The sequence below is a fragment of the Citrobacter rodentium NBRC 105723 = DSM 16636 genome, from assembly GCF_021278985.1.
GTDB lineage: Bacteria > Pseudomonadota > Gammaproteobacteria > Enterobacterales > Enterobacteriaceae > Citrobacter_A > Citrobacter_A rodentium.
The window spans coordinates 804,648-1,030,730 of the sequence record NZ_CP082833.1 but is presented as its reverse complement, the minus strand read 5'-3'; the positions used below and the strand labels follow the sequence as shown (position 1 = coordinate 1,030,730).

Annotated in this window: 230 protein-coding genes, 3 tRNA genes, 4 rRNA genes and 1 pseudogene (2 of these 238 running past the window's edge); 141 read left to right on the top strand and 97 right to left on the bottom strand. The window is 55.7% G+C overall.

The window, feature by feature from the left end:
* The 6 genes from nikE to K7R23_RS04880 form a co-directional block, all read right to left on the bottom strand.
* Positions 1–107: the 5' portion of a nickel import ATP-binding protein NikE gene (gene nikE, locus K7R23_RS04905; protein ID WP_012908250.1), read on the bottom strand. Its footprint begins 694 nt before the window's first position; 107 of the gene's 801 nt are visible here — the first part of the coding sequence; the start codon lies at positions 105–107; its stop codon lies beyond the left edge, outside the window.
* Complete coding sequence (gene nikD, locus K7R23_RS04900; RefSeq protein ID WP_012908251.1) at positions 104–868, bottom strand: nickel import ATP-binding protein NikD; 765 nt, start codon at positions 866–868, stop codon at positions 104–106. The genes nikE and nikD overlap by 4 nt, the downstream gene beginning before the upstream one ends.
* Positions 868–1,701 carry a nickel ABC transporter permease subunit NikC gene (gene nikC, locus K7R23_RS04895; protein ID WP_012908252.1) on the bottom strand — a complete coding sequence of 278 codons (834 nt, stop codon included), beginning with the start codon at positions 1,699–1,701 and terminating at the stop codon, positions 868–870. Before nikC ends, nikD begins: the two co-directional genes overlap by 1 nt.
* Entirely contained in the window at positions 1,698–2,642 is a 945-nt protein-coding gene (gene nikB / locus K7R23_RS04890) for a nickel ABC transporter permease subunit NikB (RefSeq protein WP_012908253.1), read from the bottom strand. The genes nikC and nikB overlap by 4 nt, the downstream gene beginning before the upstream one ends.
* Positions 2,642–4,216: a nickel ABC transporter substrate-binding protein gene (gene nikA, locus K7R23_RS04885; protein ID WP_024133027.1), complete on the bottom strand. Its 1,575-nt coding sequence runs from the start codon at positions 4,214–4,216 to the stop codon at positions 2,642–2,644. The genes nikB and nikA overlap by 1 nt, the downstream gene beginning before the upstream one ends.
* A gap of 127 nt (positions 4,217–4,343) precedes the next feature.
* Positions 4,344–5,204, bottom strand: coding sequence for a LysR family transcriptional regulator (locus K7R23_RS04880; RefSeq protein ID WP_012908255.1), 861 nt, complete (start codon positions 5,202–5,204; stop codon positions 4,344–4,346).
* 99 nt (positions 5,205–5,303) lie between these two features.
* Between K7R23_RS04880 and K7R23_RS04875 the strand changes: the two genes are divergently transcribed.
* The gene (locus K7R23_RS04875; protein ID WP_012908256.1) at positions 5,304–5,810 is read left to right on the top strand and encodes a phenolic acid decarboxylase; all 507 of its coding nucleotides are present in this window, start codon (positions 5,304–5,306) and stop codon (positions 5,808–5,810) included.
* On the opposite strand, the gene acpT is transcribed toward K7R23_RS04875, so the two are convergent.
* The 20 genes from acpT to K7R23_RS04775 all read right to left on the bottom strand — a co-directional run bounded on the left by acpT (position 5,807) and on the right by K7R23_RS04775 (position 22,922).
* Positions 5,807–6,391, bottom strand: coding sequence for a 4'-phosphopantetheinyl transferase AcpT (gene acpT / locus K7R23_RS04870; RefSeq protein WP_012908257.1), 585 nt, complete (start codon positions 6,389–6,391; stop codon positions 5,807–5,809). The two genes, K7R23_RS04875 and acpT, sit on opposite strands and share 4 nt — an antisense overlap.
* A gap of 1 nt (position 6,392) precedes the next feature.
* A complete protein-coding gene (locus tag K7R23_RS04865) occupies positions 6,393–7,622 on the bottom strand; it encodes a beta-ketoacyl-ACP synthase (RefSeq protein ID WP_012908258.1) in 1,230 nt (409 codons plus the stop codon).
* Positions 7,619–8,350, bottom strand: coding sequence for a 3-ketoacyl-ACP reductase FabG2 (locus K7R23_RS04860; protein ID WP_012908259.1), 732 nt, complete (start codon positions 8,348–8,350; stop codon positions 7,619–7,621). The genes K7R23_RS04865 and K7R23_RS04860 overlap by 4 nt, the downstream gene beginning before the upstream one ends.
* Positions 8,347–8,823 (bottom strand): hotdog family protein, encoded by a 477-nt coding sequence (locus tag K7R23_RS04855; protein WP_012908260.1) that lies wholly within the window; start codon positions 8,821–8,823, stop codon positions 8,347–8,349. The genes K7R23_RS04860 and K7R23_RS04855 overlap by 4 nt, the downstream gene beginning before the upstream one ends.
* The gene (locus K7R23_RS04850; RefSeq protein ID WP_012908261.1) at positions 8,820–9,989 is read right to left on the bottom strand and encodes a beta-ketoacyl-[acyl-carrier-protein] synthase family protein; all 1,170 of its coding nucleotides are present in this window, start codon (positions 9,987–9,989) and stop codon (positions 8,820–8,822) included. Before K7R23_RS04850 ends, K7R23_RS04855 begins: the two co-directional genes overlap by 4 nt.
* Position 9,990: 1 nt before the next feature.
* Positions 9,991–10,611 (bottom strand): DUF3261 domain-containing protein, encoded by a 621-nt coding sequence (locus tag K7R23_RS04845; protein ID WP_012908262.1) that lies wholly within the window; start codon positions 10,609–10,611, stop codon positions 9,991–9,993.
* Positions 10,611–12,929 carry an MMPL family transporter gene (locus tag K7R23_RS04840; protein WP_024133030.1) on the bottom strand — a complete coding sequence of 773 codons (2,319 nt, stop codon included), beginning with the start codon at positions 12,927–12,929 and terminating at the stop codon, positions 10,611–10,613. Before K7R23_RS04840 ends, K7R23_RS04845 begins: the two co-directional genes overlap by 1 nt.
* Complete coding sequence (locus K7R23_RS04835; RefSeq protein WP_012908264.1) at positions 12,898–13,503, bottom strand: LolA family protein; 606 nt, start codon at positions 13,501–13,503, stop codon at positions 12,898–12,900. The genes K7R23_RS04840 and K7R23_RS04835 overlap by 32 nt, the downstream gene beginning before the upstream one ends.
* Positions 13,500–13,922, bottom strand: a complete 423-nt coding sequence (locus tag K7R23_RS04830; RefSeq protein ID WP_012908265.1) for an acyl-CoA thioesterase — start codon at positions 13,920–13,922, stop codon at positions 13,500–13,502. Before K7R23_RS04830 ends, K7R23_RS04835 begins: the two co-directional genes overlap by 4 nt.
* 3 nt (positions 13,923–13,925) lie before the next feature.
* Complete coding sequence (locus K7R23_RS04825) at positions 13,926–15,617, bottom strand: glycosyltransferase family 2 protein (protein ID WP_012908266.1); 1,692 nt, start codon at positions 15,615–15,617, stop codon at positions 13,926–13,928.
* Positions 15,608–15,961, bottom strand: coding sequence for an ApeI family dehydratase (locus tag K7R23_RS04820; protein ID WP_012908267.1), 354 nt, complete (start codon positions 15,959–15,961; stop codon positions 15,608–15,610). The genes K7R23_RS04825 and K7R23_RS04820 overlap by 10 nt, the downstream gene beginning before the upstream one ends.
* Positions 15,948–17,309 carry an AMP-binding protein gene (locus tag K7R23_RS04815; RefSeq protein ID WP_012908268.1) on the bottom strand — a complete coding sequence of 454 codons (1,362 nt, stop codon included), beginning with the start codon at positions 17,307–17,309 and terminating at the stop codon, positions 15,948–15,950. The genes K7R23_RS04820 and K7R23_RS04815 overlap by 14 nt, the downstream gene beginning before the upstream one ends.
* On the bottom strand, positions 17,306–17,887 hold the full coding sequence (locus K7R23_RS04810) for a COG4648 family protein (RefSeq protein WP_012908269.1): 582 nt from the start codon (positions 17,885–17,887) through the stop codon (positions 17,306–17,308). Before K7R23_RS04810 ends, K7R23_RS04815 begins: the two co-directional genes overlap by 4 nt.
* A 5-nt stretch (positions 17,888–17,892) precedes the next feature.
* Positions 17,893–18,144 carry an acyl carrier protein gene (locus tag K7R23_RS04805; RefSeq protein ID WP_012908270.1) on the bottom strand — a complete coding sequence of 84 codons (252 nt, stop codon included), beginning with the start codon at positions 18,142–18,144 and terminating at the stop codon, positions 17,893–17,895.
* Positions 18,145–18,155: 11 nt separating this feature from the next.
* Positions 18,156–18,413: a phosphopantetheine-binding protein gene (locus K7R23_RS04800; protein ID WP_012908271.1), complete on the bottom strand. Its 258-nt coding sequence runs from the start codon at positions 18,411–18,413 to the stop codon at positions 18,156–18,158.
* A complete protein-coding gene (locus K7R23_RS04795) occupies positions 18,388–19,209 on the bottom strand; it encodes a lysophospholipid acyltransferase family protein (RefSeq protein ID WP_012908272.1) in 822 nt (273 codons plus the stop codon). Before K7R23_RS04795 ends, K7R23_RS04800 begins: the two co-directional genes overlap by 26 nt.
* Positions 19,206–19,928: a beta-ketoacyl synthase chain length factor gene (locus K7R23_RS04790; protein WP_012908273.1), complete on the bottom strand. Its 723-nt coding sequence runs from the start codon at positions 19,926–19,928 to the stop codon at positions 19,206–19,208. The genes K7R23_RS04795 and K7R23_RS04790 overlap by 4 nt, the downstream gene beginning before the upstream one ends.
* A gap of 54 nt (positions 19,929–19,982) precedes the next feature.
* Positions 19,983–21,044 (bottom strand): methyltransferase, encoded by a 1,062-nt coding sequence (locus K7R23_RS04785; protein ID WP_012908274.1) that lies wholly within the window; start codon positions 21,042–21,044, stop codon positions 19,983–19,985.
* A 77-nt stretch (positions 21,045–21,121) separates the two neighbouring features.
* Entirely contained in the window at positions 21,122–21,499 is a 378-nt protein-coding gene (locus K7R23_RS04780) for a hypothetical protein (RefSeq protein ID WP_148222148.1), read from the bottom strand.
* 373 nt (positions 21,500–21,872) lie between these two features.
* A complete protein-coding gene (locus tag K7R23_RS04775; protein ID WP_012908276.1) occupies positions 21,873–22,922 on the bottom strand; it encodes an AI-2E family transporter in 1,050 nt (349 codons plus the stop codon).
* A gap of 133 nt (positions 22,923–23,055) precedes the next feature.
* Here K7R23_RS04775 and K7R23_RS04770 point away from each other — a divergent pair, with 133 nt between their 5' ends.
* The gene (locus K7R23_RS04770) at positions 23,056–24,288 is read left to right on the top strand and encodes an MFS transporter (protein WP_012908277.1); all 1,233 of its coding nucleotides are present in this window, start codon (positions 23,056–23,058) and stop codon (positions 24,286–24,288) included.
* Here the strand turns inward: K7R23_RS04770 and K7R23_RS04765 are convergent.
* Both K7R23_RS04765 and K7R23_RS04760 read right to left on the bottom strand, forming a co-directional pair.
* Positions 24,278–24,835 (bottom strand): DcrB family lipoprotein, encoded by a 558-nt coding sequence (locus K7R23_RS04765; protein ID WP_012908278.1) that lies wholly within the window; start codon positions 24,833–24,835, stop codon positions 24,278–24,280. The two genes, K7R23_RS04770 and K7R23_RS04765, sit on opposite strands and share 11 nt — an antisense overlap.
* A 72-nt stretch (positions 24,836–24,907) precedes the next feature.
* Positions 24,908–25,573: a 7-cyano-7-deazaguanine/7-aminomethyl-7-deazaguanine transporter gene (locus K7R23_RS04760; RefSeq protein WP_012908279.1), complete on the bottom strand. Its 666-nt coding sequence runs from the start codon at positions 25,571–25,573 to the stop codon at positions 24,908–24,910.
* Between the two features lie 258 nt (positions 25,574–25,831).
* On the opposite strand from K7R23_RS04760, the gene tusA reads away from it, so the two are divergent.
* The 6 genes from tusA to K7R23_RS04730 all read left to right on the top strand — a co-directional run bounded on the left by tusA (position 25,832) and on the right by K7R23_RS04730 (position 30,884).
* A complete protein-coding gene (gene tusA, locus K7R23_RS04755; protein WP_024133032.1) occupies positions 25,832–26,074 on the top strand; it encodes a sulfurtransferase TusA in 243 nt (80 codons plus the stop codon).
* Between the two features lie 433 nt (positions 26,075–26,507).
* Entirely contained in the window at positions 26,508–27,656 is a 1,149-nt protein-coding gene (gene tssD / locus K7R23_RS04750; RefSeq protein WP_012908281.1) for a type VI secretion system tube protein TssD, read from the top strand.
* Positions 27,640–27,891 (top strand): helix-turn-helix domain-containing protein, encoded by a 252-nt coding sequence (locus K7R23_RS04745; protein ID WP_024133033.1) that lies wholly within the window; start codon positions 27,640–27,642, stop codon positions 27,889–27,891. Before tssD (K7R23_RS04750) ends, K7R23_RS04745 begins: the two co-directional genes overlap by 17 nt.
* Before the next feature lie 191 nt (positions 27,892–28,082).
* The gene (locus K7R23_RS04740) at positions 28,083–29,054 is read left to right on the top strand and encodes a TRAP transporter substrate-binding protein (RefSeq protein ID WP_012908282.1); all 972 of its coding nucleotides are present in this window, start codon (positions 28,083–28,085) and stop codon (positions 29,052–29,054) included.
* Positions 29,055–29,077: 23 nt separating this feature from the next.
* Positions 29,078–29,587, top strand: a complete 510-nt coding sequence (locus tag K7R23_RS04735; protein WP_012908283.1) for a TRAP transporter small permease — start codon at positions 29,078–29,080, stop codon at positions 29,585–29,587.
* Positions 29,588–29,597: 10 nt separating this feature from the next.
* Positions 29,598–30,884, top strand: a complete 1,287-nt coding sequence (locus tag K7R23_RS04730; protein WP_012908284.1) for a TRAP transporter large permease — start codon at positions 29,598–29,600, stop codon at positions 30,882–30,884.
* 189 nt (positions 30,885–31,073) lie between these two features.
* Here K7R23_RS04730 and zntA read toward each other — a convergent pair whose 3' ends face one another.
* Positions 31,074–33,272 (bottom strand): Zn(II)/Cd(II)/Pb(II) translocating P-type ATPase ZntA, encoded by a 2,199-nt coding sequence (gene zntA / locus K7R23_RS04725; protein WP_012908285.1) that lies wholly within the window; start codon positions 33,270–33,272, stop codon positions 31,074–31,076.
* A gap of 76 nt (positions 33,273–33,348) precedes the next feature.
* Complete coding sequence (locus K7R23_RS04720) at positions 33,349–33,975, bottom strand: lysoplasmalogenase (RefSeq protein WP_012908286.1); 627 nt, start codon at positions 33,973–33,975, stop codon at positions 33,349–33,351.
* A 141-nt stretch (positions 33,976–34,116) separates the two neighbouring features.
* Between K7R23_RS04720 and K7R23_RS04715 the strand changes: the two genes are divergently transcribed.
* Entirely contained in the window at positions 34,117–34,479 is a 363-nt protein-coding gene (locus tag K7R23_RS04715; RefSeq protein ID WP_012908287.1) for a DUF2500 domain-containing protein, read from the top strand.
* 21 nt (positions 34,480–34,500) lie between these two features.
* On the opposite strand, the gene K7R23_RS04710 is transcribed toward K7R23_RS04715, so the two are convergent.
* Both K7R23_RS04710 and rsmD read right to left on the bottom strand, forming a co-directional pair.
* Complete coding sequence (locus K7R23_RS04710; RefSeq protein ID WP_024133034.1) at positions 34,501–34,770, bottom strand: DUF1145 family protein; 270 nt, start codon at positions 34,768–34,770, stop codon at positions 34,501–34,503.
* 10 nt (positions 34,771–34,780) lie between these two features.
* A complete protein-coding gene (rsmD, locus tag K7R23_RS04705; protein ID WP_012908289.1) occupies positions 34,781–35,356 on the bottom strand; it encodes a 16S rRNA (guanine(966)-N(2))-methyltransferase in 576 nt (191 codons plus the stop codon).
* Between the two features lie 124 nt (positions 35,357–35,480).
* On the opposite strand from rsmD, the gene ftsY reads away from it, so the two are divergent.
* The 4 genes from ftsY to rpoH all read left to right on the top strand — a co-directional run bounded on the left by ftsY (position 35,481) and on the right by rpoH (position 39,798).
* Positions 35,481–36,965, top strand: a complete 1,485-nt coding sequence (gene ftsY / locus K7R23_RS04700; protein WP_012908290.1) for a signal recognition particle-docking protein FtsY — start codon at positions 35,481–35,483, stop codon at positions 36,963–36,965.
* Between the two features lie 2 nt (positions 36,966–36,967).
* Positions 36,968–37,636, top strand: a complete 669-nt coding sequence (gene ftsE / locus K7R23_RS04695; RefSeq protein WP_012908291.1) for a cell division ATP-binding protein FtsE — start codon at positions 36,968–36,970, stop codon at positions 37,634–37,636.
* Complete coding sequence (ftsX, locus tag K7R23_RS04690) at positions 37,629–38,687, top strand: permease-like cell division protein FtsX (RefSeq protein WP_012908292.1); 1,059 nt, start codon at positions 37,629–37,631, stop codon at positions 38,685–38,687. The genes ftsE and ftsX overlap by 8 nt, the downstream gene beginning before the upstream one ends.
* A 256-nt stretch (positions 38,688–38,943) precedes the next feature.
* Positions 38,944–39,798, top strand: a complete 855-nt coding sequence (gene rpoH / locus K7R23_RS04685; RefSeq protein ID WP_012908293.1) for an RNA polymerase sigma factor RpoH — start codon at positions 38,944–38,946, stop codon at positions 39,796–39,798.
* Positions 39,799–39,904: 106 nt separating this feature from the next.
* Here rpoH and pdxR read toward each other — a convergent pair whose 3' ends face one another.
* On the bottom strand, positions 39,905–41,398 hold the full coding sequence (pdxR, locus tag K7R23_RS04680) for a MocR-like pyridoxine biosynthesis transcription factor PdxR (protein WP_012908294.1): 1,494 nt from the start codon (positions 41,396–41,398) through the stop codon (positions 39,905–39,907).
* A gap of 118 nt (positions 41,399–41,516) precedes the next feature.
* Between pdxR and K7R23_RS04675 the strand changes: the two genes are divergently transcribed.
* The 3 genes from K7R23_RS04675 to livJ all read left to right on the top strand — a co-directional run bounded on the left by K7R23_RS04675 (position 41,517) and on the right by livJ (position 45,481).
* Positions 41,517–42,782: a 4-aminobutyrate--2-oxoglutarate transaminase gene (locus K7R23_RS04675; protein WP_012908295.1), complete on the top strand. Its 1,266-nt coding sequence runs from the start codon at positions 41,517–41,519 to the stop codon at positions 42,780–42,782.
* Between the two features lie 140 nt (positions 42,783–42,922).
* Positions 42,923–44,125 (top strand): aromatic amino acid transport family protein, encoded by a 1,203-nt coding sequence (locus K7R23_RS04670; protein ID WP_012908296.1) that lies wholly within the window; start codon positions 42,923–42,925, stop codon positions 44,123–44,125.
* Positions 44,126–44,377: 252 nt separating this feature from the next.
* Complete coding sequence (livJ, locus tag K7R23_RS04665) at positions 44,378–45,481, top strand: branched chain amino acid ABC transporter substrate-binding protein LivJ (protein ID WP_012908297.1); 1,104 nt, start codon at positions 44,378–44,380, stop codon at positions 45,479–45,481.
* Between the two features lie 90 nt (positions 45,482–45,571).
* Here the strand turns inward: livJ and panM are convergent, their stop codons facing one another.
* A complete protein-coding gene (panM, locus tag K7R23_RS04660) occupies positions 45,572–45,955 on the bottom strand; it encodes an aspartate 1-decarboxylase autocleavage activator PanM (RefSeq protein ID WP_012908298.1) in 384 nt (127 codons plus the stop codon).
* 425 nt (positions 45,956–46,380) lie between these two features.
* Between panM and livK the strand changes: the two genes are divergently transcribed.
* From livK to ugpQ, 12 genes are all read left to right on the top strand, one after another.
* Positions 46,381–47,490, top strand: a complete 1,110-nt coding sequence (livK, locus tag K7R23_RS04655; protein WP_012908300.1) for a high-affinity branched-chain amino acid ABC transporter substrate-binding protein LivK — start codon at positions 46,381–46,383, stop codon at positions 47,488–47,490.
* A 61-nt stretch (positions 47,491–47,551) separates the two neighbouring features.
* The gene (gene livH / locus K7R23_RS04650) at positions 47,552–48,478 is read left to right on the top strand and encodes a high-affinity branched-chain amino acid ABC transporter permease LivH (RefSeq protein WP_012908301.1); all 927 of its coding nucleotides are present in this window, start codon (positions 47,552–47,554) and stop codon (positions 48,476–48,478) included.
* Positions 48,475–49,752: a branched chain amino acid ABC transporter permease LivM gene (gene livM / locus K7R23_RS04645; RefSeq protein WP_012908302.1), complete on the top strand. Its 1,278-nt coding sequence runs from the start codon at positions 48,475–48,477 to the stop codon at positions 49,750–49,752. Before livH ends, livM begins: the two co-directional genes overlap by 4 nt.
* Positions 49,749–50,516, top strand: coding sequence for a high-affinity branched-chain amino acid ABC transporter ATP-binding protein LivG (gene livG, locus K7R23_RS04640; protein WP_012908303.1), 768 nt, complete (start codon positions 49,749–49,751; stop codon positions 50,514–50,516). Before livM ends, livG begins: the two co-directional genes overlap by 4 nt.
* 1 nt (position 50,517) lies before the next feature.
* Complete coding sequence (gene livF / locus K7R23_RS04635) at positions 50,518–51,231, top strand: high-affinity branched-chain amino acid ABC transporter ATP-binding protein LivF (protein ID WP_012908304.1); 714 nt, start codon at positions 50,518–50,520, stop codon at positions 51,229–51,231.
* Between the two features lie 140 nt (positions 51,232–51,371).
* Positions 51,372–51,593, top strand: coding sequence for a type II toxin-antitoxin system Phd/YefM family antitoxin (locus K7R23_RS04630; protein WP_012908305.1), 222 nt, complete (start codon positions 51,372–51,374; stop codon positions 51,591–51,593).
* A complete protein-coding gene (locus K7R23_RS04625) occupies positions 51,590–51,958 on the top strand; it encodes a type II toxin-antitoxin system death-on-curing family toxin (RefSeq protein ID WP_012908306.1) in 369 nt (122 codons plus the stop codon). Before K7R23_RS04630 ends, K7R23_RS04625 begins: the two co-directional genes overlap by 4 nt.
* 238 nt (positions 51,959–52,196) lie before the next feature.
* Positions 52,197–53,513, top strand: a complete 1,317-nt coding sequence (gene ugpB, locus K7R23_RS04620; protein ID WP_012908307.1) for a sn-glycerol-3-phosphate ABC transporter substrate-binding protein UgpB — start codon at positions 52,197–52,199, stop codon at positions 53,511–53,513.
* 100 nt (positions 53,514–53,613) lie between these two features.
* Positions 53,614–54,501 (top strand): sn-glycerol-3-phosphate ABC transporter permease UgpA, encoded by an 888-nt coding sequence (gene ugpA / locus K7R23_RS04615; RefSeq protein ID WP_012908308.1) that lies wholly within the window; start codon positions 53,614–53,616, stop codon positions 54,499–54,501.
* Positions 54,498–55,343 carry a sn-glycerol-3-phosphate ABC transporter permease UgpE gene (ugpE, locus tag K7R23_RS04610; RefSeq protein WP_012908309.1) on the top strand — a complete coding sequence of 282 codons (846 nt, stop codon included), beginning with the start codon at positions 54,498–54,500 and terminating at the stop codon, positions 55,341–55,343. The genes ugpA and ugpE overlap by 4 nt, the downstream gene beginning before the upstream one ends.
* Before the next feature lies 1 nt (position 55,344).
* The gene (locus K7R23_RS04605; protein ID WP_012908310.1) at positions 55,345–56,415 is read left to right on the top strand and encodes a sn-glycerol-3-phosphate import ATP-binding protein UgpC; all 1,071 of its coding nucleotides are present in this window, start codon (positions 55,345–55,347) and stop codon (positions 56,413–56,415) included.
* Complete coding sequence (gene ugpQ, locus K7R23_RS04600; RefSeq protein ID WP_012908311.1) at positions 56,412–57,158, top strand: glycerophosphodiester phosphodiesterase; 747 nt, start codon at positions 56,412–56,414, stop codon at positions 57,156–57,158. The genes K7R23_RS04605 and ugpQ overlap by 4 nt, the downstream gene beginning before the upstream one ends.
* On the opposite strand, the gene K7R23_RS04595 is transcribed toward ugpQ, so the two are convergent.
* Complete coding sequence (locus K7R23_RS04595) at positions 57,142–57,516, bottom strand: DUF2756 family protein (RefSeq protein WP_024133037.1); 375 nt, start codon at positions 57,514–57,516, stop codon at positions 57,142–57,144. The genes ugpQ and K7R23_RS04595 overlap by 17 nt on opposite strands.
* 122 nt (positions 57,517–57,638) lie before the next feature.
* On the opposite strand from K7R23_RS04595, the gene ggt reads away from it, so the two are divergent.
* A complete protein-coding gene (ggt, locus tag K7R23_RS04590; protein WP_012908313.1) occupies positions 57,639–59,384 on the top strand; it encodes a gamma-glutamyltransferase in 1,746 nt (581 codons plus the stop codon).
* A gap of 99 nt (positions 59,385–59,483) precedes the next feature.
* On the opposite strand, the gene K7R23_RS04585 is transcribed toward ggt, so the two are convergent.
* The 3 genes from K7R23_RS04585 to yhhY all read right to left on the bottom strand — a co-directional run bounded on the left by K7R23_RS04585 (position 59,484) and on the right by yhhY (position 61,746).
* Entirely contained in the window at positions 59,484–59,789 is a 306-nt protein-coding gene (locus K7R23_RS04585) for a hypothetical protein (RefSeq protein WP_012908314.1), read from the bottom strand.
* 1 nt (position 59,790) lies between these two features.
* Positions 59,791–60,999, bottom strand: a complete 1,209-nt coding sequence (tssD, locus tag K7R23_RS04580) for a type VI secretion system tube protein TssD (protein ID WP_012908315.1) — start codon at positions 60,997–60,999, stop codon at positions 59,791–59,793.
* Between the two features lie 258 nt (positions 61,000–61,257).
* Positions 61,258–61,746, bottom strand: coding sequence for an N-acetyltransferase (yhhY, locus tag K7R23_RS04575; RefSeq protein ID WP_012908316.1), 489 nt, complete (start codon positions 61,744–61,746; stop codon positions 61,258–61,260).
* A 471-nt stretch (positions 61,747–62,217) separates the two neighbouring features.
* Here yhhY and K7R23_RS04570 point away from each other — a divergent pair, with 471 nt between their 5' ends.
* The 5 genes from K7R23_RS04570 to gntU all read left to right on the top strand — a co-directional run bounded on the left by K7R23_RS04570 (position 62,218) and on the right by gntU (position 67,173).
* Positions 62,218–63,255 carry an oxidoreductase gene (locus K7R23_RS04570; RefSeq protein WP_012908317.1) on the top strand — a complete coding sequence of 346 codons (1,038 nt, stop codon included), beginning with the start codon at positions 62,218–62,220 and terminating at the stop codon, positions 63,253–63,255.
* A gap of 123 nt (positions 63,256–63,378) precedes the next feature.
* Positions 63,379–64,074: a pirin family protein gene (locus tag K7R23_RS04565; protein ID WP_012908318.1), complete on the top strand. Its 696-nt coding sequence runs from the start codon at positions 63,379–63,381 to the stop codon at positions 64,072–64,074.
* Positions 64,075–64,166: 92 nt separating this feature from the next.
* Positions 64,167–65,162 carry a gluconate operon transcriptional repressor GntR gene (gene gntR / locus K7R23_RS04560; RefSeq protein ID WP_012908319.1) on the top strand — a complete coding sequence of 332 codons (996 nt, stop codon included), beginning with the start codon at positions 64,167–64,169 and terminating at the stop codon, positions 65,160–65,162.
* A 139-nt stretch (positions 65,163–65,301) separates the two neighbouring features.
* Positions 65,302–65,829, top strand: coding sequence for a gluconokinase (gene gntK / locus K7R23_RS04555; protein WP_012908320.1), 528 nt, complete (start codon positions 65,302–65,304; stop codon positions 65,827–65,829).
* A 3-nt stretch (positions 65,830–65,832) separates the two neighbouring features.
* The gene (gene gntU / locus K7R23_RS04550) at positions 65,833–67,173 is read left to right on the top strand and encodes a gluconate transporter (RefSeq protein ID WP_024133039.1); all 1,341 of its coding nucleotides are present in this window, start codon (positions 65,833–65,835) and stop codon (positions 67,171–67,173) included.
* A 258-nt stretch (positions 67,174–67,431) separates the two neighbouring features.
* On the opposite strand, the gene yhgN is transcribed toward gntU, so the two are convergent.
* Entirely contained in the window at positions 67,432–68,025 is a 594-nt protein-coding gene (gene yhgN, locus K7R23_RS04545; RefSeq protein ID WP_012908322.1) for an NAAT family transporter YhgN, read from the bottom strand.
* A 191-nt stretch (positions 68,026–68,216) separates the two neighbouring features.
* Here yhgN and asd point away from each other — a divergent pair, with 191 nt between their 5' ends.
* The 6 genes from asd to glgP all read left to right on the top strand — a co-directional run bounded on the left by asd (position 68,217) and on the right by glgP (position 79,054).
* Positions 68,217–69,320 (top strand): aspartate-semialdehyde dehydrogenase, encoded by a 1,104-nt coding sequence (gene asd / locus K7R23_RS04540; protein ID WP_012908323.1) that lies wholly within the window; start codon positions 68,217–68,219, stop codon positions 69,318–69,320.
* Positions 69,321–69,684: 364 nt separating this feature from the next.
* Positions 69,685–71,871, top strand: coding sequence for a 1,4-alpha-glucan branching enzyme (gene glgB / locus K7R23_RS04535; protein WP_012908324.1), 2,187 nt, complete (start codon positions 69,685–69,687; stop codon positions 71,869–71,871).
* Complete coding sequence (glgX, locus tag K7R23_RS04530) at positions 71,868–73,844, top strand: glycogen debranching protein GlgX (protein WP_012908325.1); 1,977 nt, start codon at positions 71,868–71,870, stop codon at positions 73,842–73,844. Before glgB ends, glgX begins: the two co-directional genes overlap by 4 nt.
* Positions 73,845–73,858: 14 nt before the next feature.
* A complete protein-coding gene (gene glgC, locus K7R23_RS04525) occupies positions 73,859–75,154 on the top strand; it encodes a glucose-1-phosphate adenylyltransferase (RefSeq protein WP_012908326.1) in 1,296 nt (431 codons plus the stop codon).
* Positions 75,154–76,587 (top strand): glycogen synthase GlgA, encoded by a 1,434-nt coding sequence (gene glgA, locus K7R23_RS04520; protein ID WP_012908327.1) that lies wholly within the window; start codon positions 75,154–75,156, stop codon positions 76,585–76,587. The genes glgC and glgA overlap by 1 nt, the downstream gene beginning before the upstream one ends.
* A 19-nt stretch (positions 76,588–76,606) precedes the next feature.
* A complete protein-coding gene (gene glgP, locus K7R23_RS04515) occupies positions 76,607–79,054 on the top strand; it encodes a glycogen phosphorylase (protein ID WP_012908328.1) in 2,448 nt (815 codons plus the stop codon).
* A 103-nt stretch (positions 79,055–79,157) separates the two neighbouring features.
* On the opposite strand, the gene glpD is transcribed toward glgP, so the two are convergent.
* Positions 79,158–80,666 (bottom strand): glycerol-3-phosphate dehydrogenase, encoded by a 1,509-nt coding sequence (gene glpD / locus K7R23_RS04510; RefSeq protein WP_012908329.1) that lies wholly within the window; start codon positions 80,664–80,666, stop codon positions 79,158–79,160.
* A gap of 197 nt (positions 80,667–80,863) precedes the next feature.
* On the opposite strand from glpD, the gene glpE reads away from it, so the two are divergent.
* From glpE to K7R23_RS04495, 3 genes are all read left to right on the top strand, one after another.
* Positions 80,864–81,190: a thiosulfate sulfurtransferase GlpE gene (glpE, locus tag K7R23_RS04505; protein WP_012908330.1), complete on the top strand. Its 327-nt coding sequence runs from the start codon at positions 80,864–80,866 to the stop codon at positions 81,188–81,190.
* A gap of 75 nt (positions 81,191–81,265) precedes the next feature.
* A complete protein-coding gene (gene glpG / locus K7R23_RS04500) occupies positions 81,266–82,096 on the top strand; it encodes a rhomboid family intramembrane serine protease GlpG (RefSeq protein WP_012908331.1) in 831 nt (276 codons plus the stop codon).
* Positions 82,097–82,195: 99 nt separating this feature from the next.
* Positions 82,196–82,954, top strand: a complete 759-nt coding sequence (locus tag K7R23_RS04495) for a DeoR/GlpR family transcriptional regulator (protein WP_012908332.1) — start codon at positions 82,196–82,198, stop codon at positions 82,952–82,954.
* A gap of 43 nt (positions 82,955–82,997) precedes the next feature.
* On the opposite strand, the gene malT is transcribed toward K7R23_RS04495, so the two are convergent.
* From malT to K7R23_RS04475, 4 genes are all read right to left on the bottom strand, one after another.
* Positions 82,998–85,703: an HTH-type transcriptional regulator MalT gene (gene malT / locus K7R23_RS04490; protein WP_043013299.1), complete on the bottom strand. Its 2,706-nt coding sequence runs from the start codon at positions 85,701–85,703 to the stop codon at positions 82,998–83,000.
* 375 nt (positions 85,704–86,078) lie between these two features.
* On the bottom strand, positions 86,079–86,507 hold the full coding sequence (locus K7R23_RS04485) for a DUF1240 domain-containing protein (RefSeq protein ID WP_012908334.1): 429 nt from the start codon (positions 86,505–86,507) through the stop codon (positions 86,079–86,081).
* Positions 86,508–86,516: 9 nt separating this feature from the next.
* Positions 86,517–87,383 carry a hypothetical protein gene (locus K7R23_RS04480; RefSeq protein WP_012908335.1) on the bottom strand — a complete coding sequence of 289 codons (867 nt, stop codon included), beginning with the start codon at positions 87,381–87,383 and terminating at the stop codon, positions 86,517–86,519.
* Between the two features lie 28 nt (positions 87,384–87,411).
* Positions 87,412–87,891, bottom strand: coding sequence for an Hcp family type VI secretion system effector (locus K7R23_RS04475; RefSeq protein ID WP_012908336.1), 480 nt, complete (start codon positions 87,889–87,891; stop codon positions 87,412–87,414).
* Positions 87,892–88,275: 384 nt separating this feature from the next.
* On the opposite strand from K7R23_RS04475, the gene malP reads away from it, so the two are divergent.
* Both malP and malQ read left to right on the top strand, forming a co-directional pair.
* Positions 88,276–90,669, top strand: coding sequence for a maltodextrin phosphorylase (gene malP, locus K7R23_RS04470; protein WP_012908337.1), 2,394 nt, complete (start codon positions 88,276–88,278; stop codon positions 90,667–90,669).
* 9 nt (positions 90,670–90,678) lie between these two features.
* Positions 90,679–92,766, top strand: a complete 2,088-nt coding sequence (malQ, locus tag K7R23_RS04465) for a 4-alpha-glucanotransferase (protein WP_012908338.1) — start codon at positions 90,679–90,681, stop codon at positions 92,764–92,766.
* 125 nt (positions 92,767–92,891) lie between these two features.
* Here malQ and gntT read toward each other — a convergent pair whose 3' ends face one another.
* From gntT to gntX, 3 genes are all read right to left on the bottom strand, one after another.
* A complete protein-coding gene (gntT, locus tag K7R23_RS04460) occupies positions 92,892–94,208 on the bottom strand; it encodes a gluconate transporter (RefSeq protein WP_024133040.1) in 1,317 nt (438 codons plus the stop codon).
* A gap of 388 nt (positions 94,209–94,596) precedes the next feature.
* Positions 94,597–95,172, bottom strand: coding sequence for a Fe-S biogenesis protein NfuA (nfuA, locus tag K7R23_RS04455; RefSeq protein WP_012908340.1), 576 nt, complete (start codon positions 95,170–95,172; stop codon positions 94,597–94,599).
* 58 nt (positions 95,173–95,230) lie between these two features.
* Positions 95,231–95,914, bottom strand: coding sequence for a DNA utilization protein GntX (gene gntX / locus K7R23_RS04450; RefSeq protein ID WP_012908341.1), 684 nt, complete (start codon positions 95,912–95,914; stop codon positions 95,231–95,233).
* Between the two features lie 37 nt (positions 95,915–95,951).
* On the opposite strand from gntX, the gene bioH reads away from it, so the two are divergent.
* A complete protein-coding gene (bioH, locus tag K7R23_RS04445) occupies positions 95,952–96,722 on the top strand; it encodes a pimeloyl-ACP methyl ester esterase BioH (protein ID WP_012908342.1) in 771 nt (256 codons plus the stop codon).
* A gap of 41 nt (positions 96,723–96,763) precedes the next feature.
* On the opposite strand, the gene K7R23_RS04440 is transcribed toward bioH, so the two are convergent.
* From K7R23_RS04440 to greB, 6 genes are all read right to left on the bottom strand, one after another.
* On the bottom strand, positions 96,764–97,705 hold the full coding sequence (locus K7R23_RS04440) for an Rpn family recombination-promoting nuclease/putative transposase (protein WP_012908343.1): 942 nt from the start codon (positions 97,703–97,705) through the stop codon (positions 96,764–96,766).
* A 190-nt stretch (positions 97,706–97,895) separates the two neighbouring features.
* Positions 97,896–98,132 (bottom strand): [Fe-S]-dependent transcriptional repressor FeoC, encoded by a 237-nt coding sequence (feoC, locus tag K7R23_RS04435; RefSeq protein WP_012908344.1) that lies wholly within the window; start codon positions 98,130–98,132, stop codon positions 97,896–97,898.
* A 9-nt stretch (positions 98,133–98,141) separates the two neighbouring features.
* Entirely contained in the window at positions 98,142–100,469 is a 2,328-nt protein-coding gene (gene feoB, locus K7R23_RS04430; RefSeq protein ID WP_012908345.1) for a Fe(2+) transporter permease subunit FeoB, read from the bottom strand.
* Between the two features lie 18 nt (positions 100,470–100,487).
* A complete protein-coding gene (gene feoA, locus K7R23_RS04425) occupies positions 100,488–100,715 on the bottom strand; it encodes a ferrous iron transporter A (RefSeq protein WP_012908346.1) in 228 nt (75 codons plus the stop codon).
* Positions 100,716–101,090: 375 nt separating this feature from the next.
* The gene (locus tag K7R23_RS04420) at positions 101,091–103,409 is read right to left on the bottom strand and encodes a Tex family protein (protein ID WP_012908348.1); all 2,319 of its coding nucleotides are present in this window, start codon (positions 103,407–103,409) and stop codon (positions 101,091–101,093) included.
* An 86-nt stretch (positions 103,410–103,495) separates the two neighbouring features.
* Positions 103,496–103,969: a transcription elongation factor GreB gene (gene greB, locus K7R23_RS04415; protein WP_012908349.1), complete on the bottom strand. Its 474-nt coding sequence runs from the start codon at positions 103,967–103,969 to the stop codon at positions 103,496–103,498.
* A gap of 226 nt (positions 103,970–104,195) precedes the next feature.
* On the opposite strand from greB, the gene ompR reads away from it, so the two are divergent.
* Together ompR and envZ are read left to right on the top strand one after the other, a co-directional pair.
* The gene (gene ompR, locus K7R23_RS04410; RefSeq protein ID WP_001157751.1) at positions 104,196–104,915 is read left to right on the top strand and encodes an osmolarity response regulator transcription factor OmpR; all 720 of its coding nucleotides are present in this window, start codon (positions 104,196–104,198) and stop codon (positions 104,913–104,915) included.
* The gene (gene envZ, locus K7R23_RS04405) at positions 104,912–106,264 is read left to right on the top strand and encodes a two-component system sensor histidine kinase EnvZ (protein WP_012908350.1); all 1,353 of its coding nucleotides are present in this window, start codon (positions 104,912–104,914) and stop codon (positions 106,262–106,264) included. The genes ompR and envZ overlap by 4 nt, the downstream gene beginning before the upstream one ends.
* A gap of 125 nt (positions 106,265–106,389) precedes the next feature.
* Here the strand turns inward: envZ and pckA are convergent.
* From pckA to igaA, 5 genes and pseudogenes are all read right to left on the bottom strand, one after another.
* Positions 106,390–108,009 (bottom strand): annotated as a pseudogene (gene pckA / locus K7R23_RS04400) (phosphoenolpyruvate carboxykinase (ATP)).
* A gap of 375 nt (positions 108,010–108,384) precedes the next feature.
* A complete protein-coding gene (gene hslO / locus K7R23_RS04395; protein WP_012908352.1) occupies positions 108,385–109,263 on the bottom strand; it encodes an Hsp33 family molecular chaperone HslO in 879 nt (292 codons plus the stop codon).
* Positions 109,264–109,287: 24 nt separating this feature from the next.
* A complete protein-coding gene (gene hslR / locus K7R23_RS04390; protein WP_012908353.1) occupies positions 109,288–109,689 on the bottom strand; it encodes a ribosome-associated heat shock protein Hsp15 in 402 nt (133 codons plus the stop codon).
* A gap of 10 nt (positions 109,690–109,699) precedes the next feature.
* Complete coding sequence (gene yrfG, locus K7R23_RS04385) at positions 109,700–110,368, bottom strand: GMP/IMP nucleotidase (protein ID WP_012908354.1); 669 nt, start codon at positions 110,366–110,368, stop codon at positions 109,700–109,702.
* A gap of 65 nt (positions 110,369–110,433) precedes the next feature.
* Positions 110,434–112,566: an intracellular growth attenuator protein IgaA gene (gene igaA, locus K7R23_RS04380; protein WP_012908355.1), complete on the bottom strand. Its 2,133-nt coding sequence runs from the start codon at positions 112,564–112,566 to the stop codon at positions 110,434–110,436.
* Between the two features lie 323 nt (positions 112,567–112,889).
* On the opposite strand from igaA, the gene nudE reads away from it, so the two are divergent.
* Positions 112,890–113,450 carry an ADP compounds hydrolase NudE gene (nudE, locus tag K7R23_RS04375; protein WP_012908356.1) on the top strand — a complete coding sequence of 187 codons (561 nt, stop codon included), beginning with the start codon at positions 112,890–112,892 and terminating at the stop codon, positions 113,448–113,450.
* A 279-nt stretch (positions 113,451–113,729) separates the two neighbouring features.
* On the opposite strand, the gene mrcA is transcribed toward nudE, so the two are convergent.
* A complete protein-coding gene (mrcA, locus tag K7R23_RS04370) occupies positions 113,730–116,282 on the bottom strand; it encodes a peptidoglycan glycosyltransferase/peptidoglycan DD-transpeptidase MrcA (protein WP_024133042.1) in 2,553 nt (850 codons plus the stop codon).
* 120 nt (positions 116,283–116,402) lie between these two features.
* Between mrcA and K7R23_RS04365 the strand changes: the two genes are divergently transcribed.
* The 12 genes from K7R23_RS04365 (at position 116,403) to trpS (ending at position 126,465) form a co-directional block, all read left to right on the top strand.
* Entirely contained in the window at positions 116,403–117,182 is a 780-nt protein-coding gene (locus K7R23_RS04365; protein ID WP_012908358.1) for a hypothetical protein, read from the top strand.
* Positions 117,182–117,718 (top strand): PilN domain-containing protein, encoded by a 537-nt coding sequence (locus K7R23_RS04360; RefSeq protein ID WP_012908359.1) that lies wholly within the window; start codon positions 117,182–117,184, stop codon positions 117,716–117,718. The genes K7R23_RS04365 and K7R23_RS04360 overlap by 1 nt, the downstream gene beginning before the upstream one ends.
* Positions 117,702–118,157, top strand: coding sequence for a HofO family protein (locus K7R23_RS04355; protein ID WP_012908360.1), 456 nt, complete (start codon positions 117,702–117,704; stop codon positions 118,155–118,157). The genes K7R23_RS04360 and K7R23_RS04355 overlap by 17 nt, the downstream gene beginning before the upstream one ends.
* On the top strand, positions 118,150–118,554 hold the full coding sequence (locus K7R23_RS04350; RefSeq protein ID WP_012908361.1) for a HofP DNA utilization family protein: 405 nt from the start codon (positions 118,150–118,152) through the stop codon (positions 118,552–118,554). The genes K7R23_RS04355 and K7R23_RS04350 overlap by 8 nt, the downstream gene beginning before the upstream one ends.
* A complete protein-coding gene (gene hofQ, locus K7R23_RS04345; RefSeq protein ID WP_012908362.1) occupies positions 118,466–119,704 on the top strand; it encodes a DNA uptake porin HofQ in 1,239 nt (412 codons plus the stop codon). Before K7R23_RS04350 ends, hofQ begins: the two co-directional genes overlap by 89 nt.
* A gap of 307 nt (positions 119,705–120,011) precedes the next feature.
* Positions 120,012–120,533: a shikimate kinase AroK gene (gene aroK / locus K7R23_RS04340; protein WP_012135498.1), complete on the top strand. Its 522-nt coding sequence runs from the start codon at positions 120,012–120,014 to the stop codon at positions 120,531–120,533.
* Between the two features lie 48 nt (positions 120,534–120,581).
* A complete protein-coding gene (gene aroB / locus K7R23_RS04335) occupies positions 120,582–121,670 on the top strand; it encodes a 3-dehydroquinate synthase (RefSeq protein WP_012908363.1) in 1,089 nt (362 codons plus the stop codon).
* 97 nt (positions 121,671–121,767) lie between these two features.
* Entirely contained in the window at positions 121,768–123,054 is a 1,287-nt protein-coding gene (gene damX, locus K7R23_RS04330; protein ID WP_012908364.1) for a cell division protein DamX, read from the top strand.
* Positions 123,055–123,185: 131 nt separating this feature from the next.
* The gene (gene dam / locus K7R23_RS04325) at positions 123,186–124,022 is read left to right on the top strand and encodes an adenine-specific DNA-methyltransferase (RefSeq protein WP_012908365.1); all 837 of its coding nucleotides are present in this window, start codon (positions 123,186–123,188) and stop codon (positions 124,020–124,022) included.
* A 17-nt stretch (positions 124,023–124,039) separates the two neighbouring features.
* Entirely contained in the window at positions 124,040–124,717 is a 678-nt protein-coding gene (gene rpe / locus K7R23_RS04320; RefSeq protein WP_012908366.1) for a ribulose-phosphate 3-epimerase, read from the top strand.
* On the top strand, positions 124,710–125,468 hold the full coding sequence (gene gph, locus K7R23_RS04315; protein WP_012908367.1) for a phosphoglycolate phosphatase: 759 nt from the start codon (positions 124,710–124,712) through the stop codon (positions 125,466–125,468). The genes rpe and gph overlap by 8 nt, the downstream gene beginning before the upstream one ends.
* Positions 125,461–126,465, top strand: a complete 1,005-nt coding sequence (gene trpS, locus K7R23_RS04310; RefSeq protein WP_012908368.1) for a tryptophan--tRNA ligase — start codon at positions 125,461–125,463, stop codon at positions 126,463–126,465. Before gph ends, trpS begins: the two co-directional genes overlap by 8 nt.
* 64 nt (positions 126,466–126,529) lie before the next feature.
* Here the strand turns inward: trpS and K7R23_RS04305 are convergent, their stop codons facing one another.
* The 6 genes from K7R23_RS04305 to tsgA all read right to left on the bottom strand — a co-directional run bounded on the left by K7R23_RS04305 (position 126,530) and on the right by tsgA (position 133,663).
* Positions 126,530–126,697 (bottom strand): YhfL family protein, encoded by a 168-nt coding sequence (locus K7R23_RS04305; protein WP_012908369.1) that lies wholly within the window; start codon positions 126,695–126,697, stop codon positions 126,530–126,532.
* A gap of 256 nt (positions 126,698–126,953) precedes the next feature.
* The gene (gene cysG, locus K7R23_RS04300; protein ID WP_012908370.1) at positions 126,954–128,327 is read right to left on the bottom strand and encodes a siroheme synthase CysG; all 1,374 of its coding nucleotides are present in this window, start codon (positions 128,325–128,327) and stop codon (positions 126,954–126,956) included.
* 11 nt (positions 128,328–128,338) lie between these two features.
* Complete coding sequence (gene nirC, locus K7R23_RS04295) at positions 128,339–129,148, bottom strand: nitrite transporter NirC (RefSeq protein ID WP_012908371.1); 810 nt, start codon at positions 129,146–129,148, stop codon at positions 128,339–128,341.
* A gap of 162 nt (positions 129,149–129,310) precedes the next feature.
* Positions 129,311–129,637 carry a nitrite reductase small subunit NirD gene (gene nirD / locus K7R23_RS04290; RefSeq protein WP_012908372.1) on the bottom strand — a complete coding sequence of 109 codons (327 nt, stop codon included), beginning with the start codon at positions 129,635–129,637 and terminating at the stop codon, positions 129,311–129,313.
* A complete protein-coding gene (gene nirB / locus K7R23_RS04285) occupies positions 129,634–132,177 on the bottom strand; it encodes an NADPH-nitrite reductase large subunit (protein ID WP_012908373.1) in 2,544 nt (847 codons plus the stop codon). Before nirB ends, nirD begins: the two co-directional genes overlap by 4 nt.
* A 304-nt stretch (positions 132,178–132,481) precedes the next feature.
* Positions 132,482–133,663 carry an MFS transporter TsgA gene (gene tsgA, locus K7R23_RS04280; protein ID WP_012908374.1) on the bottom strand — a complete coding sequence of 394 codons (1,182 nt, stop codon included), beginning with the start codon at positions 133,661–133,663 and terminating at the stop codon, positions 132,482–132,484.
* 291 nt (positions 133,664–133,954) lie between these two features.
* Between tsgA and ppiA the strand changes: the two genes are divergently transcribed.
* From ppiA to argD, 5 genes are all read left to right on the top strand, one after another.
* Positions 133,955–134,527: a peptidylprolyl isomerase A gene (gene ppiA, locus K7R23_RS04275; RefSeq protein WP_012908375.1), complete on the top strand. Its 573-nt coding sequence runs from the start codon at positions 133,955–133,957 to the stop codon at positions 134,525–134,527.
* Positions 134,528–134,634: 107 nt separating this feature from the next.
* Complete coding sequence (locus K7R23_RS04270) at positions 134,635–134,802, top strand: YhfG family protein (RefSeq protein WP_012908376.1); 168 nt, start codon at positions 134,635–134,637, stop codon at positions 134,800–134,802.
* The gene (locus tag K7R23_RS04265) at positions 134,792–135,394 is read left to right on the top strand and encodes a putative adenosine monophosphate-protein transferase Fic (protein ID WP_012908377.1); all 603 of its coding nucleotides are present in this window, start codon (positions 134,792–134,794) and stop codon (positions 135,392–135,394) included. The genes K7R23_RS04270 and K7R23_RS04265 overlap by 11 nt, the downstream gene beginning before the upstream one ends.
* Positions 135,395–135,425: 31 nt before the next feature.
* The gene (pabA, locus tag K7R23_RS04260) at positions 135,426–135,989 is read left to right on the top strand and encodes an aminodeoxychorismate synthase component 2 (protein WP_012908378.1); all 564 of its coding nucleotides are present in this window, start codon (positions 135,426–135,428) and stop codon (positions 135,987–135,989) included.
* 85 nt (positions 135,990–136,074) lie between these two features.
* A complete protein-coding gene (argD, locus tag K7R23_RS04255) occupies positions 136,075–137,295 on the top strand; it encodes a bifunctional acetylornithine/succinyldiaminopimelate transaminase (RefSeq protein ID WP_012908379.1) in 1,221 nt (406 codons plus the stop codon).
* Positions 137,296–137,564: 269 nt separating this feature from the next.
* Here argD and K7R23_RS04250 read toward each other — a convergent pair whose 3' ends face one another.
* Complete coding sequence (locus tag K7R23_RS04250) at positions 137,565–139,652, bottom strand: YccS/YhfK family putative transporter (protein WP_012908380.1); 2,088 nt, start codon at positions 139,650–139,652, stop codon at positions 137,565–137,567.
* A 52-nt stretch (positions 139,653–139,704) separates the two neighbouring features.
* Positions 139,705–140,337 (bottom strand): cAMP-activated global transcriptional regulator CRP, encoded by a 633-nt coding sequence (gene crp, locus K7R23_RS04245; RefSeq protein WP_000242758.1) that lies wholly within the window; start codon positions 140,335–140,337, stop codon positions 139,705–139,707.
* A 301-nt stretch (positions 140,338–140,638) separates the two neighbouring features.
* Here crp and K7R23_RS04240 point away from each other — a divergent pair, with 301 nt between their 5' ends.
* Positions 140,639–141,043, top strand: coding sequence for an OsmC family protein (locus tag K7R23_RS04240; protein WP_024133043.1), 405 nt, complete (start codon positions 140,639–140,641; stop codon positions 141,041–141,043).
* A gap of 130 nt (positions 141,044–141,173) precedes the next feature.
* Here the strand turns inward: K7R23_RS04240 and K7R23_RS04235 are convergent, their stop codons facing one another.
* From K7R23_RS04235 to K7R23_RS04225, 3 genes are read right to left on the bottom strand one after another with little or no spacing between them, the layout of a single operon-like run.
* Complete coding sequence (locus tag K7R23_RS04235; protein WP_012908382.1) at positions 141,174–142,043, bottom strand: phosphoribulokinase; 870 nt, start codon at positions 142,041–142,043, stop codon at positions 141,174–141,176.
* 54 nt (positions 142,044–142,097) lie between these two features.
* Positions 142,098–142,316, bottom strand: a complete 219-nt coding sequence (locus K7R23_RS04230; RefSeq protein ID WP_012908383.1) for a YheU family protein — start codon at positions 142,314–142,316, stop codon at positions 142,098–142,100.
* Positions 142,317–142,318: 2 nt separating this feature from the next.
* Positions 142,319–143,335 carry a hydrolase gene (locus K7R23_RS04225; RefSeq protein ID WP_012908384.1) on the bottom strand — a complete coding sequence of 339 codons (1,017 nt, stop codon included), beginning with the start codon at positions 143,333–143,335 and terminating at the stop codon, positions 142,319–142,321.
* 250 nt (positions 143,336–143,585) lie between these two features.
* On the opposite strand from K7R23_RS04225, the gene mdcA reads away from it, so the two are divergent.
* From mdcA to mdcH, 8 genes are all read left to right on the top strand, one after another.
* Positions 143,586–145,241 (top strand): malonate decarboxylase subunit alpha, encoded by a 1,656-nt coding sequence (gene mdcA / locus K7R23_RS04220; RefSeq protein WP_012908385.1) that lies wholly within the window; start codon positions 143,586–143,588, stop codon positions 145,239–145,241.
* A complete protein-coding gene (locus tag K7R23_RS04215; RefSeq protein WP_012908386.1) occupies positions 145,241–146,086 on the top strand; it encodes a triphosphoribosyl-dephospho-CoA synthase in 846 nt (281 codons plus the stop codon). Before mdcA ends, K7R23_RS04215 begins: the two co-directional genes overlap by 1 nt.
* A 21-nt stretch (positions 146,087–146,107) precedes the next feature.
* Positions 146,108–146,407 carry a malonate decarboxylase acyl carrier protein gene (mdcC, locus tag K7R23_RS04210; RefSeq protein ID WP_012908387.1) on the top strand — a complete coding sequence of 100 codons (300 nt, stop codon included), beginning with the start codon at positions 146,108–146,110 and terminating at the stop codon, positions 146,405–146,407.
* Entirely contained in the window at positions 146,400–147,233 is an 834-nt protein-coding gene (locus K7R23_RS04205; RefSeq protein ID WP_012908388.1) for a biotin-independent malonate decarboxylase subunit beta, read from the top strand. Before mdcC ends, K7R23_RS04205 begins: the two co-directional genes overlap by 8 nt.
* Positions 147,233–148,033 (top strand): biotin-independent malonate decarboxylase subunit gamma, encoded by an 801-nt coding sequence (mdcE, locus tag K7R23_RS04200; RefSeq protein ID WP_012908389.1) that lies wholly within the window; start codon positions 147,233–147,235, stop codon positions 148,031–148,033. The genes K7R23_RS04205 and mdcE overlap by 1 nt, the downstream gene beginning before the upstream one ends.
* A 124-nt stretch (positions 148,034–148,157) precedes the next feature.
* Positions 148,158–149,117 carry an AEC family transporter gene (locus K7R23_RS04195; protein WP_012908390.1) on the top strand — a complete coding sequence of 320 codons (960 nt, stop codon included), beginning with the start codon at positions 148,158–148,160 and terminating at the stop codon, positions 149,115–149,117.
* A gap of 3 nt (positions 149,118–149,120) precedes the next feature.
* Positions 149,121–149,738: a malonate decarboxylase holo-ACP synthase gene (locus tag K7R23_RS04190; RefSeq protein WP_012908391.1), complete on the top strand. Its 618-nt coding sequence runs from the start codon at positions 149,121–149,123 to the stop codon at positions 149,736–149,738.
* Entirely contained in the window at positions 149,739–150,635 is an 897-nt protein-coding gene (mdcH, locus tag K7R23_RS04185; RefSeq protein WP_012908392.1) for a malonate decarboxylase subunit epsilon, read from the top strand. It abuts the gene before it with no gap.
* 98 nt (positions 150,636–150,733) lie between these two features.
* Here the strand turns inward: mdcH and K7R23_RS04180 are convergent, their stop codons facing one another.
* Positions 150,734–151,666, bottom strand: coding sequence for a LysR family transcriptional regulator (locus tag K7R23_RS04180; protein WP_012908393.1), 933 nt, complete (start codon positions 151,664–151,666; stop codon positions 150,734–150,736).
* Positions 151,667–151,681: 15 nt separating this feature from the next.
* A complete protein-coding gene (locus K7R23_RS04175; RefSeq protein ID WP_012908394.1) occupies positions 151,682–153,583 on the bottom strand; it encodes an ABC transporter ATP-binding protein in 1,902 nt (633 codons plus the stop codon).
* Positions 153,584–153,720: 137 nt separating this feature from the next.
* On the opposite strand from K7R23_RS04175, the gene kefG reads away from it, so the two are divergent.
* The 4 genes from kefG to slyD all read left to right on the top strand — a co-directional run bounded on the left by kefG (position 153,721) and on the right by slyD (position 156,984).
* Complete coding sequence (gene kefG / locus K7R23_RS04170) at positions 153,721–154,272, top strand: glutathione-regulated potassium-efflux system ancillary protein KefG (RefSeq protein WP_024133044.1); 552 nt, start codon at positions 153,721–153,723, stop codon at positions 154,270–154,272.
* Positions 154,272–156,077, top strand: a complete 1,806-nt coding sequence (gene kefB, locus K7R23_RS04165) for a glutathione-regulated potassium-efflux system protein KefB (RefSeq protein WP_012908396.1) — start codon at positions 154,272–154,274, stop codon at positions 156,075–156,077. Before kefG ends, kefB begins: the two co-directional genes overlap by 1 nt.
* Before the next feature lie 9 nt (positions 156,078–156,086).
* Positions 156,087–156,287, top strand: coding sequence for a YheV family putative zinc ribbon protein (locus K7R23_RS04160; protein WP_012908397.1), 201 nt, complete (start codon positions 156,087–156,089; stop codon positions 156,285–156,287).
* Positions 156,288–156,381: 94 nt separating this feature from the next.
* Positions 156,382–156,984, top strand: a complete 603-nt coding sequence (gene slyD, locus K7R23_RS04155; RefSeq protein ID WP_012908398.1) for a peptidylprolyl isomerase — start codon at positions 156,382–156,384, stop codon at positions 156,982–156,984.
* A gap of 182 nt (positions 156,985–157,166) precedes the next feature.
* On the opposite strand, the gene K7R23_RS04150 is transcribed toward slyD, so the two are convergent.
* On the bottom strand, positions 157,167–157,385 hold the full coding sequence (locus tag K7R23_RS04150; protein ID WP_024133045.1) for a protein SlyX: 219 nt from the start codon (positions 157,383–157,385) through the stop codon (positions 157,167–157,169).
* Positions 157,386–157,607: 222 nt separating this feature from the next.
* Here K7R23_RS04150 and fkpA point away from each other — a divergent pair, with 222 nt between their 5' ends.
* The 15 genes from fkpA to bfr all read left to right on the top strand — a co-directional run bounded on the left by fkpA (position 157,608) and on the right by bfr (position 176,073).
* The gene (fkpA, locus tag K7R23_RS04145; protein ID WP_012908400.1) at positions 157,608–158,432 is read left to right on the top strand and encodes an FKBP-type peptidyl-prolyl cis-trans isomerase; all 825 of its coding nucleotides are present in this window, start codon (positions 157,608–157,610) and stop codon (positions 158,430–158,432) included.
* A 166-nt stretch (positions 158,433–158,598) separates the two neighbouring features.
* Complete coding sequence (locus K7R23_RS04140) at positions 158,599–159,321, top strand: helix-turn-helix transcriptional regulator (RefSeq protein WP_003023643.1); 723 nt, start codon at positions 158,599–158,601, stop codon at positions 159,319–159,321.
* Positions 159,321–159,707, top strand: coding sequence for a sulfurtransferase complex subunit TusD (gene tusD, locus K7R23_RS04135; protein WP_012908401.1), 387 nt, complete (start codon positions 159,321–159,323; stop codon positions 159,705–159,707). The genes K7R23_RS04140 and tusD overlap by 1 nt, the downstream gene beginning before the upstream one ends.
* The gene (gene tusC, locus K7R23_RS04130; RefSeq protein WP_012908402.1) at positions 159,707–160,066 is read left to right on the top strand and encodes a sulfurtransferase complex subunit TusC; all 360 of its coding nucleotides are present in this window, start codon (positions 159,707–159,709) and stop codon (positions 160,064–160,066) included. The genes tusD and tusC overlap by 1 nt, the downstream gene beginning before the upstream one ends.
* A gap of 7 nt (positions 160,067–160,073) precedes the next feature.
* Positions 160,074–160,361, top strand: a complete 288-nt coding sequence (gene tusB, locus K7R23_RS04125; RefSeq protein ID WP_012908403.1) for a sulfurtransferase complex subunit TusB — start codon at positions 160,074–160,076, stop codon at positions 160,359–160,361.
* 125 nt (positions 160,362–160,486) lie between these two features.
* Positions 160,487–160,861 carry a 30S ribosomal protein S12 gene (gene rpsL, locus K7R23_RS04120; RefSeq protein ID WP_000246815.1) on the top strand — a complete coding sequence of 125 codons (375 nt, stop codon included), beginning with the start codon at positions 160,487–160,489 and terminating at the stop codon, positions 160,859–160,861.
* 96 nt (positions 160,862–160,957) lie between these two features.
* Positions 160,958–161,428 (top strand): 30S ribosomal protein S7, encoded by a 471-nt coding sequence (gene rpsG, locus K7R23_RS04115; RefSeq protein ID WP_002920113.1) that lies wholly within the window; start codon positions 160,958–160,960, stop codon positions 161,426–161,428.
* 96 nt (positions 161,429–161,524) lie between these two features.
* The gene (gene fusA, locus K7R23_RS04110) at positions 161,525–163,639 is read left to right on the top strand and encodes an elongation factor G (protein WP_012908404.1); all 2,115 of its coding nucleotides are present in this window, start codon (positions 161,525–161,527) and stop codon (positions 163,637–163,639) included.
* 70 nt (positions 163,640–163,709) lie between these two features.
* A complete protein-coding gene (tuf, locus tag K7R23_RS04105; protein ID WP_012907761.1) occupies positions 163,710–164,894 on the top strand; it encodes an elongation factor Tu in 1,185 nt (394 codons plus the stop codon).
* A 260-nt stretch (positions 164,895–165,154) separates the two neighbouring features.
* Positions 165,155–167,578 (top strand): carbohydrate-binding protein, encoded by a 2,424-nt coding sequence (locus K7R23_RS04100; protein ID WP_012908405.1) that lies wholly within the window; start codon positions 165,155–165,157, stop codon positions 167,576–167,578.
* A 397-nt stretch (positions 167,579–167,975) separates the two neighbouring features.
* Positions 167,976–170,201, top strand: coding sequence for a glycoside hydrolase family 18 protein (locus K7R23_RS04095; RefSeq protein ID WP_012908406.1), 2,226 nt, complete (start codon positions 167,976–167,978; stop codon positions 170,199–170,201).
* Between the two features lie 395 nt (positions 170,202–170,596).
* Positions 170,597–172,483, top strand: a complete 1,887-nt coding sequence (locus K7R23_RS04090) for a glycosyl hydrolase family 18 protein (RefSeq protein ID WP_012908407.1) — start codon at positions 170,597–170,599, stop codon at positions 172,481–172,483.
* A 503-nt stretch (positions 172,484–172,986) separates the two neighbouring features.
* Positions 172,987–175,191 (top strand): glycoside hydrolase family 18 protein, encoded by a 2,205-nt coding sequence (locus K7R23_RS04085; RefSeq protein ID WP_012908408.1) that lies wholly within the window; start codon positions 172,987–172,989, stop codon positions 175,189–175,191.
* 139 nt (positions 175,192–175,330) lie between these two features.
* Positions 175,331–175,525 (top strand): bacterioferritin-associated ferredoxin, encoded by a 195-nt coding sequence (gene bfd, locus K7R23_RS04080; RefSeq protein WP_012908409.1) that lies wholly within the window; start codon positions 175,331–175,333, stop codon positions 175,523–175,525.
* 71 nt (positions 175,526–175,596) lie between these two features.
* Positions 175,597–176,073, top strand: a complete 477-nt coding sequence (gene bfr, locus K7R23_RS04075) for a bacterioferritin (protein ID WP_012908410.1) — start codon at positions 175,597–175,599, stop codon at positions 176,071–176,073.
* 33 nt (positions 176,074–176,106) lie between these two features.
* Here the strand turns inward: bfr and K7R23_RS04070 are convergent, their stop codons facing one another.
* From K7R23_RS04070 to gspC, 12 genes are read right to left on the bottom strand one after another with little or no spacing between them, the layout of a single operon-like run.
* Positions 176,107–176,880, bottom strand: a complete 774-nt coding sequence (locus K7R23_RS04070; RefSeq protein WP_012908411.1) for a prepilin peptidase — start codon at positions 176,878–176,880, stop codon at positions 176,107–176,109.
* Positions 176,867–177,355, bottom strand: a complete 489-nt coding sequence (gspM, locus tag K7R23_RS04065; protein ID WP_012908412.1) for a type II secretion system protein GspM — start codon at positions 177,353–177,355, stop codon at positions 176,867–176,869. Before gspM ends, K7R23_RS04070 begins: the two co-directional genes overlap by 14 nt.
* On the bottom strand, positions 177,348–178,472 hold the full coding sequence (gene gspL, locus K7R23_RS04060; protein ID WP_012908413.1) for a type II secretion system protein GspL: 1,125 nt from the start codon (positions 178,470–178,472) through the stop codon (positions 177,348–177,350). Before gspL ends, gspM begins: the two co-directional genes overlap by 8 nt.
* Positions 178,473–178,483: 11 nt before the next feature.
* Positions 178,484–179,449, bottom strand: a complete 966-nt coding sequence (gene gspK / locus K7R23_RS04055; RefSeq protein ID WP_012908414.1) for a type II secretion system minor pseudopilin GspK — start codon at positions 179,447–179,449, stop codon at positions 178,484–178,486.
* Positions 179,439–180,026 (bottom strand): PulJ/GspJ family protein, encoded by a 588-nt coding sequence (locus K7R23_RS04050; protein WP_012908415.1) that lies wholly within the window; start codon positions 180,024–180,026, stop codon positions 179,439–179,441. Before K7R23_RS04050 ends, gspK begins: the two co-directional genes overlap by 11 nt.
* On the bottom strand, positions 180,023–180,376 hold the full coding sequence (gspI, locus tag K7R23_RS04045) for a type II secretion system minor pseudopilin GspI (RefSeq protein ID WP_012908416.1): 354 nt from the start codon (positions 180,374–180,376) through the stop codon (positions 180,023–180,025). The genes K7R23_RS04050 and gspI overlap by 4 nt, the downstream gene beginning before the upstream one ends.
* A complete protein-coding gene (gspH, locus tag K7R23_RS04040) occupies positions 180,373–180,873 on the bottom strand; it encodes a type II secretion system minor pseudopilin GspH (RefSeq protein WP_012908417.1) in 501 nt (166 codons plus the stop codon). The genes gspI and gspH overlap by 4 nt, the downstream gene beginning before the upstream one ends.
* A 2-nt stretch (positions 180,874–180,875) precedes the next feature.
* Positions 180,876–181,319, bottom strand: a complete 444-nt coding sequence (gspG, locus tag K7R23_RS04035) for a type II secretion system major pseudopilin GspG (protein ID WP_012908418.1) — start codon at positions 181,317–181,319, stop codon at positions 180,876–180,878.
* An 8-nt stretch (positions 181,320–181,327) separates the two neighbouring features.
* The gene (gene gspF, locus K7R23_RS04030) at positions 181,328–182,527 is read right to left on the bottom strand and encodes a type II secretion system inner membrane protein GspF (protein ID WP_012908419.1); all 1,200 of its coding nucleotides are present in this window, start codon (positions 182,525–182,527) and stop codon (positions 181,328–181,330) included.
* Complete coding sequence (gene gspE, locus K7R23_RS04025; RefSeq protein WP_012908420.1) at positions 182,524–183,993, bottom strand: type II secretion system ATPase GspE; 1,470 nt, start codon at positions 183,991–183,993, stop codon at positions 182,524–182,526. The genes gspF and gspE overlap by 4 nt, the downstream gene beginning before the upstream one ends.
* Positions 183,990–185,978, bottom strand: a complete 1,989-nt coding sequence (gspD, locus tag K7R23_RS04020) for a type II secretion system secretin GspD (protein ID WP_012908421.1) — start codon at positions 185,976–185,978, stop codon at positions 183,990–183,992. Before gspD ends, gspE begins: the two co-directional genes overlap by 4 nt.
* 9 nt (positions 185,979–185,987) lie before the next feature.
* Positions 185,988–186,728, bottom strand: a complete 741-nt coding sequence (gspC, locus tag K7R23_RS04015; RefSeq protein WP_012908422.1) for a type II secretion system protein GspC — start codon at positions 186,726–186,728, stop codon at positions 185,988–185,990.
* Positions 186,729–186,936: 208 nt separating this feature from the next.
* Here gspC and K7R23_RS04010 point away from each other — a divergent pair, with 208 nt between their 5' ends.
* From K7R23_RS04010 to K7R23_RS03850, 33 genes are all read left to right on the top strand, one after another.
* Positions 186,937–188,397, top strand: a complete 1,461-nt coding sequence (locus K7R23_RS04010; protein ID WP_012908423.1) for a peptidoglycan-binding protein — start codon at positions 186,937–186,939, stop codon at positions 188,395–188,397.
* Positions 188,394–188,795, top strand: a complete 402-nt coding sequence (gene gspB, locus K7R23_RS04005) for a putative general secretion pathway protein GspB (protein ID WP_081442346.1) — start codon at positions 188,394–188,396, stop codon at positions 188,793–188,795. Before K7R23_RS04010 ends, gspB begins: the two co-directional genes overlap by 4 nt.
* A 251-nt stretch (positions 188,796–189,046) precedes the next feature.
* Positions 189,047–189,358, top strand: a complete 312-nt coding sequence (gene rpsJ / locus K7R23_RS04000) for a 30S ribosomal protein S10 (RefSeq protein ID WP_001181005.1) — start codon at positions 189,047–189,049, stop codon at positions 189,356–189,358.
* A gap of 32 nt (positions 189,359–189,390) precedes the next feature.
* The gene (gene rplC, locus K7R23_RS03995; protein WP_012908425.1) at positions 189,391–190,020 is read left to right on the top strand and encodes a 50S ribosomal protein L3; all 630 of its coding nucleotides are present in this window, start codon (positions 189,391–189,393) and stop codon (positions 190,018–190,020) included.
* Positions 190,021–190,030: 10 nt separating this feature from the next.
* On the top strand, positions 190,031–190,636 hold the full coding sequence (rplD, locus tag K7R23_RS03990) for a 50S ribosomal protein L4 (protein ID WP_000424395.1): 606 nt from the start codon (positions 190,031–190,033) through the stop codon (positions 190,634–190,636).
* Positions 190,633–190,935 (top strand): 50S ribosomal protein L23, encoded by a 303-nt coding sequence (gene rplW / locus K7R23_RS03985; protein ID WP_000617546.1) that lies wholly within the window; start codon positions 190,633–190,635, stop codon positions 190,933–190,935. The genes rplD and rplW overlap by 4 nt, the downstream gene beginning before the upstream one ends.
* Positions 190,936–190,952: 17 nt before the next feature.
* A complete protein-coding gene (gene rplB, locus K7R23_RS03980; RefSeq protein ID WP_012908426.1) occupies positions 190,953–191,774 on the top strand; it encodes a 50S ribosomal protein L2 in 822 nt (273 codons plus the stop codon).
* 16 nt (positions 191,775–191,790) lie between these two features.
* A complete protein-coding gene (gene rpsS, locus K7R23_RS03975; protein WP_001138117.1) occupies positions 191,791–192,069 on the top strand; it encodes a 30S ribosomal protein S19 in 279 nt (92 codons plus the stop codon).
* 14 nt (positions 192,070–192,083) lie between these two features.
* The gene (rplV, locus tag K7R23_RS03970) at positions 192,084–192,416 is read left to right on the top strand and encodes a 50S ribosomal protein L22 (RefSeq protein ID WP_000447529.1); all 333 of its coding nucleotides are present in this window, start codon (positions 192,084–192,086) and stop codon (positions 192,414–192,416) included.
* 17 nt (positions 192,417–192,433) lie between these two features.
* Positions 192,434–193,135 (top strand): 30S ribosomal protein S3, encoded by a 702-nt coding sequence (gene rpsC / locus K7R23_RS03965; protein ID WP_000529945.1) that lies wholly within the window; start codon positions 192,434–192,436, stop codon positions 193,133–193,135.
* Positions 193,136–193,147: 12 nt separating this feature from the next.
* Entirely contained in the window at positions 193,148–193,558 is a 411-nt protein-coding gene (rplP, locus tag K7R23_RS03960) for a 50S ribosomal protein L16 (RefSeq protein ID WP_000941208.1), read from the top strand.
* Positions 193,558–193,749 carry a 50S ribosomal protein L29 gene (gene rpmC / locus K7R23_RS03955; RefSeq protein WP_000644742.1) on the top strand — a complete coding sequence of 64 codons (192 nt, stop codon included), beginning with the start codon at positions 193,558–193,560 and terminating at the stop codon, positions 193,747–193,749. Before rplP ends, rpmC begins: the two co-directional genes overlap by 1 nt.
* Positions 193,749–194,003, top strand: coding sequence for a 30S ribosomal protein S17 (gene rpsQ, locus K7R23_RS03950; protein WP_002438707.1), 255 nt, complete (start codon positions 193,749–193,751; stop codon positions 194,001–194,003). Before rpmC ends, rpsQ begins: the two co-directional genes overlap by 1 nt.
* A gap of 162 nt (positions 194,004–194,165) precedes the next feature.
* Positions 194,166–194,537, top strand: coding sequence for a 50S ribosomal protein L14 (gene rplN, locus K7R23_RS03945; protein ID WP_002919748.1), 372 nt, complete (start codon positions 194,166–194,168; stop codon positions 194,535–194,537).
* A 10-nt stretch (positions 194,538–194,547) separates the two neighbouring features.
* Complete coding sequence (gene rplX, locus K7R23_RS03940) at positions 194,548–194,862, top strand: 50S ribosomal protein L24 (RefSeq protein ID WP_000729185.1); 315 nt, start codon at positions 194,548–194,550, stop codon at positions 194,860–194,862.
* A 14-nt stretch (positions 194,863–194,876) separates the two neighbouring features.
* On the top strand, positions 194,877–195,416 hold the full coding sequence (rplE, locus tag K7R23_RS03935; protein ID WP_001096206.1) for a 50S ribosomal protein L5: 540 nt from the start codon (positions 194,877–194,879) through the stop codon (positions 195,414–195,416).
* Between the two features lie 14 nt (positions 195,417–195,430).
* On the top strand, positions 195,431–195,736 hold the full coding sequence (rpsN, locus tag K7R23_RS03930) for a 30S ribosomal protein S14 (protein ID WP_012908427.1): 306 nt from the start codon (positions 195,431–195,433) through the stop codon (positions 195,734–195,736).
* Positions 195,737–195,769: 33 nt separating this feature from the next.
* A complete protein-coding gene (gene rpsH / locus K7R23_RS03925; protein WP_012908428.1) occupies positions 195,770–196,162 on the top strand; it encodes a 30S ribosomal protein S8 in 393 nt (130 codons plus the stop codon).
* A 12-nt stretch (positions 196,163–196,174) separates the two neighbouring features.
* Positions 196,175–196,708 (top strand): 50S ribosomal protein L6, encoded by a 534-nt coding sequence (gene rplF, locus K7R23_RS03920; RefSeq protein ID WP_012908429.1) that lies wholly within the window; start codon positions 196,175–196,177, stop codon positions 196,706–196,708.
* Between the two features lie 9 nt (positions 196,709–196,717).
* Complete coding sequence (rplR, locus tag K7R23_RS03915; RefSeq protein WP_000358956.1) at positions 196,718–197,071, top strand: 50S ribosomal protein L18; 354 nt, start codon at positions 196,718–196,720, stop codon at positions 197,069–197,071.
* A 14-nt stretch (positions 197,072–197,085) separates the two neighbouring features.
* Positions 197,086–197,589: a 30S ribosomal protein S5 gene (rpsE, locus tag K7R23_RS03910; RefSeq protein ID WP_000940121.1), complete on the top strand. Its 504-nt coding sequence runs from the start codon at positions 197,086–197,088 to the stop codon at positions 197,587–197,589.
* A 3-nt stretch (positions 197,590–197,592) separates the two neighbouring features.
* The gene (rpmD, locus tag K7R23_RS03905; protein WP_001140434.1) at positions 197,593–197,772 is read left to right on the top strand and encodes a 50S ribosomal protein L30; all 180 of its coding nucleotides are present in this window, start codon (positions 197,593–197,595) and stop codon (positions 197,770–197,772) included.
* A 3-nt stretch (positions 197,773–197,775) separates the two neighbouring features.
* The gene (gene rplO / locus K7R23_RS03900) at positions 197,776–198,210 is read left to right on the top strand and encodes a 50S ribosomal protein L15 (protein ID WP_012908430.1); all 435 of its coding nucleotides are present in this window, start codon (positions 197,776–197,778) and stop codon (positions 198,208–198,210) included.
* A gap of 7 nt (positions 198,211–198,217) precedes the next feature.
* Complete coding sequence (secY, locus tag K7R23_RS03895; protein ID WP_001118864.1) at positions 198,218–199,549, top strand: preprotein translocase subunit SecY; 1,332 nt, start codon at positions 198,218–198,220, stop codon at positions 199,547–199,549.
* 31 nt (positions 199,550–199,580) lie between these two features.
* Positions 199,581–199,697 carry a 50S ribosomal protein L36 gene (rpmJ, locus tag K7R23_RS03890; RefSeq protein WP_000868187.1) on the top strand — a complete coding sequence of 39 codons (117 nt, stop codon included), beginning with the start codon at positions 199,581–199,583 and terminating at the stop codon, positions 199,695–199,697.
* A 146-nt stretch (positions 199,698–199,843) separates the two neighbouring features.
* The gene (rpsM, locus tag K7R23_RS03885; RefSeq protein WP_012908431.1) at positions 199,844–200,200 is read left to right on the top strand and encodes a 30S ribosomal protein S13; all 357 of its coding nucleotides are present in this window, start codon (positions 199,844–199,846) and stop codon (positions 200,198–200,200) included.
* A 16-nt stretch (positions 200,201–200,216) separates the two neighbouring features.
* Positions 200,217–200,606, top strand: coding sequence for a 30S ribosomal protein S11 (gene rpsK / locus K7R23_RS03880; protein ID WP_001029684.1), 390 nt, complete (start codon positions 200,217–200,219; stop codon positions 200,604–200,606).
* 33 nt (positions 200,607–200,639) lie between these two features.
* Positions 200,640–201,260 (top strand): 30S ribosomal protein S4, encoded by a 621-nt coding sequence (rpsD, locus tag K7R23_RS03875; protein WP_012908432.1) that lies wholly within the window; start codon positions 200,640–200,642, stop codon positions 201,258–201,260.
* Between the two features lie 25 nt (positions 201,261–201,285).
* Positions 201,286–202,275 (top strand): DNA-directed RNA polymerase subunit alpha, encoded by a 990-nt coding sequence (locus K7R23_RS03870; protein ID WP_001162094.1) that lies wholly within the window; start codon positions 201,286–201,288, stop codon positions 202,273–202,275.
* A 40-nt stretch (positions 202,276–202,315) separates the two neighbouring features.
* Positions 202,316–202,702: a 50S ribosomal protein L17 gene (gene rplQ, locus K7R23_RS03865; protein ID WP_001216372.1), complete on the top strand. Its 387-nt coding sequence runs from the start codon at positions 202,316–202,318 to the stop codon at positions 202,700–202,702.
* A 107-nt stretch (positions 202,703–202,809) separates the two neighbouring features.
* Positions 202,810–203,187, top strand: coding sequence for a DnaJ family domain-containing protein (locus K7R23_RS03860; protein WP_012908433.1), 378 nt, complete (start codon positions 202,810–202,812; stop codon positions 203,185–203,187).
* 1 nt (position 203,188) lies between these two features.
* Positions 203,189–203,614 (top strand): Zn(2+)-responsive transcriptional regulator, encoded by a 426-nt coding sequence (zntR, locus tag K7R23_RS03855; RefSeq protein ID WP_012908434.1) that lies wholly within the window; start codon positions 203,189–203,191, stop codon positions 203,612–203,614.
* 55 nt (positions 203,615–203,669) lie between these two features.
* Entirely contained in the window at positions 203,670–203,888 is a 219-nt protein-coding gene (locus tag K7R23_RS03850) for an alternative ribosome-rescue factor A (RefSeq protein ID WP_012908435.1), read from the top strand.
* On the opposite strand, the gene mscL is transcribed toward K7R23_RS03850, so the two are convergent.
* The 5 genes from mscL to def all read right to left on the bottom strand — a co-directional run bounded on the left by mscL (position 203,885) and on the right by def (position 208,648).
* Positions 203,885–204,298, bottom strand: coding sequence for a large-conductance mechanosensitive channel protein MscL (gene mscL / locus K7R23_RS03845; RefSeq protein WP_012908436.1), 414 nt, complete (start codon positions 204,296–204,298; stop codon positions 203,885–203,887). The two genes, K7R23_RS03850 and mscL, sit on opposite strands and share 4 nt — an antisense overlap.
* A 138-nt stretch (positions 204,299–204,436) precedes the next feature.
* A complete protein-coding gene (trkA, locus tag K7R23_RS03840) occupies positions 204,437–205,813 on the bottom strand; it encodes a Trk system potassium transporter TrkA (protein ID WP_012908437.1) in 1,377 nt (458 codons plus the stop codon).
* Between the two features lie 21 nt (positions 205,814–205,834).
* On the bottom strand, positions 205,835–207,124 hold the full coding sequence (gene rsmB / locus K7R23_RS03835; RefSeq protein WP_012908438.1) for a 16S rRNA (cytosine(967)-C(5))-methyltransferase RsmB: 1,290 nt from the start codon (positions 207,122–207,124) through the stop codon (positions 205,835–205,837).
* 52 nt (positions 207,125–207,176) lie between these two features.
* Positions 207,177–208,124 (bottom strand): methionyl-tRNA formyltransferase, encoded by a 948-nt coding sequence (gene fmt / locus K7R23_RS03830; RefSeq protein WP_012908439.1) that lies wholly within the window; start codon positions 208,122–208,124, stop codon positions 207,177–207,179.
* 14 nt (positions 208,125–208,138) lie between these two features.
* Positions 208,139–208,648: a peptide deformylase gene (def, locus tag K7R23_RS03825; protein WP_012908440.1), complete on the bottom strand. Its 510-nt coding sequence runs from the start codon at positions 208,646–208,648 to the stop codon at positions 208,139–208,141.
* A gap of 129 nt (positions 208,649–208,777) precedes the next feature.
* On the opposite strand from def, the gene dprA reads away from it, so the two are divergent.
* From dprA to K7R23_RS03795, 6 genes are read left to right on the top strand one after another with little or no spacing between them, the layout of a single operon-like run.
* The gene (gene dprA, locus K7R23_RS03820) at positions 208,778–209,902 is read left to right on the top strand and encodes a DNA-protecting protein DprA (RefSeq protein WP_012908441.1); all 1,125 of its coding nucleotides are present in this window, start codon (positions 208,778–208,780) and stop codon (positions 209,900–209,902) included.
* Positions 209,874–210,347, top strand: a complete 474-nt coding sequence (gene smg, locus K7R23_RS03815) for a DUF494 family protein Smg (RefSeq protein WP_012908442.1) — start codon at positions 209,874–209,876, stop codon at positions 210,345–210,347. The genes dprA and smg overlap by 29 nt, the downstream gene beginning before the upstream one ends.
* A 26-nt stretch (positions 210,348–210,373) precedes the next feature.
* Entirely contained in the window at positions 210,374–210,928 is a 555-nt protein-coding gene (locus tag K7R23_RS03810) for a DNA topoisomerase family protein (protein WP_012908443.1), read from the top strand.
* Complete coding sequence (gene tsaC / locus K7R23_RS03805) at positions 210,921–211,493, top strand: L-threonylcarbamoyladenylate synthase type 1 TsaC (RefSeq protein ID WP_012908444.1); 573 nt, start codon at positions 210,921–210,923, stop codon at positions 211,491–211,493. Before K7R23_RS03810 ends, tsaC begins: the two co-directional genes overlap by 8 nt.
* Before the next feature lie 4 nt (positions 211,494–211,497).
* Positions 211,498–212,316 carry a shikimate dehydrogenase gene (gene aroE / locus K7R23_RS03800; RefSeq protein ID WP_012908445.1) on the top strand — a complete coding sequence of 273 codons (819 nt, stop codon included), beginning with the start codon at positions 211,498–211,500 and terminating at the stop codon, positions 212,314–212,316.
* Positions 212,313–212,570, top strand: coding sequence for a DUF1488 family protein (locus K7R23_RS03795; RefSeq protein ID WP_012908446.1), 258 nt, complete (start codon positions 212,313–212,315; stop codon positions 212,568–212,570). The genes aroE and K7R23_RS03795 overlap by 4 nt, the downstream gene beginning before the upstream one ends.
* On the opposite strand, the gene K7R23_RS03790 is transcribed toward K7R23_RS03795, so the two are convergent.
* Complete coding sequence (locus K7R23_RS03790) at positions 212,546–213,100, bottom strand: gamma carbonic anhydrase family protein (protein WP_012908447.1); 555 nt, start codon at positions 213,098–213,100, stop codon at positions 212,546–212,548. The genes K7R23_RS03795 and K7R23_RS03790 overlap by 25 nt on opposite strands.
* Positions 213,101–213,126: 26 nt before the next feature.
* On the opposite strand from K7R23_RS03790, the gene K7R23_RS03785 reads away from it, so the two are divergent.
* From K7R23_RS03785 to rrf (K7R23_RS03750), 8 genes are all read left to right on the top strand, one after another.
* On the top strand, positions 213,127–213,351 hold the full coding sequence (locus K7R23_RS03785) for a hypothetical protein (RefSeq protein WP_148222117.1): 225 nt from the start codon (positions 213,127–213,129) through the stop codon (positions 213,349–213,351).
* A gap of 218 nt (positions 213,352–213,569) precedes the next feature.
* Positions 213,570–215,111, top strand: a 16S ribosomal RNA gene (locus K7R23_RS03780).
* Positions 215,112–215,181: 70 nt separating this feature from the next.
* Positions 215,182–215,258 (top strand) — tRNA-Ile (locus K7R23_RS03775).
* A gap of 110 nt (positions 215,259–215,368) precedes the next feature.
* Positions 215,369–215,444 (top strand) — tRNA-Ala (locus K7R23_RS03770).
* A gap of 173 nt (positions 215,445–215,617) precedes the next feature.
* A 23S ribosomal RNA gene (locus K7R23_RS03765) occupies positions 215,618–218,605 on the top strand.
* 194 nt (positions 218,606–218,799) lie between these two features.
* A 5S ribosomal RNA gene (gene rrf, locus K7R23_RS03760) occupies positions 218,800–218,915 on the top strand.
* A 14-nt stretch (positions 218,916–218,929) separates the two neighbouring features.
* A tRNA-Thr gene (locus K7R23_RS03755) sits at positions 218,930–219,005 on the top strand.
* 40 nt (positions 219,006–219,045) lie between these two features.
* A 5S ribosomal RNA gene (gene rrf, locus K7R23_RS03750) occupies positions 219,046–219,161 on the top strand.
* The 16S, 23S and 5S rRNA genes sit together here with 3 tRNA genes alongside, the layout of an rRNA operon.
* Positions 219,162–219,265: 104 nt before the next feature.
* Here the strand turns inward: rrf (K7R23_RS03750) and K7R23_RS03745 are convergent.
* The 6 genes from K7R23_RS03745 to K7R23_RS03720 form a co-directional block, all read right to left on the bottom strand.
* Positions 219,266–220,027 carry an amino acid ABC transporter ATP-binding protein gene (locus K7R23_RS03745; RefSeq protein WP_012908448.1) on the bottom strand — a complete coding sequence of 254 codons (762 nt, stop codon included), beginning with the start codon at positions 220,025–220,027 and terminating at the stop codon, positions 219,266–219,268.
* A gap of 7 nt (positions 220,028–220,034) precedes the next feature.
* On the bottom strand, positions 220,035–221,141 hold the full coding sequence (locus K7R23_RS03740; protein ID WP_012908449.1) for an amino acid ABC transporter permease: 1,107 nt from the start codon (positions 221,139–221,141) through the stop codon (positions 220,035–220,037).
* A 9-nt stretch (positions 221,142–221,150) separates the two neighbouring features.
* Positions 221,151–222,332, bottom strand: a complete 1,182-nt coding sequence (locus K7R23_RS03735; RefSeq protein WP_012908450.1) for an amino acid ABC transporter permease — start codon at positions 222,330–222,332, stop codon at positions 221,151–221,153.
* Between the two features lie 69 nt (positions 222,333–222,401).
* Positions 222,402–223,427 (bottom strand): amino acid ABC transporter substrate-binding protein, encoded by a 1,026-nt coding sequence (locus K7R23_RS03730; RefSeq protein ID WP_024133048.1) that lies wholly within the window; start codon positions 223,425–223,427, stop codon positions 222,402–222,404.
* Positions 223,428–223,881: 454 nt separating this feature from the next.
* Positions 223,882–224,103, bottom strand: a complete 222-nt coding sequence (locus K7R23_RS03725) for a putative periplasmic lipoprotein (RefSeq protein WP_012908452.1) — start codon at positions 224,101–224,103, stop codon at positions 223,882–223,884.
* Between the two features lie 226 nt (positions 224,104–224,329).
* On the bottom strand, positions 224,330–226,083 hold the 3' portion of the coding sequence (locus K7R23_RS03720) for an efflux RND transporter permease subunit (RefSeq protein WP_012908453.1). Its footprint extends 1,360 nt past the window's final position; 1,754 of the gene's 3,114 nt are visible here — the last part of the coding sequence; its start codon lies beyond the right edge, outside the window; its stop codon occupies positions 224,330–224,332.

Here is a 226,083-nt window from a genome sequence, read left to right as displayed (position 1 = left end):
TTCAGGCTCAGTGAGACATTGTTCAGCACCGCCTGATGCTGATGTTTCCCGCGCAGGCCCGAATGCGCGTACTGATGGGACAGGGCGGAAACGCTGAGTAAGGTCATGAGGCTAACTCCATTCCATACAGGGCAAGATGCGCCGACACCAGATTGCGGGTTACGCTGTGCTGCGGCGCGCGAAACAGCGCTTCCACCTCGCCCTGTTCGACAATCGCGCCGTTGTCCATCACCGCCACGTCGTCGGCCAGCCGCGCCACCACGCCCATATCGTGCGTCACCAGCAGTATACCGGGGGCGCGCTCGCGCATAATATTTTCCAGCAGATCGAGGATCCGCGCCTGCGCCACCACGTCGAGATCGGTCGTCGGTTCGTCGGCGACGATAAACGGCGCGTCGCACAGCACCGCCATCGCGATCATCATGCGCTGCAACATGCCGCCGCTCATCTCGAACGGGTACAGCTTCAGCACCCGCGCCGCGTTTTCCAGACCGGCGGCCTCCAGTGCGGCGATAAGCGTCGCGTCATCGGCGGGTTTCCCCAGCGCCAGACAGGTTTCACGCGCGTGGGTCGCCATCGTATGCAGCGGATTAAAGGCGCTGCGCGGATTCTGCATGATGGTGGCGATTTTGATGCCGCGCAGGTCGCCGGGCGCAACCGGCCTGCCGTCGGCGAGGATGCGCCCCGCTGTCTGGCGAACGCCAGCGGGCAAAATGCCCAGCGCCGCCGCGCAGGTCAGCGACTTACCGCTGCCGCTGCCGCCGACCAGCGCCAGGACGCGCCCGCGGGTCAGCGTTAAAGAGACCCCGCGCACCAGCGGGCGATCGGCTTCGAGGGCGATATTTTGCAGTGCTACCTGTTGCGGCATCAGTGAGCATGCTCCGTTATCAGATGAGGATCGAGGTGATCGCGCAGGGCGTCGCCCACCATGTTAAAGGCCATCACGGTGATAAACAGCGCCAGCCCCGGCCAGAACATTTGCAGCGGCTGGGTCCAGATATACTGGCGCGCGTCGTTAATCATCACCCCCCATTCCGCGGTCGGCGCGGTGACGCCGAGGCCGAGAAACGACATCCCGGCGACGTGCAGCATCATATGGCCGATATCCAGCGTCGCCAGCACCAGCAGGGAGGGGATCACCGCGCCGGCCAGGTGGTCGATAAACACCCGCACGTGTCCCGCGCCTGAGAGCCGCGAGGCCAGCACGAATTCGCGCTGGCGCAGGGAGATCACCAGGCTGCGCACCATCCGTGCATACCACGCCCAGTGCGACAGGGCGATGGCGATAATCACATTGGTCAGCCCCGTGCCCAGTACGCCAACCATAAAGAACGACAGGATCGAGGTCGGGAAGGTCATAAACATATCCGCGACGCGCATCGTCAACTGGTCGACGCGCCCGCCCATCAGCCCGGCGCTGCCGCCGACGATCAGCCCCAGCGCCAGCACCAGCAGCAGGCAGGCCATCACCGAACCCAGCGACACCCGCGTCGCCGCCAGCAGGCGGGAAAAAATATCGCGTCCCAGATGGTCGGTGCCGAGCCAGTGCTGGCTGTCCGGCGCGAGCAGGCGCGATGGTAAATCAATCGCCTGCGGATCGTACGGCAGCCACCACTGGCTGGTGAGCGCAATCACTGCCAGCAGCGCGATGACCAACAGCGCCAGGCGCACCGACCAGCGCGAAGAGAGGAAAAAGTTCACGAGTGCGCTCCTTCATGACGACGAATGCGCGGGTCCAGCGCGGCGTTCAGCAGATCAACAATCAGGTTACAGACCACGAATACCACCACCATCATCAGCGTGAAACACTGAATCACCGGATAGTCGCGGTTAAAAATCGCCGACACGGCGTAGCGTCCGACGCCTGGCCAGGCAAAGATGTTCTCGATGATCATCGTCCCGCCGATCAGTTCGCCGATGTGCATCCCTACCGCGGTGATCACCGGCAGCGAGGCGTTACGCAGAATATGGCGACGCTCGGTTTGCTTCTCGTTCAGGCCGCGCAGGCGCGCCCAGGTGACGTGGCGCTGTCCGGCGACCTCCAGCATACTGGCGCGCAGCAGACGGGCGTTAATCGCCAGCGACATAAAGGCGATCGACACCGCGGGCAGAATGATGTGCCGCCAGCCGCCGTAGCCCATCGCGGGCAGCCATTGCAGATACACGGCAAAGAACATCACCAGCAGGAAGGCGAGCCAGAAGTTGGGCATCGAGACGCCGAGAAAGGCGATCAGCCGCACCACCAGGTCCGGCAGGCGATCGCGATGGCGCGCCGCCCAGATGCCGAGCGGCACCGAAGTGAGCAGGATTAGCGCCAGCGCCGCCCCCGCCAGCTGCAGGGTAGCGGGCAGGAAGTTCAGCATGTCGTCCAGCACCGGACGCTGAGTAGCGAATGAGATGCCGAAATCCAGATGCAGCGCTTTCCACAGCCAGCTGCCGTACTGCACGACAAGCGGTTGGTCCAGCCCGAGCATCACCCGGGTAGAGGCGACCATCTCCGGCGTCGGCGGCAGGTTCGACAGGCGCAGATAGTCGAGCGCCGGGTCGCCGGTACCCAGACGCAGCATGAGAAAGATAATCACCGAAGCGGCAAAAATCATCGGGATCAGCAGCAGAATGCGCCGCACTACGTAACGCAACATCAGGGTTTCACCGGGGTAATCTGTTCAAACGGAATGTCAGAGGCGATAGGCGCGTAAGGGATCTCGCCCAGCTCAGGTTTGGCCACCACCATCATCGAGACGTAGCTGATGGGCAGATAGACCGCGTCGTTGTGCAGGCGGGTCAGAATATCTCTGTACAGCGCCTGACGCGCGGCTTCGTCGCGGGTTTCCAGCACCTCGCCGATCTCTTTATCGATCAGCGGTTTATCAGCCAGCCCCTGCTGTGCCTGGTAATCGGCGTGCGACGGCACGCGCATCGAACTCATAAAGGCGTGCGGATCGTAAGGCGCGCCCCAGGTGCGGTTGAAAATCATGCCGAAGCGTCCGTCGCGCTGACGGGCGTAAATACTGCTCTCTTCTTCGCCGATCAGGGCGACATCGACGCCTACCTGGCGCATATCGGCCTGGATAATCTCCGCCATCGACTTGCTCAGCGCATCGGTGCCGATAAACGCCAGCTCAACGCGCAGCGGCTGGCCGTTTTTCTCGCGAATTTCTTTGCCCGCAGGCAGCCGCCAGCCCGCTTTTTCCAGCAGCGCTTTCGCCTGCTGCGGGTCGTACTGGCGCGCCTGCAGGCCAATATCGGCGTAAGGCACGTTGCGGGAAAACAGCGTATCCGCCACCTGCTGGGTGCCGTACAGTGCGTTGTCGATCAGCGATTTTTTGTTTACCGCGTGGTTCAGCGCTTCCCGCACCAACAGCTCGTCGGTTGGCGCTTTGGCGGAGTTGAGCGCCAGCATGACCGTCTCTATCGGCTGAGAAAGCTGGGTACGGTACGCCGGGTTCTGGCTGAAGCGGGCGAAGGTGTCGAGCGGCAGCAGTCCTTCATTGCCGTACAGCAGGTCGATATCGCCGGTTTCAAACGCCACCGCGCGGGTGGTTGGGTCGGGGATCACCCTGACGGTGATTTTTTTAATTTGCGGCTTCTGGCCCCAGTAATGTTCGTTACGCGCCAGCACATCGTACTGGTTCAGCTTTGACTCTTTCAGCACCCACGGCCCGGTGCCGATGGGCGCCTTAATGCCGCGCATCGTTTCATGGTCTTTAAACTGCGACGGGGCGATAAAGCGGAACGGACGCGGCAGCGACAGCTCCTGCAGGAACGGGTAATAGGCGCTTTTCAGGGTAATTTGCAGTTCGCTTTTGCTGAGCGCTTTGACGTCCACGATTTGATTGACCAGCTCAAGCCAGGCGTGACGCTGGCGGTTGTCGAGCACCACGCGGAAGTTCTCCGCCGCGGCATGGGCGTCAAACGGTTCGCCATCAGAAAACGCCACGTCGTCGCGCAGGGTAAAGGTCCAGATTTTGCCATCCGCCGAGCGGATCCAGCTTTTTGCCAGCCACGGTTTCACCGTGCCGTCCGCCTGATACTTCACCAGCGGCTCATACACCATGCTCTGGGCGAACATCTGGTTAGGCGTATAGAGATGCGGATTGAGCGGCCCGACGTTGACCGGCCAGGCGGTGGTGATTTCGTCGGGCGCGGCGGCGTGCGCGAAAAAGGACGCACAGGCCAGCAGCGCAAAGAGTGTGCGGCGTAGTCTGGACAAAATAGTGATCCTGAGTGCTATAGAGGTACGACTAAAGAAGTATGACGATTCTAAGGATTCATCATACTTTTGATGTGTTCTGGATCAAGAGAAGGGCGGTCAGCGGCGCGAATTATACGAAAATCATATGTTATCTCTCGCGCAATAACCGCAGCAGGGTGCTGACCTGCTCATCAAGCGGGGCGAGGCTATTTTTAACGATCAGGTGCAGCGGCGTGGCGCGGCGGGCGCCGTGGGCTAACGGCAGCGTCCGCAAAATGCCCTGTTCGAGCAGCGGCGCAATACGCTCCTCCGGCAGCCAGCCGTAGCCGACCTGATACATCACGGCGTCAATGGCGGCATCGATAGTGGAAAAAGTCCATGCATCGCGGGCGGGCTGCTGCGGGTTATCCCGATCGGCGATACGGATCAGCGGCCAGGCGCGCAGCGCCTCTTCGTCCAGCAGCGCATCCTGGCCGCAAAGCGGATGATCGCAATGGGCGACGGCGACAAAATCAATGTTCATCAGCCACTCGCCGCGCCCGGTCACATCCTGGCGGCGGGTTAACACCATTACGTCGGCGTCGGCATACGCCGTCTGCTCTTCGGCGCTGTTCTCCAGCACTTCCGTCAGGCGCACCTGGGTTTGCGGCCACGCCTGTTGAAACTGTTTAAGAATGGCAAACAGACGGCGGCGGGGAAAAATGCTGTCGACCACCAGATCCAGCCGCGTGCGCGTACCGTTCTGTAACGTTGCGGCGCGGGTTTCCAGCCAGCTGAAGGCTTGCAGCAGCGGCTTCACCTGGTTCAGCAACAGCTCGCCTGCGGGCGTCAGTACCGCCCGCCGCCCCTCCGGGACTAACAGCGCCACGCCGAGGTGCTCCTGCAACAGCGCCAGGTTATAGCTCACCGAAGACTGGCTGCGGTGGGTTGCCTCCGCCGCCCTGGCGAAGCTGCCCGTTGCCACCACCTTTTCCAGTAGCGCCCACTGTTCAAGCGTTGTCTTATGCATAACTCATCGAAAAAATGAATGAATATGATGCAAACATAGCGTTATTCATCCAATTTTTGAAGCGTTATGATCCTCGCATCAACTCAAAGGAGAAAGAATATGAGCACTTTCGATAAACATGATTTAAGCGGCTTTGTCGGCAAACATCTGGTCTATACCTACGATAATGGCTGGAACTACGAGATTTACGTGAAAAATGAAACCACTCTCGATTATCGCATCCACAGCGGTATTGTCGGCAACCGTTGGGTGAAAGATCAGCATGCTTACATTGTGCGCGTCGGGGAAAGCATCTACAAAATTTCGTGGACTGAACCGACCGGCACCGACGTCAGCCTGATCGTTAACCTTGGCGATAAGCTGTTCCACGGCACTATCTTTTTCCCGCGCTGGGTGATGAATAACCCGGAAAAAACCGTCTGCTTCCAGAACGAGCATATTCCATTGATGGAATCGTATCGTGAAGCGGGTCCGGCCTATCCAACCGAAGTGATTGATGAATTCGCCACCATTACCTTTGTGCGCGACTGCGGCGCGAATAATGACAGCGTGATTGACTGCGCGGCGAGCGAGCTGCCGGCGAACTTCCCGGAAAACTTACGCTAAACCCGCTCCAGCCACTGTATCGCCTCCGCCTTCAGCGTAAACGGCGTTGGGGTGCAGACGGCGAGGCTCAGGTTATCGAGCTGGCAGTGGCTGAGCGACAGCGAGGAGGCGAGCGTGCTGTCGACGCTGACGATTTGCCAGGCGCTGCCTCCACGCTGTTTCACTATCGCTTCCTTACGCGTCCAGATGCGCCAGAAGGCGGCTAACTGCCGCTCCGCAGGCTCCGCCTCAATCTCCGCGTGTTCGCCGAGGCTGAATACCGCATTCGCCAGCGAACGCCAGTTGGCCCGCGGACGGATCGCTTCGATATCGCATCCCACTTCCCCTTCGTCGCTCAACAGCAGGGCGATATGGTCGCCGCTGTGGCTCAGGTTAAACCACAGCGCGTGTTCCGCGGCAAAGGCGGGTTTTCCCTGTTCGCCGTAGACGATGGCCGGCAGCGGCGAGAGAAAGTGGGAAAGCAGGACGCGGCCCGCCAGCCAGCGCGCGCGCCGCGCGCCCTGCGGCGCCTGTTCGCTTAACGCTGACGGCAGCGCGCCTGCGCTCAGCGTCGACACTTTTCCCAGCACAATCCGGTACATATCAGGCCCAACGTTTAATAATGATCGAGGTATTGATGCCGCCAAAGGCAAAGTTGTTGCTCTGCAAAAATTCACAATCCACTTTGCGCGCTTCACCCATGATGTAATCCAGCTCGCCGCAGTTAGCGTCCGGCTGACGTAAATTCAGGGTAGGCGCAAACCAGCCTTCACGCATCATTTGCAGACTCATCCAGGCTTCCAGCGCGCCGCAGGCCCCCAGTGTATGCCCGAAATAGCTTTTCAGCGAGGAAACCGGTACGCGATCGCCGTAAATCGCCGCCGTCGCCTGACTTTCCGCGATATCGCCGCGGTCGGTCGCCGTGCCGTGCGCGGAGATGTAGCCGATATCCTGCGCGCTCAGGCCCGCCATGCTCAGCGCCTGCTCCATGCAGATCTGCATGGTTTCCCGCTGCGGCTGGGTGATATGCGCGGCGTCGCAGTTGGTGGCGAAGCCGACGATTTCACCAAAGATGGTCGCGCCGCGCGCTTTCGCGTGCTCCAGCTCTTCCAGAATCAGCGTACCTGCCCCTTCGCCAATCACCAGCCCGTCGCGCGCTTCATCGAACGGCGACGGCGTGGTTTTCGGCGCGTCGTTGCGCTGGCTGGTGGCGAACAGCGTATCGAACACCGCCGCTTCCGACGGACACAGCTCCTCCGCGCCGCCGGCGACCATCACCGTCTGATAACCGTGGCGAATGGCCTCCCACGCGTAGCCGATCGCCTGGCTGCCGGAGGTGCAGGCGCTGGAGGTGGGGATCACCCGTCCGCGCAGGCCGAAAAACAGCCCGGTATTCACCGCGGTGGTGTGCGGCATCATCTGCACATAGGTGGTGCCGGTGATGTTATTGGTGTGCTTCTCGGTCAGCATGGTGGCGAATTCGCTCACCGGACCGGTGCTGCCGGTAGACGAACCGTAGGCGATGCCGGTCTGCCCGTTGGTTAACACCTTATCGTCCGTCAGTCCGGCCTGTTCAAGCGCCAGTTCGCTGGCGCGGGTGGACATCAGCGACACGCGGCCCATCGCGCGGATGCGTTTGCGGGTGTAGTGCTCCGGCAGGCTGAAGTCGTCAATGGGCGCGCCCAGCAGCGTATGCAGACCGTCGTAAACCTGCCATTCCGGCATTTTGCGCACTGCGTTTTCATAGGCCAGCAGCCGCGTGGAGACCGTCTGCCAGCTTTCGCCAAAGGCGGTCACGCCGCCCATTCCGGTAATGACCACGCGACGTGTCATAACATCCCTCCATTGATGGAAATCACCTGACGGGTGACGTAACCCGCAATATCCGACATTAAATAGCTGGTCAGTCCGGCCACTTCGTCCGCCTGCCCCATGCGCTTCATCGGGATCATCGCCATCGCCTCTTTCAGCGCGGCCTCTTCCATGTCGATCATTCCGGTGTCGATCAGCCCCGGCGCGATGCAGTTAACGGTGATTTTGCGCTTCGCCAGCTCAATCGCCAGCGCTTTGGTCGCGCCGATAATCCCGGCTTTGGCGGCGCTGTAGTTGACCTGCCCGCGGTTGCCCATCACGCCGGAAACCGAGGACAGGGTGATGATGCGTCCGCCCCGGCGCGCGCCGATCATCGGCATAATGCACGGTTGAATAACGTTGTAAAAACTGTCGAGGTTGGTGTGGATCACCGCATCCCAGTCATCGTCGCTGAGCGCCGGAAACGCGGCGTCGAGGGTGATGCCTGCGTTGCTGACCACGCCGTACCACGCGCCGTGCGCGTTGAGGTCCTGCTCCAGCGCCTCGCGGCACTGTTCGCGGTTGGCGACGTCAAAGCAGAGCAGACGTCCCGCGCCGCCGACGTCCTGAATGGCATCCAGCGTCGCCTGGGCGCCTGCTGCGTCACGGTGATAATGCACGCCGACCACAAAGCCATCTGCCGCCAGCTTCCGGGCGATGGCGCGTCCGATGCCCTTGCTGGCGCCGGTCACTAATACTGAACGACTCATACGGACGCTCCTTGTTGAAACAGGGTGTGAAGTTCTTCCGCCGTGGGCTGGAAGGTGTTGACGCGGCCGGTCGCCAGCGTTTCGCCGTCGGCCTCAATCGCGCACTCAAAGCTGCCGAAACGCTCGTCCTGCATCAGCAGCCGGACGTGTATGGCTAAGGTTTTACCGGCAGGCAGAATTCCTGCCGCGCAGATCAGTTCCCGCGCGCCGAGCACCATGCCCAGCGAGATCGCGCCCTGTCCCTGCTGATGGCGATGCCAGCCGGACCAGACGCCGACGGTCTGCGCCATCAGCTCCAGCGCGAACCAGCCGGGGAGATCGCCGTTAAGGTCGAGAAACGGCGTCAGTACGCCGCCGGACGTCACCGCGACGCGGCAGAGAGCGGTTTCGTCAGTCACGCTGACCACCTCTTCCAGCAGCAGCATCGGCGCGTCGTGCGGCAGATATTCGCCGGGCGATAAGTAGTGGCTCATGCCATCCTCCCGAGCAGAATGCTGGCGTTATTGCCGCCAAAGGCGAAGGAGTTAGAGAGAATCAGCGGGCGCGCCAGCGGCTGCGGCCTGTCGATGATACCGCAGGGCGGCAGCGAGGCGTCGCGCGGCGACTGGCTAAAATCCTGCGGCGGCAGCGGCAGGTCGCGCTGCAAAATCAGCATACTGAGCGCGGCTTCGGTAATGCCCGCCGCGCCCAGCGTATGCCCGGTCAGATGTTTGGTGGAGCTGCACGGAACCCGCTCGCCAAACAGCGCGTTGACCACGCCCGATTCAATCCGATCGTTAAGCGGCGTGGCGGTGCCGTGCAGGTTGATATAGCCGACCTGCTCCGGCGTGATACCCGCATCGCTCAGCGCCTGCTCAATCGCGCGGAGCGCCCCTTCGCCCTGCGGGTGCGGAGCGGAGATGTGGTACGCATCGCTCGACTCTCCGACGCCCAGCAGGGCGATGGGCTGCGGCTCGCGGGTCAGCAGCATCAGCGCCGCCCCTTCGCCGATGGTGATGCCGCTGCGGTCGCGGGCAAACGGCAGGCAGCGGGTCGGCGAGAGCGACTCCAGGCTGTGAAAACCGTTTACCGGCATCCGGCTCAGGGTGTCCGCGCCGCCGACAATCGCCACGTCCGCAAGCCCCGCTTCAATCAGACGGCGTCCGCTGATGATAGCGCGGGCGCTGGACGAGCAGGCGGTGGAGAGGGTAAACGCCGGGCCGTCCAGCGCCAGCCAGTGGCTGAGAAAGCGCGACGGGTCGCCCAGCTCCTGCTGCGGATACTGCCATGCGCTGCTTTGCTGGCCGTGAATGGTCAGATTGACGTGGGTATCGCTTTCATCCAGCCCCGACGTGCTGGTGCCGAGCACCACGGCCACCCGATCCCGGCCATAGCGGGCGATAGCGTCGTCCACCTGCGGCTGAATTTGCGCCAGCGCCGCCAGCAGCAGCTGATTGTTGCGCGAACGGTGGGCGCTGAAGGCATCCGGAATGGCGGGCAGTTCGCCGTCCACCCCGGCGAGTACCGCCTGCGGTTGCCCCTGCAGCCAGCCCGCGCGCGGACGCATACCGGGGGCGACGCCGCGCGTCAGGTTGGCGGCGATTTCGTCGTTATCGTTGCCCAGCGCGTTAATCGTGCCGACCGCGGAAATATAAATCATATCAGTCACCTAAGTATTGAATGGTGATGTGGTATTTAAAGACGTGCTGTTCGATGCCGATCGGCTCGCGCTTACCTTTGCGCTGCAGGTAGCTGATTTCGGTCACCAGCCTGCCGCGGGCGTTGCGTAGTTCACGCCGGTCGCCGATATCCTTCAGCGTCCAGCCCGGCGGCAGCTGCGGCTGCCAGGCGCTGACCGGCCAGTGGCTGAGCATCACGTCCGCCAGCACCTGGCTGGCTGGCGGCAGCTGCGGCACCACGATGGACTGCTCGGTGTGCAGTCCTTTCTCGTCGTAGGTGAGCAGGAACAGCCGGATTCCCACGGACGACAGCCCCGCGAGGGTGATTTTTTTGTCGTCGGCGTTGAGCATCATCAGTAGCGACTGGGTTTTGCCGTTAAAGCTGCCGGTGAGCAGCTGTTGGGAATTGACCGCCGGAGAGATGCCCGGCGCAGGCAGCGTGACCCGCGCGCCGGGTTCCAGCCACGCCTGCGGACGGCCTTCCGGCGCGTCCGGCGAGTGGCTGCAGCCGGTCAGCATGAGCGCGCCGGTCAGAATCATGGCCCTGATTGCCGGATGGCGTAGCGCGATCCGGCGTCGCCATGCGGAAAAAATAACTGTCATCATCGTCTTTTCTTCTCTCTTCTGGTCGGCATGGCCAGCGGTGAAAGCAGGAACGCGGTAAAAATGCCGCTCACCAGCACAATGCCAAAACTGCCGATCGCCTGGGTGGCGCTGAACACTAACATGCCGAGCGTCAGCAGCGTGGTCAGCATCGCCAGCGTAATCGCCAGCAGCGAGGTCAACGGTGTGCCGCGCGGGTTGCTGAAAAACAGGGTGTAATTAATGCCAATCCCGAGCACCAGCACCAGCGCCAGCAGCGAGAACAGGTTGACCACATGTCCGCTCAGCGTCAGCGCCGCCAGCCCGCAGCCCAGCGAGAGCAGCGACGGCACCAGGCTGATAAGCCCTTTCCGCCAGCCGAGTCGGGCGACCGCGCCGCAGGCGATCACCGCCAGCGCCACCAACAGCAGGCCGGTCAATATGTGGCGATAGAGGGCGAAAAGTTCGTCAAAGGCGCTTTTACGATCCACCCACGCGACGCCGGAATAGCGCTCGCCAAGGGCCTGTAGCGCGGCGCTCTGCTTCACGCCTTCTACCGGCACCAGCACGCCGCTTTCGCCGTTTTCCCGCGTCAGCCACAGCAGCCGCCAGCCTTCGCTCGCCGGGCTGGCAAGCCAGGCGTCGACCGTCACCGGCATCGGGTTAAGGTTCGGGTTTACCGCCGTCATTCCGGCGCTGTTCAGGCTGCGGATGACCGCAGGTGCGGCGTTTCTCAGCAGCGTGACGTCCTGCTGCTGGCGCGCCAGCGAATTGAGCGGAATGTGGCGATAACCGCTAATCAGTTGCTCTTTTTTCGCCTGTTCCAGCGCGGGCTGGAAGGCTTCCAGCCGCTCCAGCGTCTGCTGCGCGGAGGCGCCGTAAACCACAAACCACTTCTGGTCGACGCTCTGGCCGGTCAGCGCGGTGATGGCTTTTTCCTGCGCCAGAATATGCTGCGGCAGCGCCTGAAGCTGGGAAATATCATCATCCACCCGCAGCGCCGCCAGTCCGGCCAGCGAGAAGAGGGCGAGCGCCGCCGGTAGCCCGACGATGAGCGCCTTATTGCGCCGCCAGGCCGCGAGCCAGCGCAGCATCAGCACCATCGCCGGCACCGGGCGCACCGGCAGGCCGCGGCACAGCCACGGATGCCAGAAAATGACCGTCAGGCAGGCGGCGGAAAGCCCTGCGGCGGCAAATACCGCCATCTGGCGAATGCCGGGGAAAGGGGCGAGCATCATAATCAGGTACGCCGCCACGGTGGTCAGCAGCGCCAGCAGCAGAGCGTTGCGCACTTTGGCGAGGCTTTGCCACGGCGTGGCCTCTGCGCCGTGCACCATCCGCTCGGTCAGGTAATAGAGCGTATAGTCGGCGGAGATGCCGATGATGCTCATGCTCATCACCAGCGTCATCAGATGCAGTTCGCCGAAGAGCAGCAGCGTAACCACGCTGCCCGCCAGCGCGCCGACGCCGATGGAGAGCAGGCACAGCAGCAGCGGGCGCAGAGAACGGAACACCGCGACGATCAGCAGCACGACCCCCAGCACCGTCGCCGCGCCGAGCGTCGAGATATCCTGCTTCGCCTGCTGGCTGGCGTAGTCGCTGTAAAACACCGTCCCGCGCGACAGCAGCTGCGCCTGCGGGTAGCGGGCTTTCAGCTCGCTTTCCAGCGCGCTGAGGGTGGTGACAAGCCGGTGCGTCTGCTGCATATCAAACGACGAGCCGGAGAGTTCGCCGTGCAGCAGATACCAGAAGTTTCCCTGCGCGTCCTGGGCCACCAGCCAGCCGTCCATCAGCCGCAGGCGCTGGCCGTTTTTCGCCATCGCCAGCTGCGAGCCGCGCATCAGCATCAGCGGATCGTTTTGCAGCTCTTTGCCGCTGACGCCGGAGAAGGCCGAATAGAGCTGGGAGAGGATCCATTGCGCCTGCGCCTCGCCGCCGTTTTGCAGGCGCGCGCGGGTGTCGGGGTCGATCAGGCCGTTGCGGTGCTGCCAGAAGAAGGCGCCCCACGCCTGCTGGCTGTCGGCGTCCATCGGGCCTTTCACCTCCGCCAGCGCCTGCGAGCGCTTCAGCAACGTCAGCCATGCCTGCGCCGCCTGCGGATCGGCCTGTTTGCCGGGGCTGACCAGCCAGACCAGCTGGCGGTCCAGACGCTGCATAAAGCCGTCGTTCAGGCCTGGCGGAATCGCCCCCAGCGTCTGCTTCGGCAGCATCGCCAGCACGCTGCTGTTCAGCCGCGCCTGCGGCAGTAGCGTCAGCAACAGCCCCAGCATCAGCAGGCAGGCCAGGCCCCATAACAGCGCCGGGCGTTTACCGGGCGGCAAAGCGTTGGCGTTCGTCATCGGTCAGTTGGGTCGGCGTCAGTTGGTGTTGAGAGAGGGTAATCTCTGTGCGATCGCCCTGTTTGTCGTTGAGCGTAATGTGCTCGAGATAGTTCCCTCCGGCCAGGTCGATAGTGGCGAAGATTTTGTCCAGCGGCGTGGTGACAGGAGTCAGGCGCAGCGTCCAGCGGCCCGCGCCCGCATCGGTAAATTCTACGCGGAAGTTCTGCTCCAGCACTTTCCGGTCCGCCCGGAACAGCGCGCGCAGCAGATGGTTAAACTGGAACATCTGCGGGTTATTTTCCGCGGTGATGGTCTGCGGCGGCTGGCCGTTGATGGTCTGCACCATCCGTTTATCGTCGAGCAATAGCTGCATCGGGAACGGGCGGGTTTGATCCCACAGTAGCCCCTGGTCGCGGGTGATCAGCATTTTCCCGCCGGATCGCAGCGGCTGCGGCAGATCCTTAATGGTGCGGGTTTGATCGAAATGGGCGCGCACCACCGGCTGTTCGGTAAAGCGCTGTTGCAGATCGTCCAGCGTCAGGGCGCTGACCAACGGGCTGATGAGCAGCGCCAGCAGCGGCAGGAATCTCATGGCGTCACCCCCAGACGTTCAAACAGGATATCCGGGCTGATAAAGCACAGCTCGCGGCTCTTTTCCTCCACCGCCACCTGAATGGTGTAGCCGGTGGTGGTGCGTTTGCCGGTTTCGGCGTCAAAAATTTCGTAGCCGATGCGCAGACGGTTCTCGTACTCCTCGAGACGCGCCCGTACGCGAATGCGCTGCTCAAAGGTCAGCGGACTGCGGTACTTGACGCGGGTATCGACCACCGGCCACAGGTAGCCGGACGCTTTCATTTGCCGGTAGCCGTAGTCGAACTGGTTAAGCAGCGCCTCGCGGGCAATTTCGAAGTAGCGGAAATAGTTGCCGTGCCAGGCCACGCCCATCATATCGACGTCGTGGAACGGAATGGACAGCCCGACTTCAGCCGTAAAACGGGGATCGTTAAGCACCCTTTACTCCTTATCTTTGGCATCCGGCAGACGCCAGAAATCGAAAAAATTAAACCAGTCGAGCGGCGACCGCAGCGCGTAGTGCTCAAGGCGTTCGGCGTAGCGGTCGATGGCTTGTTGCAGGGCGCGCTGGCGCTCGCCGCGCGGCAGTAACAGCGGGTCGGCGAACGGTTCGCAGTAGATGCGCAGTTTGTCCTGCTGGCGCAGGGCAAAGATCAGATCCACCGGGCAGCGCAGAATCGACGCCAGAATAAACGGCCCCTGCGGGAACGGCGCGGGCTGGCCCATAAAGCGGCTCCAGCAGACGCGCCACTCGCCGCCGCGCTGCGGGTTGACCGCGATGCGGTCGCCGACGATGGCGATCCACTCGCCGCGATCCAGCTTCTCTTTAAGCGCAATGGCGGTATCGGGGCCGATATCGGTCACCGGCAGCAGGTTCAGCCCGGCCTGCGGCGCCATCTCCTGCATGATTTGCTTAAAGCGCTGTGCGTTATCGCTGAACACCAGCGCGTTGATGGTTTTGCTGCCCTGCAATTGCGCCAGCGCCCGGCAGGCTTCGACATCGCCGAGATGCGAGGCCAGCAGCAGCTTGCCGCGGGAATCGCTGACGTTAAGCGCCGCCTCTGCGCCGGGGGCATACGCCACGTCGCGGCCAAAATGCAGTTCGCCGCGCCAGCTGGCGATTTTATCGAGCATCGCATGGCCAAAGCGCAGGAAGTGGCGGTAGCTGTTAAGCTCCGCAGGCACCGGCATCTGACGCGCGGCCAGCTGCTGGCGCACGCGGGCGAGCCAGTTTTGCGACGCGCGGCGGGCGGTGGTAGCGCTCAGCCAGTACGCGCCGATCACCGGGTACAGCAGCAGCGCGAAGGCGTTACGCCCCAGCAGTCGCCATACCAGCAGCATAATGCGCATTCCCCATAGCCCTTTCACCTCGTCCTGACGCGCCCAGTGCGGCGACGCGCGGCGAAACAGCAGCGAGGGAATGCGCGGCAACATGCCGAAGAACAGGCGGGTATGCATCAATGAGATGCGGCAGTTGTCCTTCAGCGCGTCGAAGTGCGACAGGCCATCTGCCGGATAGGTAACGCGGGTTGGCACAAAATAGCTGTCGTTGCCCTGCCACCAGAGGCGCACCATCACCTCGGTATCGAAATCCATCCGTTTGCCGAGCGTGACGCGTTGGGCCAGGCTCAGCGTCGGCGCCACCGGATAGACGCGAAAGCCGCACATGCTGTCTTTCAACCGGAACGAAAGGGTTTCAACCCACACCCAGACGTGCGTCACCCAGCGGCCATACAGGCGTGAACGGGGAATGGAATCGTCGTAAATCGGCTGCCCGGAAATCAGCGCCTCAGGGTGCGCCTGCGCCCGTTCGAGCAGCGTCGGGATATCTTCAATGGCGTGCTGCCCGTCGGCGTCCACCTGCACGGCGTGGGTAAATCCGGCCTGCGCCGCCGCCTGTAAGCCGCGGATCACCGCCGCGCCTTTACCGGCGTTTTCCGCCAGGCGAAGTAAGGTCAGGTTCGCCGTTTCCGCCGCCAGCCGCTCCAGCGTCCGCTGCGTATCGGCATCGCTGCCGTCGTCCACCACGATGCAGGGCAGGCCGAACGGCTGAAGGCGCGCCAGCACCTGCGGCATCATCGCGCCGTGGTTATAGCAGGGGATCAACACGCACGGTGAGAAGGTCAACGACATAGCCGAATTTTCCCGCTGCTGGCGGTATGGCGCGCGTCGCCGTCGTGGCGCTGATAGCTGAACGCCAGAAGCTGACGCGCCTCCTGCCAGTCAAGGGTAAGGGTGACGGTACTGTCCGGCAGCAGCGGCGCCTGGAACTTAACGTTCTGAATGCTGTGAAAGCGCCAGCCGGGGGCGAGCAGGGTGGTGGCGTAGTGCATCACCCAGTCCATCTGCGCCACGCCGGGCAGCAGCGGCTGAACGGCGAAGTGGCCGTTGAACCAGTACAGGGCGGGGTCGAGATGCAGTACGATCGCAATCTGCTGCGGTTGTGCCTGATGGCGCTCAATTTCATGGGGTTTCATGAAATAACTCCTGTAACTGCGCATAGACACGCTTGTTCATGCTATTGACCGGGATCTCGTCGATCACCCGCCAGTAGCGGGGAATGGCGACCGGCTCCAGCCACGGCAGCAGCGCGCGTCGCCATGCCAGCTCCTGCGCTTTGCCGCCGCGATGTCGCCACTGCCGTTGCGCGTCGCCATCCAGCACCAGCAGCACGCCCACTCCCTGACGACCGCCACGGGTAACGGGCAGCGCCGCGACGTCGCGGATGCCCTCCAGCGCCAGCAGGCGCTGCTCAACTTCACTGAGCGAAATGCGCTTTTCTTCGATTTTAACCACCCGGCCACGGCGTCCCAGCAGCCGGAACCGGCCGTTCTCCCCGAAGCGTAAAATATCATCAAGCAGCAGGCCGTTAACGTCGGCGATCAGCGGGGAAAAAACGCGGAAATTGCCACCTTCTGGCTCGAACCGCACGCCGGGGAAGGGCAGCCAGCTGACGCTATCCTGCTGGCGATAGCGCCAGGCGAGAATGCCGGTTTCGGTGCTGCCGTAGATTTCATCCGGCCAGACGTTGAGCCAGGCGGCGGCCTGCGTCACCTCCTGCCACGACAGCATCCCGCCCGCCGAGAGGATCATCGTTACCGGCGGCGGCGTAAGCCGGTGGTCGAGGCGTTTTAAAAACGCCGGGCTGCTGATAAACGCATAGCGAAGTTCATGGTCCAGCGCCGCAAGCTGCTCGGCGTACCAGAGCATCGCCGCGTGCAGCGGCAGGCCGAGCGCCATCGGCAGGAAAATGCGGAAGGTCAGGCCGTACAGATGCTGCGGCACGACGGAGGCGACAACGCGACAGCCCGTCAGACGTCCGGCGAAACGCGCCGCCAGCAGCCCGGCTTCGCGATCCAGACAGGCGACGGGCTTTACGATGCGCTTTGGCTGGCCGGTGGAACCTGAGGTAAACAGCTCGACGCAGGCATCCTCGCTAACCGGCGGAAAGATGAAGGCGCCTTCGCCGATTGATTTTGAGGAACTCACCACCAGAAGCGGCCCTTGCCAGCCGAGCGTTTTGTCGCTCAGCACGCCGTCAAATAACCCCCGCTGTTCGTTAAGCAGGGAAACCCGGCAGTGTCCCGGCATCAGCGGCGTTTTGCCCGCGTACAGGGTGGCGAGCAGCGCGACGATGAACAGATAGCTGTTTTCAAAGCAGAGCGCCCAGCGCGCGCCCGGCTGCTGTTGCAAATGCGCCATGAGTTGGGCGACGTCGTGGCGTAAATGGCCCAGCGTCCAGGTATGGTCGTCCAGCCAGGCGATCGGCGTGTCTGCGGGACGCGGCGCGGTAAGCCATCCGGCAAGCGTCAGGGTATCTTTCATTGTGGATCTCGTTTTATCAGCTGACGGCGCACCAGCCACTCGCCCGCCATCAGCGCGCCCATCAGTAAATAAGCAATCATGCCGTTCCATGCGGTCCATAGCGCCATATCGCCCAGCAGCGCGGTAAACAGCGCGATGCCGCCGTTCAGAATGAAAAAGGCGCACCAGATCTGCGTCACCCGGTGGGTATAGCGCACCGCCGACGGCGGAAGCTCCGGTTCGCGCAGCCTGGCCAGCCGTTCGACGATCGGCATGGAGGTCCACAGCGAACCGCCGAACACCGTAAGCATCACCCCGTTCACCACCACCGGGTAAAAGAGCAACAGCTGATGGGTTTTCAGCAGCGAACTGGCGACGCACAGGGCGATACCGGCTACCGCCACCACCCGGGTGACGGTACGCAGCGGCCCTGCCTGCCCCCTGGTCTGGCGAAAGCGCAGAAAAAGCAGCAGCGCCATCAGCGGAAGCAACCACTGCAGGCTGTTATGCGCCAGCCCGAAGCCGATCAGGAACGGCCAGGCGAGCAACAACGCGCCGGTCAGCAGTTTGACGCCAGGCAGCGAGCGAGCGCCTGACATGGCGATTACGCTTCTTTCAGCAGTCGTTCTACCGCGTCGACCACATCCTGCACGGTGCGCACGGCTTTAAACTCTTCCGGCTTAATTTTCTTACCGGTTTTCTTTTGCACATGCACGATCATGTCAACGGCGTCGATGCTGTCCAGCTCCAGATCTTCATACAGGCGCGCCTCGGGGCTGATATCCTGCGGGTCGATTTCAAACAGCTTAACCAGCAGCGCGGTGACTTCGTCATAAATGGCTTGTTGTTCGGTCATAATGGCTCTCCTCAGGCACGTTGCGCGTGAATGAAAGACGCCAGCGTGGCGACAGAGAAGAAGTGCTGGCGCATCTCTTCACTTTCCGCTGAGAGCACCACGCCGTACTGATTTTTTACCGCCAGACCCAGCTCCAGGGCATCAATCGAGTCCAGCCCAAGCCCATCGCCGAACAGCGCCGCCTCGGTGTCGATGTCGTCTGGCGACAGTTCGTCCAGATTCAACGTGCTGATGATGAGATTTTTAATTTCGAGATAAAGCGCTTGCATCATTAAGTCCTGAGAGAGATAACGTACATGGTTGTAATTTCAACAAAAGATGCCGGTTTAGCCGCCTTGCCGCCAGCGCCGGTTCTGGTGAGTCTGCATCGTAAAAGTGGTTGATTTTCAGTCGCTCGCGCACCTCGACGGTGAACAGCGGTTTAACGGGTGGAACCTGATACCATTTGCTTTCTTTATCGAGCATCCGTTCGCTACAGTGGATAGTGACTACCCGTAAATCGCTGTGGCAGCGTACGGCGATATTGGCCGCGCCGCGCTGTAGCGTCATCGCTTCGCCGGGACGGGTGCGGGTGCCTTCGGGGAAGATCAGGATAGTGTCGCCCTGCGCCAGCCGCTGCTGGCTGGCGGGCAACAGCGCGTCCGCCTGGCTGTTAACCAGATAGTCGGCGGCGTGCACCACGCCGCTGAGGAACGGGTTCTTCAGCAGCGCGCTTTTTACCAGACAGTCCGTTTCCGGCATCACTGAGGCCAGCAGCACGTAGTCGATAAGCGTGGGGTGGTTAGCCACCACCAGGCAGCCGCGATCCTGGCGCAGAATCTCCACCCCCTCCATGCGATAGTCCAGCACGCCAAGCAGCCGCGTCACCGACAAAAACAGACGGAAGCTGGCGGCAATGCTGCGCCGGGCAAGGCGGCGACGGCGGACGGGGTCGCGCACACAAATGAGCAGAACGTTAAACCAGACGACGGAAAGCAGCAGCCCGCCGAGGCTGAACAGGGTAAAGCAGACGCCGGTCATGGCAATGCGCCATAGGCGGTTCAGGGCGCTAAAGAGGGCGTTCATGCGCGACTCCAGCGCCACTGCATCCGTTCGCCGGGGAGCATAAAGGCAACGCTGTCTTGTAAAAAGTGCTGTAAAAACAGCAGGCTTTGCGCAAGCGTCGTTTCCGCGCCCGCAGGTGCCGGCTGCGTCTGACAGCGCCAGTCGTCGCCGGCTTCGCACACCAGCGCGACCGCATACGGCCAGGTTGGCATACCGTCGGGCAGGTGCGGGTGATAAAACTCAGGAAGGAAACCGTCGAAGTCGACCATCAGCACGCGCTGATAGCCCGCCTGTAACAGACACATCACTTCACACAGCCCCTGCTGGAAGGTGTCGCGTCCTGCGGAAAGGGATGAGGAGACGATCGGTTTTTTCGCCGCGATGGTCAGATTGCCGACGGCGGAGTTGTGTACCGACAGGGCGAAATCGGTCGGCGAAAGCGCCTGTTCTGTCGCCAGCGCGTGCAGGATGCGATGGTTACGCTCCAGTTCGCCGTGACGGCTGGTATATAGCACCGCATCAATTTCATGACGGCGCAGCATGGCCAGGCCGCACTCCACGGCGAGCTTGCTGCCGGAACTAAGTCGGCGGGCGGTCATCATCGGCAGTTCGCTTAATTTGCCCTGCGCCGCCGCGGGATCGATGGCGTGCGGATGCCGTGACCACTGCCGCCACTGTGTCGAATCGCTAAGCCCTGGGGCCATCGCCTGCCAGTCGGTAATGTTTAAAGAGAATTTCATCAGCGCGCGTCCGCGGTAAACCGGTGATTCCTGTAGCGTCGTGACGCTACTTTGTTATATTTTCTTTTGACATATCAGTAAGGTATGCCCAACGCCTAAATTGTCGTGGCGTTCTTCTACCCGGAACCCTGCCGTTTCCAGATAGCCATAAAATTTCTCTGCGCTGTAGAACCGGCTGTTGCCGTTCGCCATGCAGGTAAAATAGAGTGAAGACGCATTCAGACTGAATGAGGCGGCTTCAAAGCGCTGCGCATCCCAGAACAGCTCCATTACGCACAGTCTCGCGCCGGGTTTCATCACGCGTGCGACATTGCTGAGTATGGCGACAATTTGTTCGGGCGAGAAGCAGTCGAGAAACTGGCTCATCCACCAGATATCGGCGTCTGTGGGTAAAGGCGCGTCGCCAAGCATATCCACCGCATGAAAGTCGATGCGATGAGATAATCCTGCATTCTCGATATTTTCACGGGCAAGTGCAATTTGTTGTGGCAAATCTAATAGCGTCACCGCGATATTTTCATCGTACCGGCAACAGCGTATCGCCCATTTTCCCGTATTGCCGCCTACATCGTACAGGGTTGCAGGACGGCTGGCGAATACCAGCGGTAATGCCGCGTCAAATGCGCCGTCGGAATAGTAATGATCGAAGGCGAACCAGCTTTCTCGCGCCGACGGCGGTAATTGCGACAACGCCGGATAAATGGTGGGCCAGTCGCCAAATACTTTTAAACCGGAGGGTTTTCCCTCTTTCAGCGCTTCTTCTAAAAAAAACAGCCCCTGATAACAGACGTCCTGGGTGAAATCCATATTCACGCGGGTCATGGCGTCATGCAAAAGGAAATGTCCGATTTTCGCCAGATAATAACGGCCCGCTTTCTGGGTGACGATGCGTCCGCTTAATCCCATATCCAGCAGTACGCTGGCGGCATATTCGTTAACGTGGCTGTGTTCAACGATCTCGGCAAGCGTCGCGCCCTTCTTCCGCTGATTGTCGAGATAGGCCAGTACGCCTGCGTTGCGCAGGCAGCGCGCGGTTTGAAAAAGCATCGGGGCGAAGGCGATACGTTGCGCTTCAGCGATCGCATCCAGTGCGCTGAGAGAGTCCTGTTCGTACATGGCGAGTATAACCCGTTAAAAAAGTAATAAAGAGGTTATCGGGCCAAAACGGCCCGATTTTAATTATTTTTCAGGCTTTACTGACCGGCGCCAGCTGACAGATTTAGCTGAATGTCTTTATCCAGATTACGTACCCAGCGGTTATAGTTTTTATGAATTTTGCCGCCGGAAGCCAGCAGGTTAAGACTGCTTTCGTATTGAATATCGTAGCGGGTCGCGCTGTAGGTAATACGGACTTCCGCCACGTGGTCGCGAGACTGCTGGCGCGCTCTGATTACGCCCGGACCCGCTTCGTTCATGATCCATTTGCGCTCAGCGCCCGCTTTCAGGATCGCATTTTTAACCTGATCCTGCGTGTGGCCCGCGCTCACGGTCGAGTGAACCTGATCGATTGGCGCAGTGCGCGCACAGCCCGCCAGCGCGCCGACAACGGCAAGCGCCGCAAACCATTTAATGTATTGTTTCATTAACTTTCCCTATAAAATATCTGGTTATTTTAACATTGTTAGTCTATGAGAATTGTTTTTCAGCACCATAATACCGCTTATTTCTTAAAGTGACTGTGACGAAATGCAGGGAAAATTCTGTTTTTAATGAAAGTGGCCGGACGGAGAATAATTCTTTTATGGAACAGGATATTAGTTAATTCTGATTAATTTAAGCGAAATTAATTGTGAGTATTAATTCGTATGAACATATTTACCACATAATATACATTATGCTGACAAAAAAATCGGCGCGTTTATTGATACAGTAAAGTAACAACATCGCGCCTGATAATAGTGTCCCGGCTAAGGACGTAAAATGCCATCGTTTGCCAGGGCTGGTTTACCCTGGCAAACGGCTTTTGGGTCGGCCAGGGCCAAGCAGTATCGCCAGTTTGCTGCCGCCCTTGGTGGTTTCCATCCAGATTTTACAGACGCTGGTCAGCGGGACGGAGAGCAACATCCCCACCGGGCCAAGCAGCCAGCCCCAGACCAGCAGCGAAAGGAACACCACCAGCGTCGACATGCCCAGGCGATGGCCCATCATGCGTGGTTCCACCATATTGCCCAGCACCATATGCACCACCAGGAACAGCGCGCCGACCAGCACGCACTCGTAGACGCCATTAAACAGCAGCGCCTGGATCATCGGCGGGACGGCGGAAATCACCGAACCAATGTTGGGCACGTAGTTCAGCAGGAACGCCAGCACCCCCCACATCAGGGCAAACTGGATATTCATCAGCTCCAGACCCAGCCAGATAATCACCCCGGTCCACAGGCTGAGCAGCGTCTTCAGCGCCAGATAGTGCGAAACCCCCTTCAGCGCCCGGTGCAGCCCGGCAATATGAATCTGCGGATTGTGCAGCGCAAAACGCATCTTGTAAGGCACGTGGCGGACTTCAAACAGCATAAAGACGACGGTCATCACCAGCAGCACTACGCTTGCCATCGCGCCGGAAAGTTCGGTCATCAGCGTGGTGGTGAAGGACATGATTTTTTCTGAATCCATCCGTTGCAGCATACGCTCCGGCGATATATGCAGATTAAGAAAGGGCATCATCTCCTGAAGATACATCAGCTTACGCGTCAGCTCCTTGTTGAATTTCGGCAGCATGGCGAGAAATTCGTTGAGCGACGCAGCAAGCACGCCAACCAGCGCGGTGAGGGCAAACAGCATCACCACCACCACGATAGCGATCGCCGCCGGGCGCTTTACGCCGCGGCGGATAAACCAGGTGACCAGCGGATTGAGTACGATGGCGAAAAAGAGCGCCAGCAGCAGCTGCACAATAATATCGGCGGCGGCGTGGATCCCGGCGAGGATCACCACCAGCGACGCCAGCTTAAGGAGAATGTGCATGCCCGTTTTGTCGGGCTGAGGGGTCGTCATTTATTATTCCTTCCTGAATATTTTTATTAAGTGTAGCGTCTGGCTTGCTACTGATATTCCTAATCTGCCTGCTGATTTTCATACCGTCGCATGGTAGAACTGAAACACTGTGGTAAAAACGTGGTGACTCCCCATGCCCGAACCCGTCGTTGAACCGGCGCTTAACGGATTGCGCCTGAATTTGCGCATTGTCTCTGTTGTGATGTTTAACTTCGCCAGCTACCTGACCATCGGCCTGCCGCTGGCGGTGCTTCCCGGCTATGTTCATGATGTGATGGGATTTAGCGCCTTCTGGGCGGGGCTGGTGATTAGCCTGCAATACTTCGCCACCTTGCTCAGTCGTCCCCACGCCGGACGCTACGCCGATTTACTGGGGCCGAAGACGATCGTGGTCTTTGGCCTGTACGGCTGCTTCCTGAGCGGCGCGAGCTATTTACTGGCGGCAAACGCAAGCTCCTGGCCGATTGCCAGCCTGCTGCTGCTGTGCCTGGGGCGCATTATTCTGGGCATCGGCCAGAGCTTCGCCGGAACGGGGTCAACGCTGTGGGGCGTCGGCGTCGTCGGCTCGCTGCATATCGGTCGGGTGATATCGTGGAACGGTATTGTCACCTACGGAGCGATGGCGATGGGCGCGCCGCTCGGGGTGCTGTTCTATCGCTGGGGCGGCTTACAGGGGCTGGCGCTGACGATCATGGGCGTCGCGCTGCTGGCGGTGCTGCTGGCGCTGCCGCGCCCGGCGGTGAAGGCGAACAAAGGTAAGCCGCTACCGTTTCGCGCGGTGCTTGGGCGGGTCTGGCTGTACGGCATGGCGCTGGCGTTGGCCTCCGCCGGGTTTGGCGTCATCGCCACATTTATCACCCTGTTTTACGACGCCAAAGGGTGGGACGGCGCGGCGCTTGCGCTGACCCTGTTCAGCTGCGCCTTTGTCGGTACGCGACTGCTGTTTCCCAACGGCATTAACCGGCTGGGCGGGCTGAACGTGGCGATGATCTGCTTTAGCGTCGAGATTATCGGCCTGCTGCTGGTGGGGGCGGCGGTAATGCCGTGGATGGCGAAACTCGGCGTGCTGCTGACGGGGATGGGCTTCTCGCTGGTATTCCCGGCGCTGGGCGTGGTGGCGGTGAAAGCGGTGCCGCAGCAGAATCAGGGGGCGGCGCTGGCGACCTATACGGTATTTATGGATCTGTCGCTCGGGGTAACGGGACCGCTGGCGGGCCTGCTGATGAGCGTGGCGGGCGTCCCGGTTATTTACCTTGCGGCGGCGGGACTGGTGGCGATTGCGTTACTGCTGACGTGGCGGTTAAAAAAACGGCCTCCGCAGACACCTGAGGAGGCCGCTTCATCAGCGCAGAACGTTACTGGATAACCAGCGTGTTGATGATGTTTTCCGCTGTGGTTTGCGCTTTCTGCTGATCGTCGGCAGGCAGCGTAATTTGCAGGGTCAGCAGCTGGTTATCCACCTTGCCCAGCAGGACGGAAGAGTACGCCGTCTGGCCTTTTGCCGAGATAATGCTGTCTAACTGTTGCAGGGTGTGGCCTTTTAGTTCGATAGATTTATTGGTCACCACCTGCAGCTGCGGGTCACGGGCGCGCTGCTGATCTTCCAGACGTTTTGCCAGCACCGCCAGATCTTCACTGGTGTTGTCGCCGACAATCACGATCACCGCTTTCTGACCGGTGGAATCAGAGTAAACGTGCATATTGTTCGCCTGGGTGCCCAGCTTGCCGCTCTGATCGGTCATATCCGCGGGCAGTGAGAAGCTGAGTTTACCGTCGAGCAGGGTAATCGGCTGACCGCTAGCCTGACTTTCTGCCGCTGCGCCGTCTGCCGGCGCTTTCGTATCGCTATTATCACAGGCCGCCAGCCCCATCACCAGCAGGCCAACCCCGACATATTTAACCAGATTGCGCATTGACTTCTTCCTTTCGATAAACGGCCATAACGGCTCATTCGTTCATCTTAACACAACTCAGAAAACGAGCCCTTAACTCGCCTGCATCGCCGGGAATTCAGATTTATCTGTCAGCCTTTTCAGCAACATATTCAGCAGCACGCCGTACATCGGCAGGAAGAAAACGATGCTGATAAGCACCTTAAAGCAGTAGTCGACGAGGGCGATTTCCATCCAGTGCTCAGCCATAAAGGCATCCGGGCTGCGCCAGAAGGCGATGAAGAAAAAGGCGAGGGTATCGCTGACGTTACCAAATAGCGTCGAAGCGGTCGGCGCCAGCCACCAGCGACGGCTCTGCCGCAGGCGGTTAAAGACGTGTACGTCGAGGATCTGCCCCAGCGCGTAGGCCATAAAGCTGGCGGCGGCGATACGGGCGACGAACAGGTTGAAGTGCGCCAGCGCGCCGAATCCCTGCCAGGAACCCATGTAAAACAGCGATGAGATAACATAGGAAACCAGCAGCGCCGGGATCATCACCGCGAAAATAATCCGTCGGGCCAGCGGCGCGCCAAAAATGCGCACGGTCAGATCGGTGGCGAGAAAGATAAACGGAAAGCTGAACGCGCCCCAAGTGGTGTGAAAACCAAAAACGGAGATGGGCAGCTGTACCAGATAGTTGCTGGAGGTGATCACCTGCAGATGAAAAAGCGAAAGCCAGAACAACGCTTTTACGCGCTGCGATTGAGTAAACGAAGCCATGTTGTACCTTTTTAGTTTTTGGGGTGAGGGAACCCAATACGTGCTTCACGCTATTTTACTTGCCATTTTGCCTTCGGGCGGTGCTGGCCTCAGCTAAACTGGCTGCGATAATAACGCGTCTTAAGCCTGGTAAGGCCGCGGCATGATACTGCTTTAGCCGGAGTTTGCAATGGTTGTTTTTCACGCAATCGTTAACCTGATTGGCTTAGCGCGCAACTGGGCGTAAACTACGACGGTTTGTCAGTAAATGAGACCACCATGAGCGATCTGTTTTCCTCTCCCGACCATACCCTTGACGCCCAGGGCCTGCGCTGCCCGGAACCGGTAATGATGGTGCGTAAAACCGTGCGCGGTATGCAGAGCGGCGAAACGCTGCTGATTGTCGCCGACGATCCGGCAACCACCCGTGATATTCCGGGCTTTTGTACCTTTATGGAGCATGAGCTGCTGGCGCAGGAAACCGACGCGCTGCCCTACCGCTATCTGCTGCGTAAAAGCTAAGAGTCTGTCCCATCAGGCTAAGTTATTTGCCATTTCGAACCCTGGCAGGGCTTAGACAAAATGCGTTAGGGTACTGAATGCCCTTCAGGACGCCCCGAAGGGTAAGCTTTGCGAATAATGCTCACGCACGCTATATACGCTCCGGCTCTTTCGCGCTCTCCGTATTCAAATGACCGCAGTAATCACGCTGTTAAGGACATTTATCCGGAGGTGCGACAGACTATACCTGCCCCGATAAAATTATTACCTTCTAAAATTTGAATTAATGTATTCATAGTACGCATTTCATTCTTTCAGATAACCCTGATAATCGACGTTAAATTGAAAGAATTTATTTTTTCGCTATGCAAATTCCTTTTGTCAGCGTAAGAATTAATTTCCAGGGTTATTGTTACCACTGTTGTATTACCTCAACATGTAATAAAGGGATGAAATGAGTGACATTGTTTACCTGACGATTGCAGGGGAACAACAGGGCGCTATTTCTGACAGTTGTGGAACCGCTGATTCAGTTGGGAACCGTCGACAAATCGGTCATGAGAACGAAATTTTTGTTTTTTCGCTCACGAATATTATTACCAGTACCGGTAATGGTTCGCAACAGCATGGGCTGAGTTTCAAAAAACTGATCGATAAAAGCACACCATTGTTGTCAAATGCGATTAATAATAACGAGCAGTTATATATGGAGTTTTATTTCTTCCGCATCAATCCATATGGAAGATGGGAGAAATATTACTATCTTCAACTGCGGGGCGTTTTCATAACCAGTATCCGTCAACTATTTTCGGCAGATGATTTAGATACGGAAACTATTGTTGTAAATTATGAATATATCCTCTGCAAACATCTTATTGCCAATACGGAGTTTGACTATCTGGCGCTTCCTGCTGACTATAACCGCCTGTTTATACCAGCCAAAAATGGAAAGGCCAACAATGCTTTAGCAACGTTGAATAGCAAGTCTGTCGGTAGACTTCTCGCTGCTGGCGGGATTTATAACGGGAATATCGAAGGCTTCGAAGAAACCGCGAAAAAGCTGGGGGGAGAAGCCCCTGATGGCTACAACCAGGTGATGGATAACCAGGGCCTACTGATTGCTGGTGCGTCGTTGATGGCTGGATCAATGATGGGGAGGATGAAGTTTCCGGCAATTGAAAAAATGCACTATTCTGGCGCAAAAGGTCCGGTATCAGGACGCACTTTTGACCCTGAATTAGCCGGGGGGCCAATAGAGTATCTGACCACTGAAGGTGCAATCATTGACAGTGCCGGTATCGCTACGGTAGAAAAACATATTTCTCGATTTGAACATGATCCTGCTAATGATGTAATGATTGCTCGTTTGAAGCGTATCTTAAAGGGTGAGATTACTGCAGAACAGGTTGATCTCAATTATTTCACTCATGAATGTCGGGAATTTCAGCGTTACTGTAATTTAGGATGGGAGGCTGGAGAGCCTAAGGGGCTCGAAGGCTATATTCTTTGGAATAATGCGCATGCAGCTACTCTTGCAGATTACAGAATTACAGATGCAGAATTATTCCATCCGGAGGCTTTAATAAATGATTTCAAAAATTGAGTTAGGCGTTCTTAAAGTTATGGCCCTGAAAGATGGGGACTGGAATTGGTATGTGTTGGATAGGGTGCTTTCGACCCGGAATATACCCGGATTCGGTTATGTTCCAACAGTCGTGAACCGTTTAGTGGAAGAGGGTTTTGTTGATGTCATAAATGATTATGAAAATTCCCGACAGACTTTTATCGTATCTGAAAAGGGGCATGAATTCCTTAAAAATCATATTATTGAAGAATAAAAATTGGTGATGTTTACATAGCGGGTGAAGTAACATAAGCATGTAAACATCACAGTTCTAAACCATCGTTTCAAAACTTCACAATTTTGTGAAGTGCTTCACCTCCGCTTTTCAGGGCGTAGTCTAGTTTTTAATAGTGCAAAACTAAAACACTGTTTTAACACTTACCTCACTGTCCTGGAGCTCACATAATGAAAACGACTCTCAAGCCGTTACTGGCCGCTCTGTGTCTGTTTGCTTTTACCTGCGTCGCCTCTGCTCAAACGATTAAAGCCGCCGATGTCCACCCTGAAGGCTATCCGAACGTGGTGGCGGTGCAGCAGATGGGCGAAAAATTAAAACAACAAACCAATGGCGAACTGGAAATAAAAGTCTTTCCGGGCGGCGTGCTGGGGGATGAAAAACAGATGATTGAACAGGCGCAGATGGGGGCGATCGACATGATTCGCGTCTCGATGGCGCCGGTGGCGGCCATCCTCCCCGATATCGAAGTCTTTACCCTGCCGTATGTTTTCCGCGATGAGGACCATATGCACAAGGTCATTGACGGCGATGTCGGCAAGAGCATCGGCGAGAAGCTGACCAATAACCCAAAATCGAAGCTGGTGTTTTTAGGCTGGATGGACTCCGGCACGCGTAACCTGATCACCAAAAAACCGGTGGTCAAGCCGGAAGATTTAAAAGGTATGAAGATTCGCGTGCAGGGCAGCCCGGTGGCGCTGGCAACCTTAAAAGATATGGGCGCCAACTCGGTGGCGATGGGGGTCAGCGAAGTGTATAGCGGTATGCAAACCGGTGTGATTGACGGCGCGGAGAACAACCCGCCGACCTATATCGCTCATAACTACATGCCGGTCGCCAAAAACTACACCCTCAGCGGCCACTTTATCACGCCGGAAATGCTGCTCTACTCGAAGGTGAAATGGGACAAGCTCAGCGCCGACCAGCAGCAAAAAATCCTCACTCTCGCCCGCGAAGCGCAGTTCGAACAGCGCAAGTTGTGGAATGCCTACAACCAGCAGGCGCTGGAAAAAATGAAGGCGGGCGGCGTGCAGTTCCATGACATCGACAGGGCGGTGTTTGTGAAAGCCACCGAGCCGGTGCGCGCGCAGTATGGCGAAAAGCATCAGGATCTGATGAAAGCCATCGCGGATGTGAAGTGATCCAGCCCCGTTGCGGAGGATGTATGTCCGAACTCTACCTGAAGTGGATGGATCGCCTGTACCTGCTGGCGATGGCGATTGCGGGGGCGTCGCTGCTGGTGATGACTATCGTCATTCCCATCGGTATCTTCTCGCGCTATGTGCTTAACCGCGGGGAGTCCTGGCCGGAACCGATCGCCATTATCTGTATGGTGACCTTTACCTTTATCGGCGCGGCGGTGGGCTACCGCGCCGGATCGCACATCGCGGTTAACATGCTCACCGACCGCCTGCCGCTGGTGCTGAAAACCGCCTGTGCGCGGGTGGTGGAGCTGCTGATGCTGCTGATTTCGCTGATCATCTTCTGGTACAGCTACCTGCTGTGCGTGGAGCTGTGGGAGCAGCCGGTGGCGGAATTCCCGATTATGACCTCGGGGGAAAGCTATCTGCCGCTGCCGATTGGCTCGGCGATTCTGATTTTATTTGTCCTCGAGCGCTTGTTCTTTGGCTCGCAGGAACACCGTCCGGTCGTGACGATCGGCAACCACGGGTAAGGGGTGAACAATGGACGCCTTTGTGTTGTTATTCACCCTCGCCATCCTGCTGGCGCTGGGAATGCCGGTGGCCTTCGCCGTCGGCTTGAGCGCCGTTGCGGGCGCGCTGTGGATCGATTTACCGCTGGAAGCGCTGATGATCCAAATCACCAGCGGGGTGAATAAATTTACCCTGCTGGCGATTCCATTCTTCATTCTCGCCGGAGCGATTATGGCGGAGGGGGGCATCGCCCGGCGGCTGGTCAACTTCGCCTATCTGTTCGTCGGCTTTATTCGCGGCGGGCTGTCGCTGGTGAATATCGTCGCCTCAACCTTTTTCGGTGCGATTTCCGGTTCATCGGTGGCGGATACCGCCTCCATCGGCAGCGTGATGATCCCGGAGATGGAGAAAAAGGGCTATCCGCGCGAGTACGCGGCGGCGGTGACCGCGAGCGGTTCGGTGCAGGCGATTCTGATCCCGCCGAGCCATAACTCGGTGATCTACTCGCTGGCGGCAGGCGGGACAGTCTCTATCGCCACGCTGTTTATCGCTGGCGTGCTGCCGGGGCTGCTGCTCGGGCTGTGTCTGATGGCGCTGTGTCTCTGTTTTGCGCGCAAGCGCGGCTATCCGAAGGGTGAGCGTATTCCGTTTCGCCAGGCGGTGAAAATCTTCATTGATGCGCTGTGGGGGCTGATGACGGTGGTGATCATTCTGGGCGGCATTCTGTCCGGCATTTTCACCGCTACCGAATCGGCGGCGGTGGCCTGTCTGTGGGCCTTTTTCGTCACCATGTTTATCTACCGCGACTACAAGTGGAACGAACTGCCGAAGCTGATGTGCCGGACGGTAAAAACGGTCACTATCGTGATGATTTTGATTGGCTTCGCGGCGGCGTTCGGCGCGGTGATGACCTATATGCAGCTGCCGATGCGCATTACCGAATTCTTCACGTCACTCTCCGATAACAAGTACGTCATCCTGATGTATCTCAACATTATGCTGCTGTTAATTGGCACGCTGATGGATATGGCGCCGATCATCCTGATCCTGACGCCGGTGCTGCTGCCGGTGACCAATGCGTTAGGTATCGATCCGGTGCATTTCGGCATGATCATGATGGTGAATCTGGGGATCGGGTTGATTACGCCGCCGGTGGGTTCGGTGCTGTTTGTCGCCAGCGCGGTGAGCAAGCAGAAGATTGAGACCGTCGTGCGGGCGATGCTGCCCTTCTACGGCCTGCTGCTGGTGGTGCTGGCGATGGTGACCTATATTCCGGCCATCTCGCTGTGGCTGCCGGGCATTCTGGGGATGCAGTAAGCGATGTTTTTGCCGGATGGCGGCAGCGCCTTATCCGGCCTGGAAGTTTTTATCGCTGGCGTTTTTTGCCGGATGGCGGCTGCGCCTTATCCTGCCTACAGGTTCTTACCGCTGGCGTTTTGCCGGATAGCGGCTGCCAATTCTTTCCACTTCGTAGGCCCGGTAAGCGTCAGCGCCACCGGGCATTTTTTACCGTCGACGCAACAGCCGCAGCGCGTTGGCCGTGACCAGCACCGTCGCGCCGGTATCCGCCAGCACCGCCAGCCACAGGCCGGTGATGCCGAGCAGCGTGGTGACGAGGAAGATCCCCTTCAGCCCCAGCGCGATAGCGATGTTCTGACGGATATTGGCGTGCGTCGCTCGCGCCAGCTTTATCATCTGCGCTAATCCCGTCAGGCGGTTATGGGTCAGCGCGGCGTCCGCCGTTTCCAGCGCCACGTCGGTGCCGCTGCCCATCGCAATGCCGATGGCGGCGGCTTTCATCGCCGGGGCGTCGTTAATGCCGTCGCCGACCATCGCCAGCGGCGACTGCTGATTCAGCGCGCTGACCGTCCGCACTTTATCTTCCGGCAGCAAGCCCGCGTTGAAATCCAGCCCCAGCTCTCCGGCGATGGCCGCCGCCGCGCGCGGGTTATCACCGGTCAGAATAACGCCGTTGACGCCCAGCGCCTTCAGCTCGCTGATGGCGGTGCGGGCATCGTCGCGCAGCGTATCCTGCAGGGCGATGATCCCGAGTACGGTATCGTTTCGCCATGCCAGCACTACCGTCTGCCCGGCGCTTTCGAGCTGAGCGATCTGCCTGGCAAACGCATCGGCTGGCAGCTTCCCGGCGGCGCAAATCAGCACGCGATCGCCGTTAACCCGCGCCTCAATGCCGGAGCCGACCAGCGCGCGCTGCGCCTCGGCGGCGGGGATCGTCAGACCCTGGCTTTGCGCTTCCCGCACGATGGCCTGCGCCAGCGGATGCGTTGACCCTTGCTCTACCGCTGCCGCCAGCGCCAGCAGATCCGCCTCGCTGACACCGTTAGCCGGGTGAATCGCCGTCACGCGCGGTTTACCCACGGTCAGCGTCCCGGTTTTATCAAAGGCTATCTGCGTGATGCGTCCCAGCTGCTCCAGCGCCGCGCCGCCTTTAATCAGCGCTCCGCGTCGCGCTGCCGCTGCCAGCCCGGAGGTAATCGCCGCCGGGGTGGAGATCACCAGCGCGCACGGGCAGCCAATCAGCAGCAGCGTCAGTCCCTTATAAATCCACTCCTGCCATGATGCGGCAAACAGCAGCGGCGGGACGAGCGTCACCAGCAGAGCGACGGCCATGATCGCCGGCGTATAGATACGGCTGAAACGGTCGATAAAGCGCTCAATAGGCGCGCGGCGCTCCTCTGCTTCTTCAATCAGCGTCAGGATACGGTCGATGGCGCTGGCCCCCGGTTCAGACAGTACTTCCAGGGTAACGAGACGGTCCACGCTGGTGGCCCCCGCCGGGACTTTTTCGCCGCTGGCTCGCTCAACCGGGATCGACTCGCCGGTCAGCGCGCTCTCGTCAAAGCTGGCGAAAGCGGAGATCAGTTTGCCGTCGGCGGGCAGGCGTCCTCCGGCGGCGACTTCAATCACATCGCCAGGCCGTAGCGCGCTGACGTCCACCTCTTCGCGCACCCCGTCGCGCAGGCGGGTGGCGACCTCCGGTTTCAGCGCCATCAGCGCGCTGACGCCTTTACGGGCGCGGCTGGCGGCCCAACCTTCCAGCCGTTCGCCAATCAGGAACAGCAGCAGGACCATCGCCGCTTCCGCGGTAGCGCCGATGAACAGCGCGCCGATGGCGGCGACGCTCATCAGCGTTTCAATGGCAAACCAGCTCCCGGACTTCATCAGGCGCAATGCCTGGCGGGCGATAGGGTACAGCCCGACCAGGGTGGTGGCGATAAACGCCAGTTGCCCTAGCGGATGGTTGAACTGCTCCAGCCCCCAACCGATCGCCATCATCACCATCAACGTCAGCAGCGGCAGGTTCTCTTTGAGGCGCGATTCGGGCGCGGCGGCTTTCGCCTGCTCATCCTGCAGACGATAGCCTGCGTTTTGCACCGCACGCTCAATTTGCTGACGCAGGTCGCCGTCGCTGTCGACCACCAGCTTGCCGGTAGCAAACAGCACCTGCACCTGATTCACGCCGCGTATCTGGCGCACTGCGTTTTCAACCTTACGGGCGCAGGCGGCGCAGTCCATTCCGGCCACTTGCCAGCTGTAACGGGCGCCTTTTACCGTTTCAGGGACGGTTTCCGGCGCGGCGCAGGCGCCGTCGCAGCAGCACTCATCGGCCTTTTGCGGCGCGGGGGCCAGTCTGAAGGATGAAAATTGTGGGGCTTTTTTGCCATCAGTATCGGGTGTCGACATGGCATCCTCCGGTTGATGATAATTTTCTCATTAACCGGAGGATACACTCTGGAGTCGACTCCAGAGTCAAGCACTATCAGAGATAAAGCGAGCGGACAATCAGGAAGTGACCGGCGAAGTAGCAGGCGGCGGCTATGGCGTTATCGGCGCGGAAGCGGCGACGGTAGTGGCTGCCCAGCCAGACAATGTTGCCAATGAACAGCAGCGACGCCCCCATAAACGCCGACAGCGCGGGCGCGGTGGGGCGGAAGAACCACAGTTCGCCGGCCAGCCAGACCATCACCAGCGTCATGGCGATGAACGTGCATACCGGCCAGCGCAGCTCCTCAAGGCGCGACCAGATTACCGCTACCAGCAGCGCGCCCAGCGCCAACAGCACCAGCGGCAACGGCCAGAAGAAAGAGAGCGTCATCTGGCTGGCGAAATAGATGGTGTACAGCAGATGCGAAAGGAAAAACGCGCCAATCGCGTACAGCAGACGCTGACGCGGCAACAGCGTCAGGGCATCGCCCAGCAGCGAAGCGCACAGACCGGCCAGCACCAGATAGCTGACGGCGTCGAACATCGGCGCTTGCCAGGCCAGAAGCAGCAGGAGAAGAAGCGTGACGGGTTTAAAGACCCAGCGTTGCCAGGCGGGTCCACGGTACGAGGCATCCACAAACAGCCATGCGGAAAGGCAGACAGCGATAAACGACCAAAGCATCTTAGTTCCTTGAATTCGTTATTTTTTCGTAAGCGGTATGCTTACGGTCTTACCTTTCAGTTTAGAGGCGGGTAAGGGCGGATGACAACACCATTACGCACGGGGTATGCTGATTTCCGCATTTTCTGATGGGTTAAGGGTATGAGTAAGCCACCGCTCTTTTTTATTATTATCATTGCGTTAATCGTCGTTGCCGCCTCGTTTCGCTTTGTGCAGCAGCGGCGGGAAAAAGCGGATAACGATGCCGCGCCCCTGCAACAGGCGCAGATGGTGGTCGCCAGTAAGCGGGAAAAACCGATTAACGATCGCCGCTCGCGCCAGCAGCAGGTGACGCCCGCAGGCACCAGTATGCGTTACGAAGCGAGTTTTAAACCGCTGCGCGGCGGGATGGAGAAGACGTTCCGCCTCGACGCGCGCCAGTACCACGCGCTGACGGTGGGCGACGAAGGGACGCTGAGCTTTAAGGGCACGCGGTTTGTCGGGTTTGACGTCCGGTCGGATTAAGGCGTAAGCCGTCAGCAAACGTTATTTTTTGACGTTAAGCTTTTTCTGCCACACCAGCAGCTCAAACACGCCGAACAGAAAAATGCGCACTTTTTCCCCGCGGGTCATCTGCGGGCCCTCTTTCGGCAGCGTGGCTTTCAATAGCGCCAGCTGCAAGCCGTGCATCAGCGCCATAAAGATCAGCGCGACGTTAACAAAAATATTGAGCGGGTGCGGGAAGGGCTGTACCAGGTTCCATAATAAAAAGGCCCAGACACAGAGCATCAGTAAACGTCCAACGTTAATCAGCATGGGTTTCTCCTTACGCTTCACGTTGATATAAACGGTACGCGACCTGTCCGGCGACCTTTTCGCGATACAACGACCAGTTTTTCGGCACGGAGGGCAGACCGTTTTCCACTTCGCTTTCCACGTAAATCCAGGCCTCATCCGCCAGCCAGCCGTGTTTTTCCAGCAGGCTTAAGGTCTCTTCCAGCAGACCTTTGCGAAACGGCGGGTCGACAAACGCCACGCTGTGCGGCGTGCCGGATTGCGCCAGAAAGGTCAGGGTATTGGTATTCACCACCTGCGCATTGGCAGCTTTCAGCGTCGCTAAATTCTTCTGTAACTGCTGCGCGACGGCGCGATCCATTTCCAGCAGCGTGGCAGAGGCCGCATAACGTGACAGCGCTTCCAGACCCAGCGCGCCGCTGCCGGCGAAGCAGTCCAGACAACGGGCGTCGACCATCACCGGCGCCAGCCAGTTAAACAGCGTCTCACGCACGCGGTCGGTGGTGGGACGCAGGCCGGGGCTGTCCGGTACAGGAAGTTTACGGCCACGCCATTGCCCGCCAATAATGCGGATTTGGCCGCTGCCAGAGTGATTTGGTTTTTTCATTTCTGCTGCTCAAACTGCCTGTTGCATGTTATTCCAGGCGGTGATGTGAATTAAGTTAAGTGATAGACTATTTCATCATTTTTTTAGCTTCCATGTATATAGGCCGCGAGGGGTGTAATCGCAGATGGCAAAACAGAAAAAACGTGGCTTCTTTTCCTGGCTGGGCTTTGGTGAAAAAGAGCAGCAGGAACAAAAACCCGAAGAACAGCAGCTTGAAGAAGAACAACGCCCGGCAGAAACGTCGGTTGACACGGCGGCTGACGTAGAAGCAGAAGCGCCCGCGCACAGCAAAGAAGAGACAGAAACCTTTGCTCAGGACGTGGTTGAAGTCACAGAACAGATCCAGGAGAGCGAAAAGCCGCAGCCGGTAGAGCCTGAGCCGGTAGCGGTAGTCGAGCCTGAACAGGTGGTTGCGCCGCAGGTCGCCGTCGAGCGCGAAGTGCTGCCGCTGCCGGAAGAGGTGAAAGCGGAAGAGACGTCGCCGGAAGAGTGGCAGGCGGAAGCGGAAACCGTCGAAATTGTTAACGCGGTGGAAGAAGAGGCGCAGAACGTACCGCCACTGTCCGACGAAGAGCTGGAAGCGCAGGCGCTGGCGGCGGAAGCCGCGGAAGAAGCGGTGCTGGTGGTGCCGGTAGCGGAAGAGGAGACGCCGGTCGACGAGATCGCCCAGGAGCAGGAAAAACCGACCAAAGAGGGTTTATTTGCCCGGCTGAAACGTAGCCTGCTGAAAACAAAAGAGAATCTCGGTTCCGGATTTATCAGCCTGTTCCGCGGTAAAAAAATCGATGATGATCTGTTCGAAGAGCTGGAAGAGCAACTGCTGATTGCCGACGTGGGCGTGGAAACGACGCGCAAAATTATCGCCAATCTGACCGAAGGCGCCAGCCGCAAGCAGCTACGTGATGCCGAAGCGCTGTACGGCCTGCTGAAAGATGAGATGAGCGAGATTCTGGCGAAGGTTGATGAGCCGCTGAACGTAGACGGCAAAACACCGTTTGTGATTTTGATGGTGGGCGTCAACGGCGTGGGTAAAACCACCACTATCGGCAAGCTGGCGCGTCAGTTCGAGCAGCAGGGCAAATCGGTGATGCTGGCGGCGGGCGATACCTTCCGCGCCGCGGCGGTGGAGCAGCTTCAGGTCTGGGGCCAGCGTAATAATATTCCGGTGATTGCCCAGCATACCGGCGCGGACTCCGCATCCGTCATCTTTGACGCTATTCAGGCGGCGAAGGCGCGTAACATCGATGTGCTGATTGCTGACACCGCGGGTCGTCTGCAAAACAAATCGCACCTGATGGAAGAGCTGAAAAAAATCGTGCGCGTTATGAAGAAACTGGATGAGGATGCGCCGCATGAGGTTATGCTGACAATTGACGCCAGCACCGGGCAGAATGCGGTAAGCCAGGCCAGACTGTTCCATGAGGCGGTTGGTCTGACGGGGATTACCCTGACCAAGCTGGACGGCACGGCGAAAGGCGGCGTGATCTTCTCGGTGGCCGATCAGTTTGGCATTCCTATCCGCTATATTGGCGTCGGCGAACGTATCGAAGATTTGCGTCCGTTTAAGGCGGACGATTTTATAGAGGCACTTTTTGCCCGAGAGGATTAACAATGATTCGCTTTGAACATGTCAGCAAGGCCTATCTCGGTGGGAGACAAGCGCTGCAGGGCGTCACGTTCCATATGCAGCCGGGCGAGATGGCGTTTCTGACCGGCCACTCAGGCGCGGGGAAAAGTACCCTGCTGAAGCTTATCTGTGGGATTGAGCGGCCGAGCGCCGGGAAAATTATCTTCAGCGGGCACGACATTACCCGATTGAAGAATCGCGAAGTGCCGTTTCTGCGTCGGCAGATCGGCATGATTTTCCAGGATCACCATCTGCTGATGGACCGCACCGTCTACGACAACGTGGCGATCCCGCTGATTATCGCGGGCGCCAGCGGTGACGACATTCGCCGCCGGGTGTCGGCGGCGCTGGATAAGGTCGGGCTGCTGGACAAAGCGAAAAACTTTCCTATTCAACTCTCCGGCGGTGAACAGCAGCGCGTGGGCATCGCCCGGGCGGTGGTAAATAAACCGGCGGTCCTGCTGGCGGATGAACCGACCGGTAACCTGGACGACGCGCTGTCGGAAGGGATCCTGCGTCTGTTTGAAGAATTTAACCGCGTGGGCGTCACCGTACTGATGGCGACGCACGACATCGGGCTGATTTCCCGCCGTTCTTATCGCCAGCTGGTGCTGAGCGATGGACACCTGCATGGAGGCGTGGCCTATGAATAAGCGCGATGCAATGAATCATATCCGGCAGTTTGGCGGGCGACTGGATCGCCTGCGTCGCTCTGGCGGTTCGTCAGGCGACGGCGGCCGCAACGCGCCGAAACGGGCGAAGCCGTCGCCAAAGCCCAACTCGCGGAAAACTAACGTTTTTAACGAGCAGGTGCGTTATGCCTTCCAGGGGGCGTTGCAGGATCTGAAAAGCAAACCGCTGGCGACCTTTTTAACGGTGATGGTTATTGCCATCTCCCTGACGCTGCCAAGCGTTTGCTACATGGTGTACAAGAACGTTAACCAGGCGGCGACGCAGTACTATCCCTCTCCGCAAATCACCGTTTATCTGCAAAAAACGCTGGATGACGATGCGGCGGCAGGGGTAGTGGCGCAGCTTCAGGCCGAGCAGGGCGTGGACAAAGTGAATTACCTGTCGCGTGAAGACGCTCTGGGTGAATTCCGCAACTGGTCCGGTTTCGGCGGCGCGCTGGATATGCTGGAGGAGAACCCGCTGCCGGCGGTGGCGGTGGTGGTGCCGAAGATCGACTTCCAGGGGACCGAGGCGCTCAATACCCTGCGCGATCGCATTACGCAGATTAACGGCATTGACGAAGTGCGGATGGACGACAGCTGGTTTGCCCGGCTGGCGGCGCTGACCGGGCTGGTGGGCCGCGTGTCGGCGATGATTGGCGTGCTGATGGTGGCGGCGGTGTTCCTGGTGATCGGCAACAGCGTGCGCCTGAGCATCTTTGCCCGTCGCGATACCATTAACGTGCAAAAGCTGATTGGCGCGACGGATGGCTTTATCCTGCGTCCGTTCCTCTACGGCGGCGCGCTGCTAGGTTTTTCCGGCGCGTTTCTGTCGTTGATTTTGTCTGAAATTCTGGTAATGCGGCTGTCGTCGGCGGTGACCGACGTGGCGCAGGTGTTCGGAACGAAGTTTGAACTCAATGGTTTATCGTTTGATGAGTGCCTGCTGTTGCTGCTGGTCTGCTCGATGATCGGCTGGGTGGCGGCGTGGTTGGCCACGGTGCAACATTTACGTCACTTTACTCCCGATTAATAAAATCGTGGTATAATCTTTCCCTGCAATGGATTTCCGTTCGCAGGGAAAGAGCCTCCGTTGTCTCTTCCCTCGCTTTTCATCTTCATGTCACATTTTGTGCGCAAATTATACACAACGTTGCATGGAACTTGTGGATAAAATCACTGTCTGATAAAAGAGTGAATGATATTCTCGTTGCTCATTAACGCTGGCATGCTTGTTGCTGATATATCTTTCGCCGTCGTGCCGGACGATAAAAATTGAGAGGATTTGAATGACCAAAGAAATGCAAAATTTAGCTTTAGCCCCTGTTGGTAACCTGGAGTCTTACATCCGGGCTGCGAACGCGTGGCCGATGTTGTCGGCTGACGAAGAGCGGGCGCTGGCTGAAAGGCTGCATTACCAGGGCGATCTGGAAGCAGCTAAGACGCTGATCCTGTCTCACCTGCGCTTTGTTGTTCATATTGCTCGTAACTACGCGGGCTATGGCCTGCCGCAGGCGGATTTGATTCAGGAAGGCAACATCGGCCTGATGAAAGCCGTGCGCCGCTTCAACCCGGAAGTGGGCGTGCGCCTGGTCTCCTTCGCCGTGCACTGGATCAAAGCTGAGATCCACGAATACGTACTGCGTAACTGGCGTATCGTGAAGGTCGCGACCACCAAAGCGCAGCGTAAGCTGTTCTTTAACCTGCGTAAAACCAAGCAGCGTCTGGGCTGGTTTAATCAGGATGAAGTGGAAATGGTGGCCCGCGAGCTGGGTGTTTCCAGCAAAGACGTGCGTGAGATGGAATCCCGTATGGCGGCGCAGGACATGACCTTTGACATGTCCCCGGACGACGAGTCCGATAGCCAGCCGATGGCGCCGGTACTGTATCTGCAGGATAAAACCTCTAACTTTGCCGATGGCATTGAAGAGGACAACTGGGAAGATCAGGCCGCCAGTAAGCTGACTCATGCGATGGAAGGCCTTGACGAGCGTAGCCAGGCGATCATCCGCGCCCGCTGGCTGGACGAAGACAACAAGTCCACCCTGCAGGAACTGGCCGACCGCTATGGCGTCTCCGCCGAGCGGGTTCGCCAGCTTGAAAAGAACGCGATGAAAAAACTGCGCGCCGCTATCGAAGCATAACGCCGCAAGCGCTTACGAAAACGCCCCGACATCCGTTGGGGCGTTTTGCTTTACGCGATGCAGCAATGTAGGCCGGATAAGGCGCTTGCGCCGCCATCCGGCAAAATCAGGCATTGATCAGAACCTGCGGACAATGCTGACGCAGGCACGCCAGCAGCGTGGCGAAAGCCGGCGTCATCTGTTCCTCGGTCAGACAGGCAAACCCCATCAATAATCCTTTCTTACGTTGCGCGGTCAGGTAATAGCGCGACAGCGGACGCACCAGAATATTTTGCGCGTTGGCGCTGGCCGCGACGGCGACGTCATCCACCTCATCCGGCAGGTTGAGAATCAAATGCAGCCCGGCGTTATCGCTGAAATCCGACAGCTCCTGCGGCCCGCAGTGACGTTCAATCAGCTCCGTCAGAAAGGCGCGACGGCGGCTGTACAGCAGACGCATACGGCGGATATGCGCGGAATAGTGACCGCCGTTAATAAACTCTGCCAGCGCCATCTGAATCAGTGAATGTCCGCCGCGATACAGCTCAGCGTGGGCGCTTTTCAGTTTGCTCGCCAGCGGACGGGGCAGCACCAGATAGCCCAGCCGCAGCCCCGGATAGAGCGTCTTGCTGAAGGTGCCGATATAGACCACCGGCGCATCGGCCACCAGACCCTGCAATGCCGGGATCGGTTGCCCGGAAAAGCGAAACTCGCTGTCATAATCATCTTCCACAATCCAGCTACCGTACTGTCTGACGAGCGCCAGCAGCCGCTGTCGCCGCTCAAGGCTCATTACCGCGCCCAGCGGATATTGGTGTGAAGGCGTAACGAAGATCAGGCGCGGCGCTTCCTGCGCGTTTTCAGGCGGCACAAGGCCGTTGGCATCAACGGGCACGGGCGTTATCCGCACATCGTTCATCGCCAGCACATGGCGAATACCCCAGTATGACGGTTCCTCCACCCATGCCATATCGCCGTTATCGGCGAGCATTCGCGTCACCAGATCGATCGCCTGATGAATCCCCTCGGTAATAAGGATTTGATCTGCCTGACAGCGCACGCCGCGCGCCACCCGCAGGTAATCGATTAGCGCATGTTGCAGCTCCGGCGTCCCGCCATTGCAGCTGTAGCTCAGTTTTTCCGGCTTCGGTCGGCGGCCGATCCGCGCCTGTAACTTGCTGAAAAGTAAATGCGGAAAGGCATTAACGTCGGGAACGCCGGGAATAAACGCCCCCCACTGGCGCGGGCTGGCGCTGACGTGATCGAGTAAAAAACGACCGCGCCGCGAAACCGGAAAAGCCTGCTCAATCTCGATACTGTTTTCTGCGCCCCCTGCCGCCGTTAAGAAGGTGTCAGGGGCCGTTTGCGCGACGAATGTTCCGCTTCCCCGCCGGGAAACCACATATCCTTCCGCCTGTAGTTGTTCATAAGTTGTTAATATTGTGTTTCTTGAAATTCCAAGCTCGCCTGCGAGATCGCGCGACGCTGGCAGGCGGCTGTGCGGCGGTAATGAGCCGTCGAGAATTGACCGCCGAAGCGCGTTGTACAGCCGTTTATGCAGGAATTCATCCTGTTCCTGCTGGAGCCTGACCAGCAGGAGATCGCCCACAAGTGCCCGCAATTGGATCCCTCAGATATTCATAATTGGTACTCGATTATAGGGCCAGTACCTGTGTAAATAAACGACATTGTTTCGAATTTGTTGCAATAAAGTGACATCCATAACAGGAGATCCGAGGGTGAAAAGTTCAGAACTGAATCAGCGTCGTCAGCAGGCGACTCCCCGTGGTGTAGGTGTGATGTGCGACTACTTTGTGGAGAAAGCCGAGAACGCCACGCTGTGGGATGTGGAAGGTAATGAAGTGATCGATTTTGCCGCCGGGATCGCGGTGCTGAATACCGGCCATCGCCATCCGAAGATTGTGGCCGCGGTAGAACAACAGCTGCAGGCGTTTACCCACACTGCGTACCAGATTGTTCCATACGAGAGCTACGTTTCGCTGGCGGAGCGCATCAACGCCATCGCGCCGATTGACGGTCCGGCAAAAACCGCCTTCTTCACCACCGGTGCGGAAGCGGTAGAAAACGCGGTGAAGATCGCCCGCGCCAGCACCGGCCGTCCCGGTTTAATCACCTTCGGCGGCGGCTTTCATGGCCGTACCTTTATGACGATGGCGCTGACCGGCAAAGTGGCGCCTTACAAAATAGGCTTTGGCCCGTTCCCTGGTTCGGTTTACCACGCCGTATACCCGAACGCGGCCCACGGCGTGACCGTTGAGGAGGCGCTCAACAGCCTGGAACGCATCTTCAAAGCCGATATCGCCGCCGATCAGGTAGCAGCGATTGTGCTGGAGCCGATTCAGGGCGAGGGCGGTTTTAACGTCGCACCTGCCGCCTTTATGCAGGCGCTGCGCAAGATTTGCGATACCCACGGCATTCTGCTGATCGCCGATGAAGTACAGACCGGCTTCGCCCGCACCGGGAAAGTCTTCGCAATGCAGCATTACGACGTGAAGCCTGACCTGATGACGATGGCGAAAAGCCTGGCGGGCGGCTTCCCGCTCTCCGGCGTGGTCGGGCGGGCGGAGGTCATGGATGCCCCTGCGCCGGGTGGTCTGGGCGGCACCTACGCCGGTAATCCGCTGGCGGTTGCCGCCGCGCATGCGGTGCTGGATATCATCGAAGAAGAACAGCTGTGCCAGCGGGCGAACCAGCTGGGCGAACACCTGAAAGAAGTGCTGAATCAGGCGCGCGAACACTGCCCGGCGATTGCTGACGTCCGCGGGCTGGGATCGATGGTGGCGGTGGAATTTAACGATCCGCAAACCGGGAAACCGTCCGCTGACTTTACCCGCCAGATCCAGCGTAAAGCGCAGGAAAACGGTCTGCTGCTGTTGAGCTGCGGCGTGTATGGCAACGTTATTCGTTTCCTCTACCCGTTAACGATCCCGGATGCGCAGTTCAGCAAAGCGCTGGATATTCTGACCCGCGTGCTGCGGGGCTGACGCGCCCGATCCGGACAGGTAGATAGTGGCAGGGAAGCCTCTACGACAATAAGTTGTTCCCGTTCAGCGTGAGTGGTTGATCACCCTGATATCACCTTTTTTCCGGCGGCGTTTGTCGCCGGAATAAAACGGAAAATATTATGTCTGAAAACTCCACCTTTTCTCCGGCGCTGACGCGTCGGGAGCGTACCGCTGTACCCGCTAAATCGCTGAGCTTTGTTGAAGGCGTATCGATGATCGTCGGCACCAACATCGGCGCGGGCGTGTTATCCATCGCTTACGCCTCCAGCAAAGCGGGCTTCCTGCCGCTGTTGTTCTGGCTGATGCTGGTTGGCAGCCTGACCACCATCACCATGCTGTATGTCGCGGAATCGACCCTGCGCACCCGTAAGCATTTGCAGCTAAGCGGCCTGTCACGCCGCTACGTCGGGCGGTTTGGCGCGCTGATTGCCTATATGACCGGTAGCGGCAAGCTGCTGCATTCACTGTTGGGGATTTCGCCAGCGCTCGGTAGCGCGCTGTTTTTTATCCCGGCGGCCGGCGTGCTTTATCTCGGCCTGAAGGCCATCGGACGCGGTGAAAAATTTATCAGTATCGGGATGGTGGTAATGATCGCCGTGCTGATTGTCGCCACCATGCTGAAAGAGACGACCCAGTTAAGCTACCTGCTTGACGGTAACGGGCTGTATATGGTGCCGGTATTCAACGTGGTGGCATTTTGCTTTTCGGCGCAATATATCGTCCCGGAAATGGCGCGCGGCTTTGCCGACAAGCCGGAAAAACTGCCGAAGGCGATTATGGTCGGGATGGGGATCACCTTCAGCCTGCTGGCGCTGGTGCCGATGTCGGTTATCGTCCTCAACGGGCTGGATAACATTACCGACGTGGCGACCATCTCCTGGGGGCAGGCGCTGGGCGAGTGGGCATTCTTTTCCGCGAACATATTTGCGCTGTGCGCCATGCTGACCTCGTACTGGGGGCTGGGCGGCAGCTTTCTGACCAATATTTTCGATCAGTTCCGCCTGGGCGATGATTCGCAGCTGTTGAAACGTTTTCTGGTACTGCTGATAGTGACGGTGCCGCCGTTTATCCTTGCCTACAGCGGCATGGTGTCGTTTGTTAATGCGCTCTATTTCGCCGGAGTATTCAGTGGGGTGATCCTGTCGATTATGCCCATCCTGATGCTGAAAGGCGCGCGTCAGCGTGGCGATCTGACCCCTGGCTGGACCTGCCCGGCTTTCATCACCCATCCTGCTATTCAGGGATTTATTGTATTGCTTTACCTGTGCAGCGCCGTTTATGCCATCGCTTCTGCGCTGGGTTACCTGCCGGCTGGCTGGTAATCCGTTGTTTTACTCCCCCGCGCCTTGCGTAAGGGCGCGGTTTTTTTTGTCACTAATCTGTTACATCAGCCTTAATTTTGTCTTTTCAAACCCTGGTAAATAACGGTATGTTTAGCATAGTGTGCTGCAAAAGCGCGGAATGCAGCCGTCGGAATAGCTATCATATGCTTTTCTGATTCTATATAACAGAATAATGCGCTGACAAACAACATCATAACAAATGCAATGACCACGATAATGGGGAGCTTCAGGATGAATATGAAGGGTAAAGCGTTACTGGCAGGATGTATCGCCTTAATAATGAGCAGCCAGGCGCTGGCAGAAGATATTAAAGTCGCCGTTGTCGGCGCGATGTCCGGCCCGGTGGCGCAGTACGGCGACCAGGAGTTTACCGGCGCGGAGCAGGCGATCGCCGATATTAACGCCAAAGGCGGCATCAAGGGTAATAAGCTGGTGGCGGTAAAATATGACGACGCCTGCGATCCGAAACAGGCGGTGGCGGTAGCGAACAAAGTAATCAACGACGGCATTAAATACGTTATCGGCCACCTTTGCTCTTCATCCACCCAGCCTGCGTCTGATATTTATGAAGATGAAGGCATCCTGATGATCACTCCGGCAGCCACCGCGCCGGAGCTGACCGCGCGTGGCTACCAGCTGGTGCTGCGCACTACCGGTCTGGACTCTGACCAGGGGCCGACCGCGGCGAAATACATTCTGGAAAAAGTGAAGCCGCAGCGCATCGCTATCGTTCATGACAAACAGCAGTACGGTGAAGGTCTGGCGCGCGCGGTGCAGGATGGGCTGAAAAAAGGCAACGCCAATGTGGTGTTCTTTGACGGGATTACCGCTGGCGAGAAAGACTTCTCCACGCTGGTGGCGCGCCTGAAGAAAGAAAATATCGACTTCGTTTATTACGGCGGCTATCACCCGGAAATGGGGCAGATTCTGCGCCAGGCCCGCGCCGCGGGTCTGAAAACCCAGTTTATGGGGCCGGAAGGGGTGGCGAACGTCTCGCTGTCTAACATCGCCGGTGACTCCGCCGAAGGTCTGCTGGTGACCAAGCCGAAGAACTACGATCAGGTTCCGGCGAACAAACCGATCGTGGATGCGATTAAGGCCAAAAAACAGGATCCAAGCGGCGCGTTCGTCTGGACCACCTACGCAGCATTGCAGTCATTGCAGGCGGGGCTGAACCAGTCGGACGATCCGGCTGAAATCGCCAAGTACCTGAAAGCTAATTCCGTCGAAACGGTCATGGGTCCGCTCTCCTGGGATGAGAAGGGTGACCTGAAAGGCTTCGAGTTCGGCGTGTTCAACTGGCATGCTAACGGTACGGCGACCGACGCCAAATAAGGTGCGCCATGCCGGATGACGCTCGCGCTTATCCGGCTTACGCATTTCAGAAATGCAGGCCGGGTAAGGCGAAGCCGCCACCCGGCTTTTTTAACGCTTCTCCCAGCCGTCCTGTTGGGCGGTAAAACCTGACGCCTGCATAAACGCCGCCATTACGCCGCGATCTTCCACGCCAACATCGGCCATCCACCAGCAGGCGACGCTGGGGTTATCGCGCATCACCTCTGCCAGAAGATACTGTCCCACGCCCCGACGCCGCGTGACCTCGCGTACCCGCAGTGAATCCAGCGCGCCCTGAGTACCGCTCAGCGTGACGCGTACCGCGCCTAACAGACGCTCGTTAAAACGCGCGGCGTAGATCCGGTGCGTTTCATCTACGCTTAAAGAGGCGGCAGAATACTCCGGCCAGATTTTGCCCAGATCGATCCGATCCTGATCGCTGAAATGTTCTAAACGAATGATGGTCAGCTTCATCGACAGCATGTCCAAATCACAAAACAGGCAGCCAGTGTACCGAAAAATTTAACCTGGATGCTTTCACTTTTTTCATTCATTCAACAGCTGATTAATTTTTTGACAGACATAACCTTAGTTCGAAACGTCAATGAATGGTACTCGGGCAGGATAATACCCTGGAATGCAGCATTTTATTCCGCTCTTTATGCCGTTATTTTATGCTGAAAAATGCGCTTTTTTTTGTTTATCTATGGCGAAAAGCAGAATATTATCTGTTCTTAATAGACTGAAAAATAGAGCTTTTGATCTGTTTTTGGTGAAAATGCTGCGCTAAACCATTAATCAGGCTGGTAAAAAACCAGCGCAGCGCAAAAAAAGTACAGACTTCTTGTTAAACATAAAAATACAAAATAAATACACTACATCACATGTGGGGATTCAGTATGAAACGGAACGCGAAAACGATCGTCGCAGGCGTCATTGCATTAGCGATGTCGCAGGCGGCACTGGCTGAAGAGATTAAAGTTGCCGTGGTGGGCGCGATGTCCGGGCCGGTCGCTCAGTGGGGCGATATGGAGTTTAACGGCGCGCGTCAGGCCATTAAAGACATCAATGCCAAAGGAGGCATTAAGGGCGACATGCTGGTAGGCGTGGAATATGACGACGCCTGCGATCCGAAACAGGCCGTTGCGGTGGCCAACAAAATCGTCAACGACGGTATTCAGTATGTTATCGGTCATCTGTGTTCCTCTTCCACTCAGCCTGCATCAGATATCTATGAAGATGAAGGCATCCTGATGATCTCCCCCGGGGCGACTAACCCGGAGCTGACGGCGCGCGGCTATGAGCACATCATGCGCACCGCCGGACTGGACTCCTCTCAGGGGCCAACCGCCGCCAGATACATTCTGGAGAAAGTGAAGCCGCAGCGCATCGCCATCATCCACGACAAACAGCAATACGGCGAGGGGCTGGCGCGTTCGGTGCAGGACGGCCTGAAGGCGGGCAACGCCAGTATCGTCTTCTTTGACGGCATTACCGCCGGCGAGAAAGACTTTTCCGCGCTCATCGCCCGTCTGCAAAAAGAGAATATCGACTTCGTTTATTACGGCGGCTACTACCCGGAAATGGGGCAGATGCTGCGTCAGGCGCGCTCGGTTGGCCTGAAAACCCAGTTTATGGGGCCGGAAGGGGTAGGTAACGCTTCGCTGTCGAACATCGCTGGCGCTGCCGCGAAAGGGATGCTGGTCACCATGCCGAAACGCTATGACCAGGATCCGGCGAACAAAGCAATTGTCGATGCCCTGAAAGCCGACAAAAAAGATCCGAGCGGTCCTTATGTGTGGATCACCTATGCGGCGGTGCAGTCGCTGGCCACCGCGATGGATCGTTCCGGCAGTAAAGAACCGCTGGATCTGGTGAAGGATTTAAAAGCGAACGGCGCCGACACCGTGATTGGGCCGCTGAAATGGGATGAAAAAGGCGATCTGAAGGGATTTGAATTTGGCGTCTTTCAGTGGCATGCCGACGGTTCTTCAACCGTGGCGAAGTAATTTCTGAAGACAAATTATCCCACCGCCCGCGTAAAACGGGTGGGTTGAGAAAGGTTACCTTATGTCCGAGCAGTTCCTCTATTTCCTGCAGCAGATGTTTAACGGCGTCACGCTGGGAAGCACCTACGCGCTGATCGCCATCGGTTACACCATGGTGTACGGCATTATCGGCATGATCAACTTCGCCCACGGCGAGGTTTACATGATCGGCAGCTATGTCTCTTTTATGATCATCGCCGCGCTGATGATGATGGGTATCGATACCAGCTGGCTGCTGGTGGCGGCCGGATTCGTCGGGGCGATTGTCATCGCCAGCGCCTACGGCTGGAGTATCGAACGGGTGGCCTACCGGCCAGTGCGTAACTCCAAGCGTCTGATCGCGCTGATTTCGGCGATCGGGATGTCCATCTTCCTGCAAAACTACGTCAGCCTGACCGAAGGCTCGCGTGACGTGGCGCTGCCCAGCCTGTTTAACGGCCAGTGGGTCGTCGGGGCGAGCGAAAACTTCTCCGCCAGCATTACCACCATGCAGCTGGTTATCTGGGTGGTGACCTTTATCGCGATGCTCGCCCTGACGCTGTTCATCCGCTACTCGCGCATGGGCCGCGCCTGCCGCGCCTGCGCGGAGGATCTGAAAATGGCGAGCCTGCTGGGTATTAACACCGACCGCGTGATTGCGCTGACCTTTGTGATCGGCGCGGCGATGGCGGCGGTGGCGGGCGTACTGCTCGGCCAGTTCTACGGCGTAATTAACCCGTACATCGGCTTTATGGCCGGGATGAAGGCCTTTACCGCGGCGGTGCTCGGCGGTATCGGCAGCATTCCGGGGGCGATGATCGGCGGCCTGATTCTCGGCGTCGCCGAAGCGCTTTCTTCTGCTTATCTCAGTACTGAATACAAAGATGTGGTGTCGTTTGCGCTGCTGATTCTGGTGCTGCTGGTGATGCCGACCGGGATTCTGGGTCGTCCGGAGGTAGAGAAAGTATGAAACCGATGCATTTTGCTATGGCGCTGTTCTCTGCCGCCATGTTCTTCGTGCTGGCGGGCGTTTTTATGGGCGTTCAGCTGGAGCTGGACGGCACGAAGCTGGTGGTGGATCGCGCCGCCGACATCCGCTGGCAGTGGATATTTATCGGCACCGCGGTGGTCTTTTTCTTCCAGCTTCTGCGCCCGGCGTTCCAGAAAGGGCTGAAAAGCGTTTCCGGGCCGAAGTTTATTCTGCCGGCCATTGACGGCTCGACCGTTAAGCAGAAGCTGTTTCTGATCGCCCTGCTGGTGGTGGCCGTCGCGTGGCCGTTTATGGTGACGCGCGGTACGGTGGATATCGCCACCCTGACCATGATTTACATCATTCTTGGCCTGGGGCTGAACGTGGTGGTCGGCTTGTCCGGCCTGCTGGTGCTGGGCTACGGCGGTTTTTACGCCATCGGCGCCTACACCTTCGCGCTGCTGAATCACTATTACGGCCTCGGCTTCTGGACTTGCCTGCCGCTGGCGGGGCTGGCGGCGGCGGCCGCAGGTTTCCTGCTCGGCTTCCCGGTACTGCGTCTGCGCGGCGATTATCTGGCCATTGTCACCTTAGGCTTTGGCGAGATCGTTCGCATTCTGCTGCTGAACAATACTGAAGTGACCGGCGGTCCGAACGGCATCAGCCAGATCCCGAAACCGACCCTGTTTGGCCTTGAGTTCAGCCGCACCGCCCGCGAAGGCGGCTGGGACACCTTCAGCAACTTCTTCGGTATCAAATATGATCCGTCCGATCGGGTGATTTTCCTCTACCTGGTGGCGCTACTGCTGGTAGTGCTGAGCCTGTTCGTCATTAACCGGCTGCTGCGGATGCCGCTGGGCCGCGCGTGGGAAGCGCTGCGCGAAGATGAGATCGCCTGCCGTTCGCTGGGCCTGAGCCCGACGCGCATCAAGCTGACCGCCTTTACCATCAGCGCCGCGTTCGCCGGTTTCGCCGGTACGCTGTTCGCCGCGCGCCAGGGCTTTGTCAGCCCGGAATCGTTCACCTTCGCCGAATCGGCGTTTGTGCTGGCTATTGTCGTGTTGGGTGGCATGGGCTCGCAGTTCGCGGTAATACTGGCGGCGATTCTGCTGGTGGTGTCGCGCGAACTGATGCGTGACTTCAATGAATACAGCATGTTGATGCTGGGTGGTTTGATGGTGCTGATGATGATCTGGCGTCCTGAAGGCTTGCTGCCGATGACCCGTCCACAGCTGAAGCTGAAGCGCAAACAGGCGGAAGGAGAGCAGGCATGAGTCAGCCATTATTATCGGTTAACGGCCTGATGATGCGCTTCGGCGGTCTGCTGGCGGTGAACAACGTTGAGCTGGAGCTGCGCCCGCAGGAGATTGTCTCCCTGATTGGGCCGAACGGCGCCGGGAAAACCACGGTCTTTAACTGCCTTACCGGGTTTTATAAGCCGACCGGCGGCACCATCAGGCTACGCGATCAGCATCTGGAAGGGCTGCCGGGCCAGCAAATCGCCCGGATGGGCGTGGTGCGTACCTTCCAGCACGTGCGTCTGTTCCGCGAAATGACGGTGATCGAAAACCTGCTGGTCGCGCAGCATCATCAGCTGAAAACCGGCGTCTTTTCCGGCCTGCTGAAAACCCCGGCCTTCCGTCGGGCGCAGAGCGAAGCGCTGGATCGCGCCGCCACTTGGCTTGAGCGTATCGGCCTGCTGGAGCACGCCAACCGTCAGGCCAGCAACCTGGCCTACGGCGACCAGCGTCGTCTGGAGATCGCCCGCTGCATGGTGACCCAGCCGGAGATCCTGATGCTCGATGAACCGGCGGCGGGCCTTAACCCGAAAGAGACCAAAGAGCTGGATGAACTGATCGCCGAGCTGCGTAACCATCACAACACCACCATTCTGCTGATTGAGCACGATATGAAGCTGGTGATGGGCATTTCCGACCGTATTTACGTGGTTAACCAGGGGACGCCGCTGGCGAACGGCACGCCGGAGCAGATTCGTAATAACCCGGACGTGATCCGCGCATATCTTGGTGAGGCATAAGATGGAAAAAGTCATGTTGTCGTTTGACAAAGTCAGTGCCCACTACGGCAAAATCCAGGCGCTGCACGAGGTAAGCCTGCATATCAATCAGGGGGAAATCGTGACCCTGATCGGCGCTAACGGGGCGGGGAAAACTACGCTGCTCGGCACGCTGTGCGGCGATCCGCGTGCCTCCAGCGGGCGGATTGTATTTGATGATAAAGACATTACCGACTGGCAAACCGCCGGAATCATGCGGGAAGCGGTGGCGATTGTTCCGGAAGGGCGGCGCGTCTTCTCCCGTATGACGGTGGAAGAGAACCTGGCGATGGGCGGCTTTTTCGCCGAGCGTGACCAGTTTCAGGAGCGCATCAGGTGGGTGTACGAGCTCTTCCCGCGCCTGCACGAGCGTCGCATTCAGCGGGCGGGCACCATGTCCGGCGGCGAACAGCAGATGCTGGCGATAGGCCGCGCGCTGATGAGTCAGCCCCGGTTGCTGCTGCTGGATGAGCCGTCGCTGGGCCTTGCGCCGATCATTATCCAGCAGATCTTCGACACCATCGAACAGCTGCGCGAGCAGGGAATGACTATCTTCCTCGTCGAGCAAAACGCCAATCAGGCGCTGAAGCTCGCCGACCGCGGCTACGTGCTGGAGAACGGCCACGTGGTGCTGTCCGATACCGGCGACGCGTTGCTGGCGAATGAAGCGGTACGGAGTGCGTACCTCGGCGGCTGAGTCGCCTGTATTGCCCGGTGACGCGACGCTGACCGGGCCTACGGGATCGCCCAGGCCGGGTAAGGCGACGCCGCCACCCGGCTTTTTTGTTTTCTGTACGCTTTAGTTGTACAATTTACTTGTACTTAAAAGGGGGCGATATGCGTACAATGAACTATAGCGAAGCCCGCCAGAATCTTGCTTCCGCACTGGATTCTGCGGCTACCGGAACGCCAGTTACCATCACGCGTCGTGGGCATAAGCCCGCCGTCATCATCAGCGCCGAAGAGTTTGAACGCTATCAGGCAGCAAAACTGGATGCGGAATTTGAGGCGATTATGGCGGTTCATGGAAATGAAATAAGGGAACTGGCTGATAAATGAGTGTGCAATTTATCTCAGCGGAAGAGATAGTCCGGTTTCATGACAAACTGCTGAGCGTCACGCCCGGCGTAGCGGGAATGCCGGATCCCGGGCGAGCGGAAGCTCTTTTGTATCGTGTCCTGAATAAGTATGAATACGAAGGCGTCACGGATGTCTGGCTCCTTGCGGCCATGCATCTGTTGGCTATCTCCCGTGGTCATATTTTCAACGACGGCAATAAACGCACAGCCCTGTTCATCACCCTGCTTTTTCTCAAACGCAACGGCATTACGCTGAAGGCCAATCCGGATTTTGTGGCGATGACGGTCGAGGCTGCTGCGGGTCGCTTATCCCTCGAAGAGATTGCTGAGCTTTTACGCCGCTAGTGTAATGCTGGTGGCGCTACGCTTACCGGGCCTACGGGAATCGCCCTAGCCGGGTAAGGCGACGCCGCCGCCCGACTTTTTTCACATCCACCCCTTCACACAACCATCATCCCTCTGACCTTTTGCTGTCATTTATCTGTAAACAAATAGTTATTTTTCTGTCATTCGCGCGTGGCATGTTAACCCGCGAACATAAAACGCGTGATATCGCGCATCCGGCACAATAAGAGAGATGACAATGACATTGTTACGACACACAGTTCTGGGTCTGGCAGTGGGGCTGGCTTTTGCAATGAAGGCAATGGCTGTCACCACGATTCCGTTCTGGCACTCAATGGAAGGGGAGCTGGGAAAAGAGGTCGATTCTCTGGCGCAGCGCTTTAACGCCGCCAGTCCGGATTACAAAATTGTGCCGGTGTACAAAGGCAACTACGAGCAGAGCCTGAGCGCGGGTATCGCGGCGTTTCGTACCGGCAACGCCCCGGCGATTTTGCAGGTGTATGAAGTGGGTACGGCGACCATGATGGCCTCGAAGGCGATTAAGCCGGTCTATGAAGTGTTCAGCGATGCGGGTATCAACTTTGACGAGTCGCAGTTTGTGCCGACCGTCTCCGGCTATTACACCGACGCCAAATCCGGTCATCTGCTGTCCCAGCCGTTTAACAGCTCCACGCCGGTGCTCTACTACAACAAAGACGCCTTCAAAAAAGCCGGTTTAGACCCGGAACAACCGCCGAAAACCTGGCAGGAGCTGGCGGATTACACCGCTAAGCTGAAGGCGGCGGGGATAAAATGCGGCTACGCCAGCGGCTGGCAGGGCTGGATTCAGATTGAAAATTTCAGCGCCTGGCACGGGCTGCCGGTGGCGAGCAAAAACAACGGCTTCGACGGCACTGATGCGGTGCTGGAGTTCAACAAGCCGGAGCAGGTAAAACACATTGCGCTGTTGCAGACGCTGAATAAGAAGGGCGATTTCAGCTACTTCGGGCGTAAAGACGAGTCCACCGAGAAGTTCTATAACGGCGACTGTGCTATTACCACCGCCTCTTCCGGTTCGCTGGCGGACATACGCCACTACGCCAGATTTAACTATGGCGTCGGGATGATGCCCTACGATGCGGATGTGAAGGGCGCGCCGCAGAACGCCATTATTGGCGGCGCGAGCCTGTGGGTCATGCAGGGTAAAGACAAAGAAACATACACCGGCGTGGCGAAGTTTCTCGCCTTCCTGGCGAAGCCGGAAAACGCCGCCGAGTGGCATCAGAAAACCGGCTATCTGCCGATCACCAAAGCCGCTTACGATTTGACGCGTGAGCAGGGCTTCTATGACAAAAATCCCGGCGCGGATATTGCCACGCGGCAGATGCTGAACAAGCCGCCGCTGCCGTTCACCAAAGGGCTGCGCCTGGGCAATATGCCGCAGATCCGCACCGTAGTGGACGAAGAGCTGGAAAGCGTATGGACCGGTAAGAAAACCCCTCAGCAGGCGCTGGATGCTGCCGTCGAGCGCGGTAATCAGCTGCTGCGCCGCTTTGTACAGTCAACCAAATCGTAATGTGAAATGCCGGGTGGCGGCTTCGCCTTACCCGGCCTACGCGGACCTGTAGGTCGGATAAGCGTAGCGCCATCCGGCGCTGTTCAGGAACCCAATCGCAATGTCATCTTCCCGTCCGGTGTTCCGCTCGCGCTGGCTGCCTTACCTGCTGGTCGCGCCGCAGCTGGTTATCACCGTTATTTTCTTTATCTGGCCTGCGGGCGAGGCGCTGTGGTATTCGCTGCAAAGCGTCGATCCGTTTGGGCTCTCCAGCCAGTTCGTCGGGCTGGAGAACTTCGTCGCGCTGTTCCATGACGACTACTACCTTGATTCCTTCTGGACGACGATCAAATTCAGCACGCTGGTGACTTTCAGCGGCCTGCTGGCGTCGCTCTTTTTCGCCGCGCTGGTGGACTACGTGGTGCGCGGCAGTCGGTTATATCAGACGCTGATGCTGCTGCCCTATGCCGTTGCGCCCGCCGTCGCCGCCGTGCTGTGGATTTTCCTGTTTAACCCCGGTCGCGGGCTGATCACCCATTTTCTGGCCGGGTTCGGCTATGACTGGAACCATGCGCAGAACAGCGGACAGGCGCTGTTTCTGGTGGTGTTTGCCTCGGTCTGGAAGCAGATTAGTTACAACTTCTTATTCTTCTTTGCCGCCTTACAGTCAATTCCCCGTTCGCTGGTGGAAGCCGCCGCCATCGACGGCGCGGGGCCGGTGCGTCGCTTCTTTCGCCTTTCGCTGCCGCTGATTGCCCCGGTGAGCTTTTTCCTGCTGGTGGTCAACCTGGTATACGCCTTCTTCGACACCTTCCCGGTGATCGACGCCGCCACTGCCGGCGGTCCCGTGCAGGCGACCACCACGCTGATTTATAAGATCTATCGTGAAGGGTTCGCCGGGCTGGATCTCGCCGCCTCCGCCGCACAGTCGGTGGTGCTGATATTCCTTGTCATCCTCCTCACGATAGTGCAGTTCCGCTATGTGGAAAGAAAGGTGAGTTACCAATGATTGAGAACCGTCGCGGGCTGACGCTGTTCAGCCATACCATACTGATTCTGGGGATCGCGGTGATTTTGTTTCCGCTGTACGTGGCGTTTGTCGCGGCGACGCTGGATAACCGGGCGGTATTCGACACGCCGATGACGCTGCTCCCTGGTAGTCATCTGCTTGAAAACATGAAAAACATCTGGCTCAACGGCGTGGGCGTCAACAGTGCGCCGTTCTGGCGGATGATGCTCAACAGCTTCATCATGGCGTTCAGCATTACGGTGGGCAAAATCACCGTTTCGATGCTCTCCGCCTTCGCCATCGTCTGGTTCCGCTTTCCGCTGCGAAATCTGTTCTTCTGGATGATCTTTATCACCCTGATGCTGCCGGTCGAGGTGCGGATTTTCCCGACGGTAGAGGTGATTGCAAACCTGAAGATGCTCGACAGTTACGCAGGCTTAACCCTGCCGCTGATGGCCTCGGCCACGGCGACCTTTCTGTTCCGCCAGTTCTTTATGACCCTGCCGGATGAATTGATTGAAGCCGCGCGCATTGATGGCGCGTCGCCGATGCGTTTTTTTCGCGATATCGTGCTGCCGCTGTCGAAAACCAACCTCGCAGCGCTGTTCGTTATCACTTTTATTTACGGCTGGAACCAGTACCTGTGGCCGCTGCTGATTATCACCGACGTGAACCTCGGCACTACCGTGGCGGGCATCAAAGGGATGATCGCCACCGGCGAAGGCACCACGCTGTGGAATCAGGTGATGGCGGCGATGCTGCTCACCCTTATCCCCCCGGTCGTTATCGTTTTAGCCATGCAGCGCGCGTTCGTGCGTGGTTTAGTGGACAGTGAGAAATAAAATGGCAGGTTTAAAACTTCAGGCAGTAACCAAAAGCTGGGACGGCAAAACCCAGATTATTCAGCCGCTGACGCTCGACGTAGCGGACGGCGAATTTATCGTGATGGTCGGTCCCTCCGGCTGCGGCAAATCCACGCTGCTGCGGATGGTGGCCGGGCTGGAGCGCGTCACCTCCGGCGATATCTGGATAGATCGCCAGCGCGTCACTGAAATGGAGCCCAGGGACAGAGGTATCGCGATGGTGTTTCAGAACTACGCGCTCTATCCGCATATGAGCGTCGAAGAGAACATGGCGTGGGGGCTGAAAATCCGCGGCATGGGCAGGGCGCATATTGCGCAGCGGGTTAAAGAGGCGGCGCGTATCCTTGAGCTGGACGGCCTGTTGCAGCGTCGTCCGCGCGAGCTTTCCGGCGGCCAGCGCCAGCGCGTGGCGATGGGGCGCGCCATCGTGCGCGATCCGGCGGTATTCCTTTTCGACGAGCCGCTCTCCAACCTCGACGCTAAACTGCGCGTGCAGATGCGGCTGGAGCTTCAGCATCTGCACCGGCGGCTGAAAACCACTTCGCTGTACGTTACCCACGATCAGGTGGAGGCAATGACCCTTGCCCGGCGGGTAATGGTGATGAACAAGGGTGTCGCCGAGCAGATCGGCACGCCGGTTGAGGTCTATGAAAAGCCCGCCAGCCGCTTTGTGGCGAGCTTTATCGGCAGTCCGGCGATGAATCTGCTGGCAGGGCGCATCGATTCTACGGGTAGCCATTTTGTTCTGGAAAACGGCATGGCGCTGCCGTGCAATGGCGATTATCGCGGCTACGCCGGACGCAAAATGACGCTCGGTATCCGTCCGGAGCATATTGCGCTAAGCTCGCAGGCGGAAGGCGGCGTGCCTGTGACGGTGGATACCCTGGAGATACTGGGGGCTGATAACCTCGCACACGGACGCTGGGGCGAGCAAAAGCTGGTGGTTCGCCTCGCGCATCAGCAGCGCCCGGCGGCAGGCAGTACGCTGTGGCTGCATCTGCCGCAACATCATTTGCACCTTTTTGATGGTGAAACAGGACAACGTGTATGAATAACTGGCCGTATCCTCACATCGTCGCCCATCGCGGCGGCGGCAGACTGGCGCCGGAAAACACCCTTGCGGCAATCGACGTTGGCGCCCGCTGCGGCCACAGGATGATCGAGTTTGACGCTAAGCTGTCGAAAAACGGCGAAATATTTCTCCTGCATGACGATAACCTTGAGCGCACCAGCAACGGCTGGGGCGTAGCGGGCGCTCTCAACTGGCAGGCGTTACAGCATGTCGATGCGGGTAGCTGGTACAGCGGCGAGTTTAAAGGCGAACCGCTGCCGCTGTTGTCGCAAGTAGCGGCGCGTTGCCGCCAGTACGGGATGATGGCCAATATCGAAATCAAACCGACCACCGGCGTCGGGCCGCTGACCGGCAAGACGATCGCGCTTGTCGCAGAGTATCTGTGGCAGGGCATGACCGCGCCGCTGCTCTCATCCTTTGATATTGACGCGCTGGAAGCGGCCCAGGCCGCCGCGCCGCAGCTGCCGCGCGGCTTACTGATGGATGCGTGGCGCGACGACTGGCAGGCGCTGACGTTCCGCTTAGGCTGCGTGTCGATTCATCTTAATCACAAACTGCTTGATGAAGCGCGCGTGCGGATGCTGAAAGAAGCCGGACTGCGTATCCTGGTTTACACCGTCAACCAACCCCGGCGCGCCGCTGAGCTGCTGCGCTGGGGCGTGGACTGTATCTGTACCGATGCGATCGACCTGATTGGCCCGGATTTTAGTTCTGCCGGTTAAGCATATCGCCGTTCTGCCGCTGGGGCAGCATCTTCCCGCCGCTGCTCTGGCCGGTACCGCCGTTCAGCATACCGCCGCCGCTGTTGGGCAGCGTCTGCTCATGCAGCTGGCCCTGCTGGATACGCTGCTGGTTATTGTTCATTTGCGTTTGCAGATGCTGCTGCTGTAGCTGGGTCTGGGTTCTGAGCTGCTGATTGAGCATCCCTTTTTGCTGGATCTGCTGCGACTGCATTTGCGTTTGCATTCGCTGCTGGCTGGGGATCTGATATCCCGGCTGGTTCGGGTTGTTCATGGTGTTAAACGGCTGAGCGAAACAGGCAAACGGCAGAAGTACTGTCAACATGAAGAGTCGTTTCATCATCGTTCCTCCTGTGTGAGCTATCTCATAAGTTTACTCCTTTCCTGGCAAAACGAGGATTATTTCAGAGTTATGCACCAGGCTTAGAAGGGCGTTTAGCCCCCTATTTCTGGAGAATAACGATGATGAAACCGACGTTTTTGCGCCGGGTAGCCATTGCTGCTCTGCTCTCAGGAAGCTGTTTTAGTGTTATTGCCGCGCCGCCACCGCCGCCGCCAGTCTCATATGGCGTGGAGGAAGATGTATTTCATCCCGTTCGCGCGAAGCAGGGCATGGTGGCCTCTGTGGATGCAATGGCGACGCAGGTGGGCGTGGATATTCTCAGACAGGGCGGTAATGCCGTCGATGCCGCCGTCGCCGTGGGCTACGCGCTGGCGGTGACCCATCCGCAGGCGGGGAACCTGGGCGGCGGCGGCTTTATGCTGCTGCGTACCAAAGAGGGCAACACCACCGCCATCGATTTTCGCGAAATGGCGCCCGCTAACGCTACGCGCGATATGTTCCTTGACGATCAGGGGAATCCCGACAGTAAAAAATCGCTGACTTCGCATCTGGCTTCCGGTACGCCGGGCACGGTGGCGGGCTTTTCGCTGGCGCTGGAAAAATACGGCACGATGCCGCTAAATAAAGTGGTGCGCCCGGCGATCAAACTGGCGGAAGAGGGCTTTGTGGTTAACGATGCGCTGGCGGACGATCTGAAAAACTATGGCAGTGAAGTCATTCCCCATCATGAAAACAGCAAAGCGATCTTCTGGAAAGAGGGGGAGCCGCTGAAGAAGGGCGACAGGCTGGTGCAGAAAAACCTGGCGAAAAGCCTGGAGCTGATTGCCGAAAACGGTCCGGACGCGTTCTATAAAGGGGCGATTGCCGGGCAGATTGCTCAGGAGATGCAGAAAAACGGCGGGCTTATCAGCAAAGAGGATTTAGCCAGCTACCAGGCGGTGGAGCGCACGCCGATTAGCGGCGATTATCGCGGCTATCAGGTCTTCTCCATGCCGCCGCCTTCATCCGGTGGAATACATATTGTGCAGATCCTCAATATCCTCGAAAACTTCGATATGAAGAAATATGGCTTTGGCAGCGCGGACGCCATGCAGATCATGGCGGAAGCAGAAAAATATGCCTACGCCGACCGCTCGGAATACCTGGGCGATCCGGATTTTGTCAAAGTGCCGTGGCAGGCGCTGACCGACAAAGCCTACGCCAAATCGATTGCCGGGCAGATTGACCTTAACAAGGCGAAGCCATCGAGCCAGATCAAACCCGGTAAGCTGGAGCCTTATGAGAGTAACCAGACCACCCACTTCTCGGTGGTGGATAAAGACGGCAATGCGGTGGCGGTGACTTACACCCTGAACACCACCTTCGGCACCGGCATCGTGGCGGGCAACACCGGCATACTGCTCAATAATGAGATGGATGATTTCTCCGCGAAACCGGGCGTGCCGAACGTTTACGGGCTGGTGGGCGGCGATGCCAACGCCGTCGGGCCGAAGAAGCGCCCGCTGTCGTCGATGTCGCCGACCATCGTGGTCAAAGATGGTAAAACCTGGCTGGTGACCGGCAGTCCGGGCGGCAGCCGCATCATCACGACTGTGCTACAGATGATAGTGAACAGCATTGATTATGGGATGAACGTCGCAGAAGCCACTAACGCGCCGCGCTTCCATCATCAGTGGCTACCGGATGAGCTGCGGGTAGAGAAAGGCTTTAGCCCGGATACGCTCAAACTGCTGGAGCAAAGGGGGCAAAAAGTCGCGCTGAAAGAGGCGATGGGCAGCACCCAGAGCATCATGGTCGGGCCGGACGGCGAACTGTACGGGGCATCTGACCCACGTTCCGTGGATGATTTAACGGCGGGGTATTAATCTGAGGCCGGGGGGCAGCTACGCCTTACCCGGCCAGGGTTTTGCTTTTTTGTTCGGGTAAGATCGCACTTCACCTGAAGAAGGGAAATTCTTAAATTATTAAGAGCCATCCCTGTCTTGATCGATGTCTGATTCATCGGTGATAGTGTCTTTTTTACGCTCCAGTCCAACATATTCTACAACTCCCTCTCCTGAATAGATATTCATTCTTATTCTGAGGATATCAATGGTATCTTTTGCTTTTTGTTTAGGGATGTATAAAACAAAAATACGGTCATCGCCATCAATAATTACTCCTGATGTTAATTCTGCAAATATTTCATCAGTCAATATATAATCTTTTAATATATTCCGACTGATTTCTTTTGCTTTTTGTTCTAAAACATTTAAAGGTGTTTTTTTCATTTCACGGTCTCCAGTCAGAGCTAATTAAATCACCGTCAGGTGAAAAGTTAAATCTGCGGCCGTAAGGATCTATTATGGCACTTTTTTTGTTCAAACCATGCTCCTTAAAAATACTCAAGATAGCTCTGTCACCGGTAGACGATCTTAACGTCCCATCTGGATGAACATGGCTGGACCATCGCCAACCTTTAACTGCAAGTTCTTCAGCTTCAATCGCACCTATTGGAACGCCAGTTGCATCGCCACGAATTATTAATCTTCTGCCTCCTGTTGTAAACATTGCAAATTCGTCACCTGTAGCGGCACTGAGTGCCCCTAAATCATTTTGCCCAAATCTTTTAGTTACAATTGTTCTTGAGCCAGCGTCAGGTAATTGTGTCAGAATTTTCTTTTGTGCAATGCTTAACGTTTCCACGCCAGCAGCTATAGCACGATAATTTTGATTGGTTGTGGCAATAATGTCGGTATGTTTAAATCGCTCAATTTTTTCCACTTCGCGTAATAATCCTGGCCGCCTGAGCCCGAAGGCTGAGGCAATGGATGCCAGGGCGATGATGGATCCCTTTGTCCGCTTATTTAAAATCTGATCGTAACCTGCTGGCGCATTCCCACCCAGTTTCTCTGCTGTATCTCTGAATCCCTCTACATTTCCGTTGTAAATGCCGCCCGCGGCTAGCAACCTTCCGACTCCTTTAGTGTTCAGCGTTTGAAAACCACTATCCTGCCGGGGAACAAACAAGTGGTTATAATTTGTCGGCAGGGCCAGGAAGCTGTATTCTGTGTTAGCAATGAGATGTTTGCAAAGGATGTATTCATAACTAACTGTAATGGTTTCTGTATCAATATTATTTTCACTGAACAGATAGTGAATTCCTGATAAGAATGCACCACGTAACTGTATATAATAATACTTCTCCCGGTGGCCATAATGGTTGGTACGATAGAAATAAAACTCGAGGTACAGTTGTTCGTTGTTATTAATAGCACGTGCAAACAGCGGCGTACTTTTATCAACCTGTTTACAGAATCTTAGGCCATGCAGTTGGCAACCGTGACCGGTACTGGTTGTGCTATTAGAGAGTGAAAATGCGAGTATCTCATCCTCATGACCACTTTGCCAGTGATTCCCCACGGAAGCACTCGTTCCGCATCCGTTAGAAATAGTACCTTGCTGCTCTCCTGAAATCGTCAGGTAGACTATATCACTCATTCCATTAATTTCCCTCTATTACAAAATAGTGCTCATTATCTGCTTCTTTATTTACGCTTAATAGACGTGTTTTAATATGGAGGAAATAAAATCTTTCACTTTTAGGCGTAATTGTGAGGATTATCTGATGTGGCGATATTCAGGGAGTGAATAGGTATGTATTTCGTGTCCTTAATACAAAGACAGTGTTGCTGGTATTGAAGGGGCATTGTATTTAAAAATGCCAGATTTAATTCCTGGGAGAGTTCGTCCAATGCCTTACTTCACCCGCGCCATAAAATAAGCGTCCACATATTCACCGTTGCGCAGGGCGTATTTTTTGCCGGTGCCTTCAATCTCAAAGCCATATTTTTTGTAGACCGCAACCGCTGGCGCGTTATCGACAAATACCGTCAGTTCGATGCGGTCAACGCGCAGCCAGTTGTCGCACATGTCGATCATGGCGTGCATCAGCGCGCTGGCGACGCCGCGGTTTTGCCAGTTAGCGTCAACGCAGATGCCGAAATCCGCAACGTGACTGCGACGCGGGCGCTGCGTAACCTCAATGCACAGATGGCCGACCACCTGCTCATCAATGCAGGCGACAAGCTGTTTGATGCCCGGCCGATCGGCCAGGCGCGCCTGCCACATTTCAGGTGAGGGATGAGGAACCTGTAGCGTGTTGCGATACACCTCCGGCTGGGCGTGGATCTGACGAATCGCCTCATAATCTTTAGTTTCAGCGTGGCGTATCACTATCTCACTCATTCCTTATCTCCTGTGGGGGCGTTCGTAGCGTTACACTCGCCGAGATTGAAAACACCGTCAACCGCATTTTTTTGCAAAAAGTGTTGGACAAGTGCGAATGAGAATGATTATTATTGCTTTGCATTCAGGGAGACCCCGTGTGGAGAACCTGAAGGCACGACATTGCTCACATTGCTTCCAGTATTACTTTAGCCAGCCTCTGCTGGCTTTTTTTTGGGGTCTGTTTCAGCCTGGCTTACTTGTCATTTTGTCCCCGGGAAGTGCTCGTGCTCCTCACGTACATTAAGTACGCTCCGGGCCCTGCGCGCTTGCCGTGAACAAACTGACGGCGACGCCGACGGCTGATTTTTTGGCTTTGTTTGTAGGCTGGATAAGCGCTAGCGCCATCCGGCAACGGTTTCGGGCTCTGACGTGTCGTCTTTTCCCGCTTTGCGCTATGGTGTAGGCAACCACCTTAAAAAGGACGCACCTATGACTTTACATTGCGCATTTATTGGCTTTGGTAAAAGCACCACCCGCTATCATCTTCCTTACGTTCTTAATCGCAAAGAGAGCTGGCACGTGGCGCATATCTTCCGTCGTCATCCGAAGCCGGAAGAGCAGGCGCCGGTCTATTCGCACATTCATTTCACCAGCGATCTGCATGAAGTGCTGGACGACCCGCAGGTGAAACTGGTGATCGTCTGTACCCACGCCGACAGCCATTTTGAGTACGCGAAACGGGCGCTGGAAGCCGGGAAAAACGTGCTGGTTGAGAAGCCGTTTACCCCGACGATGCGCGAGGCCAAAGAACTGTTCGAACTGGCGCGAAGCAAAGGGCTGACGGTGACGCCGTATCAGAACCGTCGTTTCGACTCCTGCTTCCTGACCGCCAAAAAAGCCATTGAAAGCGGCAAGCTGGGAGACATTGTCGAAGTCGAAAGCCACTTCGACTACTACCGCCCGGTGGCGGAAAGCAAACCGGGGCTGCCGCAGGATGGCTCATTTTACGGCCTCGGCGTACACACGATGGATCAAATCATCTCGCTGTTTGGTCGCCCGGATCACGTGGCGTATGACATCCGTAGCCTGCGCAATAAAGCTAACCCGGACGATACCTTTGAAGCGCAGCTGTTCTTCGGCGACCTGAAAGCCATCGTCAAAACCAGCCATCTGGTGAAAATCGATTATCCGAAATTTATCGTTCACGGCACCCGAGGCTCGTTTATTAAATACGGTATCGACCAGCAGGAGACCAGCCTGAAGGCCAATATCATGCCGGGCGACGCGGGATTTGCGGCGGATGATTCCGTGGGCGTACTGGAGTACGTCAACAACGAAGGAGTGACGGTACGCGAAGAGGTCACGCCGGAGGTGGGCGATTACGGTCGCGTCTACGATGCGCTGTTTGAGACGCTGAGTCACGGCGTGCCAAATTACGTCAAGGAATCTGAGGTTCTTACCAACCTGGAAATCCTCGAACGGGCGTTTGAACAGGCTTCACCTGCCACCATTACCCTTGCCCGATAAGGCTGAGCGGCTCCTCTGTACTTGTTCATATTTTTTGAACAGAGGAGTCAATTTTCACCCTCTATGATCCCTGAGCGATTGAGTCCACACTTACCCCATCGAAAACATACGGGGGTGAACACAATGATCTACTTACGCAAAGCAAACGACCGCGGCCATGCAAATCACGGCTGGCTGGATTCCTGGCATACCTTCTCTTTTGCCGATTATTACGACCCGAACTTTATGGGCTTTTCGGCGCTGCGGGTAATAAACGATGACGTGATCGACGCGGGCCAGGGCTTTGGCACCCATCCACATAAAGACATGGAGATCCTGACCTACGTGCTGGAAGGCGCTGTAGAGCATCAGGACAGTATGGGCAATAAAGAGCAGGTGCCCGCCGGTGAATTCCAGATTATGAGCGCGGGAACCGGGGTGCGTCACTCGGAGTACAACCCGAGCAAAACGGATCGTCTGCGTCTGTATCAGATCTGGATTATCCCGGAAAAAACCGGCATCACCCCGCGTTATGAACAGCGCCGTTTCGACGCCGCGCAGGGGAAACAGCTGGTGCTGTCGCCGGATGCCCGCGACGGTTCGCTGAAAGTGTACCAGGATATGGAACTGTACCGCTGGGCGCTGGCGAAAGATGAGCAGTCGGTGCATCAGATTGCCGCGGAGCGCCGCGTCTGGATCCAGGTGGTGAAAGGCGAAGTGACCATTAACGGCACCAGAGCGACCACCAGCGACGGGCTGGCGATTTGGGATGAGCAAGCCATTTCGATCCATGCTGACAGCAACAGCGAAGTGCTGTTGTTTGATTTACCACCGGTATAAATAAATATCACAACCTTCCCGACTAATCGGGAAGGTTGCCGCACGTCCGTGGTAAACTGGGAAAATCTATCCCTTTTATATCTTTCAGGACGATGAAAAAGAAAAGACCCGTACTTCAGGATGTAGCCGACCGCGTAGGCGTGACCAAAATGACGGTCAGTCGCTTTTTGCGTAACCCGGAGCAGGTTTCCGTTGCGCTACGGGGCAAGATTGCCGCTGCACTTGATGAACTGGGTTACATTCCCAATCGCGCCCCTGATATTCTCTCTAACGCCACCAGCCGGGCGATTGGCGTTCTGCTGCCGTCATTAACTAACCAGGTGTTCGCGGAAGTGCTGCGCGGTATCGAAGCAGTGACGGATGCCCACGGCTACCAGACCATGCTGGCGCACTACGGCTATAAGCCCGAGATGGAGCAGGAGCGTCTGGAGTCGATGCTCTCCTGGAACATCGACGGCCTGATTCTCACCGAACGCACCCATACTCCGCGCACCCTGAAAATGATTGAAGTGGCGGGCATTCCGGTGGTCGAACTGATGGACAGTCAGTCGCCCTGCCTGGATATTGCCGTCGGCTTTGACAACTTTGAAGCCGCACGCCAGATGACCGCCGCGATTATTGCCCGTGGGCATCGTCATATCGCTTATCTCGGGGCGCGTCTCGACGAACGAACTATTATCAAACAGAAGGGTTATGAACAGGCGATGCTGGACGCGGGCCTGGTGCCTTACAGTGTGATGGTAGAGCAGTCTTCTTCCTATTCATCGGGGATTGAGCTCATTCGCCAGGCGCGCCGGGAATACCCGCAGCTGGACGGTATTTTCTGCACCAACGACGATCTGGCGGTCGGCGCGGCGTTTGAATGCCAGCGCCTGGGGCTTTCAATCCCGCGTGATATGGCGATTGCCGGTTTCCACGGCCACGATATCGGTCAGGTGATGGAACCGCGCCTGGCCAGCGTCCTGACGCCGCGCGAGCGGATGGGCAGCATCGGCGCCGAGCGTCTGCTGGCGCGGATCCGTGGCGAAAGCGTGACGCCAAAAATGTTAGATTTAGGTTTCACCTTGTCACCAGGTGGATCTATTTAACGTAACAAATTTGAGCTAGCTCACACTTATTCACTTCTGGCACGTTTGAACATTGCTTCCAGGAGGGTACGGCTGGACAATGTTACCGATAACAGTTACCCGTAACAATTCCTGATTCTTGTACTGTGGGGGCACCACTTTGAGCACGACTAACCATGATCACCACGTTTACGTTCTGATGGGCGTATCGGGCAGCGGCAAATCCGCCGTTGCAAGCGAAGTGGCGCATCAGCTTAATGCCGCGTTTCTTGATGGCGATTTTCTTCATCCGCGTCGCAATATTGAGAAAATGGCCTCTGGCGAACCGCTGAATGATGATGACCGTAAGCCGTGGCTGCAGGCGCTGAACGACGCCGCGTTTGCCATGCAGCGTACCAACAAGGTTTCGCTGATCGTCTGTTCCGCGCTGAAAAAACACTATCGCGATCTCCTGCGCGACGGAAATCCGAATCTCTCTTTCATCTACCTGAAAGGCGATTTCGACGTCATTGAAAGCCGACTGAAAGCGCGTAAAGGTCACTTCTTTAAAACCCAGATGCTGGTGACGCAGTTCGATACGTTGCAGGAGCCGGGTGCGGATGAAACAGACGTGCTGGTGGTGGATATCGATCAGCCGCTGGACGGTGTGGTTGCGAGCACCATTGAGGCTATTAACAAAAGGCAGTAAGTTTTGAGTACATTAACGCTTGTTTTAACAGCAGTAGGTTCGGTTTTACTGCTGCTGTTTTTAGTAATGAAGGCGCGTATGCATGCCTTCGTTGCTTTGATGGTGGTATCTATAGGTGCAGGTCTTTTTTCCGGTATGCCGCTCGATAAAATCGCGGCGACGATGGAAAAAGGGATGGGCGGTACGCTGGGCTTCCTGGCGATAGTGGTCGCGTTAGGGGCTATGTTCGGCAAAATTTTGCATGAAACCGGTGCGGTCGATCAAATTGCCGTCAAAATGCTGAAATCTTTTGGCCACAGTCGCGCGCACTACGCGATTGGTCTGGCCGGCCTGATTTGCGCGCTGCCGCTGTTCTTTGAAGTGGCGATCGTGCTGCTGATCAGCGTTGCGTTCTCAATGGCGCGCCATACCGGCACCAATCTGGTGAAGCTGGTGATCCCGCTGTTTGCCGGGGTGGCTGCGGCTGCGGCGTTCCTGCTGCCGGGGCCTGCGCCGATGCTGCTGGCTTCGCAGATGCACGCCGATTTTGGCTGGATGATCCTGATTGGCCTGTGCGCGGCGATCCCGGGGATGATTATCGCCGGGCCGCTGTGGGGCAACTTTATCAGCCGCTACGTTGAGCTGCGTATTCCCGACGACATTACCGAACCGCATTTGGGCGAAGGCAAAATGCCCTCCTTTGGCTTCAGCCTGGCGCTGATCCTGCTGCCGCTGGTGCTGGTGGGGCTGAAAACCATCGCTGCGCGCTTCGTGCCGGAAGGCTCAACGGCTTATGAATGGTTTGAGTTTATCGGCCATCCGTTCACCGCGATCCTGGTGGCGTGCCTGGTAGCGATTTATGGCCTGGCGATGCGTCAGGGAATGCCGAAAGACAAAGTGATGGAGATCTGCGGTCACGCGCTGCAACCGGCGGGGATTATTCTGCTGGTGATCGGTGCAGGCGGCGTGTTCAAGCAGGTGCTGGTGGATTCCGGCGTCGGCCCGGCGCTGGGCGAAGCGTTAACCGGCATGGGCCTGCCGATTGCTATAACCTGCTTCGTGCTCGCGGCGGCGGTGCGTATCATTCAGGGTTCCGCGACCGTGGCCTGTCTGACGGCGGTAGGGCTGGTGACGCCGGTCATTGAACAACTGAACTTCTCCGGCGCGCAGATGGCGGCGCTGTCAATCTGCATCGCGGGTGGTTCGATTGTCGTTTCCCACGTTAACGATGCCGGTTTCTGGCTGTTCGGCAAATTCACCGGCGCGAGCGAAGCGCAAACGCTGAAGACCTGGACGATGATGGAAACCATCCTCGGCACCGTCGGCGCGATTATCGGGATGATTGCCTTCCAGCTGTTGAGTTGATTGGCAGGCACATCGCCGGATGGCGGCTTCACCTTATCCGGCCTACGCCATCCGCTAGGCCGGTGGCGCTTACGTTTACCGGGCGTATCGCCGGATGGCGGCTTCGCCTTATCCGGCCTACACCATCCACAAGGCCGATGGCGGCTTCGCCTTATCCGGCCTACGCCACCCGCTAGGCCGGTGGCGCTTGCCGGGTCAACGTTATGCACATAGGGAAACCGTAGGCCGGGTAAGCGTCAGCGCCACCCGGCTTTTTTATTACCCCTTCATCCACATCCGGATGCCATCAAGGAACATCTGGGTCGCCATCATCACCAGGATCAACCCCATCAGGCGCTCCAGCGCGTTAACGCCTTTCTCGCCGAGCAGGCGCAGGAACAGCGACGACTGCATCAGGATGGCAAAAGTGCCGCCCCAGGCCAGCAGCAGGGCGATCACCAGATGCCCCATCTGGTTAGGGTACTGATGCGACAGCAGCATCAGCGTCGCCAGGATAGTCGGCCCGGCCACCAGCGGGATCGCCAACGGCACGATAAACGGCTCCTCGCCCGCCGGTAAACCCGCGCTGTTGCCCGACGCGCTGGGGAAAATCATCTTTATGGCGATCAGAAACAGAATAATGCCGCCGGAGATGGATACCGTTTCGGCGCGCAGGTTAAGAAACGCCAGAATTTTCTCGCCCGCGAAAAGAAAAATCAGCATCAGCAGCAGCGCAATAAACAGCTCGCGAACCATAATCGCCCGGCGGCGTTTGGGTTCGGTATGCTTCAGTACGGACATGAAAATGGGCAGATTTCCGAGCGGATCCATAATCAAAATCAATAAAACTGCCGCTGATATAATTTCATTCATAACTCAAATTTCCGGATAATTGCCGTGGACTTTCTGCTTGCGTATGTAGCGGGATAAGTCGCATTACTGATGGCGTCGTTATCATTGATTAATTTCACTTGCGACTTTGGCTGCTTTTTGTATGGTGAAGGATAAGCCACCAGGAGACTGGTTAGCATACACAGCACACATCTCTGCAGGAAAAAAACGCTATGAAAAATGTTGGTTTTATTGGCTGGCGCGGTATGGTCGGCTCTGTTCTCATGCAACGCATGGTTGAAGAGCGCGACTTCGACGCCATTCGCCCTGTTTTCTTTTCGACGTCTCAACTGGGACAGGCTGCGCCGACGTTCGGCGGCGCTACCGGCACGCTACAGGACGCATTCGATCTTGAGGCCCTGAAGGCGCTTGATATTATTGTGACCTGCCAGGGCGGCGATTATACCAACGAAATCTACCCAAAGCTTCGTGAAAGCGGGTGGCAGGGCTACTGGATTGACGCCGCCTCCTCGCTGCGCATGAAAGACGACGCCATCATTATTCTCGATCCGGTTAACCAGAACGTTATCAACGATGGTCTGAACAGAGGCATCAAAACCTTCGTTGGGGGCAACTGTACCGTCAGCCTGATGCTGATGTCGCTGGGCGGTCTGTTTGCCAACGATCTGGTGGAGTGGGTATCCGTTGCTACTTACCAGGCGGCTTCCGGCGGCGGCGCGCGCCATATGCGCGAACTGCTCAACCAGATGGGCCAGTTGCATAACCACGTGGCGGATGAACTGGCGACCCCTGCCTCAGCAATCCTCGACATTGAACGCAAAGTAACCCACCTGACCCGCAGCGGCGATCTGCCGGTGGATAACTTTGGCGTACCGCTGGCCGGTAGTCTGATCCCGTGGATCGACAAACAGCTCGACAACGGTCAAAGCCGCGAAGAGTGGAAGGGCCAGGCGGAAACCAACAAGATTCTCAACACCGCTTCCGCGATCCCGGTTGATGGACTGTGCGTGCGCATCGGCGCGCTGCGCTGCCACAGCCAGGCTTTCACCATTAAATTGAAAAAAGATGTGTCCATTCCGACCGTGGAAGAGCTGCTGGCGACGCATAATCCGTGGGCGAAAGTGGTGCCAAACGATCGGGAGATCACCATGCGCGAGCTGACCCCGGCGGCGGTTACCGGCACGCTGACCACGCCGGTGGGGCGTCTGCGCAAACTCAATATGGGACCGGAGTATCTGTCAGCCTTTACCGTCGGCGACCAGCTGCTGTGGGGCGCGGCGGAACCGCTACGCCGGATGCTGCGCCAGCTGGCGTAAGGGCGAGCTGCCCGATGGCGCTTCGCTTATCGGGCCTACGGGAGACCGGCGATGGTGGTCGCTGAACCGGTTTTCGGAATCTTCGCAAAAATTTGCCAAAGTGTTATCCAGGGTGCGGAGTCACCCTTTTTTATGCGCTATACAGGAGTAATCGCAGATGTTTCATTTTTTCACAGGAGTTAATGAAAGCGTTGGCTATTCTTTAAGGGTGCGCTGATACCGGAGAGGTATGAAGGCGTTGCCTGAAGCCAGGACGGCGCAGAGAGGATGCACTTTTGTGCTGCGCTGTTAAAAGTTAAAAAAAGCGTCTCCAGCCGTTGCCCTGGGTAGCGGTGAAGAGAGGCCGTACAACAGGAAGACAACCATGTCCGTTCGTATCGATAGAGACGTGATTAATGCGCTTATCGCAGGCCATTTTGCGGATCCTTTTTCCGTACTCGGAATGCACCAGACCCCCGCCGGACTTGAAGTCCGCGCCCTGTTACCTGACGCCACGGAAGTGTGGGTCATTGAACCGAAAACCGGACGTAAAGTCGGCAAGCTTGAATGCCTCGACTCGCGCGGTTTCTTCAGCGGCGTATTGCCGCGTCGTAAAAATCCTTTTCGCTATCAGCTTGCGGTGATCTGGCATGGTCAGCAGAACCTGATTGACGATCCCTACCGCTTTGGCCCATTGATTCAGGAGATGGATGCCTGGCTGCTGTCGGAAGGCACCCATCTGCGCCCGTATGAGACGCTCGGCGCGCATGCGGACACGATGGATGGCGTGACCGGCACCCGTTTTTCCGTCTGGGCGCCGAATGCCCGTCGTGTCTCGGTGGTCGGGCAATTCAACTACTGGGACGGTCGCCGCCACCCGATGCGCCTGCGCCAGGAGAGCGGCATCTGGGAGCTGTTTATCCCCGGCGCGCAAAACGGTCAGCTGTATAAATATGAGATGATCGACGCCAACGGCAATCTGCGCGTAAAAGCCGATCCTTACGCGTTCGAAGCGCAGATGCGCCCGGATACCGCCTCGCTGATTTGCGGACTGCCGGAAAAAGTCGAACAAACCGAGGAGCGTAAAAAAGCCAACCAGTTTGATGCGCCCATCTCCATTTATGAGGTGCATCTCGGCTCCTGGCGTCGTCATACCGACAACAACTTCTGGTTGAGCTATCGCGAACTGGCGGACCAGCTTATCCCCTACGTTAAGTGGATGGGCTTTACCCATATCGAACTGCTGCCGGTTAACGAGCACCCGTTCGACGGCAGCTGGGGCTATCAGCCTACCGGCCTGTACGCGCCGACCCGCCGCTTCGGCACCCGCGATGACTTCCTCTATTTCATTCACGCCGCGCATCATGCCGGGCTGAACGTCATTCTCGATTGGGTGCCGGGGCACTTTCCGTCAGATGATTTCGGGCTGGCGGAATTCGACGGCACGAAGCTGTACGAGCACAGCGACCCGCGGGAAGGCTATCACCAGGACTGGAACACGCTGATCTATAACTATGGTCGCCGCGAGGTCAGCAACTACCTGGTCGGCAACGCCCTGTACTGGATTGAGCGCTTCGGCATTGACGCCCTGCGCGTGGATGCGGTGGCGTCGATGATTTACCGCGACTACAGCCGCAAAGAGGGCGAGTGGATCCCGAACGAATTCGGCGGGCGCGAGAACCTCGAAGCGATCGAATTTTTACGCAACACCAACCGCATCCTTGGCGAACAGACGTCCGGCGCGGTGACGATGGCGGAAGAGTCCACCGACTTTGCCGGCGTTTCCCGCCCGCAGGAGTCGGGCGGCTTAGGCTTCTGGTACAAGTGGAATCTTGGCTGGATGCACGACACCCTGGATTATATGAAGCTGGACCCGGTTTATCGCCAGTACCATCACGGTAAGCTGACCTTCGGGATGCTCTACAACTATACCGAGAACTTTGTGCTGCCGCTGTCGCATGACGAAGTGGTCCACGGCAAGAAATCGATTCTCGACCGTATGCCGGGCGACGCCTGGCAGAAGTTCGCCAACCTGCGCGCCTATTATGGCTGGATGTGGGCGTTCCCCGGCAAGAAGCTGCTGTTTATGGGCAACGAGTTCGCCCAGGGGCGCGAGTGGAACCACGATAGCAGTCTCGACTGGCACCTGCTGGAAGGCGGCGACAACTGGCACCACGGCGTCCAGCGTCTGGTACGCGACCTTAACCTCACCTATCGCCACCATAAAGCGCTGCATGAACTTGACTTCGACCCGTATGGCTTCGAATGGCTGGTGGTGGATGACAACGAACGCTCGGTGCTGATTTTTGTGCGTCGCGATAAGGTCGGCAATGAAATTATCGTCGCCAGCAACTTCACCCCGGTGCCGCGCCACGACTATCGCTTTGGCGTCAATCAGCCGGGTAAATGGCGCGAAATCCTCAATACCGACTCAATGCACTATCACGGCAGCAATGCGGGCAACGGCGGCGTGGTGCAAACCGACGACATCGCCAGCCACGGACGCCCGCAGTCGCTGAGCCTGTCGCTGCCGCCGCTGGCGACCATCTGGCTGGTCCGGGAGGGGGAATGAGCCAACTGGCGACGGGGAACGCCACGCCTCTCGGCGCCACGTATGACGGAAGCGGCGTGAACTTCACGCTGTTTTCCGCCCATGCCGGGCGCGTTGAGCTGTGCGTGTTTGACGCGCAGGGCAACGAGCAGCGCTACGACTTGCCCGCGCGCAGCGGGGATATCTGGCACGGCTATTTACCCGGCGCGCGTCCCGGTTTGCGCTACGGCTATCGCGTGCATGGTCCGTGGTCGCCCGCGCAGGGGCATCTTTTTAATCCGGCGAAGCTGCTGATTGACCCCTGCGCGCGGCGCGTTGACGGTGATTTTACTGATAATCCGCTGTTCCATGCTGGCTATGACGAACCGGATCATCGCGATAACGCCGCCATTGCGCCGAAATGCGTGGTCACTGCCGATCGGTATGACTGGGAGGACGATACGCCGCCGCGCACGCCGTGGGGCAACACCGTCATCTATGAGGCTCACGTCAAAGGCTTAACCTGTCTGCATCCGCAGATTCCGGCGGAAATTCGCGGTACCTGGAGGGCGCTCGGTCATCCGGTGATGATTGCTTACTTTAAGCGCCTGGGGATCACCGCGCTGGAGCTGCTGCCGGTGGCGCATTTCGCCAGCGAACCGCGGTTACAGCGCCTGGGACTCTCTAACTACTGGGGCTACAACCCGGTGGCGCTGTTTGCGCTGCATCCGGCATACGCCTGTTCGCCCGAAACGGCGCTCGACGAGTTTCGCGATGCGGTGAAAGCGCTGCACAAAGCCGGTATCGAGGTCATTCTCGATATCGTGCTGAACCACAGCGCTGAGCTGGATCTGGACGGACCTCTCTTCTCTCTGCGCGGAATCGACAACCGTAGCTATTATTGGATAAGGGACGATGGCGATTACCACAACTGGACCGGCTGCGGCAACACCCTGAACCTGAGTCATCCTCAGGTAGTGGAGTACGCCTGCGAATGCCTGCGCTACTGGGTGGAAACCTGTCACGTTGATGGTTTTCGTTTTGATCTGGCGTCGGTAATGGGGCGGACCCCCGCGTTTCGTCAGGACGCGCCGCTGTTTACGGCGATCAAAAATTGTCCGCTGCTCTCCGGCGTGAAGCTGATTGCCGAACCGTGGGATATCGGCGAGGGCGGATATCAGGTCGGCAATTTTCCGCCGCCGTTTGCCGAGTGGAACGACCACTTTCGCGATGCCATGCGCCGCTTCTGGTTGCAGCAAAATGTGACGCTCGGCGAGTTCGCCAGCCGTTTTGCCGCCTCCAGCGATGTGTTTAAACGCAGCGGACGCCAGCCCGGCGCGTCGGTCAATCTGGTGACTGCCCATGATGGATTCACGCTCAGGGACTGCGTTTGTTTCAACCAGAAACACAATGAGGCAAACGGAGAGGAAAATCGGGACGGAACCGACAATAACCATAGCAATAATCATGGTAAAGAAGGGTTAGGCGGCACGCTGGAAGTGGTTGAGCGTCGGCGCGACAGCGTTCATGCCCTGCTGACGACGCTGCTGCTCTCTCAGGGGACGCCGATGCTGCTGGCTGGCGATGAACATGGTCACAGCCAGCATGGCAATAATAACGCCTACTGCCAGGACAATGCGCTGACCTGGCTGGACTGGTCGCAGGCAAGCGACGGCTTAACGGAGTTTACCGCTGCCCTGATTCATCTGCGTCAGCAAATTCCTGCGCTGGTGGCGGATCGGTGGTGGGAAGAGGGAGATGGCAATGTGCGCTGGCTGAATCGCTACGCGCAGCCATTAAGCGCAAATGAGTGGCAAAACGGCGTCAGGCTGATGCAAATCCTGCTGTCGGACCGTTTTCTTATCACCATTAATGCCACGCCTGACGTTGCAGAAATTGTATTACCCGAAGGGGAATGGCGTGCCGTTCCCCCATTTGCCGGTGAGGATAATCCGGTGATTACGGCTGTCTGGCCGGGACCTGCGCATGGACTGTGTGTGTTCCAGAGAGGATAAAAAAGGAGTTAGTCATGGTGAGTTTAGAGAAGAACGACCGTTTAATGTTGGCGCGCCAGTTGCCGCTGAAGTCTGTTGCCCTGATCCTGGCGGGTGGACGTGGCACACGTCTGAAAGATTTAACCAACAAGCGCGCTAAACCGGCCGTTCACTTTGGCGGTAAATTCCGCATTATCGATTTTGCCTTATCAAACTGTCTTAACTCCGGGATCCGTCGCATCGGCGTAATTACGCAATATCAGTCACATACCCTGGTTCAGCATATTCAGCGCGGCTGGTCGTTTTTCAGCGAAGAGATGAACGAGTTCGTCGATCTGCTGCCCGCTCAGCAGCGTATGCAGGGAGAAAACTGGTATCGCGGCACCGCCGATGCCGTGACGCAAAACCTTGACATTATCCGCCGCTATAAAGCGGAATATGTGGTGATCCTCGCCGGCGACCACATCTATAAGCAGGACTACTCGCGTATGCTTATCGACCACGTGGAGAAGGGCGCGCGCTGTACCGTGGCCTGTATGCCGGTGCCCATTGAGGAAGCCAGCGCCTTCGGCGTGATGGCGGTGGACGAACACGACAAGGTCATTGAGTTCGTTGAAAAACCGGCGAACCCGCCAGCGATGCCGGGCGACGCCACCAAATCCCTCGCCAGTATGGGGATCTATATTTTCGACGCCGAATATTTGTACGAACTGCTGGAACAGGACGACGCTAACGACGCCTCAAGCCACGACTTCGGTAAAGATATTATTCCGGCCGTCACCAAAGCCGGTATGGCCTGGGCGCATCCTTTCCCGCTCTCCTGCGTGCAGTCCGATCCGGAATCGGAACCCTACTGGCGCGATGTCGGGACGCTTGAGGCGTACTGGAAAGCTAACCTCGATCTGGCCTCGGTCACGCCGGAGCTGGATATGTACGACCAGAACTGGCCGATTCGCACCCATATGGAGTCCTTACCGCCTGCGAAGTTCGTTCAGGATCGCTCCGGCAGCCACGGTATGACCCTGAACTCGCTGGTTTCCGGCGGCTGTATTATTTCCGGCTCGGTGGTGGTGCAGTCCGTCCTGTTCCCGCGCGTGCGGGTCAATTCATTCTGTAATATTGATTCGGCGGTGTTACTGCCGGAAGTCTGGGTGGGGCGCTCATGCCGCCTGCGCCGGTGCATTATCGATCGTGCCTGCGTTATTCCTGAAGGGATGGTGATTGGCGAAAACGCTGAAGAAGATGCCCGTCGCTTCTACCGATCCGAAGAAGGCATTGTTTTAGTTACGCGCGACATGTTGCGCAAACTGCACGTCAAACAGGAGCGATAATGCAGGTTTTACACGTATGTTCGGAGATGTTCCCCCTGCTTAAAACAGGTGGTCTGGCAGATGTATTAGGCGCGTTACCTGCGGCGCAAATTGCGGATGGCGTGGATGCGCGCGTCCTGTTGCCCGCGTTTCCTGACCTTCGGCGCGGCATTACCGATGCGCAGGTGGTCACGCGGCGCGACACCTTCGCGGGTAAAATCAGCCTGCTGTTCGGGCATTACAACGGGGTGGGGATCTACCTGATTGACGCCCCGCACCTCTACGATCGTCCGGGGAGTCCGTATCACGATACCAACCTGTACGCCTATACCGACAACGTGCTGCGCTTTGCGCTGCTCGGGTGGGTAGGATGTGAAATGGCCTGCGGCCTTGACCCATTCTGGCGCCCTGACGTGGTGCACGCGCACGACTGGCACGCTGGCCTGACGCCGGCCTATCTGGCGGCGCGCGGGCGTCCGGCGAGGTCGGTCTTTACCGTCCACAACCTGGCGTATCAGGGCATGTTTTATGCACAGCATATGAATGAGATCCAGTTGCCCTGGTCGTTTTTCAATATGCATGGGCTGGAGTTCAACGGACAGATCTCCTTCCTGAAGGCCGGTCTGTATTATGCCGACCATATTACGGCGGTGAGCCCGACCTATGCGCGGGAGATTACCGAACCGCAGTTCGCCTACGGTATGGAAGGGCTGCTGCAACAGCGCCACCGCGAAGGACGCCTTTCCGGCGTGCTGAACGGCGTGGATGAAAAAATATGGAGTCCGGAAACGGACCTTTTGCTGGCCTCGCGCTACTCGCGGGACTCGCTGGAAGAGAAGGCCGAGAACAAGCGCCAGCTGCAGATTGCGATGGGGCTGAAGGTCAACGATAAAGTGCCGCTGTTCGCCGTCGTCAGCCGTCTGACCAGTCAGAAAGGGCTGGACCTGGTGCTGGAGGCGCTGCCAGGCTTACTGGAGCAGGGTGGGCAACTGGCGCTGCTCGGCGCGGGCGATCCGGTGTTGCAGGAGGGCTTTCTCGCGGCGGCGGCGGAGCATCCCGGCCAGGTGGGGGTGCAGATTGGCTATCACGAAGCCTTCTCGCACCGTATTATGGGCGGTGCGGACGTGATTCTGGTGCCGAGCCGCTTTGAGCCGTGCGGCTTAACGCAGCTGTATGGCCTGAAATACGGCACCCTGCCGCTGGTGCGGCGCACCGGCGGTCTTGCGGATACGGTGTCTGACAGTTCGCTGGAAAACCTGGCTGACGGTATCGCCAGCGGGTTTGTATTTGAGGACAGCAACGCCTGGTCACTGCTGCGGGCGATCCGCCGTGCTTTTGTGTTGTGGTCGCGACCTTCGCTCTGGCGGTTTGTGCAACGGCAAGCGATGGCGATGGATTTTAGCTGGCAGGTCGCGGCGAAGTCTTACCGCGAGCTTTACTATCGCTTGAAATAGTTATTCAGGAATCACCATTATGAATGCTCCTTTTACCTATGCATCGCCGACACTGAGCGTAGAAGCGCTGAAGCACTCTATTGCCTATAAGCTGATGTTCACGATTGGTAAAGATCCAGTCATTGCCAATAAGCATGAATGGTTGAACGCCACGCTGTTTGCGGTGCGCGATCGTCTCGTGGAGCGCTGGCTACGTTCTAACCGCGCCCAGTTGTCGCAGGAAACCCGCCAGGTCTACTATCTGTCGATGGAGTTCCTGATTGGCCGCACGCTCTCTAACGCTCTGCTGTCGTTAGGCATTTATGACGATGTCAAAGGCGCGCTGGAAGCGATGGGGTTAGATCTCGAAGAATTGATTGATGAAGAAAATGACCCCGGCCTCGGCAACGGCGGCCTGGGGCGTCTGGCGGCCTGTTTCCTTGATTCGCTGGCGACCTTAGGGCTACCGGGACGCGGCTACGGCATTCGCTATGACTACGGTATGTTCAAACAGAACATCGTCGACGGGCGACAGAAAGAGTCGCCTGACTACTGGCTGGAGTACGGCAACCCGTGGGAGTTTAAACGCCACAATACGCGTTATAAAGTGCGTTTTGGCGGGCGTATCCAGCAGGAAGGCAAGAAAACGCGCTGGATTGAAACCGAAGAGATCCTCGCGGTGGCCTACGACCAGATTATCCCCGGCTACGACACTGATGCGACCAACACGCTGCGTCTGTGGAACGCCCAGGCCAGTAGCGAAATCAACCTCGGTAAGTTCAACCAGGGCGACTATTTCGCGGCGGTGGAGGATAAAAACCACTCCGAGAACGTATCGCGCGTGCTGTATCCGGACGACTCGACCTATTCCGGGCGTGAACTGCGTCTGCGCCAGGAGTATTTCCTCGTCTCCGCCACGGTGCAGGATATTCTCAGCCGTCATTATCAGCTGCATAAAACCTACAAAAATCTGGCGGATAAAATCGCCATTCACCTGAACGATACACACCCGGTGCTGTCGATTCCGGAACTGATGCGCCTGCTGATCGACGAGCATAAGTTCAGCTGGGACGACGCCTTTGAGGTCTGCTGCCAGGTCTTCTCCTACACCAACCATACGCTGATGAGCGAAGCGCTGGAAACCTGGCCGGTGGATATGCTGGGCAAGATCCTGCCGCGCCATTTGCAGATTATCTTTGAGATTAACGACTATTTCCTGAAAACCCTCCAGGAGCAGTATCCGAACGATACCAGCCTGCTGGGGCGCGCTTCGATTATTGATGAATCCAACGGGCGCCGGGTGCGCATGGCGTGGCTGGCGGTGGTGGTCAGCCACAAGGTGAACGGAGTATCTGAACTGCACTCCAACCTGATGGTACAGTCGCTATTCGCCGATTTCGCCACGATCTTCCCGACCCGCTTCTGCAACGTGACTAACGGCGTAACGCCGCGTCGCTGGCTGGCGCTGGCGAACCCGCCGCTCTCCGCCGTGCTGGATGAGAACATTGGCCGCACCTGGCGTACCGACCTCAGCCAGCTGAGCGAGCTGGAACAACACTGCGACTTTCCGCTGGTGAACCATGCGGTGCGCCAGGCGAAGCTGGAAAATAAAAAGCGGCTGGCGGTGTATATCGCCCAACAGCTTAACGTGGTGGTGAACCCGAAAGCGCTGTTTGATGTGCAGATCAAACGTATCCATGAGTACAAACGCCAGCTGATGAACGTGCTGCACGTCATCACCCGCTACAACCGGATCAAGGCCGATCCGGACGCGCAGTGGGTGCCGCGGGTCAATATTTTCGCCGGTAAAGCCGCGTCGGCCTACTACATGGCGAAACACATCATTCATCTGATTAACGACGTGGCGAAGGTGATTAACAACGATCCGCAGATTGGCGATAAGCTGAAGGTGGTGTTTATTCCCAACTACAGCGTCAGTCTGGCGCAGCTGATCATTCCGGCGGCGGATCTTTCGGAGCAGATTTCGCTGGCGGGGACCGAAGCGTCGGGCACCAGTAACATGAAATTCGCCCTTAACGGCGCGCTGACCATCGGTACGCTGGACGGCGCGAACGTCGAGATGCAGGAGCACGTTGGCGAAGAGAATATCTTTATCTTTGGTAATACCGCAGAAGAGGTGGAAGAGCTGCGCAGGCAGGGCTACAAACCGCGCGAGTATTATGAACAGGATGAGGAGCTGCATCAGGTGCTGACGCAAATCGGCAGCGGCGTGTTCAGCCCGGACGAACCGGGACGCTATCGCGATTTAGTGGATTCGCTGATTAACTTTGGCGACCATTATCAGGTGCTGGCGGACTATCGCAGCTACGTTGATTGCCAGGACAGGGTCGACGAGCTGTATGGCCGTCCGGAAGAGTGGACCGCCAAAACGATGCTTAATATCGCCAATATGGGGTATTTCTCATCCGACAGAACCATTCAGGAGTATGCCGACACCATCTGGCATATCGATCCGGTGCGGTTGTAACAGGAAGATTGCCGGGGGCGCTTCGCTTGCCCGGCCTACGTTCGCCCGTAGGCCGGATAAGGCGCAGCCGCCATCCGGCATTTGAGTCCATCCGGTATACTCTTTACGACGCCAACGACAACGGATGTTTTTCCATATACGCCGTCAACCACTGGGTAACGCGAGACTGTTGCTCGGCGTTAAGCCACATTCCCTCTTTGGTGCGGCGCCACAGCGCATCGTCGGCGCGGCGAACCCATTCGTGGTCCACCAGGTACTTCAGTTCCGCCTCATAGAATTCGTGGCCGAAATTCTCGCCGAGATCGGCCAGCGACGTCGCTTCGCCGAGAATCAAGCCGCTGTTGCTGCCGTAGGTGCGCGCATAATGGCGCGCCAGCGATTCGCTCAGGAACGGATAGCGACGGCGCAGCTTCGCCGCGTAATCTTCGCGATCGCCGCCGATATCTCCGCCCGGCAGCACGCACTCTTTGGTCCACGCTGGGCCAATGCCCTGATAGTAACCCGACAGTTTTTCCATCGCGTGTTCGGCGAGCTTGCGGTAGGTCGTCAGTTTGCCGCCGAAAACTGATAGCAGCGGCGCTTTGCCGTTCTCGTCATGAATATCCAGCGTATAGTCACGGGTGATGGCCTGCGGCGAATCGGATTCGTCATCGCACAGCGGGCGCACCCCGGAGTAGGTCCAGACGATATCGTCGCGACCCAGCTGTTTCTTAAAGTGAGCGTTATACACCTTCAGCAGATAGTTAATTTCGCTTTCGTCGATTTTCACCGCTTTCGGGTCGCCGTGGTACTCGACGTCGGTGGTGCCGATGATCGAGAACTCCTCCATCCACGGAATCACAAACACAATACGCTTGTCTTCGTTTTGCAGGATGTAGGCCTGTTTCTGGCTGTGAACGCGCGGCACCACGATATGGCTGCCTTTGATCAGACGAATGCCGTACGGCGACGGCAGGTGCATCCCCTCGTCGAAAAATTCTTTTACCCATGGACCGGTAGCGTTAACCAGACCGCGCGCCTGCCAGGTGTATTTCTTGCCGGTATCGATATCTTCCGCTTCGACAATCCACAGGCCGTTTTCGCGGCGTGCGGCGGTCGCCCGGGTGCGGGTTAACACCTCGCCGCCTTTTTGCACCACCATCTGCGCGTTCGCCAGCACCAGGCGGGCATCGTCCACCCAGCAGTCAGAGTATTCGAAACCGCGCACGATTTCGGGCTTCAGGACGGACTCTGAGCCAAAACGCAAACCGGTCGAGCCCGGCAGGCTGGTACGTTTACCCAGGTGATCGTACATAAACAGACCAATGCGGATCATCCATGCCGGACGCAAATGTGGGCGGTGCGGCAGGCGGAATCGCATCGGGAAGGCGATATGCGGCGCCATTTTCAGCAATACTTCACGTTCGGCCAGCGCTTCGCTGACCAGACGGAATTCATAGTGCTCCAGGTAGCGCAGGCCGCCGTGAATAAGTTTCGAGCTGGCGGAAGAGGTGGCGCACGCAAGATCCTGCGCTTCCAGCATCAGCACGGATAAACCGCGTCCGGCGGCATCTGCCGCGATACCGGCACCGTTGATGCCTCCCCCTATCACAATCAGATCTTTGGTTTCCATGCTGTCCTCTTACGCTTTCGTTATAGCTCATAAATGTTCGTTATCGAGCATAATAGCAAAAAAACGCGCCCCTGGTAACATTGAATAAACAATTTACAGTGATACATATAACATTATGGCGTTTCACCGCCGCCGGGACGTACACTAAGCGGTAACATGCCTGAAAAGCGTCACCTGCAAAATAAAGAAGAGAATCTATGGATCAGTTTGAATGTATTAACGTTGAAGAAGCGCACCAGAAGCTGCAACAGGGCGCGGCGGTGCTGGTGGATATCCGCGATCCGCAAAGTTTTGCGATGGGGCACGCGCCGCAGGCGTTTCATCTGACGAACGATACGCTGGGCGCGTTTATGCGCGAATATGATTTTGACACGGCGGTGATGGTGATGTGCTATCACGGCAATAGCAGTAAAGGGGCGGCGCAGTATCTGCTACAACAGGGCTATGACGCGGTGTACAGCGTCGATGGCGGTTTTGACGCCTGGCACCGTCATTTTCCCGCCGAAGTCGCCAGTGGCGCTTAAGCCAACAAAGATGCAGCCGGAACGAAGCAGGGCCTATATACTGTCTCCTTTTGTATGGATTAAGCGATCGCAACCATGTTGATGATTACCTCTTTTGCTAACCCCCGCGTGGCGCAGGCCTTTGTCGATTATATGGCGACGCAGGGCGTTATTCTGACCATTCAACAACATCAGCAAAGCGATGTCTGGCTGGCGGATGAGTCCCAGGCCGAACGGGTGCGCGTGGAGCTGGCGCGTTTTCTGGAGAACCCTGCCGATCCGCGCTATCTGGCGGCCAGCTGGCAGTCCGGCCATACCGGCAGCGGCCTGCATTATCGTCGTTTTCCGTTTTTCGCCACGCTGCGCGAGCGCGCCGGACCGGTGACCTGGTTTATCATGGCGCTCTGCGTGCTGGTGTTTATTGTTCAGAGTCTGATTGGCTATCAAACCGTGATGGCGTGGCTGGCGTGGCCGTTCGATCCGTCACTGAAATTTGAGGTCTGGCGCTACTTCACCCACGCCTTTATGCATTTCTCACTGATGCATATTCTCTTCAACCTGCTGTGGTGGTGGTACCTTGGCGGGGCGGTGGAGAAGCGGCTTGGCAGCGGCAAGCTAATTGTGATTACTGTTATCAGCGCTTTGCTGAGCGGCTATGTGCAGCAGAAATTCAGCGGCCCGTGGTTCGGCGGATTGTCCGGCGTGGTCTACGCACTGATGGGCTACGTCTGGCTGCGCGGCGTACGCGATCCGCAGAGCGGTATCTACCTGCAAGGCGGGCTGATAGTTTTTGCGTTAATCTGGATCGTCGCCGGATGGTTCGATCTGTTTGGCATGTCGATGGCTAACGGGGCGCACATCGCCGGACTGGCGGTTGGCCTGACGATGGCGCTGGCAGATACGATAAATGCGCGAAAACGAACATGATTAAGGTTGCGCCGGATAGCGGCGCAATGGGGAAGGTACGATCCGTAGACCGGACAAGACGCCAGGCGTCGCTATCCGGCAAGATTTCAGGGAATAACAATGAAACAAACACAACGACATGACGCGATCATCGAGCTGGTAAAAAAACAGGGATACGTCAGTACAGAGGAGCTGGTGGAGCATTTTTCCGTCAGCCCGCAAACCATTCGTCGCGATCTCAACGATCTGGCCGATCAGAACATGATTCTGCGTCATCACGGCGGCGCCGCGCTGCCGTCCAGTTCGGTGAATACCCCCTGGCACGATCGTAAAGCCACCCAGACGGCGGAAAAAGAGCGCATCGCGCGCAAGGTCGCCACCCAGATCCCGAACGGTTCGACGCTGTTTATCGACATCGGCACCACGCCGGAGGCCGTGGCGCACGCCCTGCTCAACCACAGTAATTTGCGTATTGTGACCAACAACCTGAACGTGGCGAATACGCTGATGGCGAAAGACGATTTCCGTATTATTCTCGCCGGCGGCGAGCTGCGCAGCCGCGACGGCGGGATTATCGGCGAAGCGACCCTCGACTTTATTTCGCAGTTCCGTCTCGATTTCGGCATTCTGGGGATCAGCGGCATCGACAGCGACGGTTCGCTACTGGAGTTCGACTATCACGAAGTGCGCACCAAGCGCGCCATCATCGAAAATTCCCGCCACGTCATGCTGGTGGTGGATCACTCCAAGTTTGGTCGTAACGCGATGGTCAATATGGGCAGTATCAGTATGGTGGATGCGGTTTATACCGATACGCTGCCGCCAGCGGGGATTATGCAGGTGATCACCGACCACCATATTCAGCTGGAACTGTGCTAATCACCTCGCCGGATGGCCGCGTAACGCGCGTTATCCGGCTGGTTTATACCCCGTAACCCATCATTTTCAACAGCTGCTGCGCGTGCTGTACCGCATCCTGACGGTGGGCTACGCCGAGCTTTTGATACAGGTTGCGGATATGGGTTTTGATGGTGGTGGCCGCGACAGCCAGCTCGCCGGCAATCTGTTCGTTGCTGTAGCCGGAATAAATCAGCCCCAGCACCTGCCACTCCCGCTGCGTCAGCGGGCTGGTACGGATCAGCTCCGGCACTTCCGGATGGTTCAGCAGGCGTTCGACAAATCCTTCGTCAAAATGCGCGAACTTATGACGGTGATGCTGGTTAATCTCACGCAAAATGCGCTGCGCGCGATGCTGGTCCAGCTCCGGCAGGGTATTGAGCTGAAGAAGCTGGCGCAGCTGCTGCGCCATCGCTTCGCCTTCAATCACGAAATGACTGATAAAACCGGTGCGGTTGGCAAGCTGCAGGGCGTCGAGCAGGACGCGCTGGGCGTCGTTTTTCCGTCCGGACTGCCAGTAGAGCTGATTGAGCAACAGCAGGTTACGGTTGAGATCGCTCATCAGCCGCAGGCTGCGCGCGTTCTCATTCAGTTCTTCCAGCACGATCTCTGCCGGTTCAAACTCCCCCAGCAAAATCTGCGCGCGGGCAATATTGCGCCACTGCCCTTGCAGGAAGTGGTTATTGGCGAATTCCGGTTTCGGCGTGTGGCGCAGCCAGTTGGCGGCGGACTTTTTATCGCCGGTCATCTGCCAGTAAATCACCCGCACCTTATCGGCGTTGGAGATCCAGTCGCTATGGTAATGTCCATTGCCGAGCAGGTTTTCCAGGCGGTTGAGGTGACTGCGGGCATTATCCAGATCGCCGCGCGCCAGCGAGCACTGGATCAGCAGGGCCAGACACTGAAGCTGCTGCTGGGGCTGGAAGGCGGAAAGCACTTCAATGCCGCTGCGGGCGGAGGCTTCCGCTTCGTCCAGACGCGCCCACGCCCACAATAGCTGCGCGCGAATGCGTACCAGAAATTCGTGCATCGGCAGCTGTTCCAGATGCTGATCCTTGATCAGCTGGAACGCCTTTTCCTGAGTCTCCCAGGCGGCCTGTAAAAAGCCCTGGGCGAAGAGGATCTCGCTTTGCTGGATCAGGCTCCACAGCGCGTAGTGCCAGACGTCATGATGGCGTGCCATCTGTTCGGTTTGTTGCATTAGCGCCAGCGAGCGGGAGAGATCGCCTTTGCAGTGCAGTACTTCGCCGTGTACTGAGGTGGCGACGATGCGGCTGTAGTACCAGGCTATGGGCAGCTCATCCAGCGCCAGTTTCGCCAGCCGCTCCGCTTCGTCAGGATTGCCGTCGTTAATCGCTACCTGCGCCCGCAGCGCGTTAAACTCCGCGTGCAGGGTGCTGTCCATCACGCCTTTGATCTCTTGTTCAGCGCGCGCCAACAGGGTATTGACCTCGCTGTAACGGTGCTGGCTCTGCATCAGCCAGGCCTGGAGCAGCACCAGTCGCGGGTTTTCCAGCAGGCTTTCCCACGGCAGCGCTTTTAATGACTCCTCCAGCAGCGAGAGTTCGCTGTGGTTAAATAATCCCCACGCGTGGTTCAGCAGGATATCGCGCAGCATATGCGCGTCGCCGGCCGCCAGCGCGTGGTGGATGGCTTCGCTCGGGAAGCCCTGCGCCATCCAGCTTTCCGCCGCGGCGCGGTGGATCTCCGGTAACTCCGTTGCCAGCTCCCACTGACAGCGCTGACGCAGGAAGTTGCCAAACAGCGGATGGTAGCTGAACCACTCGCCGGTATCGTCCATCCGTTGCAGGAACAGCCCCTGACGCTCGATCTCCTCCAGACGCATCTGGCCGTTTTCTTCGCTGGTTACGCGCACGATCAGCGCATCGTTCATTGAGCGCAGGATAGCGCTTTTCAGCAGAAAATGGCGGGTGCTGACGTCGACGTTGTCGAGCACTTCATCGACCAGATAATCGGAAAGGTGGCTGGCGTTAATCCCTGCCAGACGGCGTGCGGACTGGTGAGCGCAGTGATTGTTCTGGCGGGCGGAGAGGGCGATCAGCTGCAGCGCTGTCGCCCAACCGGCCACGTCGTCGCACATCCGGCTGCTTTCGGCTGCTTCGATAGGCGAGGACAAACGGCGGTCGAAAAACTGCTTTGCTTCCTGATGGTTAAAAGCCAGCTGCTGGCTGCCGATCTCAAGCAGTTGATCGCGCACCCGCAGGTTCGCAATCCCCAGTTGCGGTAAATTACGTGACAGCACCACCAGGGTCAGGTTTTCCGGCTGATGGCGCAGGAAGAAACGCATCGACTCATGAATCACCGGATTGGTGATCAGGTGATAATCGTCAATGACCAGATACAGCGGGCGATGCCACTCCGCCAGCTCAATAAACAGCTGCGCGAAAAGTGAAGTCAGGCTGACGTACTGGCGTTTTTGCACCATCACTTCGCTGGTAGCACAATGTCCATTGGTGGCCTGCTGGATCGCGGCAATTAAATAGCTGGCAAAGCGCTCCTGCTGATTGTCGCCTTCATCTAATGAATACCAGCCGAGGTCGCTCTTGCCTGCGGCCCATTGTGAAACAAGAGTGGTTTTTCCATACCCCGCAGGACTTGTGATCAGGGCCAGCCTGAAATTGTTCGCGCCGGAAAGTTTAGCCAACAGGCGCTCACGAACCACTGTATGGTCGAGACGAACCGGACGACTTAATTTAGACGGAATCAACATAGTTAACACTTCACTGTGGAAAATGGCGGGACTGCGATTTTTTTTGCGCTTCGTAATTAATGGTTATAAGGTCGGCCAGATTAAGAATTTTTGCAAGTTATGTCCGATAACGGACCGCCTTAATTTGCACTAAATCACAATTTTATATCACGCGGAACATGTACCGAAGTCAGGTCTGATAAGGAAGGCACCTTATACTTCCCCTTTTTTTGTACAATGAGTACAATCTGAAAGATGATGCTGACACGGGTGAAGAGAAAAGTAATTGTAACTTACCGTGATAAATTATTTTTGAAAAGTAACCCCTCTCATTCAGTGGCAAAAGGCTGGAAACAACAGCGTCATTTTCTCCACGCCAGCTGTTTTGAATGAGAGTTACCAGAAACTACGCTTATCGACAATCGTTTTGCAAAGTTCGATGTCGGTTACATAATAATCATGGAGTTTTTCCTGGGGACAGGAGGTGTAAGAGAATGCCGCGAGTAAAATTGGAACGACAAAGTTTACAATAAAGCCGATAATTAAAGAAAAGACAACAATAAAGACCACAGGAGCTTCTATCGGCGCTGGGATACTGGCATGTGCATCTTTGCTGAACAATGCCACAACAGATAAAATTAAAACCAAAATTATCACCGGTGCGCCACTAAGCAGCAGGCATGTTTTGTCATAACTAATAATATCACCCATCTTTATCAGGGATAAAAAGTCAGTCATTACCCTGCCAAATAACAAAAAATCCAGATTTGCGAGGAAAAAAAGAATAAGTGCAATGGCATAAAGGCGTAAATAAATCTTCTTCATTACTCCTCCTTAGAATGAGTAAAAATTGGGGTGATCGAATCCGTAATCATAACTTCTATGATTATATATATAATCGCGCAATTTATTTTTTAACTCTCTTGATAGCCCTGCTTTGTCATCAGTGATATTTAAAGATTTGTTAAGGATTAAACCCATAATAACGATGATAGTCGTGGTGGCTATTACCGGGAAACTAAATATTGCCAGGAGACCTGTAATAGTAACCCCAATCACAACCCCCGACACCACCGCCTTTGCCATATCCATTGTTATATCGACCAGAAAATCAACCAGGTCATAATCAGACTTAAAAATGAGTTCAATCGCTCGCCAGGCCAGCGAGAAATAGATGCAATACCTCACGCCGTTGCTGATGTTGTTGTAAAGCCCTCGTTTGCCAATGGCCATTTCCAGTATTTGGGGATGTTTAGCGCCGTAGCGAGTGCCGTTAAGTATGCGGCGTATACCGGGATATCCGGTAATTTTTATATAGGTTTTACCGCCCACTTTGTACTCAATGGCTTTGATTTTTAAAACATCAAAGTTAAACTTCAGTTCCTTGGCCGGGTTGTACCAGGTGGTGAGTTTAGACAAATTGCGAAAGGCATCCAGCCCATCTTTTATATTGCCTGGCCCTGCCCGGTATGAAAAAAACCGATCGACGCCACCTGTCAAATCATCGATAACCTGCTGCGCTTCCTCAATGGTCAGCAGGAGGATGTGGTGGTGTTGAGTGATAAATGACCCGTCCATTAAAGCCATATCACGCAGCATGGGATTCATTGAATGCCAGCGGATATCTGCTGAATCGCGGAGTGGATTATCACCGCGATGATGTGATAAGAAATCGCTCAATGAAGATTGTCGATAGCGCATGTTATTTCCTTGTCTAAGCTATACGGACTCAGATGCGACGGTCGCTCCATAAACTGAAAGCGCTGGTGCTTGCCATACAGTGTTCCCAACTGATGGATTCATAAATAAAAGAAACCCGTTCTTGAGCTTCATTCCCACTTTCAATAATATTATGTGGGACGATAATATTTATGTGAGAGATATGAGCCTTGTATAATTTAATTTTATAATAAACCTCCAGCTGACCGCCTGGACTGACCCGATAGAGATCGATGATGCAATCAAGCGACTCGTTATCGTTAATGGCTTTATTGAGTAAAGGAGAGGCGCGATCAACAGGCTTAACGATTCGCAACTCATGATGACAAACATTTTGCTGGCGCGTTGTCTCATGATCAAGCCCATAAATCAATATCTGATCCAGATGACGGGTTTGTGATTTATTTCCTATTGAGTTCCGGGAGCCGCATCGTGCAGATATATCCCCTTGTAACTCACCTTTCAGGGTTAACCAGGATAAGTGTGCCATATTATTCCTTATGATTAATATGTGTGAATAATATATTGCGATAATAGAACTTCAGTTTGCGCCCGAATTTTTATTATTTCAACGCGTTTGTTTTTCGCCTGCCGGTGTATTTAAAGGTTAGCGTAATAAATATCTCAATGGATCGACTAAAATTCGCAAAAACATTTCCCGGTGCTTAAGCGGAATAGACGGATTCTGGAAAAACTAAGCGCTTTCTGGCGGACGAATCGGTACGAAAGTAAAGCGTTAGTGCTCTCGATCACACTTTTACCCTCATCCCCGCTACTCCTCCCTGGCTAATGCTGGCCGGGATGAGGAAGGTCAACATTGAGCCAGGCAAACTAGCGATAACGTTGTTTTATTATCAAAGGACCGGGAATTCCTATGTCACAGCCTACCTTCAATCAAGAGCAATTTCAGGCAGCCCTGACACGTCAGTGGCAGCGTTTCGGTTTACTGTCGGCTCACGAGATGACCTCCCGCCAGTGGTGGCAGGCGGTCAGCGGTGCGCTGGCTGAATTACTCAGCGCTCAGCCTGCGGCAAAGCCGGTGAACAATCAGCGCCATGTGAACTACATTTCAATGGAGTTCCTGATTGGTCGTCTGACCGGCAATAACCTGCTGAATCTGGGCTGGTATGAAGGCGTGAGCGAGGCGCTGAAAGCGCATGACGTTAACCTGAGCGATCTGCTGGAAGAAGAGATCGATCCGGCGCTGGGCAACGGCGGTCTGGGACGTCTTGCCGCCTGCTTCCTCGACTCAATGGCAACCGTTGGTCAGTCGGCAACCGGCTATGGTCTGAACTACCAGTATGGCCTGTTTCGCCAGTCCTTTGCCGACGGCAGGCAGATGGAAGCGCCGGATGACTGGGGCCGCGGTAGCTATCCGTGGTTCCGCCATAACGAAGCGCTGGATGTACAGGTCGGTATTGGCGGTAAAGTGACGAAGGAGGGGCGCTGGGAGCCGGGCTTCACCATTACCGGCCAGGCGTGGGATCTGCCGGTGCTGGGCTACCGTAACGGCGTGGCGCAACCGCTGCGTCTGTGGCAGGCCACCCATGCTCACCCGTTCAACCTAACCCGATTTAACGACGGCGATTTTCTGCGCGCCGAGCAGCAGGGCATCGACGCCGATAAGCTGACCAAAGTTCTCTACCCGAACGACAACCATACCGCGGGTAAAAAGCTGCGTTTGATGCAGCAATATTTCCAGTGCGCCTGTTCGGTGGCCGATATTCTGCGTCGCCACCATCTGGCAGGACGTAAGCTGCATGAGCTGGCGGATTACGAAGTCATTCAGCTTAATGACACCCATCCGACCATCGCCATTCCGGAACTGCTGCGCGTGCTGCTCGACGAGCATCAGATGAGCTGGGACGACGCCTGGGCAATTACCAGCAGGACCTTCGCTTACACCAACCACACCCTGATGCCGGAAGCGCTGGAGTGCTGGGATGAGAAGCTGGTGAAAGCGCTGCTGCCGCGCCATATGCAGATCATCAAAGAGATTAACGCGCGCTTTAAGACGCTGGTTGATAAAACCTGGCCGGGCGACAAGCAGGTCTGGGCGAAGCTGGCGGTGGTGCATGACAGACAGGTGCGCATGGCGAATATGTGCGTGGTCAGCGGCTTTGCGGTAAACGGCGTGGCGGCGCTGCACTCCGATCTGGTGGTAAAAGATCTGTTCCCGGAATATCACCAGCTGTGGCCGACTAAATTCCATAACGTCACCAACGGTATCACCCCGCGTCGCTGGATCAAGCAGTGCAACCCACAGCTGGCGGCGCTGTTCGATAAAACGCTGAAAAAAGAGTGGGCTAACGACCTCGACCAGCTGATCAAGCTGGAGAAGTATGCGGACGACGCGAAATTCCGTCAGACCTGGCGCGATATAAAACGGGCCAACAAAGAGCGTCTGGCGGAATTTGTAAAGGCGCGGACCGGCATTGAGATTAATCCGCAGGCGATTTTTGATATCCAGATTAAGCGCCTGCACGAGTACAAGCGTCAGCACCTCAACCTGCTGCATATTCTGGCGCTGTATAAAGAGATCCGCGAAAACCCGCAGGCAGACCGCGTACCGCGCGTATTCCTGTTTGGCGCCAAGGCGGCGCCGGGCTATTACCTGGCGAAAAATATCATCTTCGCTATCAATAAAGTGGCGGACACTATCAACAACGATCCACTGGTCGGCGACAGGCTGAAGGTGATGTTCCTGCCGGACTACTGCGTATCGGCGGCGGAAATGCTAATCCCGGCGGCGGATGTCTCTGAGCAGATCTCCACGGCGGGTAAAGAGGCTTCCGGTACCGGCAATATGAAGCTGGCGCTCAACGGCGCGCTGACGGTTGGCACCCTGGACGGGGCGAACGTCGAAATTGCCGATAAGGTTGGCGACGAAAACATCTTCATTTTTGGCCATACTGTGGAAGAGGTAAAAGCTCTGAAGGCGAAAGGCTACGATCCGGTGAAATGGCGTAAGAAAGATAAGGTGCTGGATGCCGTGCTGAAAGAGCTGGAAAGCGGCAAATACAGCGATGGCGACAAACATGCGTTCGACCCGATGCTGCATAGCATCGGCAAGCAGGGCGGCGACCCGTATCTGGTGATGGCGGATTTCGCCGCCTATGTAGAGGCGCAAAAGCAGGTGGACGTACTGTATCGTGACCCGGAGGGCTGGACTCGCGCGGCGATCCTCAACTCCGCGCGCTGCGGCATGTTCAGCTCCGATCGCTCTATCCGTGATTATCAGGCCCGCATCTGGCAGGCAAAACGCTAAGGGAGCGCGATGGATAGCAAACGTCTGGATAATGCCGCGCTGGCGGCGGGGATCAGCCCCAACTATATCAATGCCCACGGTAAACCGCAGTCCATTAGCGCCGAAACCAGGCGGCGTTTGCTGGACGCGATGCACCGTACCCCCGCCGCCACGAAGGGGACGGCATCCCCGGTGCCGGGCGTTAAGGTGTATACCGCAGGTAAAAAGATGCCGCTTACCGTTGAAGGGAAGGGCGAATTTCACTGGCTGCTGACGACCGAGCAGGGCGAACAGTTCAAAGGCCGTGCGTCCGGCGGCAAAGCGTTTAACCTGCCGGCGAAGCTGCCGCTCGGTTATCACACCCTGACGCTGACCCAGGGAGAACTGCGCAGCCATTGCCGGATCGTCGTCGCGCCGAAGCGCTGCTATGAGCCGCAGGCGCTGCTGGACGGGCAAAAACTGTGGGGCGCGTGCGTGCAGCTCTATACCCTATGTTCCGCAAACAACTGGGGAGTCGGCGATTTTGGCGATCTGAAATCGATGCTGGTGGATATCGGCAGACGCGGCGGGGCGTTTATCGGCTTAAATCCGATTCACGCCCTCTATCCGGCCAATCCGGAAAGTGCCAGCCCCTATAGTCCCTCATCACGCCGCTGGCTGAACGTGATTTATATTGACGTCAATGCGGTTGAAGATTTCCAGCGCAGCGAAGAGGCGCAGGCGTGGTGGCGAATGCCAACCACGCAGCAGACGCTGAAGCAGGCGCGTGAGGCCGACTGGGTTGATTACTCCACGGTTACCGCGCTGAAAATGGCGGCGCTGCGTATGGCGTGGAAACGCTTTGCCGTGCGTGACGATGAGCAGATGGCGGCATTTCGCTATTTCGTGACGCAGGAGGGTGAAAGCCTCTACTGGCAGGCGGCGTTTGACGCGATTCATGCGCATCAGGTGCAGGAAGACGAACTACGCTGGGGCTGGCCGGTGTGGCCGGAAGCGTACCGGTCGGTAGACTCCCCGGCGGTGAAAACTTTCTGCGAGGAATATCGCGACGAGGTGGATTTCTATCTCTGGCTGCAATGGCTGGCGTACACTCAGTTCGCCGCCTGTTGGGAAACCAGCCAGGGCTTTAAGATGCCGGTCGGCCTGTACCGCGATCTGGCGGTGGGCGTCGCGGAAGGCGGCGCGGAGACTTGGTGTGACCGCGAGCTGTACTGCCTGAAAGCCTCCGTCGGCGCGCCGCCGGATATTCTCGGTCCGCTCGGGCAGAACTGGGGCCTGCCGCCAATGGACCCGCATATCATGGCGGCGCGCGCCTACGAGCCGTTTATCGAACTGCTGCGCGCCAATATGCAGAACTGCGGCGCGCTGCGCATCGACCACGTGATGTCGATGCTGCGTCTGTGGTGGATCCCGTATGGTGAAACCGCCGACCAGGGGGCGTATGTTCACTATCCGGTCGACGATCTGCTGTCGATTCTGGCGCTGGAAAGCCAGCGTCATCAGTGCATGGTGATTGGCGAAGATCTGGGCACTGTGCCGGTGGAGATTGTCAGCAAGCTGCGCAACAGCGGCGTTTACTCATACAAGGTTCTCTATTTCGAGAACGATCATGAGAAAAACTACCGCGCGCCGCAGGCGTATCCGGAACAGTCAATGGCCGTCGCGACCACGCATGATCTTCCTACGCTGCGCGGCTATTGGGAGAGCGGCGATCTGACGCTGGGCAAAACGCTGGGGCTGTACCCTGATGAAGAGGTGCTGCGCGGACTGTATCAGGACCGCGAACTGGCGAAGCAGGGGCTACTGGATGCGCTGCATACATATGGCTGTCTGCCGAAACGCGCCGGGCGCAAGGCTTCGCTGATGTCGATGACGCCGGTGCTCAATCGCGCTATGCAGCGTTATATCGCCGACAGCCATAGCGCGCTGCTGGGGCTGCAGCCGGAGGACTGGCTGGATATGGCGGAGCCGGTGAACATTCCGGGCACCAGCTATCAGTATAAAAACTGGCGTCGTAAGCTTTCCGCTTCTCTTGAGGCGATGTTTGCCGATGAGCGGGTGAACAAGCTGATTAAGGATCTCGATAAGCGCAGGCGGGCAGTGGGTAAAAAGCGATAACGCGCAGCTGTTTCTGTAGGCCGGATAAGACGCTGCGCGTCGCCATCTGGCGTAAAATGGTAGCAGTTTCTGTAGGCCGGGTAAGCGTTAGCGCCACCCGGCTTTTTTACCATCAGAGAAGGTTATCAGACCACCATTCCCAGCAGCAGACACCCTATCAGGCCGCAGACCGAGATAATGGTTTCCAGCATTGACCAGGACTTGATGGTTTCGCCGATGGTCAGGTTGAAATACTCTTTGAACAGCCAGAAGCCCGGATCGTTCACATGAGAGAAGATGACGCTACCGGAACCGACGGCAATTACCATCAGCTCCGGGCTTACGCCAGTGGTGGCAATCAGCGGCGCCACGATCCCGCCTGCGGTGATCGCCGCTACGGTAGCCGAGCCCAGCGCGATACGCAGAACGGCAGCGATAGACCACGCCATCAGGATCGGCGAGATATTGGTTTCATGCATCATCGAGGCGATATATTTGTCCACCCCGCTGTCGACCAGCACCTGCTTGAACGCGCCGCCGCCGCCGATGATTAACAGCATCATGGCGATAATTTTGATTGAGGAGGTCAGGGTGTCGTTGATCTGATCCATCGAACGGCCACGGTTCAGACCGAAGGTGAACAGGGCGATCAGCACTGCAATCAGCGTCGCCATGACCGGATCGCCAAAGAACTCAGCCACCGGCAGGAAAGCGTGTCCTTTCGGCAGAATCATTTCCGCGACGGCGCGCATCGCCATCAGCACTACCGGCACCAGCGAGGTCCAGACGCTGACGCCAAAGCCTGGCATCTCTTCTTCGCTGAATGTTTTCGCGCTGTACAAACCCTCCGGGATCGGCTTATCGATACCCTTCAGGAAACGGGCAAATACCGGGCCGGCGAGAATAACGGTTGGGATCGCCAGGATCGTTCCGAACAGCAGGGTTTTACCCATATCGGCCTGGAAGATGGTGGCGATAGCGGTTGGACCGGGGTGCGGCGGCAGGAAGCCGTGGGTAACGGACAGCGCGGCGGCCATTGGTACGCCGACGTACAGCAGAGGAATATTCGCCGCGGCGGCAATGGTAAATACCAGCGGCAGCATCAGCACGAAACCCACTTCGTAGAACAGCGCGAAGCCGACGGTGAAGCCAGTTAACACCACGGCCCACTGAATGTGTTTCTTACCAAATTTGGCAATCAGGGTGGTGGCGATACGCTGCGCGCCGCCGCAGTCCGCCAGCAGTTTGCCGAGCATGGCGCCAAATCCCATGATCAGGGCCAGGCTGCCCAGCGTACCGCCGACACCAGCTTTGATGGAGCCAATAACTTTATCCAGCGGCATTCCTTGCATTAATCCAACAGCAAGCGCCACCAGGACGAGAGCGATGAAACCGTTCATTTTGAAGCGGATCATCAGGAGTAATAACAAGATTACACCGATAGCAACGATGACTAATGGCATGATTTACTTGGCCTTTCATTTTGTTATGGGTAACGTCAGTGTTCAGACGACAATTTCCGGTTGTCCCAACTGGGAACAGAGATGTAACGGCACCGCGACTGCTTTACGTCGAACTATTTAGTTTAGTCAGATGTTATTTGTATGTTTGGTGCCCATATCGATGATACGGGTAACATGTGGCAATTGAGAATCACCCCAGCGGGCAAAATTTAAATTATGCGAGGCAGGTCATATTATTGCGCAGGAAGAGAAGAGACGTTTTACAAGTACAGGCCCGATAAGCGCAAGCGCCATCGGCACTCCGGCGAAAGCGTTTGACGCCCTGAAAACAGATGCCATTCGTAGGCCCGATAAGCGTAAGCGCCATCGGGCAACAGGAGGGAAAAACTTAGTAGTAAGAGTGCTCGCCGCGCTGGTGCTCAGTCAAATCGCGGACGCCCTTCAGCTCCGGGAATTCGTTCAGCAGCTGTTTCTCGATCCCTTCTTTCAGGGTGACATCGACCATTGAACAGCCGTTACAGCCGCCGCCAAACTGCAGAATCGCGTAGCCTTCGTCGGTAATCTCCATCAGGGAAACGCGACCGCCGTGGCCGGCAAGCTGCGGGTTGATCTGCGATTGCAGCATATACTCCACGCGCTCCATCAGTGGCGCATCATCGGCCACTTTACGCATTTTGGCGTTCGGCGCTTTCAGCGTCAGCTGAGAACCCAGCTGATCGGTAACGAAATCGATCTCAGCGTCTTCCAGAAACGGCGCGCTCAGTTCGTCAACATATGCCGTCAGCAGGTCAAATTTCAGGGCGGTGTCGGTTGCTTCCACAGCGTCCGGCGGACAATAAGAAACGCCGCATTCAGCGTTAGGCGTACCGGGATTGATCACAAATACGCGGATTTGTGTCCCTTCTTCCTGATTTGCCAGCAGTTTGGCAAAATGCGCTTGTGCAGCATCGGAAATACGGATCATAGTAATGGCCTAATAGTTGACTATTTTAGTTGGTTATAATACGCCCATCATCGTTGCTCTACAAGGTTCGACACAGGCACCATACCTGGACCGTCGCCGCGCCGTTGCGTAAAAGCAACTGCGCAATCTCCGCGACGGTACTTCCGGTAGTGACGACATCATCCACAATAGCCATATGGAGTCCCCGGACGGGCAATTCAAGGCGAAAAGCGTTTTTCAGGTTGCGTTTGCGCAAGCGGGCGCTGAGATGATGCTGAGTCGCGGTAGGGCGTACGCGCGTTACGCTCTGGCTGTCCCAGGCGCATCTGAGCCAGCGCGCCAGCGGGCGGCACAGCAGATCGCTCTGGTTAAATCCTCTTCGCCAGTGCCGCCGCTGCCAGAGCGGCACGCTGATTAGCCGGTCCGGCAGAAGCAATCCGTTCTGTCGGCGCGCCTGTAAAACGTCCAGCAGCAGCATACGTGCCAGCGCGGGGGCGATCTCCGCGCGACGGGAAAACTTCAGCTGGTGAATAAGCGCGCTCAGCGGCGGCGCGTAATCGCCGATCGCGATCAGCCGCTGCCACGGCGGCGGTTTTTGCAGGCAGCGTCCGCAGGAAAGCGTGGCATGTGTGGAGGGTAATCCGCACTGCGGGCAGAGGGAAACCCGGCGCCGCGCCGCGCGCTGGCAGACGGAGCAGATTCCCCAACGGCTGAGCGCCAGCGGCATTCGGCATAGCCAGCATAATCCCGGTACTGTTAGCATGTATCCATCCTGGTAAGCGAAAAGAGAACTGTAACTGATGAATGACGTCTGGTGGCAGACCCGTGGAGAGGGAAATTGTCATCTTGTGCTGCTGCACGGATGGGGACTGAATGCGGAGGTGTGGCATTGCATCAGCGCGGAATTAAGCGCGCATTTTACGCTGCATCTGGTGGATCTTCCAGGCTTCGGTCGTAGTCAGGGTTTTGGCGCGATGTCGCTTGAGGCGATGGCGGAGCGGGTGCTAAGTCAGGCCCCTGATAAGGCGATCTGGCTGGGCTGGAGCCTTGGCGGGCTGGTGGCCAGTCAGGTAGCGCTGGCCCATCCGGAGCGTGTACAGGCGCTGGTCACCGTCGCCTCATCGCCCTGCTTTAGCGCCCGCGACGACTGGCCGGGGATCAAGCCCGAGGTGCTGGCAGGATTCCAGCAGCAGCTAAGTGAAGATTTTCAGCGTACGGTCGAGCGTTTTCTGGCGCTGCAAACGATGGGAACGGAATCGGCGCGACAGGACGCGCGCGCCCTCAAAAAGACGGTGCTGGCGCTGCCGATGCCGCCGGTGGAGGTGCTTAACGGCGGGCTGGAGATCCTTAAAACGGTCGATCTGCGCGAATCGCTGAAATCGCTACAGTTGCCTTTCCTGCGCCTGTACGGCTATCTCGACGGCCTGGTGCCGCGCAAAATTGTGCCGGTGCTGGATGCGCTATGGCCGCAGAGTGAATCGTATATTTTTGCCAAAGCCGCCCATGCGCCGTTTATTTCCCATCCTGAGGCGTTTTGCGAAGCGCTGCTGGCGCTCAGGCCGTCACGATAATGACGTCTTTGCCCGGCTGTGCAAAGGCGCCTGGCAGGGTATCAGTGGCCTGATAACGTCAGATCGTCGGCTGACAGGCCGGTGATTCTGAGTACGGTATGGCGATCGATTCCATCAGCCAGCATAGTTCGCGCAATACGCTGCGCTTCTTCGCGTCTGCCTAACCGTAAGCCTTTTTTGATGCCCTGCTTCAGCCCATTTTCCATGCCTTTTTCCAGGCCGCGCTGATGGCCTTCCTGACGTAATCTTTCGGCAATCGTCATCATCCTCTCCTTGTGCTGGGGTAAGCGTTCCGCCACCGCATGGATAAATTCGTCAAAGCGATCGGCGTCGCCGGAACGCAAAAGATAATTAAATAGCGCTTTAAGCTGTTTGTCATTAGCGTGTCCTTTAACAAGCAGGGTCGCCAGTTTTTCCACCAGCCCCAGCAGGTCACGGGTGCGGATATGCTTTTGTATCAGCTCCAGCAGCGCCATTCGTCGATGCTGCATGATGTCGTCATCCGGTATGACGGTGATGTCGACAAGGGGAAATGCGCTGGCGTAAAGCTGTCTCGCCAGCTGCGGGTTATCGAATTCCTCGAGCCAGCACAAGGAAAACGGATAGGGACTTTCGGCGCCGTGATAAAACAGCATCGGCACTACCAGCGGTAATTTTTTATGTCCTGCATCCAGATGCTGCTGCATCGCCGCAATGGCGTAGCGCATTAGCCGAAACGCCATATGAGCATCCGGCGTGCTTTGATGTTCAATAACAACGTAGATATAGCCGTCCCCTTCACGGGTTTTCAGCGACCACAATATGTCGGAATAATAAGCCCGCAGCTGTTCTTCGATAAAACTCCCCGACTCCAGCTTCAGTGTTTTCAAATCGCAGAGGCTTTGCAGAGAGGCGGGCAGATGGAGCTTAAGGAAATCCCGCGCGGTCGCGGGATGGCGGAGAAATGTTTTGAAAATTGCGTCATGCGGCGTAGATGTAGCCATGGCGTTCCGTCACCTGAACAGTAAGATGACGGGAGAGTAAACGGCGGTTCTGCCAGCCGCATCCGGTAAATATTACCCTTGCGAGACATGACGGAAGAAAAAAATCGGCTAGTGAAAGGCGTACATTTTTGCCCAACGCAGCACGCAAAAAATACGCCGGGCCGCTATCGCGCCAGTCTCCAGCAGCGAGTCAGCGCAGACGCCACCATTCGCGCAGGCAGGCTTTGCCTTCCGGGCAGCTTTTGCAGCTTCCCGAAAGGCAGCCGTCGGGTTCTTCCTGAATCCGTATGGCTTTGCCCATGCTTTCCAGTTGCTTCAACATAGCGTCGACCATCGGCTGCGGCGTGTGCAGCGTCTGACCGATCTGCGTCGCCTCCATGCGGCCGTGCAGCGCCAGTAAATCACGAACCTGGATCAGTGAAGCCATCGTTACGCCTTAGTGGCAGTCGCCGGTCGTGGTGGTGGTCGCGGCGCAGCAGGCGCTGACGCTTTTACGCGTCGCCAGCAGGTTCACGTCCACCCGGCTACGCGCCCGACGCAGCAGGCCAATCACCACGACGTTAAACACTATCACCGCCAGAATACAAACCAGGCTATAGACAGGATGTTCCGCGTAGCTGGCAGCCTGATAGAACAGCGTCGACAGGGAGTAGGCGATGTTCAGCCCCCACAGGATTGAGAATCCCATCCAGCCGCGGCTCGATTCACGGGCAATCGCCCCCATCACCGAGATACAGGGCACATACAGCAGTACGAAGATCAGATAGCTGTAGGCCGCCGCGGCGCTGCCGAATTTCGCGTCCATGATGCCCATCGCCCCGGTCGCCATTTCGCCGTCGCCCTTGCTGGCTTCAATCGGGTTCGCCAGTACGCTCAGGCTGAAGGTGTCTTTCAGGCTTTGCCAGGTTTCGTCCAGCGCGCCCAGCAGTTCATCGCCGAGGCTGAATTCCGCCGGGTTAAACTCCTCTTCCTGGATGTTTTCCGCGGTGTAGAGCGTGTTGAGCGTCCCGACCACCACTTCTTTCGCCATCGCGCCCGTAAACAGACCTACCGTGGCCTGCCAGTTGTCCTCGTGTACGCCAATCGGCTTGAACACCGGCGTAATCACGCGGCTGATGGAGGCCAGCGCCGAGTCGTTGATGTTGTCGACGATTTTGCCGCCCAGCGAGAAGCTGTTAAACGCGCTCAGGAAGATGCTGACAATGACGATCACTTTACCGGCGCGCAGCACAAACCCTTTCAGGCGCTGCCAGGTCTGGATCACCAGGCTCTTGATATGCGGAATATGATAAACCGGCAGCTCCATCACGAACGGCGAGGCTTCGCCGCGCATAATGGTATGTTTGAGCATCAGGCCGGTGAGTACGGCCATCACAATGCCCAGCACATACAGGGAGAAGACCGCCAGCGCGCCGTTTTGCCCGAAGAAGGCCGCCGCAAACACGGCGAAAATCGCCAGCCGCGCGCCGCAGGACATAAACGGCGCCATCATAATGGTCATCAGGCGTTCACGCGGCGCGTCCAGCGTACGGGCGCCCATCACCGACGGCACGTTACAGCCAAAGCCGACGATCAGCGGAACGAACGATTTGCCCGGCAGCCCCAGCGCCTGCATCAGACGGTCCATAACAAAGGCGGCGCGCGCCATGTAACCGGAGTCTTCAAGAAAAGAGAGGAACAGGTACATCATGCCGATCTGCGGCACCAGCGGCAGAACGGTATTGATCCCGCCGCCAAGTCCCTGGGCAAGGAAGATGGTCAGCCAGTCCGGGAAGTGGAGGGTATAGCCAATCCACTGAATACCGTGAATGAAGATGGCGACGGAGCCTGCGTCAAAAATCGGCGTCAGCGCGCCGCCGATGTTAATGGCCAGCAGGAACATCAGGTACATCACAAACAGGAAAATGGGCAGTCCGAGGAAGCGGTTGAGGATGATTTTATCCATCGCGGCGGTGAAGCGGCTGGGCTCCGCCGTCAGGGTGTTGCTGACTACGTCGCAAATCGCGGCGATGCACTGGTAGCGGGCGTCGGCGATATGCAGCGCCGGGTCGTCCATCTCTTCGCTCAGACGCGCCAGCGAGGCGTTCAGCTGGTGTGCGGCGTCGCCCGCATAGGCGCGGCTGTAAATATCGCCCTCCAGCATCTGCAAACCGAGCCAGCGACGTTGATGCGACGGCAGGGTCTTCGACATGGCGTTGGCGAGATTGTCAGCCTCACGCAGCAGCGGCTGCGCGTAATGGACCAGCTCAACGTTTTCATTTTTACGGTGGCGGTCAATGGCCAGCTTCAGCGATTCGATACCGCGTCCGCGGGTGGAGACCAACGGCACTACCGGACAGCCCAGACGCGCAGACAGCGCGTCAATGTCGATGCGGATCTGCTGCTTCTCGGCAATATCAAGCATGTTAAGCGCGACGATGCAGGGAATACCCAGTTCCAGCAGTTGCAGCGTCAGGTACAGGTTACGTTCGAGGTTGGAGGCGTCCACCACGTTGATTAACAGATCCGCGTCACCGCTCAGAATGTAGTGGCAGGCAATCTGCTCATCGAGAGAGGTTTGCGAGGAAATGGTGGTCAGGGAGTAAGTACCGGGGAGATCGACCAGCGTCACCTGATGGTCGGTGGTGGCGAACTGGCCCTCTTTACGCTCGACCGTGACGCCAGCCCAGTTGCCTACGCGCTGGCGCGCGCCGGTAAGCTGGTTGAATAAGGTTGTCTTACCGGAATTTGGATTACCAATTAAACCAATGGTTAATTTTTTCATTGTTATAGACTCACTGTATTAACAGGAAACCGCTTCCACTTCTAATAAAGCCAGGTCTTTTTTCCGTAATACCAGGCTGACGCGACGGGTTTCAATATGTACCGGATCGCCTAAAGGCGCGACGCGCACGACGTTAAATGAGGAACCAGGCAGCATGCCGAGGGAAAGCAGTTTCTGACGGTATGCAGGACTTATTTCCCGGGCAAAGCCGGTAATTTTCCACGCAGTATCTGGAGTAAATTGCATAAGAGCCTACTTATTTCTCGCTAAATGGTTGTTACCTCATGGGGCTGAGGACGCGGCATGAGACCAGATGATTAGCCAACGAAGGAAAGATTAAATAATCAACAATGCAATGATAATGAGAATGGTTTCTATCATCAACAGAATAAATGTGACGGAATGTTGGTTTAAAGAATAATTTGCGTCAACTTTGATATGGCTCAACATTTAATGCGGGAAGGTGAAATAATTCCATTTATTAATAAATAAACAGACTTAATGTTTAATTAAGGTTTCATCTGTTAATGATGTGAAAAATAACGCGGGGGTGTGAAGGGCGAATAATATAAACATGCCGGATAGCGGCGTGAGCGTCGCTATCCGGCAGAAGAGGCAGCTTTAGCGTTTTTTACCCATTGCCGCCGCCAGCGCATCCATCATCGCGCTGTTGCCTGTCGGCTGGGCGTCGCGACCGCGCGGCTTCGCCGCTTTCGCTGCCGGACGATCCTGATTGCCGCCGCCGCGTCGGGCGCTGGTTTCACCCGGCTGCTCGTCAAGACGCATGGTCAGCGCAATACGCTTGCGTTGCAGATCCACCTCCAGCACTTTCACCTTCACGATATCGCCCGCTTTGACGACGGTGTGCGGATCTTCAACGAACTTGTTCGCCAGGGAAGAGATGTGGACCAGGCCATCCTGATGCACGCCGATATCGACAAAGGCGCCGAAGTTGGTGACGTTGGTGACCGCGCCTTCGAGGATCATCCCCGGCTGTAGATCGTTCATGGTCTCCACGCCGTCGGCAAACTGCGCGGTTTTGAACTCCGGACGCGGGTCGCGGCCCGGTTTTTCCAGCTCTTTGATGATGTCGCTGACGGTCGGAACGCCGAATTTGTCGTCAGTGAAGTCAACGGCTTTCAGATTGCGCAGTTCGCTGCTGTTGCCCATCAGGTCCTTCAGCGCCTGCTGCGTCGCCGCCAGGATGCGCTCCACCACCGGGTACGCTTCCGGGTGCACGGTTGAGGCATCGAGCGGATTATCGCCGTGGTTAATACGCAGGAAGCCTGCGCACTGCTCGAAGGCTTTCGGCCCCAGGCGGCTCACTTTCAGCAGTTGCTGTCGGTTTCTGAACTGGCCGTTCTCATCGCGCCAGGCGACGATATTCTGCGCCATCATCTGGGTCAACCCGGCTACGCGGGTCAGCAGCGGCACGGAGGCGGTGTTGAGATCCACGCCGACGGCGTTCACGCAGTCTTCGACTACCGCGTCCAGCTTACGCGCCAGCTGTGTCTGGCTGACGTCGTGCTGGTACTGGCCGACGCCGATCGATTTCGGGTCGATCTTCACCAGCTCCGCCAGCGGGTCCTGCAGGCGACGGGCGATGGAGACAGCGCCGCGCAGGGAGACATCGAGATCCGGGAACTCCTGCGCCGCCAGTTCGGAGGCGGAGTAGACCGACGCGCCCGCTTCGCTGACGATCACTTTCTGCGCGGTCACTTTCGGGAACTGCTTCTGCACGTCGAGGAAGAAACGTTCGGTTTCGCGCGACGCCGTGCCGTTGCCAATCGCCACCAGCTCAACGTGGTATTTTTCACACAGCGCGGCGACGATGGTAGCGGCTTTCGCCGCCTGGCCGGTGTGCGGATAGATAGTGTCGGTGGCGACCAGCTTGCCGGTGCCGTCAACGACGGCCACTTTGACCCCGGTGCGCAGGCCCGGATCGAGGCCCATCGTAGCGCGCAGGCCCGCCGGCGCGGCCATCAGCAGGTCGTGCAGGTTGCGGGCAAATACATTGATCGCTTCGTCTTCCGCACGTTCACGCACTGTGCCCATCAGCTCGGTTTCGAGATGCATCAGCACCTTAATGCGCCAGGTCCAGCTCACCACGCCTTTGCGCCAGCTGTCCGCCGGGGCGTTGTTCAGGCGCAGGCCGAGGTGATCCATGATGATCTGTTCGCAGTGGCTCTCTTTCGGCGGCTCATCAAACTGCGGATCGGCGTTCAGCGAAAGCTGTAGCACGCCTTCATTACGTCCGCGGAACATCGCCAGCGCGCGGTGCGACGGGACGCTGGCGATTGGTTCGTGATGATCGAAATAGTCGCGGAATTTTGCCCCTTCCTCTTCTTTACCGCTGATCACGGCGGCGACCAGGTGCGCGTTCTTCCACAGGTAGTCGCGCACTTTCGCCAGCAGCGCCGCGTCTTCGGCAAAACGTTCCATCAGAATGTAACGCGCGCCGTCGAGCGCGGCTTTGGTATCGGCAACGCCTTTATCGGCGTCGACAAACTTCTCCGCTTCCGTTTGCGGGTCGTGTGACGGATCGGTCCACAGCAGATCGGCCAGCGGCTCCAGACCGGCTTCAATAGCAATTTGCCCGCGGGTGCGACGTTTCGGTTTATAAGGCAGGTAGAGATCTTCCAGCTCGGTCTTACTTAACGTACCGTTGATGGCGTTAGCCAGTTCATCGGTCAGTTTGCCTTGCTCGGAAATGGACCTGAGAATAGCCTGACGGCGTTCTTCCAGTTCACGCAGATAGCCCAGTCGGGTTTCCAGATTACGCAACTGCGTGTCATCCAGACCGCCGGTGATTTCCTTACGATAACGTGCGATAAACGGCACGGTGTTCCCTTCGTCAAGCAGGCGAACGGCAGCGGCGACCTGATCGGCCCCGGCCTGAATCTCACCGGCGATAATGCGGCAGAAAGAATCATTCATCATCGAGTTAATTTCATCTGAGTAAAAAATCAGGGGTTAGTTATACGGACTGGCACAGCAAAATGCCAGTCGCGGAGGGCGCTCTCGGACTATTTTACGTACTCGATCGCGTTTACGTACCAGCTTGCTTCTCCGGCGGGGGTATTGACCACGGCGAGATCGCCAACCTCTTTTTTCAGCAGGGCGCGCGCCATCGGCGAATCAATGGAAATGTAATCCTTACGACCGAAAATTTCATCGTAGCCGACAATGCGGAAGCGGCGGGTGTCGCCATCGTCATTTTCAATTTCCACCCACGCGCCGAAAAACACTTTGCCTTCCTGCTGCGGGGAATAGTCGACAATTTTTAAATGTTCCATGCATTTGGTCAGGTAGCGAACCCGCCTGTCGATCTCACGCAGGCGCTTTTTATTATACTGATAGTCGGCGTTCTCGCTGCGGTCGCCGAGGCTTGCGGCCCAGGTTACCTTTTTTGTGACCTCCGGGCGCTCTTCGCGCCAGAGATAATTCAGTTCTTGTTTCAGCTTCTCGTACCCTTCCCGGGTGATCAGGGGCGTTTTCATCTTATTGATTACCTTTAAGTCTGTGATGATGCGCACAAATCGTATTACGTCACCCTGCTAACAGAATAAATAATGTGCCGCACGTTTCATTGTATACTTAAGCTGCTGTTAAATATGCTTTGTAACAATTTAGCCTGGAATTCATACCAGAATTCGCTGGTGACGAACGTAAGCTTTTTGAAGAATACACACATTCAATTGTTGCGAACCTTTGGGAGTACAAACAATGCAAGAGAACTATAAAATTCTGGTGGTGGATGACGACATGCGTCTGCGTGCGCTGCTGGAGCGTTATCTGACCGAGCAGGGCTTCCAGGTTCGAAGCGTCGCTAACGCTGAGCAAATGGATCGTCTCCTGACCCGCGAATCTTTTCATCTTATGGTACTGGATCTGATGCTGCCGGGTGAAGATGGCCTGTCGATCTGCCGCCGTCTGCGTAGCCAGAGCAACCCGATGCCGATCATTATGGTGACGGCGAAAGGAGAAGAGGTCGATCGCATTGTCGGGCTGGAAATCGGCGCCGATGACTACATCCCGAAACCGTTTAACCCGCGTGAACTGCTGGCGCGTATTCGCGCGGTGCTGCGTCGTCAGGCTAACGAACTGCCGGGCGCGCCTTCACAGGAAGAGGCGGTGATTGCCTTTGGTAAGTTCAAACTGAACCTCGGCACCCGCGAAATGTTCCGTGAAGACGAGCCGATGCCGCTGACCAGCGGTGAGTTCGCCGTGCTGAAAGCGCTGGTCAGCCATCCGCGCGAACCGCTCTCCCGCGATAAGCTGATGAACCTGGCGCGCGGCCGCGAGTATTCAGCGATGGAACGCTCCATCGACGTCCAGATCTCTCGTCTGCGTCGCATGGTGGAAGAAGATCCGGCGCATCCGCGCTACATTCAGACCGTCTGGGGTCTGGGCTACGTCTTCGTGCCGGACGGTTCTAAAGCATGAGGCGAATGCGCTTCTCGCCACGAAGTTCTTTTGCCCGCACGCTGCTGCTCATCGTCACCCTGCTGTTCGTCAGCCTGGTGACGACCTATCTGGTGGTGCTGAACTTTGCGATCCTGCCGAGTCTCCAGCAGTTTAATAAGGTCCTCGCCTACGAAGTGCGTATGCTGATGACCGATAAGCTGCAGCTGGAGGACGGCACGCAGCTGGTGGTGCCTCCCGCCTTTCGTCGGGAAATTTACCGTGAACTGGGGATTTCCCTCTACTCCAACGAAGCTGCCGAAGAGGCGGGACTGCGTTGGGCGCAACATTATGAATTTCTAAGCCATCAGATGGCGCAGCAGCTGGGCGGCCCGACGGAAGTGCGCGTTGAGGTCAATAAAAGCTCGCCCGTCGTGTGGCTGAAAACCTGGCTGTCGCCAAATATCTGGGTACGCGTGCCGTTAACGGAAATTCATCAGGGCGATTTTTCGCCGCTGTTCCGCTATACGCTGGCGATTATGCTGCTGGCGATCGGCGGGGCGTGGCTGTTTATCCGTATTCAGAACCGACCGCTGGTGGACCTTGAACATGCCGCGTTACAGGTCGGGAAGGGGATCATTCCGCCGCCGCTGCGTGAATATGGCGCCTCTGAAGTGCGCTCGGTGACCCGCGCCTTCAACCATATGGCGGCCGGGGTGAAACAGCTTGCCGATGACCGTACGCTGCTGATGGCGGGCGTCAGCCACGATCTGCGCACGCCGCTGACGCGAATCCGCCTGGCGACGGAGATGATGGGCGAGCAGGATGGTTATCTGGCTGAATCCATCAATAAAGATATTGAAGAGTGCAACGCGATCATAGAGCAGTTCATCGACTACCTGCGCACCGGTCAGGAGATGCCGATGGAGCTGGCGGATCTCAACGCGGTGCTGGGTGAAGTGGTCGCCGCGGAAAGCGGTTATGAACGTGAAATCGAGACGGCGTTGCAGCCGGGCAGTATTCAGCTGAGAATGCACCCGCTGTCCATCAAGCGCGCGGTGGCTAATATGGTGGTTAACGCCGCCCGCTACGGTAACGGCTGGATTAAAGTCAGCAGCGGCACGGAGCCGCATCGCGCCTGGTTCCAGGTGGAAGACGACGGGCCTGGTATCAAACCTGAACAGCGCAAGCACCTGTTCCAGCCGTTTGTGCGCGGCGACAGCGCGCGCAGCACCAGCGGCACCGGGCTGGGGCTGGCGATCGTACAGCGTATCGTCGATAACCATAACGGTATGCTGGAAATCGGCACCAGCGAGCGCGGCGGACTTTCTATCCGCGCCTGGCTGCCGGTTCCCGTGGCGCGCATCCAGGGGACGACAAAAGAAGCGTAAAAAGGGAGGCATTTAGCCTCCCTTTTGTTTATCTTTGCATGCCTGATAGTGCTGCGCTTACCAGGCCTGCGTTCATATCACCGTAGGCCGGATAAGGCATTTATGCCGCTATCCGGCAACATCAGTTACAGCTTCGGACCGGCGCTGACCAGCGCGGCGCCTGCTGGCGTATCGGTGTACTTCTCGAAGTTCTCAATGAACAGTTTCGCCAGCGCGGTGGCTTTTTCCTGCCACTGTTCCGGTGAGGCATAGGTGTTACGCGGGTCGAGAATACGCGTATCCACGCCCGGCAGTTCGGTCGGGATCGCCAGGTCGAACATCGGCAGGCTGAAGGTTTCCGCATCGTCCAGAGAACCGTTCAGGATGGCGTCGATAATGGCGCGGGTATCTTTGATCGAGATACGTTTGCCGGTGCCGTTCCAGCCGGTGTTGACCAGGTACGCCTGCGCGCCTGCGGCCTGCATACGTTTCACCAGCACTTCCGCATACTGCGTCGGGTGCAGTGACAGGAATGCCGCGCCGAAGCAGGCGGAGAAGGTTGGCGTCGGTTCGGTCACGCCGCGTTCGGTACCAGCCAGTTTGGCAGTGAAGCCGGACAGGAAGTGGTACTGTGTCTGGTTCGCTGTCAGGCGGGAAACCGGCGGCAGGACGCCAAAGGCGTCGGCGGTGAGGAAGATCACCTTGGTAGCGTGACCCGCTTTGGAGATCGGCTTAACGATGTTCTCAATATGATAGATCGGGTAAGAAACGCGGGTGTTCTCGGTTTTAGAACCGTCGTCAAAATCGATGGAGCCATCGGCGCGAACGGTGACGTTTTCCAGCAGCGCATCGCGACGGATAGCGTTGTAGATTTCAGGTTCAGCCTCTTTCGACAGCTTGATGGTTTTCGCGTAGCAGCCGCCTTCGAAGTTAAACACGCCGTCGTCGTCCCAGCCGTGCTCGTCATCGCCAATCAGGCGACGTTTCGGGTCGGTGGAGAGGGTGGTTTTGCCGGTGCCGGAAAGGCCGAAGAAGACTGCCACGTCGCCCTTTTCGCCCACGTTGGCGGAGCAGTGCATCGAAGCGATGCCTTTCAGCGGCAGCAGGTAGTTCATCACCGAGAACATACCTTTCTTCATTTCGCCGCCGTACTAGGTGCCGCCAATCAGCTGGATGCGTTCGGTCAGGTTGAAGGCTATGAAGTTTTCGGAGTTCAGCCCCTGCTCTTTCCACTGCGGGTTGGTGCACTTCGCGCCGTTCATCACGATAAAGTCAGGTTCAAAGCCTTCCAGCTCCTCATCGCTTGGACGGATGAACATGTTCTTCACAAAATGCGCCTGCCAGGCCACTTCGGTAATGAAGCGCACGGAAAGGCGGGTGTCGGCGTTAGCACCGCAGAACGCATCCACGATAAACAGACGCTTGCCGGAAAGCTGCTGCGTTACCAGCCCTTTCAGATGCTGCCAGGTTTCCTCGGAAAGCGGTTTGTTGTCGTTCTTGCCTTTTCCTTTGTCGGACCACCAGAGCGTATCGCGCGTGGTGTCGTCACGGACAATGTACTTATCCTTTGGCGAACGTCCGGTGAAAATACCGGTATCAACGGCAACGGCGCCGAGATTCGTCAGTACGCCGCGCTCATAGCCCTGAAGGGAAGGATCGAGTTCTTCCTGATAGAGCGTTTCATAGCTGGGGTTGTAAACGATATCCTGAACGTCGTTGATACCATAAGCCTTGAGATCTTGCGGGGTTAATCGTTTCACGCGCATATCACTGCTCCTTAGCCAATATGTATTACCTGAAATAGTAAGGTTTTTTGAGGGTCGTTAACCGCGACAAGGCTCATAGATTTACTTATCTGGACAAAATCACGATTGACTGAAAACGCTGTGACTCCGGTCACGAGGCGGCGGTTATTATGGCAGGAATGGACTTTTTGTTGTGGAAAATGTTCTGAAAACGTTAAAAGGTAGTGTTGTTCACGGAAAAATTGTGAGTGTAATCGCATTCACGTAAGAAAATTACGTAACCATTACATGTAAAATATCGATTCATCACAAATTAAACCGCGGACAAAAACAGGACGTTTCGCGAAGGGGAAGCGGATGGCGGAGATGCCGCCATCCGGCAATAAAGGCGATCTGTCAGTGCACCTGCGGATCGGCAGGGGAGGCGTTATTACGGATCTCGGCAATGTCCATTGCATTGAACAGATAGTGGCTGCCGCAGTAATCGCAGTGCATATCAATTTCGCCATCTTCCGCCAGAATGCTGTCTACTTCTGCGTCCGGCAGCGTTTTCAACGCGCCAGCGCAACGTTCGCGTGAACAGGTGCATTTGAACTCCACGTCCTGCGGATCGTAGAGGGTGACTTCTTCTTCGTGATACAGACGCCACAGCACGTCGTTCGCCGGGAGGGTGAGCAGCTCTTCGGCTTTGATGGTTTCGGTCAGCGTCGCCAGATGATCGAAATCATCCGCCTGCGCGTTCTGCGCGGGCATCACCTGCAGCAGCATTCCGCCCGCCGCGGCCTTGCCGTCCACCTCGCCGGTGCGAATAAACAGACGGGTCGGCAACTGCTCGGAGCGCAGGAAATAGTCTTCCAGGCAGGCCGCCAGGGTATCGCCTTCCAGACCGACCACGCCCTGATAGCGTTCGCCTTCTTCCGGCGTGATGGTGATCACCAGATAGCCGTTGCCGACCAGGGTTTTCAGGTCGGCGCTTTCCGCCACGTCACCCTGCACGCGCGCGACGCCGCGCATCTGCTGGTTGTTGTTGCCGTTAATCACCGCCAGACTCAGCGGACCATCGCCCTGCAACTGAACGGTAATATCCCCGGCGAACTTGAGGGTGGCGGTCAGCAGGCTGGTGGCGACCAGCAGCTCGGCCAGCACCGTTTTTACCGGCTGCGGATAGCTGTGATTTTCCAGAATCTGTTGCAGAGTTTCCGATACGGTCACCAGTTCGCCGCGCACGGCGAAATTTTCAAACAGATAGCGGTGTAATTGGTCATGTTGCGGCATAGTCATCTCTCTTGCGGGCGACAGTCACTCGCTGTCGCCGTGTTTAAATCGTAACAGATTGCGGCGCTCTTTTTTGTCCGGTCGTCTGTCCGGATGCGGCATGGTCAGTGCGTTAAGCTTACGCGCCAGCGCCATTTTTTCGCGTTTTTCTACGCTTTCCGTCGTTTCCTCATACAGGGCGACGGCTTCGCTGGCTGGTCGGCGCTGGGCGCTGATCCCGCGGATCACCACCGTGCGCTCATCATTACCCTGACGCAGCGTCAGGGTGGCGTTCAGTTCGACGATCTTGCCCGGCTTACTGCGCTGACCGTTATAGTGAACCTTTCCGCCTTCAATCATCTCGCGCGCCAGCGCGCGGGTTTTATAAAAACGCGCGGCCCACAGCCATTTATCCAGTCTGACCTCTTCCGAGGGTTTCTCTTTCATGGCGGCTCCTTCACAGCAGTGAGGGGATCAGTCGACGGTAATCATTCAACGACGGGTGGCGCGCATACTGCTTTTCCGCCACGCCAGAGTCGGGGTTAGTCACGCCGAGGCAGTAACGAATGCCGAACGTCGCGGCGGCATCAAGTATGGCTTCGCTGTCGTCAATAAACAGCGTTTTCTGCGCGTCTATCCCTGTCTCTTCAGCCACGGCGCGCCATAACCGCTGATCCTCTTTGGGATAACCAAATGTGTGGGTGGAAAGTAATAAATCAAGGTGCGAATCCAGGCCGGTATGCTTCAGCTTTACCGCCAGATTATGCGGATGCGCGTTAGTCAGCAAAATACGGCGCTTGCCGCAGGCCTTTAACGCCGCTAAAAAGGGCACCGTATCGTCGCGCAACACGGCGCGCGGTCCCATCTGCGTGGTCATTGCGCAGATGTCCAGGCCCAGGCGGTCGCTCCAGTAATCAAGACAGTACCAGTTTAGCGTATGCTGGACCGCATGATACTCCTGGCGGATAAATTCCTGCGCCTCTTGCGGCGAGATCCCCTGCTGCGCGCCGTAGGTTTCGGGCACCAGCTTTTGCCAGAAATAGTTATCAAACGCCAGATCGAGCAGCGTGCCGTCCATGTCCAGCAGAACGGTATCGACCTCCTGCCAGGCAATATTGATATGCATGGGAACTCTCCAGAATAAAACGCGTTGCGCGACAGGGTAGCATACCCCGTCGCGCAGTCATGTTATCAGATGAGGCTTTCCGAAGAGGCGATCAGTTTTGGATTCAGGCAGCTTTCATAGTACTGCTGAATTTCCATCATGCGGGTGCGATGGCGCTGATAGCGGCGGAACGCCTGCACGCCGTTATAGACGGTGCTGGTCAGCATCGTCAGCATCAGCAGGGTGGTGCCGAGGTAACGCCACAAGCCGGAACGGTCCGGAATGCGGTGCAAACCGATGTGGCGGGTGCCGTTGGCGTCGGTATAAATACTGGTGACAATGCCTTCGGCGCTGAACGGCGTGTTCATCAACATCTGCGCCAGCCGCTGGAAAGCATTCCACTGCTCCTGCGGCGGATAGTCATACAGCGAAACCGACGGCCAGGGCTGATCGACAAGCTCGCTGCCTTCGTCGCTGACGATCAGAAAACCGCCGGGCGCCGGGCTGTTCAGCGACTGGGCGGCGCGGGCCGTTTCACGGGCAATAAAAGGCGCCGTCGAGGTGGCGACCAGATTATCAAGCGACTCCGCGCTGACGGGGCGCAGCAGGACGTTGACGCCATCCAGCTTGCCCGCGTTGGCGCGTTTCACCAGCGCGTTCCAGTCTTTGCCGTTGCCCAGATTCACCAGCGCGTTTTTGAGACGGACGCATTCATCTTCCGCTGCGCATAAATCGGCGGTTTTCAGAACGATATCGCCAAAATCGTCAATCAGCACCATCCCCGACTTTTGAATCGCTGAACGTAGCGCCGCGCTGACCCGGGAGTCATCTTCCGGTTTGGGATGCAGCTGACGATTGACGGCCTGCGAAAGCGCGGTGGCTTTGTTGACCAGCTCAGACTCCGGCAACGGCAGCGCCGCCGCGTCGTTCCAGATGATTTGCGAGCAGTCAAATGGCGTAAACGGCGAACTGGTTTGCGGACGCCAGCTGCCTGAAGCGTGGATATTACACATGCCCTTGCCGCGAATATTCAGCGTATCGCCCACCCGCACGCCGGATTGCTCAAGCTGTTTAACGCTTGTCGCTTCAACGGTCTGCGCGCCTTTCATCCATGACAGGGTGAACTTGATCGGCATATCCAGCGGGATGCAGAACAGCAGCATCAGCAGCACCACCAGCGAGCCGCCGGCAATCACGGTACTGCGTACCCAGTGCTGGAGCGGGAAATTTTTTACCTCGTCATGGAGGGATAAAAAACGGCCCTGACGCACGACGTGGCGATCCAGATAGATATCGATATCCGTCTGCTGCCCCAGATCCTGCGCGATCCACGGCTGCCAGTGCGGCGGATAGACCAGATCGATAATGCCAAGCGAAATATTGTTAATTTGTTCCTGGTTATTTTCGCCAAACAGACCCCAGCGACGCGGCGTACCGCGCAGGCAGTGGATTTCCCGCAGCGCGGTTTTCGACGGTGGCGCGAAAAGTCCCCAGAGTCCGGCGGCCAGCAGCAGCACGGCGCCGCCAACTATCCAGGGCACAAAAACGTCCGGCGTAATCAGGCAGAAGAAAAACAGCAGGAAGGAGGCGACGATCAGCAACGCTTCACGGAATCCGGCAGGACGGCTTAGCGCATACTCCTCGTGGGTTTCCTGACGAATATTCAGCAGTTCGATCTGCTCGCTCTCTTCGCCGCGAATCGACGCCTGGGTGGAGCTGGCAGGTTGCAACGCATAGCCGCGCGCCTCCTGCATGTACTCCTGCAAAGTATGACCGTTGAGGGAAATGACCAGCGGCAGGGTATCGGTATGGATCAGCTCGACGTTATTTTCATCGTTAATGTACTGTTCCCAGAACGGCGGCAGGTGGACCTCGACGGAGTCGAGATAATAGCGCCATTTATTCGGATCGTCGGTGGTAATGCCGTAACGGGTGATCGAGTGGGTCAGAATGATGACGTTATTGCTTTCGGCGTTCAGCGCCAGGGATACGGGGGCCGTGCTGGCGCCCGTCGGACCGGGAACCTGCTGAATTTGGCTCAGGTTTTCGAGGTAATTTTCAACGGCGCTGCGTTCTTCCGGCGTCAGTTTACGGCTTGCCGCGTCTGAGAATGCGTTCGTCCATGGGAGTTTTCGCCGCCTGGCGCGGAGTTTGTATCGCCACCAGACGAGAAACAGACCGACCAGTAGCGCCGCTAAAAAAATCAAAATGGTGCTCATGCTTTTCCCATCTTACTTAATCTGTCAGGCGTGGTCAGTCGCACCCTGTCACAATAAACGTGATTCTGTGGTTGGCTATCGGCAAGCATGGAGTTGAACTTGAGCATTTTCAGCGCATCCCAGTGAAGGCAAATGATAGCAAAACCCGCAAAAGCGGAATATCAGCAAATTCCTGGACGTATTTCAACCTATTGACTTTTAATTTGAAATAGGAATTATATTTTTATTAGGTTACATAAATGTAAATAAACGGCAATTCACGTTGCCGAAACCGTGTCGTATATCGCACAATGACGGTAGATTCCACGGCAAAGATTCCCACGATGAGCAAATCATTACAAAAACCCACCATTCTGCATGTTGAAACGGTCGCCCGGTCGCGGCTGTTCAGCGTTGAAAGTGTGGATCTCGAGTTCAGCAACGGCGTGCGTCGCGTTTACGAACGGATGCGCCCCTCTAACCGTGAAGCGGTAATGATTGTGCCGATAGTTGACGATCATCTGATTCTGATTCGTGAGTACGCAGTAGGAACGGAGTCTTACGAGCTGGGCTTTTCCAAAGGGTTGATTGACCCCGGCGAAAGCGTGTTTGAAGCCGCGAACCGGGAGCTGAAAGAAGAGGTTGGCTTTGGCGCGAAGGATCTGACGTTTCTGAAAAAGCTCAGCATGGCGCCCTCTTATTTCTCCAGCAAAATGAACATCGTGGTGGCGGAAGACCTGTACCCGGAGTCGCTGGAAGGAGATGAACCTGAGCCGCTGCCGCAGGTCCGCTGGCCGCTGACGCATCTGATGGATCTGCTGGAAGACCCTGACTTTACCGAGGCGCGGAACGTGAGCGCGCTGTTCCTGGTGCGCGAATGGCTGAGGGGGCAGGGCAGGCTGTAAATTGGCGGCTTTACCCGCAGAGCGCCGGTTTTGTAGGCCGGATAAGGCGTAGCCGCTATCCGGCAGGTTTGCCCGGTGGCGCTGACGCTTACCGGGCCTACGGGGGATAAGGTTTTGTAGGCCGGATAAGGCGTAGCCGTCATCCGGCAGGTTTGCCCGGTGGCGCTGACGCTTACCGGGCCTACGGGGGTAAGGTTTTGTAGGCCGGATAAGGCGTAGCCGCTATCCGGCAACAATACGACCCCGACAACAAAAAAGGCGCCGGAGCGCCTTTTTTCGTCAGAACAGTTCGTGCGTTTCGCCATTATCGATAATGGTGGTACCCACTTCCTGCACCGCGTGCTGCGTGGGCTGGGTGCCCTCAATAAAATATTCCGCGCGGCTGTTGCCGCCGCTTGCCAGCTGTCCGGTGTTGCGATCGATATTGACCGTCACAATACCCGGCGGCGGGGTCAGCGGCTCTTCCGGTAAGCCTTCCAGCACCGCCTTCATATAGGCATCCCACGCCGGTTGCGCGCTTTTGGCGCCGCCTTCGTAGCCGGAGATCTGATCTTTGATCGCGCCGGAAGCGGAGGTGCGTCCAAGGTCACGCCGGTGATCGTCAAAGCCAATCCATACTGAAGTCACGACTCCCGGGCCGTAGCCGGAGAACCAAGCGTCTTTCGAACTGTTGGTGGTGCCGGTTTTACCGCCGATGTCGTGACGCTTAAGGTCGCGACCCGCGCGCCAGCCGGTGCCCATCCAGCCCGGTTCGCCAAAAATGTTGGTATTCAGCGCGCTCTTAATCAGAAACGCCAGCGGGGTGTTAATCACGTGCGGCGCATATTCTTGTGCGCCGGTCTGCACAACCAGCGCCTGGTTTGCCTGCTCCAGCTTCGGCATCGGCACGACGGCGTTTTGCTGCTCGCCGGAAACCGCGACGTCCTCAACGTTACTGTTCTCAAGAACGTCAGACTTCTGCGTATCGCCGTAAATGACCGGGATATCGCATTCCGGGCAGGCAATCTTCGGCTTCGCTTCGAAAATAATACCGTTCTGGTCGTTTTCAATTTTGCTGATGAAATAAGGATCGACCAGGAAGCCGCCGTTCGCCATCACCGCATAGCCGCGTGCAACCTGCATCGGGGTGAACGCGGCGGAGCCCAGCGCCAGAGATTCGGTATGCACAATATTTTGCGCCGGGAAGCCAAAACGTTGCAGATATTCGGCCGCGTAATCCACGCCCATCGCCCGCATCGCGCGCACCATTACCACGTTTTTCGACTGTCCCAGACCCTGACGCAGACGAATCGGACCGGCGTACTGTGGTGGGGAGTTCTTCGGACGCCAGTCGGACCCGGCGCCGGCATCCCAGCGGGAGATCGGCACGTCGTTGAGCATACTCGCCAGCGTCAGCCCCTTATCCATTGCGGCGGTATAGAGGAACGGCTTAATGTTCGAGCCCACCTGACGCAGCGCCTGAGTGGCGCGGTTGAATTTGCTCTGGTTGAAATCAAAGCCGCCCACCAGCGCCAGCACCGCGCCGTCTTTCGGATTGATGGACACCAGCGCGGAGTTTACGTCCGGCACCTGCGCCAGCCACCAGGCGTCGCCCATCTTGCGGACCCAGATTTGCTGACCGGTCTGGATAGCGTCGGTGACTTTACGCGGCGTCGGACCCTGCTGCGTGTCTGAACGGTACGGTCGCGCCCACCGGATGCCCTCCATACGCAGCGCGACCGACGTGCCATCCGCCAGCGCCGCGGTGGCTTCCTGCGGATTAGCGCTGGTTACCACCGCCGGTAGCAGCGGCCCGTAGGTCGGCAGGGCTTTCAGGGTATCGATAATCTTTTTCGGGTCCCAGGCGGCTTCCCCGACTTTCCACAGCACGTTCGCCGGACCGCGATAGCCGTGGCGCATGTCGTAGTCCAGCACGTTATTGCGCACCGCCTCCTGTGCGGCCTGCTGAACTTTGCGGGTGATGGTTGTGTAAATGCGATACCCGTCTTCATAGGCGTTTTCGCCGTAACGGGCGTACATCTCCTGGCGCACCATTTCCGACAGATACGGCGCGGAGAAGGCGATTTCCGGCGCGTGGTAGTTCGCGTCGATTGGCGCATTACGCGCCTCATCGTACTGCGCCTGGGTAATGTAGCCTTCGCTCAGCATACGGGAGAGCACCACGTTGCGGCGCGACGTCGCGCGGTCCATCGAATAGAGCGGGTTGAACGTCGAAGGCGCTTTCGGCAGGCCGGCGATGACAGCCATTTCGCTTAAGGTGAGCTGATCGATCGATTTACCGAAGTAGACCTGCGCCGCGGCGCCGACGCCATAGGCGCGGTAGCCAAGGTAGATTTTGTTGAGATAAAGTTCGAGGATCTCATCTTTGTTCAGCATCTGCTCAATGCGGATCGCCAGGAACACTTCCTTAATTTTACGCATCAGGGTGCGTTCCGGGCTGAGGAAGAAGTTTCTCGCTAACTGCTGCGTAATGGTACTCGCCCCCTGCGAAGCGTGGCCGGAGAACAGCGCGACGCTGGCCGCACGGAAGATCCCCACCGGGTCAACGCCGTGATGCTCATAGAAACGACTGTCTTCCGTCGCGATAAACGCCTTGACCATTTCCGGCGGTATCTGGCTCAGCGTAACCGGAATACGGCGCTTCTCGCCGTATTGCGCGATCAACTCGCCATCAGCGCTGTACACCTGCATTGGAATTTGCAGACGTACCTCTTTCAACGTCGCGACATCAGGCAATTGCGGCTCAATATAACGGTACAGACCATAAATCGAGCCTGCTCCCAGCAGGATGCAACATACTGCAAGGATCAATAAATACTTTACGAACTTCACTGGAGATTTCCCATTTAGTTTCATTTGGGCAGTTTCTAAACAACCGCGCGGTAGTATAAAGGCAAGCCTGACGCATTGATATACCCGTAAGAGTAACGGGAGATAAGGAGATCATCAGCTATGGCTTTCAGAATCTGGCAAATTGGCCTGCATATTCAACAACGTGAAGCGCTGGCGGTTGCCGTCGTGCGCGGCGCTTCAGGCTGGTCGCTACAGCGCTGGTGGCGCATTCCGCTGGCGCCGAAAATCATTCAGGAGGGACGCATCCGCGACCCGGAGCAGCTTGCCGACGTGCTCCGGGTGTGGAGCCGGGAACTGCCGCAGCGCCATCAGGTACATCTCTCCTTTCCCTCCAGTCGTACGCGACAAAAGGCGTTTCCCCGCCCGGCAATGTCGCTTCGCGAGCGCGAGCAGACGGCGTGGCTGGCTGGAACGCTGGCGCGCGAAATGGATATGGAACCGGATGCGCTGCGTTTTGATTATAGCGAAGATGCGCTCACCCCGGCATTTACGGTGACTGCCGCCCAGGATAAAGAGGTGTCCACTTTGCTCACGCTTGCCAGAACGCTGAAGATCCAGGTGGCGGCCATTACGCCGGATGCCAGCGCGTTGCAGCGGCTGCTGCCTTTCCTGCCGTCTACGCAATCCTGCCTGGTCTGGTGCGATGAAGCGCAGTGGCTGTGGGCGACGCGTTATGCCTGGGGACGAAAAACGCGGGCGGAAATAGCGACCATTGATGACCTTATCGACGCTCTTTCCCTTACGCCGGATAGCGTCGCGCTCTGCGCTCAGGCGCAATTCGATCCGTGGCGGGCCGTTTCAGTACGTCAGCCTCCGGTGCCGACCGAAGGTCATGCCTTCGCCATCGCGCTTGGTCTGGCGCTGGGGGAGGTTCGTTAATGTACGCGGTCAATTTTCTTCCCTGGCGACAGCAACGACGCAGGGCGTGCCTGCATTTCTGGTGCCTGGCGTTCAGCGCGCCAGCGGTGGTGGCGCTGGCGATAATGGCGATCGGGGGCGTCATTCAGGGCGTAAACGGGCAGATCGCTACGGTGCTTGCAGAAGCGGAACGGCAGCTTACGACGGCGCTTGGCGCTGCGAAGCCGCGTCTGGAGGCGCGCCAGCAACGGTTACAGCAGATTATTACCCGCGAGGCGCGGCGAAACGCGACCCGCCGCTGGCAGCCTGAACTGGAAAATCTCGCCCGGCGCCTTCCCGCGCAGGCCTGGCTGACACAGATGGACTATCAGCAGAATAGCCTGCAACTGAGCGGAAAAACGCTCAGTTTTGCGGCATTGAGCGCGCTGGAGGCCATGCTGCGCGGTTCGCAGGCGTGGCGGATAACCCATACCGGCGCAGCGCAACAGGATGCGCAGGGATACTGGCAATTTCACTATCGGCTGGCATGGAGAGAAACGGATGGCGGCGCTCATTGATCTCTGGTGCGCGTTAACGCCGCGGACGCGCGTTTTTTGCTGGACGGGATGGACAGTATTACTGAGCGCGCTTATGGCGTGGTGCCTGTTTTCTTCACCAACCGCCAATAGTGAATCGCTGAACCGGCTGCGTATGGAGAATCGTCAGCTCTGGCCTGCGCTGTATCGCCTTGCGGCAACCGAAGATGAGCGGCTGTCAGCAGAGGCGTCGCCCGATGCGCCTTTTTCACCGTTCGCCATTTCCTTGCCGGGACTACAGCTGCGGCGCTGGCAGCCGTCGGAACAGGGCGGCGAACTGGCGCTGCGTGGAGGCTGGGAGGCGGTTCCGTCGCTGTTTGCGTATCTGGCGGAGCGAGGAGTGTCGGTAAACGGTTTTTCACTGGCGATGGAGAAGAACGAACTGCTGGTGACCCTTACGCTGGAATCCCTGCATGACTAACCGGCGCTGGTTGCTGGCCGTCCTGTCGCTGCTGATGCTGACCGGAATGCGCGATCCGTTTCGTCAGCCGGAGGATGGTTGCCATTGCGCAGAGCTGACGCAGTGGCGCTACCAGGGCATCGTCGGCAAGGGAGGGCGGAGCATTGGTCTGCTACGTGACGGCGAACGACGATGGCGGCGCGTTGAACTGCATGACGTACTGGATACCGGCTGGACGGTAATCCGGCTTGATGAACAGGAGCTGACAGTGAATACCGGCAACGGCTGCGATCCGCAGCAATGGCGGTGGCTAAGACAAGGAGAGGTTGATGAGGCGATGGATACTGGCGGCGCTGATAGCCGTTCTGCACCCGGTACTGGCCGGAAAAGCGCAAAACGTGACGCTGGTGGTGGATGAGGTTCCGGTTGCCCAGGTGCTTCAGGCGCTTGCGGAGCAGGAACGGCGTAATCTGGTGGTTGCGCCGGATGTCAGCGGCGTGGTATCGCTGCGCCTGAGAGATGTTCCCTGGAAGCAGGCGCTACAGACGGTGGCCAGCAGCGCCGGACTGGTTCTGCGCCAGGAGGAGGCCATCATCCACGTCCATTCCGCGAACTGGCAGCGTGACGAAGCGGCGCGCCTGCAGGCGGAGAACGCGAGGCGGGAGGCCAGCCTGCCGCTGGAAAACCGGCACATCACGTTGCATTACGCCGACGCCGCTGAGCTGGCGAAAGCTGGGCAAAAGCTGCTGAGCGCCCGGGGCAATATGACGGTGGATACGCGAACTAACCGGCTGCTAATCAGAGACACGCCGCCGACGCTCACGCTGCTGGAGCAGTGGGCGGCGCAAATGGATCTTCCCGTCGGGCAGGTTGAACTGGCGGCGCATATTGTGACCATTAACGAGAAAAGCCTGCGTGAGCTGGGGGTAAAGTGGACGCTGGCAGAGGCGCAAAGTACCGGCGCGGTGGGGGATGTGTCCACCCTTGGCAGCGATCTCTCTGTCGCCGCGGCGACCACGCGCGTCGGCTTTAACATTGGCCGAATCGATGGGCGGCTGCTGGATCTGGAGCTTTCCGCGCTGGAGCAAAAGCAGCAGCTTGATATTATCGCCAGCCCGCGCCTGCTGGCCTCCCACTTACAGCCCGCCAGCATCAAGCAGGGCAGCGAGATCCCCTATCAGGTCTCCAGTGGCGAAAGCGGTGCCACGTCGGTGGAGTTTAAAGAGGCGGTGCTGGGGATGGAGGTGACGCCGGTAGTGCTGCAAAAGGGGCGGATTCGCCTCAAATTGCATATCAGCCAGAACATGCCGGGGCAGGTCCTGCAACAGGCGGACGGCGAGGTGCTGGCTATCGACAAACAGGAGATAGACACTCAGGTTGAGGTAAAAAGCGGTGAAACGCTGGCGCTGGGCGGCATTTTTTCGCGCAAAAATAAACGCGGGCAGGAGAGCGTGCCGCTGCTGGGCGATATTCCCTGGCTTGGGCAGCTCTTTCGCCACGACGGGAAGGAAAATGAGCGTCGGGAACTGGTGGTCTTTATCACCCCCAGACTGGTCCCGACAGAGTAATGTATGCCTGAAACGGCGCTGTTTTTTGCTCTTAACCGGTGACAGAGATTTGACGTGCGCAACTATTTAGCATACAAGGAGTACCGATTTGAGAGTCGGTACTCCTTATCGCCGTCCGGCAACGCCGACTCGGATTGTCTACAATCTGGTTTGGTGATTTATTCAGTTGCCAAACCCGCTTGAGTATTGAGATAATTTTTAGTCTGACTCTCGCAATATCTTATGAGGTTTCAGTTCATGTCCTGCTGCGCTCAGTGTCGGCGAAGCGGGTTTATCATTAACGATCAGTCTTAGTAGTACCGAAAAAATGGCAGAGAAACGCAATATCTTTCTGGTTGGGCCTATGGGTGCCGGAAAAAGCACTATTGGGCGCCAGTTAGCTCAACAACTCAATATGGAATTTTACGATTCTGATCAAGAGATTGAGAAACGCACCGGAGCTGATGTGGGCTGGGTCTTCGACGTTGAAGGCGAAGACGGCTTCCGCGATCGTGAAGAGAAAGTCATTAACGAATTGACGGAAAAACAGGGTATTGTGCTGGCTACCGGCGGTGGCTCTGTTAAATCGCGTGAAACCCGTAACCGTCTTTCCGCGCGTGGCGTCGTGGTTTACCTCGAAACGACCATCGAAAAACAACTTGCGCGTACGCAGCGTGATAAAAAACGACCGCTGTTGCAGGTAGAAGCGCCGCCTCGCGAGGTTCTGGAAGCATTGGCTAACGAACGCAATCCGCTGTATGAAGAGATTGCCGACGTAACCATTCGCACCGACGATCAGAGCGCCAAGGTCGTTGCAAACCAGATCATTCATATGCTGGAAAGCAACTGATTCTGGCTTAATACACCGGCTACTAGCTATTAAGGTGGATGTCGCGTCATGGAGAGGATTACCGTCACTCTCGGGGAACGTAGTTACCCTATCACCATCGCGGCTGGTTTGTTTAACGAACCGGCTTCTTTCTTACCGCTGAAATCGGGCGATCAGGTTATGTTGGTGACCAACGAAACCCTGGCTCCCCTTTATCTTGATAAGATTCGCGGCGTACTTGAACGCGCGGGTATTAACGTTGACAGCGTCATCCTGCCTGACGGCGAGCAGTATAAGAGCCTGGCGGTGCTGGATACGGTATTTACCGCCTTACTGCAAAAACCGCATGGCCGCGACACGACGCTGGTCGCCCTTGGCGGCGGCGTGATTGGCGATCTGACTGGCTTTGCCGCCGCCAGCTATCAGCGCGGCGTACGCTTCATCCAGGTTCCGACCACTCTCTTATCGCAGGTCGACTCCTCCGTTGGCGGAAAAACCGCGGTAAACCACCCTCTCGGCAAAAACATGATCGGCGCGTTTTACCAGCCCGCTTCGGTGGTGGTGGATCTCGACTGTCTGAAAACGCTGCCTGCCCGCGAACTGGCCTCCGGCCTCGCTGAAGTGATCAAGTACGGCATTATTCTCGACGGTGAATTCTTTCTCTGGCTGGAAGAGAATCTGGATGCGTTACTGCGTCTGGACGGCGCGGCAATGGCTTACTGTATTCGCCGTTGTTGTGAGCTGAAGGCCGAAGTTGTCGCCGCAGACGAGCGCGAAACCGGCTTACGTGCTTTACTGAATCTGGGTCATACCTATGGACACGCCATTGAGGCGGAAATGGGTTATGGCAATTGGTTACACGGTGAAGCGGTCGCGGCTGGTATGGTAATGGCGGCGCGCACGTCGGAACGTCTGGGGCAGTTTACGCCGGAGGAGACGCAGCGCATCATCACTTTACTTCAGCGCGCTGGTTTACCGGTGAACGGACCGCGCGAGATGTCTGCGCAGGCTTACCTGCCGCACATGTTGCGTGATAAAAAAGTGTTGGCGGGAGAGATGCGTTTAGTGCTTCCGCTGGCAATAGGGAAAAGCGAAGTGCGCGGCGGAGTGTCGCACGAAATCGTACTTAACGCGATTGCTGACTGTCAGCAGGCGTAACAACAAGAAAGGTCGGACTGATGCGGCTTACGCATCGGCCATTTAAATTCAGGCGTAATGCAGCGTGGTAAGCATTCGCCTTTGAGTGGGGTGTTAAATGGATGAATTCAAACCAGAAGACGAGCTGAAACCCGATCCCAGCGATCGTCGCCCTGGTCGTTCTCGACAATCTTCTGAACGCGGCGAACCGCAGATCAACTTCGATGATGTGGATCTGGATGCTGACGATCGCCGTCCCACCCGCGGTCGCAGAGAGCGTCCCGAAGAGCCTGAGAGCGAAGACGTTTACGAATCCGATGAGGCATTCGTGGATGAAGAGCGCGTAGAGCGCCGTCCGCGTAAGCGTAAAAAAGCGGCCAGTAAACCGGCTTCCCGTCAGTATATGATGATGGGCGTAGGCGTGCTGGTTCTGCTGCTGCTGATCATCGGGATTGGTTCCGCGCTGAAAGCGCCATCCACGCCTTCGGCAAATAATCAGACGGCGTCCGATGAGAAGAGTATCGACCTTTCCGGCAATGCCGCTGACCAGGCAAACGGCGCGCAGCCCGCCCCGGGCACCACCTCTGCCGAACAGACCGCCGGCAACGCGCCGCAGGAAGTTTCGCTGCCGCCGATCTCTTCCACGCCGACCCAGGGTCAGGTTCCGCCGACAGCGGAGGGCCAGCAGCGCGTAGAAGTGCAGGGCGACCTGAACAGCGCGCTGACGCAGCCGCAGGGTCAGGAACAGATGAATAACGTGGTCGTGAACTCGACGCTGCCGACTGAACCCGCCACCGTTGCGCCGGTACGGAATGGCAACGCGCCGCGCCAGACGGCGTCTGCCCCGGTCAGCGAACGTCCGACGAACCGTCCGGAGCGTAAGCAGGCGGTGATTGAGCCGAAGAAAACGCACACGACCGCGAAAGCGACGCCAGCGGAGCCAAAGCCAGCCGCGCAGCCGAAACGCACTGAGCCCGCCGTAACGCCGAAGCAAACGGCTTCCGCGCCAGCGGCGACGACAGCGCCTAAAGCCACGGCGAACGTAGCACCTGTACAGAAGGCAGCCCCGGCCCAGACTCAGAGTACGCCAGCGGCATCGACGGGCAGCGCGAAAAGCAGCGGTAACGTGGGATCGCTGAAATCCGCGCCGTCCAGCCATTACACCCTGCAGTTGAGCAGCTCTTCTAATTACGACAACCTGAACGGTTGGGCGAAGAAAGAGAATCTGAAAAACTATGTGGTGTATCAGACGACGCGTAACGGTCAGCCGTGGTATGTTCTGGTATCGGGCGTTTATGCGTCGAAAGATGAGGCGAAACGCGCTGTGTCCACGCTGCCAGCCGACGTGCAGGCGAAGAATCCGTGGGCGAAACCGCTACATCAGGTTCAGGCCGATTTGAAATAATAAAAGCTATGCCCACGGTTGGGGGTGGCTCTGCGTTGACGCCGCGCCCCCGTGGTGGGACATGGCGCTAAAGCGCAGGATGCTGTCGGAGCTTTCTCCACAGCCGGAGAAGGTGTAATTTGTTAGTCAGCATGAAAAAAAATCGCGCTTTTCTGAAGTGGGCAGGGGGGAAGTACCCTCTGCTGGATGATATTAAAAGGCATTTACCGGAGGGTGAATGCCTGATCGAACCCTTTGTGGGCGCCGGATCGGTATTTCTTAACACCGATTTTTCTCGTTATATTCTTTCCGATATCAACAGCGATCTGATCAGTCTCTACAACATTGTAAAGTTGCGCACTGAAGAGTACGTGCAGGCTTCCCGCGAACTGTTTAATCCACAGACTAATCAGCCCGAGGTGTACTACCGGTTTCGCGAAGAGTTCAACGCCAGCCAGGACCCTTTCCGCCGGGCGGTGCTGTTCCTGTATCTGAACCGCTATGGTTACAACGGCCTGTGTCGCTACAACCTGCGCGGCGAGTTTAACGTTCCGTTTGGACGTTACAAAAAACCTTATTTCCCGGAAGCGGAGCTGTATCACTTTGCGCAAAAGGCGCAGAACGCCGAGTTTTATTGCCTCTCGTATGAAGAGTGTATGAATCGCGCGGACAGCAACTCGGTGGTGTATTGCGATCCGCCCTATGCGCCGTTGTCCGCAACCGCCAATTTCACCGCCTATCACACCAACAGCTTCAGCCCGAAAGAGCAGGCGCATCTGGCTAAGTTGGCTGAGAAGCTGGTAAAAAAGCGTATCCCGGTGTTAATTTCGAACCATGACACGCCCGATACCCGCGAATGGTATAAACAGGCGACACATTTTCAGGTCAAAGTGCGACGCAGTATTAGCAGCAACGGCGGCACACGTAAAAAGGTGGACGAACTGCTGGCTCTGTACAAACCAGGAGTCGTTTCACCCGCGAAAAAATAATTCTCAAGGAGAAGCGGATGAAACAGTATTTGATTGCCCCCTCAATTCTGTCGGCTGATTTTGCCCGCCTGGGTGAGGACACCGCGAAAGCGCTCGCTGCCGGCGCTGATGTCGTACACTTCGACGTGATGGACAACCACTACGTACCCAACCTCACTATTGGCCCGATGGTGCTGAAATCTCTGCGTAAATACGGCATTGCCGCGCCGATTGATGTGCATCTGATGGTGGAACCGGTCGATCGCATCGTGCCGGATTTCGCCGCCGCTGGCGCCAGCATTATTACTTTTCATCCGGAGGCTTCCGGGCACGTTGACCGGACTCTACAGCTGATCAAAGAGCACGGCTGTCAGGCGGGTCTGGTCTTCAATCCGGCGACGCCGCTGAGCTATCTCGACTACGTGATGGATAAGCTGGACGTGATTCTGCTGATGTCCGTCAATCCCGGCTTTGGCGGACAGTCCTTCATTCCGCAAACGCTGAACAAGCTGCGTGAAGTTCGTCGGCGCATTGATGAATCGGGCTACGACATTCGTCTGGAGGTCGACGGCGGCGTTAAGGTGAATAATATCGGCGAAATCGCCGCGGCGGGCGCCGATATGTTCGTCGCGGGCTCTGCCATTTTTGACCAGCCAGACTACAAAAAAGTGATTGATGAAATGCGCAGTGAACTGGCAAAGGTAAGTCATGAATAAATTTCAGGATATTCGGGGCGTCGCTTTCGATCTCGACGGCACGCTGGTGGACAGCGCGCCGGGACTAACCGCCGCCGTGGATATGGCGCTGTACGCGCTGGAGCTGCCGACAGCGGGTGAAGAACGGGTGATTACCTGGATTGGCAATGGTGCAGACGTGTTAATGGAACGTGCGCTTGCCTGGTCCCGCCAGGAGCGCGCCACGTTGCGTAAGTCCCAGGGCAAACCGCCCGTTGATGAAGATATTCCCGCTGAGGAGCAGGTGCGTATACTGCGTAAGCTGTTTGACCGCTATTATGGCGAGGTCGCGGAAGAGGGAACCTTTCTGTTCTCCGGCGTTGCCGATACGCTCGGCGCATTGCACGCGAAGGGGCTGGCGTTAGGTCTGGTGACCAACAAGCCTACGCCGTTTGTCGCGCCGCTGCTCGATGCGCTGGATATCAGCAAATATTTCAGCGTGGTCATTGGCGGTGATGATGTGCAAAACAAAAAACCGCATCCGGATCCGCTGCTGCTGGTGGCAAGCCGGCTTGGCATCGAGCCAGCGCAATTGCTCTTTGTCGGGGATTCGCGTAATGATATTCAGGCTGCAAAAGCGGCAGGCTGCCCCTCCGTCGGGCTGACCTATGGCTACAACTACGGCGAACCGATCGCCCTGAGCCAGCCTGACGTTATCTTCGACAGCATTAATGAACTTTTGCCCGCTCTCGGGCTTCCGCATAGCGAAAATCAGGAATCGAAAAATGACTAAGCCCATCGTTTTTAGTGGCGCACAGCCCTCAGGTGAATTGACCATTGGCAACTATATGGGTGCGCTGCGTCAGTGGGTGAACATGCAGGATGACTACCACTGCATCTACTGTATCGTTGACCAGCATGCCATCACCGTACGCCAGGATGCGCAGCAGCTGCGTAAAGCAACGCTGGATACGCTGGCGCTGTATCTGGCATGTGGTATCGATCCGGAAAAGAGCACCATCTTCGTTCAGTCTCACGTGCCGGAACATGCGCAGCTGAGCTGGGCGCTGAACTGTTACACCTATTTCGGTGAACTGAGCCGTATGACTCAGTTCAAAGACAAGTCAGCGCGTTATGCCGAAAACATCAACGCCGGTCTGTTCGATTATCCGGTGCTGATGGCGGCGGATATTCTGCTGTACCAGACTAACCAGGTGCCGGTGGGTGAAGACCAGAAGCAGCATCTGGAACTGAGCCGCGATATCGCCCAGCGTTTTAACGCGCTGTATGGCGAGATCTTCAAAGTCCCTGAGCCGTTTATTCCGAAGTCCGGCGCGCGCGTCATGTCGCTGCTGGAGCCGACGAAGAAGATGTCCAAATCGGACGACAACCGCAACAACGTGATCGGTTTGCTGGAAGATCCGAAATCGGTGGTGAAGAAGATTAAACGCGCGGTGACGGACTCCGACGAGCCGCCGGTGGTGCGTTACGACATCCAGAACAAAGCGGGCGTCTCTAACCTGCTGGACATCCTCTCCGCCGTTACCGGCCAGAGCATCCCTGAGCTGGAAAAACACTTTGAAGGCAAGATGTATGGTCACCTGAAAGGTGAAGTGGCCGAAGCGGTTTCCGGTATGCTGACCGGGCTGCAGGAGCGCTATCATCGTTTCCGCAATGACGAAGCCTTCCTGCAAAAAGTGATGAAGGAAGGGGCGGAAAAAGCCAGCGCCCGCGCGTCTGAAACGCTGAAAGCGGTATATGAAGCGATTGGTTTTGTCGCGAAGCCGTAATTGAGCGTGTGAAATGAAAAAACCGGGATTTCCCGGTTTTTTTGTATCTGCGCAAAGTCGAGGTTTACTCTGCTGCCGGACCGCAGCCGCCGATGATTTTAGAAATAGAGATAGCCGGGTGCAGCAGGTAGTCGTAAGAGCAGGTTTTATTGCGGTTTTCTACGTGTCCCGTACACGCCGTAAGCGTCGCCAGTGCCGCTCCCACCAGTGCCATTTTAATAAATTTGTTCATTTACATTTCCTATGTAAAAAATAATTAATCAATTAACTATGGATCAGTCGAATATGCTTTCGCTATCCGTTTGCGACGATAACGTAATCTCTTTTTGTCGTCAGTAAGGGAATGGCAATAGAGGCGTGTTGAATCCATTAAGTTAATTTAAATCAGTTGGTTAGATAAAAGTCCGTTTCCGGACTTTTTGTTTTCCTGCACGCCAGAAATAAAAAAGGCCAGACGATGCCGCCCTTAATCTGAAAAATGGAATGAATTAATGATTAGAGAACCAGTTTAATTTTTCGCGTAAACCGACAACGCGACCAACAATAATCAGCGCGGGGCTTGCCACCTGCGTCGCCAGTTCGCCTAAGCGCGCTAATTCCCCTTTCACCACGCGTTGTTTGACGGCGGTGCCGTTTTCCACCAGCGCGACCGGCATATCCGCCTGCATGCCAAATTCAATCAGTTTCTGCTGGATAGTGGCAGCCTGATTCAGCCCCATATAAAACACCAGCGTCTGCTTTTCCGCCGCCAGGTTTTCCCAGTCCAGCTCGCCGCCGGTTTTCAGGTGTCCGGTAACCAGCCGCACGCTTTGCGCATAGTCGCGATGGGTCAGCGGGATGCCGGAATAGGCAGAGCAGCCGGAAGCGGCGGTGATTCCCGGCACCACCGAGAAGGGAATACCCGCGTGACACAGGGTTTCCAGCTCTTCGCCGCCGCGACCAAAGATAAATGGATCGCCGCCTTTCAGACGCACCACGCGTTTACCTTTTTGCGCTTCACGCAGCAGGATTTGGTTAATTTCTTCCTGTGGCACGCAGTGATAACCCGCGCGTTTACCGACGAATACGCGATCCGCATCGCGGCGCACAAGGTTCATAATATCGTCAGAAACCAGGCGGTCATACACCACCACGTCGGCCTGCTGGATCTGTTGCAGCCCTTTCAGGGTCAGAAGTCCGGCATCGCCCGGTCCTGCGCCCACCAGCACTACCTCGCCGCGATGATCCAACGGCTCGCTCAGCAGTTGCTCTGTAACTTCGGCCACCGCTTTCTGGTCGGCATTGGCCAGCGACTGGTCGAGACGATCGTTAACAAAGAATTTTTCCCAGAAGCGACGGCGTTCGCCCATCGTAGCGAACTGTTGCTTCACCCGGGAACGCAGTTTACCGGCGTAATGGGCAACCTGTCCGAGATGCTGGGGCAGCAGGGATTCCAGCTTTTCACGCAGCAGGCGCGCCAGAACCGGCGAGGTGCCGCCGGAGGAGACCGCCACCATCAGCGGCGAACGATCGATAATCGACGGCATAATAAAGCTGGCGGCTTTCGGCGCATCGACCACGTTACAGAAGATACGGCGTGATTCCGCCGCGTCGCTGACGCGCTGGTTAACCGCATCGTCATCGGTGGCGGCGATCACCAGCCAGCAAGGATCGAGAAGGGCCTCTTCAAACGGCCCTTCAACGAGGGTCAACATGCCTTCATCTGCCCATACGGTGAACTGGGGAATAAACGCCAGCGCATTTACCGTTAAACGTGCGCCCGCTTCCAGCAGTAACCGCGCTTTGCGTTCTGCGACATCACCACCGCCGACGATTAAACAGTCGCGGTCACGAAGTTGACAAAATATAGGCAAATGGTCCACGACATTACCCCTTAATGATTGGCTACGGCCTCTGTTTGGCTGGTCTTCGCCGGAGCCGGACGCTCCGCTTTTGGCGTAGCATACCAATAACCTAATCCCATGAATACGGCGCCGGACAAAGTATTGCCCAGAGTGACCCACAGCAGGTTATGACCAATTCCCGCCAGGGTATAGGCTTCGCTATGGTGACCAAACCAGGAGAGGGCGAACAGCGTCATGTTCGCGATGGAGTGTTCGTAGCCGGAGGCGATAAACGCCAGCAGGCACCACCAGATCGCCATGAATTTAGCCGCGCCCTCGGTGCGGATCGCCATCCAGATCGCCAGACAGACCAGCCAGTTGCACAGCGCGCCTTTGAAGAACAGCACCGTGGCCGGCGCGGTGGTTTTCGCCAGCGCGACGGAATGGACGATGCTGGTATCGACCGGCAGCAGGCTGCCGCCGCCCCAGCTGTACATCAGCGCGACAAACACCGAGCCAAGCAGATTGCCAAGCCAGGTCTGCGGCAGAATGGCCCACATCTGGCCGTGGCTGATTGCTCCGGCTTTGACGCCAAGCGTCAGAAACATGGTGTGTCCGGTAAACAGTTCGGAACCGGCGATAATCACCAGCGTTAAGGCGATACCAAAGGTTGCGCCCATTACCAGCGGACGCACGGAGGGATCGAGCAGATTGCCCAGGGTGAAAATAAGAATGATGCCGAGGCCGACGTAAGCCCCCGCCATTGCGGAACTTACCCAGAATCCCAGCGGGTTTTTCGCCGACAGGCGAGCGATGCGCGCAGCGTTAGCCGCACACTTGTTGATGGTGTCTGTGTACATAGAATTGATTACCCTTGAAATATAAAAATAAAAAACGTAACCGTAGGCCGGATAAGGCATTATGCCGCCAGGCAGCAATGGTCATTGCCATCCTTACCGGGCCTGTAAAAGTCAGACCTGGCATACGTTAAAAAGGGAGGCGTTACGCCTCCCTAAAATAGATTACCCGCGCAGCTGCACGATGCCGTCTTTCACTCGCGCTTCGTAATGGGCCACGGAATGACTCTCGTCTTCCATGCACAATCCGTCGCGCAGGCGGAAACGCTGTTTTTTCAGCGGGCTGGCGACCCACAGCTCACCCTCGTGCTCGGCAATCAGCCCGCGGGAGAGGACGCTGGACTCAAAGAACGGGTCGATATTGCTGATGGCGAACACCTGATCGCTATGGTAAGGGCGAAAAATCGCGACCTGCTCGTCGCCTAACAGGGCGCAGACGCCGGTGGCAGGCAGAATGGCGTCGATGTTGCAGATGTTAATCCACTGGCTCATACGTTTTCCTCCACCAGAGTTACCGGGATGCGTTCGTACGGCGTGGCCGGACGATGCTGTTCACGTTCAGGCACCACCTGGACGTTCGGGTCGCGCTTATCGCTGTTGATGAAGTGCTTAAAGCGAAGCTGCGCCGATGGCGTATTGACCGTCTCGGTCCATTCGCAGGTTACGGCTTCGCGCAGACGCGCCATCTCTTCTTCCAGATGCGCGTTCAGGCCCAGCTTATCGTCGATGATCACCGACTTCAGGTAATCGATGCCGCCTTCCAGATTATCCAGCCACGGCGCGGTACGGGTCAGTTTGTCCGCCGTACGGATGTAGAACATCATAAAGCGGTCGAGATAGGTGATCAGGGTGTCGCGATCGATATCCGCCGCCAGCAGATCCGCATGGCGCGGTTTCATGCCGCCGTTGCCGCAGACGTACAGGTTCCAGCCTTTTTCGGTAGCGATAATGCCCACGTCTTTACCCTGCGCTTCCGCACATTCACGGGTACAGCCAGAAACGCCGAACTTCATTTTGTGCGGGGTGCGGATGCCTTTGTAGCGGTTCTCCAGCTCGACGCCGAAGCCGACGCTGTCGCCCACGCCGTAGCGGCACCAGGTGCTGCCGACGCAGGTTTTTGCCATGCGCAGCGCTTTGGCGTAGGCGTGACCGGTTTCAAAACCTGCTTCAATCAGTTGACGCCAGATTTCCGGCAGATCGTCTTTCTGCGCGCCAAACAGACCGATGCGCTGAGAGCCGGTGATTTTGGTGTAGAGGTTAAATTCACGAGCGATACGGCCTACCGCCACCAGACCTTCCGGGGTGATCTCGCCGCCTGCGGAGCGTGGGATAACGGAATAGGTGCCGTCTTTCTGGATATTCGCCAGGAAGTTGTCGTTTGTATCCTGTAATGGCGTGTGCTGCGGCTTCAGAATGTACTCGTTCCAGCAGGAGGCCAGCAGTGAGCCGACGGTCGGTTTACACACTTCGCAGCCGTAACCTTTACCGTGTTTCGCCAGCAGTTCCTCAAAGGTTTTGATGCCTTCGACGCGAATCAGGTGGAACAACTCCTGGCGCGAGTAAGCGAAGTGCTCGCACAGGTTGTTATTCACTTCGATACCCTGTTTCGCCAGCTCGGCGTTCAGCACCTGCGTGACCAGCGGGATACAGCCGCCGCAGCCGGTACCGGCTTTGGTTTCCGCTTTCAGCGCGGCGACGGTGTGGCAGCCTTTATTAATGGCGGCGACCAGCATACCTTTGGTGACGTCAAAGCAGGAGCAGATCTGCGCGCTGTCGGGCAGTTTATCGACGCCGATAGACGGCTTGCCGCTGCCCGCGTGGGAAGGCAGGATCAGGGAGTCCGGGTTTTCCGGCAGTTCAATAGCGTTCAGCACCAGCTGCAGCAGGTTGCCATAGTCGCTGGTATCGCCCACCAGCACTGCCCCGAGCAGGGTTTTGTTGTCAGAGCTTACGATCAGGCGCTTATAAACCTCTTTGCTTTCATCGAGGTAAACGTAGCTGCGCGCGCCCGGCGTGCGACCATGCGCGTCGCCAATACCGCCGACGTCAACGCCCAGCAGCTTCAGCTTGGCGCTCAGATCCGCGCCTTCAAAGGCGTTTTCGTTACCCAAAATATGGTCAACGGCGACCTGCGCCATCTTGTAGCCCGGCGCGACCAGGCCGTAAACGCGGTTGTTCCAGCTGGCGCATTCGCCGATAGCGTAGATGTCCGGGTCAGAGGTCTGGCAGGCGTCGTTAATGACGATCCCGCCGCGCGCAGCGACCTCCAGACCGCACTGGGTGGCCAGCTTATCGCGCGGACGAATACCGGTGGAGAACACGATAAAATCGACTTCCAGTTCGCTGCCGTCGGCGAAACGCATGGTTTTGCGCGCTTCGCTGCCCTGCTGGACGATCTCCTGGGTGTTTTTGCTGGTGTGCACGCGCACGCCCATGCTTTCAATTTTGCGCCGCAGCTGCTCGCCGCCCATCTGATCGAGCTGTTCCGCCATCAGCATGGGGGCGAATTCAATGACGTGGGTTTCCACGCCGAGGTTTTTCAGCGCGCCAGCCGCTTCCAGACCCAGCAGGCCGCCGCCGACCACCGCGCCGCGCTTGCTGCGACGGGCGCAGGCTTCAATGGCGTTGAGATCTTCAATGGTGCGGTAAACGAAGCAGTCCTGGGTTTCGGAGCCTTTGATTGGCGGGATCCACGGGTAGGAGCCGGTGGCCATGATCAGCTTGTCGTAGTAAACGGTACGACCGGCGCTGGAGTGAATCACCTTCTCTTGACGATTAATCGTGATTGCGCGTTCGCCGACCAGCACCTTAACGCCGTGCTTCTCGTAGAAGCCTTCACGCACCAGAGAGAGTTCCTCGGCGGTATGGTGAGAGAAGTAAGATGACAGGTGGACACGATCGTATGCTTTGCGGGGTTCTTCGCAAAAGACGGTAATATCGAACAGGCTTGCGTCGGATTTATCAAGCAGATCCTCAATAAAGCGATGGCCGACCATACCGTTACCGATAATAGCGAGTCTGACTTTGCTCATTTTTGCCTCGATTTCTTTTCTATTACTGCCTACCTTAACGATTCAGCAACCCCGCTTATTGATGCAAATCAAATTCGCCTTTATATACTCCTTAATGGGTATATTGCTGATTTGTCAGGATTTTTATAAGTAACGGAATAGTCAGACATTTCGGGGTTGTACGAATAACATACGATTTGCAGGGTTTTTCGGCGGGTCAGCTTACTCCTCGCGGCGTTGGGATCTAAGACGTTTGGAGGAGGGGACGGATGGCGGGAAGTTACAGGCCGGATAAGACGCAATGCGTCGTTATCCGGCAAACACTTTACTGCGCAGCGGGCGCCTCATGCTGGCGGTGACGGGTCACGAAACCGAGAATGAAGCACATTACAAACACCACCGCATACAGACCGTTGGCGGTATACAGCGCCGCCTGCGGGCCGCTGTGCGCGACAATCGGGCCGGTAACTACGAAGGTCAGCATGGTGCCGATGGTGCCGCAGGTCAGCACAAAGTTAACCAGTTTCGGCGACGGCGCTTTCGTCTGCTGGGAGCCGAGGGTAATAATGGTGGTATAGATGGCGCTGGAGAAGAAGCCCAGGGCGAGAATAAACCACGGCATATGTTCAGGCGTGCCGGTAATGAACAGATACATCAGCACCGTTGCCAGAGCGGCCAGCACCGTCAGGATGCGCTGCAGGTCGAAGAAACGCAGGATAACGCTGAACGCCCACATGCCGAACATATACGACATCCAGAAATTACTCACCAGCGTGCCCGCATCGTTCAGACTCATCCCCAGCCCTTTCGCGTACTCCGGCACCCAGGAGATAAAGCCCAACTGACCGAGGATGTAGCACAGCGCGGCGACGGAGAGGAACAGCACGCCGATCCCCCATTTTTCTTTCGCCACCGGCGTTGCGCTTTGCGGCGCATGTTTGCCCAGCGCCGGGAAGTCGCAGCCGAAGGTCAGCAGGAAGATAGCGACATAGACCAGGCCAATGCCGGCATATACCCAGTACCATTCGATGCTGCGCGCCAGCAGGAAGGCGGCGACCATCGGGAAGATCATCCCCGCCATGCTGAAGAAAGAGTCGGTAAACAGCAGACGCGAACCGCGCTGACGACCTTCGTACATCTGGGTAATCAGGAAAGTACCAATCGACATGGTGATGCCGCTGACCAGGCCAAGCACGAACATCGCGGCGGAGAACAGCGCGAGGCTATGGCTGAACATCAGCCCGGCCACCGCCAGCACCATCAGGATAAAGCCAAAACGCAGCTGCGTTTTTAGCGGGACAATTTCCATCAGCCAGGCGTTGAGGAAGATAGAGATCAGGATCCCGGCGTTCAGGAAGGTGAAGGTATTACTCATACTGGAAACCGGCAGGTTGAAATAGTCTGCGATGTTTCCCATCACCATCCCGGTGACAATAACCAGCGCCCCGGTCAGGGCGTAGGAAAGAAAGCTGATCCATGTGAGCTTGATGCGATTGCTGTTAGTCATGACAGGCCTGTAGTGATACACATTTAAAAGGGGTGTGTATAAGTAAGTAAAGCGCATTGACTGCGCCGTGAGCGGGCAGATTTTAGGCGTTTAAGTGATTTATTTAAACTTTTATTGGTAATTTCTGGTTACGTTACATTTTTTAATGTGATCTGGATCACCTGGAGCAGCAACGACAGTCAGTTACAGATGTTTCTGGTACGTAAAAATAGGTAAAGGGATGGCCTTGTCAGGGAAGGCTCTTTAGAATCAAAGCACTCGCTTTAGTTACTGCTCTCGTAAGGAATTCACATGCTCAAATCGACCCTGGCGGCTGTTGCAGCTGTTTTCGCCCTTTCTGCTCTCTCTCCTGCGGCGTTGGCAGCGAAAGGGGATCCGCACGTACTGCTGACAACCTCTGCCGGTAATATTGAACTGGAGCTGAATAGCCAGAAAGCGCCAGTTTCAGTCAAGAACTTTGTCGATTATGTGAACAGCGGTTTTTACAACAACACCACCTTTCACCGGGTGATCCCAGGCTTTATGGTCCAGGGCGGCGGCTTCACCGAGCAGATGCAGCAGAAGAAGCCAAACCCGCCGATCAAAAACGAAGCCGACAACGGCCTGCGTAACACCCGCGGCACCATCGCGATGGCGCGTACCGCAGATAAAGACAGCGCGACCAGCCAGTTCTTTATCAACGTCGCCGACAACGCCTTCCTCGACCACGGCCAGCGCGACTTTGGCTACGCCGTATTTGGTAAAGTTGTGAAAGGCATGGAGGTAGCGGATAAAATTTCTCAGGTTCCGACCCACGATGTCGGTCCGTACCAGAATGTGCCGTCAAAACCGGTCGTTATCCTCTCCGCGAAAGTGCTGCCATAAGACATTCCCGCGCGGACGGTTCACGTCCGCGTCAGTTTTCCCGCCCTGCGTAACCGCGTTTTGCTGCTTATACTTGTGCAGACACGAGATTATCAGGGAGGCGTACAGTGAAAAAACTCACCGACAGACAAAAATCCCGTCTCTGGGAGCAGCAGCGAAATGCCAACTTCCAGGCCAGCCGTCGGCTCGAAGGCGTCGACAGCCCGCTGGTGACGTTAAGCGCCGAAGAGGCGCTGGCGCGTCTTGAAGAACTCCGGAGGCACTATGAGCGCTAAAATTGGCGACGATCGCGATCCCTATCTCTATCCTGGTCTGAACGTGATGCGCAACCGATTGTCGATCCGCCAGGCCGAACGGCTGGCGCAGGCGGCATGGGAACTGACGGCGCTGCGGGCGGCGACCATTGAACTGGGGCCGCTCAAACGAGGTTTGCCTCACCTGTGCGCCATTCATCGCCAGCTCTACCAGGACGTGTTCGACTGGGCGGGACAGCTGCGTGAAGTCGATATTTATCAGGGCGATACCCGATTCTGCCATTTCGCCTACATCGAAAAAGAGGGCAATGCCCTGATGCAGGACCTGGAAGAAGAGGGCTATCTGGTGGGGCTGGCGAAAGAGCAATTCGTCGATCGCCTGGCGCACTACTATTGCGAGATCAACGTGCTGCATCCTTTTCGTCTCGGCAGCGGCATGGCGCAGCGTATTTTCTTTGAGCAACTGGCGATCCACGCTGGCTATTTGCTCCACTGGAATGACATTTCGGTAGAGGAGTGGAATCAGGCCAATCAGGAAGGGGCGATGGGCGACCTCAGCGCCTTGCAGGCGATATTTCGTAAAGGGGTAAGCGAAGCCGGGGAAACTGAGTAGAATAGCGCGGTTTTCTTGTTCCGGAGCCGCCATGATCCTGCTTATCGATAACTACGATTCATTTACCTGGAACCTGTACCAGTATTTTTGCGAGCTTGGCGCGGACGTGCTGGTGAAGCGCAACGATGAGCTGACGCTGGCACAAATTGATGCGCTGAGTCCGCAAAAAATCGTCATCTCGCCCGGCCCCTGTACGCCCGATGAGGCCGGGATTTCGCTGGCGGTGATTGGCCGCTACGCCGGACGGGTGCCGATGCTGGGGGTTTGCCTGGGGCATCAGGCGATGGCGCAGGCCTTTGGCGCGTCCATCGTCCGCGCCGCGAAGGTAATGCACGGGAAAACGTCGCCCATCCGCCATAACGGACAGGGCGTCTTTCAGGGGTTAGCGAACCCGTTAACCGTTACCCGCTATCACTCTCTGATCGTCGATCCCGCCACGCTGCCCGACTGCTTCCAGGTGACTGCCTGGAGCGAAAGCGAGGAAATTATGGGGATTCGGCATACGGCTTGGGATCTGGAGGGGGTGCAGTTTCACCCGGAAAGCATTCTCAGCGAGCAGGGGCATCAGCTGCTGGCAAATTTCCTCAACCGCTGATTTGTGGTTGCCATTTAGTGATTTTTTATGCATATTTTGTGATTATAATCTCACATTCGTTTTGGCATAACTGGATGGACACAAGATGGCAACTGAGCAAACGGCAGTAACCCGGGCAACCTTTGATGAAGTTATTCTGCCAGTTTATGCACCGGCAGAGTTCATTCCGGTGAAAGGCAATGGTAGCCGGGTCTGGGATCAGCAGGGCAAAGATTACGTCGATTTTGCTGGCGGGATTGCGGTCACTGCGCTGGGACATTGCCATCCGGCGCTGGTAGCGGCGCTGAAAGCCCAGGGGGAAACGCTGTGGCATACCAGCAACGTATTCACCAACGAACCGGCGCTGCGTCTGGGACGTAAACTGATTAACGCCACCTTCGCCGAGCGGGTGCTGTTTATGAACTCCGGTACGGAAGCGAACGAAACGGCTTTCAAGCTGGCGCGTCATTACGCCTGCGTGCGTCATAGTCCATTCAAAACCAAAATTATCGCTTTTCACAATGCCTTTCATGGGCGTTCGCTGTTTACCGTCACCGTAGGTGGCCAGCCGAAATACTCCGACGGCTTCGGGCCAAAACCGGCGGATATCATCCACGTACCGTTTAACGATCTCCATGCCGTGAAAGCGGTTATGGACGACCACACCTGCGCGGTGGTGGTGGAGCCGGTTCAGGGTGAAGGCGGCGTGCTGGCGGCAACGCCGGCGTTTTTGCAGGGGCTGCGAGAACTTTGCGACCAGCATCAGGCGCTGCTGGTGTTTGATGAGGTTCAAAGCGGCATGGGGCGCACCGGCGATCTGTTTGCCTATATGCACTACGGCGTGACGCCGGACATTCTGACCAGCGCGAAAGCGCTGGGCGGCGGCTTCCCGATAAGCGCGGTGCTGACCACCCGGGAGATTGCCTCAGCGTTTCACGTGGGGTCGCATGGCTCCACCTACGGCGGCAACCCGCTGGCCTGCGCGGTGGCGGAGGCGGCGTTCGACATCATTAATACGCCAGCGGTATTAGACGGCGTACAGGCGAAACGACAACAATTTGTCCGGCATCTGCAACAGATTAACGAGCAGTTTGACCTGTTTAGCGATATTCGCGGCATGGGGCTGCTGATTGGCGCGGAGCTGAAGCCGCAGTATAAGGGGCGGGCGCGCGATTTCCTGTATGCCGCAGCGAAGGCGGGGATCATGGTGCTGAATGCCGGACCTGACGTTATGCGCTTTGCCCCGTCGCTGGTGGTGGACGAGGCGGATATCGACGACGGAATGCAGCGTTTTGCGCAGGCGGTGGCGAAGGTCGTCAAGCCGTAGGCCGGGTAAGGCAACTCCGCCATCCGGCACTGTTCAGCCTGATGGCGCTACGCTTAACAGGCCTGGGGGAGTATAAGTCTGGATGTAGGCCGGATAAGGCAACGCCGCTATACGGCACAGTTCAGCCTGATGGCGCTATGCTTATCAGGCCTGGGGGAGTATAAGTCTGGATGTAGGCCGGATAAGGCAACGCCGCCATCCGGCGTTGTTCAGCCTGATGGCGCTGCGCTTATCAGGCCTACGGGAGTATAAGTCTGGATGTAGGACCGCTAACCTTTCCTGTCCCGCAGCCGACGGCTGAGCCAGATCCCGTGGTGCGGCCGCTGGCGCCAGGCCACCGACGAAATGGTGTGCATGGTGTTCAGATGTCCCAGCACCCGCTGCAGATGTTGTTCGAGAGTGCTTAACGGCCCGTGGGAGAGCATCTCCGGCGCTTCCAGAATATTCACATCCCCCGAACTTCCCGGTCCGTCATACTCCAGCCGCTGCTGGCAGCGCTGAAGCGCAATTTCGCACGATTGCAGATACCGCTGCGCCAGCTCCTTCGTCAGCATTGTATGCTCGCGCGCCAGGGTGGTCATGGCGTTAATATGTTCGACAATAAACTGGCTGTGGGTCACCCATAGCTTCATATCTTCCAGATAGTGGCTATTAAAGCCCGGTTCCTGCATCGCCTGATTGAGCGAGTTAAACAGCGTATTGTGCGCCTGGTTGACCCGCATTCGTTGGTAGGCCAGCGGCGTCGCCTGCGGATCGTCGCTGAGGATCAGGCGGATGGCCTCCTGGTCCGCCTCCAGCGCGTCGTGGGCGTTTTTTCGCAGCAGGCCGCTCTGCCACTGCGGCCATAGCCAGACGGTGCCGCCAAAGGCGATCAGGCAGCCGATGATCGTATCGACAAACCGCGGGATGATGAACTGTTCGCCGTTCAGGGTTAACAATTGCAGGGTATATACCGCCGTCACGGTGAATCCCACCGTCGCCCAGCCGTAGTTTTTACGGATGATCAGATAACTCACCAGCGTGATAAACAGCATCAGCAGCAGGGTATACCCTTCCGGAATATGGAAGTGCAGCGTCACGCCAGCGACAATCAGTCCCGCCAGCGTACCGGCTGAACGGTGCAGGATACGCACGCGAGTCGCTCCGTAACCGTTCTGGGTGACAAACAGCACCGTCATCAGGATCCAGTAAGGTTTCGGCAGATGCAGCGCGCTCCCCATCAGGCTGGCGATGCTTAACATCACGCTGATGCGTCCGGCGTTGCGCAGCGCCGGTGATTTCAGGGAAAGATAATTTTTCAACGCAGGAAATAACGGCAGGCGGCGCTGTTTATCGGCCATCAGATCGCGGCGATAGAGCGGACGTTGGGTGCGCAGTACGCGGGCGATGCGGCTGAAATGCCAGTAACAGAACTGACCGACGGGGTTGTCCGGATGCTGATTCGCAATTTTTTCCAGCGCGCCAATCTGCTTTTGCATGGTGAACCGCGTGGGCAGGCGGTGGTACAGAATATCATCCGCCAGCACCCGCAGGCGCGCGGCGACGGTTTGCGCATTCCAGCGAATCACCTGCTCCGCATGGCTGCGTTCCACCAGCTTTTGCACCTCTTCCGGCTGGTGCAGGCTGACCGAGATATGCTCCTGCAAATCCAGCGCCTCCTGAAAGGCGCGCAGCATCCGCTTGTAATCATTATTGCGATGCGCCGACAGCATGTGCATCTGCTGATAGCACTGGGTGATCAGGTCAACCGCTTTCTGCTGGCGCGCCAGTAGCGGGGGCAGGGCTTTTTCCGGATCGGCGTGCTGAGTCAGCATACTGTATTTGGCTTCGCAGTAGTCTGCCAGTTCACGATACAGCAGGCTCAGCGACTCGCGCAGCGGCTGTTCGCGCCACAGCCAGAACCAGAACCAGTTAAACAGCCCGTACCATAGCGTGCCCAGCGCATAGATCAGCAGCGGCTCCCAGACCGGCATATTCCCCGCCAGACTGAGGGTAAAAATCGCGGCGATCAGCGACGCGGGAAGCAGGCGGGCGTGGAGCGAACTGATTTCCGCGGTGACGCCGAGGATAAGCGTCAGGACAGTCAGAATGAGCGGCAGCGGCACCGTGCGGGCCAGCAGCAGCTGCATGATCAGACTACAACCGGCGAACAGCGACGCGCCGATTATCAGGCGTTTGAAGAAGCGTTTGTGCGGCGTATCAAGCCCGGCAATATTGCAGCAGGCGGGAACGAGGGAAAAAAGCAGGCCCAGATGGAGCTGGTCGATCAGCAGGCCGACGGCCACGGGCAAACACAGCACCAGCGTCTGACGGAGTGCGTAGTTGATCTCCGGGTGATAAATCAGTCTGCGCCACATCGGTAAAACAAAAACGGCGCGCTACCGGGGTAACGCGCCGTTTCCGACGGGATTAACGCGTGCCGTAAACGACGATGGTCTTACCGTGCGCGGAGATCAGGTTTTGATCTTCCAGCATCTTCAGAATACGACCAACGGTTTCGCGGGAGCAGCCAACGATCTGACCAATCTCCTGGCGCGTGATTTTGATCTGCATACCATCCGGGTGGGTCATGGCATCCGGCTGTTTCGCCAGATTCAGCAGCGTCTGGGCGATACGCCCGGTCACGTCAAGGAAAGCCAGATTGCCGACTTTTTCTGAGGTGACCTGCAGGCGGCGGGCCATCTGGGAAGAGAGGCGCATCAGAATATCCGGGTTGACCTGGATCAGCTGACGGAACTTCTTGTAGGAAATTTCCGCCACTTCACATGCTGTTTTAGCTCGTACCCATGCGCTACGTTCCTGGCCTTCTTCAAACAGGCCCAGTTCGCCAATAAAATCACCCTGATTCAGATAAGAAAGGATCATTTCTTTCCCTTCCTCATCTTTAATCAACACTGCTACCGAGCCTTTCACGATGTAATACAACGTTTCCGCTTTTTCACCCTGGTGAATCAGCGTGCTCTTCGACGGGTACTTATGAATGTGGCAATGAGACAAGAACCATTCGAGAGTCGGGTCTGTTTGCGGTTTGCCAAGCACCATGCGCGATTATCCTCTGTTATAAGCTGTCTCCAGAGCCAGAAAACACCGCTGTCTCTGGGGTTGCAAAAATGTGCTTCCCGCTTCCCGGGAAGAGGCTGTCAATAACGGCAGCAGCCTTTAATATGAAATCCTGTGCATACACAGTACGTCAACGCACCGTAGCATCTCGTCTGTTTTAGCATAGCTTTAGCTGTGTGTCTCCTGGTGTCTCGCTTCAGCATGACGCAGGTCGCCTTCCGTTGCGAGATTTGTCGCGGGCGCGTAATCTGTGGGGAAAATTGCAACATTGGAGTTACGAGATATGCAAGCGCGTGTTAAATGGGTTGAAGGGTTAACCTTCCTCGGCGAGTCGGCTTCCGGGCACCAGATCCTGATGGACGGCAACTCAGGCGATAAGGCCCCCAGCCCGATGGAAATGGTGTTAATGGCCGCTGGCGGTTGCAGCGCCATTGACGTGGTTTCCATTCTGCAAAAAGGCCGTCAGGATGTGACCAACTGCGAAGTGAAGCTGACCTCTGAACGTCGCGAAGAAGCGCCGCGTCTGTTCACCCATATCAATCTGCATTTCATCGTTACGGGTAATGACCTGAAAGATGCCGCAGTGGCGCGGGCGGTCGATCTCTCCGCGGAGAAGTATTGCTCGGTGGCGCTGATGCTGGAAAAAGCGGTAAACATTACCCACTCGTATGAGGTGATTGCGGCTTAGGTTTTGCGCAATCTGTAGGCCATAAGGCGTTAGCCGCCATCCGGCACACTGCCGGGGGCGCTTCGCTTGCCCGGCCTACGTTTGTAGCCTGTTCCGGGCTGGAGAAGGCGTTATCTGGCAAGATTTCGCCTTACTTGATCTTCTTCCCTTCCATCAGCCGTTGCACCAGCGGCAGCATAATCAGCTCCATCGCCAGGCCCATTTTACCGCCCGGCACCACCAGCGTATTGATGTGGGAAATAAAAGACCCCTGCAGCATCGCCAGCAGCCAGGGAAAATCGATGCCTTCCAGATTACGAAAATGGATTACCACGAAACTTTCATCCAGCGATGGAATACCGCGAGCGGCGAACGGGTTGGAGGTATCCACCGTCGGCACGCGCTGGAAGTTAATATGGGTGCGGGAAAACTGCGGCGTAATGTAGTTAATATAGTCATCCATTGAGCGCACCACGGAGTCCATTACCGCCTCGCGGGAGTGGCCGCGCTCGCTGGTGTCGCGAATCAGTTTCTGGATCCACTCCAGGTTGACGATAGGCACCACCCCGACCAGCAAATCGACATGGCGCGCGACATCGTGCTGCGGCGTCACCACCCCGCCGTGCAGTCCTTCATAAAATAGCACGTCGGTCGGTTCCGGCAGCGGCTGCCAGGGGGTAAACGTTCCGGGCACCTGATTCCACGGCACGGCTTCGTCGTAGGTGTGAAGATATTTGCGCGACTGGCCTTTGCCCGTCTGCCCGTATTCAATGAAGGTCTGTTCCAGCAGACCGAAGTCGTTAGCTTCAGGGCCGAAATAGCTGATGTGCCGCCCGGCGTCGCGGGCCTTGCGGATCGCCATATCCATTTCCGGACGGGTATAGCGATGAAAACTGTCGCCTTCCACCTCGGCTGCGCGCAGGTTTAGCTGGGCAAAAATTTTACGAAACGCGAGGCTGGTGGTGGTGGTCCCCGCGCCGCTGGATCCTGTTACCGCAATCACCGGATGTTTGGCAGACATGATAACTCCATCAAAAGATTGGTCTTATTATTACAGTCGGCCAGAAGCGCAGGGTTATTCGCGAAACTGTTTGCGCGGCATGATGTTGACCGTTTCGTGCAACTCAGACCAGACCAGCACGGCTTCTCCGCTCTGTAATTGACGTTTGACGTCGGCGACCTTTTGCTCAAGTGAGCGTTCATGTTCACCATAATCGGTGCCTTCGCGCAAGACAAAACTTTCGATCAAATTGTCCAGCGTCTCGGGCGAAATGTCCTGCCAGGGAACGATCATCGTTAAGCCTCCAGATACCTTGTCAGCCAATTGGGGATGCGCGATTCCAGCCACATCTCCGGGCGGCGCAGCGTGCCGCCGATAAAGCCCACGTGTCCGCCGTGTTCCGTTAGCTGATACTCAACCTGCGGCGGCAATTCTTCTGCGTTGGGGATCACGTGATGATCCATAAACGGATCGTCTTTAGCATGAATAATCAGCGTCGGGATGGCGATCCGGTTCAGCAACGGCATGGCGCTGCATTGACGATAATAGTCGATGGCGTCGGCAAAGCCGTGAATTTTCGCGGTGATCAGATCGTCAAATTCGCGAATGAGGCGCAGGGATTTCAGCTGCGCCAGATCGATTGGCAGCGATCCGGGATAGGCCGCCAGTTTGCGCGAGGCGTTCGCCTTCAATAAATTCAGCAAATAGCGCTGATAAACGCGGGAAAAGCCTTTTTCCATATGGTAACTGCACGCTTCCAGCACGAAGGGCGCGGAAACTATTACCGCCGCATCCAGCGGGATATCTTTCCCTTCTTTCGCCAGCAGGCAGGCCAGCATATTACCGCCTAACGAATAGCCCACCGCCGCGGTCGGCGCGTTGCCGAACTCGCGCCGCAGCCAGTGTAGAAACCAGCTGCCGTCTTCGGTTTCGCCGGAGTGATAAATGCGGTTCATACGGTTCGGCTCGCCGCTGCAGCCGCGAAAATGCATCACCACCCCCAGCCAGCCGCGCTTCTGCGCCGCTTCAATCAGGCCATGCGCATACGGGCTGTTCAGGCTGCCTTCCAGTCCGTGAAACACCACCAGCCGTGGTTTATGCTGCGCCTGCATGGGGTCTTCGCTCCAGGCCAGATCGACAAAGTCGCCGTCGGGCAGCTCCAGCCGCTGCCAGTGGGCGTCGACATTTACCCTGCGGCGGATCAGTCGCGGCAGCATGGTCTGTAAATGACGGTTACGAACGCCGCGCATTGGGCGAAACTCGCGCGAATCGGCGGCGGCGAGATTGAGGTCAGGCGAGGTAATTTGGGTCATAACGGATGCGATGGTTTCTCGTAATCAGCCGACTACTATACCGTCACTTGCCTGCCATGTTGATGAAAAAATCCGTCGCACCCGGCGATTTGCGGCGGGAACAGGTGATCCTGATCACAAATTGTTCCTCCAATTATTACTCTCAGGCTAACAATCCTCCTCTACGCTTAATTGATGACTTTCTCACCAGGGCGCACACTCTATCCAGTGTTAAGCAATCAAAATGATTAGCTGAATCAGGAGGTTAATAATGTTATCTGGGCAAACGCCAGCACGCGTCTGGAATACCCGCCGCACCGAGAAGCAGCGGCGCCTGGCTTCCGTACCGGTGCAGGGCAAGGTTCTGCCGACCGCAGACCTGACCGCGATGCTGGAAAAACTGATCGCGCCGGGTGACTGGGTGGTATTAGAGGGGAATAACCAGAAGCAGGCCGATTTTCTGTCCCGCATGCTGGCTGAAGTGAATCCCGAAAAAGTGCATGACCTGCACATGATCATGCCAAGCGTTGGCCGCAGCGAGCATCTGGATATCTTTGAAAAGGGGATTGCCCGCAAGCTGGACTTCTCTTTCTCTGGTACCCAGAGCCTGCGCATTTCGCAACTGCTGGAAGATGGCCTGCTGGAAATCGGCGCCATTCACACCTACATCGAACTCTATTCCCGCCTGTATGTCGATCTGGCTCCGAACGTGGCGCTGATTGCCGGCTATAAAGCCGACCGTAAAGGCAACCTCTACACCGGGCCGAGTACCGAAGATACCCCGGCGCTGGTCGAAGCGGCAGCCTTCCATGACGGCATCGTCATCGCGCAGGTAAACGAGCTGGTGGATGACGAATGCGATCTGCCGCGCGTTGATATTCCGGGGTCGTGGATTGATTACGTCGTGGTAGCGGATAAGCCGTTCTTTATCGAACCCCTGTTTACCCGCGACCCGCGCCTGATCAAACAGGAACACATCCTGATGGCGATGATGGCCATTAAAGGCATCTATGCGGAACATCAGGTGCAGTCGCTTAACCACGGTATCGGCTTCAACACCGCCGCCATTGAGCTGCTGCTGCCCACTTACGGCGAACAGCTCGGACTCAAAGGCAAAATTTGTAAACACTGGACCCTGAACCCGCACCCGACGCTGATCCCGGCGATTGAGAGCGGCTGGGTGGAAAGCGTGCACTGCTTCGGCGGCGAGCTGGGGATGGAAGAGTACATTCGCGCCCGTCCTGACGTGTTCTTTACCGGCGCCGACGGCTCCATGCGCTCTAACCGCGCCTTCTGCCAGCTGGCAGGCCAGTACGCGGTAGATATGTTTATCGGCTCTACGCTACAGGTTGATGGCTACGCTAACTCCTCTACCGTTACCCGCGGTCGTCTGTCCGGCTTCGGCGGCGCGCCGAACATGGGTCACGACCCGCACGGACGTCGTCATGCCACGCCAGCCTGGCTGAACATGATCACTGAACCTGACCCGATGCAGCGCGGTAAAAAACTGGTGGTGCAGATGGTCGAAACCTTCCAGGCAGGCGTGAAGCCGACCTTCGTTGAGAAACTGGATGCGGTGGAAGTGGCGAAAGCCGCCGGAATGCCGCTCGCGCCGGTGATGATTTACGGCGATGACGTGACCCACGTGCTCACCGAAGAAGGAATCGCTTACCTCTATCGTGCGGAAAGCCTTGAAGAACGTCGCGCGATGGTCGCTGCGGTGGCGGGGATTACCGATATCGGCCTCGGCGTAGACGCCAATCGCGTGGCGGCGCTGCGGGCCAGCGGCAAAGTGGTCTATCCGGAAGACATCGGTATTCGTCGCACCGACGCCACCCGTTCCCTGCTGGCGGCAGGTAGCGTGGCGGATCTGGTGGAATGGTCCGGCGGTCTTTACAACCCACCTGCAAAATTCCGGAGCTGGTAATGAGACTTCTGCCGCGGATTCAGGTTGAAGGCGGCGCCGAATGGCTGGCGCGAACCGCCACGCAGTGTCTGATTGACGAGGCGCGACTCAGCCCGAAACCCGGTCTGGTGGACAGTCGGGGGAACGGCGCGCACCACGATTTATCGCTTGCGCTGATGGAGCGCTCCGCCCACAGCCTGACTCCGACCTTTCAGGCGCTGGCGCAGCAGAGCTGGCAGCGTCCGGCAGATATCGCGCTCAGACAAACCATAGGGCGGCTCGGTCGCGAAGGCGAACAGCAGATGATGGCGGCGACGGGCGGCGTGAACACCCACCGGGGCGCAATCTGGGCGCTGGGATTACTGGTCAGCGCCGTGGCGATGCTCGGCGGAACCGGCCAGGCGCAGCAGGTGGCGAACACCGCCGCCGCGCTGGCGAAGCTACCGGATGACGCCGCGCCGAAGATCTTCAGTAAAGGGCTTCGCGCCACCCATCGCTATCGCGTTCCCGGCGCGCGGGAAGAGGCGCAGCAGGCGTTTCCGCACATCTTGCAGCAGGCGCTGCCCCGGCTACGGCTGAGCCGACTGAACGGCAGCAACGAGACGCAGGCGAGGCTTGACGCGCTGATGGCGATCATGACCACGCTGACCGATACCTGCGTGCTCTCCCGCGCCGGACTGGATGGCCTGGAGGCGATGCAGTCCGGCGCCCGCGCGGTATTACGCGAAGGCGGCTGCGCGCATCCGGCAGGACAGCGAGCGCTGGACCGGCTGGACCGGGAGATGCTGATGCTCAATGCCTCGCCGGGCGGCGCGGCGGATCTGCTGGCCGCGACGCTGTTTCTCGATCGCATCGAATCGCCCTAATTAATGTATTAAGAGGATGTTATGGAACACATTACGTTAACCGTACCGGCCAGCCGCACCGTAAGCGGCAAAGCGCTGGCAGGCGTTGTGGGCTCCGGGGATATGGAGGTGTTATTCACCGCCGACCAGAGCCAGTCGTTAACCATTGATATCACCACTTCTGTCGATAACAGCCGCAGCCGCTGGGAAGCGCTGTTCAGCCGTCTGCAAACGGTGAGCAGCCTGCCTGCGGGCAAACTGACCATTCACGACTTTGGCGCAACCCCCGGCGTGGCGCGTATTCGTATCGAGCAGGTGTTTGAGGAGGTGAGCTATGCGTGACGATCGCAGTTTTATCGAACTAAAAGCGCGTCAGCGCGCTCATGCGCTGCTGGATGAAGGCAGCTACCGCGAACTGCTCGACCCGTTTGAAGGCGTCATGTCGCCGTGGCTGGGCGCGCAGGGCATCGTGCCGCAGGCTGATGACGGTATGGTCGTCGCCAAAGGCACCATTAACGGCAAACCGGCGGTGGTCGTGGCGATTGAAGGCGCGTTCCAGGGCGGCAGCATGGGCGAAGTGTCCGGCGCCAAAATGGCGGCGGCGCTGGAGCTGGCGGCGGAAGATAACCGTAACGGCATTCCGACCCAGGCGGTGTTAAGCCTCGAAACCGGCGGCGTGCGCCTGCAGGAAGCCAACCTCGGTCTGGCGGCGATTGCCGATATTCACGCGGCGATTGTCGATCTGCGTCGCTACACCCCGGTGGTCGGCATTGTCGCGGGCACCGTTGGCTGCTTCGGCGGGATGTCCATCGCCGCGGCGTTGTGCAGCTACCTGATTGTCACCCGCGAAGCGCGTCTCGGTCTGAACGGCCCGCAGGTCATCGAACAGGAAGCCGGGATTGAAGAGTACGACTCCCGCGATCGCCCGTTTATCTGGAGCATGACCGGCGGCGAAGTTCGTTACCGCAGCGGCCTGGTCGATGCGTTAGTGGACGACGGCGTCAACGCGGTGAAAGCGGCGATGAGCGCGGCGTTAGCGAAAGGCGTTCCGGCGCAGCATCGCACCGACAACTATGACTGGTATCTCGATCGTCTGACCCGTTTCGACACCCGCAAACAGGCCGATGCCGAACAGATTAACGCGCTTTTTGCCCGGGAGGTGAAATGATGAGTAATTCAATAAGCCGTGGCGAACTCTGGCTGCAAACACTTGCCCCGAACGCTAAACGTCTGGCGGGGCTGTGCCCGTCCGTACAGGCGGCAGACGGTGAGCTGAACGGTGAAACGGTTCGTTTTATCGCCGTGGTGCCTGACGCCAATAACCATTTCCCGCGCGCGGCGAAAGGGGAAGTCGGCCTGCTTGAAGGCTGGACGCTGGCGAAGATGGTGAGCGAAACCGTTGCCGCCGATGCCGATAACGCCGTGAAGCGCCCGATCGTGGCGGTGATCGACGTGCCAAGCCAGGCGTATGGTCGTCGTGAAGAAGGCTTCGGTATTCACCAGGCGCTGGCTGGCGCGGCGGCGGCATATGCCAACGCACGTCTGGCGGGCCATCCGGTGATTGGACTGATTGTCGGCAAAGCGATGTCCGGCGCGTTTCTGGCGCACGGCTACCAGGCCAACCGCCTGATCGCCTTTAACGACAAAGGCGTGCTGATCCATGCGATGGGGAAAGAGTCCGCCGCGCGCATTACCCTGCGCACCGTTGAGTCGCTGGAAAAACTGGCGGCGACCATTCCGCCGATGGCGTATGACATCAGCAGCTATGCGACGCTGGGACTGCTTGCCGAACTGCTGGACATCAGCAATCCGGACGCCCCTTCCGCACACGATCTGACGCTGGTGACCACCACGCTGCAACAGGCCATCCACGACGCTCGTCAGGACCCGACGCTGAAAAACCGTCTGGGCGCTGACAACCGCCGCAGTTCTGCGCTTGTACGCGAACGTATGCGGGCAAGCTGGTAAATAACTGAAACCTGCCGAATGTTCGGCTCCGTGGGCGTACTCGCTGCGCCCGCGCGGGCCGCTGCATCCGAAAAATAATAATCATCGCGTCCGTGCTAACTTTTTTCTTCATTACAGGTGATTTATGACTTACGTGATTGTTCATGCTCTTGCACCGATTTTCGTCATCATGTTGCTGGGGTTCTGGGCCGGGAAGGCCAGAATGGTTGATAACAAGAATGTTTCCCTGCTCAACATTTTCGTCATGGATTTCGCTCTGCCTGCCGCGCTGTTCAGCGCGACGGTACAAACGCCCTGGACGGGTATCGTCGCGCAGTCGCCGCTGATTCTGGTGCTGACGCTGGCGATGTGGATTACCTACGCGGCAATCTATTTTCTGGCGACCGGCGTATTTAAAAAATCGCCGCAGGACGCCGCCGTGCTGACCCTGACCGTCGCGCTGCCGAACTATGCGGCGCTGGGCCTGCCGATCCTTGGCAGCGTCTTGGGCGAAGGTTCGTCCACCTCGCTTTCCGTCGCCGTTTCCATTGCCTGCGGTTCGGTGCTGATGACGCCGTTCTGCCTGCTGATTCTGGAACGTGAAAAAGCGCGCGCCGAAGGCGGCAATTCCGGCTCCACGCTGTCGATGCTGCCGGTGCTGATGTGGCGCTCGATCAAGAAACCGATTGTGATGGGGCCGCTGCTGGGAGTGATTCTCTCCGCTATCGGCATCAAAATGCCCGAACTGGTACTGGCGGCAATCAAACCGCTGGGGCTGGCTGCGACCGCCGCCGCGCTGTTCCTGACCGGGGTGATCCTCTCTGCCCGTAAGCTGCAGATTAATACTATGGTGATCACCTCCACTATCGCCAAACTGCTGATCCAGCCTGCGATTGCCTGGGGCATCGTGCTGATTTTCGGGCTGCACGGCTCGGTGGCGATCACCGCGATTCTGATGATTGCTCTGTCGGCAGGCTTCTTCGGCGTCGTGTTCGGCAACCGCTTCGGCGTACAGTCGCCGGATGCAGAAGCCGTGCTGCTGTTAAGCTCGGTCCTGTGTATCCTGTCGCTGCCGCTGTTTATCTCGCTGACCTCAGGAATGTAAAACATGACCACAACATTACGCCCGCACGATCTTATCTGGCTTCACGCGCATGACGCGCTGGAAGGCATCAGCGACGTCTGGGTGGACACTCTCTGGCATACCGGCCTGCCGGTGGTCGTGCGGCGTGATGTTGATGCGCAGGGGCGCATTCCCGTCGGCGTGCGCGGCATGAAGCGCGACCAGCGGGCGGCTGGCTGGGCTAAACCGGATACGGTTGTTCGGGTCTGCGCCCCAGAGTCGCTGGTGGCGCCACAGGCGCTGTTGCGCTCGCCCTTTATTTCGCAGCCACCGGTTCAGGTGGCGTTATTACTGGCGCAGCAGGCGTGGCCGTGGACGTGGGGTATTACCGGCAGCGCGGGCTACGCGCTGGCGACCGGGGTTCCGGTGATCCACGCGGCAAGCGATCTGGACCTGCTGATTCGCGCGCCGCAGCCGTTATCGCGTGATGCGCTGGAAAAGTGGCAGCAGCAGCTAACGGGCGGGCTTTGCCGGGCGGATACGCAGGTGGAAACGCCGCACGGCGCGTTTGCCCTTAATGAATGGCTGCGCGACGGTAAAGCACTGTTAAAAACCTCGCGGGGGCCGCGTCTGGTAAGCGACCCGTGGGGCAGGGAGGCGTAAATGAAAATTCTGTTTACCTTTCCGGGACAGGGAACGCAGCATCCGGGGATGCTGCAAAACCTGCCGGGAAGCGAGCTGGCGCAGGCGCGTGAAGTGCTGGGCGCGGAGGCGGATCGCCTGGATTCCCCCGAGGCGTTACAACATACCCGGGCGGTACAGCTTTGTTTGCTGATTGCAGGCGTCGCCTGGGCGCGTGAGCTTATGCGTCGCGGCGTGTCGCCGGATATCGTCAGCGGCCTTTCTATTGGCGCCTGGCCAGCGGCGGTGATCGCCGGCGTGCTGGATTTTGCCGACGCGCTGAAGCTGGTCGCCCTGCGCGGCGATTTGATGGAACAGGCTTACCCGCACGGCTACGGTCTGACGGCGATTATGGGGTTGACGTTACCGCAGGTGGAGGCGCTGATCGCGGGCAGTGGGACGTATATCGCTAACCTCAATGCCGAAACGCAGATCGTGATTGCCGGAAGCGATGAGGCGATGGCGGAAGTGGCGAAACGGGCGCTGGCGAAAGGGGCGAGTAAAGCGCGTCGGCTGGCGGTCAGCGTGCCGTCGCACTGCGAACTGCTGGCGAAACCTGCACAAACGCTGGCGGCGGCATTCAGTTGGGTAACGCTTTCGCGCCCGCGCTGTGCTTATCTCAGCGGCAGCAGCGGGCGCGTGCTGTGGCAGCCGGAGCGCATTGCCGACGATCTGGCGATGAATATGGCGCGCACCGTGCGCTGGCAGGAGGCGGTCATCGCCGCTAACGAGCGCGAGGCGCGGCTGGCGATAGAAATGCCGCCCGGCGGAGTGTTGACCTGCCTGACGCGACAGGCCGCGTGGGAAGGCGAGTCGATTTCGCTGGAGCGTAGCGGGATGGACGTCGCCGTACATCTGGCGAAACGCCTGCGGGCATAGTGCGACTGCCCGATGGCGCTGCGCTTATCGGGCCTACAAATTGTGTAAACCGCGACCTCGTAGGCCGGATAAGACGCGTTAGCGTCGCCATCCGGCAATCAGGTGCTGCTGTTCAGACTGCGCGCGTACATCCGACCTTCGGCGGCGAGCGCCAGCAGATTCGGGTCGCGCTCGCGGTTGCGGGCAAAGACAATGGCGATAAGCTGCTGCATCTGGTAAGGCTGCGCCAGCTTCAGCAACTGCACGGAATTTTCATACATCTTCTTCATGCGCCCCGGCATCAGGGTAAAACCGACGCCCGCCTGCACCAGGCTGAGCATTGAGAATATATCGTTCACGTGAGTAACGATCTCCGGCTCAAAACCGGCGATGTGAAAGGCTTCCTGGAAACCGGCGTAGGTGGCGAAGCCTTCCGCCAGCGAGACAAATTTCTGATCGCGGTAATCGCGCAGATCGGCAGGCGATGAGCTATCCAGCGCGGCCGTTGACGGCGCGGCGAGATAAATATCGTCGTGAAACAGCGGCAGCACTTCCAGACTGTTACGATCGATATCGCTTTCCGAAATAGAGATCAAAATGGCGTCCAGCGTGCCTTCTTCGAGCTTTGAAAGTAGCGCGTCGTTGGAGCCCATCGTCAGATCCAGTTCCAGATCGGGACGCCGCAGCTTCATCCCCATAATCAGATGCGGCACGGTCTCCAGCGTTAGCGAGTAGAGCGTGCCGATGCGTAGCCGTCCCTGACCGACGCCCGCCGTTTTGCGCGCCTCTTCCAGCCCGCGCTCCATAAGCTGGGTGATTTCCTGACAATACTCCAGCAGCGTCCAGGCCGCCGGCTGGGGAATAAGGTTGCGCCCTTTATGAACGAACAGCGGGCATCGGACGTTCTCTTCCAGCGTATGTAACGCGCGATGAACGCTCACTCCGCTGATATCCAGCGCTTCCGCCGTGCGGGCAATGTTCCCTTTCTCCATAAAGGTCATGAAGATGCTTAACTTGCGGAAGGTAATATCGTTGGTGTTTAGCGGCGTCATCGTCGTGTCCTGAAATTAGTCGGCCAGCATCTGCTCAAGCTGCTCCTGAGCTTCCAGCCAGGCCATCTCGCATTCCTCCAGCCCGGCTTTGGCGCTGGCCTGCTGTTGCAGACAGTCGGTCAGCTCCGCTTTGCGGGCAGGGTCGTACAGTTCGCTGTCGCCCAGTTTTTCTTCCGCCTGCGCTAACTGCGCGTTCAGCTTCTCCATCTCTTTTTCCAGACGGGCGATCTCTTTGCGCAGCGGCTGGGTTTGCGAACGCAGTTCCGCTTCGCGGCGCTTCTGATCTTTCCGCGCCTGCGCGCTGTTGGCGTTCTCTTTTGGCGCTTCGGCAGGCTGGTTCTCCTGCTTCTGCACGTCGCTCAGCCACTGCTGGTAATCTTCCAGATCGCCGTCAAACGGTTCGACTTTGCGATCGTGGACCAGGTAGAGATCGTCGGTGGTGGAGCGCAATAAATGGCGGTCATGCGAAACCACCACCAGCGCGCCTTCGAATTCGATCAGCGCTTCGGTCAGCGCCTGGCGCATATCAAGATCGAGATGGTTAGTCGGTTCATCAAGCAGCAGCAGGTTCGGACGCTGCCAGACGATCAGCGCCAGCACCAGACGGGCTTTTTCGCCGCCGGAGAAGCGTCGTGTCTCCTCTGTCACCTTATCGCCCTGGAAGCCAAAACCGCCGAGGTAATCGCGCAGCTTTTGCTCCAGCTCCTGCGGCGCCAGCCGCGACAGGTGCTGCAACGGCGACTCGTCGGCGCGCAGATACTCAAGCTGGTGCTGGGCGAAATAGCCGAGCTTGATGCCTTTCGCCAGGCCAATTTCGCCGCTGAGCGGCGCCAGTTCGCCCGCCAGCAGTTTGATCAGCGTTGATTTACCGGCGCCGTTGCGCCCGAGCAGGCCAATGCGCGAACCGGGCACCAGATTCAGCTTGATGGCGTCGAGAATAATCCGCTCGCCATAGCCTGCGCTCACCTTTTCCATTTTCAGCAGCGGATTTGGCAGACTTTCCGGCGGGCGGAAGCTGAAGTGGAACGGGTTATCAACGTGCGCCGGGGCAATCAGCTCCATACGCTCCAGCATCTTAATGCGGCTCTGCGCCTGCTTCGCTTTAGTGGCTTTGGCGCGGAAGCGGTCAATATAGCTTTGCAGATGCGCGACGCGCTCCTGCTGGCTTTCATACATCGCCTGCTGCTGGGCAAGACGGGTGGCGCGCTGAATTTCAAACGCGCTGTAGTTGCCGGTGTACTCGAACATCGTCTGCTGTTCGATATGAATGATTTTATTCACCACCGGGTCGAGGAAGTCGCGGTCATGGGAGATCAGAATCAGAGTGCCCTGATAGCTCTTCAGCCATTTTTCCAGCCAGATAACCGCATCAAGATCGAGGTGGTTGGTCGGTTCATCGAGCAGCAGCAGGTCGGAACGGCAGATCAGCGCTTGCGCCAGGTTAAGGCGCATCCGCCAGCCGCCGGAAAAGTCGCTGACCGGGCGTGCAAGCTGTTCGTTGCTGAACCCGAGCCCGTGCAGCAGGCTGGCGGCGCGGGAGCGCACGGTCCAGGCGTCGATGGCGTCCAGCTTGCCGTGAATAGTGGCGATAGCATGTCCGTCGTTACGTTCGTTGGCGTCACGCAGCTGGGCTTCCAGCTGGCGATACTCGCGGTCGCCGTCAATGACGTACTCCAGCGCTGGCTGGGGCAGGGCGGGCGTCTCCTGGTTGACCCACGCCAGCTGCCAGTTTCCGGGGAAGGAAAAACCACCAGCATCGGCGCTGAGTTCATTTTTCAGCAACGCCAGCAGGGTAGACTTTCCGCAGCCGTTCTTGCCCACCAGGCCCACTTTCTGGCCCGGATTAATGGTGGCCGTGGCATTGTCCAGCAGGACGCGCACGCCGCGACGAATTTGTAACGAGGAGAAAACAATCATAAGGCGCCGTATGTTCTGACCATGTTAATTTATCATTATGATAATGTAGTGTGCGGGCGTTCTCCCGCACCGGGGCGCAATGGTAGCCCAAAACAATAACTCTACACAAAAACAGAAACAAAACCGGGAGGGGGATGATGTCTCAGCCAACAAAGGTGTTGCTGCTGTATGCCCATCCGGAATCTCAGGACTCGGTGGCGAACCGGGTGCTGCTTAAGCCGGCCATGCAGCTCAGCAACGTTACGGTGCACGATCTCTACGCGCACTATCCTGATTTTTTTATCGATATTCCACGTGAGCAGGCGCTGCTGTGCGAGCATGACGTGATTGTCTTTCAGCATCCTTTATACACTTATAGCTGCCCGGCGCTGCTGAAAGAATGGCTGGATCGGGTGTTAAGCCGCGGCTTTGCCAGCGGGCCGGGGGGAAATCAGCTGGCGGGAAAGTACTGGCGTAGCGTGATAACCACCGGCGAACCGGAAAGCGCCTATCGTTATGACGCGCTGAACCGCTATCCGATGAGCGATATTCTGCGGCCCTTTGAGCTGACGGCAGGCATGTGCCGGATGCACTGGCTGAGTCCAATCGTGATTTACTGGGCCAGACGGCAGAGCGCGCAGGAGCTGGAAAGTCATGCGAAAGCGTATGGCGACTGGCTTGCCCAGCCTGTACCCGTGGGAGGCCGCTGATGGAAGGTTCTGATTTATTGCTGGCAGGCGTGCTGTTTCTCTTCGCGGCGGTGGCGGCGGTGCCGCTGGCCTCCCGGCTCGGTATCGGCGCGGTATTGGGCTATCTGCTGGCGGGCATCGCCATCGGCCCGTGGGGGCTGGGATTTATCAGCGACGTCGACGAAATCCTGCATTTTTCTGAGCTGGGCGTCGTATTTCTGATGTTTATCATCGGCCTGGAGCTGAATCCGGCGAAGCTCTGGCAGCTTCGGCGCTCGATCTTTGGCGTCGGGGCGGCGCAGGTTCTGTTCAGCGCGGCGCTACTGGCCGGATTGCTGATACTGACTGGTTTTTCCTGGCAGGCGGGGGTGGTCGGCGGGATTGGTCTTGCCATGTCCTCAACCGCGATGGCGCTGCAATTAATGCGTGAGAAAGGCATGAACCGTAGCGAGTCCGGGCAGCTTGGCTTTTCCGTACTGCTGTTTCAGGACTTAGCGGTGATCCCTGCGCTGGCGCTGGTGCCGCTGCTGGCCGGTTCCGCTGACGAACATTTCGACTGGATGAAAGTCGGCATGAAGGTGCTGGCCTTTGCCGTGATGCTGATTGGCGGACGCTACCTGCTGCGTCCGGTGTTCCGCTTTATTGCCGCCTCCGGCGTGCGCGAGGTATTTACCGCCGCCACGCTGCTGCTGGTATTAGGGTCCGCTTTGTTTATGGATGCGCTGGGGCTGTCGATGGCGCTCGGCACTTTTATCGCCGGCGTGCTGCTGGCGGAGAGCGAATATCGCCACGAGCTGGAGACGTCCATCGATCCGTTTAAGGGACTGCTGCTCGGTCTGTTTTTTATCTCCGTGGGGATGTCGCTGAATCTGGGCGTGCTGTATACCCATCTGCCGTGGGTGGTGGCGAGCGTGCTGGCGCTGGTGGCGGTAAAAACGCTGGTGCTGTACGGGCTGGCGCGGGTGTACGGCCTGCGTAGCTCAGAGAGAATGCAGTTTGCGGGCGTGCTGAGCCAGGGTGGGGAGTTCGCTTTTGTGCTGTTTTCGACGGCGTCGTCGCAGCGGTTGTTTCAGGGGGATCAGATGGCGCTGTTACTGGTTACCGTCACGCTGTCGATGATGACCACGCCGATGCTGATGAAGCTTATCGACAAGCGCCTGTCCCGCCAGTTTAATGGTCCGGATGAGGCGGATGAAAAACCGTGGGTTGATGACGACAAACCGCAGGTCATTGTGGTGGGGTTCGGTCGTTTCGGTCAGGTGATTGGACGTCTGCTGATGGCCAACAGGATGCGCATCACCGTGCTTGAGCGCGACATCAGCGCGGTTAACCTGATGCGTAAATATGGCTATAAGGTTTACTACGGCGACGCGACGCAGGTGGATCTTCTGCGTTCCGCGGGAGCAGAGGCGGCCGAATCGATCGTTATTACCTGTAACGACCCGGAAGATACGATGAAGCTGGTGGCGCTCTGCCAGCAGCATTTTCCGCATCTGCATATTCTTGCCCGGGCGCGTGGACGTGTGGAAGCCCATGAGTTATTACAGGCGGGCGTCACGCAGTTTTCCCGCGAAACCTTCTCCAGTGCGCTGGAGCTGGGGCGTAAAACGCTGGTGTCGCTGGGAATGCACCCCCATCAGGCGCAGCGGGCGCAGTTGCACTTTCGGCGGCTGGATATGCGGATGCTGCGGGAGCTGATTCCGATGCACGCCGATACGGTACAAATATCCCGCGCCAGAGAGGCCAGACGCGAGCTGGAGGAGATTTTTCAGCGTGAGATGCAGCAGGAACGACGCCAGCTGGACGGCTGGGATGAATTTGAGTAGGGGATCAGTATGACAATCCGTAAACGTTTTATTGCCGGGGCAAAATGTCCCTCCTGCCAGGCGCAGGATTCGCTGGCGATGTGGCGCGAGAATAATATCGATATTGTTGAGTGCGTTAAGTGCGGTCATCAAATGCGCGAAGCGGATAAAGAAGCGCGCGATCATGTTCGCAAAGATGAACAAGTGATCGGGATCTTTCATCCAGACTAGCGATATGCCCCGAGATTTTTTAAGCTAAAGGGTACACGGGTGCAGATTTCCGCTACAATCTGCGCCAGCAATTTTCCCACGCTCAGGAGATATCATGAAAGTAGCAAAAGACCTGGTGGTCAGCCTGGCCTATCAGGTACGTACAGAAGACGGTGTGTTGGTTGATGAGTCTCCGGTGAGTGCGCCGCTGGACTACCTGCACGGCCACGGTTCCCTGATCTCTGGTCTGGAAACCGCCCTGGAAGGTCATGACGTCGGCGACAAATTCGATGTGGCAGTCGGCGCGAACGACGCTTACGGTCAGTATGACGAAAACCTGGTGCAGCGCGTGCCTAAAGACGTCTTTATGGGCGTTGACGAACTGCAGGTTGGCATGCGCTTCCTGGCGGAAACCGACCAGGGTCCGGTGCCGGTAGAAATTACCGAAGTGGAAGACGATCACGTTGTGGTTGACGGCAACCACATGCTGGCAGGTCAGAATCTGAAATTTAACGTTGAAGTGGTGGCGATCCGCGAAGCGACCGAAGAAGAGCTGGCTCACGGCCACGTTCACGGCGCGCACGGCCACGACCACGATCATGACCACGGTCACGACGGCTGCTGCGGCGGTCACGGCCATGACCACGGTCACCAGCACGGCGGCGAAGGCTGCTGCGGTGGCGGCGGTAAAGGTAATGGCGGCTGCGGTTGCCACTAATACCCGTCGTCTTTCCAGCCACCGCGGCGTTGGCGACGCTGTCGAAACCCGGTCACCCAGGTATCTATGTGACCGGATTTCTCAAGCTTGCCGCCTTGCTGTGACTTGAAATCCATAGGGTATTATTTGCTCTGTAAATGAGCGGATACAAAAAAGCGGGCATCGCCCGCTTTTTTTACGTCTCAATAGTGCGGCGGCGGCGTCTCTTCCGCCTGTGAGGCGATGTTAGACGGCTGGCTGGCCTTAAGTTTCTCCGTCAGCAGACGCAGATGATCGCGTAATTTGGCCATTTCCATCTCATGGGCGGTGACCGTCGCGTTGAGCTCCTCAATGGTGATCTCCTGAAAAGCCAGACGACTTTCCAGCTCGGCCAGACGCGCTTCCATTGTGGTATCCTGCATGATGCACCTCATTGATTGTCCTGGGTTGCGGCGGATTCTACTGCAATCTGTCGGTTTGCATAGCCCTGTTCTCCCTCGCCGAAACTAATTTAAACAAAAAGTGTCTGAAAAGAGGTGAGATTAAGGCATGTCCTTATGTTGATTTGTTCAACAACGATTTATAGTACGCTTCTGGATATGAAGCTAACCTCGGGGCGAGATGCCCCGGCCCTGGAGATATGGATGAAATCATTGTTTAAAGCCACGCTGCTGGCAACCACGATGGCCGTTGCGCTGCACGCCCCGATGACCTTCGCTGCTGAAGCGGCGAAACCGGCTGCCGCGGCGGACAGTAAGGCCGCGTTTAAAAATGACGATCAGAAATCAGCTTACGCGCTGGGCGCTTCGCTGGGTCGTTATATGGAAAACTCGCTCAAAGAGCAGGAAAAGCTGGGTATCAAACTGGATAAAAATCAGCTGATCGCTGGTGTCCAGGACGCGTTTGCCGACAAGAGCAAACTGACTGACCAGGAAATCGAACAGACCCTGCAGGCGTTTGAAGCGCGCGTGAAGTCTTCCGCTCAGGCGAAGATGGAAAAAGACGCGGCTGAAAACGAAGCCAAAGGTAAAGAGTACCGCGATAAGTTCGCCAAAGAGAAAGATGTGAAAACCTCTTCTACTGGCCTGCTGTATAAAGTAGAGAAAGCCGGTACCGGCGAAGCGCCGAAAGACAGCGACACCGTAGTGGTGAACTACAAAGGCACCCTGATCGACGGTAAAGAGTTTGATAACTCCTACACCCGCGGCGAACCGCTCTCCTTCCGTCTGGACGGCGTGATTCCGGGCTGGACTGAAGGCCTGAAGAACATTAAGAAAGGCGGTAAGATCAAGCTGGTCATTCCGCCGGATCTGGCATACGGCAAAACCGGCGTTCCGGGTATCCCGGCTAACTCCACGCTGGTATTCGACGTAGAACTGCTGGATATCAAACCGGCGCCGAAAGCGGATGCGAAGCCAGAAGCCGCGGCAAAAGCTGACGCCAAAGCCGCCGATGCTGCTAAAAAATAAAAGCTGAGAACCGCCGCCGAACAGAGCGGCGGTTTTTTTATTGCAGGCCGGATATAATTAGTTGTGGAAAGTGGAACCTCCACTGTATTAATTTAACCATCCGCATATTTACTGAGCCTGCCCTGAAAACATAACGACAGGCTCCTGAAAAGGAGTGTTTTTTTTCATGTCCAGGTCGCTTTTAACCAACGAAACCAGTGAATTAGATTTGCTGGATCAACGTCCTTTCGACCAGACCGATTTTGATATTCTGAAATCCTACGAAGCGGTGGTGGACGGGTTAGCGATGCTCATTGGTTCCCACTGTGAAATCGTATTGCACTCTTTGCAGGACTTGAAATGCTCCGCTATTCGCATCGCCAATGGCGAACACACGGGGCGTAAAATCGGTTCGCCGATTACCGACCTTGCGTTACGTATGCTGCACGATATGACCGGTGCGGATAGCAGCGTGTCAAAGTGCTACTTTACCCGTGCGAAAAGCGGCGTTCTGATGAAGTCAGTGACGATTGCCATTCGCAATCGTGAGCATCGCGTGATTGGCCTGCTGTGCATCAACATGAACCTTGATGTGCCGTTCTCGCAAATCATGAACACCTTTATTCCGCCGGAAACGCCGGAAGTGGGATCGGCGGTTAACTTTGCCTCGTCTGTGGAAGATCTGGTGACCCAGACGCTGGAGTTCACCATTGAAGAGGTGAACGCCGATCGTAACGTCTCTAACAACGCCAAGAATCGCCAGATCGTGCTGAACCTGTACGAGAAAGGTATTTTCGATATTAAAGACGCGATCAATCAGGTGGCGGATCGCCTGAATATCTCCAAGCACACCGTGTACCTCTATATTCGCCAGTTCAAAAGCGGCGACTTCCAGGGGCAAGATAAGTAATGCGTTTTGCCATCATGGTGACGGGTCCGGCTTATGGCACCCAGCAGGCGAGCAGCGCGTTGCAGTTTGCCCGGGCAGTGATTGAGGAAGGCCACACGCTGAGCAGCGTCTTTTTCTATCGCGAAGGGGTGTATAACGCCAACCAGCTCACCTCGCCGGCCAGCGATGAGGTCGATCTGGTTCGCGCCTGGCAACAGCTGAATTGTCAGCATGGCGTCGCGCTGAACATCTGCGTCGCTGCGGCGCTGCGTCGCGGCGTGGTTGATGAAACCGAAGCGGGACGGCTGGGGCTGGCATCCGCCAATCTTCAGCCCGGCTTTACGCTAAGCGGTCTCGGCGCGCTGGCGGAAGCCTCGCTGACCTGCGATCGGGTGGTGCAGTTCTGATGAATAAAATCGCCTTTGTTTTTTCCTCGGCGCCGCACGGCAGCGCATCGGGTCGGGAAGGGCTGGACGCGCTGCTGGCGACGTCAGCGCTGACGGACGAGCCTGGCGTCTTTTTTATTGGCGACGGCGTATTTCAGATTCTGGAAGGGCAAAAGCCGGGCGTGGTGCTGGCGCGCGACTATATCGCAACCTTTAAACTGCTGGCGCTGTATGACATCGAACAGTGCTGGTTGTGCGCCGCTTCGCTGCGCGAACGCGGTCTTGGCGACGACGCGCGTTTTGTGGTGGCGGCGACGGCGCTTGAACCTGAAGCGCTGCGCCGTGAGCTTGGCCGTTACGACGTTATCCTGAGATTCTGAGGTTCGCATGCTGCATACGTTACGCCGCTCGCCGTGGCATTCCGACTTCTCCTCTTTGCTGCGTTTACTTGCGGAAGGCGATGCGCTTCTGTTACTTCAGGATGGCGTCATCGCCGCCATAGAAGGCAGCCGCTACCTTGAAACGCTGCGTAATGCCCCCATAACCGTATACGCCCTGCAAGAAGACATTGACGCTCGCGGTTTAACTGGTCAAATTTCAGACAGCGTCGTCAGGGTTAGCTATACTGATTTCGTCAGACTCACGGTCGCGCACGCCAGCCAGTTGGCCTGGTGACGGCGCGATCGTTGTATATTTCTTGACACCTTTTCGACACCGCCCTAAAATTCGGCGTCCTCATATTGTATGAGGTCGTTTTATTACGTGTTTACGAAGCAAAAGCTAAAACCAGGAGCTATTTAATGGCAACAGTTAACCAGCTGGTACGCAAACCACGTGCTCGCAAAGTTGCAAAAAGCAACGTGCCTGCGCTGGAAGCATGCCCGCAAAAACGTGGCGTATGTACTCGTGTATATACTACCACTCCTAAAAAACCGAACTCCGCACTGCGTAAAGTATGCCGTGTTCGTCTGACTAACGGTTTTGAAGTGACTTCCTACATCGGTGGTGAAGGTCATAACCTGCAGGAGCACTCCGTGATCCTGATCCGTGGCGGTCGTGTAAAAGACCTTCCGGGTGTTCGTTACCACACCGTTCGTGGTGCGCTTGACTGCTCCGGCGTTAAAGACCGTAAGCAGGCTCGCTCCAAGTATGGCGTGAAGCGTCCTAAGGCTTAATGGTTCTCCGTTAAGTAAGGCCAAACGTTTTAACTTAAATGTCAAACTAAACTCGTAGAGTTTTGGACAATCCTGAATTAACAACGGAGTATTTCCATGCCACGTCGTCGCGTCATTGGTCAGCGTAAAATTCTGCCGGATCCGAAGTTCGGATCAGAACTGCTGGCTAAATTTGTCAATATCCTGATGGTAGATGGTAAAAAATCTACTGCAGAAACTATCGTATACAGCGCGCTGGAGACCCTGGCTCAGCGTTCTGGTAAATCTGAACTGGAAGCTTTCGAAGTCGCTCTCGAAAACGTGCGTCCGACTGTCGAAGTTAAGTCCCGCCGCGTTGGTGGTTCTACTTATCAGGTTCCAGTTGAAGTCCGTCCGGTCCGTCGTAATGCTCTGGCAATGCGTTGGATCGTTGAAGCTGCTCGTAAACGCGGTGATAAATCCATGGCTCTGCGCCTGGCGAACGAACTCACTGATGCTGCAGACAACAAAGGTACTGCAGTTAAGAAACGTGAAGACGTTCACCGTATGGCCGAAGCCAACAAGGCGTTCGCACACTACCGTTGGTAATCCCTTCGGAATTTTAGTCACCAGGCGGGCGCTTCGAGTAAGCAGCCCGCTTTGGGCTACTTAAATTGAACGCCTAAAAGATAAACGAGGAATCAAATGGCTCGTACAACACCCATCGCACGCTATCGTAACATCGGTATCAGTGCGCACATCGACGCCGGTAAAACCACTACCACCGAACGTATTCTGTTCTACACCGGTGTAAACCATAAAATCGGTGAAGTTCATGACGGCGCGGCTACCATGGACTGGATGGAGCAGGAGCAGGAACGTGGTATTACCATCACTTCCGCAGCGACTACTGCATTCTGGTCTGGTATGGCTAAGCAGTATGAACCGCATCGCGTAAACATCATCGACACCCCGGGGCACGTTGACTTCACCATCGAAGTAGAACGTTCCATGCGTGTTCTTGATGGTGCGGTAATGGTTTACTGCGCAGTTGGTGGTGTTCAGCCGCAGTCTGAAACCGTATGGCGTCAGGCAAACAAATATAAAGTTCCGCGCATTGCGTTCGTTAACAAAATGGACCGCATGGGCGCGAACTTCCTGAAAGTTGTTGGTCAGATCAAATCCCGTCTGGGCGCGAACCCTGTTCCGCTGCAGCTGGCGATTGGCGCTGAAGAAGCGTTCACCGGTGTTGTTGACCTGGTGAAAATGAAAGCCATCAACTGGAATGAAGCAGATGCTGGCGTAACCTTCACCTATGAAGACATCCCGGCTGACATGCAGGAACTGGCTGAAGAATGGCACCAGAACCTGATCGAGTCCGCAGCGGAAGCGTCTGAAGAGCTGATGGAAAAATACCTGGGTGGTGAAGAACTGACTGAAGAAGAGATCAAAACGGCTCTGCGTCAGCGCGTTCTGAACAACGAAATCATCCTGGTAACCTGTGGTTCCGCATTTAAGAACAAAGGTGTTCAGGCGATGCTGGATGCGGTAGTTGACTACCTGCCATCCCCGGTTGACGTACCTGCGATCAACGGTATCCTGGACGACGGTAAAGACACTCCTGCTGAGCGTCACGCTAGCGACGATGAGCCTTTCTCTGCACTGGCATTCAAAATCGCTACCGACCCGTTCGTGGGTAACCTGACCTTCTTCCGCGTGTACTCCGGTGTGGTTAACTCTGGTGATACCGTACTGAACTCCGTGAAATCCGCACGTGAGCGTTTCGGTCGTATCGTTCAGATGCACGCTAACAAACGTGAAGAGATCAAAGAAGTTCGCGCGGGCGACATCGCTGCGGCGATCGGCCTGAAAGACGTTACCACGGGTGATACCCTGTGCGATCCGGATCATCCGATCATCCTGGAGCGTATGGAATTCCCTGAGCCGGTAATCTCCATTGCTGTTGAGCCGAAAACCAAAGCTGACCAGGAAAAAATGGGTCTGGCTCTGGGCCGTCTGGCTAAAGAAGACCCGTCTTTCCGCGTATGGACTGACGAAGAATCTAACCAGACCATTATCGCCGGTATGGGTGAGCTGCACCTCGACATCATCGTTGACCGTATGAAGCGTGAATTCAACGTTGAAGCGAACGTCGGTAAACCTCAGGTTGCTTACCGTGAAGCGATTCGCGCGAAAGTTACCGATATCGAAGGTAAACATGCGAAGCAGTCTGGTGGTCGCGGTCAGTACGGTCATGTTGTTATCGACATGTACCCGCTGGAGCCGGGTTCCAACCCGAAAGGCTACGAGTTCGTCAACGACATTAAAGGTGGTGTAATCCCTGGCGAATACATCCCGGCCGTTGATAAAGGTATCCAGGAGCAGCTGAAAGCAGGCCCGCTGGCTGGTTATCCGGTTGTTGACATCGGTATCCGTCTGCACTTCGGTTCTTACCATGACGTTGACTCCTCGGAACTGGCGTTTAAACTGGCTGCGTCTATTGCCTTTAAAGAAGGCTTTAAGAAAGCAAAACCAGTTCTGCTTGAGCCGATCATGAAGGTTGAGGTAGAAACGCCGGAAGAGAACACCGGTGACGTTATCGGTGACCTGAGCCGTCGTCGCGGTATGCTGCGCGGTCAGGAATCCGAAGTGACTGGCGTTAAAATCCACGCTGAAGTACCGCTGTCTGAAATGTTCGGATATGCAACTCAGCTGCGTTCTCTGACCAAAGGTCGCGCATCATACACCATGGAATTCCTGAAGTATGATGATGCACCGAGCAACGTTGCTCAGGCCGTAATCGAAGCCCGTGGTAAGTAATCCACAGGATTAAAACCTAAGTCCCGTGCTCTCTCCATAAGGGGAGAGCGCTATAGTAAGGAATATAGCCGTGTCTAAAGAAAAATTTGAACGTACAAAACCGCACGTTAACGTCGGCACCATCGGCCACGTTGACCACGGTAAAACTACTCTGACCGCTGCAATCACTACCGTACTGGCTAAAACCTACGGCGGTGCTGCCCGCGCATTCGACCAGATTGATAACGCGCCGGAAGAAAAAGCGCGTGGTATCACCATCAACACCTCTCACGTTGAATACGATACCCCGACCCGTCACTACGCACACGTAGACTGCCCGGGCCACGCCGACTATGTTAAAAACATGATCACCGGTGCTGCTCAGATGGACGGCGCGATCCTGGTTGTTGCCGCGACTGACGGCCCGATGCCGCAGACCCGTGAGCACATCCTGCTGGGTCGTCAGGTAGGCGTTCCGTACATCATCGTGTTCCTGAACAAGTGCGACATGGTTGATGACGAAGAGCTGCTGGAACTGGTTGAGATGGAAGTGCGTGAGCTGCTGTCTCAGTATGACTTCCCGGGCGACGACACGCCGATCGTTCGTGGTTCTGCCCTGAAAGCGCTGGAAGGCGAAGCAGAGTGGGAAGAGAAAATCATCGAACTGGCAGGCTTCCTGGATTCCTACATCCCTGAGCCAGAGCGTGCGATTGACAAGCCGTTCCTGCTGCCGATCGAAGACGTATTCTCCATCTCCGGTCGTGGTACCGTTGTTACCGGTCGTGTAGAGCGCGGTATCATCAAAGTGGGCGAAGAAGTTGAAATCGTTGGTATCAAAGAGACTGCGAAGTCTACCTGTACCGGCGTTGAAATGTTCCGTAAACTGCTGGACGAAGGCCGTGCGGGTGAGAACGTAGGTGTTCTGCTGCGTGGTATCAAACGTGAAGAAATCGAACGTGGTCAGGTACTGGCTAAGCCGGGCACCATCAAGCCGCACACCAAGTTCGAATCTGAAGTTTATATCCTGTCCAAAGACGAAGGCGGCCGTCACACTCCGTTCTTCAAAGGCTACCGTCCGCAGTTCTACTTCCGTACAACTGACGTGACTGGCACCATTGAACTGCCGGAAGGCGTGGAAATGGTAATGCCGGGCGACAACATCAAAATGGTTGTTACCCTGATCCACCCGATCGCGATGGACGACGGTCTGCGTTTCGCAATCCGTGAAGGTGGCCGTACCGTTGGCGCGGGCGTGGTTGCTAAAGTTCTCGGCTAATATGACGTTTTAATAACGTATTTAGTCTTAAAAACCCCGAATATATTTCGGGGTTTTTTATTATTAAAATATCGTATTTTAATTTAATTCATATCACTCAAATAAATATTTTATTTACTCTGGTCTGATGAGGGTGTTTATTTCTTAAATTTCATTAGTTATTCCTTTAATAATTGAACTTAACGGATGTTGTTATTAACGTATTGCCGTTAAATCGTTACGTAAAACGATACAGTTTACTATTAACAGGGATTTTAAAAATGAAATTAAATTTAGCCACTAAGGCCCTTTTTTGCATGGGGCTGACTTGTGCTGCGTTGCCGGCATTTGCTCTTGAAGCATGGAGCGGCCAGGAGGGCGGCAGTACCTACGAAGTTATTTTCGATGGCGGCGTTTATACGAACGCATGGTGGGTAGGCGCTTCCGACTGCCCGGGGAATGCTGCCGACAATGAAGCGAATAACCCGTGGCGTTATGAGCGCGCTGCAACCGCGGCTGAAATGGATAAATACGGTAATCCAACGACCTGTGAAACCAGCGGCGGTACGGTAACTTATCCGGCTTATGATAATACCGTCTCTTATAATGCAGGCGATATTGTTTCCTACAATAATGCAACTTATAAGACGTCGACAGCGCAAAGCAGTTACGGTTTTGCTCCAGGCCAGGAGAATCCCTGGGAAGCTTATGCTCCGGTTGCAGAGTGGTCATCTTCCACCGTTTATAATAAAGGCGATAAGGTTCAGAAAAACGGTGAGGAATATGAAGCCATGTTTTATACAGTAGGAAACGATCCTTCTGTTCCGGCTAACCAGAACCCGACCGGTACAAATGGCCGTCCGTGGAAACCGCTTGGCGCGGTTGTCTCTTACACTCAGGAGCAGCTTAACAATGCGCCGGAATACAATGCCTCCACGCTGTACGAGAGCGGTACTCTGATTCGCTACAATGGTGCTAACTACGTCTCGCAGGCAAAAGTACAGAAAGTTTCCCCGACTGACACTAACCCGTGGCGCATCTTCATCGACTGGACCGGCACGAAAGAAAAAGTCGGTACGCCTAAATCCCCGTGGCCTGCGCATGTCTATGCTCCCTATGTCGACTTTACCCTGAATTCCCAGCCCGATCTGGCGAGCCTGGCGCAGAACCAGAATGTAACCCACTTCACTATGGCGTTTGTGGTCAGTAAGGATGCGGAAACCTGTCTCCCGACCTGGGGTACGGCGTATAACATCAACGACTATGCACAATACAGCAAGATAAAGGCCCTGCGTGAAGCTGGCGGCGATGTGATGGTTTCCATTGGCGGTGCGAATAACGCCCCGCTGGCGGCATCCTGTAAAAATGTTCAGGATTTGAAACAGCACTACTACGATATCGTTGATAATCTGAACCTGAACGTACTGGACTTCGACATCGAAGGTACCTGGGTTGCGGATCATGAATCTATCAATCGCCGTAACGAAGCGGTGAAGGCCGTTCAGGACACCTGGAAAGAAGAAGGGCGTAAAATAGGTATCTGGTATACCCTGCCGATTCTGCCGACCGGTCTGACCGCAGAAGGCCTCTATGTGCTCGAGGATGCTAAAGCGAAGGGGGTTGATCTGGCGGGTGTTAACGTAATGACCATGGACTACGGTAACAGCATTTGCCAGTCCGATGGCACCGAAGGCCAGAATATCCATGGCAAATGCGCCACCTCCGCAATTGAAAACATGCACAGCCAGCTGAAGCAGATCTTCACTGATAAGAGCGATGCTGAAATCAATGCGATGATGGGTACCACGCCGATGATCGGCTATAACGACGTTCAGGGCGAAGTATTCTACATGTCGGATGCGAAGCTGGTCATGCAGGACGCAACTGAACGTGGGCTGGGTATGATTGGTATCTGGTCAATGATGCGCGATCAGCCGGGCGTCGCCAAACAGGTTTCTCCTGAACATAGTGGACTGACTGCACAGCAGGCGCCGCAGTATGCTTTTAGCGAAGTGTTTGCGCCGTTTACGCAAGCCGGTGATTCTGGCGACCTTACAGGCGACGTAAAAGCCGTTTTTGTGGACGTATTCGATGGTAAGCAACGTATTAATGTGAATTTTGATGCCAGCAAGCTTAGCGGTTCCAATAGTTATCGCGTAGAAGTTGATGGTCAATATGTCTTCTCAACGGAGGGCGGCAAGTCCTATTACGGATACCGTTATAACTATGGTACACAGTCAACAATACGTACTGGTGATGTAAGCTACCTTCTTCATGCCGGCTCTGTTGTTACCGTTAAGCGTACCGGCCCTGATGAACAAATTCTGGCTACCCTGACCGTAACGGAAGATATGCTGAAGGGGAATAATCCGCTGGTAAGCAGTACGGATGTCACCTCTCTGTCCGTGAAGAAAGAGAAGGGTATTCCTATGGTTTATGTCGGTTTTGCCGCTGATAAAATTGCTTCAGGAACCGATAGTTCTTACGTCATTAAAGTAATGGGTGATGCGAAGAATGGTAACTACGTCTTTAGTTATGATAACGGTAAGTGCTACTACTCCTCAAAATCAACCAGCAATGGTATTACGACAGTGAAGTCTGATGAACGCGCGATTTCGGCTGGTGAAACCATCGTGGTCGAACGTATCACCCCGTCTCCGGCAACCATTGCAAAAATTGTTGTGACGGAAGATATGCTTAAATAACATTTAAGCTGTATTACATATGAAAAAGGGGGCCGAAATATTGCGGCCCCTTCTTTATGATTTGAAATAAAAACTTACACAATTAAGGTATTTGTATTTCCTATTATTGTTTTCTTTTTTTTACAGCATCAATAGTTATCAATAATTGTTTTTGTTTGACGTCGTCTGGTTACGGTTAATACAAATAAGTCCCCTCTCATATTCATTGGTAACGTTTATCTTAAAAAGAGAAATTATCTTACCACCATTTTTATATATCACTGATTTTTATGATTCAATAATCAGGTACTTTTAATAATCCGAAGGGCAATTGTGGTCTGTTTATTTATTCTTTATGGTAATGGAGCCAGAACTGGCGGCTACACCAGTTGCTACATTACATTATTAAGGATAATATATGAAGCTCAATAAATTAACGGCTGCAATGTTTATTGCAGGGATGTCACTCACTTTCTCATCCTTTGCGGCGACGTTGTCAATGAATGATGACGCGAACACGATCAGTGGGCTTAACAGCAGCCAGATGCTGAGTAAAAATAATGGTAATACGTGGGAAGCCTGGACGGATGCCAGTGAGAATAATTTCCCTGGCGCTGTCACCGTTATGGTGGCGCAAAAGGATAATAATGCGATTAATTCCGTGGATTATGATCCCGCGGCGACTTACGGCACGGCGGGAACGCTGGTCCGTTACAACGGCTATTACTGGCAGAGCCAGTGGTGGGCGGATCCGGGCCGGATCCCGGGAAGCGATCCCGTCTGGCTGAGGGTCGGCCCGATTCAGATCCAGAATCTGGCGACGTTCACCTTTACCCCGTATAGCGGGCAAAAAGCGGCGGATTTGCAGAAAGAAGCAAAAGATAAAGTTGCGGCGCAGCGCAAGGTCATCGGCTATTTCCCGGAGTGGGGCGTGTATGAAGCGCATAACTATTTCACCCCGGATAAAATCGACTTCAGCCAGCTCACCCACCTGAACTATGGGTTTGCGGTGATCAAGGGTGGCGAAGTGGTTATTCACGACACCTATAAAGGTCCTGAATTGCTGCGCCAGCTGGATAAACTGACCGAGCAAAACGGCGTGACCAATATGGTTTCCGTCGGCGGCTGGAATAACTCCGAAGAAGGAGTATTTGAGGAGGCGACCAGAACCCAGGAAGGTATCAATAAACTTGCCGACAGCATGATTGCCTTTATGCAGGAGTGGGGCTTCGATGGTATCGATATTGACTGGGAATACCCGGACAGCGACGCCGAAAGGGCAAACTTCACCAGCCTGGTGCAGACGCTGCGCAGCAAACTTGATGAGCTAGGTTTACAGAGCGATAAATACTTCCAGCTTTCTGCGGCGGTGACCACTAACCACAATAACATTCAGTACATCAACCCGGAAGTGACCGCGCCGTTGCTGGACAGCGTCAACGTGATGGCTTACGACATCCATGGCGCTTTTGACTCCATCACCGGTCATAATGCGCCGCTTTATGCCAACAGCAAGGATGCCGATCAGAAGCTGAACGTTGCCTCCACGCTGCAGGAGTACAGCTCAACGTGGAATGTGCCAAAAAGTAAGCTGATGGTGGGTATCCCGTATTATGGCCGCGGCTGGGGGAGCGTTGAACCTACCGAGATCGTGAAAGGGCTGCCGGGGTTATTCGCCTCTGGCTCTGCGACCGTGCATGGCGCATGGGATGATGAAGGGCAGTTTACCGGCACCAACCCGTACTATCTGCTGAAGGAGTATGCGGCTTCCGCCGACTGGACCCGCTACTGGGATTCGGAGTCACAGGTTCCTTATTTATACAATGCCAAAACCAAAGAGTTTTTAACCTACGATGACCTTGAGTCAGTACAGAAGAAGGTCAACTTTATCAACCAGAACGGTTATGGCGGGGCGATAATCTGGGATCTGAGCGGCGACACGCCGGAGCATGAGCTGGGTGAGATTGTCGATGATATCATTGAGTTTCCTTCCGGGGACGTAAAAGCCGTTTTCCTGGACCTGTTCAACGGTAACCTGCGCATTAATGTGACTTTTGATAGCAGTAAACTTAGCGGCTCAAATAATTATCGCGTTGAAGTAGACGGTACATATGTTTACGACACAAAAGGTGACCGCAATTATAACTCAAAGCGTAATACCTATGGAGCACAGTCAATCATACGTAGTTATGCTGATTTAAGCAGTTTCCTTCATGTCGGCTCTGTCATTACCGTTAAACGTACCAGCCCCGATACAGAGGTTGTCGCGACGCTGACTGTTACGGAGGATATGCTGAAGGGGAATCTTCCGCTGGTAAGCAGTCCCGATGTCAAGTCTTTGTCCGTGAAGAAAGAGAAGGGTGTTCCTATGGTTTATGTCGGTTTTGCCGCTGATCAAGTTGCTTCAGGAACCGATAGTGCTTACATAATTAAATTGAGGGGTGATGCGACAGATGGTAAATACATCTTTAGTTGCGATTTAGGTAAGTGCTACTATTCTTTACAATCAACCAGCAATGGTATTACGACAGTGAGGGCTGATGAAAGCGCGATTTCGGCTGGTGAAACTATTGTAGTTGAACGTACCCTTCCAACTCCGGCAACGATTGCTAAACTTGTCGTTACGGAAGCTATGCTTAAATAAAAAACAGCTTTTTTTAATATGAGACGGGGCCGACATATTTCGGCCTCTTTTTTATAGTCCGCAATAAAAATTTACATAACTTTAGTATTTTTTCTCTCTATATTTATGCTCTCTGCAAGCCTGTCATTTATATTTATCAGTAATAGTTTCTGTTTGACACCCTTAAGTTTCGGTTGAATAAAAATAAAAGTCTTGCATTGTTATTAGTAATGATTATGTGATGATAAAAAATCACTACGTCTATATTTCTGTATATCACTATTATTTATCGATCAATAATCAGGTGCTTTTAATAAGCCGAAGGGCAATTGTGGTCTGTTTGTTTATTCTTTATGGTAATGGAGCCAGAAATGGCAGCTACACCAGTTGCTACATTACATTATTAAGGATAATATATGAAGCTCAATAAATTAACTTCCGTTATGTTTATTGCGGGGATGTCATTCTGTTTCTCATCCTTTGCGGCGACGTTGTCAATGAATGATGACGCGAACACGATCAGTGGGCTTAACAGCAGTCAGATGCTGAGTAAAAATAATGGCAGTACGTGGGAAGCCTGGACGGACTCCAGTAAGAATAATTTCCCCGGCGCGGTCACCGTTATGGTGGCGCAAAAGGATAATAATGCGATTAATTCCGTGGATTATGATCCCGCGGCGACTTACGGCACGGCGGGAACGCTGGTCCGTTACAACGGCTATTACTGGCAGAGCCAGTGGTGGGCGGATCCGGGCCGGATCCCGGGAAGCGATCCCGTCTGGCTGAAGGTCGGCCCGATTCAGATCCAGAATCTGGCGACGTTCACCTTTACCCCGTATAGCGGGCAAAAAGCGGCGGATTTGCAGAAAGAAGCAAAAGATAAAGTTGCGGCGCAGCGCAAGGTCATCGGCTATTTCCCGGAGTGGGGCGTGTATGAAGCGCATAACTATTTCACCCCGGATAAAATCGACTTCAGCCAGCTCACCCACCTGAACTATGGGTTTGCGGTGATCAAGGGTGGCGAAGTGGTTATCCACGACACCTATAAAGGCCCTGAACTGCTGCGCCAGCTGGATAAACTGACCGAGCAAAACGGCGTGACCAATATGGTTTCGGTCGGCGGCTGGAATAACTCTGAAGAAGGAGTGTTCGAGGAGGCGACCAGAACCCAGGAAGGCATCAATAAACTTGCCGACAGCATGATTGCCTTTATGCAGGAGTGGGGCTTTGATGGTATTGATATTGACTGGGAATACCCGGACAGCGACGCCGAAAGGGCAAACTTCACCAGTCTGGTTCAGACGCTGCGCAGCAAACTCGATGCGCTCGGTTTACAGAGCGATAAGTACTTCCAGCTTTCTGCCGCAGTGACCACTAACCACAATAATATCCAGTACATCAACCCGGAAGTGACCGCGCCGTTACTGGACAGCGTCAACGTGATGGCTTACGACATCCACGGCGCTTTCGACTCCATCACCGGACATAATGCGCCGCTTTATGCCAACAGCAAGGATGCCGATCAGAAGCTGAACGTTGCCTCCACGCTGCAGGAATACAGCACAACGTGGAATGTGCCAAAAAGCAAGCTGATGGTGGGCATCCCGTATTACGGTCGTGGATGGGGTAACGTGGCGCCGACAGAGATTGTCAAAGGGCTGCCGGGGTTATTCGCCTCTGGCTCGGCGACCGTGCATGGCGCATGGGATGATGAAGGGCAGTTTACCGGAACCAACCCGTACTATCTGCTGAAGGAGTATGCCGCTTCCGCCGACTGGACCCGCTACTGGGATTCGGAGTCACAGGTACCTTATTTATACAATGCCAAAACCAAAGAATTCCTGACCTACGATGACCCTGAGTCAGTGCAGAAGAAAGTCAACTTTATCAACCAGAACGGCTATGGCGGGGCGATAGTCTGGGATCTGAGCGGTGATACGCCGGAACATGAGCTGGGTGAGATTGTCGATGATGTTTTTGAGAAGATGATTACGGATGGGGTCATCTCTTTTGAACCTTATACTGGTCCAACTGAGCGGAACATGCGGCTGACTTTGTCTAAAGAAGCATTCAAGACACGTAAATTTGTTGCTTATCATAATGGTAAATATATGGGGCACACGGAAAGAAATTTATCGTATTACGGTAAACACTGGAGTGTGGATAATGGCCTTAATGAAGAAATAAAGCTACAATATTATTACAAACCGCAGGCTGGTGATGTGATTAAGTTGGTTGAAGATAACTGGATCAAAGAGACAGAGCTGAAAACAATTATTCTTACCGAAGATATGTTGAAGTAACCCAGAGGATTTCGAGAGAATAAATCCTTTACAGGAAGATGATCCCGAAACATTCGGGATCATCTTATAGTAACTCAGCATATTGAAGTTGCATTTTTATATAATTTCTGTTGCTTTTAATTCTTCTGTGAAGCCTTTAAGCTTATTCACATAAGTAATAATAGTAGGGAAACAAAAATTTACATAATTTTAGTATTTGCTCTCTCTATATTTATGCTCTCTGTAAGTCTGGTATTTATAGTTATCAATAATAGTTTCTGTTTGACACCCGTTAGCTTCGGTTCATTAAAAATAAAAAACCAGCCTTTCCATTAGTGATTTTTATGTAATGACAAAAAATTACCATGCCGATATTTCTGCATATCACCATTATTTATTGATAAATAATCAGGTGCTTTTAATAAGCAGAGGGGTAATTGTGGTCTGCTTATTTATTCTTTATGGTAACGGAGCCAGCAATGGCGGCTACATCAGTTGCTACATTACATTATTAAGGATAATATATGAAGCTCAATAAATTAACGGCTGCAATGTTTATTGCAGGGATGTCACTCACTTTCTCATCCTTTGCGGCGACGTTGTCAATGAATGATGACGCGAACACGATCAGTGGGCTTAACAGCAGTCAGATGCTGAGTAAAAATAATGGTAATACGTGGGAAGCCTGGACGGATGCCAGTGAGAATAATTTCCCGGGTTCTGTCACCGTTATTGTGGCGCAAAAGGATAATAATGCGATTAATTCCGTGGATTATGATCCCGCGGCGACTTACGGTACGGCGGGAACGCTGGTCCGTTATAACGGCTATTACTGGCAGAGCCAGTGGTGGGCGGATCCGGGCCGGATCCCGGGAAGCGATCCCGTCTGGCTGAGGGTCGGTCCGATTCAGATCCAGAATCTGGCGACGTTCACCTTTACCCCATATAGCGGGCAAAAGGCGGCAGATTTGCAGAAAGAAGGGAAAGATAAAGTTGCGGCGCAGCGCAAGGTTATCGGTTATTTCCCGGAGTGGGGTGTGTATGAAGCGCATAACTATTTCACCCCGGATAAAATTAACTTCAGCCAGCTCACCCACCTGAACTATGGTTTTGCGGTGATCAAGGGTGGCGAAGTGGTTATTCACGACACCTATAAGGGTCCTGAACTGCTGCGCCAGCTGGATAAGCTGACCGAGCAAAACGGTGTGACCAATATGGTTTCCGTCGGCGGCTGGAATAACTCCGAAGAAGGAGTATTTGAGGAGGCGACCAGAACCCAGGAAGGTATCAATAAACTTGCCGACAGCATGATTGCCTTTATGCAGGAATGGGGCTTTGATGGTATTGATATTGACTGGGAATACCCGGACAGCGACGCCGAAAGAGCAAACTTCACCAGTCTGGTGCAGACGCTGCGCAGCAAACTTGATGCGCTCGGTTTACAGAGCGATAAATACTTCCAGCTTTCGGCCGCAGTGACCACTAACCACAATAACATTCAGTACATCAATCCGGAAACGACAGCGCCGTTACTGGATAGCGTCAACGTGATGGCTTACGACATCCACGGCGCTTTTGACTCCATCACCGGTCATAATGCGCCGCTTTATGCCAACAGCAAGGATGCCGATCAGAAGCTGAATGTTGCCTCCACGCTGCAGGAATACAGTTCAACGTGGAAGGTGCCCAAAAACAAGCTGATGGTGGGCATCCCTTATTATGGTCGTGGATGGGGTAACGTGGCGCCGACAGAGATTGTCAAAGGGCTGCCGGGGTTATTCGCCTCTGGCTCTGCGACCGTGCATGGCGCATGGGATGATGAAGGGCAGTTTACCGGAACCAACCCGTACTATCTGCTGAAGGAGTATGCCGCTTCCGCCGACTGGACCCGCTACTGGGATTCGGAGTCACAGGTACCTTATTTATACAATGCCAAAACCAAAGAATTCCTGACCTACGATGACGCTGAGTCAGTACAGAAGAAAGTCAACTTTATCAACCAGAACGGTTATGGCGGGGCGATAATCTGGGATCTGAGCGGTGATACGCCGGAGCATGAACTGGGTGAAATTGTTGAGGGAGTCCTCAACCCCCCTTCAGATGTGAAGGATTTCACTATGGTGAATGGTCGTGTTTACACCATGATAGAGGCAACCGCGCAGAAAAAATCAAATCGTTATATCGTAAAATTTAACGGCAAATATTTATGTGAAAGCTATAAGGGTGATGTGCTGTACGGTACTAAAAGCAGCAGTAATGGTATTACCACGATGGGTTGTTCAACCAATTTCGTTCTGGGTGACAAGCTTACCGTAAGTCTTGAGTCAGGCAGTCCGGGTCTGTCTATCAATACTGGCGGTCCGATTCTGGGCGAACTGGTTGTTTCAGAGGAGCACCTGCCGTCTGCTTCCACTGAGCCAGTAAAAGGTTTTGCCTATAATAAAGCAAATAGCAGACTTGAAGCGAAACTCGAAGAGAATGCGCAAAAGGGCGAAAATCGCTATGTTGTTAAAAAAGATGGCAAAAATTATATTTGCGAAAGCTATAAAGGCTCTGTCTATTATAGCTATAAGTCTACCAAAAATGGCGTAGTGACAATGAGTTGCCCGATTAAACTTGAAGTTGGCAGTACTTACTCTTTGTCGGCTGAATCAAATATGCCAGGATATAATCCAAATACAAAAGGTCCTGTACTTTCGAGTTTTGTTGCTACTGCCGATATGAAGTAATAATCGAAGTCGATATATTTTTGAGCTAACTTGTTGAAAATAATCCCGTCATTTCTTTACGGATTTGGCGGGGTTTTTTTGAATTGTAATGAGAACAATAATCATTTATCATAACGGTGTTCATGGTTCGGGAGCGCATATGTACATCTGTTTATGTAACGGCATTAGCGATAAAAAGATCCGCCAGGCGGTTCGCCAGTTTCATCCTCAGTCATTTCAGCAATTACGCAAGTTTATTCCCGTTGGAAATCAATGCGGTAAATGCGTTCGCGCTGCGCGAGAAGTTATGCAGGACGAGTTAACGCAAATGCCCGAATTCAAAGAGATCGCCTGAGCCGCACTCTTTTTTTTGACATCCCTGTAGCCCCATCTACGCTCTAAGTGTGAAAGCGGAGGGTCTATATAATGAAAGGTGATGTTAAGATAATAAATTATCTCAATAAGTTATTGGGAAACGAGCTTGTCGCAATTAACCAGTATTTTCTCCATGCGAGAATGTTCAAAAACTGGGGCCTGAAACGTCTCAATGACGTGGAATACCATGAATCTATTGATGAAATGAAGCACGCCGATAAATATATCGAGCGTATTCTCTTTCTGGAAGGCATACCTAATCTGCAGGATCTTGGCAAACTGGGCATCGGCGAAGATGTCGAAGAGATGTTGCGCTCGGATCTCCGTCTGGAGCTGGAAGGCGCGAAAGATCTTCGCGAAGCGATAGCTTACGCCGACAGCGTTCACGACTATGTCAGCCGCGATATGATGATCGAGATCCTCGCTGATGAAGAGGGCCATATTGACTGGCTTGAAACGGAACTGGAGCTGATTAATAAAATGGGCATCCAGAACTACCTTCAGGCGCAGATTCGTGAAGAAAAATAAAAGCTGCAGGAAGGACTTCTGTCCTTCCTGATTTTACAGCGACGCCATCCACCAGAAATATCCCCAGCCGCTTACGGCCAGCCCCGGTCCGAATGGAATCACGGAAATTCGGCGGCGGGTGCGCAAAATCATCAGCAGGCCGTAGAATATACTCATCATGGCCGCGATATAAATTACTGGCGGCAGGCTTTGCCAGCCGGTCCACGCGCCCACCGCGGCAAACAGTTTAAGATCCCCATAACCGATGCCCTCTTTGCGCCATAACAGTCTGACGAAGGCGTTGAGCAACCAGAGTGAAGCGTAGCCTGCCGCCGCGCCTGTAATCGCCTCTTCACAGGAGATGAGGCCGGTATAACTGTTAAAAAGCAGGCCGCACCACAGCAGCGGCAGCGTGAGCTTATCGGGCAGCAGCAAATGACGCAGGTCGATTATGCATAGCGCCAGCGCAAACCAGAAATAGAGGAACAGCGCTATCGTCAGCGCAATGGCTTCAGGATGATAAAGATAGCAAAACAGGGCGGCAAGGGCGCAAAGCAGCTCCGAGAGCGGATAGCGAACGGCGATCGTGTTTTTACAATAGCGGCATTTTCCGCGTAGCCAGATCCAACTGAACAGGGGAATATTATCGTACCAGCGCAGCGATTGCCGACAGTGACAGCAGTGCGAAGCAGGGAGCCACAGATTCAGCTTCGCCGGTGCGGTCTGTTGATCAAGCATTATTGGCAGTCGCCAGGTGACCATCCCCATCGTACTGCCAGCAACCAGGCCCGCCAGCGTAAACAGAAGGCACATTTCAGCGCTTATCATTAATCACGGTCCTTACCGTCATTTTGCTGAGCGTTATAGCGTCGGCTTTGGCGGGGCTGGCGTGAAATTCAAGCGTTTCCACATACAGACCATGTCGGGACTGCAAACGCGTAAGCCAGGCAGTAAAAGCCTGCTGGCTGATATCGTTTGCGGAAATTTCCACTCCGTCGGCGCTGTTTTGCGTAAGGGTAACTGAAAATCCCGCCTGTTCAGCCTCTTTTTTCAACAGGCTGGCAACCGGTTCTTCCGGCGTGCGTTGCGGCAGAACGCCACGGGCCTGCGCCTGTTTTTCCAGCCACGCCATATCCTGGCGCAGCTTGTTGCAGCGTGTTTGCAGAGCGTCCACGGTGTGATTAAGCGGAAGCCACAGCCCGCAGCCGTATATTGTGGCAACGCAGAGGATAAACAGCGCAATCACTATCCGCTGTTCGGTTGGATTTTTCTGTTGCAGCCACTCTCTGATACGTTTACTCATTGCGTAATGTCCACAGTCCCTGATCGTGTTTTTCAATTTTTAAGGGAAGCCCTACGGCGTCAGCGGTAATAAACTGCTTTATCTGATCTTCATCGCTGGCGTAGATAAACAGTTGAAGAGACTGGCGCTGCTGATCGTAGCGAATACCCTCCAGCGCCAGGGCGGGAAACGCGGCCATGCCTTGTCCCAGACGCTGGAGCAGAATGGACGGCGCGGGAAAGCGCTGCTGTAGCTGTTTTGGCAGATATGCCTGCAGATTACCGCGATGCCGGTTTTGCGGGATGTAGCTGCGCCAGCGCTGCTCAAGCGTGGAGGTCAGCTGTTGTTCCAGCCGGTGTAGTTGAAAACCGACGATGGCGCGTGAGAGTAGCGGACACAACAGCAGCATCAGCACGGCGATAAGCGCCAGTCGTTTCAGGCGCCGGATTCCGGCGGTTGCCGGGGCAGACGGGCGCAGTCGCCCGTGTAGTAGATTAACGCTTTCCGTTGGCGAGTACAGCGACAGAAGGGGGCGCGGCGAGCAGCTGGTATCTGCGGTATGCGCTTCCGGCAGCTCGCCGTAGCTGGTTATCTGCTGTGGTCGGTAATGCGTCAGTAAATGATCGAGCCATTCCTCGCTGAGGCGCGAGGCGCGGCCTTCATGAGGTTTCAGCAGCCAGCCTTCTTCATCTTTCAGTACTGTCCAGCCGTCAGTCGTGATTGGCAGACAGAGCGCGTCCAGGGTGACATGGTCGGGCCGTATACCGCCGGCGGTGAGAGGAAGCATCAGCGTCTGCATCACCGCCGGTTCAACGCCCGCCACCCATACAACGCCTTCCGTTTGCCAGACTATGGTCCAGTGTAGCGGCGGCGAGGATTCATCCAGCGTTTCATCCGCCAGCCACTGGATTTTCTGCGGCGTCAGTGTATAGCCCGCCGTGGGGATTTCCAGTCTTCTGAAGGTAGCCAGAGCAACCGGGATCAGCAAATGAACGAGCTGTACCTCCGGAGGGCGCGGTAGCGCTGTCAGCGGCTGTCCGGCCGGGAGCCGATGGATTTCGCCACAGCCCGTTTCGTCATGAATCGCCCACTCCAGCTCATCAGAAGTGAGACGTATAACCAAAGTCGAAAAAGCCATTAAATTCCCTTTTATTCTTCGTCACCTGCCGTTAACTGGCGTAACCAGGTCCTGAGCGTCTTGTTTTTTTCGTCGTAGTAGAGCCAACTGCGCATTCCCACCGTGAATTCACCGTGTCGGGCGGTCGCGTCGACCCGGAAATACTGGCTTTGAACACCGATCATTTTTTTGAGCGCATCCACCAGCGTTTTGGTGGCGGAATACTCTTTTTGCGCCTGATATAAAAATGCATCGACGTTCTGCCAGCCTTCCTCCGGACGCTTGCGCAACAGCGCTTTTGCGTCGCTATCGCTGATCTCATTGAGAAAAAGCGCAGCCAGAAGCGGGGCATCCCGCTCCGTCAGAGCATTCACATTGACGGAAAGCGCGTTACTGAACTGTGTGCAGATAAACGGCGACAAACGCTGAAAAATGGCTTCCGTCATACCTTTAACCTGACGCGCCTCGTCGACGGTGAGCAACAGCTGGTTAGCGGCAAACCCTTTCCCGCTTTTGCGCTGATAATACTCGTCCTCTGCTCCGCGCAGGCGTGGGGTATTATTGGTGTCAATGTCATCCGCCAGAGACTGAATAATCTCTTCCGCCCGCGCGCCGTCCACGTTGCTTTTTTCCAGTAAGGCGGAGAAGACTTTTACCTCATACGGCGGCTCGGCGAGCGGCTCCTCGGGAGCGTTCGCCAGCGCATTGAGGTTAAAGCAGCGCTGCTGGTCCTGCGCGCGCCAGGATACCGTTGTTTCTTCGCCAAGATCTTCGCTGTCCGGCTGTTCATGTAATGGGGCCAGCACCGCTGTTTGCAGGGTGTTGATGGCCCGTTTCTCCGCATAGAGCAGGGCGAATTTCGTCTGCAGACTGGCATTGACCCGGCGGCTACGCTGCAACTGTGTCTGAAAGCCGATGGTTAGCTCAGCCGCCAGCGCGGCCATTAGCGCCAGCATTAATAACGTCACCAGCAGGGCCGATCCGCGCTCATTTTGCATTGTTCTTCTCCGGGGATTCACTGGCCTGCTGAGGTTGCGGAAACCAGTCCGGCAGCACATAGCGCCGTTGCACTGTTTCTCCGGACGTAAACTCAAGCGTTACCGTCGCCTGCGCCGGCGCGCTGCCGTCTTCCGTTCTGTCCAGTCTGGCGGTAAAACGGGTCACATCGCTCAACACCGGACGCGGAGTTAGCTCTTTTTTATCATCCGGCGCTGCGCGAAGGGCGCGATACACAACTCCATCCTTTAAATACCAGTGGACGGTAATCAACACCGGGCGCGGCTGCGCAAGGTTGTCAACGCTCAGCGATTGGGTTGAAAAAATCATGCCGTCGGTTTCTGTTTGAAATACCTGACCGGTCTGGCGGTTTTTCCTCGGCACAAGCTGCATTAAATCGTTACTTAGCAACAGATCGGTTCGTTGCAGGGCATTGAAACTTTGCATCAGCGTTTGCGCGCGCTGGTAATGTTCAATGGCCTGAGAAAACACGGTTACCGCCAGCAGGCTCAGCGATGCAAGAATGGCGATGGCGAGCATCACCTCAAGCAGGGTAAAACCGCTCTGTTTATGCGTCATTCTGCTGGCTCCACCGGAAGCCATGCTGAAAGCGACGACATCGTGTCATCTGGCCCCGACACAACGATCTGCTGGCGCTCAGTTTGTGAAGAGCGGGTTGTAGCGGTCAGTTGCCAGCGAAAACTGAGATCCCGCTGGCGTTCGTTTCCCTCTGAGGCTTTGAGTTTCCCGCCGCGGGCTACAATCAGCGCGTTATCGGCACTCCACAGCGCCAGCGTTTCCTGCTGGATGGTGCGGATAGCCCTGAACTGCCACTGCATACTGATCAGTAGCGCCAGAATGGCGGTAGCTAAAATAGCCATTGCTACCAACACTTCCAGCAGCAGCATGCCGCTTTGCTGAGTTTTCATCGTTGCTTTCCGCTGCGCGTAATGAGTAAGGGCAGGTTGCCCGTATTTTGTACCCCGAGCAGGCGGGCATTGCTCTCATCCCGGAAATTCAGGGTGAAAGGCGTGATCTCGCCGTCCGGAGTGATAACGATTTGCGGTCCTCCCGCCACTGGCGCTGGCGTCACGGATGGTGGGCGCGGGCTTTGCCAGTCGCCTCTCAGGCGCAGCGTCTCGTGGCGCGTGACCTCTGTCCATTTCCGCTTGTTGGCCGCGTTTTTTTTCAGCTGCCAGAAAGACCAGCCGTCGCGATCGAGCCGTATCCCGATGGGGGTTTTCTCCAGCAGCGCCCAGTCAGCGGCATACTCGATACGCAGGCGGAAGGCGTCGACATTTTGCAGAAGTCTTCCCTCAGGGCTGAGACGTTCGCTCTGCGAGATGATGACCCCCGCCGTCATCATGGCGACGATGACGATAGTCAGCAGAACCTCCAGCAGTGTGAATCCCTGTTGTTGTTTCATCGTCAGCGTGATTGGTTATCGTCATCCCAGTTAGTAATGTCATCCGCGGTACCCGCTTCACCATCCGGACCTGCGGAGCTGATATCGACAGCGCCATGCTCGCCAGGGCTGATGAGGATATAGTCATTGCCCCAGGGATCGGCAGGGAGTCGGCGGATATAGCCGTCCGGGCTGTAATTTTCCGCTTTAGGGGCCAGGGTTGGGGCGGTGATGAGCGCTTCCAGCCCCTGATCGGTAGTGGGGTAGCGATGATTGTCCAGCTTGTACATATCCAGCGCGTTCTCAAGCGCGACGATATCAGTAACGGCTTTCTGACGATCGGCGCGATCCTTATTTCCCATCAGGTTAGGCACCACCAGGCTTGCCAGTACGCCCAGAATGACAATGACGACCATCAGCTCCATCAGCGTAAAGCCACGCTGTTTTTTACTCGCTTGCGTTTCCATAACTTTCCTTAGTTCATTAACGTATTGAGTTGCAAAATCGGTTGCATAACGGACACCACGATAAACAGAACGATCATCGCCATGATGACAATCAGAGCGGGTTCGAAGATGGCCAGCGCCAGAGCGATTCGGTTCTGCAGATGAGTCTCCTGATTCTCCGTTGCCCGCTGCATCAGTGCGCCAAGCTCGCCGCTTTTTTCCCCTGAGGCGATCATATAAAGCATCATGGTGGGGAAGATCTCCGTCTGCGCCAGCGAGCGGTGAATACTGTTTCCCTGGCGCACGCTCTCTGCCGCTTCGCTAAGCCGATGGCGGATAGCCAGATTGCCGACCCCTTCCGCCGATAGCTCCATCCCCTGTAGCAGCGGGACGCCACTATTATTGAGAATGCTCAACGCGCGCAAATAGCGGGCGCTGTTGACCGCGCAGACCAGCGGCGCGGTTAAGCGGAATGCGATCAGGAAACGATGAAAACGCAGGCGATTGCCGTTACGTCGTAGCCAGAATGAAAACAGGGCGGCCAGCGCGGCGAAGAAGAGCAGGAGCCCCGGACCCCAGGCGGAGAGAAAATCACTGATAGCCAGCAGAATGCGCGTCGTCAGCGGCAGTTCATGTTTGAGATGAAGAAACTGTGCCGCCACCTTCGGCACCACGGTGGTGAGTAAGATCGCCACGACGAGGATAGCGACGGTCGTCAGCAGTACGGGATAGATCAGCGCCTGAGTCAGTTTGCTACGCATCCTCTGGCGGGTTTCATTAAAATCGGCCAGCCGTTCGAGAACGCCGCCCAACTGGCCGACGGTTTCGCCGGCTTTTACCAGCGTGCAGAATACATCATCGAACAGACGGGGATGGTTCTGCATTGCTCTGGAAAGCGACTGGCCTTCCAGCACGGCCAGGCGTAACCCGTTGATCACTGATGAGAGCTTTTTGTTCTCTTTCTGCTGCTGAATGATGGCCAGCGCTTCATCAAGCGGCAGCGCCGCGGCAATCAGCGTCGCGAGCTGACGGGTAAAAAGCGTTAAATCGCCGTGGCTGATCCGCTGGCCGGGCAGGGACAGGGATAGCGCGTGGCGCTGTGCTTTGATCGACAGCGGTAACAGTCCCTGCGCGCGTAAAAAAGCGACCACGTCCCGCTCGCTGTTGGCCTCCGTTACCCCTCTTACAGTCTCACCCTGCATATCGGTTGCGTGCCAGCTAAATTTCATGGCGCCACCTCCTGCGATCCGTCGCCTTCAGCGGTGACGCGCAGCACTTCGTCCAGTGACGTCAGCCCTTCCACCGCCACGCGCAGTCCGTTGGCGAGCAGATTCCGGTGCTGGCGGGTCTGTAGCGCCTCAAGCTGCTGCTCGTTTACCTCGCTGTGAATAGCCGCGCGTATTTCCGGCGTGACGATCAGCAGTTCGTGCAGCGCCAGTCGTCCCTGATAGCCGCTCTGTCTGCATACCGGACAGCCCTTCGCCTGCCATAGCTGTGCGGAGGTAAAGCCGTGCGACCGTAGTAACTGCGCCTGCTGTGGCGTTAGGGGATGTACGGATTTGCAGTGCTGGCAAAGGCGTCTGACCAGGCGCTGAGCGATAACGCCAACCAGAGAGGACGAGAGCAGAAAAGATTCGGTTCCCATATCACGCAGGCGCGTCACGGCGCCGCTGGCGCTATTGGTATGCAGCGTTGACAGCACCAGATGGCCTGTCAGCGATGCCTGTACCGCGATGCGCGCGGTTTCGGCGTCACGGATCTCGCCTACCATTACGACGTCGGGGTCCTGGCGCAGAATCGCGCGCAGGCCGCGAGCAAAGGACATATCCACCCGGCTATTCACCTGGGTCTGTCCTATTCCTTCCAGCTCATATTCAATGGGATCCTCCACGGTGAGGATATTGCGTTCCGGACTGTTCAGGGCAGATAAGATGGCGTAAAGGGTGGTGCTTTTACCCGAGCCGGTTGGTCCGGTGACCAGAATAATACCGTGGGGCAGAGCGATGAGGCGTTTAAGATCTTCAGCATCCTGAGCCGACATATCCAGCTTGTCGACGGAGAGGCGCAGGCTGCTTTTATCCAGCAGGCGCAGCACCACGCGTTCACCGTGCTGAGAGGGCAGGGTCGAGACGCGAACGTCAATATTGCGATGGCCAATTTTCAGGGTGATGCGTCCATCCTGCGGCAGACGCTTTTCCGCAATATCCAGCTTCGCCATGACCTTAATGCGTGAGATTAAGAGCGATGCCAGTTTTTTATCCGGCTGTACCACCTGACGCAGCACACCGTCCACGCGAAAGCGGATGCTCATCTTTTTTTCGAATATCTCAATATGAATATCCGAGGCATGTTCTTTTATCGCTTCGCTGAGCACGGCGTTAATCAGGCGAATCACCGGAGCGTCGGACTGCTCGTTAAGCAGATCTTCATTCATGGGGATCTCTTCCGAAAGGGCGCTGAGATCGTCAGAATTGCTGATGTCCTCCGCGATCAGCTGCGCGGTCCCGCTGTCCTGCTGGAACAGGATCTCCAGACGTTCTTCGAACTGCTGCGCGTTAAGTCGGGTGAAACGCAGGCTCCGGGCCGCTGCAACGTCGAGCAGACGATCCAAAGGAACGGTATCGGCGTAAATCACCTCGTCGTGGTGTACGACCACGCCGTGCTGTTGCGCTTTTCGCCAGTTGAGCTGTTTCATTTTGCCGCGCCGTTACTGAACGGGTTGGCCGGTTTGGATGCGCTTTTCGCTGCGGGTGTATGCTCAAATGCCGCATCATCCAACGCATCAATGGCCTCGACGTTGATCAACTGACTGCTGTTTTTATCCGCGCGCGTTTTTTGTATGTCGCGAAAGTGGGTGTATTTTTCGCGTGATAACGAGCGATAGACATCATCGTCTCTGATGATAGTCGGACGAATAAATACCATCAGGTTACGTTTGCTTTTTTCATGATTGGTATAGCGAAAGAGCTGACCGATAAACGGAATGTCCCCCAGTAACGGCACTTTGGAGACTTCTTCTTTACTTGAGTCATCCATCAGGCCGCCCAGCACCACCGTTTCGCCGCTTTTGACCAGCACGGCGTTCTGAATGGTGCGGGTGTTGAACGTGGGTCCAAGCGATGAAGAAGAGGCGGTAGAATCGACGCTGGAAACCTCCTGCTCAATCTCCATGAGCACCGAGTCGCCTTCGTTTATTTGCGGCGTGACTTTGAGCTTGGTGCCGACGGTTTTGCGTTCGACAGTACTGTAGATATTATCTCCGGAGGTGGTTTGCGAACCGGAGAGCACGGGAACATCCTGGCCGACGTTGAAGGAGGCTTCTTTGTTATCCAGCGTGACGATGCTGGGGGTGGATAAAATATCGTTTTTACTGTCGGAGCTTAACGCTGTCAGCAGCACCGCCCAGTCGCCGCTGAAAAAGCCAGCCGCCATGCCACGGTACTTACTAAAGAGATCGTATGCCGGGTTATCGCTGGTGATGCCGCCCTGTTTTTTAAACTCTTTCACCCCCTGCGCAGCATTGAAAATAGGTAAGCCTGTATTAGTAAACTGGGTGGCGCCGATATTTTTATTGGCCCACTGCACGCCAAGATTCAGCCCCTTACCGTCCTGGACCTCAACGATAATGGCTTCGACCAGCACCTGCGCACGGCGAATATCCAGCTTCTCAATAACCGGCTCCAGTTGCTGAAGCTGACTTTGATTCGCGGTAATGACCAGCGAGTTGGTCTGTTCGTCTGCGGTAATGGAAATGGCGTTATTGCTGCTGGGGGCGCTCGTTTTTGGCGCTTTGCCATTTTCGCTCTCCATCTGCTGGGAAACGCCGGTCAACACCTCGACCAGCTTATCCGCTTTGGCATATTTGAGATACCAGACGCGGGTGTTTCCCTGCCCCTGTTCCTGGGTATCAAGGTGTGTCGCCAGCCGGACGACTCTGGCGCGGGCGCGATCGGAGCCGCTGACAATCAGCGAATTGCTGCGCTCGTCGGCGACGATACGGGTTTGCAGGGTCGCCGGGCGCGCTTCCTTACCGCTTTCACGCGCCAGATCGTTAAGCACTTCGGCAAGGTCGACGGCGGAGGCATATCTGAGCGGAATAATCTGCTCCTTTTCCGTGCCTATAACGTCCACGCGTTTCACCACTTCCAGCACGCGATTGACCGCAGAAGCCTTGCCGGTAATGATCAGGACGTTTGACGGTTCATAGTGCACCACATTGCCGGCGCCAGTGGCGTCCAGCATTTGACGCAGCAACGGCGCCAGCGCGCGGGCGGGCACATTGTCCAGCGGGACTACCCGGGTCACTAATTCATCGCCTTTACCGGGATGTGCGTCGCTGGAGAGTCGGCCTGGTGCCGTCTTTACCCTGTCTGAACGTACAACCTTAAGGATGCCGTTATCCAGCGTGACGATGGAGAAACCGTATAAATCAAGTACGCTGAGAAAAAACTGGTAGTACTCTTCTTCGGTAAAAACATCCGCGCTTCTGACCGAAATGGACGCGCTGACGTCCGGCGCCAGCAGAATCGTTTTGCCCATATTCTGGCCGACGATATCGACAAAGGTCTTAATATCGGCGTTATTAAAGTTTGCCGTATAATTCGCCGACAGCGCTGGCGTACCGGATGTCACCAGCAGAAGTGCCAGCGAAATGCCTGTCAGGCGAAAACGGGTAAGCATCCCATGCATTTAGTTATCCTTAACTTCGTCAAACTGACTAACTGAAACGTTAATTAATCGTGGTTGTGAATTGCGAATAATGGTGAATTGCGCTCTTTTTCGCGTATTCAGCATTTCCATAGCCTGAGACACGCTGTCGGGCTGAGTAAGGGATAAATTGTCGAGGCGCACGGCGAGATCGCCGGGTAACAGCCCGGTTTCGCCAAAGGCGAGCGTTTGATTGCGCGGTAGCAACCGTAACCCGCGCACAGCCTCGCTGTCTCTGATCAAGCTGGCCTCAATGTAATCCGCCAGCGCTAACTGCGAATGCGTTTCTGTCCCGGCGGAAACCGCCGCGGCGTCTAATTCCGCCAACAGGGTCAGGCTCAGCTCGTCTCCACGCTGGCTCAGGACGATCTGATTACGGCTTATGGCGGTGATCTGCGTATCCGCTGCGGTTTTGAGCGGCTGATGTAACGCATAGATGTTTTGTTCGCCGCCCTCATTGAGAATCGCTCGCGAAGCGGCCGGGTCAGAGCTGACAATAATGCCGCTGAGAGTGATGCCATCGAGAGCGTTACGCGCCTGAGCTTTCACCTGACGGGGAGGCGCTGCTTTATCCGATAAAGGCGTGGCGGAAAGCCGTAGGGGTTGCGGCTGCGACAGCCTGACTGCTGCGACAGGCGTTGTCAGGGTCTGTTTATTATCCCGCCACTGAATAACAGTGACATAAATACTAATCAGGCAAATACAAATAGCGGCAAATATCACTATAATTAATAAATAGCGATAAGATTCCTCTTTTTTTAAAAAAAAGCAATTTAGTAATCATAGTAAATAAATTAAGTTTACCTAAATGTAATTGTTATTCCTTGTTAGCGGACCTGATAATATAATCCTTATAAAAGGGCGGCAAGTGGTTTAAATTAGGCTTTAAAATTCGCTAAGAAAATATTATTAATTTTACTGATGAGTAATCATGGATGATTTAACGATTAATCGTACAGAACGGCAGAACGTCATCATTAATTATCTTATTGAGACACTGGGGAATGAAGGCTGGGCCGTGGCGCACGGCGCGAGATCCACGGGAAAAACCACGATCGCCTGGGGCATCGCCGGTGACTATCAGGGAAGGGCGCTGATTATTACGCCGGTTAATATTAAGAGATATCAGTGGGAGTGGATGGTAATTTCTGATAATCATCCTGATGCCAGCCTGACGGGCGCACTGTATCCCGCCGGGGCAATTTATCCTGCGCTGGCGACGTTAATCACGCAGACGCGGGAATGCCCTCTGCTCCTCATTATCGATAATGCCCACAGGCTGAAGCGGGAACTCATTCCGACAATCATCCGCTTTCGCACTCTGTTGCCCGCAGCAAAGCTGCTGTCGATGGGTGTGTTTTCTCTTTGCCAGCGGCGGAAAATACAGCGGCTGCATCCCGCTTGGTTGAGAATACCGGCGCCGGACGTAAAAGAATGTGAAGAGACCATCGCTTTTCACGCCGGCATGACTTCGGAAGCGTTCGCTGCACTGCCCGGGCGCTTTGTCAGGCGGATGGTTCGGCGCTGTAAAGGGGATCTGCGCTTGCTGTCGCGGGCGGGCTGGGGGCTACGTCAGATGACGCTGGCGGAGGACGGTAATGCAAGGCCGTCTGAAAATCCGTCCCGATGGGTAATGAAGGCGCTTCCTGCGGTTCGCTGGCGCGCGCTCACGCTCTGCTGTGCGCTGCTGGTGGCGGGGGGATGCGCGTTGGGCGGCTGGCAGAATGGAGATCGTTTATCGGCGTGGCTGCCTGCGCTGTTGCCGGCGGCAACGTCCGCTCCCGCCGACAATCCGGCGCCGCTTACCACTGCCGTGATGTCGACGAATGGCGCTATCGGACTTCTCTACCAGGTCTGGGGTTATGAGGTAGATATAAAGGAAGCGTGGTGCGATCAGGCATGGCGCGCAAATCTGACCTGTCAGTCCGGTACTGAAAGTCTGGAGGCGCTGGAAGCGCAGGGGCTGCCGTGGATAGCGCCGCTGGAGATGGCGGGAAAAACCGTTCCGGTCGTCGTGATTGGCGAGCACGACGATGAACTGATAGCACTGACGACGCAGCGTACCTGGCGTATCAAGAAAAGCTGGTTCTCCAGCGTCTGGCGCGGGCGTTACACCCTGTTGTGGAAACCCTCGCCGGACGGGAAATCTGTCGTAAATAAAAAAAGCAGCCTTGAGGAGATCGTCTGGCTGGATACGATGCTGAGCCGCGTGCTTAACCTTGAGGCGGAGGAGACAGGAGAATGGTCGCCGCTGCTGCAGGAAAAAATACGCCAGTTCCAGGCGCAGAAGGCGCTAACCGCCGATGGCGTCATGGGGCAGCTTTCTCTGATCAGACTCTGGCAGGCGCTGGGAGAAAGTCCTGCGTTTATCCATGAGGAAGGAAACAAATGATGTTTCATTTATATTGCCGGGCGCGACAGGTTGCCACCCTGAGCGAACAGAGCATGTGGCATGAGCGTCTGACCGGGACGATCGGATTTGTGTTGCAGTTATGCGGGTGGCTACTGTTCGCCGCTGGCTGTTTTGTACTTGGCGGCTATGCGTATCAGGCCTGTCAGGAACGGAGGACGGAAGTGCCGACGTCGCCGGATTATTATCAGACGCAGGAGCATTTCGTATTCAAGAAAAAGCCGTTACCCGTACCTGAAGAGGTATCAGTGGATGAAGAACAGGAAAGCAGACCGGCGGCGGAAGCGCCCACAGAGCCTGTCGCGGAAGAGGGCGACAGCGCCAATGCCGAACTGAAACGGAGAGTGAAAGAGGCAATGGCGGAACTGGACTCGCCATGACTGCTGAGAGCGTGAGTCCGGGAGTTGGTTATTAACGACGCATCCGGCTTGCAATGTCGGCATAAATACGTATAATGCGCGGGCTTGTCTTCGTTGACGGCAGGTTCGTTACGAGCCTGGATAGCCGATTTGGCTATCTGACAATGCTCCCAATCGGGGAGCTACGTAAGAACGGTTACACTCTCCCATCAATCGTAATGGGCCTGAGGAGTAATCATTTTCGTTTATAAAATAATTGGAGCTCTGGTCTCATGCAGAACCAAAGAATCCGTATCCGCCTGAAAGCGTTTGATCATCGTCTGATCGATCAATCAACCGCGGAAATCGTCGAGACTGCCAAGCGCACTGGTGCGCAGGTCCGTGGTCCGATCCCGCTGCCGACCCGCAAAGAGCGCTTTACCGTTCTGATCTCCCCGCACGTTAACAAAGACGCGCGCGACCAGTACGAAATCCGCACTCACAAGCGTCTGGTTGACATCGTTGAGCCAACTGAAAAAACCGTTGATGCTCTGATGCGTCTGGATCTGGCTGCCGGTGTAGACGTGCAGATCAGCCTGGGTTAATCAGGTCATCGAGCGATTGAGAGGTTGAAACAATGATTGGTTTAGTCGGTAAAAAAGTGGGCATGACCCGCATCTTCACTGAAGATGGCGTTTCTATCCCAGTAACCGTAATCGAAGTTGAAGCAAACCGCGTTACTCAGGTTAAAGACCTGGCTAACGAGGGCTACCGCGCAATCCAGGTTACCACCGGTGCTAAAAAAGCTAACCGTGTAACCAAGCCGGAAGCTGGCCACTTTGCTAAAGCTGGCGTAGAAGCTGGCCGTGGTCTGTGGGAATTCCGCCTGGCTGAAGGCGAAGAGTTCACCGTAGGTCAGAGCATTAGCGTTGAACTGTTTGCTGACGTTAAAAAAGTTGACGTAACCGGCACCTCTAAAGGTAAAGGTTTCGCTGGTACCGTTAAGCGCTGGAACTTCCGTACCCAGGACGCGACTCACGGTAACTCCTTGTCTCACCGCGTTCCGGGTTCTATCGGTCAGAACCAGACTCCGGGCAAAGTGTTCAAAGGCAAGAAAATGGCAGGTCAGCTGGGTAACGAACGTGTAACCGTTCAGAGCCTGGACGTAGTACGTGTTGACGCTGAGCGCAACCTGCTGCTGGTTAAAGGCGCGGTCCCGGGTGCAACCGGTAGCGACCTGATCGTTAAACCAGCTGTGAAGGCGTAAGGGGATAGCAATGGAATTAGTATTGAAAGACGCGCAGAGCGCGCTGACTGTTTCCGAAACTACCTTCGGTCGTGATTTCAACGAAGCGCTGGTTCACCAGGTTGTTGTTGCTTATGCAGCTGGTGCTCGTCAGGGTACTCGTGCTCAGAAGACTCGTGCTGAAGTAACTGGTTCCGGTAAAAAACCGTGGCGCCAGAAAGGTACCGGCCGTGCGCGTTCAGGTTCTATCAAGAGCCCGATCTGGCGTTCTGGTGGCGTGACCTTCGCTGCACGTCCGCAGGACCACAGTCAAAAAGTTAACAAGAAGATGTACCGCGGCGCGCTGAAAAGCATCCTGTCCGAACTGGTACGTCAGGATCGTCTGATCGTTGTCGAGAAGTTCTCTGTAGAAGCGCCGAAAACTAAGCTGCTGGCACAGAAACTGAAAGACATGGCTCTGGAAGATGTGCTGATCATCACCGGTGAGCTGGACGAAAACCTGTTCCTGGCCGCACGTAACCTGCACAAGGTTGACGTACGCGATGCGACTGGTATCGACCCGGTTAGCCTGATCGCCTTCGACAAAGTCGTAATGACTGCTGATGCTGTTAAGCAAGTTGAGGAGATGCTGGCATGATTCGTGAAGAACGTCTGCTGAAGGTGCTGCGCGCACCGCACGTTTCTGAAAAAGCGTCTACTGCGATGGAAAAAACCAACACCATCGTTCTCAAAGTTGCTAAAGACGCGACCAAAGCAGAAATCAAAGCTGCTGTGCAGAAACTGTTTGAAGTCGAAGTCGAAGTCGTTAACACCCTGGTTGTTAAAGGGAAAGTTAAACGTCACGGACAGCGTATCGGTCGTCGTAGCGACTGGAAAAAAGCTTACGTCACCCTGAAAGAAGGCCAGAATCTGGACTTCGTTGGCGGCGCTGAGTAAGTCGGAGGAGTAATACAATGGCAGTTGTTAAATGTAAACCGACATCTCCGGGTCGTCGCCACGTAGTTAAAGTGGTTAACCCTGAGCTGCACAAGGGCAAACCTTTTGCTCCGTTGCTGGAAAAAAACAGCAAAACCGGTGGTCGTAACAACAATGGCCGTATCACCACTCGTCACATCGGTGGTGGCCACAAGCAGGCTTATCGTATTGTTGACTTCAAACGTAACAAAGACGGTATCCCGGCAGTTGTTGAGCGTCTTGAGTACGATCCGAACCGTTCCGCGAACATCGCGCTGGTTCTGTACAAAGACGGCGAGCGCCGTTACATTCTGGCCCCTAAAGGCCTGAAAGCTGGCGACCAGATCCAATCTGGCGTTGATGCTGCAATTAAACCAGGCAACACCCTGCCGATGCGTAATATCCCGGTTGGTTCTACCGTTCATAACGTAGAAATGAAACCAGGTAAAGGCGGTCAGCTGGCGCGTTCCGCGGGTACTTACGTTCAGATCGTCGCACGTGACGGTGCTTATGTCACCCTGCGTCTGCGTTCTGGTGAAATGCGTAAAGTCGAAGCAGACTGCCGTGCGACTCTGGGCGAAGTTGGCAATGCTGAGCATATGCTGCGCGTTCTGGGTAAAGCAGGTGCTGCACGCTGGCGTGGCGTTCGTCCTACCGTTCGCGGTACTGCGATGAACCCGGTAGACCACCCACATGGTGGTGGTGAAGGTCGTAACTTTGGTAAGCACCCGGTAACTCCGTGGGGCGTTCAGACCAAAGGTAAGAAGACCCGCAGCAACAAGCGTACTGATAAATTCATCGTACGTCGCCGTAGCAAATAATTTTAGAGGATAAGCCATGCCACGTTCTCTCAAGAAAGGTCCTTTTATTGACCTGCACTTGCTGAAGAAGGTAGAGAAAGCGGTGGAAAGCGGAGACAAGAAGCCCCTGCGCACTTGGTCCCGTCGTTCAACGATCTTTCCTAACATGATCGGTTTGACCATCGCTGTCCATAATGGTCGTCAGCACGTTCCGGTATTTGTAACCGATGAAATGGTCGGTCACAAACTGGGTGAATTCGCACCGACTCGTACTTATCGCGGCCACGCTGCTGATAAAAAAGCGAAGAAGAAATAAGGTAGGAGAAAGAGATGGAAACTATCGCTAAACATCGCCATGCTCGTTCTTCTGCTCAGAAGGTTCGCCTTGTTGCTGACCTGATTCGCGGTAAGAAAGTGTCGCAGGCTCTGGATATTCTGACCTACACCAACAAGAAAGCGGCTGTACTGGTCAAGAAGGTTCTGGAATCTGCCATTGCTAACGCTGAACACAACGATGGCGCTGACATTGACGATCTGAAAGTTACGAAAATTTTCGTAGACGAAGGCCCGAGCATGAAGCGCATTATGCCGCGTGCAAAAGGTCGTGCAGATCGCATCCTGAAGCGCACCAGCCACATCACTGTGGTTGTGTCCGATCGCTGAGACTCTGGAGACTAGCAATGGGTCAGAAAGTACATCCTAATGGTATTCGCCTGGGTATTGTAAAACCATGGAACTCTACCTGGTTTGCGAACACCAAAGAATTCGCTGACAACCTGGACAGCGATTTTAAAGTACGTCAGTACCTGACGAAGGAACTGGCTAAAGCGTCTGTATCTCGTATCGTTATCGAGCGTCCGGCTAAGAGCATCCGTGTGACTATTCACACCGCTCGCCCGGGTATCGTTATCGGTAAAAAAGGTGAAGACGTAGAAAAACTGCGTAAGGTCGTAGCGGACATCGCTGGCGTTCCTGCACAGATCAATATCGCCGAAGTTCGTAAACCTGAACTGGACGCAAAACTGGTTGCTGACAGCATCACTTCTCAGCTGGAACGTCGTGTTATGTTCCGTCGTGCGATGAAGCGTGCTGTACAGAACGCAATGCGTCTGGGCGCTAAAGGTATCAAAGTTGAAGTTAGCGGCCGTCTGGGCGGCGCGGAAATCGCACGTACCGAATGGTACCGCGAAGGTCGCGTACCGCTGCACACTCTGCGTGCTGACATCGATTACAACACCTCTGAAGCGCACACCACTTACGGTGTAATCGGCGTTAAGGTATGGATCTTCAAAGGCGAGATCCTGGGTGGTATGGCTGCTGTTGAACAACCGGAAAAACCGGCTGCGCAACCTAAAAAGCAGCAGCGTAAAGGCCGTAAATAAGGAGCGTCGCTGATGTTACAACCAAAGCGTACAAAATTCCGTAAGATGCACAAAGGCCGTAACCGCGGTCTGGCTGCAGGCGCGGATGTTAGCTTCGGCAGCTTCGGTCTGAAAGCTGTTGGCCGTGGTCGTCTGACTGCCCGTCAGATCGAAGCAGCACGTCGTGCTATGACCCGTGCAGTTAAGCGTCAAGGTAAGATCTGGATCCGTGTATTCCCGGACAAACCGATCACTGAAAAGCCGCTGGCAGTGCGTATGGGTAAAGGTAAAGGTAACGTGGAGTATTGGGTTGCCTTGATTCAGCCGGGTAAAGTCCTGTATGAAATGGACGGCGTACCGGAAGAGCTGGCCCGTGAAGCATTCAAGCTGGCAGCAGCGAAACTGCCGATTAAAACCACCTTTGTAACTAAGACGGTGATGTAATGAAAGCAAAAGAGCTGCGTGAGAAGAGCGTTGAAGAGCTGAACACCGAGCTGCTGAACCTGCTGCGTGAGCAGTTCAACCTGCGTATGCAGGCTGCAAGTGGCCAGCTGCAACAGTCTCACCTGTTGAAGCAAGTGCGTCGTGATGTCGCACGCGTTAAGACTTTACTGACTGAGAAGGCGGGTGCGTAATGACCGATAAAATCCGTACTCTGCAAGGTCGCGTTGTTAGCGACAAAATGGAGAAATCCATTGTTGTTGCTATCGAACGTTTTGTGAAACACCCGATCTACGGTAAATTCATTAAGCGTACGACCAAACTGCACGTACATGACGAGAACAACGAATGCGGTATCGGCGACAAGGTTGAAATCCGTGAATGCCGTCCGCTGTCCAAGACTAAGTCCTGGACACTGGTTCGCGTTGTAGAGAAAGCGGTTCTGTAATACAGTACGCATTCTCAATGAATAAACGGCTCAGCGATGGGCCGTTTATTTTTTCTACCCATATCGTTTGAGCGGTGTTATAATGCCGCGCCCCCGATATGGGGCTTTTTTAACGACCTGATTTCGGGTCTCAGTAGTAGTTGACATTAGCGGAGCACTAAAATGATCCAAGAACAGACTATGCTGAACGTCGCCGACAACTCCGGTGCACGTCGCGTAATGTGTATCAAGGTTCTGGGTGGCTCGCACCGTCGCTACGCAGGCGTAGGCGACATCATCAAGATCACCATCAAAGAAGCAATTCCGCGTGGTAAGGTCAAAAAAGGTGATGTGCTGAAGGCGGTAGTGGTGCGCACCAAGAAGGGTGTTCGTCGCCCGGACGGTTCTGTCATTCGCTTCGATGGTAATGCATGCGTTATTCTGAACAATAACAGCGAGCAGCCCATCGGTACGCGTATTTTTGGGCCGGTAACTCGTGAACTTCGTACCGAGAAGTTCATGAAAATTATCTCTCTGGCACCAGAAGTACTCTAAGGAGCGAATCATGGCAGCGAAAATCCGTCGTGATGACGAAGTTATCGTGTTAACCGGTAAAGATAAAGGTAAGCGCGGTAAAGTTAAGAATGTCCTGTCTTCCGGCAAGGTCATCGTTGAAGGTATCAACCTGGTTAAGAAACACCAGAAGCCGGTTCCGGCTCTGAACCAACCAGGCGGCATCGTTGAAAAAGAAGCGGCTATTCAGGTTTCTAACGTTGCAATCTTCAATGCGGCAACCGGCAAGGCTGACCGTGTAGGCTTTAGATTCGAAGACGGTAAAAAAGTCCGTTTCTTCAAGTCTAATAGCGAAACTATCAAGTAATTTGGAGTAGTACGATGGCGAAACTGCATGATTACTACAAAGACGAAGTAGTTAATAAACTCATGACTGAGTTTAACTACAATTCTGTCATGCAAGTCCCTCGGGTCGAGAAGATCACCCTGAACATGGGTGTTGGTGAAGCGATCGCTGACAAGAAACTGCTGGATAACGCAGCAGCAGACCTGACAGCAATCTCCGGTCAAAAACCGCTGATCACCAAAGCACGCAAATCTGTTGCAGGCTTCAAAATCCGTCAGGGCTATCCGATCGGCTGTAAAGTAACTCTGCGTGGCGAACGCATGTGGGAGTTCTTTGAGCGCCTGATCACTATTGCTGTACCGCGTATCCGTGACTTCCGTGGCTTGTCCGCTAAGTCTTTTGACGGTCGTGGTAACTACAGCATGGGTGTCCGTGAGCAGATCATCTTCCCAGAAATCGACTACGATAAAGTCGACCGCGTTCGTGGTTTGGATATTACCATTACCACTACTGCGAAATCTGACGAAGAAGGCCGTGCTCTGCTGGCTGCCTTTGACTTCCCGTTCCGCAAGTAAGGTAGGGTTACTGAATGGCTAAGCAATCAATGAAAGCACGCGAAGTAAAACGCGTAGCTTTAGCTGATAAATACTTCGCGAAACGCGCTGAACTGAAAGCAATCATCTCTGATGTGAACGCTTCCGACGAAGAACGTTGGAACGCTGTTCTTAAGCTGCAGACTCTGCCGCGTGATTCCAGCCCGTCTCGTCAGCGTAACCGCTGCCGTCAAACAGGTCGTCCACATGGTTATGTGGGCAAGTTCGGGTTGAGCCGTATCAAGCTACGTGAAGCCGCAATGCGCGGTGAAGTACCAGGCTTGAAAAAGGCTAGCTGGTAATTGTCACCAATTGAATCACGGGAGTAAAGACAGATGAGCATGCAAGATCCGATCGCGGATATGCTGACCCGTATCCGTAACGGTCAGGCCGCGAACAAAGCTGCGGTCACCATGCCTTCCTCCAAGCTGAAAGTGGCAATCGCCAACGTGCTGAAGGAAGAAGGTTTTATCGAAGATTTTAAAGTTGAAGGCGACACCAAGCCGGAACTGGAAGTTACTCTTAAGTATTTCCAGGGTAAAGCTGTTGTAGAAAGCATTCAGCGTGTCAGCCGCCCAGGTCTGCGCATCTATAAACGTAAAGATGAGCTGCCGAAAGTTATGGCGGGACTGGGTATCGCAGTTGTTTCTACCTCTAAAGGTGTTATGACTGATCGTGCAGCGCGCCAGGCTGGTCTTGGCGGCGAAATTATCTGCTACGTAGCCTAATCGGAGGAAAAAATGTCTCGTGTTGCTAAAGCACCGGTCGTTGTTCCTGCCGGCGTTGATGTAAAAATCAACGGTCAGGTTATTACGATCAAAGGTAAAAACGGCGAGCTGACTCGTACTCTCAACGATGCTGTTGAAGTTAAACATGCAGATAATGCACTGACCTTCGGTCCGCGTGATGGTTACGTAGACGGTTGGGCTCAGGCTGGTACCGCGCGTGCCCTGCTGAACTCAATGGTTATCGGTGTTACCGAAGGCTTCAATAAGAAGCTGCAGCTGGTTGGTGTAGGTTATCGTGCAGCGGTCAAAGGGAATGTAGTAAACCTGTCTTTAGGTTTCTCTCACCCGGTTGACCATCAGCTGCCGGCAGGGATTACTGCAGAGTGCCCGACTCAAACTGAAATCGTGCTGAAAGGCGCTGATAAGCAGGTGATCGGCCAGGTTGCAGCAGATCTGCGCGCCTACCGTCGTCCTGAGCCTTACAAAGGCAAGGGTGTTCGTTACGCCGACGAAGTCGTGCGTACCAAAGAGGCTAAGAAGAAGTAAGGTAACACTATGGATAAGAAATCTGCTCGTATCCGTCGTGCGACCCGCGCACGCCGCAAGCTCAAAGAGCTGGGCGCAACTCGCCTGGTGGTACATCGTACCCCGCGTCATATTTACGCACAGGTAATTGCACCGAACGGTTCTGAAGTTCTGGTAGCTGCTTCTACTGTAGAAAAAGCTATCGCTGAACAACTGAAGTACACCGGTAACAAAGACGCGGCTGCAGCTGTGGGTAAAGCTGTCGCTGAACGCGCTCTGGAAAAAGGCATCAAAGATGTGTCCTTTGACCGTTCCGGGTTCCAATATCATGGTCGTGTCCAGGCACTGGCAGATGCTGCCCGTGAAGCTGGCCTTCAGTTCTAAGGTAGAGGTGTAAGATGGCTCACATCGAAAAACAAGCTGGCGAACTGCAGGAAAAGCTGATCGCGGTAAACCGCGTATCTAAAACCGTTAAAGGTGGTCGTATTTTCTCCTTCACAGCTCTGACTGTAGTAGGCGATGGTAACGGTCGCGTTGGTTTTGGTTACGGTAAAGCGCGTGAAGTTCCAGCAGCGATCCAGAAAGCGATGGAAAAAGCCCGTCGCAATATGATTAACGTCGCGCTGAACAACGGCACCCTGCAACACCCGGTTAAAGGTGTTCACACGGGTTCTCGTGTATTCATGCAGCCAGCTTCCGAAGGTACCGGTATCATCGCCGGTGGTGCAATGCGCGCCGTTCTGGAAGTTGCTGGGGTTCATAACGTTCTGGCTAAAGCATACGGTTCCACCAACCCGATCAACGTGGTTCGTGCAACTATTGATGGCCTGGAAAATATGAATTCTCCAGAAATGGTCGCTGCCAAGCGTGGTAAATCCGTTGAAGAAATTCTGGGGAAATAAACCATGGCAAAGACTATTAAAATTACTCAAACCCGCAGTGCAATCGGTCGTCTGCCGAAACACAAGGCAACGCTGCTTGGCCTGGGTCTGCGTCGTATTGGTCACACCGTAGAACGTGAGGATACTCCTGCTGTTCGTGGTATGGTCAACGCGGTTTCCTTCATGGTTAAAGTTGAGGAGTAAGAGATGCGTTTAAATACTCTGTCTCCGGCCGAAGGCTCCAAAAAGGCGGGTAAACGCCTGGGTCGTGGTATCGGTTCTGGCCTCGGTAAAACCGGTGGTCGTGGTCACAAAGGTCAGAAGTCTCGTTCTGGCGGTGGCGTACGTCGCGGTTTCGAGGGTGGTCAGATGCCTCTGTACCGTCGTCTGCCGAAATTCGGCTTCACTTCTCGTAAAGCAGCGATTACAGCCGAAGTTCGTCTGTCTGACCTGGCTAAAGTAGAAGGCGGCGTGGTAGACCTGAATACGCTGAAAGCGGCTAACATTATCGGTATCCAGATCGAGTTCGCGAAAGTGATCATGTCTGGTGAAGTCACTACTCCGGTAACTGTTCGCGGCCTGCGTGTTACGAAAGGCGCTCGTGCTGCTATCGAAGCTGCTGGCGGTAAAATCGAGGAATAAGTAGCAGATGGCTAAACAACCGGGATTAGATTTTCAAAGTGCCAAAGGTGGCTTAGGCGAGCTGAAACGCAGACTGCTGTTTGTTATCGGTGCGCTGATTGTGTTCCGTATTGGCTCTTTTATTCCGATCCCTGGTATTGATGCCGCTGTACTTGCCAAACTGCTTGAGCAACAGCGAGGCACCATCATTGAAATGTTCAACATGTTCTCTGGTGGTGCTCTCAGCCGTGCTTCTATCTTTGCTCTGGGTATTATGCCGTACATTTCGGCATCGATTATTATCCAGCTGCTGACGGTGGTTCACCCAACGCTGGCGGAAATAAAGAAAGAAGGGGAGTCTGGTCGACGTAAGATCAGCCAGTACACCCGCTACGGTACTCTGGTGCTGGCGATATTCCAGTCGATCGGTATTGCTACCGGTCTGCCGAATATGCCTGGTATGCAAGGCCTGGTGATGAACCCGGGCTTTGCATTCTATTTCACCGCTGTTGTAAGTCTGGTCACAGGAACCATGTTCCTGATGTGGTTGGGCGAACAGATTACTGAACGAGGTATCGGCAACGGTATTTCAATCATTATCTTCGCCGGTATTGTCGCGGGACTCCCGCCAGCCATTGCCCATACTATCGAGCAAGCGCGTCAAGGCGACCTGCACTTCCTCGTGTTGCTGTTGGTTGCAGTATTAGTATTTGCAGTGACGTTCTTTGTTGTATTTGTTGAGCGTGGCCAACGCCGCATTGTGGTAAACTACGCGAAACGTCAACAGGGTCGTCGTGTCTATGCTGCACAGAGCACACATTTACCGCTGAAAGTGAATATGGCGGGGGTAATCCCGGCAATTTTCGCTTCCAGTATTATTCTGTTCCCGGCAACCATCGCGTCATGGTTCGGGGGCGGTACTGGTTGGAACTGGCTGACAACAATTTCGCTGTATTTGCAGCCTGGGCAACCGCTTTATGTGTTACTCTATGCGTCTGCAATCATCTTCTTCTGTTTCTTCTACACGGCGTTGGTCTTCAACCCGCGTGAAACAGCAGATAACCTGAAGAAGTCCGGTGCATTTGTACCAGGAATTCGTCCGGGAGAGCAAACGGCGAAGTATATCGATAAAGTAATGACCCGCCTGACTCTGGTCGGTGCGCTGTACATTACCTTTATCTGCCTGATCCCGGAGTTCATGCGTGATGCAATGAAAGTACCGTTCTACTTCGGTGGGACCTCACTGCTTATCGTTGTTGTCGTGATTATGGACTTTATGGCTCAAGTGCAAACTCTGATGATGTCCAGTCAGTATGAGTCTGCATTGAAGAAGGCGAACCTGAAAGGCTACGGCCGATAACGGGTCGCCCGAGAAGTTACGGAGAGTAAAAATGAAAGTTCGTGCTTCCGTCAAGAAATTATGCCGTAACTGCAAAATCGTTAAGCGTGATGGTGTCATCCGTGTGATTTGCAGTGCCGAGCCGAAGCATAAACAGCGCCAAGGCTGATTTATTCGCATATTTTTCTTGCAAAGTTGGGTTGAGCTGGCTAGATTAGCCAGCCAATCTTTTGTATGTCTGTACGTTTCCATTTGAGTATCCTGAAAACGGGCTTTTCAGCATGGTGCGTACATATTAAATAGTAGGAGTGCATAGTGGCCCGTATAGCAGGCATTAACATTCCTGATCAGAAACATGCTGTGATCGCATTAACTTCGATCTACGGCATCGGTAAGACCCGTTCTAAAGCCATCCTGGCTGCAGCGGGTATCGCTGAAAATGTTAAGATCAGTGAGCTGTCTGAAGGACAAATCGACACGCTGCGTGACGAAGTTGCCAAATTTGTCGTTGAAGGTGATCTGCGCCGTGAAATCAGCATGAGCATCAAGCGCCTGATGGATCTTGGTTGCTATCGCGGTTTGCGTCATCGTCGTGGTCTCCCGGTTCGCGGTCAGCGTACCAAGACCAACGCACGTACCCGTAAGGGTCCGCGCAAACCGATCAAGAAATAATCGGGGTGATTGAATAATGGCAAAGGCACCAATTCGTGCACGTAAACGTGTAAGAAAACAAGTCTCTGACGGCGTGGCTCATATCCATGCTTCTTTCAACAACACCATCGTGACTATTACCGATCGTCAGGGTAACGCGCTGGGTTGGGCAACAGCCGGTGGTTCCGGTTTCCGTGGTTCTCGCAAATCCACTCCGTTTGCAGCTCAGGTTGCAGCAGAGCGTTGCGCAGACGCCGTTAAAGAATACGGCATCAAGAATCTGGAAGTTATGGTTAAAGGTCCGGGTCCAGGCCGCGAATCTACTATTCGTGCTCTGAACGCCGCTGGTTTCCGCATCACTAATATTACTGATGTGACTCCGATCCCTCATAACGGTTGTCGTCCGCCGAAAAAACGTCGCGTATAACGCTTCGTTTTCCAGGTTTGTTGGAGAAAGAAAATGGCAAGATATTTGGGTCCTAAGCTCAAGCTGAGCCGTCGTGAGGGCACCGACTTATTCCTTAAGTCTGGCGTTCGCGCGATCGATACCAAGTGTAAAATTGAACAAGCTCCTGGCCAGCACGGTGCGCGTAAACCGCGTCTGTCTGACTATGGTGTGCAGTTGCGTGAAAAGCAAAAAGTTCGCCGTATCTACGGTGTGCTGGAGCGTCAGTTCCGTAACTACTACAAAGAAGCAGCACGTCTGAAAGGCAACACCGGTGAAAACCTGTTGGCTCTGCTGGAAGGTCGTCTGGACAACGTTGTATACCGTATGGGCTTCGGCGCCACTCGTGCAGAAGCACGCCAGCTGGTTAGCCACAAAGCTGTTATGGTAAACGGTCGTGTTGTTAACATCGCTTCTTATCAGGTTAGTCCGAATGACGTTGTTAGCATTCGTGAGAAAGCGAAGAAGCAGTCTCGCGTGAAAGCCGCTCTGGAGCTGGCTGAGCAGCGTGAAAAGCCAACCTGGCTGGAAGTTGATGCTGGCAAGATGGAAGGTACGTACAAGCGTAAGCCTGAGCGTTCTGATCTGTCTGCGGACATTAACGAACACCTGATCGTCGAGCTTTACTCCAAGTAAAGCTTAGTACCAAAGAGAGGACACAATGCAGGGTTCTGTGACAGAGTTTCTAAAACCGCGCCTGGTAGATATCGAGCAAGTGAGTTCGACGCACGCCAAGGTGACCCTTGAGCCTTTAGAGCGTGGCTTCGGCCATACTTTAGGTAACGCACTGCGCCGTATTCTGCTCTCATCGATGCCGGGTTGCGCGGTGACCGAGGTTGAGATTGATGGTGTACTACATGAGTACAGCACCAAAGAAGGCGTTCAGGAAGACATCCTGGAAATCCTGCTCAACCTGAAAGGGCTGGCGGTGAGAGTTCAGGGTAAAGATGAAGTTATTCTTACCTTGAATAAATCTGGCATTGGCCCTGTGACTGCAGCCGACATTACCCACGACGGTGATGTCGAAATCGTCAAGCCGCAGCACGTGATCTGCCACCTGACCGATGAGAACGCGTCTATTAGCATGCGTATCAAAGTTCAGCGCGGTCGTGGTTATGTGCCGGCTTCTACCCGAATTCATTCGGAAGAAGATGAGCGCCCAATCGGCCGTCTGCTGGTCGACGCATGCTACAGCCCTGTAGAGCGTATTGCCTACAATGTTGAAGCAGCGCGTGTAGAACAGCGTACCGACCTGGACAAGCTGGTCATCGAAATGGAAACCAACGGCACAATCGATCCTGAAGAGGCGATTCGTCGTGCGGCGACCATTCTGGCTGAACAACTGGAAGCTTTCGTTGACTTACGTGATGTACGTCAGCCGGAAGTGAAAGAAGAGAAACCAGAGTTCGATCCGATCCTGCTGCGCCCTGTTGACGATCTGGAATTGACTGTCCGCTCTGCTAACTGCCTTAAAGCAGAAGCTATCCACTATATCGGTGATCTGGTACAGCGTACTGAGGTTGAGCTTCTTAAGACGCCTAACCTTGGTAAAAAATCTCTTACCGAGATTAAAGACGTGCTGGCTTCCCGTGGACTGTCTCTGGGTATGCGCCTGGAAAACTGGCCACCGGCAAGCATCGCTGACGAGTAACCGGATCACAGGTTAAGGTTTTACTGAGAAGGATAAGGTCATGCGCCATCGTAAGAGTGGTCGTCAACTGAACCGCAACAGCAGCCATCGCCAGGCTATGTTCCGTAACATGGCAGGTTCACTGGTTCGTCATGAAATCATCAAGACGACCCTGCCTAAAGCGAAAGAGCTGCGCCGCGTAGTTGAGCCGCTGATTACTCTTGCCAAGACTGATAGCGTAGCTAATCGTCGTCTGGCATTCGCCCGTACTCGTGATAACGAGATCGTGGCAAAACTGTTTAACGAGCTGGGCCCGCGTTTCGCGAGCCGCGCCGGTGGTTACACTCGTATTCTGAAGTGTGGCTTCCGTGCAGGCGACAACGCGCCGATGGCATACATCGAGCTGGTTGATCGCTCTGAATCGAAAGCAGAAGCTGCTGCAGAGTAATCTGTAGTAACGTAAAAAAACCCGCTTCGGCGGGTTTTTTTATATCCGCAGGATCCCCACTTACCTACAATAGCCGTACTCTTTTTGTTCATCCCCTGGAGCGTCTTATGTGGTTACTTGACCAGTGGGCAGAGCGCCATATTCTCGAAGCGCAGTCTAAAGGCGAATTTGATCATCTGCCTGGACACGGTGAACCGCTCATTCTTGATGATGATTCACATGTACCCGCAGAATTACGGGCGGGCTATCGCTTGCTGAAAAATGCAGGTTGTCTTCCGCCGGAGCTGGAGCAGCGTAAAGAGGCGATCGCGTTGCTGGATTTGTTAAATGGGATACGGCAGGATGATCCTCAGTTTCAGGAAATAAGCCGCCGCCTGTCGTTACTGGAAATTAAGCTACGCCAGGCTGGTTTGAGCACAGAATTTCTCAGGGGTGAATACGCTGAGAAACTGCGGCATAAGATCGCTGACAACCCACGGAGCTGATATGTACCGTATTGGTGAAATAGCGAAACTGGCGGAAGTCACTCCAGACACCATTCGCTACTATGAAAAACAGCACATGATGGAACATGAGGTACGTACGGAAGGCGGGTTTCGTTTGTATACCGAAAGCGACCTTCAACGGCTGAAGTTTATTCGCTACGCGCGACAGCTGGGGTTTACCCTTGAGTCGATCCGCGAACTGCTGTCGATCCGCATCGATCCTGAACATCATACCTGCCAGGAGTCCAAAGGCATCGTCCAGCAAAGACTCAAAGAGGTTGAGGCAAGAATTGCAGAGCTGCAAACGATGCAGCGTTCGTTACAGCGCCTGAACGACGCCTGCTGCGGTAGCGCGCACAGCAGCGTGTATTGTTCGATTCTGGAAGCGCTGGAACAAGGGGCAAGCGGGGTGAAGTCAGGCTGTTGATTTATGCAGCAATCAGGACTACACTCGCGCCGTTAATGACATTACAGGAGCATTTATGAGCCGTTATCAGCATACGAAAGGGCAGATTAAAGACAATGCCATTGAGGCATTATTGCATGACCCGCTGTTCAGACAGCGTGTTGAAAAAAATAAGAAGGGCAAAGGGAGCTACGTGCGCAAAGGGAAGCACGGCAATCGGGGGAATCAAGAGGCCAGCGGCAAGAAAGTGAATCGCTTTTTTACCACTGGCCTTCTGCTATCAGCAAGCCGTTAAGAACGATTATTCTGTTCTTTTAACAGATCGCGGATCTCAGTAAGCAGTACTTCTTCTTTGGTCGGCGCAGGCGGTGCTGCCGGTTCCTCTTTCTTCTTACGATTGAGTTTGTTAATCAGCTTAATCGCCATAAAAATAGCAAACGCGACAATCACAAAGTCAAAGACGTTCTGAATAAAGACACCGTAATGCATCACAACAGCCGGGATATCCCCCTGCGCCTCGCGAAGCGTAAAGGCAAACTGTTTGAAATCGATCCCGCCAATTAATAAACCCAGCGGCGGCATGATGATATCGGCAACCAGCGAAGAAACGATCTTACCGAATGCCGCCCCAATAATGACACCCACCGCCAAATCAACAACATTCCCGCGCATCGCGAATTCGCGAAACTCTTTAATAATGCTCATTTTATTCTCCCTAAGCAGCTGACGATAATAAGTTTAACAAATGTTAAGCCAATTGCCATTTATGTAATGATATAAATAGCAAATTAACCTTGTTAAATCAGGGGATTAAGAAGGGTGCTTATTATGCACCCTGCAAAGTTACAGGAAGAAAGGACTTGGCTGGAATAAACGTTCGACGTCGGTAATAAACTTTTTATCCGTCAAAAACATAATGACGTGATCGCCTTGTTCAATTCGCAAATTGTCATTGGCGATCATGACATCATTACCGCGCACCACGGCGCCGATAATCGTACCTGGCGGCAATTTAATTTCATCAATTACCCGACCAACGACACGCGACGTACTCTCATCGCCGTGCGCTACCGCTTCAATGGCTTCCGCCACGCCGCGACGTAAGGACGACACCCCGACAATATCCGCTTTCCGGACGTGGCTGAGGAGAGCTGAGATCGTCGCCTGCTGTGGTGAAATAGCGATATCAATGACGCTTCCCTGAACCAGATCGACATAGGCGCGGCGCTGGATAAGCACCATTACCTTTTTCGCCCCCATTCGCTTGGCGAGCATTGCCGACATAATATTCGCTTCATCATCGTTAGTGACGGCAATAAACAGATCAACCTGATCGATATGCTCTTCCGCCAGCAGCTCCTGATCCGACGCATCGCCAAAGAAAACGATCGTATTTTGCAGCTTTTCCGCGAGCTCAGCCGCGCGCTGCTGATCGCGCTCGATCAGCTTGACGCTGTAATCTTTTTCCAGACGACGCGCGAGTCCCGCCCCGATGTTCCCGCCGCCAACCAGCATAATGCGTTTATAGGGCTTCTCAAGACGCTGTAACTCGCTCATCACGGCGCGAATATGCTGCGATGCCGCAATGAAAAAGACTTCGTCACCCGCTTCCACAATGGTTGAGCCTTGCGGTCGGATAGGTCTGTCATGACGGAAAATTGCGGCGACGCGGGTATCAATGTGCGGCATATGTTCGCGCATTGTCGACAACGCGTTGCCGATAAGCGGGCCGCCATAATAGGCTTTTACAACGGCCAGGCTGACCTTACCCTCGGCGAAGTTCACCACCTGTAACGCACCCGGATATTCAATCAGCCGATAGATGCTATCGATAACCAACTGTTCCGGGGCGATGAGATGATCGATAGGCACAGCTTCTGAATGGAACAGCTTATCGGCATCCCGGACATAATCAGGAGAACGGATGCGGGCGATGCGATTTGGGGTATTGAACAGGGAATAAGCGACCTGGCAGGCAACCATGTTGGTTTCATCAGAACTGGTAACCGCAACCAGCATATCGGCATCGTCAGCACCGGCTTCGCGCAGTACGCGGGGATGCGAACCATGTCCCTGTACCACACGCAGGTCAAATTTGTCCTGGAGACTGCGCAGACGCTCACCGTTCGTATCAACCACGGTGATATCGTTGTTTTCGCCGACCAGATTTTCCGCCAGGGTTCCACCCACTTGCCCTGCGCCCAGAATGATTATTTTCATCAGTCGTGACCCGTCATCTCATCACTTTTTGATTAGCTTAGCGTAAAAGAAACCATCACCTTCTTCCGCACCCGGCAGATTTTGCAGGCCCGGCAGTTCAGGCGTTCCCGTTTCGCTTAGCGTCGCGTCTGCGGTACGTTGTAAAAAGGCTTTAATTTGCTGGCTGTTTTCTTCCGGCAGTACAGAACAGGTGGCGTAAACCAGCGTGCCGCCAGGCTTCAGATGCGGCCAGACGGCGTCAAGGATTTCCGCCTGTAACGCTGCCAGTTCGGCAATGTCGCGATCCCGGCGCAGCCATTTTATATCAGGATGTCGACGGATCACCCCAGTGGCCGAGCAGGGGGCATCCAGCAAAATACGATCAAACTGCTGTTCGCCGCACCATTGTAACGGATAACGTCCGTCACCCTGCTTAACGGTGGCATTCATCCCCAGACGCTTCAGGTTGTCATAGACGCGCGACAGTCGTTGTTCATCGACATCAACAGCCAGCACCTTCGCATCAGGCGCAGCCTCAAGGATGTGGGTGGTTTTACCGCCGGGCGCGGCGCACAGATCTAAAATTTGCTCGCCGTTTTGCGGGGCGAGGAAAGCGACGCAGCCCTGCGCGGAAGCATCCTGAGCGGTGACCCAGCCTTTATCGAACCCTGGTAGCGCATGAACCGGCACTGGCGTATCAAGCCGTACAGCGTCAGGGTAGTCCGGGTGCGTAAAGCCTTTCATACCCGCCTCTTCAAGCAGCGCCAGCCAGGCGTTACGCGTATGATGCGTGCGGTTGACGCGTAACCACATCGGCGGGCGCTGATTATTGGCCTCGACAATCGATTCCCATTGCTCAGGCCAGGCTTTTTGCAGGCGCTTCAGCAACCACGAGGGATGTAAAAAACGCGCTTCGCTGTGGGCGAATTCCGCCAGCAACGCGTCCTGGTTACGCTGGAACTGACGCAGGACGCCGTTGATCAACCCTTTAAGCTGCGGACGCTTAATCGCAACCGCGCCTTCAACCGTTTCCGCCAGCGCAGCGTGAGGAGGAATGCGGGTATACAGCAACTGATAAAACCCGACCATAATCAGATAATGTAAGGTGCGCTGCTTGCCGGTCATCGGGCGGGACATCAGTTTGCCGATTAGCCACTCAAGCTGCGACAGCGTGCGCAGAACGCCAAAGCACAGCTCTTGTAGCAACGCCTTATCTTTATCGGAGACTTTTTGTTGTAGAGGCGGAAGAACATTGCTCAGCGAATGTCCCTGCTCGACGACCTGTTCTACGGCCTGCGCCGCGATACTGCGTAAGTTGAGTTTCTTATTCATAACCGCAAAAATAAAAATGCCCGGCGACACCGGGCTGAGGAAGATGTAACCGTCAGGCCAGACGGTTGCCGGGAATAAACCATTCCCTACGTGAATTTAAAAGATCCTGAGCGCTCATGGCCTTTTTTCCGGCCGGCTGCAGTGAGAGCAAATTGAGAATGCCGTCGCCTGTTGCCACCTGAATGCCCTGCTTGCTGGCTTCAAGGATGGTGCCGGGTGCTGCCTGCGTTGGCGCATCAATCACCGTTGCCTGCCATACCTTTACCGGCTGGCCGTCAATTTCCAGCCAGCTCATCGGCCAGGGATTGAAGGCGCGAACGCAGCGCTCCAGCTGCGCGGCGGAAAGCGACCAGTCAATACGCGCTTCTTCTTTGCTTAGCTTTTCTGCATGGGTGACCAGCGCTTCATCCTGTTTTTCAGGCGTTGCCCGGCCTTCCGCTAACTGTTTAAGGGTGTCGATCAGCCCCTGAGGGCCAAGCTCCGCCAGTTTGTCATACAGCGTACCGCTGGTATCTTCAGCAGTAATCGGGCAGGCGAGTTTATAGAGCATATCGCCCGTATCCAGTCCGACATCCATCTGCATAATCGTCACGCCCGTCTCTGCATCGCCTGCCCACAGTGAACGCTGAATTGGCGCCGCCCCGCGCCAGCGGGGGAGCAGAGAACCGTGGACGTTAATGCAGCCAAGTCGCGGCATATCCAGCACCGCTTTTGGCAGGATCAGACCATACGCCACCACCACCATCACGTCTGCGTGCAGGTCGGCAACCAGATGCTGGTTTTCCTGAGGACGCAGGGAGACGGGTTGAAAGACGGGAATGCCTTTTTCTTCCGCCAGCACTTTTACCGGGCTCGGCATGAGTTTTTTACCGCGGCCTGCTGGTCGATCGGGTTGGGTAAACACGCCGACGACGTTGTGCCCGGAAGTTAACAGCGCGTCAAGATGACGCGCTGCAAAGTCAGGTGTACCCGCAAAAATAATACGTAGTGAGTCTGACACGTTGATTCTTGTCCTTAAGCTCGTGCGTTCAGGCGGTCGAGTTTTTCAACTTTCTGGCGAATACGCTGCTGCTTCAGCGGTGACAAATAATCGATAAACAGTTTACCGACCAGGTGATCCATCTCATGCTGAATGCAAATGGCCAGCAGGCCGTCGGCTTCCAGTTCGAAAGGTTTGCCCTCGCGGTCCAGCGCGCGGATTTTCACTTTTTCCGCGCGCGGCACTAAAGCGCGCTGTTCCGGAATAGACAGGCAGCCTTCTTCGATGCCTGTTTCGCCTTCTTTTTCCAGCAGTTCCGGATTGATTAATACCAGGCGCTCGTCACGGTTTTCCGATACATCAATGACAATGATGCGCTGGTGGATATCGACCTGGGTTGCCGCCAGACCGATACCTTCTTCCGCGTACATCGTCTCGAACATATCATCGACGATACGCTGAATTTCTGCATTCACTTCTTCAACCGGTTTTGCGACTTTGCGAAGCCGCTCGTCCGGAATATGTAACACTTGCAAAACTGACATAGTTATCCAGAGTTGTGTTCAGGAGTTGAAAAGATTATTACCTCTATTCTAGACAAATCCCCCTCTGATTGACAGCATCAGTGACCAATCGCAAAGATTGCCAGGACTGCTTGTGGCAAGGGGATAAGGATGACCCGTACCGAAATTTGGCTACGTTTGATGGGCGTTAGTGAATTATGCGGCGATGAGATGATGCGAATCGCGCACCAGCTTATTGCTCAGGCGCAAATCGATGCTGCCGCGCTTCGCGATGTCGGGTTTACTTCCGCGCAGGCCAGGCGGTTTTTCTTGCTTTCAGAAGATGAACTGAGTAAAACCCTGAACTGGCTCGCTCAGCCTCAACACCATTTACTCCTGGCAGACGACGAGGCGTATCCTCCTCAGCTTCGCGCCACGGAAGATTATCCGGGCGCGCTGTTTGTTGCCGGCGATCTCGCCAGTTTGCGGAACGACCAGCTCGCCGTGGTCGGTAGCCGTACGCCCGGCTGGTATGGAGAACGGTGGGGACGTCTGTTCTGCGAGAAACTGGCGGCGTCGGGATTAACCATTACCAGCGGACTGGCTCGCGGCATTGACGGCGTCGCGCATAAAGCGGCACTCGGGGCGAATGGCACAACCATTGCCGTCCTGGGAAGCGGTCTGGAGGTCATCTATCCACGTCGTCACGGCGAACTGGCGGCGCGTATGCTGGCAACCGGCGGCGCGCTGGTTTCTGAATTTTCGCTGTTTATGCACCCGCTACCGCGCAATTTTCCTCGACGAAACCGTATTATCAGCGGCCTGAGTAAAGGCGTGCTGGTGGTTGAGGCGGCGCTACGCAGCGGATCGCTCGTCACGGCCCGTTGTGCAATGGACCAGGGCAGGGAAGTCTATGCTATACCCGGACCGTTGGGCTACCCGGGAAGTGAGGGGCCGCACTGGCTGGTAACGCAGGGTGCCACGCTTGTGACGTCACCAGAGGAAATCCTGGAAGAGTTGCAGTATGGCTTACAGTGGCTGCCGGACGATCCGGCAAACAGACTTAATTCACCACAACAGGAGGCAACGGCATTGCCATTTCCCGAGCTCCTGGCTAACGTAGGAGATGAGGTAACACCTGTTGACGTCGTCGCTGAACGTGCCGGCCAACCTGTGCCAGAGACAGTGGCTCAGCTACTCGAACTGGAGTTAGCAGGATGGATCGCAGCTGTACCCGGCGGCTATGTCCGATTAAGGAGGGCATGCCATGTTCGACGTACTAATGTATTTGTTTGAGACATATATCCACAATGAAGCGGAATTACGCGTGGATCAGGACAAACTTGAACGGGATCTTACCGACGCGGGTTTTGATCGTGAAGACATCTACAATGCGCTCCTGTGGCTGGAAAAGCTGGCTGACTACCAGGAAGGTCTTGCCGAGCCTATGCAGCTTGCTTCCGATCCTCTCTCTGTGCGTATATACACGCCGGAAGAGTGCGATCGTCTGGATGCCAGCTGTCGGGGATTTTTATTGTTCCTCGAGCAGATTCAGGTGCTAAACCTCGAAACGCGAGAAATGGTGATTGAACGCGTGCTCGCGCTGGATACCGCAGAATTCGACCTGGAAGACCTGAAGTGGGTTATCCTGATGGTGTTATTTAATATTCCGGGCTGTGAAAATGCATACCAGCAGATGGAAGAATTACTCTTTGAAGTGAATGAAGGTATGCTGCATTAATCAATCTTAATTCAGCATGAGTTGTTATGGCTAAATCAGCACTGTTTACGGTGCGTAAAAATGAGCCCTGCCCACGGTGTGGGGCTGAACTAGTTATTCGCTCCGGGAAGCATGGTCCGTTTCTCGGTTGCTCGCACTATCCGGAATGTGACTACATCCGGCCGCTGAAATCCTCGGCGGACGGGCATGTCGTCAAAGTTCTGGAGGGTAAATTTTGCCCTGCCTGCGGCGCCGAACTGGTATTGCGCCAGGGACGCTTCGGCATGTTCATTGGGTGCAGCGACTATCCTGCCTGTGAGCATACCGAGCTTATCGATAAGCCAGACGAAACTGCAATTACCTGCCCCCAATGTCAGACGGGTCGCCTGGTGCAGCGGCGATCGCGTTATGGCAAAACATTTCACTCCTGCGATCGCTACCCGGAGTGTCAGTTTGTTATAAATTTCAAACCAATAGCCGGAGAATGTCCCGAGTGTCACTATCCGCTGCTTATCGAAAAGAAAACCGCGCAGGGTGTAAAGCACTTTTGCGCCAGTAAACAATGTGGAAAGCCGGTTTCGGCGGAACAATCAAGTGAATAATAACCTGCCAACAGACTCTATCGCCGCAGCAGTAGAGGTTCTGAATAATGAAAATGTCATCGCCTATCCCACTGAAGCTGTTTTTGGCGTCGGGTGCGATCCCGATAGCGAAACGGCTGTCAATCGCCTGCTGGCGCTAAAACAGCGCCCGGTTGATAAAGGGCTGATCCTTATCGCCGCCAGTTTCGATCAGCTCAAACCTTATATTGACGACAGCATGTTGACTGAGGCCCGGCGCGAAGCTGTTTTTGCACGCTGGCCTGGCCCCGTGACGTTTGTCTTCCCTGCGCCCGCCACCACCCCGCGCTGGCTGACCGGCCGTTTTGATTCGCTGGCGGTTCGCGTGACGGATCATCCGCTGGTGGTCGCGTTATGTGAGGCGTATGGTAAACCGCTGGTTTCAACCAGCGCCAACCTGAGCGGACTGCCGCCGTGCCGAACAACAGAAGAAGTGCGTGCTCAGTTCGGTGATGATTTTCCGGTTGTCGTCGGTGAAACCGGCGGCCGTTTAAATCCTTCTGAAATTCGCGACGCCCTGACGGGCGAACTGTTCCGACAGGGGTAAAAGAATGGAAGCCTATGCCGTTTTTGGTAATCCGATCGCACACAGTAAGTCGCCGTTTATTCATCAGCAATTTGCCCGGCAGTTGAAGATTGACCATCCGTATGGGCGCGTGCTGGCGCCGGTTGATGATTTTATCAATACCCTGAATGCTTTTTTTACAGAGGGCGGAAAAGGCGCCAATGTGACGGTTCCTTTCAAGGAGGAAGCCTTTGCGCGTGCGGATGAACTTACGGAACGTGCGGCGCTGGCCGGGGCGGTAAACACGCTTAAGCGACTGGATGACGGTCGCTTACTCGGTGACAATACTGACGGTATAGGACTGTTAAGCGATCTGGAACGCTTATCTTTTATTGCTCCACGGCAAAACATTTTGCTGATTGGCGCAGGCGGCGCGTCGCGGGGCGTGCTGCTGCCACTGCTTTCTCTGGACTGTAGCGTCACGATAGTCAATCGCACGGCATCGCGCGCAGAAGAGCTGGCAAACGTCTTTGCGCATACAGGCAGCGTTCGGGCTATGAGCATGGATGAGCTGGAAGGGCATGACTTTGACCTGATCGTCAATGCGACCTCAAGCGGAATTAACGGCGAGATCCCGGCGATCCCGGCAGCGCTTATCCGCACTTCCGTTTGCTGCTACGACATGTTTTATCAGAAGGGAAGCACGCCGTTTCTCTTATGGTGTGAACAACATGGCGCGAAGCGCGTTGCCGATGGTCTGGGGATGCTGGTGGGGCAGGCCGCTCATGCATTTATGCTCTGGCATGGCGTGTTACCGGAAATCGAACCGGTTATCGCACGTTTGAAGCAGGAGCTGGCCGTATGAATCAGGCTATACAGTTTCCGGACCGGGAAGAGTGGGATACTGAACGATACGCCGTCTGTTTTCCCGTGCTGGTTAACGGTATGCAATTAACCTGCGCCATCAGAGGGGAGACGCTGGCAAGCCGCTTCGGTGGCGAAACGGCAGAGCAATGGCTGGCGAGTTTTTGCGAAAACCGCTGGGATTTGGAAGAAGAGGCCGAAGCGTTGATCCAGTCCCAACAGGAAGACGATCACGGCTGGATCTGGTTATCCTGAGCAAGATAGTCGTCTTTCCATTTCACATAATTGCTGGCGGAGTATCGCAGGCCCGCCTTTTCCTCTTCGGTAAGTGGCCGAATCTGTTTAACCGGGCTGCCCAGATAGAGATAACCGCTTTCGAGACGTTTATTTGGCGGAACCAGACTTCCGGCGCCGATCATTACGTCATCTTCGATCACCGCGCCATCTAACAGAATCGATCCCATTCCGACCAGTACGCGGTTGCCAATAACGCAGCCGTGGAGCATAACCTTATGCCCGACCGTAACGTCCTCACCCACGATCAACGGATTGCCTTGCGGATTGGTACTGGATTTGTGGGTTACGTGTAAGACGCTGCCATCCTGAATATTGCTGCGTGCGCCGATCTCAACATAATTTACATCGCCACGGATTGCGACAAGCGGCCAGATCCCGACATCGTCCGCCAGGCGAACGTCGCCAATGATGACGCTACTGCTGTCGAGCATCACGCGTTGGCCAATCTGCGGGAAAAGATCCTTATAAGGGCGTAAGACCTCAGACATGTTTACCTCAGGTAAAGAGAACCGTAATGATGACTTTGGTTGCATTTTCGGCCTGGCGCAAGTGCTTTAGTTATCAAAAAAAACGCCAGTTTGTGCAGGAATGGAGCGAAAGGGGTGAAAAAGCAGCAAACAGAAAAAAAGATCGAAAAAAGGCTTGTGCAAAAAATTGGGATCCCTATAATGCGCCTCCGTTGAGACGACAAAGTGAAACGCTTCACAAGATAGTCATCACAACGAAGAGAAAATCCTGAAATTCAGGGTTGACTCTGAAAGAGGAAAGCGTAATATACGCCACCTCACGATTAGCGCCAGAGCGCGTCGTAACTGCTCTTTAACAATTTATCAGACAATCTGTGTGGGCACTCAAAGTGACATGGATTCTTGACGTCCCCGGACGAAAAATGAATACCAAGTCTCTGAGTGAACACGTAATTCATTACGAAGTTTAATTCACGAGCATCAAACTTTTAAATTGAAGAGTTTGATCATGGCTCAGATTGAACGCTGGCGGCAGGCCTAACACATGCAAGTCGAACGGTAACAGGAAGCAGCTTGCTGCTTCGCTGACGAGTGGCGGACGGGTGAGTAATGTCTGGGAAACTGCCCGGTGGAGGGGGATAACTACTGGAAACGGTAGCTAATACCGCATAACGTCGCAAGACCAAAGAGGGGGACCTTCGGGCCTCTTGCCACCGGATGTGCCCAGATGGGATTAGCTTGTTGGTGAGGTAACGGCTCACCAAGGCGACGATCCCTAGCTGGTCTGAGAGGATGACCAGCCACACTGGAACTGAGACACGGTCCAGACTCCTACGGGAGGCAGCAGTGGGGAATATTGCACAATGGGCGCAAGCCTGATGCAGCCATGCCGCGTGTATGAAGAAGGCCTTCGGGTTGTAAAGTACTTTCAGCGGGGAGGAAGGGATTGTGGTTAATAACCGCAGTCATTGACGTTACCCGCAGAAGAAGCACCGGCTAACTCCGTGCCAGCAGCCGCGGTAATACGGAGGGTGCAAGCGTTAATCGGAATTACTGGGCGTAAAGCGCACGCAGGCGGTCTGTCAAGTCGGATGTGAAATCCCCGGGCTCAACCTGGGAACTGCATTCGAAACTGGCAGGCTTGAGTCTCGTAGAGGGGGGTGGAATTCCAGGTGTAGCGGTGAAATGCGTAGAGATCTGGAGGAATACCGGTGGCGAAGGCGGCCCCCTGGACGAAGACTGACGCTCAGGTGCGAAAGCGTGGGGAGCAAACAGGATTAGATACCCTGGTAGTCCACGCCGTAAACGATGTCTACTTGGAGGTTGTGCCCTTGAGGCGTGGCTTCCGGAGCTAACGCGTTAAGTAGACCGCCTGGGGAGTACGGCCGCAAGGTTAAAACTCAAATGAATTGACGGGGGCCCGCACAAGCGGTGGAGCATGTGGTTTAATTCGATGCAACGCGAAGAACCTTACCTGGTCTTGACATCCACGGAAGACTGCAGAGATGCGGTTGTGCCTTCGGGAGCCGTGAGACAGGTGCTGCATGGCTGTCGTCAGCTCGTGTTGTGAAATGTTGGGTTAAGTCCCGCAACGAGCGCAACCCTTATCCTTTGTTGCCAGCGGTTAGGCCGGGAACTCAAAGGAGACTGCCAGTGATAAACTGGAGGAAGGTGGGGATGACGTCAAGTCATCATGGCCCTTACGACCAGGGCTACACACGTGCTACAATGGCATATACAAAGAGAAGCGACCTCGCGAGAGCAAGCGGACCTCATAAAGTATGTCGTAGTCCGGATTGGAGTCTGCAACTCGACTCCATGAAGTCGGAATCGCTAGTAATCGTGGATCAGAATGCCACGGTGAATACGTTCCCGGGCCTTGTACACACCGCCCGTCACACCATGGGAGTGGGTTGCAAAAGAAGTAGGTAGCTTAACCTCCGGGAGGGCGCTTACCACTTTGTGATTCATGACTGGGGTGAAGTCGTAACAAGGTAACCGTAGGGGAACCTGCGGTTGGATCACCTCCTTACCTTAAAGAACCTGCCTTTGTAGTGTCCACACAGATTGTCTGATGAAAAACGAGCAGTAAAAACCTCTACAGGCTTGTAGCTCAGGTGGTTAGAGCGCACCCCTGATAAGGGTGAGGTCGGTGGTTCAAGTCCACTCAGGCCTACCAGATTCGCTCCCGTGCTTTGTTGTGGCAAAGCTCGCATACTTCAGTATGCTTCGCTTCACCACGCCGCGCCCGGAAACGAATCAAGGTAAATGAGGTTCTGACTACACGATGGGGCTATAGCTCAGCTGGGAGAGCGCCTGCTTTGCACGCAGGAGGTCTGCGGTTCGATCCCGCATAGCTCCACCATTCTGTGGAATGTTTACGTTATAAAACTTCAGAGTGTACCTGAAAGGGTTCACTGCGAAGTTTTGCTCTTTAAAAATCTGGATCAAGCTGAAAATTGAAACACAGAACAACGCAAGTTGTTCGTGAGTCTCTCAATTATCGCAATCATGAAGTGAAACATCTTCGGGTTGTGAGGTTAAGCGAACAAGCGTACACGGTGGATGCCCTGGCAGTCAGAGGCGATGAAGGACGTGCTAATCTGCGAAAAGCGCCGGCGAGGTGATATGAACCTTTGACCCGGCGATGTCCGAATGGGGAAACCCGGTGCACCACGGTGCATCATCGTTAACTGAATACATAGGTTAACGAGGCGAACCGGGGGAACTGAAACATCTAAGTACCCCGAGGAAAAGAAATCAACCGAGATTCCCCCAGTAGCGGCGAGCGAACGGGGAGGAGCCCAGAGCCTGAATCAGCTTGTGTGTTAGTGGAAGCGTCTGGAAAGTCGCACGGTACAGGGTGAAAGTCCCGTACACGAAAACGCACAGGCTGTGAGCTCGATGAGTAGGGCGGGACACGTGGTATCCTGTCTGAATATGGGGGGACCATCCTCCAAGGCTAAATACTCCTGACTGACCGATAGTGAACCAGTACCGTGAGGGAAAGGCGAAAAGAACCCCGGCGAGGGGAGTGAAAAAGAACCTGAAACCGTGTACGTACAAGCAGTGGGAGCCTCTTTATGGGGTGACTGCGTACCTTTTGTATAATGGGTCAGCGACTTATATTCTGTAGCAAGGTTAACCGAATAGGGGAGCCGGAGGGAAACCGAGTCTTAATTGGGCGTTAAGTTGCAGGGTATAGACCCGAAACCCGGTGATCTAGCCATGGGCAGGTTGAAGGTTGGGTAACACTAACTGGAGGACCGAACCGACTAATGTTGAAAAATTAGCGGATGACCTGTGGCTGGGGGTGAAAGGCCAATCAAACCGGGAGATAGCTGGTTCTCCCCGAAAGCTATTTAGGTAGCGCCTCGTGAACTCATCTCCGGGGGTAGAGCACTGTTTCGGCTAGGGGGCCATCCCGGCTTACCAACCCGATGCAAACTGCGAATACCGGAGAATGTTATCACGGGAGACACACGGCGGGTGCTAACGTCCGTCGTGAAGAGGGAAACAACCCAGACCGCCAGCTAAGGTCCCAAAGTCATGGTTAAGTGGGAAACGATGTGGGAAGGCTCAGACAGCCAGGATGTTGGCTTAGAAGCAGCCATCATTTAAAGAAAGCGTAATAGCTCACTGGTCGAGTCGGCCTGCGCGGAAGATGTAACGGGGCTAAACCATGCACCGAAGCTGCGGCAGCGAACGTATCACTTAAAGCGATTCAGCGTCTTACGATTGACGGAGCGAAGCGACGTCAAAGCGTATACAAAGTCGAGTCGGTTTAAGGATACGTTCGTTGGGTAGGGGAGCGTTCTGTAAGCCGTTGAAGGTGTGCTGTGAGGCATGCTGGAGGTATCAGAAGTGCGAATGCTGACATAAGTAACGATAAAGCGGGTGAAAAGCCCGCTCGCCGGAAGACCAAGGGTTCCTGTCCAACGTTAATCGGGGCAGGGTGAGTCGACCCCTAAGGCGAGGCCGAAAGGCGTAGTCGATGGGAAACAGGTTAATATTCCTGTACTTGGTGTTACTGCGAAGGGGGGACGGAGAAGGCTATGTCGGCCGGGCGACGGTTGTCCCGGTTTAAGCGTGCAGGTGGAACGACCAGGTAAATCCGGTTGTTCATTAACACTGAGGCGTGATGACGAGGCACTAAGGTGCTGAAGTGACAAATGCCCTGCTTCCAGGAAAAGCCTCTAAGCATCAGGTAACACGAAATCGTACCCCAAACCGACACAGGTGGTCAGGTAGAGAATACCAAGGCGCTTGAGAGAACTCGGGTGAAGGAACTAGGCAAAATGGTGCCGTAACTTCGGGAGAAGGCACGCTGGCGCGTAGGTGAAGTGACTTGCTCACGGAGCTGAAACCAGTCGAAGATACCAGCTGGCTGCAACTGTTTATTAAAAACACAGCACTGTGCAAACACGAAAGTGGACGTATACGGTGTGACGCCTGCCCGGTGCCGGAAGGTTAATTGATGGGGTTATCCTCGCGGAGAAGCTCTTGATCGAAGCCCCGGTAAACGGCGGCCGTAACTATAACGGTCCTAAGGTAGCGAAATTCCTTGTCGGGTAAGTTCCGACCTGCACGAATGGCGTAATGATGGCCAGGCTGTCTCCACCCGAGACTCAGTGAAATTGAACTCGCTGTGAAGATGCAGTGTACCCGCGGCAAGACGGAAAGACCCCGTGAACCTTTACTATAGCTTGACACTGAACACTGGTCCTTGATGTGCAGGATAGGTGGGAGGCTTTGAAGTGCGGACGCCAGTCTGCATGGAGCCGACCTTGAAATACCACCCTTTAATGGCTGGTGTTCTAACGTGGGCCCCTTATCGGGGTTGCGGACAGTGTCTGGTGGGTAGTTTGACTGGGGCGGTCTCCTCCTAAAGAGTAACGGAGGAGCACGAAGGTTGGCTAATCCTGGTCGGACATCAGGAGGTTAGTGCAATGGCATAAGCCAGCTTGACTGCGAGCGTGACGGCGCGAGCAGGTGCGAAAGCAGGTCATAGTGATCCGGTGGTTCTGAATGGAAGGGCCATCGCTCAACGGATAAAAGGTACTCCGGGGATAACAGGCTGATACCGCCCAAGAGTTCATATCGACGGCGGTGTTTGGCACCTCGATGTCGGCTCATCACATCCTGGGGCTGAAGTAGGTCCCAAGGGTATGGCTGTTCGCCATTTAAAGTGGTACGCGAGCTGGGTTTAGAACGTCGTGAGACAGTTCGGTCCCTATCTGCCGTGGGCGCTGGAGAACTGAGGGGGGCTGCTCCTAGTACGAGAGGACCGGAGTGGACGCATCACTGGTGTTCGGGTTGTCATGCCAATGGCACTGCCCGGTAGCTAAATGCGGAAGAGATAAGTGCTGAAAGCATCTAAGCACGAAACTTGCCCCGAGATGAGTTCTCCCTGAGACTTTAAGTCTCCTGAAGGAACGTTGAAGACGACGACGTTGATAGGCCGGGTGTGTAAGCGCAGCGATGCGTTGAGCTAACCGGTACTAATGAACCGTGAGGCTTAACCTTACAACGCCGAAGATGTTTTGGCGGTTGAGAGAAGATTTTCAGTTCTGATACAGATTAGCGGAAACGAAAGATTTTGCGCTGAGGCAAGGCGGCAAGCGAAGGAAAGGAAGGAGCATACTGAAGTATGTGACTGACTTTACGAGCGCAGGCAACGCAGCATCAGTGAAAAAGATTCGTTTCTGACACAGAATTTGCCTGGCGGCACTAGCGCGGTGGTCCCACCTGACCCCATGCCGAACTCAGAAGTGAAACGCCGTAGCGCCGATGGTAGTGTGGGGTCTCCCCATGCGAGAGTAGGGAACTGCCAGGCATCAAATTTAGCGTGCTGATATGGCTCAGTTGGTAGAGCGCACCCTTGGTAAGGGTGAGGTCCCCAGTTCGACTCTGGGTATCAGCACCACTTAATTCGGTTAAAGTTCGGCACAGTAGAAAAGAATTTGTCTGGCGGCTGTAGCGCGGTGGTCCCACCTGACCCCATGCCGAACTCAGAAGTGAAACGCCGTAGCGCCGATGGTAGTGTGGGGTCTCCCCATGCGAGAGTAGGGAACTGCCAGACATCAAACAAAACAAAAAGCCCAGTCTTTCGACTGGGCTTTTTGTTTATGTACTGTCCGTCTGCGTAGGCCCGGTAAGCGCAGCGCCACCGGGCAAGGTCAACGTTTAATGGATGACCTGAGACAAAAATGCGCGGGTTCGCTCTGATTTCGGGTGGGCAAAAAACTCTTCCGGTGATGCCTGCTCTATAATCTCCCCCCGATCCATAAAGATCACGCTATCCGCCACCGTTCTGGCAAATCCCATTTCATGCGTTACGCAAAGCATCGTCATTCCTGACTGCGCCAGGCTTATCATGGTGTCCAGCACCTCTTTCACCATTTCCGGATCCAGCGCAGAAGTCGGTTCGTCAAACAGCATGATTTTAGGTTTCATGCAAAGAGAGCGGGCTATTGCCACTCGCTGCTGCTGTCCTCCTGAAATTTGTCCCGGATATTTATGCGCATGTTCGGCAATGCGTACGCGTTCCAGATAGTGCATCGCCAGCGCTTCAGCCTCTTTGGCTGGCATTTTACGTACCCAGACGGGGGCCAGAGTACAATTTTGCAGAACCGTTAAATGGGGGAAGAGATTGAAATGCTGGAAGACCATGCCGACTTCCCGCCTGACGCGCTCGATATTGCGAATATCCTCGTTAAGTTCGGTACCATCAACAATGATTCGTCCCTGCTGATGTTCTTCCAGATGGTTAATGCAGCGAATGGTGGTCGATTTTCCCGAGCCGGATGGTCCGCACAAAACAATGCGCTCACCTTGATTTACGCGCAGGTTGATATTTTTAAGCACGTGAAACTGCCCGTACCATTTATTAACGTTTTCCAGCGTAATCATTGCCTCAGCGGCAGGTTGCATGACTAATTGGCTCATAAGATCCTCAGTGCGGCGTACGCCCGGTGTTAAAGCGCTTTTCCAGATGCTGGCTGTAGCGCGACGTGCTGAAGCAGAAAATCCAGTAAACCAGTGCGGCAAAAACGTAGCCTTCGGTCGACATTCCCAGCCAGGCCGGATCAACGGTCGCCTGTTGTACGCTGCTGAAGAGATCGAACAGGCCAATGATGATGACCAGACTGGTATCTTTAAATAGCGCGATAATGGTGTTGACCAGTCCGGGAATAACCAGCTTTAAGGCCTGTGGCAGAATGACCAGCCCCTGTGTTTTCCAGTAGCCCAGCGCCAGTGATTCCGCCGCTTCGTATTGCCCTTTCGGCAGCGCCTGGAGGCCGCCGCGAACAACCTCCGCGACGTAGGCAGACTGAAAGAGGATCACTCCAACCAATGCCCGGACAAGCTTATCGATGCTGGTGCCTTCCGCCATAAAGAGCGGCAACATTACTGAGGACATAAACAGTACGGTAATCAATGGCACGCCGCGCCAGAACTCAATAAAGGTGACGGATAAGACCCGTACAATGGGCATATGAGAACGACGTCCCAGCGCCAGCAGGATCCCCAGCGGTAACGCCCCGGCGATGCCGACAGCGGCAATGATCAGGGTGAGCGTCAGTCCGCCCCACTGGCGCGTTTCCACACGCTCCAGCCCCGCACTACCGCCATACAGTAGCCCCCAGGCGATAATGGGATAGATAACGGCCCAGACGGCGATATAGCGTCCGCGGCGGGGTATCGCTTTCCAGAACATGGGGATAATGGAAACCAGCCCGATAACCAGCGCCAGATTGATTCGCCAGCGCTGATCGTGTGGGTAAAGGCCATACATAAACTGGCCGAAACGTTGCTGAATAAAAACCCAACAGGCGCCAGCTTTGGTACAGTCTGCACGGGTTGAACCCACCCAGTTAGCCTGCAAAAACGCCCAGTTTAGTAAGGGCGGGATAAGCTCCCACATTAGCCATCCGCATAAAATCGTCAGCAGGCTATTAAACCAACTGGAAAAGAGGTTTTTACGCGCCCACAAAAGAGTACGTCCAGCAACACCGTTGCCGGAAGGGCGCGCAGGATAAGACAGTAAGGCTTTTGTCATCATGGTTCCTTAGCGCTCGACGAGGGCCATTCGCCGGTTATAGATATTCATCAACAATGAAATGCTCAGGCTGATAAGCAGATAGACCGACATGGTAATGGCGATCGTTTCAATGGCCTGTCCGGTCTGGTTGAGTACCGTTCCGGCAAACAGCGAAACCATATCGGGATAGCCAATGGCGGCGGCCAGTGAAGAATTTTTCACAATATTCAGATACTGGCTGGTCAGAGGGGGAATAATGACCCGCAGCGCCTGAGGAATGATGACCTGACGGAGAGTGACGGCGTGAGGCAACCCCAGGGAACGGGCCGCTTCATGCTGCCCGTAAGGAACCGCCTGGATGCCTGCGCGGATAATTTCAGCGATAAACGCCGAGGTATAGACCGAGAGCGCCAGCGTCAGCGCCGCCAGTTCAGGAATAAGCACCATGCCGCCACGGAAGTTAAATCCTTTCAGTTCCGGCATATCCCAGTGCAGTGCCGGGCCGGACAGCCAGTGCGCCAGTAGCGGTAACGCGATAAGCAGAACTGCCGCCACAGGCCATGTCTTGCGCAACTGCCCCGTTTTTGTCTGGTGCATTCTGTTGTAACGAAACAGTACAACGGAAATCGTAATCGCGATAATCAACGAGAGGACAAAAGCGAGGAGCCCTTCTCCTGTCTGCGGAGAAGGGATATAGAGTCCCCGATTGCTCAGAAAGACCATATCCAGCGCGCTGACGGCCTGCCGCGGTCCGGGTAGATTACGCAGAACGGCGAAGTACCAGAAAAAAATCTGCAAAAGCGGCGGGATATTACGGAAAATCTCAATATAAACCGTTGAGAGTTTGCGCAGCAGCCAGTTATCAGAAAGGCGCGCCAGTCCGAGAAAGAAGCCAAGAGCGGAGGCGAATACGATGCACAGCGCGGAAACCAGCAGCGTATTGGATAAGCCCACCAGAAAAACCCGTCCGTAAGTATCACCCTGCTGATAATCAATCAGATGCTGAACGATGCCGAACCCGGCGCTACGCTCCAGGAAAGCAAAGCCAGAGGTGATGCCGCGATTGCTCAGGTTGTCAATCGTGTTATGGATGAGATAAATGGCAACTGCAGCAACCGCAATGATGGCGAGGATCTGGAATAGCCAGGCGCGGACCGCAGGATGAGCAAAGGAGAGCTGTCCTTTTAGGGTTGAGCGGCGATGTGACATAAAAAAGCCTCGGTAACCATGACTCTGAACTGAGCGCCGCACCGGCGGCGCCCGTTACATCACAACGCCTTAACGTACAGGCGGCGCGTACTGGATGCCGCCGTTATTCCAGAGATTGTTTTGTCCACGTTCGATCTTCAGCGGGCTTTCCGATCCAACGTTGCGTTCAAAGATCTCGGCGTAGTTACCTACCTGTTTGATAACGTTATAGGCCCATGTGTTATCAAGCTTCAGATCTTTGCCATAGTCCCCTTCTTTACCTAAAAGATGCGCCATATCCGGCGTTGCCGGGTTTGCCGCTTTTTCATCGACATTTTTCGATGTTACGCCCATCTCTTCGGCATTGAGCATGGCAAACAGCGTCCAGCGTACAATCGCGAACCACTCATCATCGCCGCGTCGGACCACGGGGCCCAGCGGCTCTTTGGAAATGACCTCCGGCAGGACGATCCATTCGCCGGGATTGCTTAGCTTAATGCGCAGCGCGTACAGCTGCGACTGATCGGAGGCGAGGGTATCGCAACGCCCCGATTCCAGCGCTTTTGCCGACTCGTCTGAGCGGTCAAAGGTGACGGGAGTGTATTTCATGTTATTGGCTTTAAAGTAGTCAGCCACATTCAGCTCGGTATCGGTGCCCGCCTGGATACACACCGTGGCGCCATCCAGCTCTTTTGCGCTTTTCAGGCCTGCTTTGTTGTGTGTCAGGAAGCCGATGCCGTCATAATAGGTCACCCCGGTGAAGGACATGCCCATCCCGGCATCGCGCGAGGAGGTCCAGGTGGTGTTGCGTGACAGAAGGTCGACTTCGCCGGATTGCAGGGCGGTGAAGCGTTCTTTGGCGGTAAGCGGAGTGTATTTAACTTTGCTGTCATCGCCGAGGACGGCGGCAGCCACGCCGCGACAGACATCCACATCGATACCGGAGAATTTTCCGTCCGCATCCGCATAAGAAAAACCGGGCAGGCCATCACTGATGCCGCATTGTACGAACCCTTTCTTTTTTACCGCATCCAGCGTTGCGCCAGCATGCGTCTGATTCACAACCGCAATCAACACGCCGGCAGCAGCCAGAGTGGCTATCATCATCTTTTTCATAATGCATCCTGTGTGGCGAAATTTATTGTTATGAGAGGCGTTTAGTCACGTCTATTACCCGTTTGTGGCTTTGGCCATACTCTTCTAAGCAAAGGTAGTGCCAGTTTTTGCGCACGAGTGCCCGACGCAATAAGCAGAGTGTAGACAGGAAAAAATAAATTCAGCGCCCTGAAATAGTGCGAAAATGAAACGTAAGCCACATTTTGGAGCAAAATAATTTAACATCAGCCTGCTAATTAAAATAACAATTTCGTCCGTGAATATTGCCAGCGTGAGTAAACGGGGAGATAAAGAACCGGAAACGCGAATGATCGGGTGTCAACCATTCGATCAGGTAACAGGAGGAGAGGGAATAATTAAAAAATTAAACGATAAGCCCATTTTCAACATATTGTATTATATGAAAATGGGCTTTTTGCGATATAAGGCGTGACGTGACCGCGCCTCGGTATTGTCATTTCGACAGGGCAATAATCCCCATCGTCAGGCCGGCAACCGCGGCAGCACCGCCGGCAATAGCGCCTGCCGTTTCCCAGTTATCCTGAGTGGTGCCTTTCATACAGGTATTGGTATGAACGAGACGGCCCTGATCGTCATAAACCGGCACACAGGGAGAGTCGTGTGCGCAACCAGCCAGCAAAGCAGTAAGCAAAGCGACTGAAATTAAGCTTTTCATGGTGTTACCTCTACTAAAAAACGCTCCGCTAAATGCAGCTGAAATAATACCGATCATTTCGCGAATTCAGGCGGATTTTACCATTGCCTGAACGAAAGCTGGCGTTATAAATAATCTCAATTGATGTGGTTTGTAAAAATAATGGAGAAAGTTGATTCAGGACGGGCAGAATAAAGGGCTAAGTGCTTCATAATTAAAGGCGTCCGCAGACGCCTTTGTTTAGCTGTTAGTTCTGATGTTTATTAAAGCGGCGTCTGACCACGACGAAGAAGACCGGCACAAAGAAGATAGCCAGCAGCGTCGCCGTCAGCATTCCTCCCATTACCCCGGTTCCTACCGCGTTCTGCGCACCGCTGCCGGCTCCCCGGCTAATAACCAGCGGCATAACGCCGAGAATAAAGGCGAGAGAGGTCATCAGTATCGGACGCAGGCGCATACGGGAGGCTTCGAGCGTCGCCTCAATCAGCCCGCGGCCTTCCTTGTCCATCAGGTCCTTGGCAAATTCCACTATCAGGATGGCGTTTTTAGCCGACAGCCCAATGGTGGTTAAGAGTCCGACCTGGAAATAAACGTCGTTATTCAGCCCACGTAGTGAAGCAGCCAGAAGCGCGCCCACCACGCCGAGCGGTACGACCAGCATGACCGAGAAGGGAATCGACCAGCTTTCATACAGCGCCGCAAGGCACAGGAAAACGACAATCAGCGAAATGGCGTACAGCGCCGGCGCCTGGTTACCAGACAGACGTTCCTGATAAGACATTCCCGTCCAGTCATAACCAATGCCATTCGGCAGTTTCGAGGCAAGGTTTTCCATCAATGCCATCGCTTCACCGGTACTTCTGCCAGGCGCGGCTTCGCCCAACAGCTCCATAGACGGCATACCGTTGTAGCGTTCCAGACGTGGCGAGCCGTACACCCAGCGCGCGGAACTGAAGGTTGAGAAGGGCACCATTTCACCGTTCGCGCTGCGAACATACAGGTTATTAATGTCCTCTGGCAGCATACGGAATTTCGCATCTGCCTGAACATATACCTTCTTCACGCGACCGCGATCGATAAAGTCGTTGACGTAATAGCCGCCCAGCGCCGCAGAGATAGTCTGGTTGATATCGGAAAGAGAAACACCCAGCGCCTGCGCTTTCTCCTGGTCGACATCCAGCTTGAACTGCGCGGTATCTTCCAGACCGTTTGGACGCACGCGGACCAGCAGATCGGGATGCTGTCCGACCATGCCCAGCAGCTGGTTCCGCGCCTGCGTCAACGCGTTATGTCCCAGCCCGCCCTGGTCAATCAGCTCAAAGTCGAAGCCCGTAGCGGTACCCAGCTCAACGATTGCGGGCATATTAAAGGGAAAGACCATCCCATCACGAATCTGGCTGAATGCGCGGGTCGCGCGAGCGATAACCGACTCGACGCTGTTTTCTTCACCGCTGCGCTCCTCCCACGGCTTCAGGCTGACAAACGCCATCCCCGAGTTCTGCCCCTGACCGCTGAAGCTAAAGCCGTTAACCGTGAAGACGCTTTCAACGTTCGCCTTTTCGTTATTCAGGTAGTAATGCGTCACCTGATCCAGCACCTTTTGCGTCCGTTCCTGCGTTGCTCCGGCAGGCAACTGAATCATGGTCAGGAAAACCCCCTGATCTTCTTCAGGCAGGAAGGAGGTCGGCAAGCGTAAGAACAATACTGCCATGCCGACAACGATCAGCAGGTAGACGACCAGATAGCGTCCGGTCTTGCGCACAATGCCGCTGACGCTGTTGGTATAATGGTTGACGCTATGATCGAATCTGGCGTTAAACCATCCGAAGAACCCCCCTTTTTTCTCATGGTGTTCTGCGGATACGGGCTTCAGCAGCGTCGCGCAAAGCGCAGGGGTAAGGATCAGCGCCACCAGAACCGAAAGCGCCATTGCCGATACGATGGTGATAGAAAACTGGCGGTAAATCGCCCCCGTTGAGCCGCCGAAAAAGGCCATCGGGA

Excerpts from the sequence above, each read along its gene's own strand:
- K7R23_RS04475 (WP_012908336.1), bottom strand. The coding sequence starts at position 87,891 with ATGGCACACTTATCCTGGTTAACCCTGAAAGGTGAGTTACAAGGGGAT.
- glpE (WP_012908330.1), top strand. The coding sequence starts at position 80,864 with ATGGATCAGTTTGAATGTATTAACGTTGAAGAAGCGCACCAGAAGCTG.
- K7R23_RS04835 (WP_012908264.1), bottom strand. The coding sequence starts at position 13,503 with ATGAGATTCCTGCCGCTGCTGGCGCTGCTCATCAGCCCGTTGGTCAGC.
- K7R23_RS04205 (WP_012908388.1), top strand. The coding sequence starts at position 146,400 with ATGCGTGACGATCGCAGTTTTATCGAACTAAAAGCGCGTCAGCGCGCT.
- K7R23_RS04360 (WP_012908359.1), top strand. The coding sequence starts at position 117,182 with ATGTACGCGGTCAATTTTCTTCCCTGGCGACAGCAACGACGCAGGGCG.
- gph (WP_012908367.1), top strand. The coding sequence starts at position 124,710 with ATGAATAAATTTCAGGATATTCGGGGCGTCGCTTTCGATCTCGACGGC.
- ugpQ (WP_012908311.1), top strand. The coding sequence starts at position 56,412 with ATGAATAACTGGCCGTATCCTCACATCGTCGCCCATCGCGGCGGCGGC.
- K7R23_RS04495 (WP_012908332.1), top strand. The coding sequence starts at position 82,196 with ATGAAACAAACACAACGACATGACGCGATCATCGAGCTGGTAAAAAAA.
- K7R23_RS04570 (WP_012908317.1), top strand. The coding sequence starts at position 62,218 with ATGACTTTACATTGCGCATTTATTGGCTTTGGTAAAAGCACCACCCGC.
- livG (WP_012908303.1), top strand. The coding sequence starts at position 49,749 with ATGAGTCAGCCATTATTATCGGTTAACGGCCTGATGATGCGCTTCGGC.
- igaA (WP_012908355.1), bottom strand. The coding sequence starts at position 112,566 with ATGAGCACCATTTTGATTTTTTTAGCGGCGCTACTGGTCGGTCTGTTT.
- gspK (WP_012908414.1), bottom strand. The coding sequence starts at position 179,449 with ATGCAAAATGAGCGCGGATCGGCCCTGCTGGTGACGTTATTAATGCTG.
- K7R23_RS04605 (WP_012908310.1), top strand. The coding sequence starts at position 55,345 with ATGGCAGGTTTAAAACTTCAGGCAGTAACCAAAAGCTGGGACGGCAAA.
- K7R23_RS04235 (WP_012908382.1), bottom strand. The coding sequence starts at position 142,043 with ATGTCTGCCAAACATCCGGTGATTGCGGTAACAGGATCCAGCGGCGCG.
- K7R23_RS04770 (WP_012908277.1), top strand. The coding sequence starts at position 23,056 with ATGCCCGAACCCGTCGTTGAACCGGCGCTTAACGGATTGCGCCTGAAT.
- rsmB (WP_012908438.1), bottom strand. The coding sequence starts at position 207,124 with ATGAATAAGAAACTCAACTTACGCAGTATCGCGGCGCAGGCCGTAGAA.
- slyD (WP_012908398.1), top strand. The coding sequence starts at position 156,382 with ATGAAAGTAGCAAAAGACCTGGTGGTCAGCCTGGCCTATCAGGTACGT.
- K7R23_RS04745 (WP_024133033.1), top strand. The coding sequence starts at position 27,640 with ATGATTTCAAAAATTGAGTTAGGCGTTCTTAAAGTTATGGCCCTGAAA.
- ompR (WP_001157751.1), top strand. The coding sequence starts at position 104,196 with ATGCAAGAGAACTATAAAATTCTGGTGGTGGATGACGACATGCGTCTG.
- hslO (WP_012908352.1), bottom strand. The coding sequence starts at position 109,263 with ATGCCGCAACATGACCAATTACACCGCTATCTGTTTGAAAATTTCGCC.
- rplN (WP_002919748.1), top strand. The coding sequence starts at position 194,166 with ATGATCCAAGAACAGACTATGCTGAACGTCGCCGACAACTCCGGTGCA.
- K7R23_RS04595 (WP_024133037.1), bottom strand. The coding sequence starts at position 57,516 with ATGAAACGACTCTTCATGTTGACAGTACTTCTGCCGTTTGCCTGTTTC.
- K7R23_RS03745 (WP_012908448.1), bottom strand. The coding sequence starts at position 220,027 with ATGAGCCAATTAGTCATGCAACCTGCCGCTGAGGCAATGATTACGCTG.
- malQ (WP_012908338.1), top strand. The coding sequence starts at position 90,679 with ATGGATAGCAAACGTCTGGATAATGCCGCGCTGGCGGCGGGGATCAGC.
- trpS (WP_012908368.1), top strand. The coding sequence starts at position 125,461 with ATGACTAAGCCCATCGTTTTTAGTGGCGCACAGCCCTCAGGTGAATTG.
- malT (WP_043013299.1), bottom strand. The coding sequence starts at position 85,703 with ATGTTGATTCCGTCTAAATTAAGTCGTCCGGTTCGTCTCGACCATACA.
- K7R23_RS03795 (WP_012908446.1), top strand. The coding sequence starts at position 212,313 with ATGAATCAGGCTATACAGTTTCCGGACCGGGAAGAGTGGGATACTGAA.
- K7R23_RS04100 (WP_012908405.1), top strand. The coding sequence starts at position 165,155 with ATGAAATTAAATTTAGCCACTAAGGCCCTTTTTTGCATGGGGCTGACT.
- K7R23_RS04820 (WP_012908267.1), bottom strand. The coding sequence starts at position 15,961 with ATGAAACCCCATGAAATTGAGCGCCATCAGGCACAACCGCAGCAGATT.
- K7R23_RS04625 (WP_012908306.1), top strand. The coding sequence starts at position 51,590 with ATGAGTGTGCAATTTATCTCAGCGGAAGAGATAGTCCGGTTTCATGAC.
- rpsS (WP_001138117.1), top strand. The coding sequence starts at position 191,791 with ATGCCACGTTCTCTCAAGAAAGGTCCTTTTATTGACCTGCACTTGCTG.
- K7R23_RS03810 (WP_012908443.1), top strand. The coding sequence starts at position 210,374 with ATGGCTAAATCAGCACTGTTTACGGTGCGTAAAAATGAGCCCTGCCCA.
- K7R23_RS03725 (WP_012908452.1), bottom strand. The coding sequence starts at position 224,103 with ATGAAAAGCTTAATTTCAGTCGCTTTGCTTACTGCTTTGCTGGCTGGT.
- rplD (WP_000424395.1), top strand. The coding sequence starts at position 190,031 with ATGGAATTAGTATTGAAAGACGCGCAGAGCGCGCTGACTGTTTCCGAA.
- K7R23_RS04150 (WP_024133045.1), bottom strand. The coding sequence starts at position 157,385 with ATGCAGGATACCACAATGGAAGCGCGTCTGGCCGAGCTGGAAAGTCGT.
- gspE (WP_012908420.1), bottom strand. The coding sequence starts at position 183,993 with ATGAAACAGCTCAACTGGCGAAAAGCGCAACAGCACGGCGTGGTCGTA.
- rplW (WP_000617546.1), top strand. The coding sequence starts at position 190,633 with ATGATTCGTGAAGAACGTCTGCTGAAGGTGCTGCGCGCACCGCACGTT.
- tusC (WP_012908402.1), top strand. The coding sequence starts at position 159,707 with ATGAATAAAATCGCCTTTGTTTTTTCCTCGGCGCCGCACGGCAGCGCA.
- K7R23_RS03850 (WP_012908435.1), top strand. The coding sequence starts at position 203,670 with ATGAGCCGTTATCAGCATACGAAAGGGCAGATTAAAGACAATGCCATT.
- rpsL (WP_000246815.1), top strand. The coding sequence starts at position 160,487 with ATGGCAACAGTTAACCAGCTGGTACGCAAACCACGTGCTCGCAAAGTT.
- gspG (WP_012908418.1), bottom strand. The coding sequence starts at position 181,319 with ATGGAAACGCAAGCGAGTAAAAAACAGCGTGGCTTTACGCTGATGGAG.
- K7R23_RS04810 (WP_012908269.1), bottom strand. The coding sequence starts at position 17,887 with ATGTCAGGCGCTCGCTCGCTGCCTGGCGTCAAACTGCTGACCGGCGCG.
- damX (WP_012908364.1), top strand. The coding sequence starts at position 121,768 with ATGGATGAATTCAAACCAGAAGACGAGCTGAAACCCGATCCCAGCGAT.
- rpsG (WP_002920113.1), top strand. The coding sequence starts at position 160,958 with ATGCCACGTCGTCGCGTCATTGGTCAGCGTAAAATTCTGCCGGATCCG.
- mdcH (WP_012908392.1), top strand. The coding sequence starts at position 149,739 with ATGAAAATTCTGTTTACCTTTCCGGGACAGGGAACGCAGCATCCGGGG.
- K7R23_RS04420 (WP_012908348.1), bottom strand. The coding sequence starts at position 103,409 with ATGATGAATGATTCTTTCTGCCGCATTATCGCCGGTGAGATTCAGGCC.
- tssD (WP_012908281.1), top strand. The coding sequence starts at position 26,508 with ATGAGTGACATTGTTTACCTGACGATTGCAGGGGAACAACAGGGCGCT.
- K7R23_RS04565 (WP_012908318.1), top strand. The coding sequence starts at position 63,379 with ATGATCTACTTACGCAAAGCAAACGACCGCGGCCATGCAAATCACGGC.
- rplE (WP_001096206.1), top strand. The coding sequence starts at position 194,877 with ATGGCGAAACTGCATGATTACTACAAAGACGAAGTAGTTAATAAACTC.
- glgB (WP_012908324.1), top strand. The coding sequence starts at position 69,685 with ATGTCCGTTCGTATCGATAGAGACGTGATTAATGCGCTTATCGCAGGC.
- K7R23_RS04825 (WP_012908266.1), bottom strand. The coding sequence starts at position 15,617 with ATGTCGTTGACCTTCTCACCGTGCGTGTTGATCCCCTGCTATAACCAC.
- ggt (WP_012908313.1), top strand. The coding sequence starts at position 57,639 with ATGATGAAACCGACGTTTTTGCGCCGGGTAGCCATTGCTGCTCTGCTC.
- gntX (WP_012908341.1), bottom strand. The coding sequence starts at position 95,914 with ATGCTAACAGTACCGGGATTATGCTGGCTATGCCGAATGCCGCTGGCG.
- rpsH (WP_012908428.1), top strand. The coding sequence starts at position 195,770 with ATGAGCATGCAAGATCCGATCGCGGATATGCTGACCCGTATCCGTAAC.
- K7R23_RS04790 (WP_012908273.1), bottom strand. The coding sequence starts at position 19,928 with ATGAAATTCTCTTTAAACATTACCGACTGGCAGGCGATGGCCCCAGGG.
- rplR (WP_000358956.1), top strand. The coding sequence starts at position 196,718 with ATGGATAAGAAATCTGCTCGTATCCGTCGTGCGACCCGCGCACGCCGC.
- zntR (WP_012908434.1), top strand. The coding sequence starts at position 203,189 with ATGTACCGTATTGGTGAAATAGCGAAACTGGCGGAAGTCACTCCAGAC.
- ugpE (WP_012908309.1), top strand. The coding sequence starts at position 54,498 with ATGATTGAGAACCGTCGCGGGCTGACGCTGTTCAGCCATACCATACTG.
- rpoH (WP_012908293.1), top strand. The coding sequence starts at position 38,944 with ATGACCAAAGAAATGCAAAATTTAGCTTTAGCCCCTGTTGGTAACCTG.
- glgP (WP_012908328.1), top strand. The coding sequence starts at position 76,607 with ATGAATGCTCCTTTTACCTATGCATCGCCGACACTGAGCGTAGAAGCG.
- K7R23_RS04775 (WP_012908276.1), bottom strand. The coding sequence starts at position 22,922 with ATGACGACCCCTCAGCCCGACAAAACGGGCATGCACATTCTCCTTAAG.
- kefG (WP_024133044.1), top strand. The coding sequence starts at position 153,721 with ATGTCTCAGCCAACAAAGGTGTTGCTGCTGTATGCCCATCCGGAATCT.
- glpG (WP_012908331.1), top strand. The coding sequence starts at position 81,266 with ATGTTGATGATTACCTCTTTTGCTAACCCCCGCGTGGCGCAGGCCTTT.
- gspI (WP_012908416.1), bottom strand. The coding sequence starts at position 180,376 with ATGAAAACTCAGCAAAGCGGCATGCTGCTGCTGGAAGTGTTGGTAGCA.
- aroE (WP_012908445.1), top strand. The coding sequence starts at position 211,498 with ATGGAAGCCTATGCCGTTTTTGGTAATCCGATCGCACACAGTAAGTCG.
- rpsQ (WP_002438707.1), top strand. The coding sequence starts at position 193,749 with ATGACCGATAAAATCCGTACTCTGCAAGGTCGCGTTGTTAGCGACAAA.
- K7R23_RS04840 (WP_024133030.1), bottom strand. The coding sequence starts at position 12,929 with ATGACGAACGCCAACGCTTTGCCGCCCGGTAAACGCCCGGCGCTGTTA.
- K7R23_RS04740 (WP_012908282.1), top strand. The coding sequence starts at position 28,083 with ATGAAAACGACTCTCAAGCCGTTACTGGCCGCTCTGTGTCTGTTTGCT.
- K7R23_RS04070 (WP_012908411.1), bottom strand. The coding sequence starts at position 176,880 with ATGATAAGCGCTGAAATGTGCCTTCTGTTTACGCTGGCGGGCCTGGTT.
- K7R23_RS03730 (WP_024133048.1), bottom strand. The coding sequence starts at position 223,427 with ATGAAAAAGATGATGATAGCCACTCTGGCTGCTGCCGGCGTGTTGATT.
- ugpA (WP_012908308.1), top strand. The coding sequence starts at position 53,614 with ATGTCATCTTCCCGTCCGGTGTTCCGCTCGCGCTGGCTGCCTTACCTG.
- K7R23_RS04180 (WP_012908393.1), bottom strand. The coding sequence starts at position 151,666 with ATGACGCCGCTAAACACCAACGATATTACCTTCCGCAAGTTAAGCATC.
- yhhY (WP_012908316.1), bottom strand. The coding sequence starts at position 61,746 with ATGAGTGAGATAGTGATACGCCACGCTGAAACTAAAGATTATGAGGCG.
- K7R23_RS04230 (WP_012908383.1), bottom strand. The coding sequence starts at position 142,316 with ATGATCGTTCCCTGGCAGGACATTTCGCCCGAGACGCTGGACAATTTG.
- glpD (WP_012908329.1), bottom strand. The coding sequence starts at position 80,666 with ATGGAAACCAAAGATCTGATTGTGATAGGGGGAGGCATCAACGGTGCC.
- rpmJ (WP_000868187.1), top strand. The coding sequence starts at position 199,581 with ATGAAAGTTCGTGCTTCCGTCAAGAAATTATGCCGTAACTGCAAAATC.
- K7R23_RS04485 (WP_012908334.1), bottom strand. The coding sequence starts at position 86,507 with ATGAAGAAGATTTATTTACGCCTTTATGCCATTGCACTTATTCTTTTT.
- gspM (WP_012908412.1), bottom strand. The coding sequence starts at position 177,355 with ATGAGTAAACGTATCAGAGAGTGGCTGCAACAGAAAAATCCAACCGAA.
- greB (WP_012908349.1), bottom strand. The coding sequence starts at position 103,969 with ATGAAAACGCCCCTGATCACCCGGGAAGGGTACGAGAAGCTGAAACAA.
- kefB (WP_012908396.1), top strand. The coding sequence starts at position 154,272 with ATGGAAGGTTCTGATTTATTGCTGGCAGGCGTGCTGTTTCTCTTCGCG.
- mscL (WP_012908436.1), bottom strand. The coding sequence starts at position 204,298 with ATGAGCATTATTAAAGAGTTTCGCGAATTCGCGATGCGCGGGAATGTT.
- K7R23_RS04735 (WP_012908283.1), top strand. The coding sequence starts at position 29,078 with ATGTCCGAACTCTACCTGAAGTGGATGGATCGCCTGTACCTGCTGGCG.
- feoA (WP_012908346.1), bottom strand. The coding sequence starts at position 100,715 with ATGCAATTTACTCCAGATACTGCGTGGAAAATTACCGGCTTTGCCCGG.
- panM (WP_012908298.1), bottom strand. The coding sequence starts at position 45,955 with ATGAAGCTGACCATCATTCGTTTAGAACATTTCAGCGATCAGGATCGG.
- def (WP_012908440.1), bottom strand. The coding sequence starts at position 208,648 with ATGTCAGTTTTGCAAGTGTTACATATTCCGGACGAGCGGCTTCGCAAA.
- K7R23_RS04250 (WP_012908380.1), bottom strand. The coding sequence starts at position 139,652 with ATGTGGCGCAGACTGATTTATCACCCGGAGATCAACTACGCACTCCGT.
- dprA (WP_012908441.1), top strand. The coding sequence starts at position 208,778 with ATGACCCGTACCGAAATTTGGCTACGTTTGATGGGCGTTAGTGAATTA.
- asd (WP_012908323.1), top strand. The coding sequence starts at position 68,217 with ATGAAAAATGTTGGTTTTATTGGCTGGCGCGGTATGGTCGGCTCTGTT.
- ppiA (WP_012908375.1), top strand. The coding sequence starts at position 133,955 with ATGCTCAAATCGACCCTGGCGGCTGTTGCAGCTGTTTTCGCCCTTTCT.
- rpsC (WP_000529945.1), top strand. The coding sequence starts at position 192,434 with ATGGGTCAGAAAGTACATCCTAATGGTATTCGCCTGGGTATTGTAAAA.
- ftsE (WP_012908291.1), top strand. The coding sequence starts at position 36,968 with ATGATTCGCTTTGAACATGTCAGCAAGGCCTATCTCGGTGGGAGACAA.
- rpsE (WP_000940121.1), top strand. The coding sequence starts at position 197,086 with ATGGCTCACATCGAAAAACAAGCTGGCGAACTGCAGGAAAAGCTGATC.
- K7R23_RS04160 (WP_012908397.1), top strand. The coding sequence starts at position 156,087 with ATGACAATCCGTAAACGTTTTATTGCCGGGGCAAAATGTCCCTCCTGC.
- nudE (WP_012908356.1), top strand. The coding sequence starts at position 112,890 with ATGAGCAAATCATTACAAAAACCCACCATTCTGCATGTTGAAACGGTC.
- K7R23_RS04010 (WP_012908423.1), top strand. The coding sequence starts at position 186,937 with ATGGATGATTTAACGATTAATCGTACAGAACGGCAGAACGTCATCATT.
- feoB (WP_012908345.1), bottom strand. The coding sequence starts at position 100,469 with ATGAAAAAATTAACCATTGGTTTAATTGGTAATCCAAATTCCGGTAAG.
- K7R23_RS04305 (WP_012908369.1), bottom strand. The coding sequence starts at position 126,697 with ATGAACAAATTTATTAAAATGGCACTGGTGGGAGCGGCACTGGCGACG.
- rpsK (WP_001029684.1), top strand. The coding sequence starts at position 200,217 with ATGGCAAAGGCACCAATTCGTGCACGTAAACGTGTAAGAAAACAAGTC.
- yhgN (WP_012908322.1), bottom strand. The coding sequence starts at position 68,025 with ATGAATGAAATTATATCAGCGGCAGTTTTATTGATTTTGATTATGGAT.
- K7R23_RS03790 (WP_012908447.1), bottom strand. The coding sequence starts at position 213,100 with ATGTCTGAGGTCTTACGCCCTTATAAGGATCTTTTCCCGCAGATTGGC.
- K7R23_RS04630 (WP_012908305.1), top strand. The coding sequence starts at position 51,372 with ATGCGTACAATGAACTATAGCGAAGCCCGCCAGAATCTTGCTTCCGCA.
- K7R23_RS04670 (WP_012908296.1), top strand. The coding sequence starts at position 42,923 with ATGTCTGAAAACTCCACCTTTTCTCCGGCGCTGACGCGTCGGGAGCGT.
- K7R23_RS04865 (WP_012908258.1), bottom strand. The coding sequence starts at position 7,622 with ATGACACGTCGCGTGGTCATTACCGGAATGGGCGGCGTGACCGCCTTT.
- glgX (WP_012908325.1), top strand. The coding sequence starts at position 71,868 with ATGAGCCAACTGGCGACGGGGAACGCCACGCCTCTCGGCGCCACGTAT.
- rplB (WP_012908426.1), top strand. The coding sequence starts at position 190,953 with ATGGCAGTTGTTAAATGTAAACCGACATCTCCGGGTCGTCGCCACGTA.
- K7R23_RS04855 (WP_012908260.1), bottom strand. The coding sequence starts at position 8,823 with ATGAGCCACTACTTATCGCCCGGCGAATATCTGCCGCACGACGCGCCG.
- glgA (WP_012908327.1), top strand. The coding sequence starts at position 75,154 with ATGCAGGTTTTACACGTATGTTCGGAGATGTTCCCCCTGCTTAAAACA.
- K7R23_RS04800 (WP_012908271.1), bottom strand. The coding sequence starts at position 18,413 with ATGCAAGCGCTTTATCTCGAAATTAAAAATCTCATCATCAGCACGTTG.
- crp (WP_000242758.1), bottom strand. The coding sequence starts at position 140,337 with ATGGTGCTTGGCAAACCGCAAACAGACCCGACTCTCGAATGGTTCTTG.
- K7R23_RS03785 (WP_148222117.1), top strand. The coding sequence starts at position 213,127 with ATGATGACTTTGGTTGCATTTTCGGCCTGGCGCAAGTGCTTTAGTTAT.
- zntA (WP_012908285.1), bottom strand. The coding sequence starts at position 33,272 with ATGTCGACACCCGATACTGATGGCAAAAAAGCCCCACAATTTTCATCC.
- aroB (WP_012908363.1), top strand. The coding sequence starts at position 120,582 with ATGGAGAGGATTACCGTCACTCTCGGGGAACGTAGTTACCCTATCACC.
- rplQ (WP_001216372.1), top strand. The coding sequence starts at position 202,316 with ATGCGCCATCGTAAGAGTGGTCGTCAACTGAACCGCAACAGCAGCCAT.
- livK (WP_012908300.1), top strand. The coding sequence starts at position 46,381 with ATGAAACGGAACGCGAAAACGATCGTCGCAGGCGTCATTGCATTAGCG.
- K7R23_RS04265 (WP_012908377.1), top strand. The coding sequence starts at position 134,792 with ATGAGCGCTAAAATTGGCGACGATCGCGATCCCTATCTCTATCCTGGT.
- gntT (WP_024133040.1), bottom strand. The coding sequence starts at position 94,208 with ATGCCATTAGTCATCGTTGCTATCGGTGTAATCTTGTTATTACTCCTG.
- yrfG (WP_012908354.1), bottom strand. The coding sequence starts at position 110,368 with ATGCATATCAATATTGCCTGGCAGGAGGTCGATACCGTTCTGCTGGAC.
- nirB (WP_012908373.1), bottom strand. The coding sequence starts at position 132,177 with ATGAGCAAAGTCAGACTCGCTATTATCGGTAACGGTATGGTCGGCCAT.
- K7R23_RS04140 (WP_003023643.1), top strand. The coding sequence starts at position 158,599 with ATGTCCAGGTCGCTTTTAACCAACGAAACCAGTGAATTAGATTTGCTG.
- envZ (WP_012908350.1), top strand. The coding sequence starts at position 104,912 with ATGAGGCGAATGCGCTTCTCGCCACGAAGTTCTTTTGCCCGCACGCTG.
- rplX (WP_000729185.1), top strand. The coding sequence starts at position 194,548 with ATGGCAGCGAAAATCCGTCGTGATGACGAAGTTATCGTGTTAACCGGT.
- K7R23_RS04190 (WP_012908391.1), top strand. The coding sequence starts at position 149,121 with ATGACCACAACATTACGCCCGCACGATCTTATCTGGCTTCACGCGCAT.
- K7R23_RS04765 (WP_012908278.1), bottom strand. The coding sequence starts at position 24,835 with ATGCGCAATCTGGTTAAATATGTCGGGGTTGGCCTGCTGGTGATGGGG.
- rsmD (WP_012908289.1), bottom strand. The coding sequence starts at position 35,356 with ATGAAAAAACCAAATCACTCTGGCAGCGGCCAAATCCGCATTATTGGC.
- K7R23_RS03860 (WP_012908433.1), top strand. The coding sequence starts at position 202,810 with ATGTGGTTACTTGACCAGTGGGCAGAGCGCCATATTCTCGAAGCGCAG.
- K7R23_RS04365 (WP_012908358.1), top strand. The coding sequence starts at position 116,403 with ATGGCTTTCAGAATCTGGCAAATTGGCCTGCATATTCAACAACGTGAA.
- bioH (WP_012908342.1), top strand. The coding sequence starts at position 95,952 with ATGAATGACGTCTGGTGGCAGACCCGTGGAGAGGGAAATTGTCATCTT.
- tusD (WP_012908401.1), top strand. The coding sequence starts at position 159,321 with ATGCGTTTTGCCATCATGGTGACGGGTCCGGCTTATGGCACCCAGCAG.
- K7R23_RS04850 (WP_012908261.1), bottom strand. The coding sequence starts at position 9,989 with ATGATTTATATTTCCGCGGTCGGCACGATTAACGCGCTGGGCAACGAT.
- K7R23_RS04805 (WP_012908270.1), bottom strand. The coding sequence starts at position 18,144 with ATGACCGAACAACAAGCCATTTATGACGAAGTCACCGCGCTGCTGGTT.
- K7R23_RS04730 (WP_012908284.1), top strand. The coding sequence starts at position 29,598 with ATGGACGCCTTTGTGTTGTTATTCACCCTCGCCATCCTGCTGGCGCTG.
- K7R23_RS03870 (WP_001162094.1), top strand. The coding sequence starts at position 201,286 with ATGCAGGGTTCTGTGACAGAGTTTCTAAAACCGCGCCTGGTAGATATC.
- K7R23_RS04795 (WP_012908272.1), bottom strand. The coding sequence starts at position 19,209 with ATGAACGCCCTCTTTAGCGCCCTGAACCGCCTATGGCGCATTGCCATG.
- K7R23_RS04860 (WP_012908259.1), bottom strand. The coding sequence starts at position 8,350 with ATGAGTCGTTCAGTATTAGTGACCGGCGCCAGCAAGGGCATCGGACGC.
- rplP (WP_000941208.1), top strand. The coding sequence starts at position 193,148 with ATGTTACAACCAAAGCGTACAAAATTCCGTAAGATGCACAAAGGCCGT.
- rpmD (WP_001140434.1), top strand. The coding sequence starts at position 197,593 with ATGGCAAAGACTATTAAAATTACTCAAACCCGCAGTGCAATCGGTCGT.
- K7R23_RS04090 (WP_012908407.1), top strand. The coding sequence starts at position 170,597 with ATGAAGCTCAATAAATTAACTTCCGTTATGTTTATTGCGGGGATGTCA.
- tusB (WP_012908403.1), top strand. The coding sequence starts at position 160,074 with ATGCTGCATACGTTACGCCGCTCGCCGTGGCATTCCGACTTCTCCTCT.
- argD (WP_012908379.1), top strand. The coding sequence starts at position 136,075 with ATGGCAACTGAGCAAACGGCAGTAACCCGGGCAACCTTTGATGAAGTT.
- K7R23_RS04785 (WP_012908274.1), bottom strand. The coding sequence starts at position 21,044 with ATGTACGAACAGGACTCTCTCAGCGCACTGGATGCGATCGCTGAAGCG.
- ftsY (WP_012908290.1), top strand. The coding sequence starts at position 35,481 with ATGGCAAAACAGAAAAAACGTGGCTTCTTTTCCTGGCTGGGCTTTGGT.
- rplF (WP_012908429.1), top strand. The coding sequence starts at position 196,175 with ATGTCTCGTGTTGCTAAAGCACCGGTCGTTGTTCCTGCCGGCGTTGAT.
- smg (WP_012908442.1), top strand. The coding sequence starts at position 209,874 with ATGTTCGACGTACTAATGTATTTGTTTGAGACATATATCCACAATGAA.
- K7R23_RS04720 (WP_012908286.1), bottom strand. The coding sequence starts at position 33,975 with ATGCTTTGGTCGTTTATCGCTGTCTGCCTTTCCGCATGGCTGTTTGTG.
- K7R23_RS04760 (WP_012908279.1), bottom strand. The coding sequence starts at position 25,573 with ATGGCTTCGTTTACTCAATCGCAGCGCGTAAAAGCGTTGTTCTGGCTT.
- gspD (WP_012908421.1), bottom strand. The coding sequence starts at position 185,978 with ATGCTTACCCGTTTTCGCCTGACAGGCATTTCGCTGGCACTTCTGCTG.
- trkA (WP_012908437.1), bottom strand. The coding sequence starts at position 205,813 with ATGAAAATAATCATTCTGGGCGCAGGGCAAGTGGGTGGAACCCTGGCG.
- nirC (WP_012908371.1), bottom strand. The coding sequence starts at position 129,148 with ATGTACACAGACACCATCAACAAGTGTGCGGCTAACGCTGCGCGCATC.
- glgC (WP_012908326.1), top strand. The coding sequence starts at position 73,859 with ATGGTGAGTTTAGAGAAGAACGACCGTTTAATGTTGGCGCGCCAGTTG.
- K7R23_RS04350 (WP_012908361.1), top strand. The coding sequence starts at position 118,150 with ATGACTAACCGGCGCTGGTTGCTGGCCGTCCTGTCGCTGCTGATGCTG.
- gspL (WP_012908413.1), bottom strand. The coding sequence starts at position 178,472 with ATGGCTTTTTCGACTTTGGTTATACGTCTCACTTCTGATGAGCTGGAG.
- hofQ (WP_012908362.1), top strand. The coding sequence starts at position 118,466 with ATGAGGCGATGGATACTGGCGGCGCTGATAGCCGTTCTGCACCCGGTA.
- livF (WP_012908304.1), top strand. The coding sequence starts at position 50,518 with ATGGAAAAAGTCATGTTGTCGTTTGACAAAGTCAGTGCCCACTACGGC.
- nfuA (WP_012908340.1), bottom strand. The coding sequence starts at position 95,172 with ATGATCCGTATTTCCGATGCTGCACAAGCGCATTTTGCCAAACTGCTG.
- pabA (WP_012908378.1), top strand. The coding sequence starts at position 135,426 with ATGATCCTGCTTATCGATAACTACGATTCATTTACCTGGAACCTGTAC.
- gspH (WP_012908417.1), bottom strand. The coding sequence starts at position 180,873 with ATGAAACAACAACAGGGATTCACACTGCTGGAGGTTCTGCTGACTATC.
- nirD (WP_012908372.1), bottom strand. The coding sequence starts at position 129,637 with ATGAGCCAGTGGATTAACATCTGCAACATCGACGCCATTCTGCCTGCC.
- acpT (WP_012908257.1), bottom strand. The coding sequence starts at position 6,391 with ATGTACCGGATTGTGCTGGGAAAAGTGTCGACGCTGAGCGCAGGCGCG.
- rpsD (WP_012908432.1), top strand. The coding sequence starts at position 200,640 with ATGGCAAGATATTTGGGTCCTAAGCTCAAGCTGAGCCGTCGTGAGGGC.
- K7R23_RS03740 (WP_012908449.1), bottom strand. The coding sequence starts at position 221,141 with ATGACAAAAGCCTTACTGTCTTATCCTGCGCGCCCTTCCGGCAACGGT.
- K7R23_RS04240 (WP_024133043.1), top strand. The coding sequence starts at position 140,639 with ATGCAAGCGCGTGTTAAATGGGTTGAAGGGTTAACCTTCCTCGGCGAG.
- rpmC (WP_000644742.1), top strand. The coding sequence starts at position 193,558 with ATGAAAGCAAAAGAGCTGCGTGAGAAGAGCGTTGAAGAGCTGAACACC.
- rpsN (WP_012908427.1), top strand. The coding sequence starts at position 195,431 with ATGGCTAAGCAATCAATGAAAGCACGCGAAGTAAAACGCGTAGCTTTA.
- gntR (WP_012908319.1), top strand. The coding sequence starts at position 64,167 with ATGAAAAAGAAAAGACCCGTACTTCAGGATGTAGCCGACCGCGTAGGC.
- nikB (WP_012908253.1), bottom strand. The coding sequence starts at position 2,642 with ATGTTGCGTTACGTAGTGCGGCGCATTCTGCTGCTGATCCCGATGATT.
- K7R23_RS04715 (WP_012908287.1), top strand. The coding sequence starts at position 34,117 with ATGAGTAAGCCACCGCTCTTTTTTATTATTATCATTGCGTTAATCGTC.
- K7R23_RS04215 (WP_012908386.1), top strand. The coding sequence starts at position 145,241 with ATGAGACTTCTGCCGCGGATTCAGGTTGAAGGCGGCGCCGAATGGCTG.
- malP (WP_012908337.1), top strand. The coding sequence starts at position 88,276 with ATGTCACAGCCTACCTTCAATCAAGAGCAATTTCAGGCAGCCCTGACA.
- K7R23_RS04845 (WP_012908262.1), bottom strand. The coding sequence starts at position 10,611 with ATGACAGTTATTTTTTCCGCATGGCGACGCCGGATCGCGCTACGCCAT.
- rpsJ (WP_001181005.1), top strand. The coding sequence starts at position 189,047 with ATGCAGAACCAAAGAATCCGTATCCGCCTGAAAGCGTTTGATCATCGT.
- K7R23_RS04440 (WP_012908343.1), bottom strand. The coding sequence starts at position 97,705 with ATGGCTACATCTACGCCGCATGACGCAATTTTCAAAACATTTCTCCGC.
- rplO (WP_012908430.1), top strand. The coding sequence starts at position 197,776 with ATGCGTTTAAATACTCTGTCTCCGGCCGAAGGCTCCAAAAAGGCGGGT.
- tsgA (WP_012908374.1), bottom strand. The coding sequence starts at position 133,663 with ATGACTAACAGCAATCGCATCAAGCTCACATGGATCAGCTTTCTTTCC.
- K7R23_RS04815 (WP_012908268.1), bottom strand. The coding sequence starts at position 17,309 with ATGAAAGATACCCTGACGCTTGCCGGATGGCTTACCGCGCCGCGTCCC.
- livM (WP_012908302.1), top strand. The coding sequence starts at position 48,475 with ATGAAACCGATGCATTTTGCTATGGCGCTGTTCTCTGCCGCCATGTTC.
- K7R23_RS04095 (WP_012908406.1), top strand. The coding sequence starts at position 167,976 with ATGAAGCTCAATAAATTAACGGCTGCAATGTTTATTGCAGGGATGTCA.
- gspB (WP_081442346.1), top strand. The coding sequence starts at position 188,394 with ATGATGTTTCATTTATATTGCCGGGCGCGACAGGTTGCCACCCTGAGC.
- mdcE (WP_012908389.1), top strand. The coding sequence starts at position 147,233 with ATGAGTAATTCAATAAGCCGTGGCGAACTCTGGCTGCAAACACTTGCC.
- K7R23_RS04880 (WP_012908255.1), bottom strand. The coding sequence starts at position 5,204 with ATGCATAAGACAACGCTTGAACAGTGGGCGCTACTGGAAAAGGTGGTG.
- dam (WP_012908365.1), top strand. The coding sequence starts at position 123,186 with ATGAAAAAAAATCGCGCTTTTCTGAAGTGGGCAGGGGGGAAGTACCCT.
- bfr (WP_012908410.1), top strand. The coding sequence starts at position 175,597 with ATGAAAGGTGATGTTAAGATAATAAATTATCTCAATAAGTTATTGGGA.
- tusA (WP_024133032.1), top strand. The coding sequence starts at position 25,832 with ATGAGCGATCTGTTTTCCTCTCCCGACCATACCCTTGACGCCCAGGGC.
- mdcA (WP_012908385.1), top strand. The coding sequence starts at position 143,586 with ATGTTATCTGGGCAAACGCCAGCACGCGTCTGGAATACCCGCCGCACC.
- bfd (WP_012908409.1), top strand. The coding sequence starts at position 175,331 with ATGTACATCTGTTTATGTAACGGCATTAGCGATAAAAAGATCCGCCAG.
- K7R23_RS04710 (WP_024133034.1), bottom strand. The coding sequence starts at position 34,770 with ATGCTGATTAACGTTGGACGTTTACTGATGCTCTGTGTCTGGGCCTTT.
- secY (WP_001118864.1), top strand. The coding sequence starts at position 198,218 with ATGGCTAAACAACCGGGATTAGATTTTCAAAGTGCCAAAGGTGGCTTA.
- K7R23_RS03735 (WP_012908450.1), bottom strand. The coding sequence starts at position 222,332 with ATGTCACATCGCCGCTCAACCCTAAAAGGACAGCTCTCCTTTGCTCAT.
- fkpA (WP_012908400.1), top strand. The coding sequence starts at position 157,608 with ATGAAATCATTGTTTAAAGCCACGCTGCTGGCAACCACGATGGCCGTT.
- K7R23_RS04085 (WP_012908408.1), top strand. The coding sequence starts at position 172,987 with ATGAAGCTCAATAAATTAACGGCTGCAATGTTTATTGCAGGGATGTCA.
- mdcC (WP_012908387.1), top strand. The coding sequence starts at position 146,108 with ATGGAACACATTACGTTAACCGTACCGGCCAGCCGCACCGTAAGCGGC.
- rplC (WP_012908425.1), top strand. The coding sequence starts at position 189,391 with ATGATTGGTTTAGTCGGTAAAAAAGTGGGCATGACCCGCATCTTCACT.
- rpe (WP_012908366.1), top strand. The coding sequence starts at position 124,040 with ATGAAACAGTATTTGATTGCCCCCTCAATTCTGTCGGCTGATTTTGCC.
- hslR (WP_012908353.1), bottom strand. The coding sequence starts at position 109,689 with ATGAAAGAGAAACCCTCGGAAGAGGTCAGACTGGATAAATGGCTGTGG.
- K7R23_RS04355 (WP_012908360.1), top strand. The coding sequence starts at position 117,702 with ATGGCGGCGCTCATTGATCTCTGGTGCGCGTTAACGCCGCGGACGCGC.
- rplV (WP_000447529.1), top strand. The coding sequence starts at position 192,084 with ATGGAAACTATCGCTAAACATCGCCATGCTCGTTCTTCTGCTCAGAAG.
- K7R23_RS04225 (WP_012908384.1), bottom strand. The coding sequence starts at position 143,335 with ATGACCCAAATTACCTCGCCTGACCTCAATCTCGCCGCCGCCGATTCG.
- K7R23_RS04480 (WP_012908335.1), bottom strand. The coding sequence starts at position 87,383 with ATGCGCTATCGACAATCTTCATTGAGCGATTTCTTATCACATCATCGC.
- K7R23_RS04050 (WP_012908415.1), bottom strand. The coding sequence starts at position 180,026 with ATGACGCATAAACAGAGCGGTTTTACCCTGCTTGAGGTGATGCTCGCC.
- ugpB (WP_012908307.1), top strand. The coding sequence starts at position 52,197 with ATGACATTGTTACGACACACAGTTCTGGGTCTGGCAGTGGGGCTGGCT.
- nikD (WP_012908251.1), bottom strand. The coding sequence starts at position 868 with ATGCCGCAACAGGTAGCACTGCAAAATATCGCCCTCGAAGCCGATCGC.
- gspF (WP_012908419.1), bottom strand. The coding sequence starts at position 182,527 with ATGAAATTTAGCTGGCACGCAACCGATATGCAGGGTGAGACTGTAAGA.
- feoC (WP_012908344.1), bottom strand. The coding sequence starts at position 98,132 with ATGGCTTCACTGATCCAGGTTCGTGATTTACTGGCGCTGCACGGCCGC.
- tssD (WP_012908315.1), bottom strand. The coding sequence starts at position 60,999 with ATGAGTGATATAGTCTACCTGACGATTTCAGGAGAGCAGCAAGGTACT.
- livJ (WP_012908297.1), top strand. The coding sequence starts at position 44,378 with ATGAATATGAAGGGTAAAGCGTTACTGGCAGGATGTATCGCCTTAATA.
- ftsX (WP_012908292.1), top strand. The coding sequence starts at position 37,629 with ATGAATAAGCGCGATGCAATGAATCATATCCGGCAGTTTGGCGGGCGA.
- K7R23_RS04195 (WP_012908390.1), top strand. The coding sequence starts at position 148,158 with ATGACTTACGTGATTGTTCATGCTCTTGCACCGATTTTCGTCATCATG.
- fusA (WP_012908404.1), top strand. The coding sequence starts at position 161,525 with ATGGCTCGTACAACACCCATCGCACGCTATCGTAACATCGGTATCAGT.
- livH (WP_012908301.1), top strand. The coding sequence starts at position 47,552 with ATGTCCGAGCAGTTCCTCTATTTCCTGCAGCAGATGTTTAACGGCGTC.
- K7R23_RS04175 (WP_012908394.1), bottom strand. The coding sequence starts at position 153,583 with ATGATTGTTTTCTCCTCGTTACAAATTCGTCGCGGCGTGCGCGTCCTG.
- aroK (WP_012135498.1), top strand. The coding sequence starts at position 120,012 with ATGGCAGAGAAACGCAATATCTTTCTGGTTGGGCCTATGGGTGCCGGA.
- K7R23_RS04875 (WP_012908256.1), top strand. The coding sequence starts at position 5,304 with ATGAGCACTTTCGATAAACATGATTTAAGCGGCTTTGTCGGCAAACAT.
- K7R23_RS04585 (WP_012908314.1), bottom strand. The coding sequence starts at position 59,789 with ATGAAAAAAACACCTTTAAATGTTTTAGAACAAAAAGCAAAAGAAATC.